Origin of the sequence: Aeromonas sp. 95A (genome assembly GCF_051919235.1) — a bacterium.
Lineage (GTDB): Bacteria > Pseudomonadota > Gammaproteobacteria > Enterobacterales > Aeromonadaceae > Aeromonas > Aeromonas veronii.
In genome coordinates this window covers 3,530,195-3,730,000 of record NZ_JBQBFC010000001.1, presented here as the reverse complement: position 1 = coordinate 3,730,000, position 199,806 = coordinate 3,530,195, and the positions used below count along the sequence as shown (strand labels likewise).

The window sequence follows — 199,806 nt, the reverse complement described above, 5'->3', positions numbered from 1 at the left end:
GCGCAGCAGGAAATCCGGCTGACCGCAGGAGCGGCGCTCGCGCTTTTGCATCTCGGCGGAGCAGGTGACCGCATCCGTCCCCTCTTTATTGACGCAAATATAGATCTCCCGCAGGAAGCGGCCACCATCGGCGCAAGCCACCGTGATGTTGTCGGGGGCCAGCCACTCGTTGGCGCTCGCCAGATCGGCCTTGAGCTGGAAGCTGGTTTTGCGCAGCGGCTCTTCCGGGGATTGATAGGCCGCCGGGATCTTCACCTTCTGACGCAGGTCGCTTGCCAGCTGATGGAAGGCCTGCTGGCTCAGGCCGGAGCAGGTGCCATGTTTCTCCCACTCATGGCGATAGAGGAAACGGCTGGGGTAGAGGTCGGCAAACTCGCTCTCCATATCGGGATCGAGCCGTTCGCGGGTGCAACTGCTGGGATAACCGCGATCGTACTGAGGCCAAAGACCATGCAGCACAAACCCCAGCTTGCGGGAACACTGGTCCCGATCCGCCGGTTTGACGGCACAATGCTCGGGCGACCAGGAGAGCGCCATGGCGTAATAGTCAAACTCCCCGGCCTCCCCTTTGGCCTGCACGGCCGAGGAGAGCAACAAACCACCCGCCAACAGGGCAATCATCTTCTTCATCTTTATATGTCCACCTTACGCGACTCGGGATGACAGCCATGCTCCCATATTCTGGCGGCGGGAAACAGCCATGCTGAGACGCCGCGCGACAAGGGTCAGACCAGTCAGGGCTTTCACCGAGGGGCAACGAGGGGTAAGCTGACCGACCGGTAGGCTCCTCGTCCACCACCCGATAATCCCTCTTGGCAACCACAGGATGTAACATGATCCGCAAGAATCCCTCCGGCCATCTGCCTGTCATCGACGAATCCGCCTATATCGACAAGACCGCCATCATCTGCGGCAAAGTGATCATCAAAGAGAATGTCTTTGTCGGCCCCTATGCGGTGATCCGCGCCGACGAAGTGGATGCCAACGGCGATATGGAACCCATCGTCATCGGCGCCAACTCCAATATTCAGGATGGCGTGGTGATCCACTCCAAATCCGGTGCCGCCGTCACCATCGGCGAGTACACCTCCATCGCCCACCGCTCCATCGTCCACGGGCCATGCGAAGTGGGGAACCGGGTCTTTATCGGCTTCAACAGCGTGCTGTTCAACTGCCATATCGGTGACGGTGCCGTGGTGCGTCACAACTCGGTGATCGATGGCTGCGATCTGCCGCCGGAGTTCTACGTCCCCTCCACCACCCGCATCAACCAGCAGAGCGATCTGACCCATATCCCGCGGGTTTCGGTAGATGCCGCCGAGTTCTCCGAGGACGTGGCCCACACCAATATCGATCTGGTCAAAGGGTACAAGGCGCTCTCCAACGAGTTCTGATCCTTTTCTTTAATTACCAGAGAACAAAACGGGCGCCGAGGCGCCCGTTTTTCATCTGACTCTATATGAAGGCTAGATGGCCCTGACGCAGGTGGCTGCATGAGCCTCATCCGCCAGATCCCACAGCGGGTCGCCGGTGCTCAGGTCGAGCAGCGGCAACTCACCATCGTCATTGGCAGTTGCATCGCTGCTCCAGTAGCGGTTGTAGAGCGGCCACCCCTGCTGCTGGAGCAACTGATCCGTCGCGCCATCCTTGTTGTAGGCGGCAAACAGCACCTCCAGCTCGGCCCGGGTCGGCAGACGCCAGTCATCGTGGCCGCGCGCCACCAACTGTTGGCAGTAATCCCGCGCCCGCGCTTGACCCATGGTCACATACTCCAGCGGGAAGGGATTGTAGTCACCATCGCTGTCACTGCTCACACCGTCATAGGAGATGGACAGACGCTCCGCCTCGTCCCTGGTCAGCTGGCAGACAAAGGCCAGCTTGCCCGCCACCAGCTCGGGTTGACGACAGCCTCGGGCAAAATCAGGCTGGGCATCGACCACCTGCACCGTCACGGTCAACGTGTGACGAGCCGTGGTCGCCACCAGTCGTGCCGTACCGACCGCCACACCGCGCACCTCGCCCTGCGGACTCACGGTAGCGAACTCCGGCTGTTCGCTGCGCCAATCAACAGGCGCATCGAGCGGACCGAGAGAGCCATCGCTCAGTTGCCACTGCAGTTGCAGAGGAAGCGTCCGCCCCACTTCCAGCTGAGGCTGGGCAGGCAGCACGGCCAAGCCGGTGATCACGGCTCCCACCGGAGCCGGGTCATCCACCTCACTCACCCCCAGCTCGGCAACAGTGGCCGGGGTGCGGCGCGGCTCGGCCGAGGCACTGCGCAAAAACTCGCCGATGGCATCGAGCTCGTCATTGCTGAGGCCAAGGGCATGCAGGTGATCGGAGGCTTTGGGGAAGAAGGGATCATATTGATCCGCACCGGTCGGGAAGCCGACCCCGCCGCTCCACTTGGTCACGCCAAAGTTGTACATAGCCACCACCCCCTGCACCGAGCCGCCGATACGTTGGGCCAGGATCGGGAAGATGCCGTTGTGCATATAGGGGCCGGTAAAGGCGACGTCCCGCAAGCTGGGGGTCTTGAAGCGACCGATATCTGCCTTGTTGCGGGTCTGCAGGAAGCGCCCGCGATCTTCCAGCTTGCCACGACCGTAATAGGTGAGCCCCACACTCTCGAACCCGTGCTGACTCAGCAGCGGGCCGGAGTGGCAGTTCATGCAGCGGCCATCGGTGCGGTAGAGGTGCATCCCCCACAGCGCCTTGTCACTGAGCGCCTGACTATCCCCTTTGACGAAGCGCTCAAAATCGCTGTCGCGGCTGATGATGGTGCGCTCGAAAGTGGCGATCGCCTTGGCGATCCGCTCCAGCGTGATCCCCTGATCGCCAAAGGCGGTGGCAAAGGCTGCCTGATAGTCGGGGCTGGCCTGCAAACGAGCCAGCAGCTCGTCATGGCTCAGCGCCATTTCGATGGGGTTCTGGATCGGGTGAAGCGACTGCTCCTCCAGCGTGGCGACCCGCCCGTCCCAGAACTGGGTCGAGCTGAAGGCACTGTTGAGGATGGAAGGAGCGTTGCGATTGCCCTTCTGGCCCAGATGACCGACCGAGACGCTCAGGCCGTCGCTCCACCCCTTTTGCGGATCGTGGCAACTGGCACAGCTGATGTCCCGCCCCTTGGAGAGCAGCTTGTCGAAAAAGAGCTGCTGACCCAGCACCACCTTGGCCCGGCTATAGGGGTTGTCGGCCGGGAAGGGAACCGCTGGCAGCGGCCCCAGCTCCTGCCATTCCACCCCTTCATCCACCCTGGCGGCAGGCCATTGGGCTGACGCGCCGCTGTACTGGGCGCGCAGAACCGCCATGTCCGGCTTGCTGCTGTCGCGCACCACGGAGGGTCGCACCGGATAGGGTGCCAGCGCATACCAGAGCAAACTGCCCTCTCCCTCATCCAGCCAGGTTCGGGTCGCCAGTTGATAGAGACGGGGTTGACCCGCACCATCCTGCAGCCAGATCTGGGCGGGCAGGCCAACAGCAAAGGTATTGGGATAGCGCCATGCCGACTTGTCACTGCTCAGCAGCCGTTCGAACTCGGTGAGGGTCGGCAGGCGCCAGTCGCTGCGGCCACAAGCGGTCAGCCCCGCAGCCAGTTGAGGCTGGCTGGCAACCTTCAACGCACTGGTGTCACTGCCATACAACCAGTACTGGCTACCCTTGACCCCACTGACCGTGCGCACATCGTGCAGGCACTGCCAGGGGCCACGCACCACCAGCAGCCCCTGTTCATCGAGACGCAGCAGATCTGCCGTCTCCGGCTCGTCCGGCTGGCTGGGGTTGGCGGGATAGAGCTGGGTACGGGCGGACTGGATCTGGGTACTGTTGCTGCGCTGATACCAGCTGCGCGCCTGCTTGTCATCGCGCAAGGCCAGCAGCATCTGCCAGCTGTCGGCATAGTCGAGCACGGCACCCGGCTGACGCTGGGCCAGCAGGAAGGCTGCATAATCCTGAAGAGCCGCCTGTTGTTGCAGGCGGATCTCCTCTGCTCTGCCCCACTCGGCCTGACTGAGGGAGCCATCTCCGCTCTGATCCGCCAGCAGGAAGAGCGCCGTATCCTCCTCGTTCAACCCCAGCCGCGGCACGCTGTTGCGGCGCGCCAGCGTGATCCCGGCAGAGAGATCCGCCACCCGCACCGATACCGCGCGCAGCAGATAGCCCTCGTCGCTACCGAGCAGCTCCAGTGGCTGATCCAGTTGCAGACCTGCTGGCAAGGTGATGCGGGCAAGCTGGCCCGGCTCGATGGCCTGCTGCACGCGGATCCCGGTGGCGACCTGTCTCACCTCGAGCTGTGCCCCCGCCCCCAGCCGATCGGCCACATTGACCTCAATGGTCAGAGGAACCCGGGTATGAGTTTCCGGCGGCACTGTTGGCGGCGTGATGGGCGGTTCGGTCGGCTTGACGACCGGTGGGGTCACCTCGGGTGAGGGGGCCACAGACGTATTGCTGTGATTGTCATTGCATGCGGTCAGAGCCAGCAGGCTGAGCAGTAAAAGGCTGGTTTTCATTCGGTATGGTTGGGAGGTCAGACAAGTGCGCGATTATCCAACCAAATACCAATCATTATCAATTGCATTCAATTAATGTGCTTTTTGACAACAACTTCTTATCAGCAACGCCTTACCACCCGATGAGAGAGGGCAGCCTCTTTGGCTGCCCTCTCTTGCTTCAAACCCGCTTGTCGAAAGCCCGACAATCTTCAGGAGCACTTCTTCAGGCTGATATGCCAGTTGGCACCGGATTGCACCTGATGCTTGGCAGCGAAGCTGTCCATGTTCAGCGCCACCGACACCTGCAGCAGACTGTTGAGGTAGACCAGCGGCTGACCTTCCGGCACATCACCGAAGCTGCTGACGTAAGGGGCCTTGCCGTCATATTTGACCACATCCCCTTCACGGATCTTGATGCAGGCGTTATCCCCCTTGTTGATCCCCGCCTTGGTCAGCAAGGCATCGTCGATATTGGTCCAGACGTTGCCGTACTGCACATCGAGGATCGGGATGGTGCCCTTGAGGGTGCCATCTTTCTCTGCTACCGCAGGCTGATAGGGGATCTTCACTACCTCGGCGGGCAGCAGCGGGCCCACCTGCTCGTAGCTGATGGCGCCGGAGGCTAGCCGTGCGCCGGTATAGGCATACACATCGCGGCCGTGGAAGGTGTAGGACTTCTCGGAACCCTTGAGGCGGTTGAGTTTCTCGTCGATCTGGCGCACCGCCTCGATGCCGAAGTGCTCGGCCACCAGGGTCAGGGTGCCGTTGTCCGGAGTCACGATGTAGTGACCGCTCTTGGTCTTGAGCACCACAGACTTGCGCTCGGTGCCGACACCGGGATCCACCACGCTGACAAACACTGTGCCCCTGGGCCAATACTGCAGGGTCTGGTAGAGGCGGTAGGAGGCTTCCCAGATGTTGTAAGCCGGGATCTCGTGGGTCAGGTCATAGAGCGGCAGGGTGCGATCCACCCCGAAGGCGACCCCCTTCATGGCCGACACGGCGCCATCTTTGAGGCCGAAATCGGTCTGGATCACCAGCGCTTCGTTGGCGGCGGCGATGCCGCTTGCCAGCATGAGGGCGAGCGCGATGGCGCGGGGTGTGGTGCGAATATCCATATCTGAACTCCTGAATCATCTGAGGATAACGAAACGGCGATAGCCATTTAGACATCCAGACTGCCACCAATGGATTTTTTTGCAAGGGGTTTGCAACAAAGTGAGGGACGACTCGCAGAAATTGTGCTCGCAAAACGTCGGCGGCGGGGGTATCAAAGGCAGAATGGGAAAACGTTTACAATACAGGAGCTCAGCACCATGACACAACCCGTACCGGAGATGATGACCCTGCTGCTGGAGATTGGTGAACAGAGCAGTCAGCTCTGGCTGAGCCAGCCAGATGCGGCCCCGTCACACTACCCGCTGGCCTTTGGCACCCACGCCATCCAGCCCGGACCGTTTCGCAATGCGCCACCCACCCCGCTCGAACTGGAGCGGGCCATCATGGTGGTGGAAGATGAGCTGATGCGCATCGCCCCACAGATCCCGCCCGGCTTGCAGCTGACCCTGCGCAGCCAGCCATCGCTGGCCGAAGCGCTGGGGGACAATGAACTCAGCCGGGATCTGGTGGAGCAAGCCTTTGGCCAGCTGGCCGCGATGGCGGAAGGGGATCCCCTCACCGCCAGCTTGCTGCCACGCGACGAGCACTTTGCCGCCGTGCTGCTGATCGTCAGGGAGTGGCTGCACCATCTGGCCAGCGAGAGCGTGCTGATCGTGGAGTAGTGTCATGGCTGATGCCCCTTGCACTGCCGACTCGCGGTAAAACAGAAGCGCGGCGACGAGGTCCTGCGCCACCGCCATGCGCAGCATGCAAAACCGGGAGCTATGCGCCCTTGCTCATCATCGCCTTCTGCCGCGCCCCCAGCTTCTGTTACCATCGCGGCCACGATCACTCATTGCATCGCGGCCGCTGGCCACGATAACCCCGACTGGTGCCCCTATGTCCACAGCCTCCTTTGCCGAACTGGCCCTCTCCCCCCGTCTGCAGCAGACCCTGACCGAGCTCGGCTATGCCGCCCCCACCCCCATTCAGGCTCGTGCCATCCCCGTCATTCTGGCAGGGCGGGATCTGATGGCGGGGGCCCAGACCGGCACCGGCAAAACCGCCGCCTTTGTGCTGCCGCTGCTGGAGCAGTTGCTGGCGCAGCCGCAAGCAGAATCCCCGCGCCCAATCCGTGCGCTGGTGCTGGTGCCGACCCGCGAGCTGGCGGTGCAGGTCGCCGAGAGCGTCGCGCGCTACGGCCAGGGCACCGGTCTCACCAGCACGCTGGTCTACGGCGGGGTGAGTATCGCGGCGCAGGTAGAGGCGCTTCAAGCCGGGGTGGATATCCTGATCGCCACCCCGGGCCGCCTGCTCGACCATTTGCGTCAGGGGGCATTGAGCCTGGATAGCCTGCGCCATCTGGTGTTTGACGAGGCGGATCGCATGCTCGACATGGGCTTTATGGACGAGATCAAGGCGCTGCTCAAACAGCTCCCGGGGGATCGCCAGACCCTGCTCTTCTCCGCCACCTGCGACGACAACCTGTTTGCCCTCTGCAAGGTGCTGCTGCGCGACCCGGAGCTGATTGAAGTGGCGCCGCGCAACACCACGGCGGCCGAGGTGGAGCAGCGGGTTTATACGGTGGACAGCGATCGCAAGCTGGCGCTGGTCGAACACATGCTGAAAGTGAAAGGGTGGGCACCGGCGCTGATCTTCAGCCGCACCCGCCAAGGGGCGGACAAGCTAGCCCAGCAGCTTGGCAAGGCTGACATCAATGCCCTCGCCTTCCACGGCGATCTGTCGCAAAGCGCGCGGGAAAAAGTGCTGCTGGAGTTTCGCGCCGGTACCCTGCAGGCGCTGGTCGCCACCGACGTGGCAGCCCGCGGCATCGATATCACGGATCTCAACTATGTGATTAACCTCGAATTCCCGTTTGTGGCGGAGGATTACGTCCACCGTATCGGGCGCACCGGCCGTGCCGGCAACAAGGGGCTCGCCATCACCCTGTTCAGCCCGGAAGATGCGCCGCTGCTGGAGAAGGTGGAAGCGGTGCTCGACACCCGCCTGCCCCAGCAGTGGTTCCCGGGCTTTGAGCCGGATCTCACCCGCTTCGAGCCCGAGCCGCGCCGCAACAGCAAGGCGGCCCAGAAGCAGCGCGCCAGAAAGCAGGCGCTCGCTGGCAACAAGGGTGGCAAGGGCAAGCGTTAAGCCGCTCCTGCGCCGCCAACAAAAAACGCCCGCATGGGCGTTTTTTGTTATCTGACAGGGGCCAGCTCTTGGCAAGTCACCCCCTAGCGGGTCGCCAGCACCAGTGGCAGGGATCGCAAGATCTGCCGCTCCGCCAGGGTCGAGAGGATAAACATCACCATATAGCCGAGCCCCTGCGCCACGATAATCGCCACCACGTTGGCGGTGAACTCGGCCACCAGATAGTAGGCGGCAACCAGCGCCACTATGCCCGCCAGCCGGATCAGCAAACTCTGGGTAAAGTGACCGTGAGCCTTGATATAGGCGAGCTGATAGCCGTTAAGCATCATAAAGATGAAGAAGATAGAGAAGTGGAACAGTACAGGCACCGCCCCCACGTAGTCGGCGGGGAAGAACAGCAACACCAGCGGCTTGCCCGCCAGCAGCATCAAGCCAAAGAAGGCCAGACTGACGATGGCGGAGAGGCGGAAGATCCAGCGGCGGATCAACCTTATCTGGCGGTGATCGCCATTGCGCAGATTGACCGCCAGCTCAGGCAGCACAAAGCGGTAGATGGGGAAGACAAACAGGGTGGTCATATAGGTAAAGATGGGGCGCACCACCACCTGAAAATCCCCCAGCTCGTCGATGCTGAAGTGGCGGATGGTGAGCAGCACAGTGATGTAAATCATCAGGATGCTGGCCCCCGCCTCCAGCGAGGCGGTAAAGCTCTTCTTCACATAGCTCACCATCTCGGGGCCGAGCGCCACCTTGGCGAGCGGCTTGGTGGCGATGGCCCGGCGCCGCGAAACATACATATAACCGGCGATGGCGAGCGACGAGAAGGTCAGCCCGTAGAAGAGCGAAGGGAGCGCATCCATCCCCAGTCCGAAATAGCAGGCCATAAACAGCAGACCGTTGGCCAGCGGCTCCAGCCAGGTGACCCGGTTGGAGAGCGCATACATCCGGTACATGGCCACCAGATTGGTGAAGTAGACCTTGAGCCCCAGCCCGAAGATGACCCCCACCAGTTGCAGATACTCCACCCGGATATGGAGCCCGTGCTTGATATAGGGGATCACCGCCCCCCAGGTGAGCAACACGATGCCGATGAGGAAGTAGCGGAAGATATTGATGATGTCCCGATCGCTTTTGGTCTGGGAGTAGCTCACCACCATGGAGGAGCGAAAACCTGTCATCAGGATAAAGGAGAGGGAGATCAAATCCACCACGCTGTTGAACAGCGCCAGCTCCCCCTTGGCGACCCACTGCGCCAACCACACCTTGAAGGCGAAGCCGATAACGATGCTGACCAGCGAGGCCCACATCCCGGTGATAAAGGCCTGCTTGAGGCGCGCGAGAGAGGCGTATTGCATAACGAAAATGGATAACTTTCAGGGAAAAGAGAGAGGGCCATCTTATGAAAGCCTCCCTCCCTTGAACAGCGTTAATGCCACGCACTCACAGCCACCAAAAAAACCGCAAACGCAAAACCCCCGCTTATTTCCTGAAAGCGGGCGTTTTGTGGTGTGCCGTTATGGCTGCTGATTGCAGCAATGGCACGGCTTGCTACCAGTCTGTCGCGCAACCCTTATGACTGCGGCGCCGCCTTGATCAGCTCCTCGTAGTGATCAATCAGCTCGGGGCCGTGCAGCGGCGAGTCGTGACCGCCAATCACCGTCTTGATCGGCAGCTTCATCGCCTTGAGTCGCTCGATGGTCTGCGGATAGGCCTTCACATTGGCAAAGCTCAGGTTGCCCAGCTTCTCCTTGAGGATGCAGTTGCCATAGAGCACCTGCTCGTCGGGGAAGTAGACAAAGATGCCGTCCGGCGTGTGGGCCGGGCCCGCGTAGAAGGCGCGCACCTTGCCCTCTTGCAGGGTGAAGTCGCCATCGTGCACCACGTTTGGCAGCACCAGCGGCAGATCCGGGTACTCCGGCAGCCCCTTGCGGGTAAAGGCGACAATCTCGGCCCAGTCGCTCTTCATCAGATCCCGGGTCTGGCGAGTCGCCACCACCTTGGCCCCGATGGACTTCCAGTAGGCGTTACCGCCCGCACGGTCGGTGTGGTAGTTGGTGTTGATCACTTCCAGCACCGGCTTGCTGCTGACTCTTTTTATCAGCTTGTGCAGCTCGCGGGCGGTATCCGGCGTCCAGGTCGCCCCCACCACAGTCACCCCCTTGGCCCCGAAATAGACCATGGAGTTCTCTTTGACGTAGTAGTTGTCTTCAACAACATAGACAGGGCCGCTCACCTGCTTGAGGGAGATCCCCGCCGCCCGCACGCTGCCACCCCAGAAACTCGCCATCAGCACCACGGCCCCGGCCAATGTGCACTTCATCCAACCTTTCATCATCTTGCTCCCTCGAACCAACCGCCCCCTCGCCACCCCTGTGGCAAGCCGGGCCTTTTAAGCAGTGGGCAGAAGATACGGGGGATTTGTGAGGGGAAAATGAGGTTGTGTGAAGTCTGAGTGAAGTCAGGGGGAATGCAGAAAAATCAGGGGGGAATCGGCGGCCTCTCGGCCACGATCTATTCGCGAACGTCCGAATACGCTTCGCTATTCAGTTTCTACGGCTCTACGAAATGAGCATATGGCGCACAACATACGAAATGTACATGAGCCGAAATGCTGGGAATCCCTGAATATCCCAAGTTACAATGAGCAGGGAAATCACCTTAAACAGCTTCAATTGGAGGTATGGATGGGAAGGCAAGCTGGGCACCATTATATTCCGGCTAGCTATTTAGCTGGATTTACCATGGACAATAATAAAAGTGCACAATTTTGTGTAGTTCCCGTCGATGGGAAAAAAACTTATAAAACTAGCCCTACCAATGTTTGTAAATCAAGAGATTATTACTCTCTTCCTGGATTGGCAGACAGCTTATCAATTGAAAAATTCTATGCCACAGATATTGAACCAAAAATAAAACTTACTTTAGATTTTATGGAAAATAATAAAGCTATACCATCTAAAGAAGATTTGACTGGCCTATTTTTATTAGGTGCCACTTTGTGGTTAAGAAACCCAAAGAGAAGAAACTTACTAACTGAAAATTTACTTTATATAGAGAACTTCATTGATGATGGCTTAAGTGATGGAATCAAAGTAACTAACAGACATAAACTCATGGCAACAAAAGGTAATATCATATCAGCGGAGCTAACATCGTTAAAAATAGCTATTAACTCCTTTAGTAATAAACACTTTCAACTCTTCATATCTGAACCTTCACAAAAGTTCATTACATCTGATAACCCATGTTATATCAGCCATCGAGATATGATGAAAGGAATATATTTAGGTCTCGATACACCTGAAAATGAAATCTGTTTTCCTATTAATAAAAATATGGCAGTGATAGCGAGAAATGAACCTTGTAAACAGTCAACATTTAAAGCAGATGAAAAATTTGTTTCGCTATTAAACACAAAAATAGCGGGAACTGCTCAGAGGTATTTCTTCACAGCAGAAGACTCTGTACTTTTGTTAGATAAAGACATGAAAACATATGAACATTTATTTAAGTCATCAGAAAGCTGGCATCAAAAATAACACTTTCCACACATCCATCTAACTATGGAAATTAATTCCAATCACTTGCTTACATTTACTTACTGGGTTGAGGATGGAAAATAAAAAAACCACCCACATAGTGATGGGTGGTTATATTTTCATTATCCCCAGACGAACACGGGCTATTTAGCCCTAACCACCAATCACCCCAACGGCGGCGTGCGTGGCGGCACCATACGCTTGCTGCCGGTGGATTCAAAGGCCGAAGCGAAGCGCAGCAGGTTGTTGTCGTCATAGGCGCGACCGGCGAAGGTCAGGCCTACCGGCATACCGATATCGGCCATCACGCCCATCGGGACGGTGACGGTCGGCACGCCGAGGTGGCGAATGGCGAGGTTGCCGTTGGCTACCCAGATGCCGTTGCTCCAGGCGATATCGGCGGAGGCCGGATTCACATCCGCATCAGCCGGCGCGACGTCAGCGACGGTGGGGAACAGCACGGCGTCGAGCTTGAGCCCGTCCATCCAGTCTTCCAGATCCAGCTTGCGAGTCTTCTCCAGACCGCGCAGGCCATCCGGCACTGTGGCGATCTCGTCCCAGGATTTCAGGCCGCGCTTGGCCATATTGACGTACTCATCCATGCCCGCCGCCAGATCGCCCTCGCGGTTCGGCAGGGTGCCCGGATCGTGGGGGAAGATCTTCGGCCCATCGACATCAGCCAGCTTGTTCAACTTGGGATCGCCGTTGGCGCGCAGGAAGTCGTCGAACGCCCAGCCGGAGAGCTCCCACAGCTCGTCGTTGAGAAACTCCGGACTCACGATGCCGCGATTGAACACGGTCGGCGCGCCGGGTCGGTCACCTTCGCAGTTGGATACCAGCGGGAAGTCCACTTCGATGACCTCCGCACCAGCGGCTTCCAGCGCCTTGCGTGCATCTTCCCAGAGGGCGATCACGGTCTCTCGGGTATGGATGCGCTGACCGGTCGGGCCGCCGATACCGGGGTTTTCGCTGGTGCCGGCCAGTTCATCCTTGTTGATAAACATACGCGGCACGCCGAGGCGCTTGCCCTTGAGGGCATCGGCCTTGGCTGCCAGCTCCAGATAGGAAGCAGGACGCACTTCGGATGCCTTGGGCAGCTGCACCCAGGGCTGCATGCGCCACAGATCGCCACGGGTATCGGCATCGTCGGCGACCACTACGTCGAGCACTTCCAGCAGATCGGCCATGGTGCGGGCGTAGGGTACGACCACATCCATGGTCGGGGTCAGCGGCCAGTTGCCGCGCACCGAGATGACGCCACGGGACGGGGTGTAGGCGCACAGGCCGTTGTTGGAGGCGGGGCCACGGCCGCTCGACCAGGTCTCTTCGGCCAGACCGAAGGCGGAGAAGCTGGCGGCGGTGGCAGTACCGGCACCGTTGGAGGAGCCGGAGGCAAAGGGCGCGGTCAGGTAGTCGGCGTTGTAGGGGCTCTCGGCACGGCCATAGACGCCGCGCTGCATGCCGCCATTGGCCATTGGCGGCATATTGGTTTTGCCAAGGCAGATGGCACCGGCGGCGCGCAGCCGCTCAACGGTAAAGGCATCGCGCTGGGCCACCAGATCCTTGAAGGCCGGGCTGCCGGAGGCGGCGGTCAGCCCCTTGACCAGATAGCTGTCTTTGGCGGTGTAGGGGATGCCGTCGAGCGGCCCCAGGGTCTCGCCACGGGCACGGCGGGCATCGGAAGCCTCGGCCTCTTTCAGCGCATCGGGATTGACGACCACCACGGCGTTGAGTTTGGTGGCAGTCTCGGGGCCGTTGTAGGCCTCGATACGGGCCAGATAGGCCTTGACCAGTTCGACCGCTGTGGTGCGGCCTGATTCGAGCGCGGCACGCAGCTCGGCAATGGAAACTTCGGTCACTTCGATCATTTAGGATCTCCTGTAAAAGGGTGACTGTTTGTCATGATGATCGCCGCATCTGCGCCTGCGACCATCACACCATCAAGGGATAAAACCCCACGGCGTGGGGTTTTTAATACTCACCGGAACCGGTTCTTATTTGCCGGAAGGAATTTGCTGAGTAATGCAGTGAATATTGCCACCGCCCAGCAGGATCTCGCGAGCCGGCACGCCGATCACGGTGTGCTCCGGGAAGATCTCTTCCAGAATGCGCTGGGCTTCGCCATCGGTGGCGGCATCCAGCAGCGGATAGACGATGCGATCGTTGGTGATCAGGAAGTTCACATAGGAACCGGCCAGACGGCCCTCTGCCTCGCGCGGCACACCGCTGCCGCTCTCGACACCGGCAGACTCCTCTTCAGTGCAGAACAGCGGGCCCGGCTGGGGCAGCTTCCACACTTTCAGCTTGCGACCCTTGGCATCGACCGCCGCTTCCAGCACCTTGAGGGCAGCCACGGAGCGGGCGTACTGGGGATCGTTCTGGTCGTCAGTCCAGTGCAGGGCCACTTCACCCGGACGCACGAAGCAGCACATGTTGTCGATGTGGCCGTCGGTTTCGTCCATATAGACGCCTTCGTCCAGCCAGATAAAGCTGGTGACGCCCAGATAGTCGCGCAGGTGAGCTTCGATCTGCGCTTTGGTCAGGTGCGGGTTGCGGTTTTCGTTGAGCAGGCACTCGGCGGTGGTCAGGCAGGTGCCTTCGCCATCGACGTGGATGGAGCCCCCTTCCAGAATCAGCGGCGCGTCGTAGCGAGCCATGCCGTGCTGGGCCAGCATCTGGGCAGCGACCTCTTCATCCTGATTCCACGGGTAGTAGAGGCCGCCCTTGTGACCGCCCCAGGCGTTGAAGCCCCAATCCACCCCACGGCACTCGCCGGCAGCGTTGGTGACGATGGTGGGGCCGGTATCGCGGGCCCAGCAGTCATCGCTATCCATTTCGACCAAGGTGACGTGAGCGGGCATGATGGCGCGAGCCTGCTCCATAAACTGGGCCGGTACCCCCATAAAGACCGGGGTGGCGCCACCGATGGCATCGGCCACCTTGGCGAAGGTCTCTTGCGCGAAGCGACCGGCTACGCGCCAGTTGTCCGGGCGAAACGGCCAGATCATCCAGACGGCCTGCTGGTGCGCCCACTCGGCAGGCATGGTGAAGCCGTCGGCGGCCGGCGTGGAGTTAATGGTCTTGATGCTCATCGCAAGGCTCCTTGCATGGATTGAGGCCCCCGTTTACGCCCGATGCGGTGCGGGAACCCGGAAAAATAAGAGTGGGTCGCAGATTAAGACGTTGCGCCCCCATCCATCAAATGAATAGGATGGATTGTCCCATAAACACGGCGAATAATCCCCCCATGAAACTGCACCAGCTCGACCTCAATCTGCTGCTCGCGTTTGACGCCCTGATGACGCAGGGCAGCGTCACCCGCGCCGCCGAAGCGCTCTTTATCAGCCAGCCCGCCATGAGCCACTCCCTTAACCGGCTGCGTACCTTTCTCGGTGACCCGCTGCTGGTGCGCACTCCGCAGGGGATGCTGCCGACCCCGCGCGCCCAGCGGCTGCACCTCGGGGTGCAGCAGGCGCTGCGGCTGCTGGAGCAGCAGCTCACCGAGGAAGAAGAGTTCGAGCCGAGCCAGTCGAAGCGGCGCTTCGTGCTCTGCACCACAGATTACGTGGAGTGTGTGCTGATCCCGCCGCTGATCCAGCGCCTCAGACGGCTGGCGCTGGGGGTCACCATCGAGATCCGCATCCTGCGCGACACCCTGCCCGAAGCCGAGCTGGCAAGCGGCGAGATCGATCTGGTGCTGGGCTTTGACGAGTACATGCAGGTGCCGGGGTATCTTGGCAAAGAGACCTGGCTCACCGAGCCGCTGGCCGGGCTGGTGCGCGCCGATCTGCCCATTGCCAAATCGGCCCCCGCCGGGGCCGAGGATGACCCCTCCCTGTGGCAGGAGCGCATCACCCTGCAGCAGCTCATCGCCATGCCCCATGTGTTCCACTCGCCCCTTGGCACCTCGGAGGCGAGCCTCGACCGCTATCTGAAGAGTCAGGGCTTTAGCCGCACCATCTCGGTCAACAGCCAGAGTTATATGTCCGCCGCCGCCATCGTCAGCCAGAGCGATCACCTGCTGGTGCTGCCCAGCATGGTAGCCGAGCTGCTCGCCACCCACTGGCCGCTGAAAAGCCTGCCGCTGCCCGACGACGTGCCGGATTATCATCTCAACTGCGTCTGGCACCCCGTGCACGCCCAGCAACCGGCGCTGGTGTGGCTGAAAGATTTGATGAAGGAACTGGTGGGGCCGAGGTAACCCTCCCGCAAACAACAGTGGCTCCCAAGGGAGCCACTGTTGTTGCTGCGGTATCGCGTTACGCCCGCAAGGCCCGCATCAGCTGGGCGACTACGTCGTCGAGCAGGGGGCGATCGGGGCGACACTGGGCGAAAGTGACCAGCCCTTGCAGGTTGATCAGCAGCAGGGCGGTGAGGGTGTGGATATTGCTATCCGGGGCCAGTTCACCCTTGGCCTGCGCCTGTGTCAGCAACTCGGCCAGATCCTGCTCCAGCTCGCCATAGATCCCCTTGACCCGCTGGGTCAGTTCCTCATCCTGCTCGCTCAGCTCCATCATGGTGCGGGTCACCAGACAGGAGCCGCAGAGCGCCTCCCCCACAATCCGGTCGAGATAGGCAGCAAGGCCCGCCAGCGGGCTCCGGTTGTCGAGCAATGAGCGGCGCAGGGTGCGTTTACCCTCGACATAATGATCCACCGCCGCCAGCAGCAGGCCGCGCTTGTTGCCAAAGGCGCCGTAGATGCTGCCCGGATGGAGGCCGGTGGCGGCCACCAGCTCCTGCATGGTGGTCTTGGCATATCCCTTGGCGCGAAACGCTTCCATGGCATTTCGCAGTACCTCGTCCCGATCAAACTCGGCTATGCGCATGGTTCCTCCCGTGGGAAATGGTTCACCGGCAAGGGGCAACAGGGCCCGCCGATAAAGAGTGGCTGGAAAGGGCGGCAAGTTTACCCCAGCCGCCCGCTCGGGCCAACCTTCTTGAACGCGCATTCAAAAAAAGCTTGCGCCCGACGCAAAAAACGTCTTGAATGCACGTTCAAGAATAACCCGTTCAGGACAACCTATCATGAATACCCTGTTTCAGCCGTATCGACTCAATGACACTCTGACCCTGGCCAACCGTTTCATGATGGCCCCGCTCACCCGCTGCATGGCAGGCCCAGGTCTGGTGCCGACCGAGCAGATGGCAGCCTATTACGGCCGCCGCGCCGACATCGGCCTGATTGTTTCCGAGGCCGTCATCATCCGCCCCGACGGGCAGGGCTACCCCAATACACCGGGCCTCTTCACCCAGGCGCAGATCGATGGCTGGAAGAAAGTGACCAGCGCCGTACACGCCAAAGGCGGCAAGATCTTCGCCCAGCTGTGGCACGTCGGCCGCCTCTCCCACCCCTTCTTCCATCAGGCTGAAGTGCTGGCTCCCTCTGCCGTGGCGCACGAGGGCACTGTGCCCCGCATGCGCGAGCTGACCTATCAGGTGCCGCGCGCCCTGACCGAGGCGGAAATCGCCCAGCTGGTACAGGATTACGCCCAGGCCGCAGCCAACGCCATCGAGGCGGGCTTTGACGGGGTGGAGATCCACGGTGCCAACGGCTACCTGATCGACCAGTTCCTGCACCACTCCACCAACCTGCGCACCGACAACTACGGTGGCAGCCCGGAAAAGATGAGCCGCTTCGCGCTGGAAGTGGTCGATGCCATCAGCGCCCGCATCGGCGGTGATCGGGTTGGTATTCGCCTCTCCCCGGGTGCCTATGTCCATCTGGCGGGCAGCCCGGAAGATCGCGCCGTGTTCGACTATCTGCTGTGCAAGCTGAACGATCGCCCGCTGGCCTATATCCACCTCGGCATCTTCGATGACAACCTCACCTTCGATTATCTGGGTGGCCGCGCCTCCGACTATCTGCGTGCCCACTACAAGGGCAATCTGGTCGGGGTGGGCAACTACGACGCCGAGCGCGCCGCAGCGGCCATCGAGGCTAACCGCTTCGATCTGGTGGCTATCGGTCGTCCACTTATCGCCAACCCGGACTACCTCACCAAGGTGAAGAAGGGAGAAGCGCTGGTGCCCTACGCCGACACCATGCTGGCTGAGCTGGTATAACCACGAAGCCATCGCCAGACCACAGGCAATAAAAAACGAGGGGAGCAGTTGCTCCCCTCGTGCTATCTGGCTGATGCGCTGATCAGTTGGTGCGGACTTAATTGGTACGAAATAGCGCCTCGATGGAGAGCCCCTGGCTCAGCAGGATCTCCCGCAGACGGCGCAGCCCCTCGACCTGGATCTGGCGTACCCGCTCGCGGGTCAGGCCAATCTCGGCCCCCACATCCTCGAGGGTAGCGGGCTCGTAGCCCAGCAGACCGAAACGACGGGCCAACACTTCCCGCTGCTTGGGGTTGAGCTCCTCAAGCCAGTGGACAATGCTGCTGCGCATATCATCTTCCTGTGACTCCAGCTCCGGCCCCATGCCGCGCTCGTCGGAGAGGACATCCAGCAGCGCCTTGTCGCGATCGCCACCTATGGGGGTGTCCACCGAGGTGATCTTCTCGTTGAGCTTGAGCATGCGGTTCACATCATCCACCGAACGATCCAGCGCGAAGGCGATATCCTCGGCGGTCGGTTCATGATCGAGACGGTGAGAGAGTTCGCGCGCGGTGCGCAGGTAAACGTTTAACTCTTTGACCACATGAATGGGCAGACGGATGGTGCGGGTCTGGTTCATGATGGCCCGCTCTATGGTCTGACGGATCCACCAGGTGGCATAGGTAGAGAAACGGAAGCCGCGCTCGGGGTCGAACTTCTCGACCGCACGGATAAGACCGAGGTTGCCCTCTTCGATAAGATCCAGCAGCACCAACCCGCGGTTGTTGTAACGACGGGCGATTTTCACCACCAGCCGCAGGTTGGATTCGATCATGCGCTTGCGGGCGGCCTTGTCACCTCGCAAGGCACGACGGGCGTAGTAGACTTCCTCTTCGGCAGTGAGCAGCGGGGAGAAACCTATCTCCCCCAGATAGAGTTGCGTGGCATCCATCACCTTGTTCAGCTCAGGTGCCAGCAATTCATCGGAGATAGTCTCGTCCGCCTCGGCGGCTACCTCCTGCAACTCTTCTACCTCGTGAGATTCGGGTTCAGCGTCAAACTCTAACTCTGCATCCTGCATTACCAGTTGTTCTTGGCTCATGGTGTGTCTCCCTGACGTTACCAGAGTAAGACGGTCTCTCTGGGGTTAACGCTTTGGCAAATAGCTCATCGGATTGATCGACTTGCCTCTGTACCGGATCTCGAAATGCAATCGCACATCCGGCGCGTCCGTGCTACCCATGTTGGCAATGACCGAGCCCCCCTTGACGCTGTCCCCTTCCTTCACCCGCAACTCGTCGTTGTGTGCGTAAGCGGAGAGATAGTCATCATCATGCTTGAGGATAATCAGCTTGCCGTACCCCCTTAAAGCACTGCCAGCGTATACCACTTTACCGCTGCTGGCGGCGTAGACGGGTTGCCCCTTCTGGCCGGCTATGTCGATCCCCTTGTTACCCTGTTCTGCAACAGAGAACCCCTCGACAATCCGGCCTTTTGCGGGCCAGTGCCAAGCAAGTCTCGACTGGGAGTTGTTTATTTTTTGTTCTTTGGACTGAGCGTATTCCTTCGGTGCTGCCTGAGCAACGGATTTCTGAGAGATGAACGGCGTGGTCTGACCAGATCCACTCGGCTCGGCCAACGGACGCGGACCGCTGCTCGGACGGCTCACGGCCACCGGCGTCACGGTTGCCGGACGAGTCGCAGCTACCATCTGGGTCGAACCGCCGCCTGCGGTCTGGACATTGAGCACCTGACCCGGTTGCAGCGCATAGGGGGCGCTCAGGTTGTTGCTCTGGGCCAGCGCCTGCGGCGTCATGCCGAACTGGCGGCCAATGCTGCTCAGGGTATCGCCGCGGCGCACCTCATAGGTACCGGCACTGCGGCTGCTGCCAACACTGGCGCTGGAACCATCGAGTCGCAGTCGCTGCCCCGGATAGATGTTGTAGGGCGGGCTGATGTTGTTGAGGCTGGCCAGCGACGGCACATCGTTGCCGGAGTTGAAGGCGATGGAGTAGAGGGTATCGCCCCGTTTCACCACATAGCTGCCGCCCTGAATGGGGGCGCTGACCTGGGCACCGCTTTGGCGAGCCGGAATGGTCGAGACAAACTGCCCCTCATCAACACCATCTACCGGAGCTGCATTTTTACTGGAGGAGCAGGCAAGCAGCAGCCATGACAACACCACGACACTGCTTCCTTGCCAAATACGCGAACGCATAATGGATCCTTAACGACTAAACCAGAAATAGGCCACCACGGCCAGACCAATACAGAGCCAACCGAGCACATCTACGTAGTGCATCAGTTTGCGTTCCATCTTCTCGCCACCCCAGCGCATCAGGCCCGCAACCAGGAAAAAGCGCATGCCACGACCGATGAGGGAGGTGATGATGAAGGGCAGCAGAGCCATTTGCAACAACCCTGCCGTCACGGTAAACACCTTGTAGGGGATAGGGGTGAAGCTGGCAATGAAAATGACCCAGATCCCCCACTGCTCAAACCAGTTGCGAGCAATCTCGATCTTGTCCTGATAGCCCACAGACTCCACCAGTGGCAGTACGACCGGATCCCACAGGGCATAGCCAAGGGCATAGCCAAACAGGGCGCCCAGCACAGAGAAGACGGTAGCCAGCGTGGCGTAGTGCCACGCCTTGTGGGGCTTGGCGAGCGCCATCGGTGCCAGCATCACGTCCACCGGGATCGGCCAGAACACCGACTCGATGAAAGCGGTGATGGAGAGATACCAGGGGGCATGCTTGTGGCGAGCCCACTGCATCACCAGTACGTACAAACGGGAAAACAACTTCACTCAACATCTCCGTCAATCAGGGGAACAAAACGTACCGGCTCCAGAATACGGCTGGTCAGCTGGGATCCGGATCGTTCGATCAGCTGCAGGGTCTGCTGGCTGTCACCCACGGGCAACACCAGTCGACCCCCTTCGGCCAGCTGATCGGTGAGCGCCGTCGGGATCTCGCTCGCCGCGGCCGTCACCAGAATGGCGTCATAAGGCCCCTTGTTGGGCCACCCCAGCCAGCCGTTGCCGTGCTTGGCCGAGACATTGTGCAAATCGAGCTGACGCAGCCGGCGTCTTGCCTGGAACTGCAGCGACTTGATCCGCTCCACGGTATAAACATGCTCCACCAGATGGGCGAGGATCGCCGTCTGGTAGCCCGAGCCAGTGCCAATCTCCAGCACATGGGCCGGATTGTTTTGCATCAGCAACTCGGTCATTCGCGCCACCATATAGGGCTGCGAAATGGTCTGGCCGTGGCCAATGGGCAGGGCGGTGTTGTCCCACGCCTTGTGCGCCATGGCCTCGTCCACGAACAGCTGGCGCGGCACTTTCGCGATGGTCGCCAGCACGCGAAAATCGCGAATATCCTGCGCAATGAGCTGATTTAACAGGCGCTGTACTATCACACCACCCTCATCCCTGCAGATCTAACCAGGCCCCCAGACCGGCGAGACTGTCATAGGCAGTCATATCGATGGTCAGGGGGGTAATCGAGACATAGCCCTGCTCGATGGCGGCAAAATCGGTGCCTTCACCGGCATCCTGCTGGCTACCGGGGGGGCCGATCCAGTAGATGGGCTGACCACGGGGATCCTCGGTGCAGATCACCGACTCCGCCCGGTGGCGATTGCCAAGGCGGGTGGTCTTGATCCCCTTGATCTGCTCGAGGGGCAAGTCCGGCACGTTGACGTTGAGGATCTGATCGGCAGGCAGGGGGTGTTTCATCAGCCCCTTCACCAGCAGGGCCGCATAGTGGGCCGCCGTGGCGAAGTGGGTCTTGCCCACCAGCGAGATGGCGATGGAGGGGTAGCCGAGATGGCGCCCCTCGGTGGCCGCGGCGACCGTGCCCGAGTAGATGACATCATCCCCCAAGTTGGCACCGTGGTTGATGCCGGCCACCACCATGTCGGGTTCAGGACGCACCAGCTCGTTGACCGCCAGATGCACGCAGTCGGTCGGCGTCCCCTTCACCGCATAGCTCTCGCACCCATTAAAGCCGTTTTCTGCGATGCGGGTAACCCGCAGCGGTACTTCCAGCGTCAGGGAGTGACTCGCGCCGCTGCGGTTGCGATCCGGCGCCACCACAATGACCTCGCCGCAGGCGCGCAGCGCCTCGCTGAGGGCACGAATGCCCTCTGCATGCACACCATCATCATTACTGACCAGAATTCGCATCGGTCTGATTCCTGAAACCGTGATCGGCCTCTTCGGCCTGCATTAACTCGCGCACCACGCTGGTGGCAAACGCGCCCGCCGGCAGGAAGAAGGAGAGGGTCAGCGCCTCGCCGTCCAGCTGCCAGCTCATCTGCTCCGGCTTGAGCAGCAGGGGGCGCCTGTCCTGATCCAGCCCGGCTTTCTCCAGCCCGTCACACCAATCGCTGTAAGGGGCCAGCACTCCCTGTTCGAACTCGGCAGCGGCGCCCTGACTGGCCAAGCGGCCACGGCCCCACTGGGGGGCGGTGAGCTGCACGTCGCCGGAGGCAAGACGCGCTTCCAGCTCGGGGGTCACGCTCTCTTCGCTGAAGATGGAGTGGGTGCCCTTGAGCATCACGCAATCACCGGCCAGCAGCTGATGAGCCAGCCCCTGCTCGATACGGGCGCTGACAATGGCGTTGAACAGCATGCTGCGGGCGGCAGAGAGGTAGAGGGAGCGCTTGTTGCGATCCTTGATCCGCTTGCCGGCAAACATCGCCTTGGCCGCTTCCAGGTTGTTGCCATCGCGGCCAAAACGCTGCTCACCATAGTAATTGGGCACGCCCTGAGTGGCGATGGCCTGCAGGCGCGCTTCCAGCCCGTCGGCCTGTTCCAGACCGGTGAGACGCAGGGTGAAGTGGTTGCCCTTGAGGTAGCCAACCCGCAATTTGCGGTTATGACGCCTGGCTTGCAGGATCTGGATGCTGTCGCTCTCGATGACCGACAAGTCCGGCTCGGCCTTGCCTGGCAGGTGAATGCCAAACCACTGCTCTGTCACCGCGTGGCGATCCTTCAGGCCCGCCCAGGTCACCGCATTGCGGTTGACCCCGGCCGCATCGGCCAGCAGACCCGCCACCCAGGCGGTGTTCTCGCCGGTTTTGCGCACCCGGACGAAAATATGCTCCCCTTCCCCGCAGGGCTCGAAGCCGAGATCTTCATTGACCACGAAATCGGCGGCCTCGGCCTTGAGGATACCGCGGGCAGTGGGCACCCCGTGCAGATAGGCAAGTTGTTCCAGCATTATTGTTTCACCAGTAGGACGACGGCTTCGGTGGCGATCCCTTCCTTGCGCCCCGTAAACCCAAGCTGTTCGGTGGTGGTCGCCTTGACGTTCACCCGGTTCAAATCACATTGCAGATCGGCGGCCAGCACGGCGCACATGGCGTCGATATGGGGGGCCATTTTGGGGGCCTGGGCGATGATGGTCACATCCAGGTTGCCGATGGCATACCCCGCCTTCTGTACCCGGGCAAAGACATCACGCAGCAGAATGCGACTGTCGATCCCCTTGAACTCGGCAGCGGTATCGGGGAAGTGGCGACCGATGTCACCGGCACCGATAGCCCCCAGCAGGGCATCGCTTACCGCGTGCAGCACCACATCGCCGTCAGAGTGGGCAACCAGCCCCTGCTCGTAGGGAACCGGCACGCCACCCAGCATGCAGGGGCCAACACCACCAAATTTATGGACATCAAAACCATGACCAATGCGCATCATCAGCGGCAACCTCCCAACATGCTGAAACCAACCCCATCAATTTTGTGTACGTCCACACCATGTCCAATCCGGATCATGCTAACTCCTTGTTCGGGCCTGTTTGTTCGAGACACTCTGCTCTGAACGGTCTGTTCTGACTGAGGGGCTTATGCCTGCTGGCTTAAAAACAGCCCCGCCAGCGACAAGTCTTCCGGCCGGGTCACTTTGATATTGTCGGCGCGCCCCTCCACCATCCGCACCGTGAATCCGGCCCGCTCCATGGCGGAGGCCTCGTCGGTGATGGTGGCGCCCAGCAGTAGCCCCTCTTCCAGCGCCCGCTTCAGGGCTCGGGTCGGGAACATCTGCGGCGTCAGGGCATGCCAGAGCTGCTCGCGCTCGACGGTAGCGATGATATTGCCCTCCCCATCGGAGCGCTTCATGGTATCGCGCACCCGACTGCCGAGAATGGCACCGCCGCAGTTCATGGCCGCGGCAATCAGCGCATCGAGATCGCCGTGAGTCAGGCAGGGGCGGGCCGCATCGTGCACCAGCACCCACTCCCCTTGCGCCACATGGAGACCATTGAGGACGGAAAAGGCGCGCTCGGCGCCTCCCTCTACCCGCACAATGCGCGGGTCGGCCGCCACGGGCAGGGCCTCGAACCAGCGATCATGGGGCGCCAGCGCCACGATCACCTGGGCGATGGCCGGGTGGGAGAGCAGCCGCTCCAGGGTATGTTCGAGAATGGTTTTACCCGCCAGTTGCAGGTACTGCTTGGGGCAATCGGCCCCCATCCGGCTGCCGATACCGGCGGCAGGGACGATCGCCGTCAGGCCGGATACCCGGCTGGCATCAGTCATCGTAGGGCTCATCGTCCGGAGCTGTCTCTTTGTCTTTCTCTTTGGGGATGATCCGGTAGAAGGTCTCCCCCTGCTTGATGTAACCCAGATCGTTGCGCGACAACTCCTCGATGGCCTCGAGGCCAGAGGTGAGATCATCTATCTCGCGGTAAATGAGGTCGTTACGATCCTTGAGAGTCTGGTTGTCCCGCTGTTGCTGCGAGATGGCCTCCGACAGGTTCTGATAATCGGATAGCCCGTTCTTCCCCAGCCAGAGGTCATATTGCAGTCCCCCCAGCAGGAGGATCAGGATCAGGGTGAATAGCCGCATGCACTAGGTCTCCTTCAGGCGGCCTAGTGTCCCATATTCGGTGCCAAGACAAAAGAAAGCGAGCACCCGGGAGCCACCGGCCGAACATAAAAAAGTGCCCAAGAGTGAATCAGATAGCACAAAGCCCCGCCAAACCGGTGCAAGGATGGCCAACCAGGGCACTCCTTGTCCGGGGGCGGGGCTCTCAATCAGAAAGCGGTAAGGGGGATCAGTTCACCGCGACTGGTTCTCCCGCTCTCTCGACCGGGGTGTTGTACTCCTCCTCGGCATCGCGGAAACGCTCCAGCATCGATTTTGAGGGCGCTTCGCCCATCAGGCTGCCCACCACAATGGCCAGCAGTGCGAACAGGAAGCCCGGAATGATCTCATACAGCCCCAGCCAGCCGAACTGCTTCCAGACGATGACAGTGATGGCACCGACCAGCATGCCCGCCAGCGCGCCGTTGCGGGTCATCCGCGGCCACAGCACCGAGAGCAGCACCACGGGGCCAAAGGCGGCACCGAAACCGGCCCAGGCGTAGCTCACCAGCCCCAGCACCCGGTTTTCCGGATTCATGGCGACGGCGATGGCAATCACCGCGATCAGCAGCACCATCAGGCGACCCACCCACACCAGCTCACGCTGGGAGGCGTTCTTGCGCAGGAAGGGCTTGTAGAGATCCTCGGTGATGGCGCTGGAGCAGACCAGTAATTGACAACTTAGAGTGCTCATCACCGCCGCCAGAATGGCGGAGAGCAGCACACCGGCGATCCAGGGGTTGAACAGGATCTTGGAGAGCTCGATAAAGACCCGCTCCGGGTTGCCGGTCACTCCAGCCGCCACTTCCGGGAAACGGGCGAAGTAGGCCAGACCGAAGAAGCCGATGGCCACCGCACCAGCGAGGCAGAACACCATCCAGGTCATGCTGATGCGACGGGCATTGGCCATGGAGTGGTGGGAATCCGCCGCCATGAAGCGGGCCAGAATGTGGGGCTGACCGAAGTAACCAAGGCCCCAGGCCATCAACGAGACAATGGCGATCACATCCAGATTCTTGAACATGTCGAGGTTGGTGGCGCTCTTGGCGGCCACCTCGATCATGGCGCTGTCTATCCCGCCCACGGCGATGATGACGAAGACCGGGGTCAGGATCAGGGCGAAGATCATCAGGGTCGCCTGCACCGTATCGGTCCAGCTCACCGCGAGGAAGCCGCCAAAGAAGGTGTAGGTGATGGTGGCGGCGGCACCGACCCAGAGGGCGGTGTTGTAATCCATGCCGAAGGTGCTCTCGAACAGACGGGCACCGGCCACCACGCCGGAGGCGCAATAGATGGTGAAGAAGAGCAGGATCACCAGCGCCGAGAGAATGCGCAGCACCTTGCTGTGATCTTCAAAGCGATAGGTGAAATAGTCCGGCAGGGTCAGGGCGTTGCGGTTCTTCTCGGTATGTACCCGCAGGCGACCCGCTACCCAGCGCCAGTTGAGGTAGGCGCCGATCACCAGACCGATGGCAATCCAGCTCTCGGAGATGCCGCTGACGAAGACGGCGCCGGGCAGCCCCATCAGCAGCCAGCCGCTCATGTCGGAGGCGCCGGCAGAGAGAGCGGTAACCCAGCTCCCCATCCGGCGGCCGCCCAGAATGTAGTCATCAAAGTTGCGGGTGGCGCGATAGGCGACGAAGCCGATCAACACCATTCCGAGGATATACACCAGGAAGGTGATTAACATGGGTGTGCTAGCTGTCATGCAAAACTCCGTTTTGTGTCATTCTCTGCCCGCTCTGGTGACGGGCTCATCCCTAAAAAACCGGCCTAGCTTAATCAGCCGTTCGCGCCAGCTCAACCACTTTTAACAAACACAAAACACAATAAAAACCTTTGCGCATCAAATCATCTGCCGCATCAAGAGGATGGCGCCAGATTTCCTGCCGTGGCCGTGGCAGCCATATCGCAGCGCCAGCCGTTACTGAGCGTTATGTTTTCACATTTTGTTACTATCCATTTTTTTACAAGCCAGCGCCCCGCTCCTACACTCCCCGCCCTGTCTCATCACACCAGTCAGAGGTCGGCACCATGTCATCTCATCTGTCACACCTGCGAACCCTCGCCCGCCGCCTTCACCCGGTGGAGGAGTCGGGCCATCTCATCCGACGGGCCAAGTATGTGGGGCGTCTCTGGCTCAATCCCGGCGCCCGCGCCCTCTATCGCCAGCAGCAGGAGCAACCGCTGCTGGCGCAGGCGATCAGCCGCTTCCCCGATATTCTGGAAAAGCCGATCCACCCCTATCGCCACAAGGGGCTCCGCAAGCGCCTGCGAGCCGGGCTTATCAGCGGCCACTACCAGCAGCTGGCGCGTCAGCTGCCCAAGGCGCAACAGCTGGCGATCTACAGCGGGCGCGGCCTGCTGCTGGCCCAGTGGCAGAGCGACAAGCTGACTGCCCCCCTCACCCTGCAACTGGATTACCAAACCCACATGGGCAAAGAGGGGGAGATGAGCCTGACCCTCAAGCTGGGTGACGCTGCGCTCTATTACATGGCCCTCAATCTGCGCCCTGCGCCGAACCCGACCCTCGAGATCTGCTCGCTGCAAGGCGGCAAGGGGCAGAGCGAGGAGATCAAGCTGGTCACCAAGGCGTGCGGCGGGCTGCGCCCCATGTCCCTGCTGGTCTATATGGCCGCCGAGCTGGCCCGGGGGCTGGCGTGCAAGAGCCTGCTCGGGATCCGCACCCAAAGCCACGTCTATCAGAGCAGCAAGCGCACCGCCGATCGGGTCAAGTTCGACCTCGACGGCTTGTGGCAGGAGCATCAGGGCTGCGTGCAGGATGAACTCTGGATGAGCCTGCCGCTGGAGGTGCCCCGCAAGACGCTGGAGGAGATCCCCTCCCGCAAGCGGGCCAGCTACAAGGCGCGCTATCAGCTGCTCGATCAGCTCGGCAGCGAGCTGCAGGCAAATCTGCTGCGAAGCTGAGTCAACCTAGCAGAAACAAAAAGGGCGAACAGCATGCTGTTCGCCCTTTGTCATGACGGGGATTTGCCGTTAGCGGTTGATCGCCATCGGCATGCCGTTGCGCTGCTCCAGCGCCTGCTTCACCAGCTGGGAGTCGCTGTCGGCATGGGCAATGAAGCGGGTCACCGCCGGGGTCATCGGCAGCGGTGCCGGCAGCTTGGAGTTGAACTCCTCTTCGCTGCGCGACAGCGGCTGGTGCACTTCCAGATAGCGGATGCCGTTGGGCTCGAGAGAGGCCTTGATCGGCTGGTTGACGAACTGGACGCGAGTACCGACCGGTACCTGCTTGAACAGGTAGGCGATGTCGTCGTTGCGCAGACGCACACAGCCGTGGCTCACCCGCAGGCCGATGCCGAAGTTGGCGTTGGTACCGTGGATGGCGTACATCTTTCCGATGTAGAGGGCAAACAGACCCATGGGGTTGTCCGGGCCGGCCGGCCATACCGCAGGCAGGCTCTCGCCACGGGCGGCATATTCGGCATGCATCTTGGCGGTCGGGGTCCAGGTCGGGCCCGCTTTCTTGCGCTGCACACTGGTCACCCAGTTTTCCGGAGTATCGGTGCCGAGCTGGCCGATGCCGATGGGCAGCACTTCCACCACTTTTTTACCCTTGGGGTAGTAGTAGAGGCGCATCTCGGCCACGTTCAGCACGATCCCTTCACGGGGTGCATCCGGCAGGATCAGTTGCTGGGGGATCACCAGCTTCTCGCCGGTCTGTACCAGCAGGGGATCCGCATCGGGGTTGGCTTCGGTCATGTTGGTGAGCCCCAGCTGGAATTTGGCCGCAATGGCCTCCAGCGGCTGGCCGTTCTCTTCGGCCGGAACCACATATTCCAGATTTTCCCCTACCAGACGGCTGTTGGCCGCAGGCAGAGCATATTCAACAGCGAAAACCGGCGCAGCGGTCAGCAGCAGGCTGTAGCAGAGTGTTGCCACACTATTGCGAAGGATCTTCATAACTTTCCCATGATGATGACTTGAAGTGACGTCTCTGGGCTGGCAGCTGATCAAGAGGGGATCAGGGGCGCGAAGAGAAGGCCGCCATTTTTCTCCTCTGCACGGCAAATTTCAACTGACAAGTGGCGACGGGTCGATGATTAATATGCGGTTTTTTCCGCGTCCCCGACCCGTCCGGTTTCCCTGTTTATCCCCGTTGCCAGGCACGCATATCGTAACCTGTGGGAGATTGATGCAACCGCAGATGAAATTGCTCAATGATGGCGAAGATATGGTCGAAAATATCGGCCTGGATCCCTTCGTAATCGGCCCATGCCGTTGTCGCGGTAAAGCAGTAAATTTCCAGCGGCAGACCGTCTGACGTGGGTGCCAGCTGGCGCACCATCAGGGTCATGTCCTTGCGAATGCCGGGGTGGGCACGCAGGTAGGCATCCAGATAGGCGCGCAGGGTGCCGAGGTTGGTGAGGTGACGGCCGTTGATGGGGCAACTCAGGGCATCGCTCAACTGCTGGTTGTAGGCACTCAGCTCCTGCTCCTTGCGGCTCAGATAGGGTGCCAACAGTTGGGCCTGCTTGAGCTGCAACTGCTCCTCGGCCGTCAGAAAGCGCACGCTGGTCATGTCGATATTGACGCTGCGCTTGATGCGGCGCCCCCCCGATTCGGTCATCCCCTGCCAGTTCTTGAAAGAGTCGGAGATCAGGGCATAGGTAGGAATGGTGGTGATGGTCTTGTCCCAGTTCGACACCTTGACCGTGGTGAGGCCAATATCGGTCACCTCGCCATCGGCGCCGTACTTGTCCATCTGCAACCAGTCACCGACGCTCAGCATCCGGTTGGCAGAGAGCTGTATCCCCGCCACCAGCCCGAGGATGGGATCCTTGAATACCAGCATCAGCACTGCGGTCATGGCACCCAGACCGCTGAACAGGAACAGCGGCGACTTGCCGAGCAGCAGGGCGATCATCAGGATGCCCACCAGAATGCTGCCTACCAGCTTGGCCCCCTGGAAGATGCCGCGCAGGGGCAAATCCCGACCAAGGCGGGTGTAGCGGCTCACCGACAACAGGCAGTCGAGCAGGGCGAAGAAGGCCAGCAGCAGGAACAGCAAAATCCAGAGCTGGGCCACCATTTCGATAAGCTTGAGGCTATCCGATTGACGGGGCAGCCAGATCTCCGCCTGACCGAGCAGCACGGCCCCCTGCAGCACGAAGGCGAGCCGGTTGAAGAGGCGCTGTTGCAACTGGGGCGGCAGCCACACCTGCTTGGCCTTGCCGAGGATCCCCACCAGCCGGACCAGCAACACCCGGTGCAGCACCATGTGCAGCAGCAACGAGGTGATGACGATAAAACCCAGCGCGATCACCAGCGCCATCATGCTGGTCACTTCCACCCCAAGGCCCGACAACCAGTTAAAAAACGCCTCTTTCATTGCTCTCTCCCGAACCGGGCAGCCCGCTGGCTGCAAAAACAGTGGTGGTCAGGGTACCGCTCCCCTCCCCCATGTCAAATCGGCGTACGCCAGAAATGACAACGCCCGGCACTGGCCGGGCGTTGTTTCAAAGCGAGGTTGACTTAGCAGACCAGGCTCAGGGCATCGCGAGCGATGACCAGCTCTTCGTTGGTCGGGATCACCATGGCGCAACGGCTGTCGGCGGTGGTGATGCGACCTTCGCCACCCAGTACCGCGGCGTTGTTGGCCTCTTTGTCCACCTTGAAGCCGAACAGAGCCAGACGGTTCAGCACCATCTCGCGCACCATGGCAGCGTTCTCACCGATACCGCCGGTGAAGACCACGGCGTCCAGACGACCGTCCATCGCAGCGGCGTAGGCACCGACATACTTGGCCACACGGTAGGTGAAGACATCCAGCGCGCGCTTGGCACCGGCGTCGGTGGCGTAGTTGGTGGTGACATAGCGGCAGTCGCTGCTCGCTTCGGTCATCCCCAGCAGACCGGACTCACGGGTCAGGGTGTGGTTGATCTGCTCCACGCTGTAACCGAGCTGGTCGTGCATGAAGAAGACCACGGCCGGATCGATATCACCGGAGCGGGTACCCATCGCCAGACCTTCCAGCGGAGTCAGACCCATGGAGGTGTCTACGGATTCGCCGTTCTTGATGGCGCAGACAGAGGCACCGTTACCCAGGTGGCAGTTGATGATGTTCAGTTCATTCAACGGCTTGCCCAGCTCTTTCGCGGCTTCTTCCGCGATGTAGCGGTGAGAAGTACCGTGAGCACCGTAACGACGGATGCCGTGTTCGCGGTAGAGCTTGTGCGGCAGCGCATAGAGGTAGGCCTCTTGCGGCAGAGTCTGGTGGAAGGCGGTGTCGAACACGGCCACGTTCTTCTCGGACAGCTGCGGGAACACTTTCAGCGCGGCGCGAATACCGATGAGGTGCGCCGGGTTGTGCAGCGGGGCGAACGGAATGGCGGCTTCGATACCGGCGATCACGCCGTCATCGATACGCACGGAGCGGGAGAACTGCTCGCCACCGTGTACGATTCGGTGACCGATGGCCACCAGTTGCTCGGCAAGAGTCGGATCCTGCGGCAGGATGTGACCCACGATATGGTCGAGGGCCTCCTGGTGAGCGGCACCCGCTCCCAGCATGGCTTCGCCCTTGACCCCGTGGAGTTTCCATTTGATACGTGCATCATCCAGATTGAAGCATTCGGCCAGGCCGGACAGCATGTCCTCACCTGTTTCGGCGTCCATTACGGCAAATTTCAGGGAAGAGCTACCGCAGTTAAGGATCAATACCAACTTGCTCATTTTCTACATCTTCCTGTGCTTCGGCTTTATGCCGACAGTGTCGTGTCATCCAAAAGAGGATGGGATTCCCCTGCCGGGGGCTTATGGTCGCAGGAGGGTGCGTCCAATTTTTCAATTCTTGCTCTTGAAAGAGTCATCGCAACCTGTGGTGCGTATCACTGGTTTCAATTCTTGCTCTTGAAAGAGTCATCGCAACTTGTGGTGCGTATCACTGGTTTCAATGCTTGCGAGTCTCAACGCATCAGCTGCGCAGGGCTCGCTTTAATGGGAGTGCTCAGGCGATAGCCAGCAGATCCTTGTGTACCTTGACCACCAGCTTCTTCACCTTGGCGGGCTGGTTGAAGGTACAGAGCGGGCGGTGCAGCTCGCCCGGCCAGAAGATGGCGAAATCGCCCGGTTGCAGCGCCAGGTAGCAGGTCTGCTCGTCATCGACAAACCAGAGGTCGGGATGGGGATGGTCGGCGCCGTCACTCACGTAGTCGTGGGGGCCCACACCTATCCACTCTTCACCGCGCAGCAGCAACTGGATATCGAGATACTGCTCATGAAATTCGCCACGGCGATCCGCGGCTGGCTCGGTCAGATTCTCGCTCACCAGACAGAACAGGTTGAGGCCATCGATCTCGGTCTTGCCGAGCGGAGCGTCACCCCAGTGAGCCACGCTCTTCACCACCTCAGCCATAATGCGGGCCAGCGGGGCGGGCAGCGGCGTCCGCTGCAGGGTGTTCAGGCTACCGGTGATCATGGCGTCTGTTTCCTGTTAGGTATATCTGGGCAGCATCTTTGCCAGCCAATGAAAAAGGACCTGTGACAGGTCCTTCAATAATGCCGTCTGCAATCCGTGCAAACCGGTTTAGAGCTTTTGCTCATGTTCAGCTATATGGGCACTGTTACACACTCGTCAGCACCTTGCCAAGAGACATAATCCCATTTTCATAGTGATCGTACCAGCTGAAACCATATTATTCACCACCCTTTCCCCCTCGACTTTGACCAGACGCAAAAACGGGCGCATCAGCGCCCGTTTTTTTCGCAAAACCGTTTAACAACCGGTTTCATTCAAGCCTTTTGGGCATTTTCCACCGGTTTGGCGTACATGGCCCGCCAGATCGCCTTGTGCTCTTCCGGCACCTCTGACTGACGGGTCAGGAAGGCAGCCTGCTCGATGGTGTTGGCCTTGCCGGAAACATCGGCCGCCAGATAGTTGCTGGGGAAAAGGTGGTAGCTGCTCCAGATCGCTTTGTCGATCAACGCGGCCAGTTCGTCCGGATCGCTGAAACCCTCGGTGATCGGCGCGCCGAAGGAGACGTGTACCCGCCCCTTCATGCCGACGATACCGGCGACGATACTCTCGATATCCTCGAACTCGCCCTTCTCATAGCTGCCGTTGACCGACTTCTCGTAGAGCTCGCGCGCCTTCGCCTTGTCGGTCGGATCCAGCTCATAGCTGATGCTGACCGGCACGATATTGAGGCTGCGCATGTAGTCGACGAAGTCGATCTTCTGCTTCTTGCCGTCGACGTAGAACATCTTGAGGATGGCTGGATCTGTCTTATCATCGCCATTCTTGGCGCGCCCTTCCTTCTGGGCGATCCAGATAGAGTGACCTTCGTGGACCGAGTTGCCAATATAGGCAGACAGCTCGCCGAGCGCCTTCATCATCTCCCGCGGCCCCTTGGCGGAGCGTTTGACGATAAAGCTCTTGTTGAGCTTCATCAGCTCGGTAGCGCAGGGTTTGCGCAGCAGGTTGTCACCGATGGCGATGCGCACGGTATCGAAACCGTGGGTGTGCAGCCCCCAGTTGACGAACGCCGGGTCCATGGCGATGTCTCTGTGGTTGGAAACAAACAGATAGCCCTGCTCTTTCTTCAGATGCTCGATCCCGGAGAAGGTCACCCCCTTGGTGGAGGTGGCGATCATACGGGACATGTACCGGGTGACCCCCATCTGGACCTGATGCACAGTGGTCACTTTTGACCATTTGCGGCGCAGGAACAGGCGGATCATCGGGCGGATGGCCCAACCCAGCCAGCTCATCAGGGAACCGAAACGATACTTGGCGATGGCGCCGATAAATTCATCATCCTGGATCAGCCGTTCGATGGCTGCCGGCACTTCTTCATCGCGGTAGGGGCGAATATCCGCGAATCTATCTACTTCAGTCACAATGTCAGCCTTGCATGCTAGGAAACCGCAGCCAACCCGCGTTGGCCGGGGAAAATTCAGGGCGCAATTTTACACGCTTTTATGGCAAGGGGTATGAGACAAGCATGAATAGTGAGATCTGACCAGTTTATTAATCGGATGCCAGTGCCAGCGCGACCGCCGCTTCGGCATGGATGGCAGTGGTGTCGTAGAGCGGCACCGCCGCCCGGGCATCCCCCACCAGCAGGGCAATCTCGGTGCAGCCGAGGATCACCGCCTCGGCACCCGCGGCCGCCAGTTCCTCGATAATGGCCAGATACTCGGCCCGCGACGATTCGCGGATCTCCCCCAGACAGAGCTCGTCATAGATGATCCTGTGTACCCGCTCCCGCCCGGCCTCATCGGGTACCAGCACCGCCAACCCGAAGCGCACCTGCAAGCGCCCCTTGTAAAAATCCTGCTCCATGGTGAAGCGGGTGCCGAGCAGGCCGACCCGGGTTATCCCGTCCGCCTGCAATTTGGCCGCGGTGGCATCGGCGATATGGAGCAGCGGGATATCGATGGCCGCCTCAATCTCGGGGGCCACCTTGTGCATGGTGTTGGTGCCGATCAGCAAGAAATCGGCGCCGCCATCCTGCAACTTGCGCGCTTCCGCCGCCAGCAGGCGGGCGGTAGCGGGCCAGTCACCGGCATGCTGCAACCGCTCGATAGCGGCAAAGTCGACGCTATTGAGCAGCACCCGCGCCGAGTGCAAACCGCCAAGCTGCGCACGCACCCCGCGATTGAGCGCCTGATAGTAACTGACAGTGGACTCCCAGCTCATGCCACCCAGCAGACCGATACATTTCATATGAACTCCTTTCATCCCAAGGGAGGGCAGAACCGCGCCACCTTGCAGGCAAGGCCACGCGGACGAGATAAAAAAGGCCCCGCAGGGCCAACAAGACAGCCGGTAAAGGCCCGGGCCAACCCCGGGCTAAATCCAGATCATCCCGACACAGGCGGCCGTCGCCAGCCCCATGCCGAGATTGAAACGCCGCCAACCCCGGGCGGTGCGGATGATTTGCCGCACCTGGGCACCAAAAAGCACCCAGAACGCCCCTGTGTAGAGGCCGGTAATAAAGAAGATCACCAACACCCAGAGCGCGGAGGGCCAGTAAGCCTCCCCCGCCAGAGTGAAACCGCTGATGGCGGAGAGCGCCATCATCCATGCCTTGGGATTGAGCAGTTGCAGCATGGCCCCCTGATGAGCGGGAATGAGCGGACGGTTGCCCTCGGCCGGGCCGCTGGCGGTCGCCACCTTCCACGCCAGCCAGAGCAGATACGCCGAACCGATAAGCTTGAGGCCATCGTGCAGCAGCGGCACCTTCTCGAACACCACGCCAAGCCCCAGCGCGGTGGCGAGGATCATCAGATTGATCCCCCCGACCACCCCCACCAGCAGGGGAATCGTGCGGCGAAAACCCTGCGCCGCCCCGGCGCTGGTGAGCAACATATTGTTGGGCCCCGGCGTGCCGCAGGTAACCAGGGCAAACCCCGCCAGGGGCAGTAACCAGTTCAGATCCATCTCAACCTCTTGTCGATGCAACGCCCCCGTTATGGGGAAAGCCTTCTAATATGCAGAGCCAACCCCGTGGCGACAAGTCAGAAATGCCTCTTTCTCGGCCACCTCCCCCATCGGCGCAACACGGCTCAATACCAGAGCATCACCACGCAGAGCGCCGTCAGCAGACCGAGGGAGCCGTTGAGTCGCCGCCAGCCCCGATCCGAGCTGATCCAGTTGCTCAGCTGATGGCCGAACAGCACCCAGACAAAGCAGACCGGCAGGGCCACCAGCGCAAACATGACCATCACCGCCAGCTGACTCGACCAGTAACTGGCGCCGGGCAGGCTGAACAGACTGATGGCGGAGATCCCCATCATCCACGCCTTGGGATTGAGGAACTGAAAGCCCAGCCCCTCCAGCATGGTTAGCGGACGGGCCTTCCTGGCCGGATCCCCCGGCGCCCCGGCCACCGCGATACGCCACGCCAGCCAGAGCAGATAGAGGCTGCCGAAAATCTGCAAACCGAGGCGTAATAAGGGCCAGCGCTCGAACAGCGGATAAAGCCCCAGCGCCAGCACCAGCTGCAGCACCGGCTGCCCCAGCCCCACCCCGAGCAGATGTGGCAGGGTGCGACGCACCCCGAAGTTGGCGCCGGAGGCCGTCAGCATCAGGTTGTTGGGCCCCGGCGTACCGCAGGTGAGTACGGCAAAACCGAACAGGGTGACATACCACTCCATCGTCATATTGTGACTCCTTGCTTGCCACATTGTATCGATACAATGCGTGCTATTTGGTTGTTATCAGGTTGAAATTCACGCTATATTGACAACAAATTTTGATCAATGGATTTATTGTCACCATGACAATCTGGACGCCCGACCTTACGGCCTTCGATGGCCCCCTCTACCTCAAGCTGGTCAAAGCGATCGAACAGGGGATCGTGAATGGCGAGCTGCCACCGCAGACCCGATTGCCCACCCACCGATCCCTGGCGGATCGTCTGGGTGTCACCGTTGGCACCGTCACTCGCGCCTACAGCGAGGCGGAGCGGCGCGGCCTGCTGGCCGCCCGGGTGGGCCACGGCACCTGGGTCAAGGGAGCGAACACGGATCCCGCCAATGAGTGGGTGATCCGCCAGGAAGAGGGGCACCGCATCGAGCTGTGGCAAAACCTGCCGGTACAGCTGGATCGGGCGGCCATCATTCGCCCCATGTTGGGGGAAGTGGCGGACGGGGATCTCAACGCCCTGCTCGGCTACGACAAGGAGGCGGGACGACCGGATCAGCGCCAGCAGTTCGTCAACTGGCTGGCGGAGCAAGGGGTGGCCTGCAGTGAGGATCGCCTGCTGTTCAGCCACGGCGCCCAGCACGGCATCATGCTGGCGCTGCTGGCGACCAATTGCGTGGGGGAGACCATCCTGTGCGAGGGGCTGAGCTACCCCGGTATGCTGGGTAACGCTCGCCAACTGAAGAATCAGGTGGTGGGACTGGCGATGGACGAGGAGGGGCTGCTGCCCGAGGCGCTGGACGCCGCCTGCCGCACCCGCCGGGCCAAGCTGCTCTACCTCACGCCAACCCTGCAAAACCCCACCACCGCCATCATGAGTCTGGCGCGGCGGGAGGCCATCGTCGCCATCGCCCGTCGCCACGATCTGCTGATCATCGAGGATGACGTCAACGGCCTGCTGCCCCAGCAACCGGTGATCCCTCTGGTCAATCTGGCGCCGGAGCGGGTCATCTATCTGGGTAGTCTGGCCAAGATCGCCTGCGGCGGTCTGCGGGTGGGCTTCGTGCTGACGCCCCCCGCCCTGCGCAGCGCCTTCGCCCAGACCATGCGGCTGTCGAGCTGGATGGTGAGCCCGCTGCTGATCGAGCTCGCCTGCAAAATGGTCAGTCAGCGCCAGATCATGCCGCTGGTCGAGCAGCAGCGGGAGATCCTCAAACGCCGTGGCGAACTGCTGCGCCACCTGCTGCCTGCCGCCCGCTGGCAGCCGGGCAGCATGCACGCCTGGCTGCCGCTGCCGGAGCCCTGGCGCAGCCAGCAGTTTGCTGCCGCCGCCGATGCCCTTGACGTTGGCGTGGCGAGCGGGGAACACTTCGCCGCCGGCCAGTTTGCCGCTCCGCAGGGGGTGCGCCTGAGCCTGAGCCAACCCGCCACCGACGCCCGGGTCGGCGAAGGGCTGGCCCGTCTGGCGCAGCTGCTTCAGGGGACGCCCCCCAGCAATCCCCTGCTATAGTCAGGGCCAGCCGACCTGACCTTCACGCTTCATCGTCATAGCCAAGGAGATGCCGTGCCCCCCATCAGAGCCACCCTGCTGCTTGCCACCCTGTTGTTGGGTGGCTGCGCCTCGTCAACGACCCACAAGCAGCTGGGGGCCGCGCTCAATGGACTGGAAGGGGAGTTGCAACGACTGGAAGAGGAGCTGGCGGCGATGAACGGCCTGCACTATCAAAAGGCGATCGATGCGCCGCTCAGTTTGCGCCGTGCACTCGGGGCGCCGCTGCCCACCCCAGAGGGGCTGGTGCCGGTGACCAGCAAGCTGGAAGATGGGCCACTCCTGCGCTATCAATACCGTCTGCCTGCTGGTATGGCGAGCCTGCCCCAGGATAACCTCTGCCAGCGCTACGAGTTCGAGCTGCGCCATCTGGGCCGCCTCGGCAAACTGGAATTGAGCTGGCAGGGGGAACAGGGCAAGGGGTCGCGGCTGATCCGCCAGAGCGACTGCCCCTTCGGGACGCAAACCCGCCCTCGGCAATAACAGGTTGCCGCCCTGAGAGGTGGCATAACCGATTGAAATAACAGCCCATAGTGCGCCCTCCAGCACCCTGCTGGCTACTGTCAGCTTTTCACTCAGCGAGTGCTGTGCCTATGTTCCTCTTGGGTCTACCATAATCAACCTAATGGTTTGCTCACAGGAAGTACGTGCATGACGATACTGCTGCTCGAAGAGGATCCCCTGCTCCGTAGCGCCATCACCCGGGAACTGACCGAACAGGGGGTGCCCGCCGACCGGATCCACTACCACAGCCATCCAAACCACGAGCGCAGTGGTCTGCTGGCCCTGCTGCAACAGCACGCCTTCGACGCCATCATCTGTCAGCAGGACAAGCAGCAGGATCTTGACGGAGCCCGGCTGCTGCACGAAGCGCACTATCTCGGCCTGCTGCAACCCGGTTGCGTATTGCTGCTGCTCGATGCCGATCAGAGCGAGCAGGAGTTTCTCCCCTCGGATCTCTACTTCTCCCTCTATCTGCCCCTCCCCTTCATGACCCAGCAGCTCACCGCGGTGCTCGGCCAGCTGGTGAAGTTAAGCAACCTGACCCGCACGCTGGCCGCCCCCATTTTGCTGCGGGAGTGGCAACTGGCTACCGCCCTCTGTGAAGACCTGCTGTTTCAACGGGAGAATCGCTCACTGACCCCCTGGCTGGATCGACTCAAGGGCTACCTGCTGCTGCAATCAGCCGAGCGGATCACCGCCGCCCAGCACTATGCCCTCTGTGCCAACGAATATCAGGCGAGCTGGCCAAGGGCCGGGCTCTTCTACGCCATGCTGGGGCTCGGCAAATTACAAAGCGCACAGACCGACTTGCAGCGCCATCAGGCCAGCGTCTCGATGGCCACCCGGCTGGAGCTGCAACTCGCCAGCCAGCTGCACCAGCATCACTGGCTGGCGGCGTGGGAGACCATGGGAGAGCTGCTGCAGATCCGCCCCCATCAGCCACGCTGGCATCAGCTGGCGATGTTGCTCGGGCTGGTGCTGCAAGATGAGGAGAAGGTGCTGGAGCAGGCCAACAGCCTGACCCTGCGCCACTTCAGCGAGCAGCGCGTCCGGCTCGCCATCGACAGCTTCATGCTCAATGCCAGTCTGGCGGTGCTGTGGCACGCCCCCTCCAGCAACCGGATCCGCTCCCTGCAACAGGAGTGGGAGCACCTCAAGCGCACCGTCCACCTGCAACCCCACGAATATGAGCTGCTGCAGGCGTTGATGCTGGGGCTGGATTACCGCTTCGACGAGGCGCTGATCCTGATTGCCCACCACCAGCCGGATGAGGGGAGCGACAACCACCTCACCCTGCTGCTCGGCTTTGCGGTCAGCCAGTTCTGCGGTTTGCCCCACCACGCCCAGCGCTACCTGATCCAGCTGACCCAATACCGCGTCAGGGTGGCGCCCCACCCGCTCACCCGCCAACTGTTCCACCATCTGGTGGCCGAGCTGGGCCAGCGCCTGACGGCGAGAGAACAACGGCTGAGCGAACTGCGCCAGCTGCGCCACAAGGCGATGCAGGCCAGCCAATATCAGACAGCCCTGCAAGCGGGCTTGCAGCTGCTGGAGGAGTTCCCCGCCCTGCCGGGCGATGCCTGGCAACTGCTGGAGCTGCTGCAACACTGCTGGCCTGCGGGTATGGCCGCTCCCAGGGTGGCGCTGCTGGTCGATACCCTGGAGCGGCGCCTCAAGCACAGTCCCGCGTTTCTCGATCAACATGCCCAGCAGTACCAGCGCACCCTGCAGGAGATCCGCACTCATCTTCAGCCGCACCTCTCCGGCAGCGGCCCCTCCTGCCTTGTCGCAGGGCAGCCCGAGCCATGATGATGCAGGCAGCGTGCAAACCGGCATTGTCGGCAAAGCCAATATAGAGAGAGGGGAGCCTTGGCTCCCCTCTCTCTATATTGGTTCTCTATCAGCTAGTGGCGATAAGCGTCGGCTCAAACCAGCGCGTCACTCTCCAACGCCGCCTTGAGAAAATCCTTCCAGCTGATGATGCCGACCAGGGCGCCATTCTCCAGCACCGGCAGGCAGGAGACCCCCTTCTCCAGCATCAGCTTGACGCCGTCGCGCACGGTGAGATGGGGGGCGATGGTGACGGGGTGGCGGCTCATGATCTGGTGGGCCCGCTTGGTGAGGGTTTCGGTATCGCGGCTCATCTCGGCTTCGGAGTCGAGATAGGGGCTGATGGCACGGAACAGATCCCGATCCGAAATGACCCCCACCAGCTCACCCTCCTCCAGTACCAGCAGGTGGCGAAAGTGTGCCTGCTCGAAGATATCCTTGATGACACTGAGTCGATCATCCATTGAAACGGTGGCGACCCGGGTCGTCATAATATCCCTGATATGCATGCTAACCTCCCGTAACCAAACTGGTTTCTCTGTTATGGCATGTTTTTGCAGCGCCAGCCAGTGGCCAGCCCTTCGCTACAGTGCAAATCAGCGTCATTTCACGTAAGATCCGCGCCAGTTTTTCTCCTCCATTTTGAGCAAGCAGATCCCACCCATGATAGTTGCCAGTCAAATCGAACTGATCCGCGGCGGCCGCAAGCTGCTGGACAACGCCTCCGCCACCATTCACCCCGGCCACAAAGTGGGTCTGGTGGGCAAAAATGGCTGTGGCAAGTCCACCTTTTTTGCACTGGTACGGGGCGAGCTGGCCATCGACAGCGGCACCTTCAGCCTGCCCGCTGGCTGGCAGATCGCAGGCGTCGCGCAGGAGACCCCGGCGCTCGACTGCTCCGCGCTCGAGTACGTGATCGACGGCGACAAGGAGTTCCGCTCGCTGGAAGCCCAGCTGGTGCAAGCCGAACAGGATGACAACGGTCTGCTGGTAGCCGAGCTGCACGGTCGCCTCGATACCATCGGCGCCTACAGCATTCGCGCCCGCGCCGCCGAGCTGCTGCACGGCCTCGGTTTCAGCGACGAGCAGCTGAGCTCGCCGGTACGCAGCTTCTCCGGTGGCTGGCGCATGCGCTTAAACCTCGCTCAGGCGCTGCTCTGCCGCTCCGATCTGTTGCTGCTGGATGAACCGACCAACCACCTGGATCTCGATGCGGTGATCTGGCTGGAGAAGTGGCTCAAGGGCTATCAGGGCACGCTGGTGCTCATCTCTCACGACCGCGATTTCCTCGATTCGGTCATCAGCCGCATCATCCATATCGAGAACGGCAAGCTCAACGAATACACCGGCGGCTACTCCGACTTCGAACTGCAGCGCGCCGAACAGCTGGCTCAGCAGCAGTCTATGTACGAGAAACAGCAGCGGGAGATGTCCCACATGCAGGCGTATGTGGACCGCTTCCGCTACAAGGCTTCCAAGGCCCGTCAGGCCCAGAGCCGCCTGAAAGCGATGGAGCGGATGGAGAAGATCCTGCCCGCCCACGCAGACTCCGAATTCAGCTTCGAGTTTCGCGAGCCGTCGGCCCTGCCGACCCCGCTCATCGCCATGGAGAACCTCTCTGCCGGTTACGGCGACAAGGTGATCCTGGAGAAGATCAAACTCAATCTGGTACCGGGTTCGCGCATCGGCCTGCTCGGTCGCAACGGCGCCGGTAAATCGACCTTTATCAAGATGCTGTCGGGCTCCAACCCGCCGCTCTCCGGCAAGCTCGAAGTGAGCGCCGGGGTGAGCATCGGTTACTTCGCCCAGCATCAGCTGGAGACCCTGCGTCTCGATGATTCCCCACTCGATCATCTGGCCCGCCTCGCGCCGGACAAGACCGAGCAGGAGCTGCGCAACTATCTGGGCAGCTTCGGTTTTCACGGTGACAAGGCGCTCGACAAGGTAGCCCCCTTCTCTGGCGGCGAAAAAGCGCGGCTGGTGCTGGCGCTGATCACCTGGCAAAAGCCGAACCTCCTGCTGCTCGATGAACCGACCAACCACCTGGATCTGGAGATGCGCCACGCCCTCACCATGGCGCTGCAAGGCTTCGAAGGGGCCATGGTGGTGGTCTCCCACGACCGTCACCTGCTGCGTACCACCACAGATGACTTCTATCTGGTGCACGGTGGCCGGGTCGAGCCGTTCGACGGCGATCTGGACGACTACCACAAGTGGCTCGGCGAGCAGGAGAAAGAGGCCAACGCCAAACCGGCCGATGGCCCCGTCTCTGCCAACTCGGCGGTGGCTCGCAAGGATCAGAAGCGGCGCGAGGCGGAGTTCCGCCAGCAAACCCGCCCCCTGCGCCAGAAGCTCGAAAAGCTCGAAGCGAGTATGGAGAAGCTGCAAGGCAAGCTTGGCGACATCGAGAGCCAACTGGCCGACCCCGCCATCTACGAAGAGAGCGCTAAAACCAAGCTCTCCGAACTGCTCAAATCCCAGGGCCCCCTCAAGGAGCAGCTGGAAGAGGTGGAGCTGGAGTGGATGAGCCTCTCCGAAGAGCTGGAAACCATGGAGCAAGCCTTCTTTGCGTGACGAACAGCTGATGGCCAGCGAGCGGGTCGCGGTCCACGAATTGCCGACGCCGATCGGCTTCTGGCACTGGAGCGGCAAGGTCTATGGTGAGCGCAGCCAGGATTGGCTCACCGTGCAGGAGCAGGGGGGCAACGTCAATCTGGCGCTGCTGCTGCACCGGCTCGATCAACTCGGCATCGTGGTCGATCTCACCGACCTGCAACCGGCGCTGGTGCAGACCGAAGCGGTGCTGACCCCGTGGCGCGCCCTGCGCCAGAGCGCCAAGACGCGACTCGACGAGCAGCAGTATCAGTCGATGCTGGCCCACGAGCTGGAGCTGGAGCGGCTGCAACAGGGCGTCCTGTTGCAGACCCTGCGCAGCCTCTCTCTGTTTCGCGGCAACAGCCGCAATTTGTTGAACTATCTATCGTTACTGGGTGCCCAGCAGGGCCCCCTCAGAGATCTAATATGCTGAGCTACCGTCACGCCTTTCACGCCGGCAACCATGCCGACGTGCTGAAACACGCCGTTCAGGCCCTGATCATCGAGTCCCTCAAGAAGAAGGAGAAACCCTTCATCGTGCTGGACACCCATGCCGGTGGCGGTCTCTACGACCTGCGCGGCGACTGGTCCCAGAAAAAGGCCGAGTATGCCGACGGCATCGGTCGCCTGTGGGACGAGCGGGCCCAGTGGTCTGCCATGGCCCCCTATCTCGGCGTCATCGAAGAGATGAATAGCGATGGCCAGCTGCACTACTACCCCGGCTCGCCGGAGCTCTCCCGCCGCCTCACCCGCGAGCAGGACAAGCTGGCGCTGATGGAGCTGCACAACAACGAGGTCGAAGATCTGCGCGCCAATATGGGTTACGACCCTCGCGTGGCCGTGCACCACCGTGACGGCTTCGAGGGACTGATCGCCCTGCTGCCGCCCACCCCGCGCCGCGGGCTGGTGCTGATCGACCCGCCCTATGAGCTCAAGGAAGATTACTTCGCCGTGGTCGATACCCTGAAAAAGGCGCAAAAACGCTGGGCAACAGGCATCTACGCCCTCTGGTATCCGATCCTCGGGCAAGAGGCGGACAAATCTCGCGACATGCTGCGCGCCATCAAGCGCGAGAACTTCGGCAATGTGCTGGTGGCCGAGCTGGAAGTGGCCGGTCAGACTGCCGACTGGGGCATGAACGGTTCAGGCATGCTGATCATCAGCCCGCCCTGGATGCTGGACGAGCAGATTGAAGCCTTCCTCAAACCGCTCTGTGCCAAGCTGGCACAGGGCACCGGCGCCCAGTACAAGGTCGAGTGGCTCAACAAGGTCGAAGAGTAAGCTCGCACCAACCTGCTCTGGCGCCCGGTCAACGCGCCAGCGATGCGGCCAACCCAGCCGTTCACAGTGGCGGCATGACCCGCAAAGAGAAGCCCCGTTCAGGGGCTTCTTGTTTTTTACCCGCCAGCGCTTTTACCCACCGACACGGCTACCCGCCAACACTTTTTATCCAGCAACACAGTGGCCGCATTTTCCACTCCCTGCACCAACCGGTCGCGATTTATTAATTGCTTGATCTGGCTCAGAAAATCCCCGCATCCCTCTTTCCCTTGGCCAATAGGCCGGTACTATAGCCAATTGGCAACAAAGCCTCGTAGGAGTCACCCCATGAGCCATGCCAGCCATACCCCGTTGGTTAAAAACAGCAGACTGGAGGCTGTAATTCAGTGCGGTAGCTATGTCGGTACATGCTATGACGAACGCCTTAACTGTTTTTTAATACGGTGGCAATGCGAGAGTAAAAAGATGAAGTCACGCAAACACGTTTAGCTTCAGAAGTTAGAGAATAATCCATTGATTTAAAACGACATTGCTAATACTTGGTATCAAGAGTAGAGCGGTTTTACATGGAAGGTGATACTTATGTGTGAGCACCGTCTTCAATATAGTCACAGTTAGGCGAAAAGGCTGTTGTCAAAATGAATATTTTTGGTAAAGAACTAGAAATATCACTGCTCTTAGGTGTTTGGGGCGCATTGTTGTCCACAATTCTATTTGTGCTGAAGTTATATGAAGTTTGGGGACAGAGGTTTCAAATTGAAGTTTCATCAATTACAAGAAGCAGTGTGGAACTTGGGCATGGTATAAGTATAAAAAATCTATCATCAAAACCAGTATTACTGGAGTATTTAGAGCTTTATTCAAAAAAAGGATGGTTTCCATTTTCCAAATGTAGTTATATTTGGTCTCCAGAAGACTCATGTTTAGACGCTCGAATTGAACCTTTTGGCAAAAAAACATACAACTTTAATCAGGGGGACTACTTCTCCCTATCAGATAAAAAAGTGTATATGAGGCTTTATTTTGCTGGCCATAAACCTTTCGTCAAGAAAATCACAGGCTAAAAAACTTCCTAACATATTCCTTTAAGAGGAACTTTACATGCCGTTACCAGTTCCTTAGGTTGGAGTTAGTATTTTCTTTAAACACCCGCAAAAATGAAATGATTTCACATGACTTGAGGTTTATTTGTGTTGCATTTTTGTTTTATGTAGTTAAGGAGTCAGCATGAGAGTATTCAAAGTAAAAAAAGGCATCGTTCAATACATTAAAGTAAGTGAGAGAAATTTTATCGAAGCAACGAAGCGTAAGCGTGAATTCAGATAATAAGTGCAATGCCCATGGTGCATAGGAGAGAGGCGGTCAACTACCAGTTAGGGTACGCTTCTTCTCGCCAAAGAAACAAAGCGATACACCATGAAATACCAGCAGTTGACCGAGGGGCTACGATACCAGATTGCCTGCCTCCGTGACCATGGCCTGTCACAGGCCCGCATTGCCAAACAGCTCGGGGTTCATCCATCGACTATCAGTCGTGAGCTTCGTCGTAATTGTGCTGGGCAGGCCTATCAGCCGCAGCAGGCTCACCAACTTGCCACGGCACGACGGCTGACGAGTCAGAAGCGTACTGTCCCGTCTGATACCATCGACTTTGTTTGCATGGCGCTGGTCGCGGACTGGAGTCCCGAGCAAATCAGTGGCGTTGGAGACATGATTAACTGCCCGGTTAGCCACGAGTGGATATACCGCTATGTGGCACGCGACAAGGCCAACGGTGGCACGCTATACCGGCATCTGCGTCAGGGTCACAAACGCTATCGCAAGGGTAAGAACAGCAAACGCAGTGTCATTCCCAATCCGGTATCGATTGATGAACGCCCTGCGATAGTCAATGAGCGGAGCCGTGTGGGAGATTGGGAAGTCGATACCGTGTTGGGTAAGCAAGGCAGCGGTGCAATAGTGAGTCTGTTGGAGCGTAAGAGCCGGCTCTACCTGGTTCAATACGTTCCCAGCAAAACAGCCAGCGCGGTGGCGGACACCATTATCAGCATGCTGAAACCCTACCAGGCACATGTCCATACCATCACAGCTGACAATGGTAGCGAGTTTGTCGAACATGAACGTGTTGCAGCAGAGCTGGAAGCGCAGGTGTACTTTGCGCATCCATACAGTGCATGGGAACGGGGACAGAATGAGAATAGCAATGGTCTGCTGCGGCAATATGTGCCCAAAGGCAGTGATTTGAGTGTGGTGACAGCAGAGGCACTGTCAGCCGTCGAAAAGCGGCTGAACTTCAGGCCGCGCAAATGCTTGGGATTCAAACAGCCACAGGTGGTTTTTGACGAACTTCTGAAAGCAGCCTGATTTTTAATCGGGAATTGCACTTCGAAGTTGAATTCGCGAGTACCCATTTTATCAAACAGTGAATGATGAAAAGAAGCACTATGCTCTTTGCCCCGCTTGTGAGAACCCAGTAATCCTGATTCATCTTCATGTTGATGATCAGTTTGTTGACGAAAACAAACGCCCCATTTCTATGCATGCCCGACACATAAAAAGAAGTATTCCCGACCTTGCTGATTACGATCAAGATGCATATGAACAATGCCGCTACGCAAACCCCAGTTCCTCTACCAGCAAAGCACAAAGAGACGAAGGAACTGCATCAGCTAATGAATTAATCGAGCTTGTTCAATCATACCCGGACTTGATCGATACAGTTTTAAGAAAAAGCATTGGCTTGAAAGCGAATGAGAAGTTGTTTGTCAATATGGTGACCAATTTCAAAGAAGAAAAAGGTCATCTTTATCGCTATGTTACCAGGGAAAACTTACCTTATGCTTTCGCATATATGGCTGATAGTCAGAACCTTTTTTATGCTAGCTTTGATACGAACTATCCATCAGGGATAGAATTACAGGAATTGTTCAATAAAAAATCAAAATGGTGTATAGCTTATAAGTATGGGCAGATCGATCGTAAAAAAGAAGTGAAGGACAAAAGACAGTTTATTGATCTAACGTTTCATTTTACTGATTTCGATGTATTCGAAGTTGATGATGAAAAGTATCAGAGTTTCCACTTAGTTATTACGGAGGTTTCAGGTGATGAAACTCATGAAATTTTGAGGAAGAAAATTATTTTTGATGACTACTATTTCATGAATGCAGTAAACCGCAGGGTTAACTATCAGTCGCTTGTGCGTACAGTGTATTAAAATACTAACAAAGCGTTTAAGATGGGTTCATGCCACGTTAAATTTTTGGCATGCGGTGAATCTGGAGGTAAAAGTGTCTTGCGGAAACCTTATTTATGCCCCCCCCTTAATACGGGTTAACTTACAAAAAGTGGTGATTTTTAAATGAAAGAATTTTTAGATAATGTAGGAATAATATTAGGTTCAGGTATATTTGGATCACTTATCACTCTATTGTTTACTCGTTATGACAAGGACAAGAGCATTATCATTCAAAATATCACCCAAGAACGTCAAAAGTGGCGTGATAAAATCAGAGAGTTAGTTATTGAAATAAACAAAAATAGTTTAAATGAAAACTGGGATAAAGTTACTGAGGCAAGAGCTCAGCTTCAGGTTTTGATTAACCCTTATGATGAAAATGATAAAGATATTATCCACCGACTAATCTGTTTGGAATACTATAACAAAACCTCTACTTTACTAAAAATCAATGATAGCATCTCAAGATTACTGAAACATGACTGGGAAAGAGTTAAGAAAGAAACAACCTTTTTTATCACTGCTAAGGGACTTATGCTAGCAGCAGTTACGCTATGGCTCATAGGATTGATATGTAGTGGTCAACTAAATCCGGACACTTGGTTAGGCCGAACCTCGGCTTTTGCTGGCGGTATCCCGTCATTGTATTGATGTGGACGCCGCCAGTTGTAGTAATCCATCAGGTAATAACTGATATCCCGCTTTGCCTCCCGCACGCTCATGTATCCCATAGCCGGAACCCACTCCGTTTTAAGACTTCTGAACAATCGCTCCATCGGGGCATTATCCCAGCAGTTGCCACGCCGACTCATGCTCTGGGTCATGCGATAGCGCCACAGTCGTTGCCGAAATGCCCTACTGCCATATTGGCTGCCCTGGTCAGAGTGAAATAGCACACCGGATGGGCAACCACGCTGCTGATAGGCCATCTCCAGTGCTTTGATTGCCAATTCTGCATCAGGTTTATCAGACATCGCCCAGCCCACGACCCGCCGGGTGTGCAGGTCAAGCACCGCTGCCAGGTAATGCCAGCGTCCACCTGCCCAGACGTAGGTGATATCGCCACACCACACCTGATTGGGTTGCTGGACATCAAATTCGCGAGCCAGCAGATTGGAAATGTCCGGTCGCTCAGACTGGGCGACCTGATAACGATGAGCGCCCGGCTGTTTGGATACCAGCCCGGCTTCCTTCATCAGGTTACGTACTTTGAATCGACCAATCTGATACCCCAACTCCCGCATCATCGACATCAAGGCGCGGCTGCCTGCAGAGCTCCTGCTCTCTTTGAACAACCGGCGCAACTCACTGCGTTGCTGTATCCGCTCACGGTTAATCGCCCGTCTGCGGGCCAGATAGTCGTAAAAGCAGGATGTTGGAACATCGAAAGCGCAGCAGACCAAGGTGATGGGGGCTTGCTCCCTTAATCGGTCTATCAGCGCGTACGTGTGAACTCGTCCGCCATCAAGAGAGCAGTAGCCTTTTTTAGAATGTCCTTTTCACGTTCGAGCCGGTTGATACGGGCTTCCAGCTCCTGAATTTTTTGCTGCTCCGGAGTCAGTGCTTTGCCGATTGGGGTTGTGCCAGTTCGTTCGGATTGCAGTTGCTGAACCCAGCGGCGAAGTACGGTTTCACCGACATCCAGTGAACGGCTGGCTTCAGGGACAGAATATCCCTGGTCGAGCACCAGGGATGCGGCTTCGAGTTTGAATTCGGCAGTAAATGAGCGACGTAATCTTGTCATTGAACACCTCAGGTCATGGTGGCGACTGTACCACCTAAAATGGTGTCCGGGATGATTAGACCATATATGGACGCCCCCGGGTTGTGCAAGAACTGAACTGATACGGTTTGCGACCATATATCCGGCGTTATGATGGGATTAACTCCCTCGCCATGATGTCATCCGAGCCTTGCTTCCTTATCACTACACCGGTATATGCATACCCAGGTCTAATTCAGGCTGTTACAAGGACGGTACCCGTTTCTTCATCAGTGCCTGCAAACTCAGTAACGTAGATTTTCTAAGCAAATATCAAATTAACTTCCTGCAAAAGCTCTGTTCATACTGAAATCAACCGAGTCAGTTAGTACACGCCAGATGATCCGAGTTAACTTATTTGCCAGGGCGACAGTGGCTTTCAAGAAGCCACGCCGCAATTCAATTGCCTTAACCCATCTCCCTAAACTGTCATCCCGTTTTTGCACACAACGCATCACCGCTCGAGCGCCATGGATGATCAAGGTCCTCAAGTTACGATTACCGTTCTTGGTCATGGATGAAAGCCGTTGTTTTCCACCTGAACTGTGCTGTCGAGGGACTAAGCCACACCAAGCAGAAAGCTCACGGCCGCTGGAAAACTGGGTGGCATCAACCTCACTGACCACCGCAGCGGCAATCAGTGGCCCGACACCAGGAATGGTCAATAAGTGGTGATAGGCAACCTGCTGGCTGGACAGTTCAGCTAGTTCCTTATCCAAGACATCAATCCGTTCAGTGAGCATCTGCATATCTTCTCGTAACAGGCTCAGTAGTCGGCGAAGCGTGAAGGTTATCGTATTGTCTCCGTCTTCAAGCACTTCTGGCAGTTGTCGTTGCAGGCGTTGTAACCCGGCTGGAATAATGACTCCGTACTCGGCAAGTAATGCCCGTAGTTGGTTAGCCAGAGCGGTTCGCTGCTCAACTATGAGCTGGCGAGCACTACGTAACGCCTTGATATCTTGTTGTTCTGTAGTTTTAACTGAGACGAAGTGGATCCCTGGTCGGCAAGCTGTTTCACAAATAGCTAATGCATCGTTGGCATCATTCTTCTGGTGTCTTGCAAAGGCTTTGACATGCTGTGTGGGAATGAGCTTTACGTCATAGCCCATCGATATCAGTGCTCGTCCCCAGAAATGAGATGTTGAGCAAGCTTCCATAGCAATCAGTGTTTGCGGTGGAAACTGGCGCAACGTGTGGAGCAGTTTCTGGCGAGATATTTTACGATTCCAGGCAACAGAACCATCAGCCATCCATACACACACCTGAAAAACAGACTTAGCAATATCGATTCCAACTACTTTGATCGTGTTCATGTGGTGATCCCCCAAGTTGAACGCTGTCAGCCTAAGTATGAAACTGACCGCGCAGGGAGGGGGCGTCCATCACATCACTACAATACTTACGCAGACGGGTTATGAAGTTAGCAAGATGACTTTCGTAGAAATGTTGTTTTTTCTAGCATTTTTTTTATCTATACCAGTATTGTATCAACTAATTCTAAGTGGGGTCTTATGGCTATTAAGTTTAACGAAATTCGGTGCAAAATATGCGTATCTGATTTACTGGTTAATGGACAAACCTTACAGATACCCAATGAAATTCCGTAAGTTCAAATAGCGCAGCGTATTCGGATAATCGCGTATAACCCCACCACAAACGAAACAAGGATCGGAAGATCCCCTTGCGGGGTTGATATCGACCACCTTGGAGCAACCCAAGGCGTGCCAGTGCCACTATAAGCTGGATTTATGGGTTTTCCGATAATGCCCCAACTTTTGCTTATAGTGGCTAGCGCCAGCCGGAAAGAGCCCACTTACCGGCCACAGGGCGCTTGTCATATACTCCTCCGCTCTTATGACACGCCGGGGAGGCGTTGATATGCAGTCACAGACTCACACTTTTATCGTCAATGGCAGCGGGCAGCCCTGCCTGCAGGCGGGCAGCGGCGAGCCGCTGCTGCTGATCCATGGCGCGCTGGCCAACCACACCCTCTGGCTCGAACATATCGAGCTGCTCTCGCAGCACTACACCGTCTATGCCCCCACCCTGCGCCACTTTGGCGAGGCGGGCAAAGAGGGGCCGTTTGGTCTTGACGGCCAAATCTAGGACACCCACCTTTTGGAGCAAGGCGTAGCATAGCCCAAACCCAAAAGATGGGTGTCCAAGGTCTTCTGTACAGGGTCGAGTGGCTCAACAAGGTCTCAGAGTAGTAATAGCGACCCTGTGCCCCGGTAGACAGAAAAGCGAAGCCCCGTCACGGGGCTTCCTGTTTTTATCCGGCCAGCCCGAAATGCTGGCACACCGCGAGCCTGCCTCACGACAGTGCGGAGGCACTTTTCCTTTGATAGGTTTTCCCTATCTGGGCAATAGATGAGAATAGTTTTCATTTAATCTCATTTTGGCAGATACTCTCATCATCAACAGAGGGAGCCGCCATCATGAAAAAGACCATCAGCTTTGCCATCCTGCACTTCGGTGTCGCCTTTACCGTGGCCTACCTGCTGACCGGTGAGCTGCTGACCGCCAGCCTGATCGCCCTGATCGAGCCCGCCGTCAACACGGTCGCCTTCTACTTTCATGACCTTGGCTGGCACAAATTCAAGCCAAATCACAGCCTGCAGGCCAAGACCAGCAGCTTCGCGGTGGTCCACTTCTCGGTGGCCTTCGGGGTTGCCTTCCTGCTGAGCGGCGAGCTGCTCACCGGCGGCGTGATGGCGATGATCGAACCGGCCATCAATACCGTGGTGTTCTTCTTCCACGAGCGGCTGTGGCGCGCCCGCAGTCAGCAACTGGCGCTGGCTTGATCAACCGGGCAACCCGCCTCCCCCTTTATCGCGGCCACAAAAAACCCGACATTCCGGCCAGGAGTGTCGGGTTTTTCCGTTTGGCAGCCATTCAGCAGTGCAAGTGGGCTCGGCTCCCCTGCTGCATTGCCCTGAAGAGTGTGCTGTAGTAGGCAGATATGCCCTCTTCATTGCTGGAATCTATCGATGAACAAGACCTTGCTTGCCACCCTGCTGTTTGCCCCTCTGCTGGCCACTGCCGCAACCCCTTCCTTTGACTGCACCAAAGCCTCCGGGTCGGTCGAAACCCTGATCTGCAAGGATGCCGGACTGGCCGCCCTTGATAACGAACTGGCGGCCCTCTACCCCAAGGCGATTGCCGCGCTCTCTCCCGAACAGCTCAAGACCGAGCGCGCCATGCAGCGCGGCTGGATCAAGGGTCGCAACGACTGCTGGAAAGGGCAGGATCTGCGCCAGTGTGTGGAGGATAACTACCTGCTGCGGATCACCGAACTGCAGATCAGCGGCGGCCAGCTGATGGTGCCGGCACCGGTCAACTACCAGTGCGGCAAGAACGTCACACTCTCTACCTACTTCTATAACGATGCCAAGCTGCCCGCCGCAGTGATCAACCTGAGCGAGGGCGACAAGCAGCAACAAGTGCTCGCCTATGAAGCCCCCAGCGCCAGCGGCGCCCGTTATGAAGGGCAAAACCTCACCTTCTTCACCAAAGGGGACGACGCCACGCTGGAGCGCTACGGCCAGCCACCCCTCACCTGCATGGAAAATCCAACCAAGGGCTGAGGCTCATAGGGGCGGCTCGCCTTGCCGCCCCACCTTGACTAGATGGCGATATCCAGCGGTTTTCCTTCCCGCACAATCCGCAACTTGAGCGACCCCGGCTTGCCGGTGCTGAGCAGTTCACGCACCTTGTCGATCTCGAGGGGACGATAAGCCACCCCGTTGATCTGCTCCAGAATGTCGCCGTTGGCCAGACCATAGGGGGCAAGATCCCGTTCGTCGCTGTAGTAGACCTGCAGATGCTCGCCATCAAAGCGCACCCCGATATTGCGCAGGATTGGCGGCACTTTGCGCGCCAGGCTGTCGGCGTCGTAGCAGAGCATCATCCGCCCGGGCATGATCGCAAAGCGATTGAAGCGGTTAACAAAATCCAGCCCCAGACCATACTGCTCATTGCTGTTTTCCGACACGCGCAGTTCACCGAGCTGGCGCTCATCAAAGTGCAGGCCGGTGAGGATATGGTCACGCCCCTCCACCATACCGCTGGCGTCCACCCCTTTGCGTGGCATGGCATCTTCGCCAGAGATCGCCTTCTGGCTCGCCATAAAGTCGATAAAGGCATGATCGGCATAGCTCTGATCGGCCCCGGTATCCAGATACATACGCACGCTGCTCTTGCCGTGGGTCAGATACACTGCCGGGGAGCGGTTGTAGCTATCTTCATAGCCGATGCAACGCTCGAACGTGGCTGCCGACGGTGCCGTCAGCGAAGCCGTGAGCTGATGCCTGTCGCGATCAAACACCCAGTTGAAACGGCGGATGGTGTCGATCCCGAGGATGCCATCGATACGGCTGCCGAGAGACTGGGAGAAAAGATCGAAATCAACGGTTGCCCACAGATCGCTGTCATCAATGGTGACCGACCCCAGCGAGAAGGGCTGCGGCTCAACAAAGCCAAGCTGCTCGCTGCCCAGTTGGCCCGAAACGCTGTTCACACTGGCAAAATCAGCCTGATAGGCCCTGGGCAATTCGCTTAAGGTCAGCGCCTTGAAGCGGCTGGCCAGACGGCGATCGATAAAGGTGATACTGGCCCCGGTATCCAGCAAAAACTGGTACTGCTCACCGGCGATGGTGACGGGGATCAGGGGGGCGCTTTCGTAATGCACTGTCAGCACCGGGCCGGGTGCATTGCGCTTGGCGGATGAATCCGGGGCTGTGCAGCCTTGGACGACGAACAGGGCCAACATGGCCAGCGCCACTTTGAACTGCGACTTCATAACTCTCCTTCCCGATAGCAGATGCCCCCGCGACGCCACCACATAATGCTATCTTGTTGATTTATAGATAAATAAGCTATTTCAGCGGGGGAGGCGGACAATAACAAAGAGTTTTATGCTGGTTCAAGCCGGATATGACCATGAATATTCTATGGAGATAGTTCAAGAATGGTTGTTCACGCTATCTCGGCGCGTCATCAATCGTAGGTGACATTTGATTAATTTATTGATCTTGCACAGAAAATCTCAATATTGAGCTTTCTCTCCACAGCGCCATGGTTAATATTGCCATTTGGCAACAATTGCCTCGTCGGAGTCTCCCATGAGCCATGCCAACCCCATCCCCTTGGTGAAACGCAGCAGACTGGAGGCTGAAATTCAGGGGCGGTAGCCATGCCATATCTCGCCCGGTCCCTTTTTGATCCAAACAAACTGACCGGCAAGCCGCTGACTCATCCACAACATGCAAATCAAGGTGGTGTATGGAAACACAAACCCTGCATCGTGGTCGCTTGATCGACCATATCCAGCTGGTGGTAAAAATCGTGAATTAGGACACATACCTTCCTAGTCAGAACCAGCGTAAAACTCGCTCACTGGCTAAAAATCTGGGGCACCAACCTTCGCTTCACATTATTTTTGCAATGTTGTTAAGGAATAACGAATGTCTATAGAACAATTACATGTTAAAAACATCAAACGATTCCCGGAAGTTAATGTTAAATTCAATGAACATTTTAACTTTATTACAGGTCCCAATGGTTGTGGTAAAACCTCTATTCTTGCAGCCATTGCACACTGTTTAAACTGAAATGGTGAATATTCTAGGCACCAAGATGACAGTGAGTATTGGATAGATGTCGATGAGGATGGTGAAAAATTTAGATTCGGCTTAGGCTCGGGTTTCTTGCGAGCAAAAAAATACAGAAATGACCAGATAAACACTTATGTTACCCCACCCTCTGAAGATAAGCGTCAGTCATTCCATGTAAGTGATGTTAAAAATTCATATAAACTCCCGCCATTGGTTATCGGTGCACAGCGAAAAATTGGCTATAAAGCCATAGATGGCGTTACCAGAGAGAAAGACAGCCAAGAAAGCATAAATATATATTGCCGTAATGCGCTCAACTCCCTTTATAACAATTCCTCACGAGATGTAAAACAATGGCTTATCAATCGATATTTTGTAATAGATAAACCTTGGGCAAAAGAAGAAAAGTCAAACTGGGATCATTTAATAAATTCATTGCCTGTGATTGGGCCATTCAACAGTGCTTTCCAGTATATTGAGACTGGGCGGGATCTCGAACCTGTATTTTCAATTTATGAAAAAAAATGTTTTCTGGAAGAACTATCTTCTGGGTTTCAAGCCATTTTGTATATCATAATTGCTATATTTGAATGGATTGAAGCATGCTTGCCGGAAGGAAAAAGAGATGTAAAAACAGCATCAGGAACCGTACTCATCGATGAACTGGATAATCACCTCCACCCAGAATGGCAACTTACAGTAAGACAGGGAATTGCGACAATATTTCCTAATATACAATTCATTGTAACAACTCATTCGCCACATCTCTTGGCATCGGCTAAAGAGAATGAAATCATCATGCTTCCACCATCATATTCAAATGAAAAATATGAATTCCGCCCTTCAGATAAAGCGTATTCAGGTTGGAGCACTGACTTAATTCTGACCGAACTCATGGGTGTAAGAAGTCTTGATAACAAAGATTATGAAGCACTGGTGAAATCTTGCTATGAACATATTAAAGAAAATAACCTTGAAGCTCTCAAAAAAAGCTATGCCAATCTTGAATCCATCTGCCATCCGGATGATGTTGTTTTGATCATTCTAAAAACACGTATAGCAGGCATGGAAGCTAAAACAAATGATTAAATTAACCAGGCCACCTGAGCCACAGATTTTATGTGATAACCGTAAAGAATGGACGCAGGGTATTATGGAATTGGTAAATAAGTACAAAGGGTACAAACATATACCTAACAATGAAAAAGATGCAGCATTAAAGCATTATCGTCATGATGATATACGCAACGCACTGAAAACAAGTTCATTTCATAAATGCGCTTTCTGCGAGGGCATTCCTGCCGAAACTGGCTTTGCTGAAGTTGAACATTTCCATCCGAAATCCATATATACAAATAAATCCTTTGAATGGACTAATCTTCTTTACAGTTGCAAGGCCTGCAATAACAAAAAGCTCAACCATGATACACAACTACAACCAATAATAAACCCTTACGATCTCGACCCCCATGATTGTTTTACGTATACAGATATAATGATTGAGCCAAAAATTGGAAAGAACTATAGTATTGCTGAAAAAACCATCGAAGTGTGTGGACTATCAGATAAGCGACTTTTTTCGGCACGTGGCGATATATTAGTTAACTTTCGTATTTTTGAGGCTGACATTCGTGAGGCTCTTGAAGAATTTGACCTAGCACGCAGTCCAAAAAACAAGCAGAAGCGAGCAGGAAAAATAAGCGATGCGCTACGCACGATTGAAGAATTGACGCAACCAAGAGCGAAACTATCAAACTTCTGTGCCTATCTGCTGGCTAACTCAGTTGTATATCAGGACGCCAAACAACGACTACAGCAATACACCAGCGAAATCATTTGAGGCACGTCGCCTGTAGATTCGAATAGCTCGTAGGTTCGAATAGCGCAGCGTATTCGGACAATCGCGTATAACCCCGCCACGAAATAAGCAAGGAGCGGAAGATCTCCTTGTGGGGCTTGTATCAGCCCCCCCTGATGCAACCCAAGGTGCACCGGTGCCACTATAAGCTGAATTTATGGGTTTTCCGATAATGCCCCAGTTTTTTTCTTATAGTGGCTAGCGCCAGCCTGAAAGAGGCCTCTTACCGGCCACAGGACGCTTGTCATATACTCCTCTGCTCTTATGACACGCCGGGGAGGCGTTGATATGCAATCACAGACTCACACCTTTATCGTCAATGACAGCCCGCTGCCCTGCCTGCAGGCCGGTTCGGGCGAGCCGCTGTTGCTGATCCATGGCGCGCTAGCCAACCATACACTCTGGCTCGAACATATCGAGCAGCTCTCACGTCACTACACCGTCTATGCTCCCACCCTGCGCCACTTTGGCGAGGCGGGCAAAAACGGGCCATTTGGTCTGGAGACCCACGCCAGTGATCTGCTTGCCCTGCTGGAACAATTGCCGTGCGGGCCAGTGCATCTGGCGGGCTGGTCATACGGGGCGGATGTTGCCCTGACCGCTGCCCTGATGGCTCCGGAGCAATTCATAAGCCTCTATCTGGTGGAACCGGGTTGCCCTGGAGCCCTCGATGAACAGGGGATCGCTGCCTTTATGGCCGATGCCGGAGCCATGTTTGGCCCCGTGTTTGGCCAGGTTGGGGAAGGCTTGTTGCAAGAGGCCGTGGCGACCCTGATCGATGGTTCGGGTGGTCATGCAGGCTATTTTGCTGCACAACCGCTCAAGTGGCAGCAGGCGCAGTTGGCAGAAGCCGATAGCCTGCCCAAACAGTTGAACCAAAGCGAGCGGCCAGATTGGTCACCCGGGCGTCTTGCCATGCTCAACATGCCCACCTGCATCGTGCAGGGCGCAGATACCAGAGCGCTGTTTGCGCTGGTCTGTGAGGCTATTGGCAACGCCATTCCCGCCTGCGATCGCTTGCAGGTGCCGCACGTAGGGCACCTCTACCCCATCGAGCAGCCCGCACTGTTTGTGCAGCATCTGCAACGCTGGCTTGAACAGCAGGCATAAAAAAACCGGAACCCAAGGGTTCCGGTTATTTTCATTCCAGCCGAGGCTGGCAAACCAGCAAATTAAGCCTGGTTTTTAACTTCTTTCAGACCGCGGAAAGGAGCTTTGGCACCCAGAGCTTCTTCGATACGGATCAGCTGGTTGTACTTGGCAACACGGTCAGAACGGCTCATGGAACCGGTCTTGATCTGGCCAGCAGCGGTACCAACAGCCAGGTCGGCGATGGTCGCGTCTTCGGTCTCACCGGAACGGTGGGAGATGACGGCAGTGTAGCCAGCGTCTTTGGCCATCTTGATGGCAGCCAGAGTTTCGGTCAGGGAACCGATCTGGTTGAACTTGATCAGGATGGAGTTGGCGATGCCGTTGTCGATACCGCGCTTCAGGATCTTGGTGTTGGTTACGAACAGGTCGTCACCCACGATCTGGATTTTCTTGCCCAGTTCAGCAGTCTGATAGGCGAAACCTTCCCAGTCAGATTCGTCCAGGCCATCTTCGATGGAGACGATCGGGAACTTGGTGGTCAGGTCAGCCAGGAAGTCGGAGAAACCGTTGGAGGTGAAGACACGACCTTCGCCTTTCAGGTTGTACTCTTTCTTCTCTGCGTCGTAGAACTCGGAAGCAGCGCAGTCCATAGCCAGGGTGATGTCGGTGCCCAGTTTGTAACCGGCAGCGGCAACGGCTTCAGCGATAACTTCCAGCGCTTCGGCGTTGGATTTCAGGTTCGGAGCGAAACCACCTTCGTCACCAACTGCAGTGTTGTAGCCCTTGGACTTCAGCACTTTGGCCAGGTTGTGGAACACTTCTGCGCCCATGCGAACGGCTTCTTTCAGGGTCTTGGCGCCAACCGGCTGGATCATGAACTCCTGGATGTCGACGTTGTTGTCGGCGTGCTCACCACCGTTGATGATGTTCATCATCGGCAGCGGCATGGAGTAAACACCCGGGGTGCCGTTCAGCTCGGCGATGTGGGCGTACAGCGGCATGCCTTTGGCAGCAGCGGCAGCTTTGGCGTTAGCCAGGGAAACAGCCAGGATGGCGTTGGCGCCGAACTTGGATTTGTTCTCGGTACCGTCGAGGTCGATCATGATCTGGTCAACGGTGGCCTGGTCCTTGGCATCTTTACCCAGCAGAGCTTGAGCGATCGGGCCGTTTACGGCTTCGATGGCTTTCAGCACGCCTTTACCCAGGAAACGGCTCTTGTCGCCGTCACGCAGTTCCAGCGCTTCGCGGGAACCGGTGGACGCGCCAGACGGAGCGGCTGCCATACCAACAAAACCACCTTCCAGGTGAACTTCGGCCTCAACGGTCGGGTTACCACGGGAGTCGATGATTTCACGACCGATCACTTTAACGATCTTGGACATGTGTATTTCCTCAGGTTTCGTAAAAAAACAACAAAAATATGCCAAAAAAAGCGGCTGTGGCACAGTGCCCCAACCGCATTTATTTTCAATTACTTCAAATTACGCTTCTGATACTCGCCTGCCGCCTTCACAAAACCGGCGAACAGAGCGTGGCCATCACGAGGAGTAGAGGTGAACTCCGGGTGGAACTGCGCAGCCACGAACCAGGGGTGATCCGGGATCTCGATGATTTCCACCAACTTCTTGTCGGCGGAGAGACCGGTCACTTTCAGACCTGCCGCTTCAATCTGCGGCAGCAGCTTGTTGTTGACTTCGTAACGGTGACGGTGACGCTCGTAAATGGTCGGGCTGCCGTACATCTGACGCACCTTGGAATCTTCGACCAGGTGGCAGAGCTGGGAACCCAGACGCATGGTACCGCCCAAATCGGACTTCTCGGTACGGGTCTCGACGTTGCCCTCTTCATCCACCCACTCGGTGATGAGGCCGACGACCGGATACGCGCAATCTTTCTTGAACTCGGAGGAGTGAGCCCCTTCCATGCCCGCCACGTTGCGAGCGAATTCGATCATGGCAACCTGCATGCCGAGGCAGATACCCAGGTAGGGGATCTTGTTCTCGCGGGCATACTGGGCAGCCAGAATTTTGCCTTCCACACCGCGCTCACCGAAGCCACCCGGCACCAGGATCGCGTCCAGACCTTCCAGCAGCTCGGCGCCACGGGTCTCGATATCCTGAGAGTCGATGTACTTGATGTTGACGGAGTGACGGGTCTTGAGACCACCGTGCTTGAGCGCCTCGTTGACGGACTTGTAAGCGTCCGGCAGGGAGACGTACTTGCCGACCATACCGATGGTCACTTCACCGGTCGGGTTGGCCTCTTCGTAAATAACCTGTTCCCACTCGGACAAATCAGCTTCTTTGCACTCCAGACCGAAACGCTCGGTGAAGTAGGAGTCCAGATTCTGGGATTTCAGCAGTGCCGGGATCTTGTAGATGGAGTCGACGTCTTTCATGGAGATGACGGCGCGCTCGGGCACGTTGCAGAACAGGGCGATCTTGGCGCGCTCGTTGGCCGGAATGGCACGGTCGGAGCGGCAGATCAGCACATCCGGCTGGATACCGATGGAGAGCAGCTCTTTAACGGAGTGCTGGGTCGGCTTGGTCTTCACTTCACCGGCAGCAGCCAAGTAAGGAACCAGCGTCAGGTGCATGAACATGGCGTTGTTGCGGCCCACTTCGGCAGCCAGCTGACGAATGGCTTCGAGGAACGGCAGGGACTCGATGTCACCTACGGTACCGCCTACTTCGACGATGGCAACCTGATGGCCTTCGGCACCGGCAATCACCCGCTCTTTGATGGCGTTGGTGATGTGCGGGATAACCTGAATGGTGGCGCCCAGATAGTCACCACGACGCTCTTTACGCAGTACGTCGGCGTAGATACGGCCGGTGGTAAAGTTGTTGCGACGGGTCATCTTGGTGCGGATGAAACGCTCGTAGTGGCCCAAATCCAGATCGGTTTCGGCCCCGTCCTCGGTTACGAACACTTCACCATGCTGGGTCGGGCTCATGGTGCCCGGATCCACGTTGATGTACGGGTCCAGTTTCATGATGGTCACATCCAGACCACGGGCTTCCAGAATGGCTGCCAGAGAAGCTGCGGCAATGCCTTTGCCGAGGGATGAAACAACGCCACCAGTAACAAAAATATATTTGGTCGTCATGCTGAACCTGAAAGAAGTTTAGGGAATTTTAAGGGGTGCTTCGGGGATGAAGCAGGACGGGGAAACAGTATACCAAAAACCCCTCTCCCAAACAATGAGCAAAAATCTATCAGGCTCACCGCCCCCCCATCTTGCGCCAAATCAACTTTGCTCGGTTTCCTTCGCCTTATCCCAGGCGGCATCGAGCTTTTCGAGGGTGCAATCGGTCATTTTCAAGCCTTCTGCGGCGATTATCTGCTCAACCTGACGAAAACGACGTTCGAACTTGGCGTTGGCGCCTCGCAGTACCTGCTCCGGATCCTTGCCCAGATGACGCACCAGATTGACGGTGGCAAACAGCAGGTCGCCGAGCTCGTCGCTCACCCGCGCCTCGTCCACATCGGCCATCAGCGCCTCTTCCATCACCTCGTCGATCTCTTCGTGGATCTTGTCCACCACAGGCCCCAGCGTCTTCCAGTCAAAACCGACGGTGGCGCAGCGTTTCTGAATTTTGGCGGCGCGAGTCAGGGCAGGCAGCGAGAGCGGGATGTCGTCCAGCACGCTCTCTTTGTCGAGGGCCGCCCGCTCTTTGGCCTTTTCCGCTTCCCAGTTCGCTTTTACCGCTTTCTCGTCGCCAAGGTCTGCATCGGAAAAAACGTGGGGATGACGGCGAATTAGCTTCTCGCTCACCGTATCGACGATATCGGCGAAGTCGAACAAGCCCCGCTCTTTACCCAGCTGGGCGTAAAACACCACCTGAAACAGCAAATCCCCCAGCTCCCCTTTCAGCCCCTGCCAATCTTTGGTCTCGATGGCATCGGCCACTTCGTAGGCCTCTTCCAGGGTGTGCGGCACTATGGTCTGGAAGTCCTGTTTCAGATCCCAGGGGCAGCCGTTTTGCGGGTCACGCAAACGAGCCATGATGTCGAGTAGTTGGGGCAGATCGTAACGTTGGGACATGGGATATTCGCTTTCAATTCGTTCAAAAAGGGTCGTAAATACAGACCGGCCACTGGGGCCGGTCGGTTCGATATCAAAGCCGCTTGGCGCTGATCACGTCGTTAAGCTGACTGAGCTTGGCCAACGCCCGGTTGAAGGCGTTGATGTTGTAAATCTCCAGCTCCATGTCAATCTCAGCTGTCTGCTCGCGCACGTTGGAGCGTGAGCGCACCCCCATCACATTGATCTTCTCGTTGGCCAGCACTGTGGTGATATCGCGCAGCAAGCCGGAGCGATCGTTGGAGATGATCCGGATGGTGAGGCCGTAGCCGCCGGAGTAGTTCTCCCCCCACACCGCATCGATAAGCCGCTCCGGATTGCGACGTGACAACTCCTTGAGCTGCTCGCAATCTTCCCGGTGGATCGAAACGCCACGGCCCATGGTGATAAAGCCCTGAATGGAGTCCCCTGGAATGGGCTGGCAGCAGCGGGCAATATGGGTCATCAAGTTGCCGACCCCTTCCACCACTATGTGATCTTTGGGCTTGTGGCGCATCGGCGCATTGGCCTTCTGCTCCAGCTTCTCCAGCAGGCGGCGATCTTCCTCTTCCGCCGTCGGCTTGTTGTAGCAGGTGTCGAGATAGTTGAGCACCTGGTTGATGCGGATATCGCCGCTGCCGATACCAGCCAGCAGATCGTCAGTGCTCTCCAGATTGAAACGCCGCAGCATGTTGCCCTTGTCGATCTTGGACATGCTGAGGTTGTGGCGATCCAGCTCCTTCTCGAACAGCTCGCGACCGGCCACGATATTCTTGTCCCGATCCAGTTTTCTGAACCAGGTCGCCACCTTGGCCCTCGCCCGGCTGGAGCGCAGGAAGCCGGCGTTGGGGTTCATCCAGTCGCGGCTCGGGTTCGGCTCTTTCTGGGTGATCACCTCCACCTGATCGCCGGTCTGCAGCGCATAGGTAAACGGCACGATGCGGCCGTCAATCTTGGCGCCGATGCAGCGGTGGCCGATCATGCTGTGGACGTGATAGGCAAAATCGAGCGGGGTAGCGCCCGCCGGCAGGTCGATGACATCCCCTTTCGGGGTGAAGACATAGACCCGGTCCTCGAACACCTGACTGCGCAGATCTTCGAGCAGGGAGCCGCTCTCGGAGAGATCTTCCTGCCAGGCGAGCAGCTTGCGCAGCCACTCGATCTTGTCTTCGAAGGTGTTGGCCTTGCCGCCAGCCTGTGCCCCTTCCTTGTAGCGCCAGTGCGCCGCAACGCCGAGCTCGGCATCCTGATGCATCTGGTCGGTACGGATCTGGATCTCGACGGTCTTGCCCTCCGGCCCCACCACTACGGTGTGGATCGACTGATAGCCGTTGGGTTTGGGGTTGGCGACATAGTCGTCAAACTCGCGGGGAATGTGGTGGAACTGGGTATGCACGATACCGAGCGCCGCATAGCAATCCTGCAGCCGCTTGGTCACTACCCGCACCGCGCGCACGTCGAACAACTCGTTGAATTCGAGGTGCTTCTTCTGCATCTTGCGCCAGATGCTGTAGATATGTTTCGGCCGACCGTACACCTCGGCGTCAACTCCCGCCTCTTTCAACCCATTACGCAGGGATTGCACAAACTCGCGGATGTAGCGCTCGCGGTCGAGCCGCTTCTCGTCGAGCTGCTTGGCGATCTGCTTGTAGGTATCCGGGTGCAGGTAACGGAAGGCAAGATCTTCCAGCTCCCACTTGAGCTGGCCGATGCCCAGACGGTTGGCGAGCGGCGCATAGATGTTGGTGATCTCCTGGGCCATCAGCACCCGGGTCTCTTCATCTGCCGTCTTCGCTTCCCGCAGGCAGGCGATCCGCTCCGCCAGCTTGATCACCACGGCGCGCACATCCTCGACCATGGCGAGCAACATGCGACGCACGTTGTCGACCTGCTCCGGCGAGGTTTCGCTGCGATGGAGGGTTTGCAGGGATCGGATTGCCTCCATCTCCAGCACCCCTTCCACCAGCTTGGCGATCTTGGAACCGAAGTCCTCGTCCATCCGCTCCTGGCTGATGAGACCGGCTTCGACGAAGGGGTAGATGATGGCCGCTTTGAGGGTGCCGATATCCATGCTGAGCATCTGCAGGATGCCCACCATTTCGATACCACGCACCAGCAGCTTGCTCGTCAGCGCCTCGTCACCGAGCGTCAGACAATACTGGTAGACGGTTCGCAGCTGATCCTTTTCACTGTCACTCAAGGAGAGCGAGCTGACCCACTCTTCCAGGGTGAAGTTGTCTTTCAAATGAATATCGCGAACCGCAACCATGGTATCAATCCTTTAAATTATCGGGCCGAAAGCTGTCACTTTCTCCCCTCATGAGATTGCCTCAAATGGGGATATCCAGCGCACTTTTCAAGGCATATTGTCCAGAAAGACAATAGAGCGCGCCAACAGGCCCTGCCGAACGACGAGGGTCTAGATTACCCCAATCACATCAGCTCAAACAGACGCAGACATGCCAGATTACATATCCGCATCGCCGAACTGATGAGTCATTTACTCCCGTTCAAACAGCGCCATGGACTCCAGATGACCGGTGTGAGGGAACATGTCGAGCATGCCGAGGCGCACCAGACGATAACCCCCTTTCACCAGCACCTGACTGTCCCGCGCCAGGGTGACCGGGTTACAGGAGACGTAGACCACCCGCTTGGGTGAAAGTTTCACGACGTGTCCCATCACTTCCAGCGCGCCGGGGCGAGCCGGATCCAGCAGCACCAGATCAAACCCTTCCCGCGCCCAGGACATGCCGACAATGTCATCGCTCAGGTCGGCTTTGTAGAAACGGGCATTGGTGATGCCGTTGCGACGGGCGTTCTCTTCGGCCCGCTGCACCATGGCCAGTTCACCTTCGACACCCACTACTTCGCGAGCCTGACGGGCCAGCGGCAGGGTGAAGTTGCCGATGCCGCAGAAGAGATCGAGCACCTTGTCATCCTTGCTCGCCCCGAGCCATGTCAGCGCCTGCTCAACCATGCTCTGGTTGATGGGGCCGTTGACCTGAATGAAATCACCGGGAGCAAATGCAAGAGACAGGCCATCCAGCGAATAGGATGGGGAAAAATGTTGCTGCAGCGCTTCGATGCGATCATCGGCCGCCTGCAGATAGAGGTCTATTCCCTGCGCTTTGGCAAACTCCACCAGCAGGGCGCGATCCGCCTCATTGGGGCGGCCGATGTGGCGCAGCAGCATCATGATCCCCTGCTCCGCCTGGATAAGCTCGGCATGGCCCAGCTCACGCTGGCTCTTCAAGCGATTGAGGCACTCACGCAGCGGGGCAATCAGCGCAGAGAGCGGCTCGGCCAGTACAGGGCAACTGTCGATCTCCACCAGATCGTTGCTGTTGCGACGGCGGAAACCGACCCGGGTGCAGCGACCGTTCTTGTCAAATTTGATGGCCAGACGACAGACCCGGCGGTAAGCGCGATCTTCACCGGTCAGTACCGGCTCCAGCGCCGGCGCCTTGATGTTGCCCAACCGCTCGAACAGGCTGACCAGTCCGGCCGCCTTGGCGGCTTGCTGATCGGCAACCAACATGTGCTGGGCACTGCAACCGCCGCACTCGCGATAGTGGCTGCAGAAGGGGGCGATACGATTGGCCGCCGGGGTCACCACCTGCTGCAAGGCGGCGTGACCATACTGCTTTTTCTCTTCGGTGATGCGTGCCTTGACGGTCTCGCCGGGCAGTGCCCCTTCGACGAAGATCGCCTTGCCCTGATGGCGACCGATACCGACGCAGTGGTGATCGAGGGTGTCTATCGTAAATTCAATGCGTTGGAGCTGGGTGGACTTCTTTTGGGGCTTGAAAAACTGGGCCATAAAACTTGGTGCCTATAGGTGGCTATGTCATGATTGTGGAATCTGCTGCCGGGTATTGTCCCACAAGAATAATAGTATGACCAAATACGGCCACAGAGCCCGTGTATTGCCATCAACCCTATCGCCAACCCTGTTCACTGGTGGCCTGTTCGTATGACCAAATATGGCCTGAGAGCACGCGTTCTCGCCTTCACCATCCTGCCGACCCTGATCATCGGTGGCCTGATGGCCGGTTACTTCACCTTCCACCGCTACCAGCAGCTGGAAAACAACCTCATTGATCAGGGGATCAACATCATCGAACCGCTGGCGATCGCCAGTGAATACGGGATGACCCAGCACAGTCGCGAATCCCTCAAGCGGCTGATTGGCCTGACCCATCGCAAGAACTCCCCCTTCATCAAGTCCATCGCGGTTTTCACCCAGGACAACCAGCTGTTCGTCACCTCGAACTACCACCGGGATTTCACCCGACTCAGGCTGCCCGATGGCGAGCCTATTCCGGATCTGACCAGCGTGACGTTTCAGGGGGACGACATCATTTTGCGCACTCCGATCCAGGCCGAAACCAGCCTCGATGGCTTCCCGCTGCCCAGCGATGTAGAGCCGCCGATGATTGGCTACATCTCGATGCAGATGGCGACCGATCGGGCCATGCTGCTGCAGTACCGAGACACCTTCTTTGCGGTGATCATGGTGCTCATCGGGGTCGCCTTCAGTACCCTGTTTGGCTTCCGGCTGGTCAAGAGCGTGACCCAGCCCATCACCAACATGGTGCAGGCGGTGCACAAGATCAGGGAGGGGCGGCTCGATACCCGGGTCAGCGGCCAGCTCACCGGCGAGCTGGATATGCTGAAAAACGGCATCAACGCCATGGCCAAGGCGCTCTCCGAATATCACGAAGAGATGCAGCAGAATATCGATCAGGCCACCTCTGACCTGCGCGAAACGCTGGAACAGATCGAGATCCAGAACGTAGAACTCGACATGGCCAAGAAGCGGGCGCAGGAGGCGGCGCGGGTCAAGTCGGAGTTTCTGGCCAACATGTCCCACGAGCTGCGCACTCCGCTCAACGGGGTCATCGGTTTTACCCGCCAGCTGCTGAAAACCAGCCTGACCCCGAGCCAGACCGACTACATGCAGACTATCGAGAAGTCGGCGCGCAACCTGCTTGGCATCATCAACGACATCCTCGACTTCTCGAAGCTGGAAGCGGGCAAGCTGCAGCTGGAGCATATCCCGTTCAGCCTGCGCGACACCCTCAACGAGACCATGCACCTGCTCGGCCCCAGCGCCCACGACAAGCAGCTGGAGCTCTCCCTGAGGGTGGATGCCGATGTGCCGGACTACCTCACCGGCGACCCCATGCGTCTGCAACAGGTGCTGACCAACCTCACCGGCAACGCCATCAAGTTCACCGAGCAGGGCAACGTGGATGTCCATATCGAGCAGACCGGCAGTGGCAACCACAAGGTGAGGCTCAACGTCCAGATCCGCGATACCGGCATCGGTATCTCCCAAGAGCAGCAACATCAGCTGTTCCAGGCCTTCAATCAGGCCGACTCCTCCATCTCCCGCCGTTATGGCGGCACGGGCCTGGGCCTCGTCATCACCCAGAAGCTGGTGCAGCAGATGGGCGGCCAGATCCGCTTCGAATCGGAGCTCGGCAAGGGCTCAATCTTCTCGTTCAGTCTGGATGTGGAGGTCTCCCCCCTGCCCCAGACCGATCAACTGCCGTTGGATCGGATCCGTGGCAAACGGCTCTGGCTGCTGGAACCGGATCCCTTCGCGCAAGCCTCTCTGCTCGCCCTGCTGGCGGAGTGGCACCTCGACGTGCACCCACTGACCAGCGATGCTCCCTGGCCCGAGATGAGCGAGCAGGAGATGGTGATCATCGGCAGCAGCACCCTGCATACGCCGCAGCAGGTGATCGGCCGTCTCGACAGACTGAACGGCCAGCAGCAGAACACCATAGTGCTGCTCAGCAGCCACGAGCCAGCGCTCTATGAAGCTATGCTGGCCCATGGCGCCCAGCACTGTCTCTCCAAACCGGTCAACCACCGCAAGCTGCTGCACGCCCTGCTCTCGCCGGAATCGAGCCGCCAGAAGCTGCCCGCCCAGCCTGCGCCGCGCCAGTTGCAGCCAATCAAGGTGCTGGCGGTGGACGATAACGCCGCCAACCTCAAGCTGATCGCCGCCATGCTCAAGGAGATGGTGAGTCAGGTGGTGGTGTGCAAAAACGGCAAGGAGGCGGTCAAGCAGGCCCAGAGCCAGCCGTTCGACATCATCTTCATGGATATCCAGATGCCGATCATGGATGGCATCAGCGCCACCCAGGCGATCCGCAACCAGTCCCTCAACACCACCACCCCGATCGTGGCGGTGACCGCCCACGCCATTCCCGGCGAACGGGAGCGGCTGATCCGGCAGGGGATGGACGACTATCTGGCCAAGCCCATCGACGAGAGCATGCTGGCCCAGCTCATCACCGACTTTGCCCATCGCCGCCACCAGAATAATGGTGCCCAACAGATCGACTGGGCACTGGCGGTGCGGCAAGCGGCGGGGAAAGAGCATCTCGCCAGAGAGATGCTGACCATGCTGCTGGCCAGTTTCGACGAAGTGGAACCTGTGCTGGATAGCGCGCTGGCGGGCGAAATTGAAGATAGCGAGGTGCTAGCCCAGCTCCATCGCCTCAACGGCGGCTGTGCCTATTCCGGGGTGCCGGGACTGCAACGGCTGCTCTCCCAGCTGGAGCAACAGCTGCGTGACGGCGTGCCGGTCAGCGAGCTGGAACCCGAGCTGCTGGAGCTGCAAGATGCGCTGGAACTGGTGCGCCAGGAGGCGCCCCGCTATCTCGGCAAAGCTTGATGAGCTTGACCTGAACTGTATCGGCCCCCGCTTTTTCTGACGCGAGGGCCGCCAGATGGTAAAGTTGCGCCGTTTACACAGGAGTCAGCATGACCAACAACGATATTCTGCGCCGTCTGCGCTACGCCCTCACCATCAGCAACGACCAGATGGTCGAGATGTTTGCCAAGGGCAACCTGACGGTCACTCACGCCCAGCTGCACAGCTGGTTGATGAAAGAGGCGGCGGAAGGTGAAGAGCAAGAGGCAGGCTATGTCGCCTGTCCCGACTCGGCCCTGAGCCAGTTCCTCGACGGTTTCATCATCGCCCGCCGCGGCGTGCGGGAAGATGCACCGGCCCAGGTGATCCCGAACCGGATCAACAACAACATGATCCTGCGCAAGCTGCGCATCGGTCTCAACTTCAAGGAAGAGGATATGCTCGGCACCCTCAAACTCGCCGACTTCAACCTCTCCAAGTCCGAGCTCAGTGCCCTGTTCCGCTCCAAGGATCACAAGCACTATCAGGATTGCGGGGATCAGATCCTGCGCAACTTCCTGATCGGCCTCACGGCCAAATACCGCGGCTAACCAGCCGCGCGACTGACCAGACAGAGCCTTCGACATGTGCCAGCGACTCACTCCTCCCACGCTCAGCAACCTGGCTGCAGCAGGGGGATGGCGCTGGCGCTGTCTTCTTCCCCTCTTCTTTCTACCACTGGTTCTACTGCTGAGCGCCTGTACCCCGTCCGAGTACCGGCTCTCGACCCGCTATCAGAGCGCCAACCAGAACGAGCGGATCGCCTTTCTGATCCTCCACTACACCGACGAAGATGATGCCAACTCCCTGCGCCTGCTGACCGAGCCGGAGCACAAGGTGAGCGCCCACTACCTGATCCCCCGCGACAGCCACGAAACACCGCTACCGGTCTATCAGCTGGTGCCGGACAGCGCGCGCGCCTGGCATGCGGGACGCAGCCGTTGGCACCAATATGCCGGGCTCAATGCCAGCTCCCTTGGCATCGAGATCGTCAACCTCGGCTATCCAGCGGAAGATGAGTCGCTGGCACCCCATGCCCGGCGCTGGCAACCCTATACCCCGCAGCAGATTGCTGCCGTCGGCGCACTCAGCCGGGAGCTGGTCGCCCGCTACCAGATTCCACCGACCCAGGTGCTGGGCCACAGCGATGTCGCCCCCGAGCGCAAGCAGGATCCCGGCCCTCACTTCCCCTGGCGCCAGCTCTATCTGACGTACGGGGTCGGCGCCTGGCCAGATGAAGGTCGGGTGGCCGACTTACTGGCCAGCCCCTTGCCCGATTGGGATGCGGCCATGTGGCAGCAGCAGCTGGCCCGCTATGGCTACGGCCTGCCCCGGAGCGGCCAGTGGGATGAGCAGAGCCGCGCCGTCATGGGCGCCTTTCAGCTCCACTTTCGCGCAAGCAAGGTCGATAGCAAACCGGACCGCGAGTGTCAGGCCATCCTGATGGCGCTGCTGGAAAAATACTTCCCCTAATACTCATCCATTGCCCCCGTTGCTGCGTACTGTTTGATAGCCATTAACTATCAAACAGTTAGGCACAAGCAATTGTCCCTGCATTTTGCAAGGCGTTACTCTGACTGCGTTCCGAAAGAGAATTTAAAACCGATTTCCAAATCTGGAGGTGAATGATGAAAAGCCCGATTGGTCTTGATACTGCTCAATCACAAGCCCTGGCAGCCGAGTTGAACAAATTGCTGGCCAGCTACCAGATCCTCTATATGAACGTGCGCGGCTTCCACTGGAATATCCGTGGCAACCAGTTCTTCGAACTGCACCTGAAATTTGAAGAGATTTACAACGACCTGTTGTTGAAAGTCGATGCGCTGGCCGAGCGGATCCTGACGCTGGACGGGGTGCCGATGCACAGCTTCAGCGACTACCTGAAAGTCTCTGCCATCTCTGAGCAAAAGGGGCTGCACGATGGCCGCGCCTGTGTCGAATCCCTGCTGGAGAGCTTCCGCGAACTGCTGGTCGCCCAGCGCCGCATTCTGGGCCAGGCCGCCGAAGCCGGTGATGAGGGCACTGCCGCCATCCTCTCCGACTATGTGCAGCAGCAGGAAAAGCTGGTCTGGATGCTGCGCGCTTATCTGGCCTGATAGTCAGCCAAGCCGGCTACAGCGTACGTATGCTGGCTTGAGGAAGTGCCGGGCCGGGGCATCTGACCAGGCCTTGCCCCAACCCGTTTGATTGTTATGTTCTGTTGCAAACCTGAGTTGTCTCTCCTTTTATCCACCCGCTTGCCGCCCTGTCTGGGCGGCTTTTTTTGTTTTTGATCTGCATCAAGGGAATCTTAATTGGCAAATTGAATGTCTATTAAGTTTTTCGCGAGGGGAATAGAATCGCCACAAAACAAACAACTGAAATGTCCAATTGGGAGAGGCATGATGTTTTGTGTGCAATGTGAACAGACAATTCGTACCCCGGCAGGCAACGGCTGTGCTTACGCACAAGGTATGTGCGGCAAGACGGCGGAAACCTCGGATCTGCAAGATGTCCTGATCTATACCCTGCAGGGGCTCAGCGCCTGGGCGCTGGCTGCCCGCGAGCAGGGCATCATCGACCGCGAGATCGATACCTTCGTGCCCAAGGCCTTCTTCGCCACCCTGACCAACGTCAACTTCGACTCGAATCGCATCGTGGCTTACGTCAATCAGGCCCTGGCTTATCGCCAGCAACTGGCCGCCAAGCTGGCGGTGCAGGTCAACGACTTGCCACAGTCCGCTCACTTCGAGCCCGGTGCAGAGCTGCTGGAACAACTTGCCCATGCCGCGCCAGCTGCCCCCAATCGGGGCAAGAGCGAGGTGAACGAGGACATCATGGGGCTGCGCCTGCTCTGCCTCTACGGCCTCAAGGGCGCCGCCGCCTACATGGAGCACGCCCGGGTGCTGGATCAGCAGAGTGACGAGGTGGCCGCCGAATTCCACCGCATCATGAGCTGGCTCAGCACAGACCCGAGTGAGCTGGAGCCGCTGTTCAACTGCGCCATGGAGATCGGCCTGCTCAACTTCAAAGTCATGGAGATGCTGGATCTGGGTGAAACCAGCGCCTTCGGCCATCCGGAACCGACCCAGGTACGCGTCACCCCGATCCCGGGCAAGTGCATTCTGGTCTCCGGCCACGACATGATGGATCTCAAGCTCATTCTGGAGCAGACCAAGGGGACCGGCATCCATGTCTACACCCACGGCGAGATGCTGCCCGCGCTGGCCTATCCCTTCTTCAAGCAGTACCCCCATCTGGTGGGCAACTACGGCTCCGCCTGGCAGAACCAGCAGAAGGAGTTTGCCAACTTCCCGGGCGCCGTGGTGATGACCTCCAACTGCATCATCGACCCGAATGTGGGCAACTACTCGGATCGCATCTTCACCCGCTCCATCGTCGGCTGGCCGGGCGTCACTCATTTGGAGGGGGATGATTTCTCCGCCGTGATTGCCAAGGCGCAAGCACTGGAAGGCTTCAAGCACACCGAGCTCGAGCACTTCATCACCATCGGCTTTGCCCGCAACGCCCTGATGCAAGCCGCCCCTGCGGTGATTGAGAAGGTGAAAGCGGGTGAGATCAGCCACTTCTTCCTGGTGGGTGGCTGTGACGGCGATAAGGCCGAGCGCGCCTACTTCACCGAATTTGCCAAAGCCGCCCCGCAAGACAGCCTGCTGCTGACCCTGGGCTGCGGCAAGTATAAGTTCAACAAGCTCGACTTTGGCGACATCGGCGGCATTCCGCGCCTGCTGGACGTGGGTCAGTGCAACGATGCTTACTCCGCCATCCAGCTGGCGTTAGCGCTCTCAGAAGCGTTCGAGTGCGGCGTCAACGATCTGCCGCTGACCCTGGTACTCTCCTGGTTCGAGCAAAAAGCCATCGTCATCCTGCTCACCCTGCTGGCGCTCGGGGTGAAAGACATTCGTACCGGCCCGACCGCCCCTGCGTTCCTCACCCCGGCCCTGCTCAAGGTGCTGGAGGAGCAGTTTGGCCTGAAAGGGACCACCACGGTCGAAGCTGACTTGGCCGAGATCCTGGCGGCCTGATCGATACCTCATGTTGTAAGCGTTTGGCGAGCCGCCCGGCTCGCCTTTTTTCTGGATCCGGCTTTTTCATCAGACGTTTTTCAACCCGTTTCAAACATAAGGAGCCTTGTGATGACCTCTCTCACGCTCACCTGCATTGGCCGCCAACAGAACACCCACGACGTCGTGAGCTGGCAGCTGGCGCCGCTTTCTGGCAGCCTCCCTCCCGTACTGGCAGGCCAGTGCGTGACCTTGCATACCGAGATTGACGGCAAGCCTGTGTGCCGCGCCTATACCCTCTCCTCCAGCCCGCAAGATGCGTGCTGGCAGGTCACCATCAAGGATGTCGGGCTGGTCTCCCACCATTTGCACCAGACCTTGCAGGTGGGAGACAAGATCCGGGCCGATGGCCCGTTCGGCGAGTTCAACCTGACCGCGCTGCCCTGCGAGCGGCCGCTGCTGCTCAGTGCCGGCTCCGGCATCACCCCCATGTGGGCCATGCTGCGGGACGAGCTCGCCAAACGGCCGGATGCAAACATCCGCTTTATTCACAGCGCCAGAACCCCCGAGGATGTGATCTTCGCAGACGAGCTGACTGCGCTGGCTGAAGCCCATCCTGGTGTACGGCATGCCCTGATTCTGGAACAGGCCCCTTCAGATCACCCCTGGGTTGGCAGGCTCACCTCCGCCATGCTGGCCGAACTGGCCCCTGACCTGCACGAGCGCCATGTCTATCTCTGCGGCCCGGTACCCTATATGGCGGCGGTCAGTAGCATCCTGGCGGAGCTCGGATTGCCACCGGCGCAGCTGCATCAGGAGCCCTTTGGTCTTCCTCCCGCAGAGCCCACCAAGACCACCAGCGACCACTTCTGGCTGACCCTGAAAAAGAGCGGCAAAAAGGTGAAAATCCTGCCGGGTCAGACCCTGCTGGCGGCGCTGGAAACGGCGGGCGAAACCATGATGGCCGCATGCCGAGCCGGTGTCTGTGGCAGCTGTCGCTGCACCACAGAGGGGGATATCGAGCGCCAGAGCGTGATGACCTTGAGTGCGCAGGATCTGGAGAGCGGCGTTGCTCTGGCCTGCTCCTGCACCGCGCAAGGGGATATCAGTCTCGATTATTGAGACGTGGTGAAGGCTTTTTTGAGGTGTGGTGAAGGCGTCATCGGTATCCCAACCTTTTCCCAAGTGGGCAGGGGAGCTAGACTCAGCCCCAGTTTCACCAGAACACGGGATAAAAAATGACAATACTGGTCACAGGCGGTGCCGGCTATATCGGCTCCCACACACTGGTTGAGCTGCTCGGCGCGGGGCAGCAGGTCGTGGTACTCGACAACCTCTCCAACTCCTCACCGGAGTCACTCAAGCGGGTCGAGCAGATCACCGGCCAGCCGATCACCTTCGTTGAAGGGGATGTACTGGACAGAACCTGTCTGCAGCAGCTGTTTGCCAACCACCAGATCGAATCGGTGATCCACTTCGCCGGTCTCAAGGCGGTCGGGGAGTCGAGCCAGATCCCGCTCACCTACTACCAGAACAACATCAGCGGCACTCTGGTGCTGTGCGAGGAGATGGCCAAGGCCGGGGTTTTCCGGCTGGTATTCAGCTCGTCAGCCACCGTCTATGGCGATCCCGCCTCGGTACCGCTGCGGGAAGATTTCCCCACCAGTGCCACCAACCCCTACGGCCGCTCCAAGCTGATGGTCGAAGAGATCCTGCGCGATCTATCCAAATCCGATCCCCGCTGGGCCATCGTGCTGCTGCGCTACTTCAACCCGGTCGGCGCCCACGAGAGCGGCCTGATCGGTGAAGATCCCAACGGCATCCCCAACAACCTACTGCCCTATATCAGCCAGGTGGGTGTCGGCAAGCTCAAGGAGCTGGGGGTATTTGGCAACGACTACCCGACCCCGGATGGCACAGGCGTGCGCGACTACATCCATGTGGTGGATCTGGCCATCGGCCACCTGAAAGCACTGGCGCGCATCAAAAGTGACACCGGCGTCTTTACCTACAATCTGGGCACAGGTCAGGGCTACTCGGTACTGGAGATGGTCAAGGCGTTTGAAGCGGCCAGCGGCCGACCCATTCCCTACCAGATCAAACCCCGTCGCCCGGGCGACATCGCCGAGTGCTGGGCAGAGCCAACGCTGGCCCGTGCCGAGCTGGGCTGGCAGGCAGAACGCGGTCTGGAGCAGATGATGGTCGATACCTGGCGCTGGCAAAGCAACAACCCGAACGGCTATCAAGGCTGATCTCTCGCGGGTTGATAACAAAACGCCCCGACATTTTCATGTCGGGGCGTTTTATTTTGCGACGTTCAATCAGTGGGTCTGACTGCGCAGCAGCGGCACACGGGCCAATCGGGGGGCGATGCGCTCTATCAGCCGATCCGCCAGCGGGGTCAGCAGCAACCAGGGCAGACAGAGGGTCGCCAGCCCCAGTGCGCCGACGTAGACATCGGTAAACCAGTGAGCCCCAGCCAGAATGCGCGGCGCGGAAAAGATCGGCACCATCAGCAATGCGGTGACTCCCGCCCAGCGCGGTAGATAGCGCAAGGCGTAGCCGGCGAAGATCATCAGGAACAGGGCGTGATCCCCGGGGAAGCTGTCACCGGAAGAGTCCTTGGTCGGAATACCGCTGATCTGGGTCACCCGCAGCGCATCGGCCACCATCAGGGTCGGGCTGGGTCGCTCCACCGGCAATCGGTGACCAAGCTGGTTGATCACCAGTGCACTCAGCAGCATCACTATGCCCATCGCCACCAGCTGGCGACGACCCGCCAGATCCCGGGCGAAGAAACAGCGGGCCAGGATCAGCCCCATGCAAGCCAGTACCGCCAGATCGAACAGCCGGTTATTGGTGATGGCCACCAGATCGGCCCACAACGGCGATTGCCCGATCCAGCCGTTAACGGTATGAAACATCGCGAGGTCCCACTGATCCCAGGGACCATGAGCGGGCAGCGCAGCCCAACTGATGGCCACCAGACCACCGATCAGATAGCAAAGCAGGAACTTGCCCATGGGGACTCTCCGTTGGAAAAGGGCAATATGGTAAAACTGTAGTGTGCGTCACAAAACCGGAGAATTGTAAGAAAGTGCGACACAATATCAAGTCTCAAATAAAGCCCGCCAGCCCCTTCCAATCTCGCATATCCCAACAGCGCCAAGATTTCTGCCTCCAGTGCTGCATCTGTGGCCTCTCACCATGAGTGCGGCTTGTGCCACCACCGCAACACCCCCTAGAATGCGCACTTCCCTTTACTGCGAAAGGAAGCGGTATGCATATTCACATTCTCGGGATCTGCGGCACCTTTATGGGTGGTCTGGCGGTGTTGGCAAAACAGCTTGGTTACCGGGTGACCGGTTCGGATGCCAACGTCTATCCCCCCATGAGTACCCAGCTCGAGCAACAGGGCATCGAACTGACCGAAGGCTATGACCCTTCCCAGCTTGATCCGGCGCCGGATCTGGTGGTGATTGGCAACGCCATGAGCCGTGGTAACCCCTGTGTTGAATATGTGCTGGACCGCAATCTGCCCTATATCTCCGGCCCCCAGTGGCTGCTGGAGCACGTGCTGCAGGATCGCTGGGTGCTTGCCGTCGCCGGCACCCATGGCAAGACCACCACCGCCAGCATGCTGGCCTGGGTGCTCGAATACGCCAAGCTGGAGCCCGGTTTCCTGATCGGCGGCGTGCCGGGCAACTTCCCGGTCTCGGCCCGCTTGGGCTCTGCCCCCTTCTTCGTCATCGAAGCGGACGAGTATGACTGCGCCTTCTTCGACAAGCGATCCAAGTTCGTCCACTACCACCCGCGCACCCTGGTGATGAACAATCTGGAGTTTGACCACGCGGATATCTTCCCGGATCTCGCCGCCATCCAGCGCCAGTTCCACCACCTGATGCGCACCGTGCCGAGCAACGGCCGGGTGCTGTTCCCGCAAGCGGATGACAACCTCACCGCCGTGCGCAAGATGGGCTGCTGGAGCGAGGTAGAGCTGGTGGGTCAGGACGACGCCAAGTGGAAGGCGGTCAAGCTGGCCGATGACGGCTCCGCCTTCGAGGTGTGGCTGGATGGCGAAAAACAGGGCGAGGTGCACTGGGAGTGTATCGGCGAGCACAACGTCAACAACGGCCTGATGGCCATCGCTGCCGCACGTCATGCTGGCGTGATGGTGGAGCACGGCATCGCGGCGCTCTGCCAGTTCAAATCCCCCAAGCGACGGATGGAGCTCAAGGGCGAGGTAGCTGGCATCAGTGTCTATGACGACTTTGCCCACCACCCCACCGCCATCGAGACCACCCTCGGCGGCCTGCGCGCCAAGGTAGGCGGCTCACGTATTCTGGCGGTGCTGGAGCCACGTTCCAACACCATGAAGCTGGGGGTTCACAAGGAGGAGCTGGCCGGCTGCTTCGATGGCGCCGACGAGGTGTTCTTCTTCCAACCCCCCAACATCGGCTGGGATCTCGGCGAGGTGACGGCCCATATGACCCGACCCGCCAAGGTATTCAACGATCTGGAGACCCTAATCAACCGGTTGGTGGCCGAGAGCCGCGATGGCGACCATATTCTGATCATGAGCAACGGCGGCTTCGGCGGTATTCATGACAAGCTGATCGCCCGCCTCAAGGATTACCACGGCGAACTATGAACAAAGCGATCACCCTGGCGCTGACCGGCGCCTCCGGCGCCCCCTACGCCCTGCGCCTGCTCCAGTGTCTGGTGCAGGCGGACTATCTGGTCTACCTGCTCGCCTCATCGGCGGCTCGTGTGGTGCTCAAAACCGAGCAGCAGCAGGATTGGCCGGGCTCGCCGAAAGAGCTCTCTGCCTATCTTTGTCGCCAATATGGCGCCAAGGAGGGGCAGATTGTCGCCTGCGGCAAGGAAGAGTGGTTCTCGCCGGTGGCCTCCGGCTCGGCCGCGCCCAAACAGATGGTGGTCTGCCCCTGCTCAATGGGCACCGTCTCGGCCATTGCCAACGGCACCTCGGACAACCTGCTGGAGCGGGCAGCGGATGTGGTGATCAAGGAGCGCGGCCAACTGATCCTGGTGCCCCGCGAAACCCCCTTCTCGGCGATCCATCTGGAGAACATGCTGAAACTGGCACGGCTCGGGGTGACCATCATGCCCGCAGCCCCCGGTTTCTATCATGAGCCGAAAAGCATCGCCGATCTGGTGGACTTTATGGTCGCCCGCATCCTCGATCATCTGGGTGTCGAGCATGAGCTAACCCACCGCTGGGGCTATGGCCACCAGTGAGGTGACCGCCACATCCGGCCATAAAAAAAACGGCGCCACTCAATGAGTGACGCCGTATTTTCGTTAAGCCGTGTTAGCGAGCCTGAATTGGCGCCGTCACGTACTTGAACAGGAAATCAGTCACCTCTTGGCGCGCCGGGCGCTGAGGTTGATTGATCATCTGCATCATCACATAGCCAAAACCGGTCAGAGAGCGGGCCAGATCCTGTGCCGACAGCACACTGGTGATCTCCCCTGCATCCATGGCGGTTTGCAGCTCGCTGGCGATCAGCTCAAGGCACTGATCGAGCAGCCGGGTATAGCGGGGCCATACCTCTTCCCGAACCGATGAGCTCCACTCCAGCCAGATACCGGCATAATCCGGTTGATCGTAGGCGGCATCGACAGAGAGGCGTACATGACGCTGGATCTTGTCGAAAATGGAGCCCTGGTCACCGTATGCCTGCGACAGCATCTGGTTCACAAAGCGTTCGATCTCGGCCAGCACCTCATCTACCAACTCCTCGCGGGTGTTGAAATAGTTGAAGACGGTAGCCACAGAGACCTTGGCCTGTTCGGCTATCTCGGCGTGACCTGCACGGCCAATGCCGCGACGGGAGAACACCTCGATGGCACATTCCATCAATTGGGAGCGACGAGCTTCCGGCGACAGCCGGGTACGACGTCTTATTTCTGCGCGTGGTTCCATAGTTTTTATCATCTAATAGTTATTGATTATGGTGTTTATAGTATTTTAACTAATCATGCCTGAGTGCCTGCTAACTCTATCAATTAAAATAAGCCGATAAAAGCACCACGTATCTCTAGCACCCTTCAACATGAGTGGTAGAATCATCGGTTTTGATATTCATGAACGGCCAAATCCCCTTTGGCCTTATGGGAGTAAGTGATGAAACACACCGTCGAGGTGATGATCTCCGAGGCTGAAGTAGCCGCCCGGATCGCCAAATTGGGTGAAGAGATCACCGCCCGCTATCAGGGTTCTGACGAAGTCGTGATGATTGCGCTGCTGCGCGGTTCCTGCATCTTCCTGGCCGATCTCTGCCGCCAGTGCAAGCTGCCCATCACCCTGGACTTCATGACCGCCTCCAGCTACGGCTCCGGCATGCACAGCACCCGTGACGTCCGCATCCTCAAAGACCTAGACGACGACATCAAGGGCAAGGATGTGGTGATCGTGGAAGACATCATCGACACCGGTTACACCCTCAACAAGGTGCGCGAGATCCTCTCCCTGCGCGAGCCGAAATCCCTTGCCATCTGCACTCTGCTGGACAAACCCTCCCGCCGCGAAGTGCAGGTGCCGGTCGACTGGATTGGCTTCGCCATTCCGGACGAATTCGTGGTCGGCTGTGGCATCGACTACGCCCAGAAGTACCGCAACCTGCCGTTTATCGGCAAAGTGGTACCCCAGGAGTAAGCCAGGTTCAGGAATATCACGGGTGAAGCGGCCTTGCGCCCTTTACTCTGTGCAGGCGGCCTTGGCCGCCTTTTCTGTATCGAGCCGGATTCAACCATCACAGAGGTTGCAATGAACGCACTGGAAATCAGCGGCCTGAAAAAGACCTATCAGGGGGGCGTCGAAGCCCTTAAAGGCATCGATCTTACCGTCAGGCAGGGGGATTTCTTCGCCCTGCTCGGCCCAAACGGCGCGGGCAAGTCCACCACCATCGGCGTCATCAGCTCGCTGGTGAACAAGAGCGCCGGCAAGGTGAAGGTGTTTGGCTACGACATCGACAGCGATCTGGAACAGGCCAAGGCCCAGCTCGGACTGGTACCGCAGGAGTTCAACTTCAGCCAGTTCGAGAAGGTGATCCAGATTGTCACCCATCAGGCCGGTTTCTACGGCGTGCCCAAGGCAGAAGCCAAGATCCGCGCCGAGAAGTACCTGCGCCAGCTCGATCTGTGGGAGAAGCGTGACATGCCTGCCCGCACCCTCTCCGGCGGCATGAAGCGCCGTCTGATGATCGCCCGCGCCCTGATGCACGAGCCCAAACTGCTGATCCTCGATGAACCGACCGCCGGGGTCGATATCGAGATCCGCCGCTCCATGTGGACCTTCCTCAAGGATCTCAACGAGCAGGGTGTCACCATCATCCTCACTACCCACTATCTGGAAGAGGCGGAGATGCTCTGCCGCAACATTGGCATCATCGACAAGGGTCGGCTGATCGAGAACACCAGCATGAAAAACCTGCTGGGCAAGCTGGGTCGTGAGACCTTCCTGCTCGACCTTGCGCCAGGTTCTGCCGTACCTGAGGTACCAGAGTTCAACGGCCGCATGCCGGATGAACGCACCCTGGAAGTGGATCTCGACAAGAGCCAGTCACTCAACAGCCTGTTCGAGCAGTTGTCGAACCAGCAGGTGCAGGTCGTGAGCATGCGAAACAAAGCCAACCGGCTGGAAGAGCTGTTCGTCAATCTGGTCGAAGAGGGGAGAAAAGCATGAATCTGGCCATCTACTACATCGCCTTCAAGAGCATTCTGGCCAAGGAGGTGAGCCGCTTCACCCGGATCTGGATCCAGACCCTGGTGCCGCCCGCCATCACCATGAGCCTCTACTTCGTCATCTTCGGCAACCTGATCGGTTCGCGCATAGGTGACATGGGCGGCTTCACCTACATGGAGTTCATCGTGCCCGGCCTCATCATGATGTCGGTGATCACCAACTCCTACTCCAACGTCGCCTCCTCCTTCTTCAGCGCCAAGTTCCAGCGCAATATCGAGGAGATGCTGGTGGCGCCGGTGCCCAACTACGTCATCATCGCCGGTTACGTGGGCGGAGGCGTGGCACGCGGCCTCTGTGTCGGCCTCATCGTCACCCTGGTGTCGCTGTTCTTCGTGCCGCTGCAGATCCACCATCTGTTCAGCGTCTGCTTCACCGTACTGCTCACCGCGATCCTCTTCTCGCTGGGTGGCCTCATCAACGCGGTGTTTGCCAAGACTTTCGATGATATCAGCATCATCCCCACCTTCGTGCTGACACCCCTCACCTATCTGGGCGGGGTGTTCTACTCCATCAGCCTGCTGCCCCCCTTCTGGCAGGGTGTCTCCCAGGTGAACCCCATCATCTACATGGTGAACGCGTTCCGTTACGGCTTCCTCGGTATCTCCGACGTGCCACTCGGCACCGCCTACCTCATCATCATCGGCTTTATCGTGGCCCTCTACGGTATCGCCTGGTGGCTTATCTCCCGCGGCACCGGGCTGCGCCACTGATGACTAAAACGGGCACCTCGCGGTGCCCGTTTTTTATTCCCCCTGTAGCCCCTTCAACCTGCTAGCCCCCTTCTCAATAACCTGCCTGTCATTAAGGATTTACCTGACACCTTGTGATCCACCGCAATTTTCGAATTACCCCCAAAGGTATAATTCTCGCGGTTGGATGTGCCGTCACGGATGGCTCGTCCGTCTCTTCATTTCTCTCATCAGGGCAGGATCGCCTATGTCACTTATCACCGAGTTGCCAGCCATATTCGATAGTTTTTCAGATGCCCGTCGTCAGGGCTTTCTGGCTGTAATGGCACTCAAGGAGCGACAGATCCCCCTAGTCGGCACCTACTGTACCTTTATGCCGCAGGAGGTGGCGATAGCCGCCGGCGCCGTGGTGGTATCGCTCTGCTCCACCAGCGACGAGACCATCGAGGAGGCCGAAAAGGATCTGCCCCGCAACCTCTGCCCGCTCATCAAGAGCAGCTACGGGTTCGGCAAGACCGACAAGTGCCCCTACTTCTACTTCTCCGATCTGGTGGTGGGGGAAACCACCTGCGACGGCAAGAAGAAGATGTACGAGTACATGACAGAGTTCAAACCGGTGCATGTGATGCAGTTGCCCAACCGCGCCGATGACGAGGCCTCCCGCACCCTATGGCGCAGCGAAATCGTCCGCTTCAAGGAGCTGCTGGAGCAGCAGTTTGGCCACCCCATCAGCGAGCAGGCATTGCGAGACGCCATCGTGCTGAAAAACCGCGAGCGCCGCGCGCTGGCCGATTTCTACCGGCTGGGCCAGCTCAATCCGCCGGCACTCAGCGGTACCGACCTGCTCAAGGTGGTCTATGGTGCCACCTTCCGCTTCGACAAGGAGCAGCTCATCAGCGAGCTGCAGGAGATGACCCGCCGCATCAAGGTAGAGTATGCCGAGGGCAAGCGGCTCGATGCCCGCCCGCGCATCCTCATCACCGGCTGCCCCATCGGCGGCGCGGCCGACAAGGTGGTCCGCCTCATCGAGGAGCACGGCGGCTGGGTGGTGGGTTACGAGAACTGCACCGGCGCCAAGGCAACCGAGCAGTGCGTCAGCGAAGAGGGCGACCCGTTCGATGCGCTGACCGACAAGTATCTGGCCATCGGCTGCTCCTGCATCTCCCCCAACCACCAGCGCATGAATCTGCTGAGCCAGATGGTGGAGGAGTATCAGGCGGACGGAGTGATCGATGTGATCCTGCAGGCTTGCCACACCTATGCGGTGGAGTCGCTCGCCATCAAGCGCCATGTGCGCGAACGCCACGGTATCCCCTACATGGCAGTCGAGACCGACTACTCCAGCGCCGACAAGGGACAACTGGCCACCCGGCTGGCCGCCTTTATCGAGATGCTGTAAGGAGACGCCGTGTCACTCTCCATCGGGATTGACTCGGGCTCCACCGCGACCAAGGGGATCCTGTTCGACAGCCGGGATGGTGGGCGTATCGTCCGCCGTTTTCTGGTGCCGACCCCCTTTCGTCCGCTGGCTGCCATCGAGCAAGGCTGGGAGGAGCTCTCGGCCGATTTGCCAGAGCGCCCCCACCTGACCCTGACCGGCTATGGCCGCGATCTGGCGTCGTTCGCCGATCGCCGGGTTACCGAGATCTCCTGCCATGGGTTGGGGGCTCGCCTGCTCTGCCCGTCGGTACACACCGTCATCGACATCGGCGGGCAGGACAGCAAGGTGATCCAGCTCGATAGCGGCGGCAACCTCACCGATTTTCTGATGAACGACAAGTGCGCCGCCGGCACCGGTCGCTTTCTCGAGGTGATCACCCGCACTCTGGGAGCTCGGGTCGAGCAGCTTGACGAACTGCTGCAAGGGGCCGAGCCCCACGACATCAGCAGCATGTGTACCGTGTTTGCCGAATCGGAGGCTATCAGCCTGCGCTCGGCGGGCATTCCGGCCGAGTCAATCCTGGCCGGTATCGTCCGCTCCATGGCCCGGCGCAGTGCCAACTTTATCGGCCGCCTCGGCGCCCGACCGAGCGTACTCTTTACCGGCGGTGTCAGCCACTGCGCCACCTTCCGCCACTATCTGGCCGAAGGGTTGGGCTGCGAAGTGGCCACCCACCCGGATGCCCAGTTTGCCGGTGCGCTGGGTGCCGCCCTGTTCGGCGCGCGCGCCAGCACGGGAGGCAAATCATGAATCAGGAGTTTCTCTACCTGTTCCACTCTACCCTCGGCACGGTCAGACTACGCAAGCGGCTGGAGCAGCGCGACCAGTCGTTTCGGGTCTGCGACGTGCCGCGCCTGCTCAGCGCCGGCTGTGGCCTCGCCATTCGCCTCCACTGCCCGCCAGATGAGTGGCAGCAGTGGTGCCAGCGCGGTGAAACCGCTGCCGTCTTTCGCTGCGAAGCAGACAGCGACTATCAGGAGCTGGCCCGCTATCCGGCCGATAGCCTGGACATGGCGAAGCAAACGCCTGTGGCTGGCAGTCGGAGTCATGGATGATAAAGATCTATCCCATGGCCGTTTATCTGCGCATGCTGGCCAATCTGGCTCTGGGAGGATTCTTCCTCGCCTCGGCCGGGTTCAAGCTGGTCTCCCCCGCCCTGTTCATCGAGCAGATCGGCGCCTTTGGCCTGATCTGGCCGCTGCTGATCCCGTTCGTGGCCTGGGGGCTGATCGCGCTGGAGCTCTGCGCAGGACTTGCGGTCATCGCCAACCGGCGTTGGGGACTCTGGCTGGTGATCGGGCTGCTCGCCCTGTTTATTCCGGTGTTGGGCTATGGCGTTGCCATCGGGCTCGACATCTCTTGCGGCTGTCTGGGCAGGGCTGATCTCGGCTCGTTGCCGGAGGCCATTGTGCGGGATCTGCTGCTACTGACGCTTGCGGGCGCCCTGCTGCTAACTTCCCGCCCCGTTTTTCCCGTTCTAAAGGAGTAGTGACATGATGACATTGCGATCCCGCACCCTGCTGGCCTCGCTGATCGCCGCCAGCTTTGCCCTCGGTGGCTGTGGCGATAACCAGTTCGAGCAGGAGGTGAAGCTGGAGCAGTCGGCAGTGCAACTGGCACAGGAGGCGCAGCAGGGGGGCTATCAGCTGCTGACCGTAGCCGAGCTGAAAACCCGGATGGACAAGGGCGAGGAGCTGGTGATCATAGACACCATGCCCTATGAGGACTCCTACAAGAAAGAGCACATCCCGGGCGCCAAGAACTTTGTCTTCGTGAAGGAGGCCAAGTCCGGCGACAACTGGAGCGAAATAGTCGAGGGGAGCGGCACGGCGGAGCAGTTCCAGGCGCTGCTGGGTGAAGACAAGTCCCGCCCGGTGGTGATCTACTGCGGCTTCGTCAAGTGCGGCCGCAGCCACAATGCCGCCGCCTGGGCGGTGACTCAGGGCTATCAACAGGTCTATCGGGTGCCGGGCGGCATCTTCGCCTGGAAAGGAGCCGGTTACCCCGTCTCTGCCGAATAACTGCGTCTGCTCACAAGACAACACAGTCGACATAAAGAAGCCCGCAACTGCGGGCTTCTTCATATTGGGTAACGCTCGGGGTTAGCTGGCTGCCTGCGTCTGCATCGTCTCCACGTTGGCCAGCTGCTGCTTGCCCAGCAACCGCTTGGTGATCATTGCCGCCATGATGGAGCCATTGACGTTGAGAGCAGTGCGGCCCATGTCCACCAGAGGCTCGATGGCGATCATCACCCCCACCAGCGCGATGGGGAAGTTGAGGGTGGAGAGCACGATCAGCGCGGCGAAAGTGCCACCACCGCCGACGCCAGCCACCCCGATAGAGCCCAGTGCAATCACCGGCAGCAGAGTCAGCAGGAACAGGGGATCAAACGGGTTGATACCGAGCATGGGGGCAATCATCGCCACCATCATGGCCGGATAGATACCGGCGCAGCCGTTCTGGCCGAGGTTGGCACCGAACGAGGCGGCAAAGTTGGCGATGCTGGCGGGCACCCCAAGGCGCTGCTGGGTCTCGATGCTGAGCGGGATGGAAGCCGCGCTGCTGCGGGAGACAAAAGCGAAGGTGAGCACACCCCACACTTCCCGCAGATAGTGCAGCGGGTTCTGGCCGATCAGCAGCAGGATCACCATGTGTACCGCAAACATCGCCAGAATGGCGACGTAGCAGACCAGAATAAAGCCGAGCAGGCTGAGGATCTCGCTCATGGGATAGTGAGCCACCACCCGGGCGATCAGCGCCATCACGCCATAAGGGGTGAGCGCAATCACCACCCGCACCATCTTCATCACCCACAACTGCAGGGTGTCGATGGCCACGGCGGCGCGGGCACCCGCCTGTGGATGCTCCGCCTTCAACTGCAGCAGGGCAACCCCGGCCAACACGGTGAAGATCACCACCCCGATCACCGAGAGACCGCGGCTACCCGCCATATCGGCGGCAAAGTTGGTGGGCACCAGCGAGAGCAGCAGGGCCGGCAGGGTCTGGGCACCGTCGATGGTGCTCATACTCTGTTGCAGGGCGGCCGTGTCGCTGCCGTGACTCAGCAACCCGGCTGCCGTGAGACCGCTCAGGTGGGTGATGGTCATCCCCACCAGACCGGCGATCATCACAAGCATCAGCATGGAGCCGATCAGCACGGCGCTGATCTTGCCGAGAGACTGGGCCTGCTCCAGCTTGTTGATGGCGGAGAGGATGGAGGTGAACACCAGCGGCATCATCACCACCTTGAGCAGGCTGACATAGCCGCCGCCGACGATATTGACCCACTCCAGGGTCTGCTGGACGCCGGCATCATCGGCGCCCCAACCCAGTTGCAGCGCCAGCCCGAACAGGGCGCCAAGCAGCAGACCCGCAAGCACCTTGCGCGAGAGCGGCAACCCGGTGGGCAACCGGGTGAGAGCAAAACAGAGCAGACAGAAAACAAGCGATGCAATCAGGACAAACATCATGAATACCTGTAGCGGCCATCAGGCCGAAAGTGGATTGAAACGAAGGGAGATGCGGGCTGGGCCGCAGAACAAAACGCCGGAATGCAGGAGAGTGCAGGCGTGAAAAAGCAGCGGACGCCCGGGAAGGCGTCCGCTGACAATCGGGGGAATTACTTCTTTACGGTGACGACGCAGTTGTCGATAAGACGGGCCTTGCCGAGATAAGCAGCCATCAGGATCACCAGCTGCTCGCTCTCGTCGGTAGCAGCTTCGAGGTTGGCTGCATCGACGATGTCGATGGCATCGGTGCGAAAACCGGCGTTGTCGAGGCGTTGGCTGGCCTGCGCGACCAAGGAGGGCAGGTGGTGGTCACCCGCTTCAATCTGCTCGGCGATCCAGTTCATGGTGCGCGCCAGCTCGGGGGCAATGACACGCTCGGCGGCAGTCAGGTAGCCGTTGCGGGAAGAGAGTGCCAGCCCGTCTTCGGCCCGCACGGTGGGCACACCGACGATCTCGATGGGCATCGCCATGTCGGCCACCATCTTTCGAATAAGCGCCAACTGCTGGTAATCCTTCTGGCCAAAGCAGGCCACATCCGGCTGTACCAGATTGAACAGCTTGGTAACGACTGTGCTGACCCCGCGGAAGTGACCCGGACGCAGCGCCCCCTCCAGCAGATTGGAGAGACCCGGCACCTCGACGAAGGTCTGGCTGGCCAGCCCCTGCGGATACATGATCTCCGGGGTCGGGGTGAACACCATATCGACCCCGGCCGCTTCCAGCGCAGCGCAATCCTGCTCCAGGGTGCGCGGATAGTTGGCAAGATCCTCGGCCTTGTCGAACTGCATCGGGTTGACGAAGATGCTGACCACCACCTTCTCGGCGTGGCTGTGCGCCTCCTTCACCAGCGTCAGGTGGCCCTGATGCAGATTGCCCATGGTGGGCACGAATGCGATGGCACGCCCTTCACGGCGCCATTGGCTTATCTGCTCACGCAGAACGACGGGATTATTTACGACCAACATCAGCAGTTCACCTTCCGATAAATCAAAAAGAGAGACGGGTTGCATCCACAGATAGCGCTCGGGCTGGATGGGGCACGAACATGGCTATCAGCAGTTCACCTTTAGATGAATCAATAAGATACGGATTAGCTATACAGATTAACTGTGCGAAGCTGACAAGCAGAGACGGGGGCCGCAGCCCCCATCATGCAACCGCCAGGATCAGTTGAAGCAGTGCTCCGGGCCGGGGAAGCTCCCCTCGCTCACCTGCTGCACATAGAGGCGGATGGCGGCACGCACATCGCCGGTCTCGGCCAGGAAGTTCTTGGTGAACTTGGGCACATAGCCGGAGGTGACGCCAAAGGCATCGTGCATCACCAAAATCTGACCGTCGGTCGCGGGGCCGGCACCAATGCCGATCACCGGGATGCGAAGCGCCTTAGTGATGCGCTCGGCCAACGCAGTGGGCACACACTCGAGCACCAGCAGCTGGATACCGGCCGCTTGCAGTTCGAGGGCCTGACGGTAAATTTCCTGGGCCTGAAACTCATCGCGCCCCTGCACCTTGAAGCCACCAAAGACATGAACGGATTGCGGAGTGAGGCCGAGGTGACCGCACACCGGCACCCCGTTGCGGGTAAGGTGGCGGATGGAGTCACAGAGCCAGTCGCCCCCTTCCATCTTCACCATGCGGGCACCGGCCGCCATCAGGCGGGCAGCGTTCTGGTAAGTCTGCTCGGGGGTGGCGTAGCTCATGAACGGCATGTCGGCGACCACCAGTGCTTTGCTGGCACCGCGCGCCACACAGCGGGTGTGATAGACCATCTCATCCATGTTGACCGCCAGGGTATCCTGGCCCCCTTGCAGCACCATGCCCAGTGAATCGCCGATGAGCAGCACGTGGGCCCCCTCGTCGTCGAACAGCTTGGCAAAAGTGGCATCATAGGCGGTGATGGCGGTGAACTTTTGACCATCCTGCTTCATCTTCAGCAGGCTGGCGGTGGTGATCTTGCTCATAAAGGCTCCTGTACGTCTGCACTCGGCGCAATGATGGCGAGATCATTGCCCGGGCAGCGGGCAACCAGTCGGGCGAGCGGGGTGCCGCAGGGCAGCACCAGAGCAGGCGCAATTTCGGCAAGGGGCAGCAGCACGAACTCCCGCTCCTTCATGCCGTAGTGGGGTACGATCAGGCGCTCATGGTTGATCACCTGATCCCCATAGAGCAGCAGATCGAGATCCAGAGTTCTCGGCCCCCACCGCTCATCTTTGCGCACACGTCCCTGTTCCAGCTCGATTTTTTGTAATTGATCCAGCAGCGCAAGGGGCGCGAGCCGGGTATTGAGCCGGGCCACGGCATTGACGTAGTCCGGTTGGTCAGCAGGGCCCATGGGGCGGCTGCTGTAAAACGACGAGGCCTCCACCAGCACAGATTCCGGCAACCTTGCCAACGCGGCAACGGCGCGACGAGCCTGACCCAGCGGGTCAGACAGGTTGGAACCAATGGCGATGAAGACCTCGGTCATCACGTCTGTGGTCACTCGGCCACTTTCGGTTTGCGGCGACGGGGGCGACGACGGTTGCGGCTGTTGCTGCTGCGCTTCTCGCCATCGTGGTTTCGGGCCTCGCCGCGCTCACCGCTGGCCGGGCGACGGGTCGCTTCACGCTGCAGTTGCGGACGCACATCCGGATTGGAGGCAACATAACGCTCCCACCAGCTGGCCAGCTCACCGAGACCGCGCTCGACCCGGTTGCGCAGCAACAGGAAGTCGAACGCCGCGCGGAACTTGGGATGCTCCATGGCGCGCTCGGGGTGCTTGCCCTGACGACGGGTCAGCCGCTGTTGCAGTGCCCAGATGTCGCGGACATCGGTGGTGAAACGGCGGGGAACGGCGATGATCCGCACCTGATTGTCCAGCACCTCGTTGATCGCCAGCATGAAGGCGTCATACCAGGGCAGGCCGCTCTCGTTCTCCAGCACCCGACCACGGGCCTCGACGCAGCCCCACAGCAGGGTGGCGTAGAGGAAGGCGGGAGTGACGCGCTTATCTTCGCGGACGCGGGTGTCGGTATCGATCAGCGCCTGCTCGATAAACTGCTCGTAGGGCGAGTTGCCGTGCGGGGTAAACAGCGCAGCCACTTGCGGGAAGAGCTGTTGGAACAGGCCATACTCACGCAGCAGCTTGTAGGTCGCCAGACCGTCGCCAGCCAGGAACAGCTTGAGGGTCTCCTCAAACAGGCGGGCTGCAGGGATGTCTTGCAGCAGTGGCGCCAGCTCCTTGATGGGGGCAGCGGTACGCGGACTGATAGTCATATCCAGCTTGGCGGCGAAGCGCACGGCGCGCAGCATCCGCACCGGATCTTCACGATAACGGGTCTCGGGATCGCCGATCAGCTCAAGCTTGCGCTCGGCCAGATCTTCCAGACCCCCTTCGAAATCGTGCAGGGTGAAATCTTTGGCGCTGTAGTAGAGGGCGTTGACGGTAAAGTCGCGGCGCTCGGCATCCTCTTCGATGGTGCCGTAGACGTTGTCGCGCAGCAGCATGCCTTCATCAGACTGGGCCGACACATGTTTGCTGGTATTGACCTGATGGTGGTGACCCCGGAAGGTGGCCACTTCGATCACGTCACGACCAAAGACAATGTGGGCCAGGCGGAAACGACGGCCAATCAGACGGCAGTTGCTGAACAGCGCCTTGATCTGCTCCGGCGTCGCATCGGTTGCGATGTCGAAATCCTTGGGCGTCTTCCCGAGCAGCAGATCCCGGACTCCGCCGCCGACCAGGTAGGCCTCATAGCCCCCTTTGTTCAGGCGATAGAGCACCTTGAGTGCATTCTCGCTGATCTCTTTGCGCGAAATAGGGTGCTGATCACGGCTTAAGGTACGACGTTGACCGGCGACACGGGCTGGAATGGGGGATTCCACCGACTGCTCGCCGTCTTCCTTGCCGAGCACCTTGCGGCAAAAGTTTGCGATCTGGGAAAAAATGGTACACCTCTTCATGACTTCTAAATTGACGGGAGGCCAAAAAATAGCGGCCTATCATAGCTCACGCCTAACCAAATGAAAAACCGTGCTGACAATTGATCCCGCATGAAACCGTCTGCCAGCGAAAATAGCGGTCTATCTGCACATAGCTCACGCCTGCACAAATGAAAAACCATGTGGCTACTTCAGCTCATTTGAATCAAACAGAACCAAAAAATAGCCGTCTATCTGCGCATAGCTCACGTCCTATTACACGAAAACCGGCTCTTTTTACTCAAGGTCCAGCGGGATTTTCTCGCTGACGGGCACCCGTTCGAGCTGCCAATTAGCGATACCCCACCGGATGATCTCGTCGATCCGGCTCGCCATCAGCTCGGGCGGCGGGCACTGGCCGAGGAAGTGCAGCGCCTGCCACAGGGCCGGTCGCACCTCATCGAGCGCTAGGGCCGGCGCATGGTTCTGCTTGGAGAGCTTGTTGCCATCTGCCAGCACCGCCAGCGGCAGGTGCACCCAGTCGGGCACCGGCGCCCCCAGGGTCTGGTAGAGGGCAATCTGGCGCACCGTGGGTTCCAGCAGATCGGCACCGCGCACTATCTCGGTGATGCCGCTGTCCATATCATCCACCACCACCGCCAGGTTGTAGGCATAGAGCCCGTCGCGGCGGCGGATAATGAAATCCTCCTCGGCGAGCGCCGCCGGGACCGCGATATGGCCCTGCAAGCGATCATCGAAGTGGTAGACCGGATGGTGCTGGCGCAGCCGGGCGGCGCAACCTTCGGCCGCAAGCCCGAGGGTGCGGCAGTGGCCGCTGTAGAGACCGCCCGCGGCCATGATTTCGCGCCGGGTGCAACGGCACCAGTAGAGGTCCCCCGCCCGATAGAGCTGGTCGATGATCTCGTCATAACGGCCGTGGCGCGCGCTCTGGAACATCACCTCCCCATCCCACTCGAGACCATATGCCTCAAGGGTCTTGAGGATCAGGGCCGCAGCCCCCGCCATCTCCCGCGGCGGATCGATATCTTCGATGCGTACCAACCAACGTCCCTGCTGCGCTCTGGCCTGCAAAAAGCTGCCGAGGGCGGCGATCAGCGAACCGAAATGAAGCGGGCCTGAGGGTGAGGGAGCAAAGCGGCCAACATAGGGGCGCGCAAGGGGTGAGGACGGGGGATTCACTGGCATGACTGTTCGGGTAAGCGATTCATTGAGGCTGCATTCTGGGGCGCGACCGCCAAAAGCTCAATAAAAAAGGGAGCCCGCGAGCTCCCTTTTTCATATACCAGAGGGTCGGGATCAACCGGCCATCTGTTTTTCCTTGATCTCGGCCAGCGTCTTGCAATCAACACAGAGGTCGGCAGTCGGACGGGCTTCCAGACGACGGATACCGATTTCGATACCGCAGTGTTCGCAGTAACCGAAATCATCGTCTTCAAGCAGCTGCAAGGTCTTCTCGATCTTCTTGATCAGCTTGCGTTCACGGTCGCGGGTACGCAGTTCAAGAGCGAACTCTTCTTCTTGCGCGGCACGATCCACGGGATCCGGGAAGTTGGCAGCCTCGTCTTTCATATGGTCGACGGTACGATCAACTTCCTGCATCAGTTGGTTGCGCCAGGCACCCAGGATCTTGCGAAAATGCGCCTTTTGTTGGTCATTCATGTACTCCTCACCCGGCTTTTCCTGGTAAGGCGCGACACCCGCAATGGCCAGGGGGCCCAGAGATTTCCTGTTTTCGCCTGTTGGCATGCCCTGTCTCCTAATTCAGCACGCTACCCGTGCCATCCATAAATTGAGGGCGACATCTATAGCAGAAGGGTAACGGGTAAGCAAACGAGCCGTACCAATAATGTTACCCACTCCAATATTTATGCACTCCCCTCGGGTAACAGGTGACCAGATTCAAACGGGATAAACCCTTGAGCCACCATGCCTTGCACCCCAACATGGGGCCGATAGCATAAAATTTCAACCCCCGCCGCGATTGCCTGCTCAATTAGCAGACTATAGTGCGGATCTATATGGGTTGCAGGGCGCATCCGGCTTATTCCGGAGTGCAACACCATAAATAGCAGCACGGCCCTGTGGCCCGCCGCTTTCATCGCCATCAACTCGCGCAAATGCTTGGCTCCACGGGCGGTGACCGCATCGGGGAAGTAGCCCATACCAGCATCCTCCCGCTCGTCGAGCAGGGTGACCGATTTTACCTCGATGTAACAATTGCCCTTCTCGTCATCTTCCAGCAACAGATCGATGCGACTGTTCTCTTCGCCATACTTCACCTCGGTGCGCAACCGGCTGTACCCCGCCAGCGGAGCGATGGCCTCCTGCTCGATCAGCTCCCGGGCAATCTGGTTGGCGCGCGCCGTGTTGACGCAGATAAAGTGGCCCGCCGGGCTCTCGGCGATCTCCCAGCTGTTGGGCAGCTTGCGCTTGGGGTTATCGGAAGTGGAGTACCAGACCCGGGTGCCCGGATCGGCACAGCCGGTCATGGCACCGGTGTTGGCACAATGGATGGTGATGACCTCGCCGTTATCGAGTTGCACATCGGTCAGAAAGCGCTTGTAGCGGGCCACCAGCTGGCCCGATTGCAGGGGGGATCAAAGATCACGGGTTAGCCCTCCGCGCGTCTTCTTTTACCCGGGCGCGCAGCGGCCAGCAGGCAAGCGGCTCGTAGCGTACCCCGTCCGGAGTCGAGATGGATTGATAGAGGCAGAACTCATCGGCCTGCAGCAGAAAATTTGGGGCAGGCAGGATGGCAGGCGCCTCACCCGCCTTGCGCGACAGGGTGACATGGGGACGATAACCCTGCTCGCCATTGCCAAGACGCAGCTTCTCGCCGTGGCGTCGCAGCGCCTTTGCCAGCACGGTCAGCTCGTTGGGCCACTCCTTCGGGCCAATCCAGGCAGCCTTGGCCCGGCTGAACCAGCCGGTCTCATCCAGCCTGATGGAGAGCGGCGGACAGTGCTGGCGCTCTACGGCGGCGATCAGGCGGCGGGTGGTCAACTCGTCCGCCTCACCCAGAAATGCCAGGGTCAGGTGGAGGTTGGCTTGCGGCACCGGCTGACCGGGCCAGGGCTGCTGATCGCGCCAAGCGATGAGCTCGGGGGCGAGCTCCTTGACGGGCAGGGCAAAGAAGAGTTTGGCCATGTGGTGATAATGCCTTTTTCACGCTCATTGGATGAGCCCATTCTATGGCAGCCATCCGGCCATGTCTCGCCACCCTCCCACCCGAGTGGCCATATCCGCACATCCACTCACGGTGGCGCGGGTGGCTGTGGCAGAATAGGCGCCGTTTTACCGGTTGCTACAGAAGGTGCTCATCGCTTTGTCCCAGCTCCCCATCGTTTCGGTATTGCCCGAACTCTTTGCCGCCCTCGACCGCCACACCAGCGTGATCCTGCAGGCGCCCCCCGGCGCGGGCAAATCGACTCTGCTGCCGCTGGAGCTGGTGCGTCAGAACCGGCTGCCCGGCCGCATCATCATGCTGGAACCAAGGCGCCTGGCTGCGCGCAATATCGCCACTTTTCTGGCCCGTCAGCTGGGGGAGAAGGTGGGCGAGCGCATCGGCCTGCGAGTGCGTGGCGAGAGCCGCACCAGCTCAGCGACCCGGCTCGAGATCGTCACCGAAGGGGTGCTGACCCGGATGTTGCAGCAAGACCCTGAGCTCACCGGCGTCTCGCTGGTCATCTTCGATGAGTTCCACGAACGCAGTCTGCACGCCGATACCGCGCTGGCCTTCGCTATCGAGAGCCAGCAGGGATTACGCGATGACCTCAAGCTACTGGTGATGTCCGCAACCCTGGATGGCATGGCACTCGAGACCTTGTTGCCGGATGCCCCTGTGGTTCGCTCCGAGGGGCGCGGCTTTCCCATCGACTATCACTACCGCCCCGCCAATCGCCAGCAGTGGCTGGAGCCGCAAGTTGGCGCAGTGGTAATCGAAGCGCTGGCCGAGCAAGATGGCAGCCTGCTGGTCTTTCTGCCGGGACAGGGTGAGATCGAGCGACTGGCGCAATGGTTGGCAGACAAACTGCCGGACGACGTGACCCTCGCCCCCCTCTACGGCCGCCTCGACATGGCGGCGCAGCAAGCAGCCATCGAACCGGCGCCTGCCGGCCGCCGTAAGCTGGTGCTCACCACCAATGTGGCGGAGACCTCCCTCACCATCGAGGGGATTTCGGTGGTGATCGACAGCGGGCTGGAGCGACGGGCTTCCTTTGATCTGAAAGGCGGCGTCACCCGACTGGAGACCCGCCAGATAGCCAAATCCTCCGCCACCCAGCGGGCCGGTCGCGCCGGTCGTCTCGGCCCCGGCGTCTGCTACCGGCTCTGGAGCAGCGAGGTGCAGGAGCGGCTCTCTGAGCAGAGCCCGCCAGACATTCTCACTCAGGAGTTGACCAGCCTGTTGCTGGACGCCGCCCAGTGGGGGGCAAAAGTGGAAGATCTGCCGCTGCTGGACATGCCCCCCGCCGCCGCGGTGGCCTGCGCCCAGCGGCTGCTGGTGGCCCTTGGCGCCATGAAGCCTGAAGGTGAGCAACAACTCACTCCCGCTGGCCGTGCCATGGCGGCCTTCGGTACCCACCCTCGTCTCGCCCGCATGCTGCTGCGCGCCCGCGAGCTGGAGTCCGAGGGTCTGACAGGGATTGTCGCCGATGCCGCTTATCTGGTGGCGTTGCAGGAAGAAGATCTGCGAGGATCGGAGCGCCTATCTGTGTTGTTCCACCGCCGTCAAAGTGCCCTGCGTCAGGGTGCGGTCCGCTGGTTTGAACGGCTTGGCGCCCGCCCTGCCAATGCACAGGGCCAGTGGCTGGGGCTGCTCTGTGCCCTCGCCTGGCCGGATCGCATAGGCAAACTGCGTAGCGGCAGTCGCTATCAACTCAGTGGTGGGGTGAGCTGCGATCTGGTAGAAGGTCATCCCTGTCAGGGACAAGGGGCCCTTATCGCCATCGAGATGGGGCAGAACGATCGCGGCAGTCGTATCTTTATCGCCGAACCGATAGAGCTGGACGAGCTGGTACGCCTGCTGCCGGAACTGGTGAGCGAGCGGCAGTGGTTCGACTGGGATGAACGTGAAGAGCGGGTGCGCGCCGAACGCCAGCAGGTGATCGGCGAACTGGTGCTGAGCCAGCGACCGCTGACCGAACTCTCTGACGAGCAGAAAGGGCGCTGCCTGCTGCAAGGCATTCGCCGCAAGGGGCTGCATGTGCTGCCTTGGGACGAGAGCAGCGAAGGGCTGCTTGCCCGCCTGCGCTGCGCCCGCGACTGGCTGCCCGATGAGGGGTGGCCCGCGATGGATGACGAGAGCCTGCTGGCCACGCTGGAACAGTGGCTGCTGCCAGCGGTGAGCGGCATGACCCGGCTGGAGCAGCTGAAGAGGCTCAATATGAGCGACATCCTGCGCCAATCCCTGCCCTGGCCGTTGCCCAAACGGCTGGACGAGGCGCTGCCGAGCCACTTTGCGGCACCGACCGGCAGCCGGGTGCGGATCCGCTATCAGCCGGGACAGGCACCGGTGATCCCGGTGCGCATTCAGGAGATGTTCGGGCAAGGTTCGACCCCCTGCGTGGCCGATGGCCGGGTGCCGCTGGTGGTGGAGCTGCTCTCCCCCGCCCAGCGACCGCTGCAGATCACTGCAGATCTGGCCGCTTTCTGGGCTGGATCCTACGAACAGGTGAAGAAAGAGATGAAGGGGCGCTATCCCCGCCACTACTGGCCGGATAATCCGCTGGAAGCGATGCCGACCAAGGTCACCAAGAAGAAGATGGGCATCTAGGTTCGATGGGTTAATCCCGCTCGGACGTTCGCGAATGCGACATAACAAGTAGAAAGGAAAGCAAAGAGGATTTATGGCAACCCAACGACGCAAGCGTGCCCCCAAGAAGGCAGCGCCCAAACGCACCATCTGGCGCAAGCTGTTCTGGCTTGGCTTCAAGCTCTCCCTGGTGGTGGCGGCCTTTATGGTGGTGTTTGGCATCTACCTCGATACCAAGGTGCGCGAGCGCTTCGATGGCGAGAAGTGGCAGCTGCCGGTGATGGTCTACAGCCGCCCGCTGGAGCTCTATCCCAGCCAGCGCCTGTCGCGGGACCAGATGCTGCGCGAGCTCAATATGCTGAGCTACAAGCAGGTGCGCCAGCCTCACACGCCGGGTGAATACACCATCAACGGCAACCGCATCGAGCTGATTCGCCGTCCGTTCGAGTTCTATGATGGCGCCGACGGTGCCCGTGGCCTGCGCCTCACCTTCAACGGCCCGCGCCTTGAGGGGATCCAGTCGCTGGAGAACCAGCGCCAGCTCGGTTACGCCCAGATGGACCCGGTGCTGCTCGATCGCCTCAATACCGAAGATCGGGAAGATCGCCTGCTGGTGCGTATCGCCGAAGTGCCCGACAGCCTGCTGGTGACCCTGCTCACCACCGAAGATCGCGACTTCTACCAGCATGGCGGCGTCTCGCCGGTGGCCATCATGCGCGCCATGTTCGCCAACCTGATCGCGGGTCGTACCGTGCAGGGGGGCAGTACCCTGACCCAGCAGCTGGCCAAGAACTTCTTTCTGACCCGTGAGCGCAGCCTGTGGCGAAAACTGCAGGAAGCCTACATGGCGGTGCTGATCGACTATCGCTACAGCAAGGACGAGATCCTGGAGTCCTACCTCAACGAGGTCTATCTGGGGCAAAACTTCTCGCAAGGGGTCTATGGTTTCGGCCTCGCCTCCTACTTCTACTTCGGCATTCCGGTCAACGAGCTGGATATCGATCAGGTCGCCCTGCTGGTCGGTCTGGTGAAAGGCCCCTCCTATTACGACCCATGGCGCTTCCCGGAGCGGGCCAAGACCCGCCGTGATCTGGTGCTGAAGCTGCTGATGGATCACGGCAGCCTGACCCAGGCCGAGTATGAACTGGCCAGCCGCCAACCCCTCGGCATCATCGCCCGTGGCCAGATGAGCTATGGCCGCACCCCGGCCTTTATGGGACTGCTCAAGCGAGAGATCCAGAGCCGCTTCGGCGCCGATCTGCTCAAGCAGTCCGGCCTCAAGATCTTCACCAGCCTCGACCCCATCGCCCAGCACGCGGCCGAGCGAGCGGTCGAATCGGGCCTCGCCGATATCGAAAAACTGCGCGGCAAGAAGAAGCTGGAGGCGGCCATGGTGGTCTCCGACTGGCATAAGGGCGAAGTTGTCGCGCTGGTGGGTGGCCGCGATCCCCGTTACGCCGGGTTCAACCGGGCGCTGGATGCCCGCCGCCAGATCGGCTCGCTGGTGAAACCGGCGGTCTACCTCACCGGCCTCTCCAACGGCCTGACCCTGGCGACCCCGCTCAAAGATCAGCCGATCCGTATTCGCGGTCAGGATGGTCAGGTCTGGACACCGCAAAACTACGATCGCAAGTTCCGCCAGAGCGTGCCGCTGATGGATGCATTGGCCAGCTCCCTCAACGTGCCGACCGTCAATCTGGGTCTGCAGGTGGGGCTGGAGAAGGTTGTCGACACCCTGCACAAGCTGGGAGTTCAGCAGGAGATCCAGCCCTATCCGTCGCTGGTGCTGGGGGCGGTTGCCCTCTCCCCGCTGGAAGTGAACCAGATGTATCTGCCCATCGCCAATCAGGGACTGACCCAGCCGCTGTCGGCCATTCGCGCCGTAGTCAACGGGGATGGCAGCCTGCTCTATCAGCATGATCAGACCGCCAAGCGGGTCACCGACCAACAAGCAAGCTGGCTGACCCTGTTCGCCATGACCAAGACGGTGAGTCAGGGCACGGCCCGCGCCCTCAGTGCCAAGTTCCCCGGCGCCACCATGGCGGCCAAGACAGGCACCACCAACGAGCTGCGCGACTCCTGGTTTGCCGGGATGGACAACAACGAGCTGGTCAGTATCTGGGTCGGTCGCGACGACAACACCCCGGCGGGCTTGACCGGTGCCAGCGGTGCCCTGCAGCTCTTTAGCGGCTACATGAGCCAGCGCGGCGTCAACAGTCTGGGGCTGAAGATGCCGGAAGGGGTCACCTGGGCCAACTTCTCCCGCGCCAGCGGCACCCGCGTCACCAGCGACTGCCCGGGCAGCCTGCAGGTGCCGGCCAAAGCCTCCACCATGGGCTCCCCGGCCGGCTGCGCCAGCAGCGCGACGCCACGCAGTGCGCTGGATGACTGGTTCGGCGGTTTCTTCAACTAGATCAACAACACGGGCAGCGCAGGCTGCCCGTTCACTATGCTGCTGACAAGGAAACACCATGACCTTTCCGCTGTTTGACGCCATCCACCATGTGGCCATCATCGCCAGCGATTACCCACGTTCGCGCCACTTCTACCACGAGGTGCTGGGGCTGCCCATCATCGCCGAGACCCTGCGCGAAGCGCGCCAGTCATGGAAACTGGATCTGGCCCTGCCGGACGGCAGCCAGCTGGAGCTGTTCAGCTTCCCCTCGCCTCCCGAGCGCCCCTCCCGCCCCGAGGCGTGCGGCCTGCGCCATCTCGCCTTTCGGGTCAGCGATCTTGACCGGGTCATCACCCACCTGCTGGCCCATCGGGTCGAGGTAGAGCCGGTGCGAGTGGACGAGCTGACCGGCAAGCGCTTCACCTTCTTCGCCGACCCCGACGGCCTGCCGCTGGAGCTCTACGAAGCGCCGCGCTGAGCCTGCATCGACCAAGCAATCAGCCAAACAAAAGCCGCCCGGCGAAACTGGGTGGCTTTTGTTATTGCTTCAGATTATCAGGCGGTAGTCAGCATAACGACAGCCAGCGCCATCACCATCATGCCAGCCCAACCGATGGGCTTGAGCCGCTCACCGAAGAAGAGCAAACCGCCCAGCGCCGTACCGACGATGCCGATAGCCCCCCAGGTGGCGTAGGCAACAGCCAGGTCAATCTGGCCGCCACTTACCGCTTCCGAGAGCAGGGTAAAGGCGCCGAGTACCAGCATGATCCCCAGGAAGCCCCACCCCTTGTAACGAAAACCCTTGGAGCGGTTGATAGCCATGTTGGCGCCGATATCGATCAGTGCGGCACCCAATACAATCACAAACGGACTCATGCTGTGGCCTCCGCTTCTACTGACTTGTCTGCAGGCTCATCATGGGTCTCCCCCATGGTCACCATAACAATCCCCACTATCGCGAGAGCCAGGCCAATCAGCTCCTGAACGGTCACATCGTAACCGAGGAACATGACCGACACTATGGTGATCAGGGTGATCCCGAGCCCCTCCCAAAGCGCAAACGCAATACCAATGGAGATTGTTTTGGCGGCTTTCGCCAGCAACCAGTACGAGAAACCGATCAACAGCCACATCGGGATGTAATTCATCCAGCCAGCCCCCTGCTCGGGGATCATGGCCATGCTGGAGGTACCGGCGACCTCGGTCACGATGGCGCCGGTCAAAAACAGCCGGGCCAGAAACATACGACTTAATAACATATAAGATGCCTTTGTTGCTTCGACGGGAGAGATGGTAAACGGGGAGAAGCAACTCGCGACAATCGCTCAGCGTCGATTATTCCGACGCCACAGGTTTGCCTTGCCTTGGCTCGGCACGCTAAGGTGATGGTGAAAAACTCCGCCACAGCCTGTAAAACATGAAGCTATATCAGATAGAACTCTTTGTAGAGTCAGCCAATAGCGGCTCTATTGCCAATACCGCCCGTCGTCTCGGCAAAAGCCGCAGCGCCGTCAGCACCTCCATCGCGGCGCTGGAAGTTGAGCTTGGCGTCGAACTTTTTGAACGAGGTGCCAATCAGAGTCGGCTGACCGAGATCGGCGAGCTGGTGCTTGATGATTGCACTCGCCTGCTGCAGGCAGCCAACAGCTTGCAGCAGAAGTGCAAACATTACGCCTCGGGGGCCGAAGTGGCGCTGCGGGTTGCCCGCGATGATGCCATTCCCGAGCCGGTGTGGCGCGAGATGCTGGCCAGCCTGCACAACCAGTTTCCCGGCACCAGTATCTCGCTGGTGCTCGCCTCCCCGCCCGAACTGCCGGCGCTGGTGGAAGAGGGATTCGTCGATGCCGCCTTTGGCCTTATTACCGAAGATCAGGAGCGCAGCGGCCTCAATATCGACGTGCTCAACCCGATCCGCACCCTGATGGTGGTGGCGCCCAGCCATCCGCTGGCCGGACTGAAGCGGGTCAAACAACAGGATCTGACCGATCACACCCAGGTCACACTCTCGTATGTAGATGAATTTTCTGTAAAAAGCCTGCTACCTGTGGGAGGCCAGCATATCGGCCTCTCCAGCTTCGAGTTGATGCGCAATGCGGTGCTGGACGGTCTGGGCTGGGCGGTGCTCCCCTCGCCACTGATCCAGAGCCAGCTGCGGCAAGGCTCCCTGCTGACCCTGAAACACAAGTTCAGCCTGCAGTGGCGCGATTACGGGGTCTATCTGGCGGAAAACGCCTATCACGGCAAGGTGTTGGCCTGGTTGAAGAAGTCGATCCAGGGGTATCTGGAACCTTTCGAGTAGCGATAAAGAGGCGGAGCCAGCTCACGATATCTACTTATCCTGATGATCCGAGCGGATGTGATCGTGCATACTGTTCACATACTCATTGAGCGCCGGAGGCGTAACCGATATGAGCAGTGCCCAAGACAAGGACGATATCTTGCTGGACGACGACATCATCGAACTCGATGATGAGGAGGTCGTGGTCCCCAAGGCACTCAACCCATGGCAAGTGCTGATCGTGGATGATGAGCCGGATATCCATCATGCCACCCGCCTGGCCCTCTCCAACATTCACTACAAATCCCGTCCGCTGGAGCTGCTCAATGCCTACAGCGGCGCCGAAGCTGGCCGTATGCTGGAGGCCAATCCCAGGATTGCGCTGATCCTGCTCGATGTGGTGATGGAGACCGAAGATGCAGGTCTGCGGCTGGTGCACCGGATCCGCAACGAAATGCACAACTCGCTGGTGCGGATCGTGCTGCGTACCGGTCAGCCCGGCCAAGCCCCCGAGCAGCGGGTGATCCTCGATTACGACATCAATGACTACAAGACCAAGACCGAACTGACGGTACAAAAGCTATATACCACCGTCATCGCATCCCTGCGTTCATACGAAACCCTCAGCGCCATAGACAAGAGCCGGCAGGGGCTCGGAAAAATTCTGGAAGGGGCGGGCGATCTCTACCATCTTCATTCACTCAAAGAGTTTGCCTCCGGCGTGCTGAAACAGATCAGCGCCATTCTCGATGTGGGCACCGAAGGGGCTATCTGTGCCGAGCGCCGTCCCGGCGAACAGGGGCTGGAGATCCTCGCCGCTACCGGCGACTACGAGACTCTTCTGGATAATGGCAAGATCACCGACTTCCCCACCCTCAATGACTCGGTTCTGAAGGCACTGGCGACGCGCTGCAACCGCTTTGAACACCCGCAGGACTCCCTCTACATCGCCGCCCAGAATGGTCGCGAGTTCGTGTTGAGTTTTACCCCGACCCAGCCCCTCGATCCCCTCGAGTGCGACCTGCTGGATGTCTTCTGCCAGCGCATCTCGGCAGCCTACGACAACCTCTATCTCTACAACCAGTTGCTGCGCGCCCAAGAGGCCACCGTGGTGGCGCTAGCGGCGCTGGCAGAGTTTCGCGACTCCGATACCGGCGAGCATGTCTTGCGGGTGCAGAAGCTCTCGGATGCCATCGTGGCCGAATTGAAGAAGATGGCAGCCTATCCCGAGCAGCTAACCCCGGAGTTTGTCGAGATGATCGGCATGGCCTCCATCCTGCACGATGTGGGCAAGGTGGGCACCCCGGACCATATCCTGCACAAGCCGGGGCGTTTCGACCCGGAAGAGCGGGCCATCATGGAGCAGCACGCCGGTATCGGCGCCAATATCCTGCACAAGGCGGGTGAAATGGTGGAGGGAACCAGCTACCTCTCTCTCGGCGCCGAAATCGCTCGGGGCCACCATGAGCACTTCGATGGCAAGGGCTACCCGCAGCAGTTGGCTGGTCAGCAGATCCCGCTGTCGGCGCGGATTGTGGCGGTAGTCGATGTATTCGATGCCCTGCTCAGCAAGCGCCCCTACAAGGAGCCCTGGACGCTGGCGCAGACCATGGAGTATATCCAGTCCCGCTCCGGCACCCAGTTTGACCCTCATGTAGTGACAGCCCTGTCGCGACTGGTCAACGAATCGAGACTCCCCTACTCGCTCTGACCCTCTTTGCTCGCAACTCCACATGCCCTGCCGGTGACCAAGGTCAGCAGCAGGGCATCAAAACAGCCGTTTTGTTGCATCCCGCACACATCAAAGCGCCGCAAACCGGAAACATCCCCCTTCTTTGTTAGCGATAGCCGCTGAAATATGGTCATTTAACATCACATCGCTATAATATCGGCCTGCAAACCTGATACTAACAACGAAGGAATTATCATGAGCCTGAACCTGGTACCGGCCGGCAAGAGCCTGCCCGACGATATCTATGTCATCATCGAAATCCCGCAGAATGCCGACCCGATCAAATACGAAGTCGACAAGGACAGCGGTGCTATTTTCGTCGATCGCTTCATGTCTACCCCGATGTTCTATCCGTGCAACTACGGCTACGTGAACGCGACTCTCTCTCTGGATGGTGACCCCGTCGATGTACTGGTTCCGACCCCCTACCCGCTGCTGGCCGGTTCCGTCATTCGCTGCCGCCCGGTTGGCGTGCTGAAGATGACCGACGAATCTGGCGAAGATGCCAAGATCGTTGCTGTACCGCACTCCAAGCTGACCAAGCAGTACGACCACATCCAGGATGTGAACGATCTGCCGGAACTGCTGAAAGCCCAGATCCAGCACTTCTTCGAGCGCTACAAAGAGCTGGAAGCGGGCAAATGGGTCAAGGTGGAAGGTTGGGGCGACAAGGCCGCTGCCGAAGCCGAGATCAAAACCTCTGCCGAGCGTTACGCTGCCAAGTAAGCGTCACTTCGCTTGTAAAAAAGGCGCCTTATGGCGCCTTTTTTGTCGGTGTTTGCGGCAGCTGACCGGCCGCATCTTCGGCAGGATTGCCCTGAATGTATATTTCACGGCCATCTTTCTGGTAGGGACGATAATAATCACCGCCACAGCGATAGCCGCCGCCCGGCTGGCTCATCAGCTCGCAGTTGACTGGCAACACCTCCAGCCACTTGATGGCCTGCTGGTAGCGCAGCCACTCCTGCCATTCGTGCTCGCGTGCCAGCTGATCACGCAGAGCAAAGGTATCCGCAATGGACACCCCCTTGTTGACGATCACCTGACCCGCCATGGTTGGCAGGCTGAGCAGCCCAAACAGCACTATGATCCAAGGCTTCATAACCCCTCCAGAGTGACTTAATTTCACAATTAAATTAAAAGTCACATCAATCTGTTATCCAGATCACAAAACGAAACATCACCAAAGTGGTGCCGGCTCACCTAGTTGTTAATTATCGTCCACGGCAGGAAGCACCACCATGAAGCTGACCCCCGCGCTGTTGCTCAGCCTCACTCTCTGCACCACTCTTGGTGCTACAAGCAACGCCAGCGAAATCAACATGAGCTGGCAGTGGCAATCCACCGATGGCCAGCGCAAGCACTTCCAGCTGACCACCGACGATCAGGTGATGGCCGCCAGTCGCCACGAGATGAGCCTGCTGAAGGCCTCTCTCACCAATCCGCTGGAGACCCTTTACGCCTATATCAGCCCACGGCTCTACAACAGCATCAACCTGATCAATCAGAGCAGCCCCGAGACAGCTACCAAATTTCGCAATCTGGAGCAGGCCTTCACCCTGCGGGACGACAGCATGGAGTCGATGCTGTTCTGGCAAGCCTACCAGCAGTATCAGGAGGATGCCTTCTACCAGATGAGGGTGATCCCCTGCGTCCATCCTGCCAATCGCAAACTGCCTTGCGTGCGACCCGATTACTCCCAGCTCTTCTACCACTTCAAAGGGCATCTCAAGCCACTGGCGCAGCAATTTGCGGCCAAGGATCTCGCCACCAGCGTCAGCCTGCTGCAGGAGTGGCTGAACGCCATCCCCACCCAGCCGGAGCAGCTGGATCACTTCGCACCGCCGCTGCAGGCACTGCAGGATAACAAGGCCGATAGCGACGAGAAGGCGCTGCTGATGGCCAGTCTGCTTGCGGAGCTGGCGCCGCAATATGTGCTCAGCATCATCTATCCGGATATCAGCATCGGCAGCGTCTCCCCTGCCTGGCTGGCCATTACGGCAGACAGTGGCGTACCCGGTGATGTGGTGGTGATCAACAATCAGCGTCATGTGCTGCTGACCGGCTCGTCCCTGCTGGCCCAGCAGATGACTATGGCCAAGATCCCCCTCATCAGCGAGTCGCTCTACTGACGCAGACAGCTCAGACCAGCAGCCAATTCATTGATTTTTATCGATGTCATGCCATCCTAGCCGCCCTTGCCAGCCAACCACCTGACTGGCGGGGCGCCGACGCTTCTGAATTGCGATCTTATTTAACACTTTTTAAACAGATCCGATCAGTTTAGGATGAAGCTCGCCCATTCCCTCAATCCGAAACTCGTTATAACATAACAAATGGAGTGTCATCAGGATGAAACATCTCGTACTTACTTTGGCGCTGCTGCCATCTCTGGTCTTTGCTCACAACTTCAAGGATGGCAACCCGGTGCCGCTGGTCAATGTCAGCGACAAGGGTGAGCTGGTACTGAACGGCAAGGATATCGGTTACCAGCCGTGGCAGAGCACCTCGCTCACCGGCAAGGTATTCCTGATCCAGCATATTGCCGGTCGCTCCAGTGCCAAGGAGCTGAACGCCCCGATGATCGAGGCGATCAAGGCCGCCAAGCTGCCGCAAGACAAGTACCAGACCGTTACCGTCATCAACAGCAATGACGCCATCTGGGGCACCTCCGGCTTCGTTAAGAGCAGTGCCGAGGACAGCAAGAAAGAGTTCCCCTGGTCCGCCATGGTGCTGGATGCCAAGGGCATGGCGCGCAACGCCTGGGATCTGACGCCGGAAAGCTCGGCGATCATCCTGCTGGATAAAGAGGGCAAGGTGCTGTTTGCCAAAGATGGCCAGCTCGATGCCAACAATATTGCTACCGTGATGGGGCTCATCAAGTCCCATCTCTAAGTCAGAGAGAAAGGGCGCTGATAGCGCCCTTTCCATAAGGGTCTATGGGTCGTATCAAGCTGAAAATCTGGATCTTGCTGCTGGGCTGGTTATGGCTGCAGCCTGCCCTTGCCCGGCACCAGTTTGAATCCGCCCTGCCCGGCCACGACGACCATCACTGTCTGGTCTGCGCCCTCCATCTGGATGGCAAGCAGGTCATCACCGCAACCCCCTATTGTTTCCCCAGTTCGACCTCTGTTTTGCCCGCTGTTGCAATCATGCAACGCTCGGCAAATACCGCCACGCTTCACAGCTATGCCATCCGTGCGCCGCCCGCCTCTGCTTTTCTCTATCCCTTTGTTTAATTTCGCTATTTGTTTTGAAAAAGGATTAAAGATGAAAGCAGTTACTCTGTTGCTGGCGGTAGCCACCTTTGGCGCACACGCAAATCACGACGAACACGAGAGCCACAGCCACGGCGCCCACGAGCATGGCCACGGCCACCTCAATCTGGTGGTCGATGGCGACCAGCTGATGATCGAGCTGCAGGCCCCTGCCGCCGATCTGGTAGGCTTCGAGCACGCCGCCAAAAGCGATGAAGAGAAGGCGCAATATGCCAAGGCTATCGCCCGCCTCCAGCAGCCTGACACCTTGTTCCGCTTCGACCCGGCCGCTGGCTGCAAACTGACCCAGCAGGAGCTGCAGGCCGCCAAAGAAGATCATGACCATGACCATGACCATGACCATGACAAGGCTGCCAGCGACAAACATGAAGACCACCATGATCATGACGAAGCGGGTCACGCCGATATGGGCGCCATGTACACCTACACTTGCGCCACGCCGGCCAAACTGACCGGCCTTGAGGCGACCCTGTTCAGCGTCTATCCGAGCCTTGAGAAGCTGAGCGTGCAGGGCATTCTGCCTACCGGCCAGACCGCTGGCGAGCTGACCCCGTCCGCCAACAAGCTGAGCTGGTAACGCCATGAAAAAAGCCGTGGTTGAGATCCGCGATCTGGCCTTTGCCTGGCCAGGTGGCGACGCTGTACTCGATCTGCCCGCCCTCACCATCCGCGAGGGTGAGCGGGTCTTTATCAAGGGCCCGTCGGGCTCCGGCAAGTCGACCCTGCTCGGGTTGCTGGCCGGGATTCAGACCGCCAACCACGGCACCCTGGAGGTGCTGGGCCAACCATTGGCCCGGCTCTCTGGCCGTGCCCGTGACCACTTCCGGGCGGCCAATCTGGGTTATATCTTCCAGCAGTTCAATCTGCTGCCCTTTCTCTCGGTGCAGGACAACGTGACCGCTGCCCTCACCTTTTCGCCCGCCAAACGGGCCCGCCTGCAAGGGAGCCCGGAGCAGGAGGCGCGCCGTCTGCTGGCGGAGCTGCAACTGCCGGACGAGGCGCTGCACCGCCCCGTCCATGCCCTCAGCATCGGCCAGCAGCAGCGGGTTGCCGCCGCACGGGCGCTGATCGGCTCGCCGCCACTGGTGATCGCCGACGAGCCCACCTCGGCACTCGACACCGACAACCGGGCCGCCTTTATCAAGCTGTTGTTCGAGGAGTGCGACAAGCAGGGCTCGACCCTGATCTTCGTCAGCCACGACCCTTATCTCGAACCCCTGTTCCCGCGGGTCGAAAACCTGCAACAGCTCAACCGGAGGGCATCATGCTAAAGCTAGCCCTGCAAAGTCTCTGGGCCCGCCGCCTCACCGCCGGGCTCACCCTGTTGGCCGTCGCCATCAGCGTCACCCTGCTGCTCGGGGTGGAGCGGGTGCGCACCCAGGCCCGTGAAAGCTTCTCCAACACCGTCTCGGGGACCGATCTCATCGTTGGCGCCCGCTCCGGCCAGGTGAACCTGCTGCTCTACTCGGTGTTTCGCATCGGCAACCCCACCAACAACGTGGGGTGGGACTCCTATCAGGCCATCAAACAGAAACCGGGCGTCGCCTGGACCATCCCGCTTTCCCTTGGTGACTCCCACAAGGGATTTCGGGTGCTCGGCACCAATGGCGACTACTTCACCCACCTGAAGTACGGTCAGCAACAGTCGCTGCAACTGCGCGAGGGGCGGTCATTCGACACGCCGTTTGAAGCTGTGCTCGGCGCTCAGGTGGCCGAGAAGCTCGGCTATCACCTCGACCAATCCATCGTCATCGCCCACGGCGCTGGCAACACCTCGTTCAGCCAGCACGACAACCTGCCGTTCAAGGTGGTGGGCATTCTGGCGCCGACCGGCACGCCCATTGATCGCACCATCCATGTGCCGCTGGCGGGGATAGAGGCGATCCATCTGGGCTGGGATACCGGCCGCCACAGCAAGAACGTGACGCCGGAGCAGGCGCTGGCGCAGGATCTCACCCCGAAAACCATCACCGCTTTTATGGTGGGGCTGAGCAACCGGATTCTGGCGTTCCAGCTGCAACGCAGCGTCAACACCTATCCCAAAGAGCCGCTGATGGCGATCCTGCCGGGCGCCGCCCTGCAGGAGCTGTGGAGCCTGATGAGCGTGGCGGAAACGGCCCTGTCGGTCATCGCTGGTTTCGTGGTAGTCGCGGGCCTGATCGGCATGCTGACTACCTTGCTGGCGGGGCTTAACGAGCGGCGCCGGGAGCTCGCCATATTGCGATCCCTCGGCGCGGGCCCTGCCCACCTGTTCCTGCTGCTGGCGCTGGAGGCCATGGCGCTGACCACGGTCGGCATCGCCCTCGGGGTCGCCGTGCTCTATCTGGGGCAGGGGCTTGCCTCGCCCTGGCTGCTCAGCCACTATGGCCTGCAACTGAGTCTGGGGCTGCCGAGCACCTACGAGTGGCAGTTGCTGGGGGTGGTCTGGCTGGCAGGCATGGTGATCGGCCTGCTCCCTGCTGCCCGCGCTTACCGCTACAGCCTGAGCGATGGCATGAGCATTCGCGTCTAGCGAGACGCCCTAAATAGAAACAGAAGGACAGATGATGAAGTGGAAAATTGTGGCGCTGCTCGCCAGCCTGCTGGTGCTGCCCGCCCTGGCCGCCGATTACAAGACCATCGACTGGGATGTGCTCATCCCGGAAGGGGAGAAACTGCTGCCACCTCCGCAGGTGAACCACGATGGGGATCTCGCCTCCGTGCCGCAACCGGTGGGCGGGGTAAACAAGAAGCTGGACAACCAGGATGTGCGCATTCCGGGCTTCGTGGTGCCGCTGGAGGGGGATGCCAAGAAGATCACCGCCTTCCTGCTGGTGCCCTACTTCGGCGCCTGCATCCATGTACCGCCGCCCCCCACCAATCAGGTGATCTATGTGAGCTACCCCAAGGGTGCGCCGGTGGATGACCTGTGGGATGCCATCTGGGTGAAGGGCAAGATGCGCACGATCAGCTCCAGCCACGAGATGGCCACCGCCTCCTATTCGATGGAAGCGGTCGAGGTGAGCGTCTACGAGGAGTAATCCTCCCGTTGCAAAAAAAGCGGCCTCCACGGAGGCCGCTTTGTTATCTTGGCATCCCGGTTGGAGTAACATTCAGCTCCAGAACCTGTGCGAATGGAGTCAGCATGGCAGACCTCCCCCCCCCGAAAAAAGAGAGTTCGATCCTGAGCAGCCAGGAGCAGACCCTGCGTCTGGCCCGCAGTCGCGGCATCGATGGCATGCTCACCCGCAATAGCGACAGCACCTTCGAACAGCGCGCCACCTTTCGCCATCTGGCGGATCAGGCCGCCCGCCAGCGCAATCTGGAAGCCATCATGGTGATGGCCTCCCGTCACTGCGAAGAGACCGCGGCTGGCGGCGAGATGGACAGCGACTGGCTGACCCGCTTCCTGCAACTGGCGGAAGATATCAGCATGGTGCCGATGCAGCAGCTGTGGGGGCGGATCTTCGCGCTGGAAGTCGCCACGCCGGGCCGCTTCTCCATTCGGGCGCTCGCCACCCTCAAAGAGATGACCCAGCGCGAGGCCCAGCTGTTCCAGCGCATCTGTTCGCTAACCTGCCACTATACCGGCAGCGACGAGCAGCGACTGCTGCTGGGGCTGCACAAGGGGGCCACTCTGCTGAGCCGCGCCAAGGCAACGCGCCTTGGCCTTGGCAAATACCGACTGCCCTACAACGCCCTGCTGCAACTGTTTGAGCTGGGGCTGCTGCATCGCGCGGAGCTGGAGTCCGGCCCGCTGCCCGCCGATGGGGTCGAACTGGAGTTTGGCAACCAGCGCTGGCGGCTGCAGTGCAAGCAGAACAACATCACCCTGCTCTACTACCGCCTCACCCCGGTGGGCAACGAGCTTGCCCAACTGCTGCAAGAGTCGCCGCTGGAGGAGTACCTGCAGGATCTGAAAACCGTGCTGGTGCAGGGGATCCAGATTGAAGTGATGCAGCTCGTCAGCGCCCCCTCCTCATCCGCTCCCGACCCTATCCCCTGATCTCTGGCGGGGCAGCGGATGCCCCGTCGGTTCATGGCTCCTTCGCATCAAGCTGCTGGCTCCAAGCTTATGGGCTTGACCAGAATAGGTTGCAAATTGCAGATGCCGCAGAGGCACACCCCGTCTGCTCAGTTGCATATTGCAAACAGCAACGATCTTTTCCTGCCAAAACGACACTAATAACACATCAATCATTAGCTTTTGCCAGCTGGCCCGCCCTTTGCACATGTCTTGATGCAGATCAAAATTTAACCATCACAGCTCGGGAGCAAGGCCATGAGAATCAATCAACCGGTAACCCAAAGAGAACGTCTCTATCCAGACCACCAGAGCCTGATCTCCACAACGGATCTGGAGAGCCGCATCACCTACGCCAACGATGAGTTCTGCGAGATTGCAGGCTTCTCGCTCGACGAGTTGGTGGGGGAACACCACAATCTGGTGCGCCATCCTGACATGCCGAAACAGGCCTTTGCCGATCTGTGGAACCATATCCGCGAAGGCAAAAGCTGGATGGGGCCGGTGAAAAATCGCTGCAAGAGTGGCGATCACTACTGGGTCAGCGCCTTTGTCACCCCCATCAAGGATGCCAGCGGCCGGGTGGTGGAGTATCAGTCGGTGCGCACCGCCCCGAGCGAAGAGATCAAACTGCGGGCCGAGAAGGTCTATGCCGACCTTCGCAACAACAAGCTGCCGCTGGCGCTCAAGCTGCCCACCTTCTCCCATACCCTGGCCATCAACCTCTGTCTGCTGCTGAGCCTGCTCGCCATGTTTGCGCTGGGCTATAACCACGACATGAACTGGCAACTGGCGCTGGCCGCCCTGCCGCTGGCGATAGCGGCCATCACCCTGAATGCCCTCTCCCGCCGCCTCGGCAAGCTCAACAAGATGGCCCGCAGCCGCTTTGACAACCCGCTGATGCAGCTGCTCTACACCAACAAGGTGGACAACATCGCCGCCATCGAACTCTCGATGGTGATGAATCAGGCCGAGTTCAACGCCGTGCTGGCCCGTACCCAACAGACTTGCAGCAAGATCCTGCAGGCCGCCGAGGGGGATCTGCGCAACGCCGAATCCATCACCGACAACCTGCAACAGCAGCAGGCCGAAACCAATCAAGTGGCGACAGCCGTGACCGAGATGTCGGAATCCATTCGCGAGGTTTCACAGAGCTCCAGCGAATCCTCCAGCCTGCTGGACGAGACCGCCGACCTGTTCAAGAGCGGCAACCACAGCGTGGCCGAAACCGTGGCTGCCGTGGCGGGTATGAACAGCGAGCTGACCACCTCCAAGAGCGTGATCAGTGCGCTGGTCGGCCACTGCCGCGACATCGATGGCATCCTCGATGTGATCAACAACATCGCCAACCAGACCAACCTGCTGGCCCTCAACGCTGCCATCGAAGCGGCACGGGCTGGCGAAGCGGGCCGCGGTTTCTCGGTAGTGGCTGACGAGATCCGCTCGCTCGCCATCAAGACCCAATCCTCGACCAGCGAAATCCAGAAGATGATCACCGAGCTGCAAACCAGCGCCGAGGATGCAGAACAGGCGATGGAGAAGGGCTGCCAACTCTCCGAGAGCTGCCAGCAAAAAGCCTCGGCAACCGGCACCATCCTGCAGCAAATCAACGATATGCTGCAGCAGGTGGCCTCCGGTAGCGGCCAGATTGCCCAGGCGGTGCAGGAGCAGTTCCACGTCACCGCCGAGATCAACCGCAACGTACTCAGCATCAAGACCCTGGCCGATGACTCCAGCGTGGGCAGCCAGCACGCCGTGCACGGCATCACCCAGCTGGTCAACCAGTTAAGCGATCTCGACCGGCTGGTACGCCAGTTCCAGAAAGGGGCTCCGGCAAGCCAGAGCCGCTATGAAGTGGCCACCACCCGCGCCGTGCCGGTTCGCCAAGCCAGATAACCACAATACAAACAATCACCGCAGCAAAACCCTATGGGCCTTTGGGTCCATAGGGTTTTTTAATGCCCGCCAGCAAGATGGCGACACTGCCGTTTCACTGTCCGATTTCCCTCTGCGCTGATGGGCCCAAGTGGTTGAGTGACCACATTTAAACCCATTAATGATTAATTTGTTGATCTTGCTCAGGAAACGACCCGCTTGTGCTTTTCACCCCAGCCCCGTTGGGTAACATAGCCGCTTGGCAACCTCTTGCAGGAGTCAGCCATGAGCCAAGCCAGTGCCAAAACGCAGGTAACAAGCAGCAGACTGGAGGCTGGAATTCAGGGGCAGTAGCGTGTTTTTGTAGGCAGGTGAAGAGCGCAGCGACACCCAACAGACGAGATTTTTTTCATACAGTAGTAACAGTGGCATAAATAGATGAGGTCATGCGAATACGCCCAGCACGAGAAAGAAGCGGATAACATCATGATTTAATGATTATTTTTACTTGGCGACAGTGAAAATGTTATGGAGTTATATGGAATGCTCTGCTAACGGATTAGTGCCGCCTTCCATCTAATCACTGTTGGGCATCATATCCAGAATAATTGCCATTAAAAGGAAAATATAATGAACAAAATAGCTGAGGCACTATGTATTTCATTAGATGGATTGGCAAAGCAAGTCACCAATCAATGGCAAGATGATAGAACTTACCTGGAAGCATTCGGCTGGAACTGTCCCGCTTTAACACGGCACGACCTTGCCAGTCTAGCCACACAGCTCGCAACTAAAATTCGCGCATCAGCGCCTGAATCAATTGATGATAATCTTCAGAAAATATTGCAGTTAATTCCAAGCAAAATTGAGCTATTAAAAACACATACACTACCCCAGATGCCAAGCGGGAATGCAGCTCAAGCAGTTCCGGCATACATTAATACGCTTAAGTGGATATCAGATGTAACAGAGCCACTATACGCATGGCAAACTGAAAAAGACCCAAAACTTATGCCCCCACAATTAGCAAAGCGCCTGCGAGCGCTCCGGGCGGAAATAGATCAGATAACAGCCGACAAAGAGCCCCTTGAAGAGCAGATAAAACTTATACAAGAAGCAACTGAGGCGGCCGAGAATCTGCCCACAGACATGAAAGCCCTTTTTGAGGCAAAAGAGAAAGTTCAAAAATATTCCAATGATGCATTAGTATCATTCTCGAAAATAGATGAAAACAAGACGAAATCAAAAGACCTACTAAACGAAATAAATAGTGGAAAAGAAAAAACCGACAAGCTAGTAGAAAAATGCGAGGAAGCCTACAAAATCACAACAACCAAAGGCCTCGCAGCGGCATTTGATAAAAGAGCCTCCTCTCTTTCTATATCCGTGTGGGCATGGGTTGCTGGCCTTTTAGTCGCGCTATATGTTGGCGCAACCATTGGAACCCAAAGAATAGATCACCTAACAAGCGCCTTATCTGATAAAACCAATGTCGGATTAATTTCTCTACATGTAGTTCTATCTCTCTTAAGCATTGGAGCTCCAGTATGGTTTGCTTGGCTCTCCACAAAGCAGATAGGGCAAAGATTCAGACTTGCCGAAGATTATGCGTTTAAGGCTTCTGTTGGGCGTTGTTTCCCAAATCAGCCGTAAGAACGCAGCTTCCCCAGCCCCAAGTGACCGTTACACTTGGGGCTTTCTGACAGGCAGACCAAGGGTGTTCAGTTTGTTTATCGCACTCACATACGCCATTACTTCCCCCACTTGGCCGTTGTATTTCCGCAGACTGATTTTTCCCACCATCAGCTGTTTGAACCGGCACATCGCCGTCTCTGCCAGCGAACGACGGTGATACCCCGATATCTTCTTCCAGTGCGCCAACCCTTCCTTGCGCATCACCAGCACTGCCGCATTTCTCGGGTGTCCCTTTTCCCATAGCCCCGCATTCTTGCGAGGCGGGATACAGGCGGTCCCTCCTTTGCGCGTTATCAGCTGATGGCTGGCTTTGCTGTCATAGGCGCCATCCGCATAAATCCTTCCCAGCTTGCGCCGCAATGGATTGAGCAGGGTCGGCAGCACCTCAGCGTCATGGACATTCTCCAACGACACTTCCGCCGCCACGATATCGTGGCTCGCCGGGTCTACCGCCAGATGCAACTTGCGCCAGACTCGCCGCTTTTCGGCGCCGTGTTTCCTGACTTTCCACTCGCCTTCGCCAAACACCTTCAGGCCAGTTGAGTCGATAACCAGGTCGGTAATCGTCCCTTTAGATGGCTGCCGATACGCCACTTTCACCGTACGGGCCCGCTTGCTGACACCGCTGTAATCGGGGGCGCACAGCGGCACATTCATCAACTCAAACAGGGAGTCGAGTAGCCCTTGGGTGGCTCGCAGGGAGAGGCTGAAAATCCCCTTGAGCATCAAGAAGGTAGAGATGGTCTGGTCGGTGTAGAGCTGGCTACGACCCCGTCGCCCGTGATGGTCGTGGTGGAACCAGTTGTCCATGGCATCTGCATCAACCCAGAAGGTGAGAGAGCCACGGTGGATCAGAGACTTGTTGTATTGAGACCAGTTGGTGATGGGGTGAAGCGACTTGCCCATGATGCAGACTTGAAGGGAATGGTGATGATCAGATCGCCGCGCCCTCAGTTAGTTCCATTCAAGCCGCATCGATTTGGGAAACAACGCCCTTCTGTTGCAAAAGCATACGAGGGATATAGAAAAGAAGCTGAACGAATTGATCCAGAACTTGAGGCTCGTCTATTTAGCTCTGCCCTAGACAGATTGGAGGAGGCTCCATTACGGTTGGTTGAAGATCATCAGCATGGCAGCCCATTGCATGAGTTTGCCAACTCCAGTGCTGTCAAAGAAGCCATGTCATCTGTTCCAGATTTTGCAAATAGAGTTTTAGCAATGGCCGAAGATGGTGTCACCGCCATTAAAAAATCAAGAACAAAATCTAAGTTTGAAGGTGCACAAGAAGCAGAGTGATGCCCAACAAGTCATTCAAGCCGACGCTGCCCAAGGGCGGCGCGGCTTAATTCCAACGTTAGCCGGAAACGATCCACACCTTATGAACTATTAATCGTGAAGAAGGGGATGATATTGATGAAAATTTATAAGAATGGACTTGGGTACCTGGCATTGCTTTTGGTACCGCTTGCATTAGCAGGCTGTATGGCGTCTCTAACTGCATATCCTGAGCGATCATATGATCCCAAGGCAGAAATGGAGGCTATGAAAGCTTATTTGTCTCCTGATGCGGTGACAAAATATACAGCAAGTGAAGATTCTCAACGTAATGGGCTTAGCAAAAGGCAGTGGCGAGATGCAGTGGTGAATGCACGAATTCTTGCAATTAATTTGCATTTCAACGATTTCCAACAAGCATTATTCCAAGAAGGGGTTGGGTTCTTAACCATCCCCTCATATGAGCGAGGCGTGGCGCGGCTTCTGAGGTATGATCGCCATCCTTGACCAGCTAATACCCAACAGACTATCCCCATGTTTAACCACGAACTAATCCTCAACCACATCGACGATATATTTGGACAGGACATGCATGCTAAGCGTGTTCTTTCCCTCGCCAATGCTACCCTCGGGGTTATCGAGTCAGGTTCACTGGCCATCCACGCCATCGGTAGTGGCCTCTCCTTGGCCAACGGTCTCGAACGTAAACATGCGGTTAAACAGGTGGATCGCCTGCTCACTAACACCAAGCTCAATGTCTGGAGCCTCTTTGACGATTGGGTGCCCTATGTGGTCGGTGAACGTACCGAGATCGTAGTCTCCATGGACTGGACCGAATTCGATGCCGATGATCACAGTACCTTGGTTATCAGCCTGCAAACCAACCACGGTCGCAGTACTCCGCTGCTGTGGAAAACCCATCGGAAATCGTTGCTCAAAGGGCAACGCAATGCCCATGAGAAAGAGCTGCTCACCAAGCTCAAGCAGACGTTGCCAGAGGGTATCTTCGTGACGGTAGTAGCTGACCGCGGCTTTGGTTACATGGAGCTGTTCGAACGCCTGGAGCAAGAGCTAGGCTTTGCTTATCTCATTAGATTTAAAGGAAATGTTTTGGTTGGTTACCCTGGTGTAGAGCAGGTTCCAGCTCGGGACTGGCTAACGCCGACCGGGCGCACCCGAACCCTCAAAGCGGTGGAGCTAACTGGGCAGCGACAGCCTGTCGAACGGGTCTATTGTTGTCATAAGAGTGGCATGAAAGACGCGTGGTTTCTGGCCAGTAACCGGACCGACCTGAGCGCCGCCAAGGCGTTGCAACTATACGGCCAGCGCTGGGGTATCGAGACCAGTTTTCGTGATATCAAAGATTACAAATTCGGCATGGGTATGGGAGATGTGCACATCAGTAATCCGGTCCGGCGCGACCGACTGTTTTTATTCAGTGCCCTGGCCATCGTCTTGCTGACGCTGCTGGGTAAGGCTGGAGACAGTGTCGGTCTAGAGAGAACGATCAAGGTCAATACCAGCAAGAGCCGAACCTATTCGTTCTTTCGGCAAGGGGTCATCTATTACCAGTTGTTACCTAAAATGAAAGAAGCCAATGCGGTCTTGTTGATGGATAAATTTATCTACTACCTGAAGCAACACCGCTTATATACCCGCACACTTGGAATTATTTGAGTCTCTAAAAATGAGGGGATCTCTGAGGGTTGGGTTAGGTCTTGCAACAGATTGGGTCACGCTCGCACTAGGGGGGGCGGGCGCCTTGTCTGAGAGTTCCGCGCAGACTTTGTCTGCTATTTCAACAGTAGTGATCGGCGGCAAGGCAGCCTTCGACAAAAATGCATACTTTGATAAAACCATGCCAACCTTACTTGCGACTATGGTGGCAAAAAGAAAGCAAGTGCTAGTGAGAATCAAGGAAGGACTAACAAAAGGGGTTGACGAATACCCACTAGAACTGGCTCTGAGTGATCTTGACACCTACTACAATGCAGGAAGTATTCCCGGCGCACTAATGGAAGTAGCCGAATCGGCAGGGAAAGCGGCAAAAGAGGCGGATAAGAAACTTGAAGAGATACTAGTTGTTTCCCCCGTTCCAGAACCGCTCCAAAAACGTCGAGAAGCGGCGGCGGCTTATGTCAAAAGCTTGAACTCGCCTCAGTTGCGTACGCTTGCCAAGTCCTTGGGCCAAGAAGATCAAGAGGATCATTTGGTTTCAATTCTAACAACAATATCAGCAGCAGAATCGGAATCTAAGTTCGAGCTTATCGCCCAGAAATTGAACATTCTATTTGGGAAAGAGGTATAAACATGAGCAAAAAAACTGTTTACTCTGAAGGCTCGCGTTCTTTGGCAGAGTTTCAGGCTATTGTTCGGCAACAGGAAGGGATATTCGGTCCCCTGAAATCCATAGGACTTAATGGTGACAAGAACTCGATTACATTTGATGTCTCGCAAAGTCCCAGCAATCGAGCTATTTGAGGTATACGAAGCCGACGAACCTCCGGTGAAAGCAGGCCATGAAGTGGTTTGTTTCGGAAACTGCTTGATATTAGGCCAACCCTCAAAAGTGGCGGCCTATCGTGTAAGTTAATTACTTCCCTGGCGCTATGGAACGGCTAACAAGGCCATAACCGGCCCCTAAAACGCTAACGCGTTTTAGGGGCCGGTTATGGGTGGCGTTATGTGTCTTAGGGTAGTCATGAGCCAACACCAGAAATACCTTATTTGTAGTGATGTGATGGACGCCCCCTCCCTGCGCGGTCAGTTTCATACTTAGGCTGACAGCGTTCAACTTGGGGGATCACCACATGAACACGATCAAAGTAGTTGGAATCGATATTGCTAAGTCTGTTTTTCAGGTGTGTGTATGGATGGCTGATGGTTCTGTTGCCTGGAATCGTAAAATATCTCGCCAGAAACTGCTCCACACGTTGCGCCAGTTTCCACCGCAAACACTGATTGCTATGGAAGCTTGCTCAACATCTCATTTCTGGGGACGAGCACTGATATCGATGGGCTATGACGTAAAGCTCATTCCCACACAGCATGTCAAAGCCTTTGCAAGACACCAGAAGAATGATGCCAACGATGCATTAGCTATTTGTGAAACAGCTTGCCGACCAGGGATCCACTTCGTCTCAGTTAAAACTACAGAACAACAAGATATCAAGGCGTTACGTAGTGCTCGCCAGCTCATAGTTGAGCAGCGAACCGCTCTGGCTAACCAACTACGGGCATTACTTGCCGAGTACGGAGTCATTATTCCAGCCGGGTTACAACGCCTGCAACGACAACTGCCAGAAGTGCTTGAAGACGGAGACAATACGATAACCTTCACGCTTCGCCGACTACTGAGCCTGTTACGAGAAGATATGCAGATGCTCACTGAACGGATTGATGTCTTGGATAAGGAACTAGCTGAACTGTCCAGCCAGCAGGTTGCCTATCACCACTTATTGACCATTCCTGGTGTCGGGCCACTGATTGCCGCTGCGGTGGTCAGTGAGGTTGATGCCACCCAGTTTTCCAGCGGCCGTGAGCTTTCTGCTTGGTGTGGCTTAGTCCCTCGACAGCACAGTTCAGGTGGAAAACAACGGCTTTCATCCATGACCAAGAACGGTAATCGTAACTTGAGGACCTTGATCATCCATGGCGCTCGAGCGGTGATGCGTTGTGTGCAAAAACGGGATGACAGTTTAGGGAGATGGGTTAAGGCAATTGAATTGCGGCGTGGCTTCTTGAAAGCCACTGTCGCCCTGGCAAATAAGTTAACTCGGATCATCTGGCGTGTACTAACTGACTCGGTTGATTTCAGTATGAACAGAGCTTTTGCAGGAAGTTAATTTGATATTTGCTTAGAAAATCTACGTTACTGAGTTTGCAGGCACTGATGAAGAAACGGGTACCGTCCTTGTAACAGCCTGAATTAGACCTGGGTATGCATATACCGGTGTAGTGATAAGGAAGCAAGGCTCGGATGACATCATGGCGAGGGAGTTAATCCCATCATAACGCCGGATATATGGTCGCAAACCGTATCAGTTCAGTTCTTGCACAACCCGGGGGCGTCCATATATGGTCTAATCATCCCGGACACCATTTTAGGTGGTACAGTCGCCACCATGACCTGAGGTGTTCAATGACAAGATTACGTCGCTCATTTACTGCCGAATTCAAACTCGAAGCCGCATCCCTGGTGCTCGACCAGGGATATTCTGTCCCTGAAGCCAGCCGTTCACTGGATGTCGGTGAAACCGTACTTCGCCGCTGGGTTCAGCAACTGCAATCCGAACGAACTGGCACAACCCCAATCGGCAAAGCACTGACTCCGGAGCAGCAAAAAATTCAGGAGCTGGAAGCCCGTATCAACCGGCTCGAACGTGAAAAGGACATTCTAAAAAAGGCTACTGCTCTCTTGATGGCGGACGAGTTCACACGTACGCGCTGATAGACCGATTAAGGGAGCAAGCCCCCATCACCTTGGTCTGCTGCGCTTTCGATGTTCCAACATCCTGCTTTTACGACTATCTGGCCCGCAGACGGGCGATTAACCGTGAGCGGATACAGCAACGCAGTGAGTTGCGCCGGTTGTTCAAAGAGAGCAGGAGCTCTGCAGGCAGCCGCGCCTTGATGTCGATGATGCGGGAGTTGGGGTATCAGATTGGTCGATTCAAAGTACGTAACCTGATGAAGGAAGCCGGGCTGGTATCCAAACAGCCGGGCGCTCATCGTTATCAGGTCGCCCAGTCTGAGCGACCGGACATTTCCAATCTGCTGGCTCGCGAATTTGATGTCCAGCAACCCAATCAGGTGTGGTGTGGCGATATCACCTACGTCTGGGCAGGTGGACGCTGGCATTACCTGGCAGCGGTGCTTGACCTGCACACCCGGCGGGTCGTGGGCTGGGCGATGTCTGATAAACCTGATGCAGAATTGGCAATCAAAGCACTGGAGATGGCCTATCAGCAGCGTGGTTGCCCATCCGGTGTGCTATTTCACTCTGACCAGGGCAGCCAATATGGCAGTAGGGCATTTCGGCAACGACTGTGGCGCTATCGCATGACCCAGAGCATGAGTCGGCGTGGCAACTGCTGGGATAATGCCCCGATGGAGCGATTGTTCAGAAGTCTTAAAACGGAGTGGGTTCCGGCTATGGGATACATGAGCGTGCGGGAGGCAAAGCGGGATATCAGTTATTACCTGATGGATTACTACAACTGGCGGCGTCCACATCAATACAATGACGGGATACCGCCAGCAAAAGCCGAGGTTCGGCCTAACCAAGTGTCCGGATTTAGTTGACCACTACAATTGCATCCTTAGCCATTCTTCCCCTCTTAGCATTGGCCGATTTTCTGGAAGCTGGCACATCGAATATCCGAAGCGCAGCCCGTAGGTTCGAATAGCGCAGCGTATTCGGACAATCGCGAATAACCCCGCCGCGATATAAGCAAGGATCGGAAGATCCTTTTGCGGGGTTGCTATCGACCGCCTCGGAGTGGCTCAAGGCTCGCCGGTGCCACTATAAGAAGCTGTATTTATGGGTTTTCCGACAATGACCCAACTTTTGCTTATAGTGGTGGTCGCCAGCCCATAAGCGCCTGTGGTGGCCAACTGACCGGCCGCCGGGCGCTTGTTATAGGTTCTTCCGATCCAACTACAGGTAATTCCCCTGCCGCAGGGCAGTCAACAACTCCCCCACCAGCGCCTCCACCGATTTACCGGCATTCAGCAGATGAATTTCCGGCTGCTCCGGCGCCTCATAGGCGGAGTCGATACCGGTAAAATTCGTGATCTCCCCTGCCCGCGCCTTTTTATAGAGCCCCTTGGGGTCGCGCTCTTCGCAGACGGCGAGCGGCGCATCGACAAACACCTCGACAAACTCCCCTTCGCCCAAGAGGCTGCGCACCAGCGCCCGCTCGGCACGAAACGGCGAGATAAAGGCGGTGAGCACGATCAGGCCCGCATCCACCATCAGTTTCGCCACTTCGCCGACCCGGCGGATATTCTCCTGCCGAGCGGCATCATCGAAACCGAGATCACCGCACAGGCCGTGGCGCACATTGTCCCCATCCAGCAGATAGGTGTGCTTGCCCTCGGCGGCCAGCGCCTGCTCCAGCGCCCCCGCCAGGGTCGATTTGCCCGCACCCGACAGCCCGGTAAACCAGATCACCAGCGGCTTTTGCCCTTTAAGCTCGGCCCGGCTCTGTTTGTCCACGGTATGCTTGTGCCACACGATATTGCTCATCCAACACTCCTTGATTGGCGCTCACGCCTCAAAACTTAAACTGTCCGGCACCACGGGGAGCCGCCTCTGACTATCCGCCGACAGCTTGCTGATGCCATGGTATTGCTCATCCAACCCCCCTTGATTGGCGCTTACGCCTTAAAACGGAAACAGCAGGGGCACCATCACAATCACCCCGAGGCTATAGGCCAGCGAGACCGGCAGGGCCAGCTTGAGGTAGTCCGGCATCTTGTAGTTGCCCGCGGCATAGACCATCAGGTTGGTCTGGTAGCCATAGGGCAGGATAAAGCTGGAGCTCGCCCCGAACAGCACCGCCAGAATAAACGGCATGGTCGAGACATCCATGCTGAGCGCCAGCTGGTAACCCATGGGGAAGGCCAGCGCAGCGGCCGCGTTGTTGCTCATCAGCTCGGTCAGCACCAGCGTAAACAGATAGATACCGATAAAGGCGATGATGGGGCTGGCACCGTTGAACTCCCCCATCAGCCAGTCGGCGATAAGCTTGGCCAGCCCGCTTTTTTCCAGCTGATCGGCGATGGCGAGCGCCCCGCCCACCACCAGCCAGATATCCAGCGGGAAGCGGCGGCGGATCTCGTCCAGGGTCAGAATGCGGGTGAGCAGCAGCGCCACCAGCATCAGCAGCAAGCCCTTGAACAGCGGCACCAGATCAAACACCGAGAGCGCCAACACCCCGAGAAACCCCAGCACCACGGCGGCGCTGCGCTTGCCATCGAGACGGGTGGAGGCTTCCAGCCCGCTCACCACCACAAACTCCCGCCCCAGCGACTTGTTGCGGGCAAACTGGGGGCCGGGGGCCAGCAGCAGGGTATCACCTGCGTGCAGCTCAATCTGGCCGAGGCCACCGGTGAGCTGGGTTTCGCCGCGGCGCACCGCCAGCACCACCGCATCGAAGTGGGTGCGAAATTCGGCATCCTTGATGGTCTGACCCACCAGCCGCGAGCTGTGGCTGACGATCACCTCCACCAGATGCTGGCCGTTGAGGCGGTGCTGGCCGTAGAGATCCAGCCCCTTCATCTCCTGCAATACGCCAACGCTCTCCACATCGCCGCAAAACAGCAGCACATCCCCTTCGTGCAGTTCGTGTTCCGGCTGCACCGGGCAGATCACCTGATCGCCGCGAATGATTTCCGCCAGATAGAGGCTTTTCAGGCTGCGCAGGCCGTTCTCCTTGACGCTGCGCCCCGCCAGCGGCGAACCGGCGCCCACCTTGGCCTCGAGAAAGTAGCCGGATTCGCGGCTCATCTCGGTATCCTGCTCCGGCAGGTGACGGGCAAACAGCAGCACGGCCACCAGACCGGTCAGCAAGGTGCCCGCCCCCACCATAAAGAAGTCGAACATGCCGAGCGGCGGCGCCCCCATCTTGATGAGGAAGCTGTTGACGATAAGGTTGGTGGAGGTGCCGATCAGGGTCAGCACCCCGCCAAAGGTGGCCGCGAAGCACATGGGCAGCAGCAGCCGCGATGGTGCGTGGTTGGGGTTGCGTTTGACCGCTCCCAGCATGGAGGCCACCACGGCGGTGTTGTTGACGAAGGCAGACAGGAAGGCGGTGGAGAACCACACCTTCACCAGCACCTTGTTGAATGAACCCGTGCCCACCAGATTGGCGAACCAGCTCATGATGCGGGTCTTCTCCACCGCCAGCGACACCAGCAGCAACAGCACCAGCGTCAGCAGGGCACTGTTGGTATAACCCGCCACCACGGCATTGATATCCGCCAGCCCGCTCAGGTAGGTGATGAGCACGGCGCCCGAGAAGAGCAGCGCCGGGCGGAGTTTGCCCTGGATCAGCAGGGCCACGAGAGCAGCCAGCAGACCCAGCACCAGGAATTGTTGCCAGGTCATGGGCTTACTCCTTGCTTGTGTCGTTACCGATGGCAAGGGCTTGCCAGTGCGGGAAGTGCTTGCGCACCAGCGCATTGAGCTCGATTTCGAACTCGCTGTAGTGCCCTTTGACTGCCTTGGCTGCCAAGCCTTCCACTATCATGCCGGCGCCGACGGTGACGTTGGTCAGCCGGTCGATCAGGATAAAGCTGCCGGTATCACGGATCTCCTGATACGGGTCGAACGCCACCGGGTCGGTGAGGCTCAGCTCGCACAGGCCGATCTCGTTGAGCTTGAGTTCACTCGCGGGCAACTCATCCAGCTTGTTGATCTCGATGCGGTGGCGGATGGCCTCCACCTGACCGCGACTCTTCTTGGTGGCCAGTTTGACGTCGTAGACCCGGCCCGGTTGCGGGGACTCCTCCCCCATCCAGACGATATGGGCCAGCACATTCTGGGTCACTTGCGGCCGCTTGGCAGCATCCACCAGCAAGTCGCCGCGGCTGATATCGATCTCGTCGGCGAAGGTGACTGTGATGGCCTGACCCGGCAGGGCGTACTCCAGATCGCCGTCGAAGGTGACGATGCGGGTCACAATGCTCTCCTTGCCCGACGGCAGCACCGCAAGCCGGTCGCCCACCCGCAGGATGCCGGAAGCGAGCGTGCCCGCGAAGCCGCGAAAATCGAGGTTCGGGCGGTTAACATACTGCACCGGCAGGCGCACCGGATGGCGCTCCAGCTCGCGCTCCACTTCCGCAGACTCCAGCAGAGCCAGCAGGGTTTCGCCTTCGTACCAGGCCAGCTTGTCGCTTTGGTTGACCACATTGTCACCGTCCAGCGCCGAGACCGGCACGATATGGATGGTGTCGACGCTGAGCTTCTTGGCGAACTCGCGGTAGTCGGCACTGATGCGCTCGAACACCTCCTGACTGAACTCCACCAGATCCATCTTGTTGACCGCCACCACGAACTGCTTGATACCGAGCAGGCTCGCGATAAAGCTGTGGCGGCGGGTCTGATCCAGCACCCCTTTGCGGGCATCGATCAGAATGATGGCCAGATCGCAGGTGGAGGCGCCGGTGGCCATGTTGCGGGTGTACTGCTCGTGGCCCGGGGTATCCGAAATGATAAATTTGCGCTTGGCGGTGGAGAAATAGCGGTAGGCCACATCGATGGTGATGCCCTGCTCGCGCTCCGCTTGCAGGCCGTCGACCAGCAGCGCCAGGTCCAGCTTCTCGCCGGTGGTGCCGAGCTTCTGGCTGTCGGACTCCAGCGCTTTGAGCTGATCTTCATAGATCTGCTGGGAGTCGTGCAGCAGGCGACCGATAAGGGTGCTCTTGCCGTCATCCACGCTGCCGCAGGTGAGAAAACGCAGCAGACTCTTGTGCTGCTGGGCGTGCAGATAGGCTTCGATGCCCTGTTCGGTGATGGCGGTCTGAATATGGCTGTTCATGCTGACGACTCCTTAGAAATATCCCTGACGCTTCTTCTGCTCCATGGAGCCGGCCTGATCGTGGTCAATCAGCCGCCCTTGCCGCTCGCTCGAGGTGGTGAGCAGCATCTCTTCAATAATTTCCGGCAAGGTGGTGGCATCGGATTCGATGGCCCCGGTGAGCGGATAGCAGCCGAGGGTGCGGAAACGCACCAGCTCCTGCTTCACCTCATCCTCGGCGGTCAGCGGCATACGATCGTCATCCACCATGATCTTGATGCCGTTGCGCTCCACCACCGGACGGTAAGCGGCGAAGTAGAGCGGCACTATGTCGATGTTCTCGAGATAGATGTATTGCCAGATATCCAGCTCGGTCCAGTTGGAGAGCGGGAACACCCGGATGCTCTCCCCCTTGTTGACCTGGCTGTTGTAGACCCGCCACAGCTCCGGGCGCTGGTTCTTCGGATCCCAGCGGTGGGACTTGTCACGGAAGGAGTAGACCCGCTCCTTGGCGCGGGACTTCTCCTCGTCGCGACGGGCGCCACCGAAGGCGGCGTCGAAGCCATATTTGTTGAGCGCCTGCTTGAGCCCCTCGGTCTTCATGATGTCAGTGTGCTTGCCGCTACCGTGGACGAAGGGGTTGATGCCCATGGCAAGCCCTTCCGGGTTCTTGTGGACGATGAGATCCAGCCCGTACTTCCTGGCGGTCTCATCGCGGAACTTGATCATCTCCTTGAACTTCCAGTCGGTATCGACGTGGAGCAAGGGAAACGGGATCTTGCCCGGATAGAAGGCCTTGCGGGCCAGGTGCAGCATGACGGAGGAGTCCTTGCCGATGGAGTACATCATCACCGGGTTTTCAAATTCGGCAGCCACCTCGCGGATAATATGGATGCTTTCGGCTTCCAGCTGCTGCAGATGTGTCAATCTTTCACGAGAGACACCTGCATGACTGCTCTCCGCGTTCGGCTGCTGCAAGTGGGTCAATCTTTCACGGTCCATGTTGGTCCTCGGGTCATTGCTTATGCGCCTGCTCGGGGCGCTGGGTGGTTCAGTGCGCGGCCGCATCGGCAGCCGCATCAAATATCTCTTTCTCGGTCAGGCCAGCTGCACCAGCTTGAGGTCGCAGCCATCGAGATCCGGGTTAGCGCGCAGCTGCTCGCCGCTTTTTTCTCCAAACCAGGCGAGCCGCTCGCGCAGTGCCACTACTTCGCCGATGACGATAAGCGACGGGCTCACCGCCTGTTTGGCAAGCTCGGCCAAGTCGGCCAGCGTGCCGGTCAGCACCCGCTGGCGGGATGTGGTGCCGCGCTCGATGATGGCGATGGGGGTGGCTTGGCTTCGGCCGTGATCCACCAGCTGCTGCTGGATATGCTCGGAGCGCATCAGCCCCATGTAGATGACCAGGGTCTGACTGGTGGCGGCGAGCTGCTGCCAGTCGGGCTCCTTGCCATCGATCTGGCAATGACCCGTGATAAAGACAGCGCTCTGGGCGTAATCACGATGAGTGAGCGGAATACCTGCATAGGCGGTGGCACCGGCGGCGGCCGTGATGCCGGGCACCATCGAGAAGGGGATGCCTTCGTCGGCCAGCACTTCCAGCTCCTCGCCACCCCGGCCAAACATAAAGGGATCGCCCCCTTTCAGCCGCACCACCCGGTTGCCCGCCTTGGCGTATTCCACCAGCAGGCGATTGGTCTCCTCCTGCGGCACGCTGTGGGCACCCGCCTTCTTGCCAACTGACACCAGAGTGGCGTCGCGGCGCACCAGATCGAGGATCTCGGCGGAGACCAGCTGGTCGTAGAGCACCACTTCAGCCTGTTGAATCTGTTGCAGCGCCTTGAGGGTCAAGAGGCCCGGATCGCCGGGGCCCGCGCCGACCAAGACCACCTCGCCCACTTCGCTTTTCGCCTGATCGAGGCCATCGCTCAGCCACTGCTCGGCACCTTGCCAATCTTCTTTCTCAATCAGGCTGGCGAGGGTGTTGGAAGCAAAGGCGCGCTCCCAGAAGCGGCGGCGATCGGAAATCGAGGAGAGCACCTGCTTGGCCTTGTCACGGACCCGGCCGGATAGCTCGGTCAGCCCGCCGAGATGGCGCGGCAGCAGGCTCTCCAGCCGCTCGCGCAAGAGGCGCACCAGCACCGGCGCCTTGCCGCCGCTGGAGACCGCCACCATCAGCGGCGAGCGATCGATAATCGAGGGGAAGATAAAACTGGAACGCTTGGGGTCATCCACCACGTTGACGAACAGACCCAGCTGATTGGCACTTTGATAAACCAGTGCGTTGACTTCGAGATTGTCGGTCGCCGCTACCACCAAAATCTGGCCTGCGAGATGGGCCGGAGTGAAGCGCTCCGCCAGATGGCTGAAACGCCCGGTGAATTCCGCAAATTCCGGTTCAAGCTTCGGGGAGACCAGGGTCAGCCGGGCACCGGCCGCCAGCAGCAGGCGCGCCTTGCGCAGGGCAACCTCGCCCCCGCCCACCAGCAGTATCGGGCGGCCTTCCAACTTGGCAAACATCGGCAAATAATCCATTTTGCACCTCTCCATACCTGATGAGCGCACTCTAGCGGGGCGCCAGCGCGCAACAAAATAATAAAGAACGTTCATTTAGAACTATAAGGAATATAAGAGAGCAGCCAGCGGCCGCTAAGAGCAGGCGCCCCAAGGGGCTGGGGCGCCTGAGGGGATCACGTCAAGTCAGGCTGGGCCAGCCAGACCTGCCCCTCCTCGATCTTGATAGGCCAAGGCCGCAGCCCCAGCGCAGGGTTATCGAGGCAGCGGCCATCGCGCAGCGAATAGCGCTGCTTATAAAGGGGCGAGGCGACCATAGGCTCCCCCTGGCAGTCACCCACCAAGCCGGAGTCCATCACCGCCACCCCCGCCACCGGGTCCATCCCGTCGAGGGCATAGATCTCGCCACCACAGCGAAACAGTGCGACCACGCGATCGGCCACCCGCAGGCTGCGTCCCACGCCCTCCTCCAGCTGCGTCAATTCACAGGCGGGCAGCCACGCCATACCGGATGTCGTCATACCACCTCCTTGATCTCGGGCACCCACTGACCACGGATCTCATGGCGCGGCGGGGTGATCTCCTCTGGTTGATTCAGATGGGCCTCAAACAGCCGCAGCTTGTCGGGATCGGCCAACGTGGCCTTCCATTCACACTCCCAACTACCCACCACGGCCGCCATGGCCGATTCCAACTCGCCCCCGATACCGAGTCGGTCCTCGATGATGACGGACTTGAGGTAGTCGAGCCCTCCTTCCATGCCTTCCAGCCAGACCGAGGTGCGCTGCAAGCGATCCCCGGTACGCACATAAAACATCAGCAAACGGTCGATGTAGCGGATCAGGGTCTGGTCATCCAGATCGGTGGCAAACAGGTCAGCATGACGCGGGCGCATGCCGCCATTGCCACAGACATAGAGATTCCAGCCCCGCTCGGTGGCAATCACACCGATATCCTTGCTTTGGGCCTCGGCACACTCACGGGTACAGCCGGAGACGGCAAACTTCAGCTTATGGGGTGCTCGCAACCCCTTGTAGCGGTGCTCCAACTGCTGGGCCATCGCCAGCGAATCCTGTACCCCGTAGCGGCACCAGGTGGACCCCACGCATGACTTCACGGTACGCACCGACTTGCCATAGGCTTGGCCGGTCTCGAAGCCCGCCGCCACCAGGTCACGCCAGATCGCCGGTAACTGATCGCGCCGAGCCCCCAACATGTCGATCCGCTGGCCGCCAGTGATCTTGGTAAAGAGCCCGTAACGCTCGGCGATCTCCCCAAGGGTGATGAGCCCGCGCGGGGTAATTTCCCCCCTGCAATCCGTGGCACCACCGAATAGGTACCATCTCGCTGGATGTTGGCGAGGAAACGATCGTTGCTGTCTTGCAGCGCCCGATGCGGCTTCTCTAACACGTGTTCGTTCCATAGCGAGGCGAGGATGGAGGCGATCACCGGCTTGCACACCTCGCAGCCAAGCCCCTGACCATGGCGAGTCAGCAGCGTGTCAAAGTCGCGGATCTGCTCGACCCGGATCAGATGGCACAACTCTTGACGGCTGAAGGCAAAGTGTTCGCACAAATGATTGTCGGTCTCGACCCCGAGCTCGCTCAGGGTCTGATCCAGCACCTGTTTAAGCAGGTTACTGCACCCCCCGCAGCCGGTGCCGGCGCGGGTCACGGCCTTGATCTGACCCAGCTCGTGATGCCCGGCCCGAACCGCCGCTGCCACGGCCCCCTTGCTCACGTTATGGCAGGAGCAGAGGGTTGCGCTCTCTGGCAAGGTCAGCGGTGCGGCCACCGTATCCCCCTCACCAGTGAGCAACGCCAATAGCGGGGTGGGCAAGGGCATCCCTTGCTGGTAGTAGGTGAGCAACCGATCGTAGTCGGCCCCATCCCCCACCAGGATGGCCCCCAACAACCGCTCACCCTGCTCATCAACCACCAGTTTTTTGTAGACCCCTGTGCTTCGGTCAAGCAGCAACAGCGACTGGGCGCCTGCGGTCACCCCCTGACCATCACCGATGGCCCCCACATCCACCCCCATCAACTTGAGCTTGGTAGACATGTCAGCGCCATTGAAACGGCTCTCGCCACCACACAGGGTGGCCACGGCGGCACGAGCCATCTGATAGCCGGGAGCAACCAGACCAAAGATCCGCCCCTGCCACAACGCACATTCACCAATGGCCAGAATGGCCGGATCCGAGCACTGGCACTGCTCATCAATGACGATACCGCCGCGCTCACCCACCGCCAGCCCGGCACCGCGCGCCAGACTATCGGCCGGACGGATCCCGGCCGAGAAGAGCAGCACGTCGCACTCCAGGTGCCCGCCATCGGCAAACACCAACCGGTGGCGAGCCTGCTCACCATCGACGATACGCTCGGTCACCTTGCCCAAGTGCGCTTCTACGCCGAGCGCGGCAATCTTGCTGGCCAGCAACTCTCCCCCCAGCTCATCGAGCTGAACCGGCATCAGGCGAAGCGCAAACTCCACCACATGAGTTTGCAGACCGAGCAGGCGCAAGGCATTGGCCGCCTCCAACCCGAGCAGTCCACCACCGATCACCACCCCGCTGCGCGCATGGGCACAGGCTTCGCGGATCGCAATCAGATCATCGAGAGTGCGATAGACAAAGCAGTGGCTACGATCTCGTCCCGGGATCGGTGGCACAAAGGGCATCGACCCCGTGGCCAGCACCAGACGGTCATAACCAATAGCCTCCCCATTACTCAACTGCACCAGACCCGCTTGCCGATCGATCACCTCCACGCTCGCCCCCAGACGCAGGGGGATGCCCTGATCGTGATACCAGCCCGGATCCGCCAACCGCAGCGCCTCGGGGGCTCTGCCACCAAACACCTCGGAGAGGTGGACCCGGTCATATGCCGGATCTGGCTCCGCCCCCAGCACATTCAACTCGAACTGTGCCAACCCGCCGGCCGCCACCAGTTGCTCCACAAAGTGGTGGCCGACCATACCGTTGCCCACTACCACCAATCGCTGTTTGTTCATCCCTGTACTCCTTACTCTCTCACGCCCGCAACTTGCCGGCCTGTGGCTTGCTCTCTTCCCCTTTGAGCGGGGTGACCTTGCGCTGTTTTTCATACAAAAAACGCAGCACCTGCTGGCGTAGCCTGTGGTAGTGATGATCGTCGGCCAGCGCCACCCGATCCCGCGGCCGGGGCAGCGACACCGTCAATACCTCACCGATAGTGGCGCTGGGGCCGTTGGTCAGCATCACGATACGATCCGACAACAACACTGCCTCATCCACATCGTGGGTCACCATCAGCACCGTCGTACCGAGCCTGGCCTGAATGGCCATCAAGGCATCTTGCAGATGCGCCCGGGTCAACGCATCGAGCGCGCCAAACGGCTCATCCATCAACAGCACCTTGGGGCTGAGTGACAACGCGCGGGCAATGCCAACCCGCTGCTTCATCCCCCCCGATATTTCGTGTGGCATCTTGTCGGCGGCATGATCCATCTGTACCAGAGAGAGAAACTCCATCACCCGCTCACTCACCCGGCCCCGACCCGACTCGACCTGGCGCACCGCCAGGGCGACGTTCTCGAACACCGAGAGCCAGGGCAACAGCGCATGGTGTTGAAAAACCATGGCTCGCTCCGGGCCAGGCCCACGGACTTCGCGACCGGCCAGAATGACCCCGCCACAACTCGGCTCGCACAGCCCGGCCACCAGGTTTAGCAAGGTACTCTTGCCGCATCCCGAATGACCGATGAGGGAGATGAATTCCCCCTGTTCGATGCGCAAGTTGACATTGGCCAGCGCCTCGAAGTAACCACGCTCGGTGGTGAACCCCACCCCCATGTTGCTCAATTGCAAGAATGCGCTCATCCCTTATCCCTCTTGTTAGCGCAGCTCGGCGCGTTTATCCCACGACCAGCGCAACTGCAGCGACAGCATCAGTCGATCAAGACCGCATCCAATAAGTCCTATGGTGAGCACCGCCACCATGATGCGTGCCAGCGAGCTGGCACCGCCGCTTTGAAACTCATCCCATACGAATTTGCCGAGCCCCGGATTCTGCGCCAGCATCTCGGCGGCAATCAGCACCATCCAGGCCACCCCGAGCGAGAGCCGCAAACCGGTGAAGATCATCGGCAAGGCGCTCGGCAGCACGATACGGCGCACATGGGTAGGCCAGGAGAGACACAACACCCGGCTGACATTCCCCAGATCCGGATCCAGCGTGCTGACCCCGACCGCGGTATTGATCAGGGTTGGCCACAGCGAACAGAGCGCCACCGTCACCGCCGAAACGATGAACGACTTGGCAAACAGCGGATCGCTACTGACGTAGAGGGCACTCACCACCAGGGTGATCAGCGGCAGCCATGCCAGTGGGGAGATAGGTTTTAGCACCTGTACCAGTGGATTGATGGCCTGATAAAGCCGCGGATTCATCCCCAGCAGGATGCCAAACGGCACGGCCAGTAGGCTGGCCAGACCAAAACCGAGCAACACGGTGCGCAAGCTGGTCAATACCTGATCGATGAAGGTGGGTCGCCCGGTGTAGGGCACGATGCGCACCTTGGCGGCAGGATCGATCGCCAACCGCTCGGCATTGCGCTGAGCCTGACGCGCCAGAAATGCGCGCTCACGCTCCCGCTCGGCCACAAATTCCTCACCAAGCCGTCCCGCCTGACTCAGCGTCGCAACTGGCCCCGGCAGGGCCCCCAGGGAGGTGTTGACATGGCCAGCCCCCCACTGCCATAGCAGCAGAAACAGTGCACAACCCAGCAAGGGCAAGCCCAGACGTTTGCAAATATTGAGATTCATAGGATGCTCCTTGGTTACTCTGCCCGCTCATCGCCCTTGAGGCCGATGGGGAACTGCGCGAGATAGGCGTTGGGTTGGCGCCCGTCAAAGGTGATGCCGTCGATAAAACCGGCATCCGGTGCCCGATAGCCACTCTCATGAGCAAAATCGACAAAGTCGGCAGCCTTGAACTTGCCCTCGGCAATCAGTGCTTCGGCAGCCTGGCGGTAGACATCGGGTCGATAAACAGCCCGAGCGACCGCGTCGTACCAGCTATCTGGCTTGGCGGTGGGGATCTGACCCCAGCGACGCATCTGGGTCAAAAACCAGACCGCATCCGAGTAGAAGGGGTAGCTGGCGTGTTGCCGGAAAAAGAGGGTAAAGTCGGGGGCCTGACGCACATCCTCCTTGCTGTAGCGGAAGGTGCCGATCATTGAACTGGCGATCACCTGCTCATCCGCGCCTACATAGTCGGGACGCGCCAGCAGACGGGCCGCTTCAGGCCGATTGCGGTTATGTTGCTCATCCAGCCAGTAGGCCGCCCGCAGCAGGGCCTTGACCATTCGCACATGGGTATTGGGATACTGTTCGGCGAAGGTCCGGGTGACCCCCAATACCTTCTCGGGATTGGCGTGCCAAATCTCGCTATCGGTAATCACCGGTCTGCCAATCCCCTTGGCCAGTGCCTGCTGATTCCACGGTTCGCCCACGCAGTACCCCTTGATAGTGCCTGCCTCCAACGTGGCTGGCATCTGGGGAGGAGGGGTCACCGAGAGCAACACATCGGCCTTGAGCTGACCCGAGTTATCACCTCGCTCCGGGGCGTAAAACCCCGGGTGCAGCCCACCGGCAGCCAACCAGTAGCGCAGCTCATAGTTGTGGGGAGAGACCGGAAATACCATGCCCATGTTGAACGGCTTGCCATCACGGCGCGACTGCTCCACGGCGGGCTGCAATGCAGCAGCGCTGATCGGTCCCGTATGGTTGACCAGGGCCGGTTGCATCTGTTCCCAGACCGAATTGGCCACTGTGATGGCGTTACCGTTGCGATCCAGTGACAGAGCGGTCACCAGCTCGGCCTTGGTGCCAATACCGATATGGGCGGCCAGTGGTTGACCTGCCAGCATGTGCGCGCCATCCAACTCGCCACCGATCACCCGATCCAGCAAGACTTTCCAGTTGGCTTGGGCCTCCAGGGTCACATAGAGCCCTTCGTCCTCGAAATAGCCCCGCTCGTAGGCGACTGCCAGCGGCGCCATGTCAGTCAGCTTGATAAACCCGAGCCGCAGTGTCTCTTTTTCCGGCTCACCCACTTGTGCCTGTGCGGCGGCCCCCAACAAGACGGCGCCACAGAGCGCCCCCCATTTGATCATGCTCATCACGTCTCTCCCTGTGTGAAGCGGATCCAGCAAACGGCGCCATTGCCATTGGCTGAGCCACAAAAAAAACGCCTCACCGATCGGGTGATCGGTGAGGCGACAGTGCCTGTTACCTGACATCGTCAGGTCAATGTGTGCCGCAATCACAACGCCATGGATGGCGACTGCGGCTAATGCGTTATCACTTCATGTCTTTATTGCTATTCACTGCTATTCACATTGCATGCCAGTTTATGTGATCCCGAGCACAGAGGTGCCACACCTGCCTTTCAGGCTTCCCCCCTCACCACCCGAGCCATCCGTTGCGCCAATTCGGGTCGCTGCTGCACCAGTTTGGCCAGACAGCTCGAGCAAGTTAGTCCGCCAGTAGCTGCAACAGCTGACGAGCCAGAACGCCGATACGCTTGCCCTGATCCATTGCGGTTTTGCGCAACAACTGATAGGCCGCCTCTTCACTCAGCGCCTGGCGCTGCATCAACTGCCCTTTCGCTTGCTCCACCCAGCGGCGCTCCTCCAGTTGTTGCTGCAGATTTTGCTCCCGCCGCACCCCGTCCCCCAATACCATTTGCAGCTGGCGAGCCAGTGTCAGCCAGGATTCGATTCGCTCCTGCTCACCGCAATCATGGGGCACCAACCACACCCCCTTTGCCAACAGTACCTCCTGCTCCGCCACGCTCAGACGACTACAAAACAGCACTTTGGCCAAGGCGGGCCGCTCGATAAGTCCGATACGGATCTCGGCACTCAAGCGGCGGCAACTGATCAGAAGCCCATCGGCGGCCTCGCCTTCCGCCACCAAAGCGCGGCGATCGAGGATCCGGGTTCGATGACCATAATGGCTGCCAAGGACAGCCAACCGATTGGCCTGCTGCGGATCATCGGCATGGATCAACAGTAGGGAGCGGCTCACACCGCCGGGAGAGGTGAGGAACATGATGATCTCTTCCATGAGACTGAGTTGTGCCAACTCAGGCAATCTGAAAGCCAACTTGTTGAATATACCTCCTTTTTATCCATCAAGAGGTATCAGGGGTAGTTCAGGTATTATGTCTGCCGAGTGGCCAGCAAACGTGCAACTTCCGGCAGACAAGTCCCGCAATTGCTGCCGCATCCCAGCAGTGCCTGCAAGCCTGCCACCTCATTCACCCCCTGCCGGGTGATCGCCTCCAGAATCTGATGCTCGCTCACGCGCAGACAGGAACAGACCTGTCGACTGGTGCCCGCCAGTGCCTGATCCAGGGTAGAGACAAGCGCATCGGCTTGCAGTGGCGCACCAAGCAGACTGGCCAGCCCATCGATCCTGACCGATTGGGGGGTCGGCGTGACCAACAGCAAGCTGACTATGCGCCCTTGTAGCAACTCGATCGCCAGCCACCCCTGCGGTTGTGGCACTCGCAGCCAGTTCCCCCCGGCACAGAGGCGACACCACACCTGCTCGGCTGTCTCGTGCCAATCAGCCAACCACTGACAAACACGCTTGCCACTGCTTCCCCTCAGGGTGCGCAGGGCCCACCAGGAGACGGGGTGCGCAAAGCGGTGCTCCGCCAACCACAACCCCTGCCAGCACAATGGCTGGCGCACTACCCTGACCTGCGTCTGCTTGAAAGCAGGCTGCCCCGACAGCGGATCGAGCCGGGCTGACACCAGCCGGTTGACACCCGCCCCCTGGCTGTAGACCTCGCTCCAGTGCATCGGTAAAAAGGCCTCCCCTTCTCGCAGCCCCTCATCACGGGAGGCCAGTGCAAGGCTCTCCCCCTGCTGGCTGCGGATCCGCAGCAAGGAGCCTGGCTCGGCTCCCAGCGCCAGCAGGCTGGCCGGCCCCAATCGCAGAGATGGCCAGGGTTCAGCCTCCTGCAATCGTGCCACATGACCCGTACGCGTCATGGTGTGCCACTGATCCCGCAACCGCCCAGAGTTGAGCAACAAGGCCACGCCCTCACCCGTCGGAGATGCCGGGCTCTCGCTCTGCGGCGCAGCCACTACCAGCCGGGCACGACCATCCGGAGTGGCAAAACGCCCATCGGAAAACAGTCGATCACAGCCGGTCGGATTGGCGCCATTAACGGGCCAGCGGATGGGTGATAATGCCTCAAACTGAGTGCGATCCAGCGTGGCCAAGCCGGAGATATCGAACTGGCGCGATCCGTCGTTCTCAAAGCCCGACAAGGCGGCATGTTCACAGAAAATTTGCTGCTCATGCTCATAGGGAAACGCGTCGGCAAAGCCCAACCGACGCGCCACCTGTGTTAATGTCCACCAGTCGGGACGAGCCTCTCCGGGGGCAGCCAAAAATGCGCGCTGCCGGCTGATGGTGCGATCCGAATTGGTCACTGTCCCCCCTTCTCCCCCCAGGCGGCTGCCGGCAATAACAGATGGGCCAGACGGGCGGTGTCGGTTGCCGCCGTCACATCGGATACCACCAATAGCTCACAACGCCGCAGCGCGTCACATACCCGTAGCGAATCAGGCAACGAAACCGCTGGATTGGTGCCAATCACCCAGAGCGCCCGGATCTCACCACGATGAAGTGCCTCAAACAACGCCACCGCCTTATGACCCGGACCACTGACAAGCTGCGGCGCCCCCCAGAACCGAGCCAGACGATCGCGGCTTGCCTCATCAAATCCCATGTGGGCCGCCAGCTGAGTAGCCAGCCCCCCCACTTCGCGCCCCCCCATCGCGTTGGGCTGACCCGTCATGGAAAAAGGAGCCGCTCCCGGTTTACCGATGCGCCCGGTCAACAAATGGGCATTGATGATACAGCCAGCCTGATCGACGCCCTGTTCCGATTGATTGATCCCCTGACAAAACAGGGTAACGGTGCGCGCATTGGCCGCAAACAGCCTGTAGAAGCCCAGCAGATCCGAGAGTGGCAGATCGCAACTGGCTGCCACCGCCTCTGGGCGCCAGCAGGCGTGATCCAGTTCACTGGCCAGTTCAGCAAAACCAGCCACATGCCGGGCAACATACTCCTGATCCCAACCACCGCTATCAAGCAGGTAACGGCAAAGGCCGTTCCACAGGGCTACATCACTGCCCGGGCGCAGCGGCAGGTGCAGATCCCCTTGGCTGGCCGTCATGGTCTCCCGCGGATCGAGCACCACCAACTTCATGCCGGGGCGCTGTACCCGGGCCTGCTGCAAACGCCGAAACAGCACTGGATGGGTCCAAGCCGTATTCGCACCGGTCAGCACCACCAGATCGGCGAGCTCGAGATCTTCATAGCACGCCGGCACCAGATCTTCGCCAAACGCACGCTGATGGGCCACCACCGCCGATGACATACAGAGCCGTGAATTGGTATCGACATGGGGTGAGCCGATAAACCCTTTCATCAATTTGTTGGCCACGTAATAATCTTCGGTGGTGAGCTGACCAGATAAATAGATCGCCACACTCTGCGGGCCGGACTCCGAGATGATGCGATCCAGTTCGCCCGCCAACCGATCGAGCGCACGATCCCAATCCAACTGCTCGCCATGCCAACGGGGGTAGAGCAAACGTTCGGGAAAATCGAGGCTGTCGATAAGGCTGCTCCCCTTGATGCAGAGTGCCCCCTTGTTGGCGGGGTGGGTAGCGTCACCACTTAACTGCCACCCCGTGTCACTCTGCTCCAGACTAACCCCGCATCCTACCCCACAATATGCGCACACACTCTTCATGCTGTTTATCCCCCAGCGCCGCCAGTAAAAAAGGCGCCAGCCCCTTGCGGAGCTGACGCCTGCGTCATGCCACTGCCAATTTGTTTGTATCTATACCCTTGCGGCTGCACAGTGGCAACCGGTATACCCTGCGGTAAAGTGATTTATAGCAAGGATTGCGCCAACTTTCCCACCGTTACAGCGCCAGCAGCAGCTCACCGCAATGCATTCGCTAGCCCCCGTTCTGGTGCACACGCCCTGTTTTGGGGCCACAGAGGATCAAGACAAGGACTCATGGTGATCTGAGGACACCGAGTGTAGTCTATCGATACACCGAACATGGAGAAGCACGATGAATGAATCACTGATTGTCTTGGGATTTTTCGTATTCCTGGTGATCGCCACCTTGGCGGCCGGAGTCAAGATAGTGCCCCAGGGCTACAACTGGACGGTAGAACGCTTTGGTCGCTACACCCGCACCCTCTCACCCGGTCTCAATCTGCTGATCCCCTATGTGGATCGGGTCGGTCACAAGATCATCATGATGGAGCAGGTGCTGGACATCCCGGCGCAAGAGGTGATCTCCCGCGACAACGCCAACGTCACCATCGACGCCATCAGCTTTGTGCAGGTAGTGGATGCCCGCAAAGCGGGTTATGAGGTCAACGATCTCACCAGCGCCATCCGCAATCTCACCATGACCAATATGCGCACCGTGCTCGGTGCCATGGAGCTGGACGAGATGCTCTCCCAGCGCGACACCATCAACGAGAAGCTGTTGCGCACCATGGATGCCGCTACCGCCCCCTGGGGTATCAAAGTGACCCGCATCGAGATTAAAGATGTGCGCCCGCCGCTGGCACTGGTCGAGGCGATGAACGCCCAGATGAAGGCCGAGCGTCAGAAACGGGCCGAGGTGCTGGAGGCCGAAGGGGTGCGCCAGTCCAAAATCCTGAAAGCGGAAGGTGAGAAGCAGTCCCAGATCCTCAAAGCCGAAGGTGAGCGTCAGGCCGCCTTCCTCGCCGCCGAAGCACGGGAGCGGGCAGCCGAGGCGGAAGCCAAGGCGACTCATATGGTCTCCCAGGCAATTGCGGAAGGAGACCTGCAGGCCATCAACTACTTCGTGGCCCAGAAATATACCGAGGCACTGGCCCGCATCGGTGAAGGCCCCAACAGCAAGATCATCATGATGCCGCTGGAAGCGGGCAGCCTGATTGGCTCGGTGGCTGGCATGGCCGAGCTGTTCAACAAAGATGGCAAGGGCAGCAAGTCATGACAGCCCTGTTAGAGGGGCTGACCCATTGGCACTGGCTGGGGCTCGGCTTCATTCTGCTGGCCATCGAGGTGCTCGGCTCGGTGGGCTTTTTGCTCTGGACCGGCATCGCCGCGCTGGAAGTGGGCCTGCTGCTGCTGATCTGGCCCTTTGGCTGGCAGGCGCAGTTGCTGCTGTTTGCGGTGCAATCCCTGCTCACCACCTGGGCCTGGTGGCGCTGGCAGCACCAGCGCGATAACTCGGGTCAGGATGCCGCCAGCACCATCAACGAGCGGATGCAGAGCTATATGGGCCGCGAGCTGACCCTGCTGGATGATGTGACTCAGGGCACCAGTCGGGTGCATCTGGACGACACGGTCTGGACGGTGCGCTGCGACGAGTCGCTGCCTGCGGGCAGCAAGGTCAGGGTGGTCGGGGCCGACTCCCACATCCTGCTGGTTGAACCCCGCAACTGACGCAACTCTGCCGTCGAGTCATAAAAAAGCCCGCGATCGCTCGCGGGCTTTTGTCTCTCTGGCTGCCACTCAGGTACGCAGCCGATCGAGCTGACTGGCGAGCGCAGTGGCCGCTTGCTCCAGCGCTTCGCTCAGCTGATGGCTGGAGCTGGCCTCCTGCCCGATCACGTTGGCGGTATCACCAATCCGCATCAAATTCTTGTTGATATCGTCACTGACGGCGCTCTGCTGCTCGGCGGCGGTGGCCACCTGACTGATGTGGTCGTGGATCTGCTGGATCTGGGTCACCACCCGATTGAGTGCCTCGAACGCCTGCTCGGTGCCCTGCACCGTGGTGGTGGAGCGCTCGATGCCGGTATTCATCAGACGTTGGCTGCTGCTCACCTCGGTCTGCAGGCTGCCAATCAGCTGGCCGATCTCGTCGGTCGATTCACGAGTCTTGTTGGCCAGCGCCCGCACCTCGTCTGCCACCACTGCAAAGCCGCGGCCCATATCACCCGCTCGTGCCGCTTCGATGGCGGCGTTGAGGGCCAGCAGATTGGTCTGCTCGGCAATGGCGCGGATCACATCGAGGATCCTGCTGATATTGGTGCTGCGCTGGGCCACCAGCGCCACCGCTTTATCCGCCTCATGCATATCGCCGACCAGAGTATGGATCTCGTTGCGAGCATTGCTGAGGGTCTGCTGGGCGGTATTGATGTGGTGGGTCGCCGCTTCCGACTCCTGCGCCGCCTGCTCGGCATAACCTGCCACGCTGACTGCCGTGGTGCTCATCTGATGCATGGCGCTCACCACGCTCTCCAGCTCCAGATTCTGCTCATCCAGACTGTTGCGCATGGTGTCGGCGGTATGTTTCATCTCCCGCGCCTGCTGGTAGACCTGCTGACCGATCCCCTTGCTCATTTGCACCATGCCCCGCAGCTTGCCGAGGAAGGCATTGAGCTGGGACCCCAGATCGATCAGCTCCTGATGGGTGTCGATCTCCATCTGCTGGGTCAGGTCCCCCTCGTTGCTGGAGAGATGGCCCACATGGCGGCTGATAAGAGAAAGTGGCGCAGTAATGGTCTGGATAAACCAGACCAGCAGCCCCAGCACCAACAGGGTAATCCCGCCCATGGCGATGATCTGCTGCCGCTGGGCATCCACCAGCAGGGTGCCCAGTTCATTGCTGATGGCGTGCGCCTTGCTCAGCGCCAGCGCCTTGGGCACCTTGATCATCAACCACCACTGGGTATTGGCTGCCTCAACCCGGATGGGCTGATGAAGAATGAAGTCACTGTCGCTGCTGACCGGCCGACCGTCAGGCAGGGTCAGGCCCACCTCCTTGAGTGGACGGCCCAGCTTGTCGGCATAGCGGTTGCTGCCCACAATCAACCCCATCTTGCTGACCAGAGTCACATCCGCCTTGTTGTCATAGAGGCTCTTGCCAAGGTTTTCAGCCAGTTGCTGGAAGATGGGCAGGTTCATATCCACCCCGGCCAGCCCGACAAACTTGCCGTCACGCAGCACGGGCACCGTCAGACTGGTCATCAGCATCTTGTTGCCCGGGCTGATTTCGTAGAGGTAGGGCTCCATCAGGCAGGGCTGACGGGTATCGTGGCCACAGAGATACCACTCGCTGTTGCGAATACCGAACTCGTTGAGGGAGGTATCAAACTTGGCCTCACTGGCGGCGGCGTCCACCGCTTGCTGAGCGACTGCCCCTCCCTGATCCTTGGTGAAATAGACCTCCAGACTCCCCTTGCCTTCCACCGAGTGGCTGGCCCCGCCCAGCCAGTTGCCATCTTCGCCATCATAGCCATCCGGTTCAAACTGGGCATAAATGGAGCTGATCCCGCTCGCCTGCTGCAAGCTGCTGCCGAGCAAGTACTCCACTTGGGGCCGCGACAAACGCAGTTCCGGTTTGGCCATCCCGGCTTCAATCTGGGCGGTCACGGTCAGGGGGATCTGATAGGAGTTCTGCATCAGCGAGGCAATCTGGATGGCATAGCGCTCTGCCTGATACTGCAGGCTGCGGGAGACCTCCTCTTCCAGTGCATCGCTGGTCTGGGTCATCACCATGTTGCGAAGGGAACTGAACGAGGCCGATTGCAACAGGGTCATGGCCAGCCCGGTCAGCAGAAACAGCCCCATGGTAAGGCACAACAGCTTGAACTTGAGGGAACGTTGCTTCATGCGGCAACTCCTTATGGCAGAATAACAACGAATTACTTGAGTATATTCGCCCACTTGCGCTTCACCCGATTTGTTGATGGGTTTGTGGCAGGCTTCTGGTTATAATTTTTGCCTTCCCGAGCGTTGATGGAACAGTCGCAATGAGCAATGCACTGAGCAGTGTCCCGCCGGTAGTCGCGATGGACTACCCCTTTCCGGCCAAACCTCTTCCCCTGAGTGCCGAGCAGAGAACGACCTTGACCACAGAAATCAAGGCGCTGCTCAAGGAGCGCAAAGCGGTACTGGTTGCCCACTACTACACGGATCCCGAGATCCAGGCGCTGGCCGAAGCCACCGGCGGTTTCGTCGGTGACTCGCTGGAGATGGCCCGCTTTGGCCGCGATCACGAGGCGCAAACCCTGATCGTCGCCGGGGTGCGCTTTATGGGGGAAACCTCCAAGATCCTGAGCCCCCACAAGCGGGTGCTGATGCCGACGCTGGAGGCCGAATGCTCGCTTGATCTGGGCTGCCCCATCGAGCAGTTCTCCGCGTTCTGCGATGCCAACCCGGATCATATCGTGGTGGTCTATGCCAATACCTCGGCTGCGGTCAAAGCACGGGCTGACTGGGTGGTGACCTCCAGCATAGCGCTCGAGATCGTCGAACACCTCGACAGTCTGGGTCACAAGATCATCTGGGGCCCGGATCGTCATCTGGGTGCCTATATCGAGAAGAAGACCGGGGCGCAGATGCTGCGCTGGCAGGGCCACTGCATCGTCCACGACGAGTTCAAGGCCCGCGCTCTGCGCGAGCTGAAAGAGCAGAATCCTGACGCCGCCGTGCTGGTTCATCCGGAATCCCCCGCCTCGGTGATCGAGCTGGCCGATGCGGTGGGCTCCACCAGCCAGCTGATCAAGGCGGCCAAGGAGCTGCCTCAGCAGAAGCTGATCGTGGCGACCGATCGGGGCATCTTCTACAAGATGCAGCAGGCCTGTCCGGAGAAAGAGATGGTGGAAGCACCGACCGGTGGCGATGGCGCTACCTGCCGCAGCTGCGCCCATTGCCCCTGGATGGCGATGAACGGTCTGGTGGCGATCAAGGAGGCTCTCACCGATGGTGCCGAGCGCCACGAGATCCATGTCGACGAAGATCTGCGGGTCAAAGCCTTGATCCCCCTCGATCGCATGCTCAATTTCGCCGCCGAACTCAAGCTCAAGACCCAGGGCAACGCCTGATTGCCACCGTCACGAGATGCAAAGAGGGCTCCCGCGGGAGCCCTCTTTATTTATCTGAACCTCATCCTGCTCAGATGATCACGGTGGAGAGGCTGTGCTCTTCATCCGGCGCAACGGTCACACCCGCCTCGCCAGCGATGGCTGCTTCGACGCAGAGCATGGTGCGATAGCCATCGTCGCTCATGTCGGCCATGGCGGTGGCCCCTTCCAGCCAGGGGGTCCAGACCACCACGCTGTCGTGGTTGCCACTGACAACCCGGCTCTCGCGCTCACCATCCTGCACGCTCACCAGCGCCTCTGGCTGCCAGTAAACCCGATCCAGCGGCCCGCTCAGGGTCAATGCCCCCTGCTGCTTGGCATCCTGTCCGGTCAGCTTGTCGGCATAGGGCTCGCCCAGGCCGGTGACGCTTACCGCCTCTGGTGCGCTGATCTGCAAATAGGTGTGCAGCGCACCGCTATAGGTAAATGGCTGAGCACCTGTGTTGCGAGTGGTCAGCACCAGCGAAAGCTCTTTGCCCACCAGCACGTCTAGTTCCAGCTCGAAGGAGTGATCCCACAGGGCGCGGGTTGCCTCGCTGTCGCGCAGGGAAAGATGAACAAGCGTGCCGTCAGCGTGATCTGAGACCCCGTCCAGCATCCAGAGGGTGGTACGGGCAAAACCGTGGGAGGGCTTGCCGCTACCGACGCGGGCGGGCGCCGGGCCAAACCAGGGCCAGCAGATCGGAATACCACCGCGAACAGGCTTGCTGCCATCCAGCACCGCCTTGTCACTCAGCCAGATGGAGGCCGGCTCGCCATGACGCTGATAGTTCAGCACATGGGCACCAAACAGGCTGATCTCGGCCTTGGCATAGTCGTTATTAATGGTGAGAACCGGCAGACCGGCCGCATTGTTGGCAAGCTTGCAATTGGCTGTCAGGGGACGAATGGATTGCATGTGGACTCCTGTCATCAGGGGAAACCGAAAAACAAAAAGGCGGCCAATGGCCGCCTTTTTCAAGCTACGCGATTGCGCATCCCAAATTACTTGGAGATGTGAGCGATCAGGTCCAGAACTTTGCTGGAGTAGCCCATTTCGTTGTCGTACCAGGATACAACTTTAACGAATTTGTCGTTCAGCTGGATACCAGCCTTGGCGTCGAATACGGAGGTCTGACGCTCACCCAGGAAGTCGGTAGATACAACTTCGTCTTCGGTGTAGCCCAGAACGCCTTTCATAGCGCCTTCGGAAGCAGCTTTCATCGCTTGGCAGATTTCTGCGTAGGTGGCAGCTTTCTTCAGGTTAACGGTCAGGTCAACAACAGACACGTCCGGAGTCGGAACACGGAAAGCCATACCGGTCAGCAGGCCTTTCAGTTCCGGGATAACTACGCCAACAGCTTTGGCAGCACCGGTAGAGGACGGGATGATGTTCTGAGCCGCACCGCGGCCACCGCGCCAGTCTTTGGCAGACGGACCATCAACGGTCTTCTGGGTAGCAGTGGTAGCGTGAACGGTGGTCATCAGGCCAGACTCGATACCGAAGGTATCGTTCAGAACCTTGGCGATCGGGGCCAGGCAGTTGGTGGTGCAGGAAGCGTTGGAAACGATGTCCTGGCCAGCGTAGGTAGAGTCGTTAACACCCATTACGAACATCGGGGTAGCGTCTTTGGACGGGCCAGTCAGAACAACTTTCTTGGCACCGGCAGCGATGTGCTTACGAGCAGTCTCGTCGGTCAGGAACAGACCGGTAGCTTCAGCAACAACGTCAACACCGATTTCGCCCCACTTCAGGTTGGCCGGGTCACGCTCAGCGGTAACACGTACAGTTTTGCCGTTTACAACCAGGTTGCCGTCTTTAACTTCAACGGTACCGTTGAAACGACCGTGAGTTGAATCGTACTTCAGCATGTAAGCCATGTAGTCAACATCGATCAGGTCGTTGATACCAACAACTTCGATGTCTGCACGCTCGCAAGCCAGACGGAATACGAAACGACCGATACGGCCAAAACCGTTAATACCTACTTTGATAGTCATATTTAGTTACCTAACTGTTCAGTAGTCAAAGAAAATTCCGCTTGTAAATTTACTAGAACTCTCCGGTGAGTCAACCAACATTCTGTCTGAAATTGCGCTATATCATGAAAAACTGTGAAATTAATTTTCTGTTTATGTAACTGATTACCACGTTTTGACGAAAAAAGTGCCAGATCGTGGCATCGCGCAGATATCAACAATAGTGCCTACTCGGTCACACAACCATTCACAGAGATATGTAAAAATGTGCGCGGTTTAGCATGGCCAAAGAGCCACTGTTCAAGTACCACCCCATAAAAATCAAACAAAATAGTATAGATAGAATCCACAGCGGGAATTCTCAAACTATGACCACCCTGATTGAACAGCTGGCTGCCGCAAAAGGTATCGCCAGCGAGTACGTCGATGCCTGGGGCCACCCGGCCCAGGTATCGGAAGAGAGCAAGGCCGCCATGCTGGGCGCCATGGGCTACCGCGTCGATGACGAGGCCGCACTGGTGCAGCAGCTGGAAGAGGAGCATCGCCAGCACTGGCTGCGGGCGCTGGATCCTGTGATGGTGGTTCGCACCGGCGACGCCGTTACCCTTGAGGTTCGCCTCCCCATCGAATTCGTCAACGACGCCCTCACCTGGCAGCTCCAGCAGGAGCAGGGTGCGGTGCTGTCCGGTCAATTCACCCCCATCGAGGGTGAGCTGGTCGGCGTGGCCGAATTTGAAGAGATGGAGTGCCAGGCCTATCGTGTCACTCTGGATATGGCCCCGGAGCTGGGTTATCACCAGCTGGTGTTGCTGGAAGAGGGCAATGACGAACCACTGGCCACCATGCGCCTCATCGTCGCCCCCAAGGCCTGCTACAAACAGGCGCCGATTGCCGATGGCCGCAAGGTATGGGGTCCGAGCGTGCAGCTCTACTGCCTGCGCAGCCGCCACAACTGGGGTATCGGTGATTTCAGCGATCTGGGCCAGCTGGTCGAGAAAGCGGCCGCCTGGGGTGCCCACTTCGTCGGCCTCAACCCCATCCACGCCCTCTATCCGGCCAATCCGGAGAGCGCCAGTCCCTACAGCCCCTCTTCCCGTCGCTGGCTCAACGTGGCCTATATCAATGTGGAAGCGGTGCCCGAATTCCAGCAAAGCGCTCGCCTGAAAGCGGAAGTGGCAAGTCCTGCCTTCCAGCAACATCTGGCCGATCTGCGCGCCAAAGAGAACGTCGATTACACCGGCGTGATCCAGACCAAACTCGGCATGCTGCGTCAGGTGTTCGACGAAGCCAGCCTTGGCGCCGAGCGTCAGGCCGCCTTTGATGCCTTCGTGGCCGCCGGTGGCGACAGCCTGCAACAGCAGGCAGCATTTGATGCCCTGCAGGCCCACTTCTATGCCAAAGGCGAAAATGCTTGGGGCTGGCCGGTATGGCCGCAGGAGCTGCGCGATTACCACAACCCTGCCGTTGCCGCCTGGATGGCCGAGCACCCGCAAGATGTCAACTTCTACCTCTATCTGCAGTTCTTGGCCGACGAGCAGCTGGCGCAAGCCGATGCCCGTGCCAAGGCTGCCGGCATGGTGATGGGGATCTACCGGGATCTGGCAGTGGGCGTCTCCGAAGGCTCCACCGAGATCTGGGCCAACCAGGATCTCTACTGCCCGAAAGCCTCGGTCGGTGCGCCGCCCGATATTCTCGGCCCGCTCGGTCAGAACTGGGGCCTGCCCCCGATGAACCCGAACAAGCTGTTCGAAGCGGCCTATCAGCCGATGGTGGACTTGTTCCGTGCCAACATGCGCTCCTGTGGCGCACTGCGCATCGACCACGTGATGGCCTTGCTGCGCCTGTGGTGGGTACCGCCCGGAGCGTCCGCCGCCAAGGGCGCCTACATCTACTATCCGGTCAACGATCTGCTGGGCATTCTGGCCCTAGAATCCCACCGCAATCAGTGCCTGCTGATCGGCGAGGATCTGGGTACCGTGCCGGAGGGGATCGACGTGACCCTGAAAGAGAACGGCGTCCACTCCTACAAGGTGTTCTTCTTCGAGCGCTCCAAGGAAGATGGCGGCTTTATCTCCCCGGCGCACTACACAGAGCAGGCGATGTCGGCCCTGACCACCCACGACATGCCGACCCTCAAGGGCTTCTGGCACTGCGACGATCTGGCGCTCGGCCGTCAACTGGGTCTGTATCCGGATGAAGGTGTTTTGAAGACTCTGTATGCTGATCGTCACCAGGCCAAACAGCGGATCCTCGACAGCCTGCATGCCCACAAGGTCATCTCTGACAACATCAGTCATGACGTGAACTGGGTCGGCATGAACACCGAACTCAACCACGGTCTGCAGATCCACATGTCCCGCGGCAGCTGCGCCCTGTTCAGTACCCAGCTGGAAGATTGGCTGGAGATGGACAAGCCGGTCAACGTACCGGGCACCAGTTACGAATACCCCAACTGGCGCCGCAAGCTTTCCGCTGATCTGGAAGATATTTTTGCCAATGAGGCACTCAAGGCACTGGCTGGCAAGATGAGCCAAGCCCGTGATGAGGCCAGTCGTTGAGACGCTGTCTCCCACAGCGCTCTCACCTAAATCCACTCCGGCTTCGGCCGGAGTGGATGCTCTGTCATGAAAGGAAATCTCGATGCTCGTTGAACGTTTGGTTGCTGCCCGCTGTTCCGATCCCTTCTCTCACTTAGGCCTGCAGGCCAATCCGGATGGGCCCGGCCTCAAACTGACCGCCTGGTTGCCTGATGCCCTCGAAGTCCGCGTCAAGGATCTCAAGTCGGGCAAAGTCGTTGCCACCCTGGCGCCCACCGATGAATCGGGTCTTTTTGAAACTGTTTTCACCCGCCGCAAAAACGCCTTCCCCTATCAGCTGATCGCCAGCTACCAAGATGCCACCACCGAGGTCATCGACCCCTATCAATTTCAGGATGCCGCCTGGGCAGGCCTGGCCGAACTGACCGCCCAGCCGGAAAACCTCTACCACACCCTTGGCGCCCAGCTGCGCACCGTGGAACATCTTGGCCAGCAGGTGGAAGGGGTGCGTTTTGCGGTCTATGCGCCGAGCGCCACCGCCGTGAGCCTCATCGGCGATTTCAACTTCTGGGATGGCCGCCGCCACCCGATGCAGCGCAGCCTCTGCGGTCACTGGGTGCTGTTTGTGCCGGGCCTCAAGGCCGGTGATCGCTACAAGTTCGAGCTCAAGGACCCCATGGGCAACCGGCTGCCCCACAAGAGCGATCCGGTCGGCTTTTACTGCGAGCAGTATCCGTCGTTCGCCTCCGTGGTCTATGACCACGCCCAGTACCAGTGGCAGGATGCCGAGTGGATTGCCAGTCAGCACAACGACAAACGCGAGCAGCCGCTCTCCATCTATGAGCTGCATGTCGGCTCCTGGAAGCGCCACCCCAATGGCGACAGCCTGAGCTGGCGCGAACTGGCAGTGGAGCTGGTCGCCTACGTCAAGGAGATGGAGTACACCCACATCGAGCTGCTGCCGGTCTCCGAGCACCCCTTCAGCGGCTCCTGGGGCTACCAGCCGGTGGGCATGTTCTCCCCCACCAGCCGCTACGGCACCGCTGATGATTTCAAATACTTCGTCGACCAGTGCCACCAGGCCGGGATCGGCATCATTCTGGACTGGGTGCCCGCCCACTTCCCGTCCGATGCCCACGGCCTGGCCCGTTTCGATGGCACCCCGCTCTACGAATATGAAGATCCGCGCCGTGGCTGGCACCCGGACTGGAACTCCTACATCTACGACTTCGGCCGCGACACAGTGCGCCAGTTCCTGGTAGCGAGCGCCCTGTTCTGGCTCGACAAGTTCCACATCGACGGACTGCGGGTGGATGCGGTCGCCTCCATGCTCTATCTGGACTACTCCCGCAACGCCGGTGAGTGGGTACCGAACGTCGATGGCGGCAACCACAACTACGAGGCGATCAGCCTGCTCAAGTGGACCAACGAGGAGGTCTACGGCAAGTACCCCCACGCCATGACCATCGCCGAAGAGTCCACCGCCTTTGCCGGTGTCTCCCGCCCCACCTTCCTCGGCGGCCTCGGCTTTGGCTTCAAGTGGAATATGGGCTGGATGCACGACACCCTTACCTATATGCAGAAAGAGCCGATCCACCGTCGCTACCACCACAACGACATGACCTTCTCCATGGTTTACCACTATGACGAGAACTTCATCCTGTCGCTCTCCCACGACGAGGTGGTGCACGGCAAACACTCCATGCTCTACAAGATGCCGGGCGACGAGTGGCAGCAGGCCGCCAACCTGCGCGCCTACATGGGCTTCATGTACGCCCACCCGGGCAAGAAGCTCAATTTCATGGGCACCGAAATCGCTCAGAGCAACGAGTGGAACCACGACGCCCAACTGCCGTGGCATCTGCTGCAATATCCCAAGCATGCCGGTCAGCAGCGGCTGATCCACGATCTCAACCACCTCTACCGTCATGAGCCTGCCTTGTATCAGGCCGATTATGAGCAGACCGGCTTCCGCTGGCTGGATCACAACGATGCCGACAACAGCATCTTTGCCTGGCTGCGGGCAGACAAAGAGGGCAAGCAGACTATTGTGGTGGCTTGCAACTTCACCCCGGTGCCCCGTCTCGAATATCGGATCGGCGTCCCAGCTGCGGGCCACTATCGGGTGGTGCTCAACACCGACAGCGAGTATTACTGGGGTAGTAACTATGATGTAGGTCTGGTGTTCGCTGCCGAGCCGACCCCCTGGCAGGGGATGGCACACAGCATAGTGCTGGATCTGCCGCCGCTGGCGACCTTGTTTATCAAACAGGAGTCTTGATGCTTGTAATGGAAAAAGGGGTGGGCCACCCGCTGGGGGCCCGCCTTGACGAGAACGGTTGCCACTTCTGCGTCTGGGCCCCCCAGTCGGACAAGGTGGAGATCTGCCTGTACGACGAGCAGGAGCAGGAGCTGATGCGGCTGGAGTTGCCCGGCCGCCGTGGCCAGTATCGCTTTGGCTACGTGCGCGGCGTAAAGGCCGGTCAGCGCTACGGCTATCGGGTCTATGGTACTCCGCAGGAGGGGATGCTGTTCGATCCGCAAAAACTGCTGATCGACCCCTACGCCAAGGCGCTCAGTCGTCCCACCTACTGGGATGAAGCCCTCTATCAGGGTGACAGTGCCGGGATGATTGCCAAGTCGGTGGTAGTGGATGACAGTTTTGACTGGCAAGGGGTTGGCAAACCCGGGATCAGTCCGGCCCGCACCATTATCTACGAGACCCACGTCAAGGGCTTTACCAAGCAGCACCCGGGGATCCCCAAAGCGCTGCAGGGCACCTACCTTGGCATCTGTCACCCGCTGGTTATCGAGCATATGAAGAGCCTCGGCATCACCTCGGTGCAGCTGATGCCGGTGGCCGCCTTCATGTCGGAACCGCGACTGGAGCAGCTGGGACTCACCAACTACTGGGGCTACAACCCCATCGCCTTCTTCGCCCCGGAGCCGCGTTACAGCACCCGAGCAGACGAGGCGGTGACCGAGTTCAAGACCATGGTGCGCGAGCTGCACCGGGCCGGGCTCGAGGTGATCCTGGATGTGGTCTACAACCACACTGCCGCCTCTGGCTTCGACGGCCCTACCCTCTCGTTCAAGGGCTTTGACAACGCCGGTTACTACGCCTTCGAAGCGGGCCCACACGGCCCGGACTACACCCGTCACGCCAACGTGACCGGCTGTGGCAACAGCGTCAATCTGGATCACCCCAACACCCTGCGACTGGTGCTCGATGCTTTGCGCTACTGGGTCACCGAGATGCAGGTGGATGGCTTCCGTTTCGATCTGGCAGTGACGCTGGCGCGGGAAGCGGGGGAGTTCGAACCCATGGGCGCCTTCTTCAAAGCCGTGATGGCCGACCCTGTGCTGTCACAGGTCAAGCTCATCGCCGAACCCTGGGACATAGGCCCCTTCGGCTACCGGCTGGGTCAATTCCCGAGCCAGTGGCAAGAGATCAACGACCGCTACCGCGACACAGTGCGCGCCTTCTGGCGCGGTGATGCGGGCAAGATGGGGGACTTTGCCACCCGCTTGGTAGGCTCGCGGGATATCTTCCCGAAGAACTGGCGATCGCCCCACACCAGCGTCAACTACCTCTGCTATCACGACGGTTTCACCCTGGAGGATCTGGTCTCCTACAACCAGCGCCACAATCAGGCCAACGGTGAAGACAATCGGGATGGCCACGGCAACAACCTCTCCTATAACCACGGGGTAGAGGGGCCGACCCTGGATCCGCGGGTCAACAGCCTGCGCCAGCAGCAGAAACGCAATCTGATTGCCACCCTGCTGCTCTCCCAAGGCACTCCCCACTTCCTCGCCGGGGACGAGATGGGCCGCAGCCAGCTTGGCAACAACAACGCCTACTGTCAGGACAACCAGATCAGCTGGGTCAACTGGCAGTGGCGACCGGAGGATGAACGGCTGTTCGCCTTCACCCAGCAGATGATGGCGCTGCGGGCGGAGTCGTGTGTCTTCTCCAACCTGCAACTGAGCGACGACAGCTGGAATGGCACCCCGTCCAGCTGCCATCAGGTCAACTGGTATCACCCGGACGGCCACCAGCTCACCGATCAGGATTGGCACGCCCCCATGGGGCAGGCGTTCGCCATGGATATCGGCATGATCAACTGTGTCGGCGAGCGCTGGTACGTGCTGTTCAACGCCAGCGACTACGATATCCAGTTCCGCCTGCCGCCGCCGGGGGAAGGGCTGGAGTGGATCCAGACCATCGACACCGCCACCAACGATGGGCTGCCCTTTCTGCCGGATGACATCAAACGGCAGGTAGCGGTCGGTCGGGCCCACTCCCTCAAACTGCTGGAGCGGGTGGCGCTGGCCAGCACGGCGGAGGATGCCCAGCCACCGCAGCAGGAAATTCTCCCTGCATCAGGTGAGGAGATGGTTGCCACCTCGATCACAGATACAGGCAAAGCATAAGAGGCATGCTGGAGTCAGCTTTACGGAGCCGCTATGCTGGGCTCCGGTATGGATGGCAAGGAGTCGGTATGAGCAGTAACAATCCGGAGCAGTGGCGCAACAAACTGACCGCCGAGCAGTTTCACGTCTGCTGGGAGAAGGGCACCGAGCGCCCCTACAGCGGCGCCCTGCTCCACAATCGCAAGAGCGGCGACTACCTCTGTGTCTGCTGCAAGAGCGTGCTGTTTCACTCAGGAGCCAAGTTTGATTCCGGCTGCGGCTGGCCCTCGTTCGACAAGGCCATCGAGGGGACGGTGGAGTACACCGAGGACAACAGCCACGGCATGAAGCGGGCGGAGATCACCTGCCGCCAGTGCGGCTCTCACCTCGGTCACGTCTTCCCCGATGGACCGACCGAGACTGGCCAGCGCTACTGCGTCAACAGCCTGAGTCTGGATTTCGATCCCGACGCTTAAGCAGCTGACCCATTGCAATAAAAACGGCGCCTCCATCACGGAGGCGCCGTTTTTATCGGGATTTCACCGCATTCACGCCAGCAGGATAGCAGCCATCACCAACAGGGCCGCGATGGCCGGCACCTGCAACTTCAACACCCGCAGCAGATAAAAGCCGATGGCCGCCAGCGCCAGATCGGTCGGCGCCAGCACCGCGCTCTGCCACACCGGCTGATAGAGGGCCGCCAGCAACAAGCCCACCACGGCGGCGTTGATTCCGGTGACGGCCCCCGCCAGACGGGGCCGGGCCAGCCACTGTTGCCAGCAGGGGCCCACCGCCCAGAGCAGCAGAAAGCCGGGTGCAAAGAGCGCCAGGGTCGCCAACAGGGCCCCGATCATCGGCATCTCGGGCTGCAGCTGGGCGCCAAGATAGGTGGCAAGGGTAAACATGGGGCCCGGCACCAACTGGGCCAAGCTGTAACCGGTCAGAAACTGCTGCTCGTTGAGAGTGTGTCCCACGCTCTCTTGCAGCAGCGGCAGCACCACATGACCACCGCCAAACACCAGACTACCGGTGCGATAGAAGTCGGCAACCAGTTGACCAAGTGGACTACCGAGCAGCGGCAGGCCGATAAAAAGGATGCCAAACAGCAGCAGGGTCGGCCAATGAGGCTGACTGCTGGCGGCAGCAGGCAACTCAGCGGTGGCAGGGCGACTCCCCGCCCCGCGCTGGCTGCGGGCGCAGATCAGCGCCGCTCCCGCCAGCATCAACAGTTGAGTCAGCAGACCGGGCTGCCACCAGAGTGCAGCAGCGGTCACCACCATGATCCCTTGGGTCATTCCCGTGGCACAGAACTGACGACTCATGGTAAGCACCGCATCGGCCACCACGATGAGCGCCAGCAGCTTGAGGCCGTGCAGCGCCGCATCGAGCCACAGATTGCTGCCCAGCTGGCCGATGCCGATCGCAGCCGCCAGTAGAAGAAGAAATGAGGGCAGCGTGAAACCAACAAAAGCAGAGAGCGCCCCACCCAGACCGGCGCGATGACGACCGATGGCGAAACCAAGCTGGCTGGAGGCGGGCCCCGGCAGCAGTTGGCACAGCGCCAGCAAGCGGGCAAATTCGGCCTGGGTCAGCCAGCCGAGCCGCTGGACGAAGGTACGCTGGAAATAGCCGATATGAGCGGCCGGACCACCAAAGCTGATACATCCCAGCCATAAAAACTGAATAAATACCTGTCCCACGCTCTTCTCCCTCATCCCTCTTCTCCCGATGGAGAGGGGATATTATGACAGCGCGATGATCGTTTTATGACAATCAGGCTGATTAGGCCGACACCATGGGCATATCACCCGGCAGATAGCAGCGTCCCGCCAGCCAGCAAGCGATGGACTGACGGCTGGCATCGAAATGGGGCTCGGGCAACTCGCGCGGATCGCACCAGACCCAGCCTTCGCACTTCTCCGGCTCCAGCAGCTGCGGCTCACCATCGGCCCGGGCGTGCAGCGTCACCGAGATATAGTGCAGCCCGCTCTCGCGCCAGGTCTCCAGATTGTTGGTCACCGCCACCACCTCGGGCCCGTGGATCTCCAGTCCGGTCTCCTCGGCCACCTCGCGGATCGCCGCCGACTCGAAGCTCTCCCCCAACTCCAGATGACCACCCGGGATCGACCAGTAGGGGGCATGGCTCCCCTTACGTTTGCCAAGCAGTACCTGGCCTTGGGCGTTGGTCAGGATGACGCCGACCCCGACGCGGGGATAGAGAGTGGACATGAAAACGCTCCTTCAATCAGGCAGTAAAACGGCCCACCTTAGGCCCAAGGAGGGCACAGGGCAAGCCCCGGCTGCACGGCACCTGCGCCTGTCGGTGGCTCCTCCCCTTGCCCCTTAACCGGTTATCACTGATGCTGGGGGGTGAAGCCCGGATGGAGAGGTCATCCCAATCCTCTGTGTCCCCCATCACCTCGAGGAGTCCGCCATGAAAAAATTGCTCCCCCTGTGCGCCCTGCTGCTCACGGCTTGCCAAACCACGCCGCCCCCCAACTCGCTCGCCATCGATGATGCCGACGCCTGGCAGGCCATTTGCAAAGATGGCACCCGGGTTCGCGCCGTGGTGGCAGAGGGGATCTGTGAGGATCATCGCGGGGTAGCCATGTGGACGAATAAGCCAAGAGCTGAACGGATGGCAGAAGAAGCCGCTAAATAGTGTGATCCAGGCACCATAAAATGACACAGCCGGCCAATTGGCCGGTTTTTTTCGCGATCTCGCCAGCACTTTGCCACCTTGTTCATGGTGCGCTCAGTTTTCTGTTCCCATACTGGCCCTACAGTTCCAAAAGAGGAGAGACAAGATGCAAACATCCATCGTTGGGCTCTCCATTCTGTGGGGGCTAGCCAGTTTTGGTGTTCAGGGGGATTTCATCGAGAGCCGTGATTCCGTTGCGCCATCCTGGCAAGCCGAGTCCAGAGTGGAGATGGAAGGTTATCTGATTGAATCGCTTGGCGAAGATCGCTGGGTGTTCGACAACGGCAGCGAGAGCCTGCTGGTCTCCCTGCCCGAAGGGCAGTGGGTGCCGACCGGCGAGCGGCTGCGGGTCAGCGGCGAACCGCTGCAGGAGCAGAGCGGCTGGCTGCTGCAGGTGGAAGACATCAGCCAGGTTAGCGTCTGACCACGGCAGTCGCCCCGTCACTGCGACAGCTAATCCAGACCCGATAACCACTACCGAATAACCAAGAGCGAATAGCAAAAGAGGAGGCCAGTGGCCTCCTCTTTCTGTTTCTATGAGCGGCTTGCGCGGGCTCACCCCAGATGGTTGAGCGGCAGCGCCGTCTTGTGCTTGATGCGGCGCAGCACGAAGCTGGAGCGCACCCCGGTCACCCCCGGAATATGGGTCAGCTTGTCCAGCAGGAAGTGCTGGTAGTGCTCCATGTCGCGCACCACCACCTTGAGTTGGTAGTCGGCATCATTGCCGGTGATGAGGTCACACTCCAGCACTTCGGGCAGTTCGCTGATGGCACGGTCGAAGTTTTCGAACCGCTCGGGCGTGTGTCTGTCCATGGAAATGTGAATGTAGGCGGTGAGGGTGAGGCCAAGCTGGCGGGCGTTGAGCAAAGTAACGTGGGTGTCGATGAGGCCGGCATCCTCCAGCGCCTTGACCCGGCGGGAGCAGGGGGACGGGGAGAGCCCGACCAGCTCGGCCAGTTCCAGATTGCTGATGCGGCCATTCTCCTGCATCAGCTCGAGAATATGTCTGTCTATGCGATCAAGTTTCAGCATTTACCCTTCCTCGTTGCAATGACTAATCCACTTTTCCTAGATTAAGGGTGAACTATTGCAAAAACAACCGAAATAAGTGGTTACTTTGCAACCACTCACCGGCACGGGAGGGATACTATGGTTACATCTTCCGGTGGCAAAGCAGATACCTGACCGGGTCTCTGCGGTGAAGGACCTTACCGGGTCAAGAGCCCCATCAGCCGTCTTACCTTATCGGGAAACGACGGGCTGGAACGAGAGAACCCCCTCCCCGAAGGCAACAAAGCAGGCATCCCGGCGCCTGCTTTGTTGTTTTTGGGCGTTTGACGCAATCAGAGCGCGGGCGGCGTGATGCGATAGAGACAGCGGTGCGCCCCCTCCAGCAGATATTGCTCCCGCTCCACCGTCGCCGGCGCCAGCAGCTGGCGAAACAGCGCCAGCTCGCTGCGACAGAAACCGCGGCAGGTACGCGCTGCCGCACAGATGGGGCAGTGGCTCTCCCACAGCAGCCAGCTACCATCCTCTTCGCGGCGGATCTCCGCCATGTAGCCCTCGCGAGTACGCAGCTCCTTGAGCGCCGCCAGCCGGCCAGATAGACCATGGGACCCCAGCGCCTCCTGATAGCGAGCAAGCATTTGCTGCTCCCGCTGCTGGATCAGCCGCTCCATCCCCTCCTCGCCAAACAGCTCGCGCACGTTGTCGATCAGTTGCACGGTCAGGTAGCTATGGCTATCGGGGAAGCGCTGCCAGGCCTGCTCGGTGAGCTGCCACAGCCGCACGGGACGACCGCGCCCGCGCGCCTCGTCGCTGAATGTGACCCACCCCTCCTGCTCCAGCGTGAGCAGGTGCTGGCGGGCGCCCATGGAGGTCATCTGCAACTGCTCCCCCAGCGCGGCGGCGCTCTGCGGGCCATGGCTCTTGAGCAGAAACAGGATCTTGTCGGTGCTTGCGTTCATGATCTCATTATGGGAGCGCCCTTTATTAAATCAACAATTCACTTTACTTAATCCCGTCTATGAACCAGCATAAATAAACCAATAACTTTACTTAATGGGTGCAGCATGGAGAAACACGAGCACAAAAATCCCCTCTGGGTGCTGGTCATGACGGTCACGCTGGCAGTTGCAGGCTTCAGTCTCCCCTCCCCGGTGTTGGCACCTTTGCTGCTGGATCCGGCCCACGGCATGCTGACGCCGGAAGCCTCCGACTGGAGCCGCAAGGTGTGGCTGGGGGTCATCATGGGGCTCTATCCCCTGTTCCAGCTAGTGGGCAGCCCCTGGCTCGGTCGCCTCTCCGACCGCTATGGCCGCAAGCCACTGCTGTTGCTCTCGCTGGCGGGGGTACTGGCAGGCTATGCCCTGATGGCACTCGGTATCGCCTGGCGCTCCCTCCCCCTGTTGCTGCTCAGCCGGATTGTGGAGGGGCTATGCAACGGCAACATCGCCATCGTGCAGGCGATGGCGGCGGATCTCGCCGGCAAGGAGCACAAGGCGCGCAGCTTCGCCTGGATCAACATCGGCATGAATCTGGGCTGGGTAGTGGGACCGGTGATCGGGGGCTACGCCGCGGTGATCTCGGGGGATTACAGTCTGGCGGCCTGGCTGGCCGTCGCGATGACCCTGCTCAATCTGCTGCTGGTGCTCTGGCTGGTGCCCCATCGTCCGCCGGTGGCGGCCGCCCGGGAGGCAGCGACCCTCTCCAGCCGCCAGCTGTTGCTGCAACCGGCCCTGCTGCCCTACTTCGCGCTCACCCTGATCAGCTATGGCGCCGTGCAGCTCTATTTCACCTACTTCAATATCTGGCTGGTGGAGAGGCTGGCCTGGGATCCGGCCCAGCTGGCGCAGGCGGCGGTGCTGGTGAGCCTGCCCATGATGGCGGGCTCCTGGCTCGGCTCCCGCATCGCCCGTCACTGGCGCGGCAGCTCCCTCGGCATTGTCGGCCATCTGGTGATGGCGAGCGGCATGCTGCTCTTTATCCTGCCCGTGCACTGGTGGGGACTGGCGCTTACCTTCGTTCCCGCTGGCATCGGCATGAGTCTGGGAGAGCTGGCCACTTCGGTGGCGATCTCCAACCGCAGTCACCCGGAGCAACAGGGGCAGGCGATGGGGCTCTACCGCGCCCTCGCCGTAGGCAGCGAGATACTGGCGGTGCTGCTCGGCAGTCTGGTGCTGCTGGCCGGTACCGAGTGGCCCTTCTATCTCGCCACCCTCTGCTCCCTTGCCAGTGCCGCCGGTTTCTATCTGCTGCGCCGCCGTGCCGACCGTCGTCAACAGCTGGCCAGCTGCACCTGAGCCACGAAGGGATCACAGTTCGGCGCTTCGGCCACGGGCAAGACTTGCATCGGGGCGCCGGGTCTGGGACGGTAAAGCTCTTTACGGATTTGTTCGATGCTGGAGGAGCTATGAGTGAGTACAAGGCCATCGCGCTCGATATGGATGGCACCCTGCTGACCAGGGATCACAAGATCTCGTCGGCCACCCGGGCAGCCCTGGCGCAGGCCCGCGCCCACGGCATCAAGGTGCTGCTGGTCACGGGGCGCCACTACATGACGGCGCGCCCCTTTCACCACGAGCTGGCCCTCGATACCCCCCTCATCTGCAGCAATGGCGCCTATCTCTATGATCCGGTGCAGAACCGGATCCTAAGTGGCGACCCGCTGGCGGTCGCCCCGCTTACCGAGCTGCTGGCCGCGGTCGAGGCGCAGCAGATGGGCGCCCTGTTCCACCTGAGCGAGGGCATTGGCTACATAGGCTGTGAAGAGCATGTCACCCGCATTCGCCACTGGTCGACCAATCAGCCGGACCACCTCAAGATCGCCCTCCACCCGGTCGAGGAGCTGGCAGGCTGGCTCGACAATCCGGTCTGGAAACTGGAGCTGTTCAATCAGGATCCGGCGCGCCTGCACACCTTTATGGGCGAGGTGGTCGAGCAGATGCCCTTTACCCGTGACTGGGCGGCCCCCTATGCGGTAGAACTGGTGCAGCCCGGTTGCAGCAAGGGCAACCGGCTGGCCCAGTGGGCAGCCAGCGAAGGGATTGCGATGGATCAGGTGGTAGCGTTTGGGGACAACAACAACGACATCAGCATGTTCGAGCAAGTTGGGCTGGCGGTGGCCATGGGCAATGCGGCCCCGCAGATCCAGAGCCATGCCCATCGGGTCACGGCCGACCACAACGAAGATGGTATCGCACTGGCGCTGCAGCGCTGGGTACTGCCCTGATCTGACAGGATGCAACATGGCCAGCACGCGGGCTGGCCATGAAGAGAGGGATTAACCGCCGAAGGAGAACTGGATCACCCGATCCGGATAGCGCAGACGGTTGTACTCCCGGCGCAGGGATTCGTAGTGGCGAATGGCCCGATCGCGCTTGGCGCGGTAATAGTCACGCTGCTCCGTGTTGGTTTCGTTGCGGATGCTGCGCTCCAGCGTATCGATATCCCGCTCGGTACGCTCCAGCTCGTCGCTGATCTCCCGCAGGCGGGCAGCCAATTTGTACTCTTCATAGCCACGCTGATACTGCTTGAGGAAGCTGGCGTCATTGGGGCATACCCCCAGATAGGCCTGCCCCTCCTTGCCCTTGCTGTAAGCCAGCTCGGGAATGCAGTAGAGCTCCAGTCCCTTGTCGTAGCCCCGTTTCCACTCGGCCTCATCCACCCGGAGGCCATATTCGCTGCAAGACGAAACGTAGTCGCGGGTCGCCTGACGGGTTTTGCCTTCCGATCCATCCTGATAACCCAGGTTGTACCAACTCATGGTGCGGCACTCATCTTCTGACAGGGCACTGCATCCCGCCAGCAATACCGGCAGGGTCAGCAACAGGATTTTGAGGGACATGAACAGACTCCGGAAAAGATAGTGAGCGGCATTCTAGAGAGGATAAAAGGCCATAACAAGGGATGCGCTCCCGTGCGGTCTGGCGCGGTTTATTTGATGTTTTTGTCACTATTCAACGCCGTGCCGGACGGGGCGGCCAACCCGCTTTCCTTGTTATCAGGTGCAAGGTAAACTGCGCCATCTTTTAACTGGCGCGCAACAAAAACAATGAAAGTCCTGACCGTCGATTACCGCTCACCCGATGCGGCCCAACGCTTCACCGAATCCCTGCGAACCACCGGCTTTGGCGTGCTGACCAACCACCCCATTCCGAAAGAGCTGGTGCAGTCCATCTACGACAACTGGTATCGCTTCTTCATGAGCGAGCAGAAGCAGGATTTCCTGTTCAACCGCGAGACCCAGGATGGCTACTTCCCACCCTCGGTCTCCGAGGTGGCCAAAGGCCATAGCCAGAAAGACATCAAGGAGTACTTCCACATCTACCCCTGGGGCCAGATGCCGGAAGAGCTGAAGGAGCAGGCGATGGAGTACTACCGCCTCGCCAACGGTCTGGCCGCCGAGCTGCTGGGCTGGGTAGAGCAGTACACCCCGGCCGATATCGCCGCTCACTACAGCTGCCCCCTCTCCTCGATGATCGAAGAGAGCCAGAAGACCCTGCTGCGGGTGCTGCACTACCCGCCGTTCGATGGCACCGAGGAGCCGGGTGCCATCCGCGCCGCCGCCCACGAGGATATCAACCTGCTCACCATTCTGCCCGCCGCCAACGAGCCGGGGCTGCAGGTGAAGGGTTCCGATGGCGAGTGGATGGATGTGCCGTGCGACTTTGGCACCCTCATCATCAATATCGGCGATATGCTGCAGGAGGCCTCTCGCGGCTACTATCCCTCCACCACCCACCGCGTCATCAACCCGACCGGTGGCAGCGCCGCCAAGTCGCGTATCTCCCTACCGCTGTTCCTCCATCCGCGGCCCGAGGTGGTGCTCTCCGAGCGCCATACCGCCCACAGCTACCTGATGGAGCGGCTGCGGGAGCTGGGGGTGATCTAGTCCGCAGACGAGCTGTTGTCAGAGACCAAACCGGAGCAATCTCGCTCCGGTTTTTATTTGGTGGCAGGATTGGGCAAAAAACAGAATTAAATTAGCCAATCATGCCAATAAATCGCATTTACGCCTGATAACCGTCGTAGTGATTGCGCCGTGACCTCCGTAACATGAGCGCCATTCTGCCCCTGTCCAGGGGCGCTCGATTGGAGTTCTTATGAAGCAGTCCCAATGGTCATCCCGGCTCGGCTACATCCTCGCCGCAGCGGGTTCCGCGGTCGGTATCGGCGCAATCTGGAAATTCCCCTATGTCACCGCCGTCAACGGCGGCGGCGCCTTCCTGCTGGTCTTTCTGCTGTTCAGCTTCACGCTGGGGGTTGCGGTACTGATGGGGGAAACCCTGCTCGGCAGCATGAGTCGCCGCGGGGTAGTCGGTGCCTTCTCTGATCTGCTCGGCAAACAGTGGCGCTGGGTTGGGGTAATGGGGGTGATCTCTACCCTGCTCATCTACTGCTTCTACAGCGTGGTGGGCGGTTGGACCCTGGGTTATACCGGCATGGCCATCTCAGGCCAGCTCAACCATGGAGATGCGGCGGCCCTCACCGCCCGTTTCAATGACTATGTCAGCGGCGACGTCTGGCCAATCCTCACCCACCTGCTGTTTGCCGCCCTCACCTGGATGGTGGTGCAAGGCGGCATTCAGAAAGGGGTGGAGCGCACCTTGCGCTGGATGATGCCGGCCCTGTTCCTGATGATCCTGATGCTGGTCGCCTTTGGCCTCACCCTGCCCAATGCGATGACGGGAGTACGTCACTTCCTGATGCCCGACTTCAGCAAGCTGGGGATGTCCGGCGTGCTCGATGCCATGGGGCTGGCCTTCTTCTCCCTCTCCATCGGTCTGGGCATTCACACCACCTACGGCGCCTATCTGCCGACCAGCGAAGGGGTTGGTCGCTCCAGCCTCTGGGTGGTGCTGCTGGCCAGCATGGTGGCGGTACTGGCGGGTTTGATGATTTTCCCGGTGCTGGCCTCGACCGGTATCGACCCGGCCTCCGGCCCCGGCCTCACCTTTATGACCATGCCGGCGGTATTTCAGCTGCTGCCCTTCGGTCAGGTGCTTGAGGTGATCTTCTTCGCCCTGCTGGTCTTTGCGGCACTCTCCTCGGCCATCTCTCTGCTGGAGCATTTGCAGTGCTTCCTGTGCGAGACCTGGGGCTGGTCACGCCGCACGGCCTGCAGCGCCATCACTGGATTCGTCATGGTTAGCGGTGTTCCAGTCAGCCTGTCGTTTGGCCCGCGGCAACACGCCACTCTGTTTGGCAAAACCATTTTCGAGCTGCTGGACTTTGTCACATCCAACCTGATGATGCCGCTGTTCGGCCTGATGTTGACGCTGCTGCTGGGCTGGAAGCTGGGACGCAAGGCGCTGCCGCAAGGGATTGCCAGCCACTGGCATCACTTGCTGATGAACTGCTGGCGCTGGATTGCCCCCTTGCTGATCGGCGGGATCTTGATTCGCGGTCTGGTGTGACGGTTACTCTTCGCGGGTGGGCTCATCGGCCCGCCCCTGGGCGGCTCTGACGGCCTCCAGGGCATGCTGCCAGCGGGTGATCTCGGCATCCTCCGTTCCCTTGGAGAAGACGATATAGAGACCGGCCTGATGGAGCAGCACTCCACTGCTGACGATACTGCGCCGGGATAACCCCATCTTGTCGAGGGTGGCCTCCATCACCAGCTCCGCCATCGGCAAAGCATCGATCTTGCCCAGCATCAGCCGCTCTATCGCCTCCCCGACTGTCTTGTAGCGCACCAGATTGGTGTAGCCCTCATGGGTCAGCCGCACATCATCGGCATTGCCCAGCACCACCCCCACTCTGGGCAGATCTCGCAACTGTGCCAGCGAGGTCAGCGGGTGGCGGCTATCCGGCGCCTGATAGATAAAGACCCGATTGATAAAGAGCGGGCCAACCCATTTGAAATGGGACTCCCGCTCCGGGAGCCGCTGTACCACGAACAGTCCATAGCCGGGCTCGACCCGTGCCAGCGCCAGCGCCCGCTTGAGCGGGTAAATCCGCACCGGATAACGGGTGCCAAGCTCCTCCTGCACCTCATCAATCAAACGAATGGCGAAGCCATCGAGCTTGCCGTCGTGGTATTCGGTAAAGGGGGGTAAGTCGTGACTCAGCAGGGTTAATCCGGGCTGCGCCGACACACTCAGGCTGATCAGTAACCAGGGCAACACCATCCATCTCATACGACATCCTGTCTCATCGTTGTTCCCGTCCGCGCCATGCCGCGGTCACTAGTTCCAGAAGAAGCTACGTCGATTATCGCCCAGTAAATAGCCACAAGGTAGAAAAGATACGGCCCGGCGAGGTTTTCCCCCACTGAGTTGTACGTATAGCCAGAGTGGTGACAGCGGCACACATAAAAAATTTTTGATTTTATGTGTCAATTATTCTTTCCATGGTTTAGGCTGTTTCCTCATTCATTAGTCAGGTTGTCACCTCATGTCTACCATCCTCGTGCTGTTTGGTCGATTTTTTAGCTCGCAAGAGAGGTGACCTTGCACGCACAGTTTTTCTGAATGTTCATTGCAAAGGTCGCCTCAGGCGGCCTTTTTTATGGTCTGTCGTTTATTGCTACAGAGGAGTATTGCTTCGATGTCGTGTTACCCGGAGGTTGTATGAGCCAGGTTCAGTGGTCTTCCCGTCTCGGTCATGTGCTGGCCGCAGCAGGCACAGCGATTGGCCTTGGTGCCATCTGGAAGTTTCCCTATGTGACCGCCACCAATGGCGGTGGCGCCTTTCTGCTGGTGTTTCTGCTGTTCAGCTTCACCCTGGGGGTAGCGGTACAGGTCGGCGAAACCCTGCTCGGCAGCCATAGCCAGCGCGGGGTGCTCGGCGCTTTTCGCAAACTGGTGGGGCCGAACTGGCGCTGGATGGGGTATATGGGGATCGCCTGCGGCTTCTTTATCTACAGCTTCTACAGCGTGGTCGGTGGCTGGACCGTGGGTTACGCCGCGCTGGCGATGGCTGGCAAGCTCAACCTGAGCGAGGGGAGCGCCCTCACCGCCCTGTTCAACGGCTATGTCAGCAACCCCTGGTGGCCGGTGCTGACCCATCTGATCTTCGCAGGCCTGACCTGGTGGTTCGTGCAGGGGGGTATTCAGAAAGGGGTGGAGCGGGCACTGCGCTGGATGATGCCCGCGCTCTTCATCATGATGTTGTTGCTGGTGGGGGTCGGTCTCTCCATGCCGGGCTCCATGGCGGGTGTGCGCCAGCTGCTGCTGCCGGACTTCTCCATGCTGACCGGCCAGAGCGTGCTGGACGCGCTGGGGCTGGCCTTTTTCTCCCTCTCCATCGGGCTCGGGGTACACACGACCTATGGCGCCTACCTGCCCAATAGCGAAGGGGTGCTGCGCTCCGGGGTCTGGGTGGTCACTCTGGCAAGCCTTATCTCGGTGCTGGCGGGCTTGATGATCTTCCCGGCGCTGGCCTCCACCGGCATCGATCCCACCGCGGGCCCAGGGCTCACCTTTATGACCATGCCTGCCGTGTTCAGCCATCTGCCGTTCGGTCAGGGGCTGGGGGTAGTCTTCTTCCTGTTGCTGCTGGTCGCCGCCCTCTCCTCCTCCATCTCCATGCTGGAGCATCTGGTGCGCTTCACCACCGAGGAGTGGGGCTGGTCGCGCCGTGGCGCCTGCCGGGTACTGACCCTGCTTATCATGGCATCCGGCATTCCGGTGAGCCTGTCGTTCGGCCCATGGAGCGATCTGACCCTGTTTGGCAAGACCATCTTCGAGCTGCTCGACTATCTCACCTCCAACCTTATGATGCCGCTGTTTGGTCTGGTACTGACCCTGCTGCTGGGCTGGCAATTGGGTGATGCCATATTGCCTGCGGGCCTGTCACCCGCCCTGCGTCTGGCGCTGCTCTGGTGCTGGCGCGTGGTGGCGCCGCTGCTGATCAGCGGGATCCTGATCCGCGGGATCATGTAGCACCTTGCGCATCTTTGCGGGCAGGCCTTGGCCTGCCCTTTTTATTGCTGGCGTTTACTTTATTACAGGCGTTCATATGAGCAGCATCACGATGGACAGGAGTGCAGTCGGGCAATCTCGGCAGAGCAGAGTAGAGAATGTGCGAAATGACAGAGTGGCACAATAAGAGGTGGTGCTTGGCTCGCCACACCGGCAACAGAAGAAGCTGGAGTACTGAATTTCAGGCAAAAAAAATCCCCATCTGAATGGGGACTTTCTCTGCAACCGCAGCTGATATCTCAGCTTCGCTTGCGAATATGGTGGTCGTTACTGGGATCGAACCAGTGACCCCCTCCTTGTAAGGGAGGTGCTCTCCCAGCTGAGCTAAACGACCTGGGATTCTTGAAATGATGGTGGGTCGTGCTGGATTCGAACCAGCGACCAATTGATTAAAAGTCAACTGCTCTACCGACTGAGCTAACGACCCATCTGAATCATTTTTTTCTACAAACTGGTGGTCGTTACTGGGATCGAACCAGTGACCCCCTCCTTGTAAGGGAGGTGCTCTCCCAGCTGAGCTAAACGACCTGGGATTCTTGAAATGATGGTGGGTCGTGCTGGATTCGAACCAGCGACCAATTGATTAAAAGTCAACTGCTCTACCGACTGAGCTAACGACCCATCTGAATCATTTTTTTCTACAAACTGGTGGTCGTTACTGGGATCGAACCAGTGACCCCCTCCTTGTAAGGGAGGTGCTCTCCCAGCTGAGCTAAACGACCTGGGATTCTGAAATGATGGTGGGTCGTGCTGGATTCGAACCAGCGACCAATTGATTAAAAGTCAACTGCTCTACCGACTGAGCTAACGACCCATCTAAATCATTTTTACTTACAAACTGGTGGTCGTTACTGGGATCGAACCAGTGACCCCCTCCTTGTAAGGGAGGTGCTCTCCCAGCTGAGCTAAACGACCTGGGATTCTTGAAATGATGGTGGGTCGTGCTGGATTCGAACCAGCGACCAATTGATTAAAAGTCAACTGCTCTACCGACTGAGCTAACGACCCATCTAAATCATTTTTACTTACAAACTGGTGGTCGTTACTGGGATCGAACCAGTGACCCCCTCCTTGTAAGGGAGGTGCTCTCCCAGCTGAGCTAAACGACCTGGGAATTCTGTCTCCACCGAGTGGAGAAAATGGTGGGTCGTGCTGGATTCGAACCAGCGACCAATTGATTAAAAGTCAACTGCTCTACCGACTGAGCTAACGACCCATCTAAATCATTTTTTCTACAAACTGGTGGTCGTTACTGGGATCGAACCAGTGACCCCCTCCTTGTAAGGGAGGTGCTCTCCCAGCTGAGCTAAACGACCTGGGAATTCTGTCTCCACCGAGTGGAGAAAATGGTGGGTCGTGCTGGATTCGAACCAGCGACCAATTGATTAAAAGTCAACTGCTCTACCGACTGAGCTAACGACCCTCACCACGACCAGTTCCGACTGCATTACTGCTTCGGCTCTGACGGCGGCCTATATTACGGATTTAAATTTCCGGTGCAACAGAAAATTCGTAATTTAAATCCGTTTGCTCACTGTGCGTACAAATGCAGGCTGTTTTTACAGTAGCGTTACGAAAACAGTGACATACAGCAATGTTACAGCTTGGCCTGGCTCTGCTCGGCAAGCTTGGCTGACGTTGTGCCAGGATAGCCCTTGATCACCTGCTCATAGAAGGATTTGGCTTCCGCCTTCTTGCCATCCAGCTGCGCCAGCATACCCAGCTTCAGCAGCGCATCGGCTCGCTTGGGGGATTTGCTGTATTTGTTGGCCACGGTCGAAAACTGGGCCGAGGCACCGGCTCTGTCACCCTTGTTGAACAGCAACTGGCCAAGCCAGTAGTGTGCATTGGGAACATAGCCCGAATTGGGGTACTGCTTGATGAAGCCCTGGAAAGCCGGAATGGCTTTGTCATAGTTCTTCTCTTTGAGCACCATGTTGACCGCTGCGTCGTAAGCCTGGTTCTCATCCTGATTGGTTGAGTAATTGGCGGCAGCAGCCGGTGTGGCAGCAGCAGGGGCCGGGGCGGCTGGAGCAGCTTGCTGGCTGCTGGCAACCTTGTCGAGCTCCTGGTAGAGCTGACGCTGGCGCTCTTGCGACTGTTCCATCTGGTAGGTCTGCTGCTCCAGCTGACCGCGCAGTTCGGAGACCTCCCCTTGCAGGGAGTCGACCTGTTGCTGCAATTCAGCTTGCAGTCGCAGACGGGCATTGAGGGTGCGCTCCAGCAGGGCAACCCGATCTTCCAGGCTACCGGTGGGCACGATGGCGCCGTTGTTGCCGCTAAGGACAACCCCACCACTTGAGTCACCGCCCAGATCGCTGACCGGTGCCGCAGCTTGCGCATTCAGAGCAACCATTACGGCCAGCGCAACGACAGCTTGCTTGTACACAGATTTCATTCGGATCAAACCTTAGCGTTTAGTACAGATAAAACGGCCAGCGCCATCGTCGCTCGCATATGCAGATTTCATTCGGATCAAACCTTGGCGTTTAGTGCAAATAAAACGGCCATCGAAATGGCCGCTTGCATATAAACGAACTTCGTTCGGTTTAAACCTTAGTAAACCAGAACCGCGCGGCGGTTTTTGGCAAAGGCATCCTCGGTGTGGGACATGTCCAGCGGCTTCTCTTCGCCATAGCTGACGATGGAGAGCTGCTCGGCCTGCACACCCAGGGTTTGCAGATACTTGGCAACAGCCTTGGCACGACGCTCGCCTAGGGCGATGTTGTACTCCGGAGTACCGCGCTCATCGGCGTGACCTTCGATCAGGACTTTCACGCTCGGGCGCTCGCGCAGGTAGCTGGCGTGTGCATCCAGCAGATCAGCGTACTGACCCTGGATATCGTAACCGTCGAACGGGAAGTAGATCACGTTGTCACGCTGCAGTGCTTCGAACTTCTGACGCATCTGCTCTTCCGGGGACAACATGCCGTTGGCGCCGCCGGTTTGTACACCGCCCATGCCGTCGGTCATACCTGATTCAGCGCCAGCGGCGTCAGAATCAGAAGAAGAACTACAAGCGGCCAGGGTGAACAGTGGCAGTGCGATGGCCAAACCCTTGAGCAGTTTATTGAGTTGCATGCTATTTCCTTAAACCTTTATAACAAAACAAAAAACAATTGGATTTTTATCAATTCAAGAAGGGCGACCAAGCTGGTGCACGAATTTCACCGCTACTGGTCGGAAGCACAGCCTTGAAGCGACCATCAGTCGACACCAACGCGAGACTCTTACGACCCTGATAGATGGTGGCATAAATGATCATGCTGCCATTGGGAGCCACACTTGGCGACTCATCCAGAGCACTCTGGGTAAGGACCAACAGGGCATTGTTTTCCATGTCCTGACGGGCAATACGATACTGTCCCTGAACACGGGTCACCATCACCATGATTTTGCCATCAGGAGTGATGGATGCACCCTGGTTGGATTCACCTTCCCAAGTCATCCGGCGAGTCATACCAGTCGCCAAATTTACGCTATAAATCTGGGGTTTGCCACCACGTTCAGAGGTGAACAACAAATTTTGCCCGTCCGGCATCCAGGAGGGTTCGGTGTCGATCACACGGCTGCTTGTGACACGGGTCAGCTGCTTGCTAGCGACATCAACAACATAGAGGTTCGGTGAACCGTCTTTGGAGAGAACGATAGCCAGACGACGACCATCCGGAGACCACTCCGGCGCCCCGTTGATACCGCGGAAACTGGTGATCAGGCTGCGCTGCTGAGTGTAAATATCCTGCACGTAGATTTCGGACTTCTGGTTCTCGAAGCTCACGTAAGCCAGCTTGCTGCCATCCGGCGACCAAGCCGGAGACATCAACGGCTCGCGGGAGCGCAGCAGGGTCTTCTCGTTGTAACCGTCGTAGTCAGAAATACGCAGCTGGTACGGGAACTGGGTACCCTGCTGGACGGAGACGTAAGCCAGACGGGTCAGGAAGGCACCGCGCTCGCCAGTCAGACGCTCATAGACGATGTCGGAGATACGGTGGGCAAACTGGCGCATCTGGGCACCCGGGATGGTCGCCATGCGGCTATCCAGGATGTAACCGTTGCTCTCGCCACCTTGCGCCTTGGCCAGCTGGCCTTTCAGCACATCGACCAGCTCGAAGTTGACCTTGTAGGTGCCGTCACCGACTGCCGAAATGGAACCCACCACCACGGCTTCAACCCCTTGGGAGGCCCAGGGAGCGAAGTTGATCTCGCTGCTGCTGCTCGGGGTTTGCGGCATCTGGCCACGGGCCAGCGGCTTGAACTTGCCGCTGCGCATCAGGTCGTTGGAGACCACTTCCGCGATGTCCTGCGGCAACTGTCCGTTGCCTTCCCACTTGAAGGGAGCAACGGCGATGGGGCGTGCGCTATCAATACCGCCGGTGATGACGATGTCCAGGGCCGCCTGGGCACTCTGGCCCAGCAACAAACAGCCAACCAAAGCAAAAAATACTTTTCTGATCATGGCTTAAATACTCGGTTCCAATATAGATGAGAGGTTAAATTCCTTTCTCGGCGAGAGGTTGCCAACCGGAGGCAAGCAACCTCGTTTTATCACGCTTAGATACTCGGTTCTAACTTCAGGTTAAATTCCTTCAACATCTCGAATGCCGCAGGATCCTTGGGCACAGGCAGTTGATTGGCTTTCAGAACAGCCGCCTTACCGGAACGACAGACCGCCGGGTCACCCTGGCCGTTATCTACCGATATGACAAAGCCACTGCTCGCAAGACGTACGCCGATAGTACATGTTTTGCCCCGCATGGTGGGATCCAAAATCATATACCGCTCAACAGTGGCCTTGATGAGCGCCGCATATTTGTCGACTTCGCCCTGGGCTGCTGCCGATGCTGCCTGACTGCGAGCATTGGCCTCAGCCGACAGCTGCTGCTGCATCATCTCTTCCATCTCTTTTTGCAGCTTGGCCTGCTCGGCGGCTTTACGCTTGCGCTCAGCCGCGATCTTGGCCTGCTTTTCGGCCTCTGCCTTGGCTTTCTTCTCTGCGTCAGCTTTTGCCTTTTTCTCAGCCTCTTCCTTGGCCTTCTTCTCGGCCTCGGCTTTGGCTTTTTTCTCTGCTTCTGCCTTGGCTTTCTTCTCGGCTTCGGCTTTGGCCTTCTTGTCAGCTTCCGCTTTCTTGGCCTTGGCTTCTGCCGCCTTTGCCTTCTCTTCGGCCTCTTTCTTCTCTTGTTCCTTTTTCTTCTTCAGCGCCAACGCCTTGCTCTCGGCTTCCGCCGCTTTACGCTCGGCTTCGGCCTTCTTGGCCTTCTGTTCTTCCAGCTTGCGGGCTTCCTCGGCTTTTTGGGCCTTCTCTTCCGCCTGCTTCTGCTCGGCAACCTTCTTCTGCTTCTCGGCCTCGGCCTTGCGAGTCGCCTCTTCGGCCTGCTTGCGCTTGGTCTCGGCGATGCGAAGCTGCTCCTGTTTCTGAGCCAGCTCGCGCTTGGCGAGATCCGTGTCTTCCTTATCCTTCTCTTTCTCTACCTTTTGAGGCTTGGGCTGAGATTTCTGCTGCTGGATCTGCTTGGCCTGTTCGTTGAGGAAGTTCTCATCGAGCATGACGGCATTGACGATCTGCCCCTTCGATTCGGGTCGTTTCGGTTTGCTGAAATCGAGCCCGACAAACAGGATGATGCCGATGATCAGGTGCAGCAGAAACGACGCGATGAGATAACCGGAAATACCACGCTTCACATCCATCTCCGTTAGTTCACCGGATCTGTCATCAGGCCAACCTGAGGCACACCCGCTTTCTTGAGGGCCACCATCAACAAGATCACCTCTTCGTAGCGCACGGCCTTGTCACCCGCGACCACCACGGGGGCATTCTGGTTGATCGCCAGATAGCCCATGGCTTTTTCGGTGATGTATTGCTGCATCGCCTCTGGCGTGCCGCTTGGCACCGGCTCGTCATCGGCTTCGCCAGCCTTGATGACATACTCGCCTTCGGTATTGACGCTGACGATGAAGGGCGGCTTGGCATCTTCCGGCAACTGCTCGGACTCAGCCTGTGGCAGATCCACCTTGACCCCTTGCGTGATCACCGGCGTGACCGCCATAAAGATGATAAGCAGCACCAGCATGACGTCGATATAGGGAACCACGTTGATCTCGGCCACCTTCTTGCGCCGGATCCGCTGATAGGTTTGCATTACTGATCACCCTGCTGCTGTGCAATTTGACGGTTCAGAATGGTGGTGAACTCGTCCATGAAGTTGGCGTAGGCGTTCTCCAGCCGCTCGACCTTGTTGGAGAAGCGGTTGTAGAAGATAACCGCCGGGATAGCGGCAAACAGACCCATGGCGGTAGCGATCAGCGCTTCCGCGATACCCGGCGCCACCATTTGCAGGGTGGCCTGCTGAACCTGACCCAGGGCGATAAAGGCGTTCATGATCCCCCATACGGTACCGAACAGACCGATATAGGGGCTGATGGAGCCGATGGTCGCCAGCACCGGCAGATTGGATTCCAGATCATCCACCGCGCGGGAGAGGGAGACGCGCATGGCGCGGTAGGTACCATCCATCACCGCATCCTGACCACGGGCACCGGCCTTGAGCAAGCGGGCATACTCCTTGAAACCGGAGTAGAAGATATCTTCCATGCCTTCGATATCATCGCGGCGGGAAGAGGACTCCTGATAGAGGCGATTGAGATCGACCCCTGACCAGAAGCGATCTTCAAACTGTTCCGATGCAAGATTGGCCGCCTTGATCGCCTTTGAACGCTGGATAATCAGCGCCCAGGAGACAATAGACATGCTCATCAGGGTCATCATGACCAGTTTTACCAACAGGCTGGCTTGCCAAAACAGGCCAATAAACGAAATTTCAGCGTGCACTTAACAGCACTCCCTTGATTTTTTCAGGTATAGCTACAGGTTTCATTTGCGGATGACTGACACAGGCTATCTGTACCATGGCCTGGGTGATCAGTCGTCCATCAGCCGCCAGGATCTGCTGCGAAAAGCGCAGGGATGCGCGTTTCACTTCAATCACTTGCGTTAATACATTCAATAGTTCATTAAAACGGGCCGCCGAGCGGAAATCGATCTCAGTTCGGCTCACCACGAAGGCATATCCCTCCTGCAGCCAGACGTCCTGTTCGACCCCTTTGGCACGAAGAAACTCGGTGCGAGCACGTTCCATAAACTTGAGATAATTGGCGTTGTAGACGATGCCCCCGGCGTCGGTGTCTTCGTAGTAGACACGCACCGGAAACTCAAAGACTTCCCCCATAACAATCTGTGATCCATTCGACAGTCAGATGGGGGGCTATCATAGCGCAGGGCTGAATAGGAAAGAAGCAGGGGGAGACAGGGAAATCCTGCCTCCCCCCGTTTTTTATGAAAGGAAATATGAATGTGTCAGCCAGAGGCCATACAACAAACTGGGCCAGGCGAGCCAGGGGTTGAATAGCACACGTCCGGGCAGACTTTTCAGATGAAAGCCAAGTCCGTTAAGTACGCCACAACAGACGGCCCACATCAGCCAGGGAGCAAGCCAGAGACCATGCTCGCTGGTGTTGGCCGCGATCAGATTGGGGGCCTGTAAAATAGCGACGGCCAACAAGGCCGCCGCGAGTAACATCAACCCCTGCCACGGCTGCCGCTCCAGTGGAGCGGCGAGCCTGGCGAGTCGATCACTTGTTTTCATCGATCTGACGATCCATGTTCTCGGTGTGTTCCAGCCACAACGCATTGATGATGCCAAATGCACAGGCCAGCAACAGCCCCAGGATCCAGGTGAAATACCACATTGTCAGCGCACCTCTTAATAGAGAGATTGTTGGTTATCTTCGATGTGCTTGTTGGTTACCCGGCCAAACATCTTGATGTAAGTCCAGATGGTGTAACCCAGCACAATCGGTACGAAGATAGCTGCAGCCACAGTCATCACCTGCAAGGTGTTGAAAGAGGCGGTAGCATCCCACATGGTCAGGCTCAGTGACGGCTCAAGGCTTGAGGGCATCACGAACGGGAACATGGAGAAACCGGCAGTGAGGATGACCCCGGCAATCGCCAGCGAGGAGCTGGTAAACGCCAGCCAGCCGATGTTCATGCGGGCAAACAGCGCAGTCAGCAGGCTCATGGCCAGGCCCAGTACAGGGGCAGCCACCATCCACGGATAGAGGGTGTAGTTGTTCATCCAGGCACCAGCCTGCAGGACAACTTCCTTGTTCATCGGGTTGGATACCGCGTCAGTCGCGGCAGCCTTGACGATGACATAGCCTTCCATACCGCTTACCCACCAACCCGCGGCAGCAAACAGCACCAGGGTCACCAGTGAGCAGATCATGGCGGCAGTGCGGGAACGCGCCAGCACTTCACCGTCGGTCTTCATCATCAACCAGGTTGCGCCCTGGGTGAGCAGCATGAACAGGCTCACCAGACCAGCCAGAATGCCGAACGGGTTAAGCAGGCCGAAGAAGTTGCCGTGATAGGTCAACATCATGAACTGGTTAAACTCGAACGGAACGCCTTGCAGCAGGTTACCAAAGGCCACACCAAAGACGATGGGCGGTACGGCGCTACCGGCGAACAAGGCCCAGTCCCAGTTGCTGCGCCATTTGGCATCAGCACGCAGGGAGCGGTACTTGAAACCGACCGGACGCAGGAACAGCGCCATCAGCGTCAGGATCATCGCGATGTAGAAGCCGGAGAAGGTCGCGGCATACACCATCGGCCAGGCGGCGAACAAGGCACCACCGGCAGTGACCAGCCAAACCTGGTTACCTTCCCAGTGCGGTCCCATGGTGTTGAGCATCACGCGGCGCTCGACATCTTTCTTGCCAACGAACGGGAGCAGTGCGCCTACCCCCATGTCGAAGCCGTCAGTGATGGCAAAACCGATCAGCAGTACGCCGACCAGAGCCCACCAGATGACACGCAGAGTTTCGTAATCAAACATGGTCGCTCTCCTTATGCCTTGAGCTGTTCAAAGTGATACTTGCCAGTCTTCAGGCTGCTGGGGCCAAGACGGGCATACTTGAACATCAGGTACATCTCGATAACCAGAAGTACGGTATAGAACAGGCAGATACCGATCAGAGAGAACCAGATCTCGGCTGCAGGCAGGTTGGATGCAGAGAGGGAAGTCGGCAACACCTCTGCAATGGTCCACGGTTGGCGACCATATTCAGCCACAAACCAGCCAGCTTCAATAGCGATCCACGGTAGCGGGATACCCCACAGCAGACCCTTGAGCAGCCACTTGCGCTTGCCGATCTGGTGACGGGCACTGTCATAGAAGGCCATACCAATCAGCACCAGCATCAGCATGCCGACGGCAACCATGATACGGAAGGCGAAGAACAGCGGCAGAACCTGCGGGATGGAGTCATCCACGGCGGCCTTGATCTGCTCGTCGGTAGCATCGGTCACGTTGCTGGTGTAGCGCTTGAGCAGCAGACCGTAGCCCAGATCCTGTTTCACTTCGTCGAAGCGAGCGCGGGTCTCGTCAGACTTGTCACCGGATTGCAGCTTGGTCAGCAGGTCGTAAGCGGTCATACCGTTACGAACGCGCAGTTCGTGCTCGCTTTTCAGATCCTTCAGACCGGTTACCTGACCGTCCAGAGAACGGGTCGCGATAATGCCCAGCGCATAGGGGATCTTGATGGCGTAGTCGGTGCGCATCTCTTCCTGATTCGGAATACCGAACAGGGTAAAGGCAGCCGGAGCAGGTTCAGTCTCCCACTCAGCTTCGATAGCGGCCAGTTTCACCTTCTGCACTTCACCTGTCTCGTAACCGGATTCATCACCGAGGATCAGAACGGACACGATGGAAGCCATACCGAACGCAGCGGCAATGGCGAAGGAGCGACGGGCAAACGCCACATCACGATTCTTCAGCAGGTAGTAGGAGGAGATACCCAGCACAAACATGGCGCCACAGGTATAGCCAGCCGCCACAGTGTGGACGAACTTGACCTGAGCAACCGGGTTGAGCACCACGTCAGCGAAGCTCATCATCTCCATTCGCATGGATTCGAAGTTGAACTCGGCACCGACCGGGTTTTGCATCCAGCCGTTGGCGACCAGGATCCAGAGGGCGGAGAGGTTGGTACCCAGCGCCATCAACCAGGTGGCAGCCAGATGCTGATGCTTGCTCAGACGATCCCAACCAAAGAAGAACATACCGACGAAGGTGGACTCCAGGAAGAAGGCCATCAGCCCTTCGATAGCCAGCGGGGCCCCGAAGATATCGCCGACATAATGGGAGTAGTAAGCCCAGTTCGTCCCGAACTGGAACTCCATGGCCAGACCTGTGGTGACCCCCAAGGCAAAGTTGATACCAAACAACTTACCCCAGAATTTGGTCATGTCCCGGTAGATGGTGTTGTTGGTCATCACATAGACGGATTCCATGATCGCCAGGAGAAAGGCCATTCCCAGCGTCAGGGGTACAAACAAAAAGTGATAAAGGGCCGTCGCAGCGAACTGGAACCGCGATAGGTCTACCACATGCTCAGCAATCATGATGTTTCCTCACCGATTATTGGCACGGCTATTTTAAGTTTTAAGCACAAAGCTTCCGTTGGAGGTTAGCGAATGAGCCTCATTGGGACGTGTCACAACAAAACGCGTTCAGTAACCACTGGCATTAACAACAAGGCAATACGAGAACACAAATAAAGCTAATGTTTAACAATTCCAAAACAATCAGCCTAAATTTATTCTCGCCCATGATGACCGGGTTTTTATATCACCTTTATTTGATTGAAATCAATGTAAAAGGACCCGCCATACATGGCTTTGAAAGGCATTTTTAATCTATTTCACGATTATTGACGCGAGCCAGATCACAAAACACGATAAAGCGTAAAACATTGATTTAAATCAATTTAAGAATTTAACATCCCGCTGCTCGGTTTAATTTGAAAAGCGTGAATGACGCGCCTTTTTCCATGTTATCCGAGTCAGGCAATCTGATTCGAAAACTCAATTTAAAATTGCAAAGAATGCATACTCATGCGAACCAATTTCATCAACAAAGACATTAGATAAACTAATTTGAAGAGTGCAATTTTTCTTGTTTGCCGGGGTCGATTCGAACTCCTACAATGCGCCTCGCAGTGAGGGCATACCCTTGGATACAGGCCGGTTAATCCGGGTTCACGGTACGTATTCGACCATCAATTTGAACCTGTCTATTGGAATCGAAGATGAAAAAGTTTGTTGCTAAAACCATCCGTTACTACAAGCTTTCCTTTGTTCAGCTCTATCAACTGAACCGACTCTGAGAGCTCGCGACGGCTCACCTGTTTATTTTCCGGTCTGTGTCCAGACGCACTCACTGTCTGTGAACATCCATCCTGAATTGTCTTTGCCCACCGCATCCGCCGTGGGCTTTTTTTTGCCCGGATAATAAAAAACCGCCTTTGACGGCGGTTTCATGTTCAAACAACTGTTTTTACTTCTCATCAGGTCGCTGAAGACCGAAATGAGCGTAGGCTCGTGTGGTCGCAATCCGTCCTCTGGGTGTACGTTGCAGATAACCTTGCTGGATCAGATAAGGCTCCAGCACATCTTCGATAGTATCTTTCTCTTCCCCGATCGCGGCGGCCAGATTATCGAGACCCACCGGGCCCCCCATAAACTTGTCTATCACAGCCAACAATAACTTGCGGTCCATGAAGTCAAAACCTTCGTTATCGACATCCAGCATGTCCATGGCGCGGGCAGCAATGGGGCCGTCGATCCGGCCATCGGATTTCACCTGGGCAAAGTCGCGCACCCGCCTTAACAAACGGTTAGCAATCCGCGGCGTGCCGCGAGAGCGACGGGCGACCTCAATGGCTCCATCTTCCGTCATGTCTAGCCCCAGACAACGGGCACTGCGGGAGACGATATCGGTCAGGTCCTTGACGTTGTAGAACTCCAGCCGCTGGACGATACCGAAGCGATCCCGCAGCGGGCTGGTGAGTGAACCTGCCCGGGTGGTGGCGCCAATCAGGGTGAAGGGAGGCAGATCCAGCTTGATGGAGCGAGCCGCTGGCCCCTCCCCGATCATGATGTCGAGCTGATAATCCTCCATCGCCGGATAGAGCACCTCCTCCACCACCGGGCTGAGGCGATGGATTTCATCGATGAACAGTACATCGTTCGGTTCGAGGTTGGTGAGCAGCGCCGCCAGATCCCCCGCTTTCTCCAGCACCGGGCCGGAGGTGGTCTTGATATTGACCCCCATCTCGTTGGCGACGATGTTGGCGAGGGTAGTCTTGCCCAGACCCGGCGGGCCAAAGATCAGCAGGTGATCGAGCGCTTCCCCCCGCTGACGGGCCGCTTCGATAAAGATCTCCATCTGTTCGCAGACGGTATCCTGACCGGTGTAGTCAGCCAGCTTCTTGGGGCGGATAGCCCGGTCAATAATGTCATCCTCACGGGCGGCACTGGCCGAGATGAGGCGGTCTGCTTCAATCATCAACTACCTCACACCAGGCTACGCAGGGATTCACGGATGATCTCTTCCACCGACATCCCATCTTTGGCGATCTTGCTGACAATCTGGCTCGCCTGCTGCGGCTTGTAACCGAGGGCCACCAGCGCACTGGCCGCCTCTTCGGTCACATCCGGTGCCCGCAATTCGGGCTCACTGGCAGGCAAGGTGACCATGGCGGGGGAGAAGAGGTCGTGACTGACCCACCCCTTGAGGCGATCCTTCATCTCGACCACCAGCCGCTCGGCGGTCTTCTTGCCGACTCCCGGCAGTTTGACCAGGGAGCTTATCTCTTCACGTTCGACACTCAGCACAAACTGGGTAGCTGTCATGCCGGAGAGAATAGCCAGCGCCAGCTTGGGGCCGACTCCGTTGGTCTTGATCAGCTCGCGGAACAGCGCCCGCTCCTGTTTGTGGTTAAAACCATAGAGCAGCTGGGCATCTTCCCGCACCACGAAGTGAGTATGGATGGTCGCTTCCTTGCCGATCTCCGGCAAATCATAGAAGCAGCTCATCGGCATCTGTACCTCATAGCCAACCCCGCCCACTTCCAGCAGGACCTCGGGGGGCTGCTTTTCAATGACAATGCCTCTCAAGCGACCAATCACGGCTCTCTCCTCACCAATACAACTATGCGTAAATTGGCTCATAGCATAAAGAATAACTGGATAAGTATCCAGCATAGGGCAGCAACACCCGCGTAGTCAGAGAGGCTTTTTATCCCATTTTCCACCATGCTTGATCGGGTGCAGCCAGTGCACGGGATGTTTCAGCGCCGCACCGGCCCCCGAGCGGGGGATAAACCACTACACTAAACCCGTTCGGAACCGAAACTGGTGCCAATGTCGATACCAAGGAAGGCCATCACATGAAAATTGTTACCACCTCCAACCTGGGTCTTGCCATATTGCTCGGCTGTACGCTGGGCATGGGGGTCGTTGGCTGGTATGGCAGCCAGCGGCTAGCCAATCTGCTCTCCTACGTATTGGGCGCCGCCTGGCAGACCGCCGACGGTGCCATGGAGGGCTCCATAGAGCTGGGCAACCAACAGCTACAGATTCAGAAGATGCAAAACGGAACCCCGCTCAATCGCGCCGAACTCGATGCTGCCAAGGCGGCGACCGATGATGCGCTGGCCCGGGTCAGCCAGGGGCAGCTCATTGATGGTGCGGCCCTTGCCACCATGGAACAGCACAAGCAGGACTATCAACAGCAACAAGAGAAGCTGCTGGCGCTCTATCACGCCTATACCGAGGTGGATCAGGCACTGCATCACAACGCCGATCTGATGGCCCGCCTCTCGACCCAGCTGGAGGTGATTGGCGACGGCGCGGTCGAGGCGCTGACCCAATCCCCCGACCAGACCATCAGCTGGAACAGCGGCCTCTCCACCCGTTGGGAAGCGGCCGACGGGGGGATGGAGTCAAACATCGGCTTTTTACGCCAACTCTATGCGCTGGAGAAGATGCGCAGACAAGGAGTCACAGAGGCGATCAAGGTCGAGTTAAAAGAGGCGACCGATTTCTACCACGAAGCGATCGACAGCATGCTCGGCACCGGGCTGTTCGATATCGAGGGAACCGGCGAATTTGCCGGCAAGACACTGTCGGCAGAGTATCGCTCCCTGTTGGCCCGGCATCAGCAACTGATGGGACAGTGGGTCGATGCGCTCGGCAGCTATCAGGCCCAACAGGCCATCTATGAAGCCAGTGCCGATGAGCTGCGACAACAGCTGGTTGCCATCGAGGAGAGCGGCGATGCCACCGTCGAGGATCAGGTGGCCCAGCTCAACGGCATCATCAGCCAGACCCGAACCCTGCTGCTGGGTGGCCTGTTGCTGAGCCTGATCATGGTCACCCTCTGCGGCTTCTGGCTGACCCGCAAGCTGGTGACCCCGCTGCTGCAAGTGGACAAACGAATGCAGGATATCGCCGCCGGCGAGGGAGACCTCAACGCCCGCATCAACCTGCAACGGGATGACGAGATAGGCTCGCTGGCAAACAGCGTGGATCGTTTCATCGAGAAACTGCAGAAGATGATCAGCTCCACCATGGACAACAACCAGCACATCAGCGAACACGTTCACACCTCGGTCAACCGGGTGGAGGCAATCAGCCAGAGCAGCCGCCAGACCGCCGAACATGCGCTGGCCCTGCACCACGACAGTGAGCAGATGGTGCAAGTCGCCACCGGTATCTCGGACAACTGCAGCATGGCGGCCCACAATGCCAACGAGGTGCGCCAGCTGACCACCGAGAGCAGCCAGTATGTCGCCTCCGCCAGCGCGGGCATGCAACGGGTGGTACAAGAGGTGAGCGAGTGTGCCATCGCCATCAACTCCCTCAAGGAGCAGGCAGGTCAGATTGGCCAGATTATTTCCACCATCAGCGGCATCTCGGAACAGACCAACCTGCTGGCCCTCAATGCGGCCATCGAAGCGGCCCGCGCGGGGGAGATGGGGCGTGGCTTTGCGGTGGTTGCGGACGAGGTGCGCACCCTGGCCAATCGCACCGCAACATCGAGCGCCGAAATTAGCCAGGTGATCAGCAGCATCCAGCAGCAGACCGAGACCGCCTATCTGATGATGCAGCGCAACCTCAAGACGGTGGAGTCAGGCATGCAGGACTCCGAGAACACCAAACAAATCCTGTTCAAGGTGGAAGGCGCCATCGACCAGCTGGCCGACATGGTGCAACAGGTGGCCGTGGCTACAGGACAGCTGTCACACACCCTGAGCCACTCCTCTGACAAGGTCTCCGGTATCAGTCTGCAAGCCAGAACCGGCGAACAGGAGGCGCAGGAGTGCCTGCAGCTCGCCTCCTCGCTCCATCAAGCCAGCCTGCTGCAACAGCGCCTGCTCTCCCAGTTCAGGGTCTGACCCCTTTCAATAGCAAAGATGCCACTCATGTGAGTGGCATCTTTTTGTTACCGGTCGCTCATTCCTGCCGCCTTAACTTCCTCAACGTCCTATGGCCAGTTGAACAGCCAGGCTCAGCATGATGATGCCAACCAGCAGATCGATCCCCTGCTGCACCCGGCCGCGGGCCAACCAGGGCGCCAGTGCCGCAGCCCCCAGCGCCAGCGAGTAGAACCACACCAGCGAGGCCAGCATGGCCCCCGCAGCAAAGGCCGGACGCAGGGACTCGCTCACCTGACTGCCAAGGGAGCCGAGCAGCATCAGGGTATCGAGATAGACGTGGGGATTGAGCAGCGTAACTCCCAGCGTCATCGCCAGCACGCTTTTGGCACCCATCTGCTGAGCAGAATCGGCAAGTCCCTCCCCTTTACCGCGCCAGGCACTGAGCAGGGAACGGCCACCAAACCAGCCGAGAAACAGCACGCCACCCCAGGTGAGTAGCGCCATGCCGAGGGGGCTGGCGGCCAGCACATTGGCCCCGCCAAATACGCCGATAGCTATCAGGGTGAGATCGCAGCCACTGCAGAGCGTGGCACTCAGCAGATGGTGATTGCGATGGATGCCCCGGCTCAGCACAAAGGCATTCTGGGCACCGATGGGGATATCATGGCAAGGCCGATGGTGAAGCCTTGCAACGTCGTAGCGAGCAGCATGAGAGTACCGTCCAAAGTGATGAATGAACGGCACTATAGCGAGGGGGAAGCATCCAGAGAAATGCGTTGATTTACTGATTGATTCATTTTGCTAATGATAGCCGCCACAGCCATCCGCTGTTCAATCCCTTGTCAATTACCGGATCTGACAATTGTGACCCTCGGAGTGCAGCAGGAGAATCGGTTGTGTCTGTCGGGCTCCGGCCTACTGCAGCACGCTGGGGAAGTTGGTGACCACAACCTGCTCCAGATTGGGCAGCAACAGCCCGGTGCCAACGCCCTTGGCAATGGCCTGATAGCGGTTCATGGAGCCGGTTTTGCGGGTGACCTGATTGAGATGGTAATTGACCGTGCGCTCCGTGATCCCGAGGATGCAGGCGATCTCGCTAGAGGTCTTCCCTTCGCTGGCCCAGAACAGGCACTCGGTCTCGCGCTCGGTCAAGGGGTCTTTACCCGCACTGTCCATCATGCTGAAACGCACCACCCGAATGGCCGCCTCGAAGATGTAATTGGACATCCAGGAGAGGATCGGCGAGGACTCCAGCAGCAGGTCGCTCGAGGCCCGCTCGGAGGTGATGAAGGAGAGAATACCGTTCTCCCCGGCAGCACCGTGCAGAGGGAAGGAGATGCCGTTACGCAACCCGAACTCGGCTGCCAACCCCATCACGTCCATGGTTCCCTCCTGCAGAAAACTGGCCCGCTCATCGAGGCGGTTCCAGTAAATGGGAAGCGTCTGCTTGCGTGCCAGCCGGATCACCGGATCGCACGCCAGCATGTTGTTTTCGGTATAGGCCTGCACCCAGGAATCGGGGCACTGGTTGAACAGCACCACCTTGGGCCTTTGCATCGACATCGGCAGGATCAGGGCGAAGCGATAGTAGTCATAGCCCATCCCGAGCGTAAAGCGACCGATCAGTTCGGCCAGACGATTGCCGTCCGTCACCGAAGTGAAATGTTCGAGGTACTCAAGCAGTTGGTCTCTGTTCATATGAAAGCCCCCTTGGCCAGACATGTGATTATAACGGCGAATAGCAAGATAGAGGGTCCATAATGTTGGTTTTTAAAGGAAAATTGAGAGAACATCCACGAAACGAGGTGGAGAATGAACTCTATCGCTTTCGAAATCGCGTCTTTTCCGACCGGCTAGGCTGGGATGTCGAGTCTCATCGGGGCCTGGAGCGTGACAGCTTCGACACGCCAGACACCCATTGGGTTCTGATCGAGGACGAACAAGGGCTGTGTGGCTGTATTCGTCTGCTCAACTGTGCCGATGCCTATATGCTGCCCACCATCTTCCCCACCGCCCTTGCCGGTGAAAGCGCGCCACGCACTCCAGATGTCTGGGAACTCACCCGTCTGGCTATCGATGCCCAGCGCGCACCGCGCATGAGCAATGGCGTCAGCGAACTCACTTGCGTCATCTTCCGCGAGGTCTATGCCTTCGCCCATGCCCACGGGATCCGGGAGCTGGTCGCCGTCGTCAGCCTGCCGGTGGAGCGCATCTTCCGCCGACTTGGCCTGCCCATCGAGCGGCTCGGTCATCGGCAGGCGGTCGATCTGGGGGCGGTAAGGGGCGTAGGCATCCGCTTCCATCTGGATGAGCGCTTCGCGCAGGCAGTCTCCCAACCTCTGCTGGGCCATTATCAAACCAGCCATTATCCACTGCAGCAACCGTCACCGGTGTTGGCAGTTCACTCATAAAAAATCCCGGGAAAACAGACCCGGGATAAAGATGTCGCTACGATCTGCGCAGGGCTACCCCATGCGGCACCAGAGAGTATCCTCCCTCAATGGCCTGACCACTACTGTCAAAAATCACAGCGCAACGCCCCTTCCACCGCCCATTGTTGTCCCCTGCCGAGTGACGTAGAGTCAGTCCTTGGGCAACGGAAGGGGGAGAAGATGAAAGAGCTGGACTACAAACTGCTGCGGGCGCTGGATGCGGTACTGCAGGAGCAGAACTTCGATCGGGCGGCCAAGTCGCTCCATATCACCCAGTCGGCCATCTCCCAGCGGATCAAGCAGCTGGAGCAACAGTTTGCCGAGCCGCTACTCATTCGCAGCCAGCCGCTGCAGGCCACGCCACTCGGCCAGAAACTGCTGGCCCACTATCGGCAGGTACACCAGCTCGAGCTCGAACTGGCGGGGGAGCTGACTCCCGATGAGCCGCAGGGGCCAATCCGGATCAGTATCGCAGTGAACGCCGACAGCCTGGCCACCTGGTTTTTGCCCGCCATTGCCCCCTTGTTGAAACAGCACCCCATCGAACTCAACCTGCTGGTCGATGACGAGAGCCGCACCCTCGACAAGGTCCGCGAGGGTCAGGCCTTTGGTGCAGTCAGCCTGCATCCCCAGCCGCTGGCGGGTTGCTGCGTTGATGAGCTCGGTGAGATGAACTATCTGCTTACCGCCAGCCCCGCCTTCGTAGCCTGCCACTTCCCTCACGGTCTCACCCGGGAGGCGCTGGCCAAGGCACCGGCGGTGGCGTTCGATCAGCGCGATGACATGCATGTGAGCTTTATGAGAGAACACTTCGGGCTGGAGCCGGGCGGTTATCCCTGCCATACGGTCCACTCGTCAGAGGCCTTCGTCGCCATGGCAGAACAGGGGCTGGCCTATTGTCTCATCCCCGAATTGCAGATAAGAGGCCAGCTGGCTGGCGGGTCACTACTCAACCTCAGTCCCGACCACGTCCTGACGGAACGCCTCTACTGGCACCGCTGGGTACTGGAAAAAGGGGTTCATAAGCAGCTCTCACAGCGCCTTATCGACCATGCCAGATCGCAGTTGAAACCACGCTGAGCAGGCCATTCACCTTGGCTTTGCAGGGCTAAAAACGTATAGTGCTGGGCGATCCTTCATCAGGTCTCCACCCAGGTTTTCACTTCAGGTTCCTCACTTATGTTCCAAGACAATCCGCTGCTGGCCCAGCTCAAGCAACAAATCCGCGAAAACATCCCGAAGAAAGAGGGTGTGATCCGCGCCTCGGACCGGGGCTTCGGCTTTCTGGAAGTCGATGAGAAGACCAGCTATTTCGTGCCGCCTCCCTACATGAAGAAGGTGATGCACGGTGACCGGGTGACCGCCCTGATCCGCACCGAAAAAGAGAAGGAAGTGGCCGAGCCGGATACCCTGCTGGAGCAGTCCGTCACCCGCTTCGTGGCCCGGGTCAAGATGTTCCGCGACCGCCTCAACGTGGTCGCCGACCACCCGCTGATCAAGGATGCCATCAAGGCCCGCGTCAAGAAGGGCCTGGATGAGAAAGAGTTCAAGGAAGGTGACTGGGTGGTGGCGACCCTCAAGCGCCATGCGCTGGTCGACGGCAACTTCTCTGCCGAGATCATCCAGAAGATCGCCGCCCAGGAAGATCACAATGTGCCCTGGTGGGTGGTGCTGGCGCGCCACAATCTGGCCCAGGTCGAGCCGGCTGACTTGCCGGAGTGGAAGGTGATCGAAGAGGAAGAGCTGCCCCGTCGCGATCTGACCGCAGTCCCCTTCTTCACCATCGACGGTGCCAAGACCAAGGATATGGACGATGCGCTGGCCATCACCAAGCTGGAGAACGGCTGGGAGCTGCTGGTTGCCATCGCTGACCCGACCGCCTATGTGGCCGAAGGGAGCGAGCTGGACAAAGAGGCCGCCCAGCGCGCCTTTACCGTCTACATGCCGGGCCGCAACGTGCCGATGATCCCGCGCACCCTCTCCGACGAGCTCTGCTCCCTGAAAGAGGGTGAGGAGCGCAACACACTGTGCGCCCGTCTGCTGATCGCCGAAGATGGTCTGCTGCTGGAGGAGACCGAGTTCTTCGCCGCCCGCATCTGCTCCCACGCCCGTCTCAACTATGACGACGTCTCCGACTGGGCCGAGCATGGCAAAGAGCTGGCTATCGACGCTGGCGTGCTGGCCCAGCTGCCGCTGATGAAGGCGATGACCGAAGCGCGCATAGCATGGCGTACCAAGCACGCGCTGGTGTTCCCGGATCGCCCGGACTACGACTTCGAGCTGGGCGAGAATGGCGAAGTGCTGGCCATCCACGTCGAGCCGCGCCGCATCGCCAACCGCATGGTGGAAGAGTCGATGATCGCCGCCAACATCTGCGCCGGTCGCGTACTGGGCAAGAGCGTCGGTTACGGCATCTTCAACGTGCATACCGGCTTTGACGAAGAGTCCCTCGACGGCGCCATCGATCTGCTGAAAAGCGCCGAGGCCCCGTTCGAGCGCGACGAGATCGCCAGCCTGACCGGCTTCTGCGCCCTGCGCCGCTGGATAGACAACCTCGACACCCGCTGGCTGGATGGCAAGATCCGCCGCTTCCAGAGCTATGCGCTGATGTCCTCCGAACCGGGCGCCCACTACGGCCTGGGTCTGGATGCCTACGCCACCTGGACCTCCCCGATCCGTAAATACGGCGACATGGTCAACCATCGTCTGCTCAAAGCGGTCATCGCTGGCAAGACCCCGGGTGAGCGCCCGAGTCAGGAGCTCACCGAGCACCTGACCGCCTGCCGCCGCCTGCACCGCATGGTGGAGCGCGACATCGGCGACTGGCTCTATGTTCGCTACCTGAAAGCCGCGGCTGGCACCGATCAGGTATTCAACGCCGAGATCATCGACGTGATGCGTGCCGGTCTCAAGCTGCGTCTGCAGGAGAACGGCGCCGTGGTCTTCATGCCTGCTCGCCATATTCTCGACAACAAGGATCGACTGGAGTGCAACTGGGACAACGGCCGCGTCTATCTGGACAAGACCGAGGTGGTCTACGAGCTCGGCCAGATCATCGAGGTCAAGCTGACCGAAGCGGTGGAAGAGACCCGCTCTCTCATCGCCAAACCGGCTGTGGATCTGGTACCGGGTCCGGCACCGGAAGCCCCGGCGACCGAGAGTGCGCCAGCCGATAGCAGTGAAACACCCGCTGAGGCTGCCCCCAAGGCAGAATAAGCCGCGCAGAATCATCTGATCTGCCCGAGAGCCCGCCATCGTGCGGGCTCTTTTTTACCCGGCATCCCGCCCTACAAGCTGCCATATATACCGTTATGGCACACAGTTCTAGCCACGATTGACAGAGAACGCAGTGAATGTCTCCACCAGAATGGCTTAATGCAACCATTATGTGCGCCACCTCTCCTTTCTGACATATTAATCAAGGAGAAATATGTCTATACTCGCTTGGGTACAATCCAAGGGATATTGGTATGCAGGAATGGGACCCGGAACACTTCACCAACTTCGCTCAGTTATGCGAAGTGAGCCTCGCCACCATCCGTGAAAAGACCGATGCCGAACGCCTCTACCTCTGGCTGAAAGCCCCCGAACCGCAGCTCTACAGTTTTCAGCTCGATCACGGGCTGACCACGCTTGATCTCGCCCATCTCGGCCAACTGACCCTGCCCCACCACCTGATCGACAAGGCGATGGAGAAGGGACAACTGGTGATCGAGCAGCTCCAAGCACCGCCGGATCCCGGCGAAAATGTGGAGCCCGCCCAGCCGCAGTTACGCGCCTGTTTCCCTCTCAAGCGTCACATGAAGCTGGAAGGGGTCATCTATCTGGAGACCCGCCGCCGCATCGACCGCCTCTCCTCCCACCAGCGTCAGGGTATCCAGCTCCTTATTCACTATCTGACGGCCGAGCTCAGCAATCACCTGCTCTCCAGCCAGGTCAATCAGGAGCGGGACCAGCGGCTCCATACCCAGACCGATCTGGTACAGAGTCAGGCGCTGCAGGGCTCCTTCCTCAATATGCTGCAGGCGCTGCACATGGTCAGCGTCACCCTCTCCCGCAGCCGCAGCGAAAACGAGCTGCTGCGGGACGCCGTGCTGCTGGCCCGCAAGGAGCTGCAATTCGATCGGGTCGCCATCTTCCTGATCGAACCCGATGGCAAGACCATGCGCGGCACCTGGGGCACCAGCGAAGAGGGCGAGCTGATGGATGAACACAACTTCATCAGCCCCATTCCAGACCACCCCACGGTGCAAGAGGCGCTCAGGCGCAAGGACTACGTACTGGTGATGGAAGATACCCCCCTCTACTACGAGAAGCAGCAGGTGGGCCGTGGCTGGAACGCCATGGTATCGCTATGGGATGGCACCACTCCCATCGGCTGGATCGCCGCCGACAACCTGCTCTGGCACCGTCCGCTCAAAGCCTATCAGAGCGAGATCTTCAAACAGTACGCCGCCATCCTGTCGCAACTGCTGATCCGCCAGCGCACCCAGGAGCAGCTGGAAGCCCTCAACCGCCAGCTGGAGGCCAGGGTCGCCGAGCGCACCATGCAGCTGGCCGAGACCAACCGGGCGCTGGAGGAAGCCAATCACCGCCTCTCCCTGCTGTCGCTGGAAGATCCCCTCACCGGCATCGCCAACCGGCGCCAGTGGGACATAACCATGCAGCGGGAGTGGGAGTGGGCACGGCGCACCCAGAACCTGCTGGCGGTATTGATGATCGACGTCGACGAGTTCAAGGCCTACAACGACCACTTCGGCCATGCCAAGGGGGATCTCTGCCTGCAACAGGTGGCCCATGTGCTGCGGGATGCAGAGCGGCGCTGCACCAATCTGGTCGCCCGTTACGGCGGGGAGGAGTTCGTCATTCTGCTCTGCGCCCCCCAACCCGGTGAGGCCGAACAGCTGGCAGGGCGGATCCACGATGGTCTTGCCCGCTTGAAAATGCCCCATCCCGCCTCGCGGGTTGCTGATTTCATTACGGTTAGCATAGGCTTTAGCTATCTGGTTCCCTCCCAGGACGGAGCATGGCAGACCCTGACTGAACAGGCTGACCAGGCGCTCTACCACGCCAAGTCACAAGGGAGGGCCCGCACTCTGGCCTATCGGTGATCCCATGCTGTTGCGTCGCTACCCTATCTTCAATCGTCGCCTGGCTCTGGTGGCCTACGGCATCGACTATCAGCTCAGCTCACCGGCCGAATGGCCTTCACTGGCGCAACATTGCCGCCTGCTGGCGCAGGGGCGTCAATATCTGGTGCCCTTCACCCACGAACAGCTCGATGAACAGCGTCCCATGCTGCTGGATCAGGACGCGATCCCGCTGGTTGAAGCCTCCAGTGAACGCCAGCCCAGCTCGTTTCCGGTGCTGGAGCAGTGGCGCGACAGCCGGCGCAGACTGGCGGTACATGGCGCCAACCGGGATCCACGCTGGCTCGGCGCCAGCCGCCTGCTGGTGTACTGGATGGGGGAAGAGGGGATCTGCCAGCCCACCGAACACAAGCGGATGGCGCTGAACATCGAAACCTGGGCGGATTTTCTCCCGCTGCGAGAGGCGGGGGTCGACTTCTTTGCCGGCGGCTTTCTCGCCCGTCCGGAGCTGGTTAATCAGCGGGCCAACCAGCCCGATATGGCGCTGGTACAGCAGATCCTCCAGCTCATCTGCCACGAAGAGTTCTCCTTCGCCCAGGTAGCCCGCCTGCTGGAGCAGGATGCCTGGCTGCCCGGCCTGCTGCTCACCTACGTTAACGCCCCCGGCTTCGATCATGCCGCCCCCATCACCTCGGTACCCCGCGCCCTCTCCTATCTGGGGGAGCAGGAGATCCGCAAGTTCGTACTGATCAACGGTCTGGCCCGGGTGAGCCAGCACATGCCGGAGGCCTGCACCCGCATGGCCATCGCCCGCGGCCGCTTCTGCGAGTTGATTGCCCTCACCGCCCTCGGTAAAGCGGAGGCAAGCTGGGCTTTTCTGGTGGGACTGGTGCTCGATGGCTCCCTGCTGTCGGAACCGCTGATGGCCCACCTGCCCAAGAGCGTGCAGCGCGCCATCGAACTGCATGAAGGGCCACTATTTCATCTGTTTCAGCTGGTCAGCACCTATGAACAGGGCAACTGGGCTCTGCTGGAACAGCTTGCCCCCAAATATCAGCTCGATCCGGCCCAGCTCACCCCCGTCTATTTTCAGTCACAAATGTGGGGGCAAGCGTTTCTCACCAGCTAGGTGATGGCGAGGCAGAGAACCACTGGCTAGAATGGGCTCCCTTTTTTCAGAGACTGACCCGCACCATGACGCTTTCCGGATTCCAAGGCCTGGTCTTTGACCTTGATGGCACCCTGGTCGACTCCATGCCGCTGCACCTCGCCGCCTGGGAACATACCGCCCGCGAGTTTGGCTTTCACTTCGACGCCGACTGGTTCTATGAGCTTGGTGGCATGCCGAGCCGCAAGATAGCCCTGCTGGTCGCACAGGAGCAGCAGATCCCCCTCGATCCGCTCGAAGTCACCCGCTGCAAGACCGCCCACTATGTGGCCAACCTGCACAAGGCGACCGTGTTTCCGGCCATGCAGGCGCTGGTCGAGCGCTATCATGGCGTCATCCCGATGGGGATCGGCACCGGCTCGCCCCGCGTCAACGCCGAAGCAGTGCTGCGCAACACCGGGCTGGATCGCTACTTCTCCGTGGTGGTCACCGCAGACGATGTGGAGCTGCACAAGCCCAATCCGGACACCTTCCTGCTGGTCGCCAGCAAGCTGGGGGTCGAGCCATCAGGCTGTCTGGTGTTTGAAGATACCGGTATCGGGGTACAGGCCGGAGAAGCAGCGGGTATGCAGACCTGCATGGTCAAAGAGGGTCAACCGGTCGGCATAAAGGCGTAGTGCGGAAAAAATATCGCCCTGCAAGGGGCGATAACCGGAACCGACTCTCATACGGGACATGAATGAAAATGAGAGCAGGTTCCGTCAGCCGCTGACGCAGGGCGCGTCAACGGGGAGTGCGGGGCAGACGATTACTCGTTGTTGCCGCCGCCCTGATTGTCGTCATAACGACCCGGCGCACCGTGGGGGCGCGGCGCCATGGAGACACGCGGCTTGCGAGCACGCTGGATATTCACCTGCGGACGGCCGGTGTGCATGGCGATGGTGGAGATCTTGGCCTTGTAGACCAGCTGCTGGTTACCATGAGCATCGGTCAGCAGCACGCTGTACTGGTCGAACCCGCTGATGGTGCCTTCCAGCTTGATGCCGCTCACCAGAAAAATAGCGACCTGACTGCGGTTCTTGCGCAACCAGTTGAGGGCAGAATCTTGCCCGTTCCCGAGGGAGAAGGCTTGCTCAATCGTGGAGTAGCTGGGGGATTCAGTTGTCATAAATTATTGTCCCGCGGAAAAAAAGTGGCGTTTGATTGTGCTAAATGGGCACTGGCTTGTCAAAGTCATTCTCACTCCCGCCAGCAATAGCGCCCTCCGGGGGCTGGTCGCTGACCAGCACAACTGCGATAATCGCCAGCTCTGGCTCTACCACGGGCCTTATCTGGGGTTTTATCTTGCATCCGGTTTCACACCAACACCACACCACCTATGTCCATGATGCCACTGCCTGCGAAGAGTGTGACCTGCTGATACCGGCCACACCGCTCGAGGTGGGACAGGCCAGCTGCTGCCCCCGTTGCGGACACACCCTGAGTCGCCACCTGCCACAGCAGGAGTTGCGGCCGATCTCCTACGGGTTCGCGGCACTTATCATGTTCGTGCTCGCCAATGCCTTTACCTTTATGTCCTTCTCGGCCAAAGGCGTGGGTCAGGAGATGACCTTTTTGCAGAGCATCACCACCCTGGTGGATGAGGGCTATCTGTTTCTCGGCGCGGTACTAAGCCTGACCCTGATCGGCCTACCGCTGGTTTATATGGGCTCCATCATGCTGGTGCTGTGGCGGGTCGATAAAGATCTGCACAGCAATGCCCTGCGCTCCCTCGGCCGTCTGCTCTGCCGGATCAAACCTTGGCTGATGGTGGATGTCTTTCTGGTGGGGGTGCTCATCTCGCTGGTCAAGCTGATGGGGATGGCCGACATCAAGATGGGGCTGTCATTCTGGGCTTTCGTCGGCTACACGGTGCTGCTCATCAAGATGATCTCCTCGCTTGATCAGATGTGGCTATGGCAGCGGCTGTTCGGCCCGACCGAGTCGCGGGAGATCGACCCGGAAGCGGGTGCGCTGGAATCAGGTCTGGTGGGCTGCCATATCTGTGGCGCTCTGAGCGAGGTGGGCAGCCACAGCTGCTCCCGCTGCGGCGGCAAGCTGCATGCGCGCAAGCCGGGCGGCCTGAACCGTACCTGGGCGCTGCTGTTTACCTCCGCCATTCTCTACATTCCGGCCAACGTCTATCCCATCATGGATACGGTGTTTCTCGGTGATGACAGCCCCTCCACCATCCTCGGCGGTGTGGTGCTGCTCTGGGCCATGGGCTCCTACCCCATAGCTGCGGTGATCTTTTTCGCCAGCGTGGTGGTGCCGCTGGTGAAAATACTGGCGCTATTCTGGCTTTGCTATATGGTGCAGCGCGGCAATGTCACCTCCCCCCTCGGCAAGCTCAAACTCTATCGCATGACCGAATTTGTCGGACGCTGGTCGATGATCGACGTCTTCGTGGTGGCCATTCTGGCGGGCCTGATCCGGCTCGACAATCTGATGACCATCTACCCCGGCCCTGCGGCCGTCGCATTTGCTGGTGTGGTGCTGATCACCATGGTCGCCGCCATGAGTTTCGACTCCCGCCTGATCTGGGATTTACAACAAGGAGAACGCGAACGTGAGTGAGCGTAAAAAAAGGTGGAAACCGGGCTCTGACTTTCTGAGCTCTGCCGCCGCAATCTGGATGGTGCCCCTGCTGGCGCTGTTCATCGGTCTCTGGATGCTGTTCCAGCACTGGTACTCCCAGGGCCCCAGTTTCACCCTGACAGTCGCCACTGCCGAGGGCATAGTCGCTGGCAAGACGGTGATCCGCTCCCGCGAAGTGGACGTCGGCCGCATTGAGGCCGTCGAGCTGAGCGATGACTATAGCCATGCGGTGCTGAAAGGACGGCTGACCAATGCTGCCTCCGGCATGCTGCGCGGTGACAGCCAGTTCTGGGTGGTCAAGCCCAGAGTGGGCCGTGAAGGGGTATCGGGTCTGAGCACCCTGCTCTCCGGCGCCTATATCGAGCTCGCCCCCGGCAAGAAAGGTCGGGCGCGGGACGAATACGCCATGCTCGACAAACCGCCGCTCGCCTCCCTCGATGCCAAGGGGCTGCGTCTCACCCTCAGCAGTCGCGACACCCGCGCGCTCGGGGAAGGCTCCCCCATCAACTATCAGGGCTTCACCATAGGTCAGGTGGAAGAGGCGAAGTTCCTGCCGGAAAAGAGCGAGATGCAGTATCAAATCTTCATCCACGCCCCCTATGACATTCTGGTGAGCAGCAACTCCCGCTTCTGGATGACCCCGGGCTTCGAGGTCTCCATGAGCAGCGAGGGGATGAAGGTGAAGATGGATTCGCTGGAGAGCCTGATCGATGGCGGCATCACCATGGGTCTGCCACCCGGCTGGGCGCCTGGCGAACCGGTCAAACAGATGGAAGGGTTCACCCTGTTCCAGGATGAGGCGAGCGTGCTGGCCGGTAGTCTGGATCAGTTCATCGACTACGTCTTCCTGTTCGATGACAACGTGGGTGGCCTGCACCCGGGCGCGGCGGTGCAGTATCGCGGCATTCGGGTCGGTACCGTCATCTCCGCCCCCTACCTCATCGAGGACAAAGGCGTGCAGATCTTCAAGAGCCGCCAGATCCCGGTGCTGGCTCGCATCGAGGTACAGCGCCTCTCCCACCGCTATGCCAAGGCGGAGAAGGATCAATGGCGCGCCCTGTTCGGCAAGCAGTTCAAGGAGGGGTTGCGTGCCAGCCTCAAGACCTCGAGCCTGCTGACCGGCGGCAAGATCATCGACCTCAACTTCTATCCGGACGCGCCACGTTTCGAACAGGCCAAGCTGGCCGGTTATCAGGTCTTCCCCACCGTGCAGGGCGGGCTGGATCAGATCGAGCGCAAGGTGAACCTCATCCTCGACAAGTTTGTCGACATGGACATGGCAACCACCCTGACCAAGGTCAACGGGTCACTCACCACCCTGGATGGCACCCTGAAGAACATCAGTGCAGTCAGCGCCAACCTGAACAAGCTCACCGCCAAGGATTCCACCCAGCAGCTGCCCGCCTCGCTCAACGAGAGCCTCAAGCAGTTGCAGGAGACCTTGCAGGCCTATGATGCCCAGTCGCAGACCAATCAGGACCTGCGTCAGTCGGTGCAGACCCTCAATCAGTTGATGCGCGAACTGCAGCCGCTGGTGCACTCCCTCAACGAGCAGCCCAGCTCGCTGATCTTCGATCGCGCGCATCCATCGGACCCTGAGCCCAAGCGAGGCAAACAATGAAAAAAGATATCCTGACGCTGGCCCTGCTGGGCCTGCTGGCGGGTTGCAGCAGCCAGCCAAGCCTGCACTACTACTCGCTCGATGCCGACAGCCAGCAACCCGTAACGGCCCCGGCCAAACCGCAGCACCAGCTGGTGCTGCGCCCGGTGGCGCTGGCCAGCCAGCTCGACCGGATCAGTCTGGTCTATCAGCTGGAAGGGCAAGAGCTGCACTTCACCGAGTATCATCGCTGGGCCGGTGCGCTGGACGATCAGCTCAACCAGCTCACCCTTAATGGCCTCTCCACCCGCCTGCCGGGCTGGGTGGTACGGCAGGATGGCGCCCGCAAGGGGCCGGTGCTGACCATTCTGGTGGAACGCTTTCAGGGCCGTCATGACGGCAGCGCCGTGCTGAGCGGTCGCTGGCGCCTGCTGGCGGAAGATGGCACCGTGCTGCGCGATGCTCCCTTCCGTCAGGAGCGGGTGCTGCCGGCCGATGGCTATAACGCGCTGGTGAACGAGCTGGGTCAGGGCTGGCAACAGCTGCTCGACCAGATCGCCGCCGAGGTGCGCCAGAGCACCAGCTAATCGGCCATCCGCCGATTGCAGAGATAAAAAACGACGCCAGTTGGCATAAAGCCCGTCATGCCAGTCAATCTATCGCCTGTGCAATAAAAATAAAAAATCCGAAACCAAATCAATTGGTTTCGGATTTTTTCACACTAGACAATCCCCAAAACAGCTTGTTCGAGGCGCACTTACCCGAACGGGAGCTTTTTCCGATCAGGAGCCGCAGAGGATTACTCTTCCAGACTGATCCCGATATTGGAGACGCCATCCTGAGAGGCGAATACTCTGATGGCCAGGATACGATCGCTGTCGCGCTCATGGGCAACCCGCTTGAGCAGTTCAACCTGGAACTCCAGCTCGGCTTCCATGTACTCGTGCTCGTAGAGCTCCTCTTCGGTCAGATCCCGCTCTTCCAGCAGCTCGATAAAACCGGCCACGGTACCGACTGACGCATGACTGGCATCGTTGGCCTCTTCGCCAACCCGGCAGATCACCGAGTTATAAGCGCAGCCCAGCGCAACACAGGCATCCAGCGCGGGATAGGCACCGTAGGATTCAAACTTGCGGGGATCCGGAATGTGAGACTCGAACTCTTCGAGAATGGCACCCAGATTGACCCGGGATCCCTTGACGGTGAGGTAGACCCACATCTGATCCAGCGCATGCCGGAAAGCGCCTGCATTGCCAAAGCCGGAAGCCTGACAGAACAGGGCATAGTTGGGGTACATGCGCTCTGCCAGCGCCAGGGTGTAGACGGTCTGTTGCCAAGGCTGTAGCTCGGCCAGTCGCTTATAAAACTTGTCACCAAACACTGGAGTCGGATCCTTTGCAAAATGTGGGGCAGATTGTAGCCCACGAGGCGCGCGGCGAAAACGAAAAAGCGCCCTGGTCGGCTATGTTGCGATATGAAGTCAGGTAAGATGGGTCGAGAGCGGCATCTTGTTGCGCCGCAAATTCTGATAAGGAACAAGAGTATGAGCCAACGTACCCTTCTTTTGCTCAGCCAGGATAATGCTCACTACGAACGGCTGCTCAAGGCCGCCAATCTCCCCCATCTGCGCATTCTGCGAGCCGATAACCAGAGCGATGCCGAGAAGCTGATCGGCGAAGCCCATATTCTGATGGCCGAACCGGCCCGTGCCAAACCGCTGCTGCCCAAAGCCAACAAGCTGAGCTGGTTCCAGTCCACCTATGCGGGAGTCGATGTGCTGCTCGACCCTGACAGTCGCCGCGACTACCAGCTCACCAATGTGCGCGGCATCTTCGGCCCGCTGATGAGCGAGTATGTCTTTGGTCATCTGCTCAGCCTGATGCGCCAAATCCCCCTTTATCGGGAACAGCAGAAACAGCGACTGTGGCAAAGCCACCCCTATCAGGGCCTCAAGGGGCGCACCATGCTGATCCTGGGTACCGGCAGCATTGGTCAGCATATTGCCCACACCGGCAAACATTTTGGCATGAAGGTGCTGGGCATCAGCCGCAGCGGTCGGGAGCGGGCCGGGTTTGATCAGGTTTATCAGCTACCTGCGCTCAACAAGATGCTGGCGCAGGCCGATGTCATCGTCAGCGTGCTGCCAGCCACCCGCGATACCCGTCATCTGTTCAATGCAGCCCGCTTCGAACACTGCAAACCGGGCGCCATCCTGTTCAACGTCGGTCGTGGCAGCGCCGTGCACTCGGGCGATTTGCTCACCGCACTGCGTACCGGCAAGCTGGCGATGGCGGTGCTGGATGTGTTCGAGCAGGAGCCGCTGCCCGCCGACAGTCCATTGTGGGGCCAACCCAACCTCATCGTCACCCCCCACAACAGCGCCTACAGCTTCCCGGATGATGTGGCCCAGATCTTTGTGCGCAACTACATCCGCTTTATCGATGGCCAGCCACTGGATGGCAAAATCGACTTCGACAAGGGTTATTGACCCTCACTGCACATGCAAAAAGGCCCCGCCAATCTGGCGGGGCCTTTCATTTCAGACTGTGACGACAGGAATCACCCCGCGGCCAGCTCCTTGCGGTAGCTCTTCACCTTGGCAAGGAACTGACGACGCTCCTTGCCGCTGAGCGGTTCAGCCATCGGCAGCTTGGCGGTCATGGCATTGACCGGGCGGTTGTTGATCCGCAGCTCGTAGTGCAGGTGAGCACCGGTCGAGCGACCTGTGTTGCCGGAGAGGCCGATCTTGTCACCCATCTTCACTCGCTGACCGGTTTTGACCAGCAGCTTGCTCAGGTGCAGATAACGAGTAGAGAGAGTACGGCCATGCTTGATGACGATATAAGTGCCCGCCAGCGGGTGGCTGGTTGCCTTCTGGACGATACCATCACCGGTCGCCAGCACTGGCGTGCCCACCGGCACCGCAAAGTCGGTGCCCTCGTGAGGACGCACCATACCGGTTACCGGATGTTTGCGCGCCGGGTTGAAATTGGAGCTGATCCGATAGCGGCTATGGGTCGGGTAGCGGCGGAATCCGCGCTCCAGACTGTTGCCCTGACCGTCGTAATAGTTGCCGTCATCGGAGAGCCAAGCCGACACCGTCTTGCCCTGGCTGGTCACTTCCACACCCAGCAGCTGGCTGTTGCCAGTGCTCTTGCCTTCCACCGTCTCCTGGCGTACCAGCACTTTGAACTTGTCGCCCTTCTGCAGATCCTTGGCGAAATTCATTCGCCACTGGAACAGGTTGGCAATTTTCTGGATATGGTTGGCCGGAATCCCCGCATTGCGGGCACTGACATAGAAGCTGCCGTTGATCACGCCGTTATAACGCTGCGGTTGCCACTCGACCTTCTCATTGATCATCGAGGCGGTATAGGCATCATCGCTGCGCGCCATCACCAGCGTCTGCTTGATGTTCAGGCGGATTTTGAGTTGCTGCAGGATGTTGTCCTGATCGATCAGCAGCTCGATATTCTGGCCCGGCTTGAGGCGCGCCAGATAGTTCTTGTTGTCCGCGTCCAGCACCTTGTAGAGGGTGGTAGTGGAGAGACCGAGATTGTTAAAAATGGCGGTCAGGTTTTCGCCGTTGCGGACCCGGTAATCCTGCCACTGGGGGGTGGTGTCGACCGGGATATCGTCATCCGGCGCACTCTGATCAACCAGTTCGTGATCGGGAATTTCGTTAAAGTCGGTGTTGTTTTCGTTGGTTGCTGTACCTGCGGTATCAATGGGCAACTCAAGACGCAGCGGCCGCTCGAGGATGTCACCCGGAGCTGGCAATAATGCCACTGCTGACAGGGTCATGGCCGTCAGCATCAGCATGGCGTAAAAGTGTTTGCGGGGAACCGGTGGTTCCCAATTGGCAGCCTGTACTACCAAGGGACGGAGACGTTTCATCCGCTATCCTGTATTTAGATCTAAAGAGTGTGATTTGCGATGTCAGTTGTGACAAAACCGTATAAAACTGTTTGTTGGACACAAATAGTTACAAATAGTTCATCACAATCTGCATGAACCTCACATTTTATGCATAACCCGCCCGGATGGGCAGAAATGATCGTCTTTTTTAACCATTTTTTCCTATTTTTAAGAGCCGGGTCGGATTCGCTACTGAATAGAAACCCAAAATGTTGCGATAACTTTTCCATGGAGTGGGTATGTCGTTAGCAAAACTGTTAATCAGAATAATTGTCGTCCTGTTCCTGATCGGTGCTGCGCTGCTGTTTGCACTGGAAGTCACGACGGTCCGCCAATCCATCCTCGACCAGATGTCAGCCAACCTGGAAACCGCCATCACCGCTCTCGGGCTGGTGCTGCAAGGAACCCTGCTCAATGACGACAATGTGCTGGCCGAGACCATCGTCAATGCCATGTTCGACGGCGGCTTCGTCAGCTCGGTCACCCTGATCGATCCCGATGGCCAGTTGCTGTTTCAGAAGGTCTTCCACTCTGCCCAGCAAAATGTCCCCGGCTGGCTTCCCTCGGTTATCGGCATGCCCCCCGTCAAGATTGAGCAAGAGTTGACCGATGGCTGGCGCATGCTGGGCACTCTGACCCTTGAAGGACATAGCGGCTACGCCTATCAGCATCTGTGGAATGCCATCAGTCGCACCGGTCTGGCGCTGCTGGCGGGCCTCGTCGTATTTACCCTGATCATCTCCCTAGTGTGCAAACGCCTGCTGCAGCCCCTGGAGCAGATCAACCTGCAGCTGATCCGTATCCGCAAACACCAGTTCAACAGCACCCTGCCCACTCCCTGGTTGCAAGACCTCAAAGAAGTGGCACTTTCCATCAACCAATTGGTTTCCGAACGCAAACGGGATCTGCTGCAACAACGACTCAAAATCACCCAGCTGGGAAAACAGCTGCCACTGACGCCCCCACAGCCGCTGCAAGGAGTGAGCCCACTGCCGGAAGGCGGGCAACTGCAAAAATTTGTCTCCACACAAGGGGAGATCGCGCTCTATCAGCGTTTCTTGCCCAGTCAGCCCCTCGGTGCCGACAGCGATCTCGCAACCATCCAGAGCGCCCTGCAACAGTGGCAGAACTCTCATATAGAAGGGGTCTTGCTGCCCCTCTCCCTGCTCAATCACCCGCAATGGTCCGAGATTGCCCCTCTGCTAAGCCAGGGTCGAGAAAAAACACTGGATTGGCGCTGGGATGTGGCCACATTCCCCGCCCACGGTCAGTCCACATTGGCCGCGCTACAGGAACAGGGGTGTGAGCTCGCCTTCAGCGCCATTCCCCTCAATGCAGACACCTTCAATCAACTTGATCCGCTCAATCCCATCTTTATCAGCTGTCAGCTGACCGATGAGCCGCTCTACTGGAATCTGCTCTCCCAAACCATGCATGCCGCCGGTTATACCCTGCTGGCAGAATCGGGAGAGTGTCGCGACATCGACAAACTGCGGACCTGGGGTATCGATGGTTATGCCAAGGAGACGCAATCATGAAGAAGCTCGCCATGCTGTTGCCCCTGCTGTGGCAACCCTGCCTGATGGCTGAAACCGTCACTATCGCCACCGGGGGTGAGCAGGGGATTTATCACCAGATAACCAAAGAATTTTGCCGTCTGGCTCATGAGGTCGACGAGCAACTTGCGTGCAAGCTGCAGAGCTCATCGGGTTCAATAGAAAACCTGAAGCGACTGAAGAGTGGCGAGTCCTCCTACGCCATGGTGCAGTCAGACTGGCTGTATCAGGCAAGCAAGGGCTTGGGCCCTTTTGCCACGCAGCCGCAACCTGAGCTGCGCGCACTATTTGCCACCCATGCAGAGCCCTTCACCATAGTGATACGTGCCGATGGAGATATCACGTCACTGGAACAGCTCAAGCTCGCCCCCATCGATATGGGGTTGAAGAACTCGGGTACCCGCCAGACGGCGTTGGCCCTGTTCAACATCTTGGGAGCGAAAGAACAGGATCTCGATCTGAAGAGCATGGCCAACCTGCCGGATGCGCTCTGTAGCAAGCAGATCGATGCATTTGCACTGGTGATGGGACACCCTAACCGGATTGTGCTCGACACCGCCAAACGTTGCGCGGTCACTTTCCTCCCCATCGATGGGGCCACCCGGGATCAGCTACTCAAGGGTGTCAAATATTACCAACGCAGTCAGGTGCCTGCCCGCATCTACCCCGGCAATCTGAAGGCGACACCCACCTTTGCTATTGCCGCCACCTTGGTTACCAATGCCACCATGCCGGAAGAGTCTGTCTATCGCCTGACCAAGGCCATGCTGACCCAGCAAACCAAATTCAATGAGCAAACTTATGGCTACGCCAATATGTTTCACCGGGCACGCAATAAAACCGGCCCTGTGCTGAGCATTGAACAGCATCCGGGCGCGGCGAAATATTTCGATGAGTTGAAGGCGGCGGGCAAGCTATAGCTGACGACGAGGAGAGCGCAGTTGCTCGCTGGAGAAACGGGTCTTCATCGATGTCCACTGCGCCAGCCGATCGGCACTCCCCGCCAGCGTCCCTTCCCGCCGTGACTTCATGATCCAGATGCTTTTGGCATCGAAACTGTAAACGGGAATGAGATCGGTACGCTTGCTACCCGGCAGGATCCGGCTGTTGATGTTGTCGAGCACCAGTGGATCAGCCTTGGGTGTCGGGAAGTAGAGCGTCACCATGTGGAACTGGTTGTAACGCACCGCCTTGACGTAGGCCAACCGCAGCTTCTTCTCATCCACCCCCAGCTCCATCAGGGTGTAGTACTTGGAGATGCTGTAATCCTCGCAATCCCCACCCCGGGCACCGATGAACTCCAGCGGATTGGCCCAGTAATCCTCATCTCCCCACAGCTTGGGGTCTTCACTGTAGGTGAGATTGTTGAAGTAGTTGTTCACCAGCTCGATCTTCTGCTGATCCGTGGTTCCCGCTCTGGGAGTGAGCAGACGAGAGAATGCCTCGGCCCGCTGGATGGCGCGGCCACCGTACACCTCCTGCAGTTTGGCCCGCAGATCGGGGCTGGCAATATATTCGGAAAGGCGCGAAGCCTGCACACTGGCGCAACATAGCGCCAGTGTGCAGGCCGGGATCAACAACCATTTCATACCGGACACTCCATGTCAGATGCTGGAGGTCAGTATAGTCCGTCCGGATGAGAGACTCAGCCGCTAATCAGCGACATTGGGCAAATGCGTCTGCCAGTTGTTGCATGAATTGGGGATAACCATCCGGGCCGAGCGGTACCTGTTCACCCACCTCATCAAGCAACAGCACCTTGGCGCCGGTATTTCGTGCCACCGATTCGATCACTGCCGGTGAAAATTGCGGCTCGGCATAAATGCAGCTCGCCTGCTTCTCTTCCAGTGCCTTGCGGATATCCACCAGGGTCTTGGCGCCCGGGCGACGCTCAGGGCTCACGGTAAAGTGACCTTTTGAACTCATGCCGTAATGGCGCTCCCAGTAGCCATACGCTTCGTGGAAGACAAAGTACCCCTTCTCATTCACTGCCTTCATCTGGCCGGCAATCACCTTGTCCTTGGCATCCACCTTGGCATCAAATGCCGCGAGGTTGGCGTCATAGCGAGCCTGATTGGCCGGATCCAGCTTGCCCAATTCACTTGCGATCGCCTTGGCAATCACCTTGGCCTGCGTCGGGCCAAGCCAGATATGGGGATCGACCCCTTCGTGATGATGTCCCTCATGCCCTTCATCATGATCATGGTTACCGTGCTCGTGGGCGGCATGATCGTGATCATCATGGTCATGGGAGTCATGACTATCCTGAGTCGCGTAGTTGAACAGCGGCATTCCCTCAACCTGAGTCAGGGCCAAAGCATGGGGATGATTGGCCAGCGGCTTGGCCATAAACCCTTCCAGCTCGGGGCCAACCCACACCACCAGCCCAGCACTGTTGATGCTGCGAATATCGGAGGGACGCAGGGAGAAATCGTGGGGAGAGGCGCCGGTCGGCAACAATACCTTGGGCTCACTCACGCCGTCAGTGATCGCCGCAGCGATGAAGCCAAGGGGCTTGATGGTGGTCAGTACCTCAATGGCACGAACAGGCAAACTCACCGCCAGCAGGGCAGTGAAAAGCGCAATAATTCTCATTGGTGAATCTCGTCAGGGGGTGAGTATGTGATAATATAACAGCCGCTTTTTGTTATATTATAACTCTCACTGGCTGTAAACCCCGGAGTTGTCATGAGCCAACTGGTAGAGCTGAAAGAGGTCTCTCTCTCGTTTGATGGACGCTCTGTGCTCGACAAGGTCTCCTTTACCCTCAATAAAGGCAAAATCACCACGCTAGTCGGCCCCAACGGGGCAGGCAAGAGCACCCTGAGCAAGCTGGTGCTGGGTCTGCTCACCCCGGATTCGGGCAAGATCTCCCGCAGCCGCGACCTGAGAGTCGGCTATGTGCCCCAGCGCCTCTATCTGGATCCCACCCTGCCGCTGACGGTTCGCCGCTTCCTGCAACTGGGCAAAAATAGCCGCCTCTCCATCGAGGAAGCACTGGCCCGGGTTGGCGCAGAGGGATTGCTGGAAAACCGGATGCAAAAACTCTCCGGCGGCGAGATGCAGCGTGTGCTGCTGGCTCGCGCCCTGCTGGTCAAGCCCGAGCTGCTGGTGCTGGACGAGCCGGTTCAAGGCGTGGACATCACTGGCCAGATCGAGCTCTACGCCCTCATCGGCCAGCTCGCCGCCGAATTTAATTGCGCCGTGCTGATGGTCTCCCACGATCTGCATCTGGTGATGGCCAGCACCCACGAGGTGATCTGCCTCAATCGCCACGTCTGCTGTCATGGCGAGCCGGAAAGCGTGGCCCGCCACCCCGAATTTGCCCGTCTGTTCGGGCGACCGGAGCAGGAGGTGCTGGCGGTCTATACCCACCACCACCACTGCGATGGCGAACACCATCATCATGAACCGCAGGCCCCCGTCATCCGCCTGCCCTCTCGCAACAACGCTCACAGCAAATAGCGCAAGCAACAGGACATTCAAGTGGACAGCTTTCTGTTATACGCCCTCGCGGCCGGTCTCGGCATCGCCCTGCTGGCCGGTCCCCTCGGCAGCTTCGTGGTATGGCGCAAGATGGCCTATTTTGGCGACACCCTCTCCCATGCCTGCCTGTTCGGCATCGCGCTGGGCATCCTGCTGCAGGTCGATCTCACCCTGGCGGTGGTGGTCTGCTGCCTCGCCATGGCAATGCTATTGGTGATCATGAGTCGCAACCAGCAGGTGGCCACCGATACCCTGCTCGGCATTCTGGCCCACAGCGCCCTGTCCCTCGGTCTGGTTACCTTGAGTTTTATGGATAACGTGCGGGTGGATCTGATGGCCTACCTGTTTGGCGACCTGCTCTCGGTACAACCGATGGACCTGCTCTGGATCTATGGCGGTGGCGCGCTGGTACTGCTCACCCTGTGGCGACTGTGGGATCCCCTGCTCTCCATGACCATCTCGGAAGAGCTGGCACGGGTAGAGGGGAGCCGGGTCGATGTGCTGCGCTGCGTATTGATGCTGCTGATCGGGCTGGTGATCGCCGTGGCGATGAAGTTTGTCGGGGCGCTGATCATCACCTCCCTGCTGATCATTCCCGCCGCCACCGCCCGCCGCTTCAGCCAGACGCCGGAGCAGATGGCCGGCTTTGCCGCGCTGATCGGCTGCCTCGCCGTACTCGGCGGGCTGACCCTCTCATGGTATCAGGACACTCCGGCAGGCCCCTCGGTCGTCGTCTGCGCCACCAGCCTGTTTGTGCTGAGCCAGTTCAAGAGAGCGTAACGGTGCAGGCTAGAGCGGCATGCTCTGGCGTGTCTCCATCATCAGCCACTGGCGCAATCGGCTGATGGCGGGCTCATGGGCCCGCGAGCGCTTGCAGGTAAAGTAGAAGGCATCCCCCGTCTCCAGCTGGTGTACCGGCAAGGCCACCAGCTGGGGATCATCGGGCCGCAGCATGTAATCATTCACGAATGCCACCCCCTGATCCCAGGCTGCCGCCTCCATCGCCAACAGCACATGGCTGAAGTGGTGCATCCGCGCCTCGTCCGGAATCACCAGCCCACCCGCCTTGGCCCAGCGCTGCCAATCCTCCCCCCGCGCCTTGTAGATGGACTGCACCGAAAGCAACGGCAGCTGCCA

At 58.9% G+C, this 199,806-nt stretch carries 184 protein-coding genes, 12 tRNA genes and 4 pseudogenes (2 of these 200 only partly in view); 93 read left to right on the top strand and 107 right to left on the bottom strand.

The annotated features are described in order from the left end of the window. A protein-coding gene (locus tag ACTG2U_RS17100) for a ribonuclease T2 family protein (RefSeq protein WP_429012270.1) crosses the window boundary here: on the bottom strand, nucleotides 1–630 show its 5' portion. 12 nt of this gene lie to the left of the window's left edge; 630 of the gene's 642 nt are visible here — the first part of the coding sequence; its start codon is at nucleotides 628–630; its stop codon lies off the left edge, out of view. Nucleotides 631–833: 203 nt separating this feature from the next. Between ACTG2U_RS17100 and ACTG2U_RS17095 the strand changes: the two genes are divergently transcribed. Continuing rightward, entirely contained in the window at nucleotides 834–1,394 is a 561-nt protein-coding gene (locus tag ACTG2U_RS17095) for a gamma carbonic anhydrase family protein (protein WP_167571179.1), read from the top strand. A gap of 72 nt (nucleotides 1,395–1,466) precedes the next feature. Here ACTG2U_RS17095 and ACTG2U_RS17090 read toward each other — a convergent pair whose 3' ends face one another. Then, nucleotides 1,467–4,505: a cytochrome c peroxidase gene (locus tag ACTG2U_RS17090; protein WP_439974821.1), complete on the bottom strand. Its 3,039-nt coding sequence runs from the start codon at nucleotides 4,503–4,505 to the stop codon at nucleotides 1,467–1,469. A gap of 191 nt (nucleotides 4,506–4,696) precedes the next feature. Then, nucleotides 4,697–5,605 (bottom strand): SAM hydrolase/SAM-dependent halogenase family protein, encoded by a 909-nt coding sequence (locus ACTG2U_RS17085; RefSeq protein ID WP_302246325.1) that lies wholly within the window; start codon nucleotides 5,603–5,605, stop codon nucleotides 4,697–4,699. A gap of 198 nt (nucleotides 5,606–5,803) precedes the next feature. On the opposite strand from ACTG2U_RS17085, the gene ACTG2U_RS17080 reads away from it, so the two are divergent. Both ACTG2U_RS17080 and ACTG2U_RS17075 read left to right on the top strand, forming a co-directional pair. After that, nucleotides 5,804–6,268: a hypothetical protein gene (locus ACTG2U_RS17080; protein WP_216951997.1), complete on the top strand. Its 465-nt coding sequence runs from the start codon at nucleotides 5,804–5,806 to the stop codon at nucleotides 6,266–6,268. A 217-nt stretch (nucleotides 6,269–6,485) separates the two neighbouring features. Next, the gene (locus ACTG2U_RS17075; protein WP_439974820.1) at nucleotides 6,486–7,736 is read left to right on the top strand and encodes a DEAD/DEAH box helicase; all 1,251 of its coding nucleotides are present in this window, start codon (nucleotides 6,486–6,488) and stop codon (nucleotides 7,734–7,736) included. 83 nt (nucleotides 7,737–7,819) lie between these two features. Here ACTG2U_RS17075 and ACTG2U_RS17070 read toward each other — a convergent pair whose 3' ends face one another. Together ACTG2U_RS17070 and cphA are read right to left on the bottom strand one after the other, a co-directional pair. Next, the gene (locus ACTG2U_RS17070) at nucleotides 7,820–9,091 is read right to left on the bottom strand and encodes a hypothetical protein (protein ID WP_439974819.1); all 1,272 of its coding nucleotides are present in this window, start codon (nucleotides 9,089–9,091) and stop codon (nucleotides 7,820–7,822) included. Nucleotides 9,092–9,306: 215 nt separating this feature from the next. Then, entirely contained in the window at nucleotides 9,307–10,071 is a 765-nt protein-coding gene (gene cphA, locus ACTG2U_RS17065; RefSeq protein WP_201904536.1) for a CphA family subclass B2 metallo-beta-lactamase, read from the bottom strand. Between the two features lie 238 nt (nucleotides 10,072–10,309). Here cphA and ACTG2U_RS17060 point away from each other — a divergent pair, with 238 nt between their 5' ends. Beyond that, nucleotides 10,310–11,275 (top strand): DUF4238 domain-containing protein, encoded by a 966-nt coding sequence (locus ACTG2U_RS17060; protein ID WP_439974818.1) that lies wholly within the window; start codon nucleotides 10,310–10,312, stop codon nucleotides 11,273–11,275. A 164-nt stretch (nucleotides 11,276–11,439) separates the two neighbouring features. On the opposite strand, the gene ACTG2U_RS17055 is transcribed toward ACTG2U_RS17060, so the two are convergent. Both ACTG2U_RS17055 and aguA read right to left on the bottom strand, forming a co-directional pair. Further along, nucleotides 11,440–13,143: an amidase gene (locus tag ACTG2U_RS17055; RefSeq protein ID WP_439974817.1), complete on the bottom strand. Its 1,704-nt coding sequence runs from the start codon at nucleotides 13,141–13,143 to the stop codon at nucleotides 11,440–11,442. A gap of 126 nt (nucleotides 13,144–13,269) precedes the next feature. Next, nucleotides 13,270–14,367 carry an agmatine deiminase gene (gene aguA, locus ACTG2U_RS17050; RefSeq protein ID WP_158110625.1) on the bottom strand — a complete coding sequence of 366 codons (1,098 nt, stop codon included), beginning with the start codon at nucleotides 14,365–14,367 and terminating at the stop codon, nucleotides 13,270–13,272. A gap of 155 nt (nucleotides 14,368–14,522) precedes the next feature. On the opposite strand from aguA, the gene ACTG2U_RS17045 reads away from it, so the two are divergent. Further along, nucleotides 14,523–15,476, top strand: a complete 954-nt coding sequence (locus ACTG2U_RS17045; RefSeq protein WP_439974816.1) for a LysR family transcriptional regulator — start codon at nucleotides 14,523–14,525, stop codon at nucleotides 15,474–15,476. Nucleotides 15,477–15,534: 58 nt separating this feature from the next. On the opposite strand, the gene ACTG2U_RS17040 is transcribed toward ACTG2U_RS17045, so the two are convergent. Continuing rightward, nucleotides 15,535–16,101 (bottom strand): TetR/AcrR family transcriptional regulator, encoded by a 567-nt coding sequence (locus ACTG2U_RS17040; RefSeq protein ID WP_439974815.1) that lies wholly within the window; start codon nucleotides 16,099–16,101, stop codon nucleotides 15,535–15,537. Nucleotides 16,102–16,300: 199 nt separating this feature from the next. On the opposite strand from ACTG2U_RS17040, the gene ACTG2U_RS17035 reads away from it, so the two are divergent. Beyond that, nucleotides 16,301–17,338 carry an alkene reductase gene (locus ACTG2U_RS17035; protein ID WP_439974814.1) on the top strand — a complete coding sequence of 346 codons (1,038 nt, stop codon included), beginning with the start codon at nucleotides 16,301–16,303 and terminating at the stop codon, nucleotides 17,336–17,338. A 97-nt stretch (nucleotides 17,339–17,435) separates the two neighbouring features. On the opposite strand, the gene rpoS is transcribed toward ACTG2U_RS17035, so the two are convergent. From rpoS to putP, 10 genes are all read right to left on the bottom strand, one after another. Beyond that, nucleotides 17,436–18,419 carry an RNA polymerase sigma factor RpoS gene (gene rpoS, locus ACTG2U_RS17030; protein WP_005335504.1) on the bottom strand — a complete coding sequence of 328 codons (984 nt, stop codon included), beginning with the start codon at nucleotides 18,417–18,419 and terminating at the stop codon, nucleotides 17,436–17,438. A gap of 45 nt (nucleotides 18,420–18,464) precedes the next feature. Next, the gene (locus ACTG2U_RS17025) at nucleotides 18,465–19,535 is read right to left on the bottom strand and encodes a LysM peptidoglycan-binding domain-containing protein (protein WP_429012257.1); all 1,071 of its coding nucleotides are present in this window, start codon (nucleotides 19,533–19,535) and stop codon (nucleotides 18,465–18,467) included. 9 nt (nucleotides 19,536–19,544) lie between these two features. Further along, nucleotides 19,545–20,126 carry a YqaA family protein gene (locus tag ACTG2U_RS17020; protein ID WP_005354505.1) on the bottom strand — a complete coding sequence of 194 codons (582 nt, stop codon included), beginning with the start codon at nucleotides 20,124–20,126 and terminating at the stop codon, nucleotides 19,545–19,547. Next, a complete protein-coding gene (locus ACTG2U_RS17015) occupies nucleotides 20,123–20,740 on the bottom strand; it encodes a protein-L-isoaspartate(D-aspartate) O-methyltransferase (RefSeq protein ID WP_005335507.1) in 618 nt (205 codons plus the stop codon). The genes ACTG2U_RS17020 and ACTG2U_RS17015 overlap by 4 nt, the downstream gene beginning before the upstream one ends. Nucleotides 20,741–20,747: 7 nt before the next feature. Next, a complete protein-coding gene (surE, locus tag ACTG2U_RS17010) occupies nucleotides 20,748–21,509 on the bottom strand; it encodes a 5'/3'-nucleotidase SurE (protein WP_005335515.1) in 762 nt (253 codons plus the stop codon). After that, nucleotides 21,490–22,548, bottom strand: a complete 1,059-nt coding sequence (truD, locus tag ACTG2U_RS17005) for a tRNA pseudouridine(13) synthase TruD (protein WP_429012256.1) — start codon at nucleotides 22,546–22,548, stop codon at nucleotides 21,490–21,492. Before truD ends, surE begins: the two co-directional genes overlap by 20 nt. Then, entirely contained in the window at nucleotides 22,548–23,024 is a 477-nt protein-coding gene (ispF, locus tag ACTG2U_RS17000; protein WP_005335518.1) for a 2-C-methyl-D-erythritol 2,4-cyclodiphosphate synthase, read from the bottom strand. The genes truD and ispF overlap by 1 nt, the downstream gene beginning before the upstream one ends. 146 nt (nucleotides 23,025–23,170) lie before the next feature. After that, complete coding sequence (ispD, locus tag ACTG2U_RS16995) at nucleotides 23,171–23,863, bottom strand: 2-C-methyl-D-erythritol 4-phosphate cytidylyltransferase (RefSeq protein WP_021229511.1); 693 nt, start codon at nucleotides 23,861–23,863, stop codon at nucleotides 23,171–23,173. After that, the gene (gene ftsB, locus ACTG2U_RS16990) at nucleotides 23,856–24,173 is read right to left on the bottom strand and encodes a cell division protein FtsB (protein WP_005335520.1); all 318 of its coding nucleotides are present in this window, start codon (nucleotides 24,171–24,173) and stop codon (nucleotides 23,856–23,858) included. The genes ispD and ftsB overlap by 8 nt, the downstream gene beginning before the upstream one ends. 208 nt (nucleotides 24,174–24,381) lie before the next feature. Next, a complete protein-coding gene (putP, locus tag ACTG2U_RS16985) occupies nucleotides 24,382–25,899 on the bottom strand; it encodes a sodium/proline symporter PutP (RefSeq protein WP_439974813.1) in 1,518 nt (505 codons plus the stop codon). Between the two features lie 326 nt (nucleotides 25,900–26,225). On the opposite strand from putP, the gene ACTG2U_RS16980 reads away from it, so the two are divergent. After that, nucleotides 26,226–27,119, top strand: coding sequence for a VirK/YbjX family protein (locus ACTG2U_RS16980; RefSeq protein WP_019446170.1), 894 nt, complete (start codon nucleotides 26,226–26,228; stop codon nucleotides 27,117–27,119). A 69-nt stretch (nucleotides 27,120–27,188) separates the two neighbouring features. On the opposite strand, the gene ACTG2U_RS16975 is transcribed toward ACTG2U_RS16980, so the two are convergent. The 8 genes from ACTG2U_RS16975 to ACTG2U_RS16940 all read right to left on the bottom strand — a co-directional run bounded on the left by ACTG2U_RS16975 (nucleotide 27,189) and on the right by ACTG2U_RS16940 (nucleotide 35,321). Continuing rightward, nucleotides 27,189–28,115: a L,D-transpeptidase family protein gene (locus ACTG2U_RS16975; protein ID WP_005335523.1), complete on the bottom strand. Its 927-nt coding sequence runs from the start codon at nucleotides 28,113–28,115 to the stop codon at nucleotides 27,189–27,191. A gap of 187 nt (nucleotides 28,116–28,302) precedes the next feature. Beyond that, nucleotides 28,303–29,544 (bottom strand): mechanosensitive ion channel family protein, encoded by a 1,242-nt coding sequence (locus ACTG2U_RS16970; RefSeq protein ID WP_319888992.1) that lies wholly within the window; start codon nucleotides 29,542–29,544, stop codon nucleotides 28,303–28,305. Nucleotides 29,545–29,687: 143 nt separating this feature from the next. Continuing rightward, nucleotides 29,688–30,887: an acetate kinase gene (locus ACTG2U_RS16965; RefSeq protein WP_005354534.1), complete on the bottom strand. Its 1,200-nt coding sequence runs from the start codon at nucleotides 30,885–30,887 to the stop codon at nucleotides 29,688–29,690. A 274-nt stretch (nucleotides 30,888–31,161) separates the two neighbouring features. Further along, the gene (locus ACTG2U_RS16960; RefSeq protein ID WP_439974812.1) at nucleotides 31,162–31,632 is read right to left on the bottom strand and encodes a YhcH/YjgK/YiaL family protein; all 471 of its coding nucleotides are present in this window, start codon (nucleotides 31,630–31,632) and stop codon (nucleotides 31,162–31,164) included. A gap of 314 nt (nucleotides 31,633–31,946) precedes the next feature. Further along, on the bottom strand, nucleotides 31,947–33,053 hold the full coding sequence (locus ACTG2U_RS16955) for a 1-acyl-sn-glycerol-3-phosphate acyltransferase (protein WP_042084524.1): 1,107 nt from the start codon (nucleotides 33,051–33,053) through the stop codon (nucleotides 31,947–31,949). A gap of 130 nt (nucleotides 33,054–33,183) precedes the next feature. Beyond that, nucleotides 33,184–33,882 carry an aspartate/glutamate racemase family protein gene (locus tag ACTG2U_RS16950; RefSeq protein ID WP_439974811.1) on the bottom strand — a complete coding sequence of 233 codons (699 nt, stop codon included), beginning with the start codon at nucleotides 33,880–33,882 and terminating at the stop codon, nucleotides 33,184–33,186. A 126-nt stretch (nucleotides 33,883–34,008) separates the two neighbouring features. Continuing rightward, on the bottom strand, nucleotides 34,009–34,599 hold the full coding sequence (locus tag ACTG2U_RS16945; protein WP_005335534.1) for a LysE family translocator: 591 nt from the start codon (nucleotides 34,597–34,599) through the stop codon (nucleotides 34,009–34,011). Nucleotides 34,600–34,724: 125 nt separating this feature from the next. Further along, nucleotides 34,725–35,321, bottom strand: a complete 597-nt coding sequence (locus ACTG2U_RS16940) for a LysE family translocator (RefSeq protein WP_139478236.1) — start codon at nucleotides 35,319–35,321, stop codon at nucleotides 34,725–34,727. Between the two features lie 116 nt (nucleotides 35,322–35,437). On the opposite strand from ACTG2U_RS16940, the gene ACTG2U_RS16935 reads away from it, so the two are divergent. From ACTG2U_RS16935 to ACTG2U_RS16925, 3 genes are all read left to right on the top strand, one after another. Continuing rightward, entirely contained in the window at nucleotides 35,438–36,814 is a 1,377-nt protein-coding gene (locus tag ACTG2U_RS16935; protein ID WP_213389355.1) for an aminotransferase-like domain-containing protein, read from the top strand. 54 nt (nucleotides 36,815–36,868) lie between these two features. After that, complete coding sequence (locus ACTG2U_RS16930; protein ID WP_439974810.1) at nucleotides 36,869–37,336, top strand: hypothetical protein; 468 nt, start codon at nucleotides 36,869–36,871, stop codon at nucleotides 37,334–37,336. Between the two features lie 168 nt (nucleotides 37,337–37,504). After that, nucleotides 37,505–39,166 carry a hypothetical protein gene (locus ACTG2U_RS16925; RefSeq protein ID WP_429032014.1) on the top strand — a complete coding sequence of 554 codons (1,662 nt, stop codon included), beginning with the start codon at nucleotides 37,505–37,507 and terminating at the stop codon, nucleotides 39,164–39,166. 116 nt (nucleotides 39,167–39,282) lie between these two features. Here the strand turns inward: ACTG2U_RS16925 and ACTG2U_RS16920 are convergent, their stop codons facing one another. Continuing rightward, complete coding sequence (locus ACTG2U_RS16920) at nucleotides 39,283–39,696, bottom strand: CBS domain-containing protein (RefSeq protein ID WP_021229522.1); 414 nt, start codon at nucleotides 39,694–39,696, stop codon at nucleotides 39,283–39,285. Between the two features lie 154 nt (nucleotides 39,697–39,850). Here ACTG2U_RS16920 and ACTG2U_RS16915 point away from each other — a divergent pair, with 154 nt between their 5' ends. From ACTG2U_RS16915 to ACTG2U_RS16885, 7 genes are all read left to right on the top strand, one after another. Continuing rightward, nucleotides 39,851–41,761 (top strand): ABC transporter ATP-binding protein, encoded by a 1,911-nt coding sequence (locus tag ACTG2U_RS16915; protein ID WP_159157600.1) that lies wholly within the window; start codon nucleotides 39,851–39,853, stop codon nucleotides 41,759–41,761. Next, nucleotides 41,754–42,215, top strand: a complete 462-nt coding sequence (locus tag ACTG2U_RS16910; RefSeq protein ID WP_005343337.1) for a DUF2390 domain-containing protein — start codon at nucleotides 41,754–41,756, stop codon at nucleotides 42,213–42,215. The genes ACTG2U_RS16915 and ACTG2U_RS16910 overlap by 8 nt, the downstream gene beginning before the upstream one ends. Continuing rightward, entirely contained in the window at nucleotides 42,209–43,063 is an 855-nt protein-coding gene (locus ACTG2U_RS16905; RefSeq protein ID WP_439974809.1) for a 23S rRNA (adenine(2030)-N(6))-methyltransferase RlmJ, read from the top strand. The genes ACTG2U_RS16910 and ACTG2U_RS16905 overlap by 7 nt, the downstream gene beginning before the upstream one ends. A gap of 638 nt (nucleotides 43,064–43,701) precedes the next feature. Then, nucleotides 43,702–44,127 carry a hypothetical protein gene (locus ACTG2U_RS16900; protein WP_429032003.1) on the top strand — a complete coding sequence of 142 codons (426 nt, stop codon included), beginning with the start codon at nucleotides 43,702–43,704 and terminating at the stop codon, nucleotides 44,125–44,127. 352 nt (nucleotides 44,128–44,479) lie between these two features. Continuing rightward, nucleotides 44,480–45,427, top strand: a complete 948-nt coding sequence (locus ACTG2U_RS16895) for an IS30-like element ISAeca1 family transposase (RefSeq protein ID WP_012564931.1) — start codon at nucleotides 44,480–44,482, stop codon at nucleotides 45,425–45,427. Between the two features lie 58 nt (nucleotides 45,428–45,485). After that, nucleotides 45,486–46,280 carry a hypothetical protein gene (locus ACTG2U_RS16890; protein WP_439974808.1) on the top strand — a complete coding sequence of 265 codons (795 nt, stop codon included), beginning with the start codon at nucleotides 45,486–45,488 and terminating at the stop codon, nucleotides 46,278–46,280. Between the two features lie 144 nt (nucleotides 46,281–46,424). Beyond that, a complete protein-coding gene (locus ACTG2U_RS16885) occupies nucleotides 46,425–46,952 on the top strand; it encodes a hypothetical protein (protein ID WP_439974807.1) in 528 nt (175 codons plus the stop codon). On the opposite strand, the gene ACTG2U_RS16880 is transcribed toward ACTG2U_RS16885, so the two are convergent. Beyond that, nucleotides 46,883–48,045 (bottom strand): IS3 family transposase gene (locus ACTG2U_RS16880; protein ID WP_429070639.1). Its coding sequence is split into 2 segments (ribosomal slippage): nucleotides 46,883–47,790 and nucleotides 47,790–48,045, totalling 1,164 coding nucleotides; the frame shifts between segments, so codons are not numbered across the junction. The genes ACTG2U_RS16885 and ACTG2U_RS16880 overlap by 70 nt on opposite strands. Nucleotides 48,046–48,341: 296 nt before the next feature. After that, entirely contained in the window at nucleotides 48,342–49,376 is a 1,035-nt protein-coding gene (locus ACTG2U_RS16875) for an IS110 family transposase (RefSeq protein WP_201035198.1), read from the bottom strand. 565 nt (nucleotides 49,377–49,941) lie between these two features. Between ACTG2U_RS16875 and ACTG2U_RS16870 the strand changes: the two genes are divergently transcribed. From ACTG2U_RS16870 to ACTG2U_RS16860, 3 genes are all read left to right on the top strand, one after another. Then, the gene (locus ACTG2U_RS16870; RefSeq protein WP_346212908.1) at nucleotides 49,942–50,169 is read left to right on the top strand and encodes an alpha/beta fold hydrolase; all 228 of its coding nucleotides are present in this window, start codon (nucleotides 49,942–49,944) and stop codon (nucleotides 50,167–50,169) included. 332 nt (nucleotides 50,170–50,501) lie between these two features. Then, nucleotides 50,502–50,867: a DUF2061 domain-containing protein gene (locus tag ACTG2U_RS16865; protein ID WP_267518547.1), complete on the top strand. Its 366-nt coding sequence runs from the start codon at nucleotides 50,502–50,504 to the stop codon at nucleotides 50,865–50,867. 186 nt (nucleotides 50,868–51,053) lie between these two features. Further along, nucleotides 51,054–51,650 (top strand): MliC family protein, encoded by a 597-nt coding sequence (locus tag ACTG2U_RS16860; protein ID WP_236398988.1) that lies wholly within the window; start codon nucleotides 51,054–51,056, stop codon nucleotides 51,648–51,650. A gap of 38 nt (nucleotides 51,651–51,688) precedes the next feature. On the opposite strand, the gene ACTG2U_RS16855 is transcribed toward ACTG2U_RS16860, so the two are convergent. Next, nucleotides 51,689–52,864: an aspartyl protease family protein gene (locus tag ACTG2U_RS16855; RefSeq protein ID WP_439974806.1), complete on the bottom strand. Its 1,176-nt coding sequence runs from the start codon at nucleotides 52,862–52,864 to the stop codon at nucleotides 51,689–51,691. A 664-nt stretch (nucleotides 52,865–53,528) separates the two neighbouring features. Between ACTG2U_RS16855 and ACTG2U_RS16850 the strand changes: the two genes are divergently transcribed. From ACTG2U_RS16850 to ACTG2U_RS16835, 4 genes are all read left to right on the top strand, one after another. Then, nucleotides 53,529–53,675 carry an AAA family ATPase gene (locus ACTG2U_RS16850; protein ID WP_439974805.1) on the top strand — a complete coding sequence of 49 codons (147 nt, stop codon included), beginning with the start codon at nucleotides 53,529–53,531 and terminating at the stop codon, nucleotides 53,673–53,675. Between the two features lie 96 nt (nucleotides 53,676–53,771). Next, the gene (locus ACTG2U_RS16845) at nucleotides 53,772–54,767 is read left to right on the top strand and encodes an AAA family ATPase (protein WP_439974804.1); all 996 of its coding nucleotides are present in this window, start codon (nucleotides 53,772–53,774) and stop codon (nucleotides 54,765–54,767) included. Beyond that, the gene (locus tag ACTG2U_RS16840) at nucleotides 54,760–55,518 is read left to right on the top strand and encodes a retron system putative HNH endonuclease (protein ID WP_323969399.1); all 759 of its coding nucleotides are present in this window, start codon (nucleotides 54,760–54,762) and stop codon (nucleotides 55,516–55,518) included. Before ACTG2U_RS16845 ends, ACTG2U_RS16840 begins: the two co-directional genes overlap by 8 nt. Before the next feature lie 306 nt (nucleotides 55,519–55,824). Next, the gene (locus ACTG2U_RS16835) at nucleotides 55,825–56,646 is read left to right on the top strand and encodes an alpha/beta fold hydrolase (protein ID WP_439974803.1); all 822 of its coding nucleotides are present in this window, start codon (nucleotides 55,825–55,827) and stop codon (nucleotides 56,644–56,646) included. Nucleotides 56,647–56,708: 62 nt separating this feature from the next. Here ACTG2U_RS16835 and eno read toward each other — a convergent pair whose 3' ends face one another. From eno to rlmD, 5 genes are all read right to left on the bottom strand, one after another. Next, nucleotides 56,709–58,010, bottom strand: coding sequence for a phosphopyruvate hydratase (gene eno, locus ACTG2U_RS16830; protein WP_005335583.1), 1,302 nt, complete (start codon nucleotides 58,008–58,010; stop codon nucleotides 56,709–56,711). 89 nt (nucleotides 58,011–58,099) lie between these two features. Further along, complete coding sequence (gene pyrG, locus ACTG2U_RS16825; protein WP_005335584.1) at nucleotides 58,100–59,737, bottom strand: glutamine hydrolyzing CTP synthase; 1,638 nt, start codon at nucleotides 59,735–59,737, stop codon at nucleotides 58,100–58,102. A gap of 141 nt (nucleotides 59,738–59,878) precedes the next feature. Continuing rightward, a complete protein-coding gene (gene mazG, locus ACTG2U_RS16820; RefSeq protein WP_429214892.1) occupies nucleotides 59,879–60,676 on the bottom strand; it encodes a nucleoside triphosphate pyrophosphohydrolase in 798 nt (265 codons plus the stop codon). 73 nt (nucleotides 60,677–60,749) lie between these two features. Continuing rightward, nucleotides 60,750–62,963, bottom strand: coding sequence for a GTP diphosphokinase (gene relA, locus ACTG2U_RS16815; RefSeq protein ID WP_005335588.1), 2,214 nt, complete (start codon nucleotides 62,961–62,963; stop codon nucleotides 60,750–60,752). A gap of 231 nt (nucleotides 62,964–63,194) precedes the next feature. Then, nucleotides 63,195–64,517: a 23S rRNA (uracil(1939)-C(5))-methyltransferase RlmD gene (rlmD, locus tag ACTG2U_RS16810; RefSeq protein WP_439974802.1), complete on the bottom strand. Its 1,323-nt coding sequence runs from the start codon at nucleotides 64,515–64,517 to the stop codon at nucleotides 63,195–63,197. A gap of 153 nt (nucleotides 64,518–64,670) precedes the next feature. On the opposite strand from rlmD, the gene barA reads away from it, so the two are divergent. From barA to galE, 7 genes are all read left to right on the top strand, one after another. Then, nucleotides 64,671–67,388 carry a two-component sensor histidine kinase BarA gene (gene barA / locus ACTG2U_RS16805; protein WP_368158604.1) on the top strand — a complete coding sequence of 906 codons (2,718 nt, stop codon included), beginning with the start codon at nucleotides 64,671–64,673 and terminating at the stop codon, nucleotides 67,386–67,388. A gap of 89 nt (nucleotides 67,389–67,477) precedes the next feature. Next, nucleotides 67,478–67,957 (top strand): DUF1456 family protein, encoded by a 480-nt coding sequence (locus ACTG2U_RS16800; RefSeq protein WP_005335594.1) that lies wholly within the window; start codon nucleotides 67,478–67,480, stop codon nucleotides 67,955–67,957. 34 nt (nucleotides 67,958–67,991) lie between these two features. Further along, nucleotides 67,992–68,879, top strand: a complete 888-nt coding sequence (locus ACTG2U_RS16795) for an N-acetylmuramoyl-L-alanine amidase (protein WP_439974801.1) — start codon at nucleotides 67,992–67,994, stop codon at nucleotides 68,877–68,879. Between the two features lie 155 nt (nucleotides 68,880–69,034). Next, on the top strand, nucleotides 69,035–69,502 hold the full coding sequence (locus tag ACTG2U_RS16790) for a Dps family protein (RefSeq protein WP_439974800.1): 468 nt from the start codon (nucleotides 69,035–69,037) through the stop codon (nucleotides 69,500–69,502). A gap of 288 nt (nucleotides 69,503–69,790) precedes the next feature. Next, nucleotides 69,791–71,431 (top strand): hydroxylamine reductase, encoded by a 1,641-nt coding sequence (gene hcp / locus ACTG2U_RS16785; protein WP_439975131.1) that lies wholly within the window; start codon nucleotides 69,791–69,793, stop codon nucleotides 71,429–71,431. Nucleotides 71,432–71,542: 111 nt separating this feature from the next. Beyond that, on the top strand, nucleotides 71,543–72,532 hold the full coding sequence (locus tag ACTG2U_RS16780) for an FAD-binding oxidoreductase (RefSeq protein WP_439974799.1): 990 nt from the start codon (nucleotides 71,543–71,545) through the stop codon (nucleotides 72,530–72,532). Nucleotides 72,533–72,648: 116 nt separating this feature from the next. Then, nucleotides 72,649–73,662 carry a UDP-glucose 4-epimerase GalE gene (galE, locus tag ACTG2U_RS16775; protein ID WP_439974798.1) on the top strand — a complete coding sequence of 338 codons (1,014 nt, stop codon included), beginning with the start codon at nucleotides 72,649–72,651 and terminating at the stop codon, nucleotides 73,660–73,662. Between the two features lie 69 nt (nucleotides 73,663–73,731). Here the strand turns inward: galE and ACTG2U_RS16770 are convergent, their stop codons facing one another. Next, nucleotides 73,732–74,433: a phosphatase PAP2 family protein gene (locus ACTG2U_RS16770; RefSeq protein WP_439974797.1), complete on the bottom strand. Its 702-nt coding sequence runs from the start codon at nucleotides 74,431–74,433 to the stop codon at nucleotides 73,732–73,734. Nucleotides 74,434–74,690: 257 nt separating this feature from the next. On the opposite strand from ACTG2U_RS16770, the gene mpl reads away from it, so the two are divergent. Continuing rightward, nucleotides 74,691–76,061: a UDP-N-acetylmuramate:L-alanyl-gamma-D-glutamyl-meso-diaminopimelate ligase gene (gene mpl, locus ACTG2U_RS16765; protein WP_042063094.1), complete on the top strand. Its 1,371-nt coding sequence runs from the start codon at nucleotides 74,691–74,693 to the stop codon at nucleotides 76,059–76,061. Next, nucleotides 76,058–76,669 carry a flavin prenyltransferase UbiX gene (locus ACTG2U_RS16760; protein ID WP_439974796.1) on the top strand — a complete coding sequence of 204 codons (612 nt, stop codon included), beginning with the start codon at nucleotides 76,058–76,060 and terminating at the stop codon, nucleotides 76,667–76,669. Before mpl ends, ACTG2U_RS16760 begins: the two co-directional genes overlap by 4 nt. Nucleotides 76,670–76,742: 73 nt before the next feature. On the opposite strand, the gene ACTG2U_RS16755 is transcribed toward ACTG2U_RS16760, so the two are convergent. Further along, entirely contained in the window at nucleotides 76,743–77,357 is a 615-nt protein-coding gene (locus ACTG2U_RS16755) for a TetR/AcrR family transcriptional regulator (protein ID WP_005362858.1), read from the bottom strand. Between the two features lie 201 nt (nucleotides 77,358–77,558). On the opposite strand from ACTG2U_RS16755, the gene hpt reads away from it, so the two are divergent. The 8 genes from hpt to ACTG2U_RS16715 all read left to right on the top strand — a co-directional run bounded on the left by hpt (nucleotide 77,559) and on the right by ACTG2U_RS16715 (nucleotide 83,329). Continuing rightward, nucleotides 77,559–78,089: a hypoxanthine phosphoribosyltransferase gene (gene hpt, locus ACTG2U_RS16750; RefSeq protein WP_005362861.1), complete on the top strand. Its 531-nt coding sequence runs from the start codon at nucleotides 77,559–77,561 to the stop codon at nucleotides 78,087–78,089. Between the two features lie 111 nt (nucleotides 78,090–78,200). Continuing rightward, entirely contained in the window at nucleotides 78,201–79,118 is a 918-nt protein-coding gene (locus ACTG2U_RS16745; RefSeq protein WP_005354634.1) for an ABC transporter ATP-binding protein, read from the top strand. Beyond that, the gene (locus ACTG2U_RS16740; RefSeq protein ID WP_019445351.1) at nucleotides 79,115–79,888 is read left to right on the top strand and encodes an ABC transporter permease; all 774 of its coding nucleotides are present in this window, start codon (nucleotides 79,115–79,117) and stop codon (nucleotides 79,886–79,888) included. Before ACTG2U_RS16745 ends, ACTG2U_RS16740 begins: the two co-directional genes overlap by 4 nt. A 226-nt stretch (nucleotides 79,889–80,114) precedes the next feature. Then, nucleotides 80,115–81,266 carry a double-cubane-cluster-containing anaerobic reductase gene (locus ACTG2U_RS16735; protein WP_236373793.1) on the top strand — a complete coding sequence of 384 codons (1,152 nt, stop codon included), beginning with the start codon at nucleotides 80,115–80,117 and terminating at the stop codon, nucleotides 81,264–81,266. A 9-nt stretch (nucleotides 81,267–81,275) separates the two neighbouring features. Beyond that, nucleotides 81,276–82,058 (top strand): acyl-CoA dehydratase activase, encoded by a 783-nt coding sequence (locus ACTG2U_RS16730; protein ID WP_439974795.1) that lies wholly within the window; start codon nucleotides 81,276–81,278, stop codon nucleotides 82,056–82,058. Further along, on the top strand, nucleotides 82,055–82,363 hold the full coding sequence (locus tag ACTG2U_RS16725) for a DUF3343 domain-containing protein (RefSeq protein ID WP_439974794.1): 309 nt from the start codon (nucleotides 82,055–82,057) through the stop codon (nucleotides 82,361–82,363). Before ACTG2U_RS16730 ends, ACTG2U_RS16725 begins: the two co-directional genes overlap by 4 nt. Further along, a complete protein-coding gene (locus ACTG2U_RS16720) occupies nucleotides 82,360–82,797 on the top strand; it encodes a MauE/DoxX family redox-associated membrane protein (protein WP_323970195.1) in 438 nt (145 codons plus the stop codon). Before ACTG2U_RS16725 ends, ACTG2U_RS16720 begins: the two co-directional genes overlap by 4 nt. Before the next feature lie 4 nt (nucleotides 82,798–82,801). Next, nucleotides 82,802–83,329, top strand: a complete 528-nt coding sequence (locus tag ACTG2U_RS16715; protein WP_047437813.1) for a rhodanese-like domain-containing protein — start codon at nucleotides 82,802–82,804, stop codon at nucleotides 83,327–83,329. Between the two features lie 81 nt (nucleotides 83,330–83,410). Here ACTG2U_RS16715 and ACTG2U_RS16710 read toward each other — a convergent pair whose 3' ends face one another. The 9 genes and pseudogenes from ACTG2U_RS16710 to thpR all read right to left on the bottom strand — a co-directional run bounded on the left by ACTG2U_RS16710 (nucleotide 83,411) and on the right by thpR (nucleotide 91,888). Next, the gene (locus ACTG2U_RS16710) at nucleotides 83,411–84,775 is read right to left on the bottom strand and encodes a cation:dicarboxylate symporter family transporter (protein ID WP_439975130.1); all 1,365 of its coding nucleotides are present in this window, start codon (nucleotides 84,773–84,775) and stop codon (nucleotides 83,411–83,413) included. A gap of 152 nt (nucleotides 84,776–84,927) precedes the next feature. Further along, nucleotides 84,928–85,782: a pantoate--beta-alanine ligase gene (panC, locus tag ACTG2U_RS16705; protein ID WP_439974793.1), complete on the bottom strand. Its 855-nt coding sequence runs from the start codon at nucleotides 85,780–85,782 to the stop codon at nucleotides 84,928–84,930. A 201-nt stretch (nucleotides 85,783–85,983) separates the two neighbouring features. Further along, the gene (panB, locus tag ACTG2U_RS16700; protein WP_042063124.1) at nucleotides 85,984–86,778 is read right to left on the bottom strand and encodes a 3-methyl-2-oxobutanoate hydroxymethyltransferase; all 795 of its coding nucleotides are present in this window, start codon (nucleotides 86,776–86,778) and stop codon (nucleotides 85,984–85,986) included. Next, on the bottom strand, nucleotides 86,775–87,284 hold the full coding sequence (gene folK, locus ACTG2U_RS16695; RefSeq protein WP_439975129.1) for a 2-amino-4-hydroxy-6-hydroxymethyldihydropteridine diphosphokinase: 510 nt from the start codon (nucleotides 87,282–87,284) through the stop codon (nucleotides 86,775–86,777). Before folK ends, panB begins: the two co-directional genes overlap by 4 nt. An 11-nt stretch (nucleotides 87,285–87,295) precedes the next feature. Further along, nucleotides 87,296–88,762, bottom strand: a complete 1,467-nt coding sequence (pcnB, locus tag ACTG2U_RS16690; protein WP_149152217.1) for a polynucleotide adenylyltransferase PcnB — start codon at nucleotides 88,760–88,762, stop codon at nucleotides 87,296–87,298. Between the two features lie 255 nt (nucleotides 88,763–89,017). Next, the gene (gluQRS, locus tag ACTG2U_RS16685) at nucleotides 89,018–89,926 is read right to left on the bottom strand and encodes a tRNA glutamyl-Q(34) synthetase GluQRS (RefSeq protein WP_439974792.1); all 909 of its coding nucleotides are present in this window, start codon (nucleotides 89,924–89,926) and stop codon (nucleotides 89,018–89,020) included. A gap of 111 nt (nucleotides 89,927–90,037) precedes the next feature. Next, a complete protein-coding gene (gene dksA / locus ACTG2U_RS16680; RefSeq protein WP_005335644.1) occupies nucleotides 90,038–90,487 on the bottom strand; it encodes an RNA polymerase-binding protein DksA in 450 nt (149 codons plus the stop codon). Nucleotides 90,488–90,606: 119 nt separating this feature from the next. Continuing rightward, nucleotides 90,607–91,349 (bottom strand): annotated as a pseudogene (gene sfsA, locus ACTG2U_RS16675) (DNA/RNA nuclease SfsA). Beyond that, on the bottom strand, nucleotides 91,346–91,888 hold the full coding sequence (thpR, locus tag ACTG2U_RS16670) for an RNA 2',3'-cyclic phosphodiesterase (protein WP_058059669.1): 543 nt from the start codon (nucleotides 91,886–91,888) through the stop codon (nucleotides 91,346–91,348). Before thpR ends, sfsA begins: the two are co-directional and overlap by 4 nt. A 178-nt stretch (nucleotides 91,889–92,066) precedes the next feature. Between thpR and hrpB the strand changes: the two genes are divergently transcribed. The 3 genes from hrpB (at nucleotide 92,067) to gloA2 (ending at nucleotide 97,366) form a co-directional block, all read left to right on the top strand. Next, nucleotides 92,067–94,514 (top strand): ATP-dependent helicase HrpB, encoded by a 2,448-nt coding sequence (gene hrpB, locus ACTG2U_RS16665; RefSeq protein ID WP_439974791.1) that lies wholly within the window; start codon nucleotides 92,067–92,069, stop codon nucleotides 94,512–94,514. 73 nt (nucleotides 94,515–94,587) lie between these two features. Beyond that, a complete protein-coding gene (mrcB, locus tag ACTG2U_RS16660; RefSeq protein ID WP_042052390.1) occupies nucleotides 94,588–96,906 on the top strand; it encodes a penicillin-binding protein 1B in 2,319 nt (772 codons plus the stop codon). 58 nt (nucleotides 96,907–96,964) lie between these two features. Then, nucleotides 96,965–97,366 carry an SMU1112c/YaeR family gloxylase I-like metalloprotein gene (gene gloA2 / locus ACTG2U_RS16655; RefSeq protein ID WP_420939414.1) on the top strand — a complete coding sequence of 134 codons (402 nt, stop codon included), beginning with the start codon at nucleotides 96,965–96,967 and terminating at the stop codon, nucleotides 97,364–97,366. 77 nt (nucleotides 97,367–97,443) lie between these two features. Here the strand turns inward: gloA2 and ACTG2U_RS16650 are convergent, their stop codons facing one another. Further along, on the bottom strand, nucleotides 97,444–97,764 hold the full coding sequence (locus tag ACTG2U_RS16650) for an SMR family transporter (protein ID WP_005335659.1): 321 nt from the start codon (nucleotides 97,762–97,764) through the stop codon (nucleotides 97,444–97,446). After that, the gene (locus tag ACTG2U_RS16645) at nucleotides 97,761–98,147 is read right to left on the bottom strand and encodes a DMT family transporter (RefSeq protein ID WP_005335660.1); all 387 of its coding nucleotides are present in this window, start codon (nucleotides 98,145–98,147) and stop codon (nucleotides 97,761–97,763) included. Before ACTG2U_RS16645 ends, ACTG2U_RS16650 begins: the two co-directional genes overlap by 4 nt. A gap of 158 nt (nucleotides 98,148–98,305) precedes the next feature. Between ACTG2U_RS16645 and ACTG2U_RS16640 the strand changes: the two genes are divergently transcribed. From ACTG2U_RS16640 to ppa, 3 genes are all read left to right on the top strand, one after another. Then, entirely contained in the window at nucleotides 98,306–99,187 is an 882-nt protein-coding gene (locus tag ACTG2U_RS16640; protein WP_021229560.1) for a LysR family transcriptional regulator, read from the top strand. Nucleotides 99,188–99,296: 109 nt separating this feature from the next. Then, nucleotides 99,297–100,877, top strand: a complete 1,581-nt coding sequence (locus tag ACTG2U_RS16635; protein ID WP_439974790.1) for a DUF3369 domain-containing protein — start codon at nucleotides 99,297–99,299, stop codon at nucleotides 100,875–100,877. 216 nt (nucleotides 100,878–101,093) lie between these two features. Beyond that, nucleotides 101,094–101,624, top strand: a complete 531-nt coding sequence (ppa, locus tag ACTG2U_RS16630) for an inorganic diphosphatase (RefSeq protein WP_005335667.1) — start codon at nucleotides 101,094–101,096, stop codon at nucleotides 101,622–101,624. Nucleotides 101,625–101,652: 28 nt separating this feature from the next. Here the strand turns inward: ppa and ACTG2U_RS16625 are convergent, their stop codons facing one another. Continuing rightward, nucleotides 101,653–102,000: a hypothetical protein gene (locus ACTG2U_RS16625; RefSeq protein ID WP_439974789.1), complete on the bottom strand. Its 348-nt coding sequence runs from the start codon at nucleotides 101,998–102,000 to the stop codon at nucleotides 101,653–101,655. 139 nt (nucleotides 102,001–102,139) lie between these two features. Between ACTG2U_RS16625 and ACTG2U_RS16620 the strand changes: the two genes are divergently transcribed. The 10 genes from ACTG2U_RS16620 to ACTG2U_RS16575 all read left to right on the top strand — a co-directional run bounded on the left by ACTG2U_RS16620 (nucleotide 102,140) and on the right by ACTG2U_RS16575 (nucleotide 111,707). Beyond that, nucleotides 102,140–103,030, top strand: a complete 891-nt coding sequence (locus tag ACTG2U_RS16620) for a hypothetical protein (protein WP_043821720.1) — start codon at nucleotides 102,140–102,142, stop codon at nucleotides 103,028–103,030. Between the two features lie 220 nt (nucleotides 103,031–103,250). After that, complete coding sequence (locus tag ACTG2U_RS16615; RefSeq protein WP_005343253.1) at nucleotides 103,251–103,793, top strand: YtfJ family protein; 543 nt, start codon at nucleotides 103,251–103,253, stop codon at nucleotides 103,791–103,793. A gap of 44 nt (nucleotides 103,794–103,837) precedes the next feature. Beyond that, nucleotides 103,838–104,137, top strand: a complete 300-nt coding sequence (locus tag ACTG2U_RS16610; protein WP_204385066.1) for a DUF2607 family protein — start codon at nucleotides 103,838–103,840, stop codon at nucleotides 104,135–104,137. Between the two features lie 31 nt (nucleotides 104,138–104,168). After that, a complete protein-coding gene (locus ACTG2U_RS16605) occupies nucleotides 104,169–104,753 on the top strand; it encodes a DUF2796 domain-containing protein (protein WP_439974788.1) in 585 nt (194 codons plus the stop codon). Between the two features lie 4 nt (nucleotides 104,754–104,757). Beyond that, nucleotides 104,758–105,447, top strand: coding sequence for an ABC transporter ATP-binding protein (locus tag ACTG2U_RS16600; protein ID WP_005362918.1), 690 nt, complete (start codon nucleotides 104,758–104,760; stop codon nucleotides 105,445–105,447). Further along, a complete protein-coding gene (locus ACTG2U_RS16595) occupies nucleotides 105,441–106,688 on the top strand; it encodes an ABC transporter permease (protein ID WP_421331139.1) in 1,248 nt (415 codons plus the stop codon). The genes ACTG2U_RS16600 and ACTG2U_RS16595 overlap by 7 nt, the downstream gene beginning before the upstream one ends. 31 nt (nucleotides 106,689–106,719) lie before the next feature. Then, complete coding sequence (locus tag ACTG2U_RS16590; protein WP_041234071.1) at nucleotides 106,720–107,196, top strand: DUF3299 domain-containing protein; 477 nt, start codon at nucleotides 106,720–106,722, stop codon at nucleotides 107,194–107,196. A gap of 104 nt (nucleotides 107,197–107,300) precedes the next feature. Further along, nucleotides 107,301–108,161 carry a TIGR03899 family protein gene (locus tag ACTG2U_RS16585; RefSeq protein WP_439974787.1) on the top strand — a complete coding sequence of 287 codons (861 nt, stop codon included), beginning with the start codon at nucleotides 107,301–107,303 and terminating at the stop codon, nucleotides 108,159–108,161. 276 nt (nucleotides 108,162–108,437) lie between these two features. Continuing rightward, complete coding sequence (locus ACTG2U_RS16580) at nucleotides 108,438–110,075, top strand: methyl-accepting chemotaxis protein (protein WP_439974786.1); 1,638 nt, start codon at nucleotides 108,438–108,440, stop codon at nucleotides 110,073–110,075. A gap of 609 nt (nucleotides 110,076–110,684) precedes the next feature. Further along, the gene (locus ACTG2U_RS16575) at nucleotides 110,685–111,707 is read left to right on the top strand and encodes a hypothetical protein (RefSeq protein ID WP_439974785.1); all 1,023 of its coding nucleotides are present in this window, start codon (nucleotides 110,685–110,687) and stop codon (nucleotides 111,705–111,707) included. Between the two features lie 30 nt (nucleotides 111,708–111,737). Here the strand turns inward: ACTG2U_RS16575 and ACTG2U_RS16570 are convergent, their stop codons facing one another. After that, nucleotides 111,738–112,655, bottom strand: coding sequence for an IS5 family transposase (locus ACTG2U_RS16570; protein WP_346198352.1), 918 nt, complete (start codon nucleotides 112,653–112,655; stop codon nucleotides 111,738–111,740). 24 nt (nucleotides 112,656–112,679) lie between these two features. Between ACTG2U_RS16570 and ACTG2U_RS16565 the strand changes: the two genes are divergently transcribed. From ACTG2U_RS16565 to ACTG2U_RS16535, 7 genes are all read left to right on the top strand, one after another. Then, nucleotides 112,680–113,045, top strand: a complete 366-nt coding sequence (locus ACTG2U_RS16565) for a hypothetical protein (RefSeq protein WP_439974784.1) — start codon at nucleotides 112,680–112,682, stop codon at nucleotides 113,043–113,045. Between the two features lie 117 nt (nucleotides 113,046–113,162). Further along, nucleotides 113,163–113,531 (top strand): hypothetical protein, encoded by a 369-nt coding sequence (locus ACTG2U_RS16560; protein WP_439974783.1) that lies wholly within the window; start codon nucleotides 113,163–113,165, stop codon nucleotides 113,529–113,531. 27 nt (nucleotides 113,532–113,558) lie between these two features. Then, entirely contained in the window at nucleotides 113,559–114,701 is a 1,143-nt protein-coding gene (locus ACTG2U_RS16555) for an IS4-like element ISAs18 family transposase (protein ID WP_041204923.1), read from the top strand. A gap of 85 nt (nucleotides 114,702–114,786) precedes the next feature. After that, nucleotides 114,787–115,332 (top strand): hypothetical protein, encoded by a 546-nt coding sequence (locus tag ACTG2U_RS16550; RefSeq protein WP_439974782.1) that lies wholly within the window; start codon nucleotides 114,787–114,789, stop codon nucleotides 115,330–115,332. A 2-nt stretch (nucleotides 115,333–115,334) separates the two neighbouring features. Continuing rightward, nucleotides 115,335–115,505, top strand: coding sequence for a hypothetical protein (locus ACTG2U_RS16545; protein WP_439974781.1), 171 nt, complete (start codon nucleotides 115,335–115,337; stop codon nucleotides 115,503–115,505). A gap of 329 nt (nucleotides 115,506–115,834) precedes the next feature. After that, complete coding sequence (locus ACTG2U_RS16540) at nucleotides 115,835–116,869, top strand: IS110 family transposase (protein WP_201035198.1); 1,035 nt, start codon at nucleotides 115,835–115,837, stop codon at nucleotides 116,867–116,869. A 296-nt stretch (nucleotides 116,870–117,165) separates the two neighbouring features. Then, nucleotides 117,166–118,328, top strand: a protein-coding gene (locus tag ACTG2U_RS16535) for an IS3 family transposase (RefSeq protein WP_429070639.1) whose coding sequence is annotated in 2 segments (ribosomal slippage) — nucleotides 117,166–117,421 and nucleotides 117,421–118,328 — 1,164 coding nt in all. Because the reading frame shifts where the segments join, the coding sequence is not laid out codon by codon here. A 355-nt stretch (nucleotides 118,329–118,683) separates the two neighbouring features. Here the strand turns inward: ACTG2U_RS16535 and cysC are convergent. The 15 genes and pseudogenes from cysC to ACTG2U_RS16460 form a co-directional block, all read right to left on the bottom strand. Continuing rightward, the gene (gene cysC / locus ACTG2U_RS16530) at nucleotides 118,684–119,274 is read right to left on the bottom strand and encodes an adenylyl-sulfate kinase (protein WP_439974780.1); all 591 of its coding nucleotides are present in this window, start codon (nucleotides 119,272–119,274) and stop codon (nucleotides 118,684–118,686) included. A 138-nt stretch (nucleotides 119,275–119,412) separates the two neighbouring features. Next, nucleotides 119,413–121,137 (bottom strand): SLC13 family permease, encoded by a 1,725-nt coding sequence (locus ACTG2U_RS16525; protein WP_040068267.1) that lies wholly within the window; start codon nucleotides 121,135–121,137, stop codon nucleotides 119,413–119,415. A gap of 4 nt (nucleotides 121,138–121,141) precedes the next feature. After that, nucleotides 121,142–122,569, bottom strand: a complete 1,428-nt coding sequence (gene cysN / locus ACTG2U_RS16520; protein WP_439974779.1) for a sulfate adenylyltransferase subunit CysN — start codon at nucleotides 122,567–122,569, stop codon at nucleotides 121,142–121,144. 12 nt (nucleotides 122,570–122,581) lie between these two features. Continuing rightward, the gene (gene cysD / locus ACTG2U_RS16515) at nucleotides 122,582–123,550 is read right to left on the bottom strand and encodes a sulfate adenylyltransferase subunit CysD (protein ID WP_052200077.1); all 969 of its coding nucleotides are present in this window, start codon (nucleotides 123,548–123,550) and stop codon (nucleotides 122,582–122,584) included. 96 nt (nucleotides 123,551–123,646) lie between these two features. Beyond that, complete coding sequence (gene cysG / locus ACTG2U_RS16510) at nucleotides 123,647–125,083, bottom strand: siroheme synthase CysG (protein WP_439974778.1); 1,437 nt, start codon at nucleotides 125,081–125,083, stop codon at nucleotides 123,647–123,649. A gap of 155 nt (nucleotides 125,084–125,238) precedes the next feature. Beyond that, nucleotides 125,239–125,583: a nitrite reductase small subunit NirD gene (gene nirD, locus ACTG2U_RS16505; protein ID WP_052200078.1), complete on the bottom strand. Its 345-nt coding sequence runs from the start codon at nucleotides 125,581–125,583 to the stop codon at nucleotides 125,239–125,241. Then, nucleotides 125,580–126,278: a hypothetical protein gene (locus ACTG2U_RS16500; protein WP_439965715.1), complete on the bottom strand. Its 699-nt coding sequence runs from the start codon at nucleotides 126,276–126,278 to the stop codon at nucleotides 125,580–125,582. The genes nirD and ACTG2U_RS16500 overlap by 4 nt, the downstream gene beginning before the upstream one ends. 6 nt (nucleotides 126,279–126,284) lie before the next feature. Continuing rightward, nucleotides 126,285–126,485 (bottom strand): annotated as a pseudogene (locus tag ACTG2U_RS16495) (hypothetical protein); the annotation flags it as partial. Next, nucleotides 126,422–128,038 (bottom strand): annotated as a pseudogene (gene nirB / locus ACTG2U_RS16490) (nitrite reductase large subunit NirB); the annotation flags it as partial. The pseudogenes nirB and ACTG2U_RS16495, both read right to left, overlap by 64 nt. Nucleotides 128,039–128,093: 55 nt before the next feature. After that, nucleotides 128,094–128,921 (bottom strand): ABC transporter ATP-binding protein, encoded by an 828-nt coding sequence (locus tag ACTG2U_RS16485; RefSeq protein WP_421280691.1) that lies wholly within the window; start codon nucleotides 128,919–128,921, stop codon nucleotides 128,094–128,096. A 15-nt stretch (nucleotides 128,922–128,936) separates the two neighbouring features. Beyond that, nucleotides 128,937–129,866 (bottom strand): ABC transporter permease, encoded by a 930-nt coding sequence (locus ACTG2U_RS16480; RefSeq protein ID WP_047439596.1) that lies wholly within the window; start codon nucleotides 129,864–129,866, stop codon nucleotides 128,937–128,939. Between the two features lie 14 nt (nucleotides 129,867–129,880). After that, nucleotides 129,881–131,224: a CmpA/NrtA family ABC transporter substrate-binding protein gene (locus ACTG2U_RS16475; RefSeq protein ID WP_047439598.1), complete on the bottom strand. Its 1,344-nt coding sequence runs from the start codon at nucleotides 131,222–131,224 to the stop codon at nucleotides 129,881–129,883. Between the two features lie 355 nt (nucleotides 131,225–131,579). Continuing rightward, on the bottom strand, nucleotides 131,580–132,158 hold the full coding sequence (locus ACTG2U_RS16470) for an ANTAR domain-containing response regulator (RefSeq protein ID WP_323876334.1): 579 nt from the start codon (nucleotides 132,156–132,158) through the stop codon (nucleotides 131,580–131,582). Nucleotides 132,159–132,268: 110 nt separating this feature from the next. Further along, nucleotides 132,269–133,555 carry a nitrate reductase gene (locus tag ACTG2U_RS16465; RefSeq protein ID WP_439964507.1) on the bottom strand — a complete coding sequence of 429 codons (1,287 nt, stop codon included), beginning with the start codon at nucleotides 133,553–133,555 and terminating at the stop codon, nucleotides 132,269–132,271. Continuing rightward, entirely contained in the window at nucleotides 133,552–134,886 is a 1,335-nt protein-coding gene (locus ACTG2U_RS16460) for a molybdopterin-dependent oxidoreductase (protein ID WP_439964508.1), read from the bottom strand. Before ACTG2U_RS16460 ends, ACTG2U_RS16465 begins: the two co-directional genes overlap by 4 nt. Before the next feature lie 331 nt (nucleotides 134,887–135,217). Between ACTG2U_RS16460 and ACTG2U_RS16455 the strand changes: the two genes are divergently transcribed. Beyond that, on the top strand, nucleotides 135,218–136,141 hold the full coding sequence (locus ACTG2U_RS16455) for an SPFH domain-containing protein (protein WP_047439600.1): 924 nt from the start codon (nucleotides 135,218–135,220) through the stop codon (nucleotides 136,139–136,141). After that, on the top strand, nucleotides 136,138–136,593 hold the full coding sequence (locus tag ACTG2U_RS16450) for an NfeD family protein (RefSeq protein ID WP_005335704.1): 456 nt from the start codon (nucleotides 136,138–136,140) through the stop codon (nucleotides 136,591–136,593). Before ACTG2U_RS16455 ends, ACTG2U_RS16450 begins: the two co-directional genes overlap by 4 nt. Nucleotides 136,594–136,662: 69 nt before the next feature. Here the strand turns inward: ACTG2U_RS16450 and ACTG2U_RS16445 are convergent, their stop codons facing one another. After that, nucleotides 136,663–138,768 carry a methyl-accepting chemotaxis protein gene (locus ACTG2U_RS16445; protein ID WP_439974777.1) on the bottom strand — a complete coding sequence of 702 codons (2,106 nt, stop codon included), beginning with the start codon at nucleotides 138,766–138,768 and terminating at the stop codon, nucleotides 136,663–136,665. A 140-nt stretch (nucleotides 138,769–138,908) separates the two neighbouring features. On the opposite strand from ACTG2U_RS16445, the gene nadA reads away from it, so the two are divergent. After that, a complete protein-coding gene (gene nadA / locus ACTG2U_RS16440) occupies nucleotides 138,909–139,982 on the top strand; it encodes a quinolinate synthase NadA (protein WP_058056600.1) in 1,074 nt (357 codons plus the stop codon). A gap of 70 nt (nucleotides 139,983–140,052) precedes the next feature. Here nadA and ACTG2U_RS16435 read toward each other — a convergent pair whose 3' ends face one another. Then, nucleotides 140,053–140,919, bottom strand: a complete 867-nt coding sequence (locus ACTG2U_RS16435) for a D-hexose-6-phosphate mutarotase (protein ID WP_439974776.1) — start codon at nucleotides 140,917–140,919, stop codon at nucleotides 140,053–140,055. A gap of 86 nt (nucleotides 140,920–141,005) precedes the next feature. Continuing rightward, nucleotides 141,006–142,001, bottom strand: coding sequence for a type I glyceraldehyde-3-phosphate dehydrogenase (gap, locus tag ACTG2U_RS16430; protein ID WP_338711088.1), 996 nt, complete (start codon nucleotides 141,999–142,001; stop codon nucleotides 141,006–141,008). Between the two features lie 347 nt (nucleotides 142,002–142,348). On the opposite strand from gap, the gene malQ reads away from it, so the two are divergent. From malQ to msrB, 4 genes are all read left to right on the top strand, one after another. Beyond that, nucleotides 142,349–144,538 (top strand): 4-alpha-glucanotransferase, encoded by a 2,190-nt coding sequence (gene malQ, locus ACTG2U_RS16425; protein ID WP_162628410.1) that lies wholly within the window; start codon nucleotides 142,349–142,351, stop codon nucleotides 144,536–144,538. Nucleotides 144,539–144,620: 82 nt separating this feature from the next. Beyond that, nucleotides 144,621–146,798 (top strand): 1,4-alpha-glucan branching protein GlgB, encoded by a 2,178-nt coding sequence (gene glgB, locus ACTG2U_RS16420; RefSeq protein ID WP_439974775.1) that lies wholly within the window; start codon nucleotides 144,621–144,623, stop codon nucleotides 146,796–146,798. After that, a complete protein-coding gene (gene glgX / locus ACTG2U_RS16415; protein ID WP_219296176.1) occupies nucleotides 146,798–148,954 on the top strand; it encodes a glycogen debranching protein GlgX in 2,157 nt (718 codons plus the stop codon). Before glgB ends, glgX begins: the two co-directional genes overlap by 1 nt. A 68-nt stretch (nucleotides 148,955–149,022) precedes the next feature. Then, entirely contained in the window at nucleotides 149,023–149,409 is a 387-nt protein-coding gene (msrB, locus tag ACTG2U_RS16410) for a peptide-methionine (R)-S-oxide reductase MsrB (protein ID WP_439974773.1), read from the top strand. Between the two features lie 72 nt (nucleotides 149,410–149,481). Here msrB and chrA read toward each other — a convergent pair whose 3' ends face one another. Next, nucleotides 149,482–150,648: a chromate efflux transporter gene (gene chrA / locus ACTG2U_RS16405; RefSeq protein WP_439974772.1), complete on the bottom strand. Its 1,167-nt coding sequence runs from the start codon at nucleotides 150,646–150,648 to the stop codon at nucleotides 149,482–149,484. 67 nt (nucleotides 150,649–150,715) lie between these two features. Continuing rightward, nucleotides 150,716–151,162, bottom strand: a complete 447-nt coding sequence (locus ACTG2U_RS16400; protein ID WP_439974771.1) for a nucleotide triphosphate diphosphatase NUDT15 — start codon at nucleotides 151,160–151,162, stop codon at nucleotides 150,716–150,718. Nucleotides 151,163–151,367: 205 nt separating this feature from the next. On the opposite strand from ACTG2U_RS16400, the gene ACTG2U_RS16395 reads away from it, so the two are divergent. Both ACTG2U_RS16395 and ACTG2U_RS16390 read left to right on the top strand, forming a co-directional pair. After that, a complete protein-coding gene (locus ACTG2U_RS16395) occupies nucleotides 151,368–151,595 on the top strand; it encodes a hypothetical protein (protein ID WP_439974770.1) in 228 nt (75 codons plus the stop codon). A gap of 145 nt (nucleotides 151,596–151,740) precedes the next feature. Continuing rightward, nucleotides 151,741–152,058: a hypothetical protein gene (locus ACTG2U_RS16390; protein ID WP_439974768.1), complete on the top strand. Its 318-nt coding sequence runs from the start codon at nucleotides 151,741–151,743 to the stop codon at nucleotides 152,056–152,058. Between the two features lie 131 nt (nucleotides 152,059–152,189). Here the strand turns inward: ACTG2U_RS16390 and ACTG2U_RS16385 are convergent, their stop codons facing one another. Beyond that, on the bottom strand, nucleotides 152,190–152,666 hold the full coding sequence (locus tag ACTG2U_RS16385) for an Lrp/AsnC family transcriptional regulator (RefSeq protein ID WP_005304871.1): 477 nt from the start codon (nucleotides 152,664–152,666) through the stop codon (nucleotides 152,190–152,192). A gap of 311 nt (nucleotides 152,667–152,977) precedes the next feature. Next, on the bottom strand, nucleotides 152,978–153,601 hold the full coding sequence (locus ACTG2U_RS16380; protein ID WP_439974767.1) for a helix-turn-helix transcriptional regulator: 624 nt from the start codon (nucleotides 153,599–153,601) through the stop codon (nucleotides 152,978–152,980). A gap of 105 nt (nucleotides 153,602–153,706) precedes the next feature. On the opposite strand from ACTG2U_RS16380, the gene ACTG2U_RS16375 reads away from it, so the two are divergent. Continuing rightward, nucleotides 153,707–154,936 carry an MFS transporter gene (locus tag ACTG2U_RS16375; protein ID WP_439974766.1) on the top strand — a complete coding sequence of 410 codons (1,230 nt, stop codon included), beginning with the start codon at nucleotides 153,707–153,709 and terminating at the stop codon, nucleotides 154,934–154,936. A gap of 110 nt (nucleotides 154,937–155,046) precedes the next feature. Then, nucleotides 155,047–155,865, top strand: a complete 819-nt coding sequence (locus tag ACTG2U_RS16370) for a Cof-type HAD-IIB family hydrolase (protein WP_201907572.1) — start codon at nucleotides 155,047–155,049, stop codon at nucleotides 155,863–155,865. A 51-nt stretch (nucleotides 155,866–155,916) separates the two neighbouring features. Here ACTG2U_RS16370 and ACTG2U_RS16365 read toward each other — a convergent pair whose 3' ends face one another. After that, nucleotides 155,917–156,480 carry a DUF2799 domain-containing protein gene (locus ACTG2U_RS16365; protein ID WP_201907570.1) on the bottom strand — a complete coding sequence of 188 codons (564 nt, stop codon included), beginning with the start codon at nucleotides 156,478–156,480 and terminating at the stop codon, nucleotides 155,917–155,919. A 207-nt stretch (nucleotides 156,481–156,687) separates the two neighbouring features. On the opposite strand from ACTG2U_RS16365, the gene ACTG2U_RS16360 reads away from it, so the two are divergent. Both ACTG2U_RS16360 and ACTG2U_RS16355 read left to right on the top strand, forming a co-directional pair. Then, complete coding sequence (locus ACTG2U_RS16360) at nucleotides 156,688–157,527, top strand: isopenicillin N synthase family dioxygenase (RefSeq protein ID WP_139436950.1); 840 nt, start codon at nucleotides 156,688–156,690, stop codon at nucleotides 157,525–157,527. A 211-nt stretch (nucleotides 157,528–157,738) separates the two neighbouring features. Then, nucleotides 157,739–159,052 (top strand): sodium-dependent transporter, encoded by a 1,314-nt coding sequence (locus ACTG2U_RS16355; RefSeq protein WP_439974765.1) that lies wholly within the window; start codon nucleotides 157,739–157,741, stop codon nucleotides 159,050–159,052. A gap of 3 nt (nucleotides 159,053–159,055) precedes the next feature. On the opposite strand, the gene ACTG2U_RS16350 is transcribed toward ACTG2U_RS16355, so the two are convergent. Then, the gene (locus ACTG2U_RS16350; protein WP_439974764.1) at nucleotides 159,056–159,775 is read right to left on the bottom strand and encodes a substrate-binding periplasmic protein; all 720 of its coding nucleotides are present in this window, start codon (nucleotides 159,773–159,775) and stop codon (nucleotides 159,056–159,058) included. Nucleotides 159,776–160,207: 432 nt separating this feature from the next. On the opposite strand from ACTG2U_RS16350, the gene ACTG2U_RS16345 reads away from it, so the two are divergent. Then, nucleotides 160,208–161,521 carry a sodium-dependent transporter gene (locus ACTG2U_RS16345; RefSeq protein WP_362772657.1) on the top strand — a complete coding sequence of 438 codons (1,314 nt, stop codon included), beginning with the start codon at nucleotides 160,208–160,210 and terminating at the stop codon, nucleotides 161,519–161,521. Between the two features lie 297 nt (nucleotides 161,522–161,818). Here the strand turns inward: ACTG2U_RS16345 and ACTG2U_RS16340 are convergent. The 25 genes from ACTG2U_RS16340 to ruvA form a co-directional block, all read right to left on the bottom strand. Next, nucleotides 161,819–161,894 (bottom strand) — tRNA-Val (locus ACTG2U_RS16340). Nucleotides 161,895–161,911: 17 nt separating this feature from the next. Continuing rightward, nucleotides 161,912–161,987: transfer RNA gene (locus tag ACTG2U_RS16335), tRNA-Lys, on the bottom strand. Between the two features lie 25 nt (nucleotides 161,988–162,012). Next, nucleotides 162,013–162,088 (bottom strand) — tRNA-Val (locus ACTG2U_RS16330). A 17-nt stretch (nucleotides 162,089–162,105) separates the two neighbouring features. Further along, a tRNA-Lys gene (locus ACTG2U_RS16325) sits at nucleotides 162,106–162,181 on the bottom strand. Nucleotides 162,182–162,206: 25 nt separating this feature from the next. Continuing rightward, a tRNA-Val gene (locus ACTG2U_RS16320) sits at nucleotides 162,207–162,282 on the bottom strand. Nucleotides 162,283–162,298: 16 nt separating this feature from the next. Then, a tRNA-Lys gene (locus tag ACTG2U_RS16315) sits at nucleotides 162,299–162,374 on the bottom strand. 25 nt (nucleotides 162,375–162,399) lie between these two features. Beyond that, nucleotides 162,400–162,475, bottom strand: a tRNA-Val gene (locus ACTG2U_RS16310). A gap of 17 nt (nucleotides 162,476–162,492) precedes the next feature. Next, a tRNA-Lys gene (locus tag ACTG2U_RS16305) sits at nucleotides 162,493–162,568 on the bottom strand. Nucleotides 162,569–162,593: 25 nt separating this feature from the next. Then, nucleotides 162,594–162,669, bottom strand: a tRNA-Val gene (locus ACTG2U_RS16300). 31 nt (nucleotides 162,670–162,700) lie between these two features. Beyond that, nucleotides 162,701–162,776 (bottom strand) — tRNA-Lys (locus ACTG2U_RS16295). Between the two features lie 24 nt (nucleotides 162,777–162,800). Further along, nucleotides 162,801–162,876: transfer RNA gene (locus ACTG2U_RS16290), tRNA-Val, on the bottom strand. Between the two features lie 31 nt (nucleotides 162,877–162,907). After that, nucleotides 162,908–162,983: transfer RNA gene (locus ACTG2U_RS16285), tRNA-Lys, on the bottom strand. Between the two features lie 174 nt (nucleotides 162,984–163,157). Continuing rightward, complete coding sequence (ybgF, locus tag ACTG2U_RS16280) at nucleotides 163,158–163,958, bottom strand: tol-pal system protein YbgF (RefSeq protein ID WP_162517473.1); 801 nt, start codon at nucleotides 163,956–163,958, stop codon at nucleotides 163,158–163,160. A gap of 158 nt (nucleotides 163,959–164,116) precedes the next feature. Further along, nucleotides 164,117–164,641, bottom strand: a complete 525-nt coding sequence (pal, locus tag ACTG2U_RS16275) for a peptidoglycan-associated lipoprotein Pal (protein WP_005304908.1) — start codon at nucleotides 164,639–164,641, stop codon at nucleotides 164,117–164,119. Nucleotides 164,642–164,690: 49 nt separating this feature from the next. Continuing rightward, the gene (gene tolB / locus ACTG2U_RS16270) at nucleotides 164,691–166,016 is read right to left on the bottom strand and encodes a Tol-Pal system beta propeller repeat protein TolB (RefSeq protein ID WP_439974763.1); all 1,326 of its coding nucleotides are present in this window, start codon (nucleotides 166,014–166,016) and stop codon (nucleotides 164,691–164,693) included. A 95-nt stretch (nucleotides 166,017–166,111) separates the two neighbouring features. Further along, on the bottom strand, nucleotides 166,112–167,245 hold the full coding sequence (tolA, locus tag ACTG2U_RS16265; RefSeq protein ID WP_013723471.1) for a cell envelope integrity protein TolA: 1,134 nt from the start codon (nucleotides 167,243–167,245) through the stop codon (nucleotides 166,112–166,114). A gap of 5 nt (nucleotides 167,246–167,250) precedes the next feature. Continuing rightward, a complete protein-coding gene (gene tolR / locus ACTG2U_RS16260) occupies nucleotides 167,251–167,697 on the bottom strand; it encodes a protein TolR (RefSeq protein WP_005354757.1) in 447 nt (148 codons plus the stop codon). Continuing rightward, on the bottom strand, nucleotides 167,697–168,386 hold the full coding sequence (tolQ, locus tag ACTG2U_RS16255; protein WP_005335735.1) for a protein TolQ: 690 nt from the start codon (nucleotides 168,384–168,386) through the stop codon (nucleotides 167,697–167,699). Before tolQ ends, tolR begins: the two co-directional genes overlap by 1 nt. After that, entirely contained in the window at nucleotides 168,376–168,783 is a 408-nt protein-coding gene (ybgC, locus tag ACTG2U_RS16250; RefSeq protein WP_005335737.1) for a tol-pal system-associated acyl-CoA thioesterase, read from the bottom strand. Before ybgC ends, tolQ begins: the two co-directional genes overlap by 11 nt. Before the next feature lie 105 nt (nucleotides 168,784–168,888). Next, nucleotides 168,889–169,200 carry a cyd operon YbgE family protein gene (locus ACTG2U_RS16245; RefSeq protein WP_041202810.1) on the bottom strand — a complete coding sequence of 104 codons (312 nt, stop codon included), beginning with the start codon at nucleotides 169,198–169,200 and terminating at the stop codon, nucleotides 168,889–168,891. Further along, complete coding sequence (gene cydX, locus ACTG2U_RS16240) at nucleotides 169,187–169,303, bottom strand: cytochrome bd-I oxidase subunit CydX (protein WP_005304933.1); 117 nt, start codon at nucleotides 169,301–169,303, stop codon at nucleotides 169,187–169,189. The genes ACTG2U_RS16245 and cydX overlap by 14 nt, the downstream gene beginning before the upstream one ends. A gap of 14 nt (nucleotides 169,304–169,317) precedes the next feature. Next, nucleotides 169,318–170,454: a cytochrome d ubiquinol oxidase subunit II gene (cydB, locus tag ACTG2U_RS16235; protein ID WP_005362985.1), complete on the bottom strand. Its 1,137-nt coding sequence runs from the start codon at nucleotides 170,452–170,454 to the stop codon at nucleotides 169,318–169,320. Nucleotides 170,455–170,465: 11 nt separating this feature from the next. Beyond that, the gene (locus tag ACTG2U_RS16230) at nucleotides 170,466–172,022 is read right to left on the bottom strand and encodes a cytochrome ubiquinol oxidase subunit I (RefSeq protein WP_064339410.1); all 1,557 of its coding nucleotides are present in this window, start codon (nucleotides 172,020–172,022) and stop codon (nucleotides 170,466–170,468) included. A gap of 934 nt (nucleotides 172,023–172,956) precedes the next feature. Continuing rightward, a complete protein-coding gene (gene ruvB / locus ACTG2U_RS16225) occupies nucleotides 172,957–173,967 on the bottom strand; it encodes a Holliday junction branch migration DNA helicase RuvB (protein WP_005335744.1) in 1,011 nt (336 codons plus the stop codon). Between the two features lie 8 nt (nucleotides 173,968–173,975). Further along, entirely contained in the window at nucleotides 173,976–174,590 is a 615-nt protein-coding gene (ruvA, locus tag ACTG2U_RS16220; RefSeq protein WP_439974762.1) for a Holliday junction branch migration protein RuvA, read from the bottom strand. A gap of 260 nt (nucleotides 174,591–174,850) precedes the next feature. Here ruvA and ACTG2U_RS16215 point away from each other — a divergent pair, with 260 nt between their 5' ends. Continuing rightward, on the top strand, nucleotides 174,851–176,860 hold the full coding sequence (locus ACTG2U_RS16215; protein WP_110303563.1) for a methyl-accepting chemotaxis protein: 2,010 nt from the start codon (nucleotides 174,851–174,853) through the stop codon (nucleotides 176,858–176,860). A gap of 81 nt (nucleotides 176,861–176,941) precedes the next feature. On the opposite strand, the pseudogene lysE reads toward ACTG2U_RS16215, so the two are convergent. Beyond that, nucleotides 176,942–177,552, bottom strand: a pseudogene (gene lysE, locus ACTG2U_RS16210) (L-lysine exporter). Nucleotides 177,553–177,757: 205 nt separating this feature from the next. Next, complete coding sequence (locus ACTG2U_RS16205) at nucleotides 177,758–178,540, bottom strand: LuxR family transcriptional regulator (RefSeq protein WP_439974761.1); 783 nt, start codon at nucleotides 178,538–178,540, stop codon at nucleotides 177,758–177,760. 62 nt (nucleotides 178,541–178,602) lie between these two features. On the opposite strand from ACTG2U_RS16205, the gene ACTG2U_RS16200 reads away from it, so the two are divergent. The 6 genes from ACTG2U_RS16200 (at nucleotide 178,603) to ACTG2U_RS16175 (ending at nucleotide 186,149) form a co-directional block, all read left to right on the top strand. After that, on the top strand, nucleotides 178,603–179,253 hold the full coding sequence (locus tag ACTG2U_RS16200) for an acyl-homoserine-lactone synthase (RefSeq protein WP_042081537.1): 651 nt from the start codon (nucleotides 178,603–178,605) through the stop codon (nucleotides 179,251–179,253). Nucleotides 179,254–179,454: 201 nt separating this feature from the next. Next, complete coding sequence (locus tag ACTG2U_RS16195) at nucleotides 179,455–180,354, top strand: LysR family transcriptional regulator ArgP (RefSeq protein ID WP_201904405.1); 900 nt, start codon at nucleotides 179,455–179,457, stop codon at nucleotides 180,352–180,354. Between the two features lie 99 nt (nucleotides 180,355–180,453). Further along, entirely contained in the window at nucleotides 180,454–182,490 is a 2,037-nt protein-coding gene (locus tag ACTG2U_RS16190) for an exoribonuclease II (RefSeq protein ID WP_439974760.1), read from the top strand. Between the two features lie 254 nt (nucleotides 182,491–182,744). Further along, the gene (locus tag ACTG2U_RS16185; protein WP_439974759.1) at nucleotides 182,745–184,385 is read left to right on the top strand and encodes a sensor domain-containing diguanylate cyclase; all 1,641 of its coding nucleotides are present in this window, start codon (nucleotides 182,745–182,747) and stop codon (nucleotides 184,383–184,385) included. 4 nt (nucleotides 184,386–184,389) lie between these two features. Next, complete coding sequence (locus tag ACTG2U_RS16180) at nucleotides 184,390–185,493, top strand: EAL and HDOD domain-containing protein (RefSeq protein WP_139429741.1); 1,104 nt, start codon at nucleotides 184,390–184,392, stop codon at nucleotides 185,491–185,493. A gap of 65 nt (nucleotides 185,494–185,558) precedes the next feature. Further along, entirely contained in the window at nucleotides 185,559–186,149 is a 591-nt protein-coding gene (locus ACTG2U_RS16175; protein ID WP_158112729.1) for an HAD family hydrolase, read from the top strand. Between the two features lie 131 nt (nucleotides 186,150–186,280). Here the strand turns inward: ACTG2U_RS16175 and hfq are convergent, their stop codons facing one another. After that, on the bottom strand, nucleotides 186,281–186,640 hold the full coding sequence (gene hfq / locus ACTG2U_RS16170; protein WP_005335772.1) for an RNA chaperone Hfq: 360 nt from the start codon (nucleotides 186,638–186,640) through the stop codon (nucleotides 186,281–186,283). 176 nt (nucleotides 186,641–186,816) lie between these two features. Between hfq and ACTG2U_RS16165 the strand changes: the two genes are divergently transcribed. From ACTG2U_RS16165 to ACTG2U_RS16155, 3 genes are read left to right on the top strand one after another with little or no spacing between them, the layout of a single operon-like run. After that, entirely contained in the window at nucleotides 186,817–188,088 is a 1,272-nt protein-coding gene (locus tag ACTG2U_RS16165; protein WP_042081548.1) for a paraquat-inducible protein A, read from the top strand. Next, a complete protein-coding gene (gene pqiB / locus ACTG2U_RS16160) occupies nucleotides 188,081–189,730 on the top strand; it encodes an intermembrane transport protein PqiB (RefSeq protein ID WP_005335774.1) in 1,650 nt (549 codons plus the stop codon). Before ACTG2U_RS16165 ends, pqiB begins: the two co-directional genes overlap by 8 nt. Further along, nucleotides 189,727–190,296 carry a PqiC family protein gene (locus tag ACTG2U_RS16155; RefSeq protein ID WP_439974758.1) on the top strand — a complete coding sequence of 190 codons (570 nt, stop codon included), beginning with the start codon at nucleotides 189,727–189,729 and terminating at the stop codon, nucleotides 190,294–190,296. Before pqiB ends, ACTG2U_RS16155 begins: the two co-directional genes overlap by 4 nt. A gap of 212 nt (nucleotides 190,297–190,508) precedes the next feature. Here the strand turns inward: ACTG2U_RS16155 and ACTG2U_RS16150 are convergent, their stop codons facing one another. Further along, nucleotides 190,509–191,090 (bottom strand): YjaG family protein, encoded by a 582-nt coding sequence (locus tag ACTG2U_RS16150; RefSeq protein ID WP_005335839.1) that lies wholly within the window; start codon nucleotides 191,088–191,090, stop codon nucleotides 190,509–190,511. Between the two features lie 162 nt (nucleotides 191,091–191,252). Here ACTG2U_RS16150 and ACTG2U_RS16145 point away from each other — a divergent pair, with 162 nt between their 5' ends. Further along, nucleotides 191,253–192,197, top strand: a complete 945-nt coding sequence (locus ACTG2U_RS16145; protein WP_005363043.1) for a D-2-hydroxyacid dehydrogenase — start codon at nucleotides 191,253–191,255, stop codon at nucleotides 192,195–192,197. Nucleotides 192,198–192,268: 71 nt separating this feature from the next. Here ACTG2U_RS16145 and mepM read toward each other — a convergent pair whose 3' ends face one another. Beyond that, nucleotides 192,269–193,606 carry a murein DD-endopeptidase MepM gene (gene mepM / locus ACTG2U_RS16140; RefSeq protein WP_005354854.1) on the bottom strand — a complete coding sequence of 446 codons (1,338 nt, stop codon included), beginning with the start codon at nucleotides 193,604–193,606 and terminating at the stop codon, nucleotides 192,269–192,271. A 260-nt stretch (nucleotides 193,607–193,866) separates the two neighbouring features. Between mepM and ACTG2U_RS16135 the strand changes: the two genes are divergently transcribed. Both ACTG2U_RS16135 and ACTG2U_RS16130 read left to right on the top strand, forming a co-directional pair. Further along, a complete protein-coding gene (locus ACTG2U_RS16135) occupies nucleotides 193,867–195,165 on the top strand; it encodes a LapD/MoxY N-terminal periplasmic domain-containing protein (RefSeq protein WP_335811937.1) in 1,299 nt (432 codons plus the stop codon). Then, nucleotides 195,162–196,103, top strand: a complete 942-nt coding sequence (locus ACTG2U_RS16130) for a TAXI family TRAP transporter solute-binding subunit (protein ID WP_335811936.1) — start codon at nucleotides 195,162–195,164, stop codon at nucleotides 196,101–196,103. The genes ACTG2U_RS16135 and ACTG2U_RS16130 overlap by 4 nt, the downstream gene beginning before the upstream one ends. Here ACTG2U_RS16130 and ACTG2U_RS16125 read toward each other — a convergent pair. Next, the gene (locus ACTG2U_RS16125; RefSeq protein ID WP_042052461.1) at nucleotides 196,098–196,772 is read right to left on the bottom strand and encodes a transglutaminase-like cysteine peptidase; all 675 of its coding nucleotides are present in this window, start codon (nucleotides 196,770–196,772) and stop codon (nucleotides 196,098–196,100) included. The genes ACTG2U_RS16130 and ACTG2U_RS16125 overlap by 6 nt on opposite strands. A gap of 67 nt (nucleotides 196,773–196,839) precedes the next feature. Beyond that, a complete protein-coding gene (znuA, locus tag ACTG2U_RS16120; protein ID WP_323896567.1) occupies nucleotides 196,840–197,778 on the bottom strand; it encodes a zinc ABC transporter substrate-binding protein ZnuA in 939 nt (312 codons plus the stop codon). Between the two features lie 93 nt (nucleotides 197,779–197,871). Here znuA and znuC point away from each other — a divergent pair, with 93 nt between their 5' ends. Further along, nucleotides 197,872–198,648, top strand: coding sequence for a zinc ABC transporter ATP-binding protein ZnuC (gene znuC / locus ACTG2U_RS16115; RefSeq protein ID WP_216952093.1), 777 nt, complete (start codon nucleotides 197,872–197,874; stop codon nucleotides 198,646–198,648). 21 nt (nucleotides 198,649–198,669) lie between these two features. Beyond that, on the top strand, nucleotides 198,670–199,449 hold the full coding sequence (gene znuB / locus ACTG2U_RS16110; protein ID WP_439974757.1) for a zinc ABC transporter permease subunit ZnuB: 780 nt from the start codon (nucleotides 198,670–198,672) through the stop codon (nucleotides 199,447–199,449). 9 nt (nucleotides 199,450–199,458) lie between these two features. On the opposite strand, the gene ACTG2U_RS16105 is transcribed toward znuB, so the two are convergent. Further along, nucleotides 199,459–199,806 carry the end of a LysR substrate-binding domain-containing protein gene (locus tag ACTG2U_RS16105; protein WP_040067029.1) on the bottom strand. 543 nt of this gene lie beyond the right edge of the window, so the window shows 348 of its 891 coding nt (coding positions 544–891); its start codon lies beyond the right edge, outside the window; its stop codon occupies nucleotides 199,459–199,461.

Excerpts from the sequence above, each read along its gene's own strand:
- ACTG2U_RS17070 (WP_439974819.1), bottom strand. The coding sequence starts at position 9,091 with ATGCAATACGCCTCTCTCGCGCGCCTCAAGCAGGCCTTTATCACCGGG.
- cysC (WP_439974780.1), bottom strand. The coding sequence starts at position 119,274 with ATGAGCAATATCGTGTGGCACAAGCATACCGTGGACAAACAGAGCCGG.
- ACTG2U_RS16940 (WP_139478236.1), bottom strand. The coding sequence starts at position 35,321 with ATGACGATGGAGTGGTATGTCACCCTGTTCGGTTTTGCCGTACTCACC.
- mepM (WP_005354854.1), bottom strand. The coding sequence starts at position 193,606 with ATGAAACGTCTCCGTCCCTTGGTAGTACAGGCTGCCAATTGGGAACCA.
- ispF (WP_005335518.1), bottom strand. The coding sequence starts at position 23,024 with ATGATGCGCATTGGTCATGGTTTTGATGTCCATAAATTTGGTGGTGTT.
- ACTG2U_RS16245 (WP_041202810.1), bottom strand. The coding sequence starts at position 169,200 with ATGAAAACAAGTGATCGACTCGCCAGGCTCGCCGCTCCACTGGAGCGG.
- ACTG2U_RS16435 (WP_439974776.1), bottom strand. The coding sequence starts at position 140,919 with ATGCAATCCATTCGTCCCCTGACAGCCAATTGCAAGCTTGCCAACAAT.
- ACTG2U_RS16740 (WP_019445351.1), top strand. The coding sequence starts at position 79,115 with ATGAATCTGGCCATCTACTACATCGCCTTCAAGAGCATTCTGGCCAAG.
- ACTG2U_RS16650 (WP_005335659.1), bottom strand. The coding sequence starts at position 97,764 with ATGAGTCCGTTTGTGATTGTATTGGGTGCCGCACTGATCGATATCGGC.
- hcp (WP_439975131.1), top strand. The coding sequence starts at position 69,791 with ATGTTTTGTGTGCAATGTGAACAGACAATTCGTACCCCGGCAGGCAAC.
- ACTG2U_RS16945 (WP_005335534.1), bottom strand. The coding sequence starts at position 34,599 with ATGGATCTGAACTGGTTACTGCCCCTGGCGGGGTTTGCCCTGGTTACC.
- panC (WP_439974793.1), bottom strand. The coding sequence starts at position 85,782 with ATGTTGGTCGTAAATAATCCCGTCGTTCTGCGTGAGCAGATAAGCCAA.
- ACTG2U_RS16185 (WP_439974759.1), top strand. The coding sequence starts at position 182,745 with ATGCAGGAATGGGACCCGGAACACTTCACCAACTTCGCTCAGTTATGC.
- ACTG2U_RS16480 (WP_047439596.1), bottom strand. The coding sequence starts at position 129,866 with ATGAATCTCAATATTTGCAAACGTCTGGGCTTGCCCTTGCTGGGTTGT.
- ACTG2U_RS16345 (WP_362772657.1), top strand. The coding sequence starts at position 160,208 with ATGAGCCAGGTTCAGTGGTCTTCCCGTCTCGGTCATGTGCTGGCCGCA.
- panB (WP_042063124.1), bottom strand. The coding sequence starts at position 86,778 with ATGAGCAAGATCACCACCGCCAGCCTGCTGAAGATGAAGCAGGATGGT.
- glgX (WP_219296176.1), top strand. The coding sequence starts at position 146,798 with ATGCTTGTAATGGAAAAAGGGGTGGGCCACCCGCTGGGGGCCCGCCTT.
- ACTG2U_RS16925 (WP_429032014.1), top strand. The coding sequence starts at position 37,505 with ATGACGATACTGCTGCTCGAAGAGGATCCCCTGCTCCGTAGCGCCATC.
- ACTG2U_RS16800 (WP_005335594.1), top strand. The coding sequence starts at position 67,478 with ATGACCAACAACGATATTCTGCGCCGTCTGCGCTACGCCCTCACCATC.
- gloA2 (WP_420939414.1), top strand. The coding sequence starts at position 96,965 with ATGACCTTTCCGCTGTTTGACGCCATCCACCATGTGGCCATCATCGCC.
- hfq (WP_005335772.1), bottom strand. The coding sequence starts at position 186,640 with ATGACAACTGAATCCCCCAGCTACTCCACGATTGAGCAAGCCTTCTCC.
- ACTG2U_RS16605 (WP_439974788.1), top strand. The coding sequence starts at position 104,169 with ATGAAAGCAGTTACTCTGTTGCTGGCGGTAGCCACCTTTGGCGCACAC.
- ACTG2U_RS16615 (WP_005343253.1), top strand. The coding sequence starts at position 103,251 with ATGAAACATCTCGTACTTACTTTGGCGCTGCTGCCATCTCTGGTCTTT.
- ACTG2U_RS16195 (WP_201904405.1), top strand. The coding sequence starts at position 179,455 with ATGAAAGAGCTGGACTACAAACTGCTGCGGGCGCTGGATGCGGTACTG.
- ACTG2U_RS17045 (WP_439974816.1), top strand. The coding sequence starts at position 14,523 with ATGAAACTGCACCAGCTCGACCTCAATCTGCTGCTCGCGTTTGACGCC.
- ybgC (WP_005335737.1), bottom strand. The coding sequence starts at position 168,783 with ATGGGGGAAGTCTTTGAGTTTCCGGTGCGTGTCTACTACGAAGACACC.
- mazG (WP_429214892.1), bottom strand. The coding sequence starts at position 60,676 with ATGTCCCAACGTTACGATCTGCCCCAACTACTCGACATCATGGCTCGT.
- cysG (WP_439974778.1), bottom strand. The coding sequence starts at position 125,083 with ATGGATTATTTGCCGATGTTTGCCAAGTTGGAAGGCCGCCCGATACTG.
- ppa (WP_005335667.1), top strand. The coding sequence starts at position 101,094 with ATGAGCCTGAACCTGGTACCGGCCGGCAAGAGCCTGCCCGACGATATC.
- ruvB (WP_005335744.1), bottom strand. The coding sequence starts at position 173,967 with ATGATTGAAGCAGACCGCCTCATCTCGGCCAGTGCCGCCCGTGAGGAT.
- ACTG2U_RS17060 (WP_439974818.1), top strand. The coding sequence starts at position 10,310 with ATGGCGCACAACATACGAAATGTACATGAGCCGAAATGCTGGGAATCC.
- ACTG2U_RS16350 (WP_439974764.1), bottom strand. The coding sequence starts at position 159,775 with ATGAGATGGATGGTGTTGCCCTGGTTACTGATCAGCCTGAGTGTGTCG.
- ACTG2U_RS16790 (WP_439974800.1), top strand. The coding sequence starts at position 69,035 with ATGAAAAGCCCGATTGGTCTTGATACTGCTCAATCACAAGCCCTGGCA.
- ACTG2U_RS16970 (WP_319888992.1), bottom strand. The coding sequence starts at position 29,544 with ATGAAAGAGGCGTTTTTTAACTGGTTGTCGGGCCTTGGGGTGGAAGTG.
- eno (WP_005335583.1), bottom strand. The coding sequence starts at position 58,010 with ATGTCCAAGATCGTTAAAGTGATCGGTCGTGAAATCATCGACTCCCGT.
- ACTG2U_RS16555 (WP_041204923.1), top strand. The coding sequence starts at position 113,559 with ATGTTTAACCACGAACTAATCCTCAACCACATCGACGATATATTTGGA.
- hpt (WP_005362861.1), top strand. The coding sequence starts at position 77,559 with ATGAAACACACCGTCGAGGTGATGATCTCCGAGGCTGAAGTAGCCGCC.
- ACTG2U_RS16385 (WP_005304871.1), bottom strand. The coding sequence starts at position 152,666 with ATGCTGAAACTTGATCGCATAGACAGACATATTCTCGAGCTGATGCAG.
- ACTG2U_RS16640 (WP_021229560.1), top strand. The coding sequence starts at position 98,306 with ATGAAGCTATATCAGATAGAACTCTTTGTAGAGTCAGCCAATAGCGGC.
- ACTG2U_RS16895 (WP_012564931.1), top strand. The coding sequence starts at position 44,480 with ATGAAATACCAGCAGTTGACCGAGGGGCTACGATACCAGATTGCCTGC.
- ACTG2U_RS16860 (WP_236398988.1), top strand. The coding sequence starts at position 51,054 with ATGAACAAGACCTTGCTTGCCACCCTGCTGTTTGCCCCTCTGCTGGCC.
- ACTG2U_RS17025 (WP_429012257.1), bottom strand. The coding sequence starts at position 19,535 with ATGCGTTCGCGTATTTGGCAAGGAAGCAGTGTCGTGGTGTTGTCATGG.
- ACTG2U_RS16635 (WP_439974790.1), top strand. The coding sequence starts at position 99,297 with ATGAGCAGTGCCCAAGACAAGGACGATATCTTGCTGGACGACGACATC.
- znuA (WP_323896567.1), bottom strand. The coding sequence starts at position 197,778 with ATGAGAATTATTGCGCTTTTCACTGCCCTGCTGGCGGTGAGTTTGCCT.
- ispD (WP_021229511.1), bottom strand. The coding sequence starts at position 23,863 with ATGACTGATGCCAGCCGGGTATCCGGCCTGACGGCGATCGTCCCTGCC.
- ACTG2U_RS16620 (WP_043821720.1), top strand. The coding sequence starts at position 102,140 with ATGAAGCTGACCCCCGCGCTGTTGCTCAGCCTCACTCTCTGCACCACT.
- ACTG2U_RS16870 (WP_346212908.1), top strand. The coding sequence starts at position 49,942 with ATGCAGTCACAGACTCACACTTTTATCGTCAATGGCAGCGGGCAGCCC.
- ACTG2U_RS16540 (WP_201035198.1), top strand. The coding sequence starts at position 115,835 with ATGAACACGATCAAAGTAGTTGGAATCGATATTGCTAAGTCTGTTTTT.
- rlmD (WP_439974802.1), bottom strand. The coding sequence starts at position 64,517 with ATGGCCCAGTTTTTCAAGCCCCAAAAGAAGTCCACCCAGCTCCAACGC.
- ACTG2U_RS16450 (WP_005335704.1), top strand. The coding sequence starts at position 136,138 with ATGACAGCCCTGTTAGAGGGGCTGACCCATTGGCACTGGCTGGGGCTC.
- msrB (WP_439974773.1), top strand. The coding sequence starts at position 149,023 with ATGAGCAGTAACAATCCGGAGCAGTGGCGCAACAAACTGACCGCCGAG.
- ACTG2U_RS16885 (WP_439974807.1), top strand. The coding sequence starts at position 46,425 with ATGAAAGAATTTTTAGATAATGTAGGAATAATATTAGGTTCAGGTATA.
- ACTG2U_RS16720 (WP_323970195.1), top strand. The coding sequence starts at position 82,360 with ATGATAAAGATCTATCCCATGGCCGTTTATCTGCGCATGCTGGCCAAT.
- ACTG2U_RS16130 (WP_335811936.1), top strand. The coding sequence starts at position 195,162 with ATGAAGAAGCTCGCCATGCTGTTGCCCCTGCTGTGGCAACCCTGCCTG.
- ACTG2U_RS16840 (WP_323969399.1), top strand. The coding sequence starts at position 54,760 with ATGATTAAATTAACCAGGCCACCTGAGCCACAGATTTTATGTGATAAC.
- mrcB (WP_042052390.1), top strand. The coding sequence starts at position 94,588 with ATGGCAACCCAACGACGCAAGCGTGCCCCCAAGAAGGCAGCGCCCAAA.
- znuC (WP_216952093.1), top strand. The coding sequence starts at position 197,872 with ATGAGCCAACTGGTAGAGCTGAAAGAGGTCTCTCTCTCGTTTGATGGA.
- ACTG2U_RS16560 (WP_439974783.1), top strand. The coding sequence starts at position 113,163 with ATGAAAATTTATAAGAATGGACTTGGGTACCTGGCATTGCTTTTGGTA.
- ACTG2U_RS16215 (WP_110303563.1), top strand. The coding sequence starts at position 174,851 with ATGAAAATTGTTACCACCTCCAACCTGGGTCTTGCCATATTGCTCGGC.
- ACTG2U_RS17085 (WP_302246325.1), bottom strand. The coding sequence starts at position 5,605 with ATGGATATTCGCACCACACCCCGCGCCATCGCGCTCGCCCTCATGCTG.
- ACTG2U_RS16915 (WP_159157600.1), top strand. The coding sequence starts at position 39,851 with ATGATAGTTGCCAGTCAAATCGAACTGATCCGCGGCGGCCGCAAGCTG.
- ACTG2U_RS16610 (WP_204385066.1), top strand. The coding sequence starts at position 103,838 with ATGGGTCGTATCAAGCTGAAAATCTGGATCTTGCTGCTGGGCTGGTTA.
- ACTG2U_RS16755 (WP_005362858.1), bottom strand. The coding sequence starts at position 77,357 with ATGGAACCACGCGCAGAAATAAGACGTCGTACCCGGCTGTCGCCGGAA.
- ACTG2U_RS16875 (WP_201035198.1), bottom strand. The coding sequence starts at position 49,376 with ATGAACACGATCAAAGTAGTTGGAATCGATATTGCTAAGTCTGTTTTT.
- pyrG (WP_005335584.1), bottom strand. The coding sequence starts at position 59,737 with ATGACGACCAAATATATTTTTGTTACTGGTGGCGTTGTTTCATCCCTC.
- galE (WP_439974798.1), top strand. The coding sequence starts at position 72,649 with ATGACAATACTGGTCACAGGCGGTGCCGGCTATATCGGCTCCCACACA.
- ACTG2U_RS16205 (WP_439974761.1), bottom strand. The coding sequence starts at position 178,540 with ATGAACAGAGACCAACTGCTTGAGTACCTCGAACATTTCACTTCGGTG.
- ACTG2U_RS16180 (WP_139429741.1), top strand. The coding sequence starts at position 184,390 with ATGCTGTTGCGTCGCTACCCTATCTTCAATCGTCGCCTGGCTCTGGTG.
- ACTG2U_RS16625 (WP_439974789.1), bottom strand. The coding sequence starts at position 102,000 with ATGAAGCCTTGGATCATAGTGCTGTTTGGGCTGCTCAGCCTGCCAACC.
- ACTG2U_RS16400 (WP_439974771.1), bottom strand. The coding sequence starts at position 151,162 with ATGTCCACTCTCTATCCCCGCGTCGGGGTCGGCGTCATCCTGACCAAC.
- putP (WP_439974813.1), bottom strand. The coding sequence starts at position 25,899 with ATGACAGCTAGCACACCCATGTTAATCACCTTCCTGGTGTATATCCTC.
- ACTG2U_RS16935 (WP_213389355.1), top strand. The coding sequence starts at position 35,438 with ATGACAATCTGGACGCCCGACCTTACGGCCTTCGATGGCCCCCTCTAC.
- ACTG2U_RS16500 (WP_439965715.1), bottom strand. The coding sequence starts at position 126,278 with ATGTTGGGGGCTCGGCGCGATCAGTTACCGGCGATCTGGCGTGACCTG.
- ACTG2U_RS16975 (WP_005335523.1), bottom strand. The coding sequence starts at position 28,115 with ATGAAGATCCTTCGCAATAGTGTGGCAACACTCTGCTACAGCCTGCTG.
- ACTG2U_RS16585 (WP_439974787.1), top strand. The coding sequence starts at position 107,301 with ATGGCAGACCTCCCCCCCCCGAAAAAAGAGAGTTCGATCCTGAGCAGC.
- thpR (WP_058059669.1), bottom strand. The coding sequence starts at position 91,888 with ATGGCCAAACTCTTCTTTGCCCTGCCCGTCAAGGAGCTCGCCCCCGAG.
- ACTG2U_RS17040 (WP_439974815.1), bottom strand. The coding sequence starts at position 16,101 with ATGCGCATAGCCGAGTTTGATCGGGACGAGGTACTGCGAAATGCCATG.
- ACTG2U_RS16905 (WP_439974809.1), top strand. The coding sequence starts at position 42,209 with ATGCTGAGCTACCGTCACGCCTTTCACGCCGGCAACCATGCCGACGTG.
- ACTG2U_RS16570 (WP_346198352.1), bottom strand. The coding sequence starts at position 112,655 with ATGGGCAAGTCGCTTCACCCCATCACCAACTGGTCTCAATACAACAAG.
- cydB (WP_005362985.1), bottom strand. The coding sequence starts at position 170,454 with ATGTTTGATTACGAAACTCTGCGTGTCATCTGGTGGGCTCTGGTCGGC.
- ACTG2U_RS16950 (WP_439974811.1), bottom strand. The coding sequence starts at position 33,882 with ATGAAATGTATCGGTCTGCTGGGTGGCATGAGCTGGGAGTCCACTGTC.
- ACTG2U_RS16715 (WP_047437813.1), top strand. The coding sequence starts at position 82,802 with ATGATGACATTGCGATCCCGCACCCTGCTGGCCTCGCTGATCGCCGCC.
- ACTG2U_RS16760 (WP_439974796.1), top strand. The coding sequence starts at position 76,058 with ATGAACAAAGCGATCACCCTGGCGCTGACCGGCGCCTCCGGCGCCCCC.
- ACTG2U_RS16230 (WP_064339410.1), bottom strand. The coding sequence starts at position 172,022 with ATGATTGCTGAGCATGTGGTAGACCTATCGCGGTTCCAGTTCGCTGCG.
- ACTG2U_RS16545 (WP_439974781.1), top strand. The coding sequence starts at position 115,335 with ATGAGCAAAAAAACTGTTTACTCTGAAGGCTCGCGTTCTTTGGCAGAG.
- ybgF (WP_162517473.1), bottom strand. The coding sequence starts at position 163,958 with ATGAAATCTGTGTACAAGCAAGCTGTCGTTGCGCTGGCCGTAATGGTT.
- ftsB (WP_005335520.1), bottom strand. The coding sequence starts at position 24,173 with ATGCGGCTATTCACCCTGATCCTGATCCTCCTGCTGGGGGGACTGCAA.
- ACTG2U_RS16380 (WP_439974767.1), bottom strand. The coding sequence starts at position 153,601 with ATGAACGCAAGCACCGACAAGATCCTGTTTCTGCTCAAGAGCCATGGC.
- ACTG2U_RS17035 (WP_439974814.1), top strand. The coding sequence starts at position 16,301 with ATGAATACCCTGTTTCAGCCGTATCGACTCAATGACACTCTGACCCTG.
- ACTG2U_RS16155 (WP_439974758.1), top strand. The coding sequence starts at position 189,727 with ATGAAAAAAGATATCCTGACGCTGGCCCTGCTGGGCCTGCTGGCGGGT.
- cphA (WP_201904536.1), bottom strand. The coding sequence starts at position 10,071 with ATGATGAAAGGTTGGATGAAGTGCACATTGGCCGGGGCCGTGGTGCTG.
- ACTG2U_RS16575 (WP_439974785.1), top strand. The coding sequence starts at position 110,685 with ATGAACAAAATAGCTGAGGCACTATGTATTTCATTAGATGGATTGGCA.
- ACTG2U_RS16795 (WP_439974801.1), top strand. The coding sequence starts at position 67,992 with ATGTGCCAGCGACTCACTCCTCCCACGCTCAGCAACCTGGCTGCAGCA.
- ACTG2U_RS16920 (WP_021229522.1), bottom strand. The coding sequence starts at position 39,696 with ATGCATATCAGGGATATTATGACGACCCGGGTCGCCACCGTTTCAATG.
- ACTG2U_RS16900 (WP_429032003.1), top strand. The coding sequence starts at position 43,702 with ATGAATATTTTTGGTAAAGAACTAGAAATATCACTGCTCTTAGGTGTT.
- ACTG2U_RS16835 (WP_439974803.1), top strand. The coding sequence starts at position 55,825 with ATGCAATCACAGACTCACACCTTTATCGTCAATGACAGCCCGCTGCCC.
- ACTG2U_RS16865 (WP_267518547.1), top strand. The coding sequence starts at position 50,502 with ATGAAAAAGACCATCAGCTTTGCCATCCTGCACTTCGGTGTCGCCTTT.
- ACTG2U_RS17090 (WP_439974821.1), bottom strand. The coding sequence starts at position 4,505 with ATGAAAACCAGCCTTTTACTGCTCAGCCTGCTGGCTCTGACCGCATGC.
- relA (WP_005335588.1), bottom strand. The coding sequence starts at position 62,963 with ATGGTTGCGGTTCGCGATATTCATTTGAAAGACAACTTCACCCTGGAA.
- tolR (WP_005354757.1), bottom strand. The coding sequence starts at position 167,697 with ATGCAAACCTATCAGCGGATCCGGCGCAAGAAGGTGGCCGAGATCAAC.
- ACTG2U_RS16135 (WP_335811937.1), top strand. The coding sequence starts at position 193,867 with ATGTCGTTAGCAAAACTGTTAATCAGAATAATTGTCGTCCTGTTCCTG.
- ACTG2U_RS16780 (WP_439974799.1), top strand. The coding sequence starts at position 71,543 with ATGACCTCTCTCACGCTCACCTGCATTGGCCGCCAACAGAACACCCAC.
- ACTG2U_RS16455 (WP_047439600.1), top strand. The coding sequence starts at position 135,218 with ATGAATGAATCACTGATTGTCTTGGGATTTTTCGTATTCCTGGTGATC.
- malQ (WP_162628410.1), top strand. The coding sequence starts at position 142,349 with ATGACCACCCTGATTGAACAGCTGGCTGCCGCAAAAGGTATCGCCAGC.
- chrA (WP_439974772.1), bottom strand. The coding sequence starts at position 150,648 with ATGAGGGAGAAGAGCGTGGGACAGGTATTTATTCAGTTTTTATGGCTG.
- ACTG2U_RS16565 (WP_439974784.1), top strand. The coding sequence starts at position 112,680 with ATGATCAGATCGCCGCGCCCTCAGTTAGTTCCATTCAAGCCGCATCGA.
- truD (WP_429012256.1), bottom strand. The coding sequence starts at position 22,548 with ATGCTGGAACAACTTGCCTATCTGCACGGGGTGCCCACTGCCCGCGGT.
- ACTG2U_RS16725 (WP_439974794.1), top strand. The coding sequence starts at position 82,055 with ATGAATCAGGAGTTTCTCTACCTGTTCCACTCTACCCTCGGCACGGTC.
- ACTG2U_RS16735 (WP_236373793.1), top strand. The coding sequence starts at position 80,115 with ATGTCACTTATCACCGAGTTGCCAGCCATATTCGATAGTTTTTCAGAT.
- ACTG2U_RS16360 (WP_139436950.1), top strand. The coding sequence starts at position 156,688 with ATGAAAGTCCTGACCGTCGATTACCGCTCACCCGATGCGGCCCAACGC.
- rpoS (WP_005335504.1), bottom strand. The coding sequence starts at position 18,419 with ATGAGCCAAGAACAACTGGTAATGCAGGATGCAGAGTTAGAGTTTGAC.
- ACTG2U_RS16850 (WP_439974805.1), top strand. The coding sequence starts at position 53,529 with ATGTCTATAGAACAATTACATGTTAAAAACATCAAACGATTCCCGGAA.
- dksA (WP_005335644.1), bottom strand. The coding sequence starts at position 90,487 with ATGCCAACAGGCGAAAACAGGAAATCTCTGGGCCCCCTGGCCATTGCG.
- tolA (WP_013723471.1), bottom strand. The coding sequence starts at position 167,245 with ATGGATGTGAAGCGTGGTATTTCCGGTTATCTCATCGCGTCGTTTCTG.
- ACTG2U_RS17080 (WP_216951997.1), top strand. The coding sequence starts at position 5,804 with ATGACACAACCCGTACCGGAGATGATGACCCTGCTGCTGGAGATTGGT.
- tolB (WP_439974763.1), bottom strand. The coding sequence starts at position 166,016 with ATGATCAGAAAAGTATTTTTTGCTTTGGTTGGCTGTTTGTTGCTGGGC.
- ACTG2U_RS16460 (WP_439964508.1), bottom strand. The coding sequence starts at position 134,886 with ATGAAGAGTGTGTGCGCATATTGTGGGGTAGGATGCGGGGTTAGTCTG.
- barA (WP_368158604.1), top strand. The coding sequence starts at position 64,671 with ATGACCAAATATGGCCTGAGAGCACGCGTTCTCGCCTTCACCATCCTG.
- ACTG2U_RS16470 (WP_323876334.1), bottom strand. The coding sequence starts at position 132,158 with ATGTTCCTCACCTCTCCCGGCGGTGTGAGCCGCTCCCTACTGTTGATC.
- ACTG2U_RS16485 (WP_421280691.1), bottom strand. The coding sequence starts at position 128,921 with ATGAGCGCATTCTTGCAATTGAGCAACATGGGGGTGGGGTTCACCACC.
- ACTG2U_RS17055 (WP_439974817.1), bottom strand. The coding sequence starts at position 13,143 with ATGATCGAAGTGACCGAAGTTTCCATTGCCGAGCTGCGTGCCGCGCTC.
- folK (WP_439975129.1), bottom strand. The coding sequence starts at position 87,284 with ATGACCGAGGTCTTCATCGCCATTGGTTCCAACCTGTCTGACCCGCTG.
- ACTG2U_RS16770 (WP_439974797.1), bottom strand. The coding sequence starts at position 74,433 with ATGGGCAAGTTCCTGCTTTGCTATCTGATCGGTGGTCTGGTGGCCATC.
- aguA (WP_158110625.1), bottom strand. The coding sequence starts at position 14,367 with ATGAGCATCAAGACCATTAACTCCACGCCGGCCGCCGACGGCTTCACC.
- gluQRS (WP_439974792.1), bottom strand. The coding sequence starts at position 89,926 with ATGCCAGTGAATCCCCCGTCCTCACCCCTTGCGCGCCCCTATGTTGGC.
- ACTG2U_RS16145 (WP_005363043.1), top strand. The coding sequence starts at position 191,253 with ATGAGCCAACGTACCCTTCTTTTGCTCAGCCAGGATAATGCTCACTAC.
- pcnB (WP_149152217.1), bottom strand. The coding sequence starts at position 88,762 with ATGAAGAGGTGTACCATTTTTTCCCAGATCGCAAACTTTTGCCGCAAG.
- ACTG2U_RS16375 (WP_439974766.1), top strand. The coding sequence starts at position 153,707 with ATGGAGAAACACGAGCACAAAAATCCCCTCTGGGTGCTGGTCATGACG.
- ACTG2U_RS16175 (WP_158112729.1), top strand. The coding sequence starts at position 185,559 with ATGACGCTTTCCGGATTCCAAGGCCTGGTCTTTGACCTTGATGGCACC.
- ACTG2U_RS16965 (WP_005354534.1), bottom strand. The coding sequence starts at position 30,887 with ATGAGCAAGTTGGTATTGATCCTTAACTGCGGTAGCTCTTCCCTGAAA.
- ACTG2U_RS16525 (WP_040068267.1), bottom strand. The coding sequence starts at position 121,137 with ATGACCTGGCAACAATTCCTGGTGCTGGGTCTGCTGGCTGCTCTCGTG.
- ACTG2U_RS16125 (WP_042052461.1), bottom strand. The coding sequence starts at position 196,772 with ATGAAATGGTTGTTGATCCCGGCCTGCACACTGGCGCTATGTTGCGCC.
- ACTG2U_RS16745 (WP_005354634.1), top strand. The coding sequence starts at position 78,201 with ATGAACGCACTGGAAATCAGCGGCCTGAAAAAGACCTATCAGGGGGGC.
- ACTG2U_RS16855 (WP_439974806.1), bottom strand. The coding sequence starts at position 52,864 with ATGAAGTCGCAGTTCAAAGTGGCGCTGGCCATGTTGGCCCTGTTCGTC.
- gap (WP_338711088.1), bottom strand. The coding sequence starts at position 142,001 with ATGACTATCAAAGTAGGTATTAACGGTTTTGGCCGTATCGGTCGTTTC.
- nirD (WP_052200078.1), bottom strand. The coding sequence starts at position 125,583 with ATGACGACATCCGGTATGGCGTGGCTGCCCGCCTGTGAATTGACGCAG.
- ACTG2U_RS16595 (WP_421331139.1), top strand. The coding sequence starts at position 105,441 with ATGCTAAAGCTAGCCCTGCAAAGTCTCTGGGCCCGCCGCCTCACCGCC.
- ACTG2U_RS16475 (WP_047439598.1), bottom strand. The coding sequence starts at position 131,224 with ATGAGCATGATCAAATGGGGGGCGCTCTGTGGCGCCGTCTTGTTGGGG.
- ACTG2U_RS17075 (WP_439974820.1), top strand. The coding sequence starts at position 6,486 with ATGTCCACAGCCTCCTTTGCCGAACTGGCCCTCTCCCCCCGTCTGCAG.
- surE (WP_005335515.1), bottom strand. The coding sequence starts at position 21,509 with ATGCGAATTCTGGTCAGTAATGATGATGGTGTGCATGCAGAGGGCATT.
- ACTG2U_RS16365 (WP_201907570.1), bottom strand. The coding sequence starts at position 156,480 with ATGTCCCTCAAAATCCTGTTGCTGACCCTGCCGGTATTGCTGGCGGGA.
- pal (WP_005304908.1), bottom strand. The coding sequence starts at position 164,641 with ATGCAACTCAATAAACTGCTCAAGGGTTTGGCCATCGCACTGCCACTG.
- ACTG2U_RS16395 (WP_439974770.1), top strand. The coding sequence starts at position 151,368 with ATGAAAAAATTGCTCCCCCTGTGCGCCCTGCTGCTCACGGCTTGCCAA.
- ACTG2U_RS16445 (WP_439974777.1), bottom strand. The coding sequence starts at position 138,768 with ATGAAGCAACGTTCCCTCAAGTTCAAGCTGTTGTGCCTTACCATGGGG.
- mpl (WP_042063094.1), top strand. The coding sequence starts at position 74,691 with ATGCATATTCACATTCTCGGGATCTGCGGCACCTTTATGGGTGGTCTG.
- ACTG2U_RS16645 (WP_005335660.1), bottom strand. The coding sequence starts at position 98,147 with ATGTTATTAAGTCGTATGTTTCTGGCCCGGCTGTTTTTGACCGGCGCC.
- cysN (WP_439974779.1), bottom strand. The coding sequence starts at position 122,569 with ATGAACAGCCATATTCAGACCGCCATCACCGAACAGGGCATCGAAGCC.
- glgB (WP_439974775.1), top strand. The coding sequence starts at position 144,621 with ATGCTCGTTGAACGTTTGGTTGCTGCCCGCTGTTCCGATCCCTTCTCT.
- ACTG2U_RS16370 (WP_201907572.1), top strand. The coding sequence starts at position 155,047 with ATGAGTGAGTACAAGGCCATCGCGCTCGATATGGATGGCACCCTGCTG.
- ACTG2U_RS16980 (WP_019446170.1), top strand. The coding sequence starts at position 26,226 with ATGTCATCTCATCTGTCACACCTGCGAACCCTCGCCCGCCGCCTTCAC.
- ACTG2U_RS16190 (WP_439974760.1), top strand. The coding sequence starts at position 180,454 with ATGTTCCAAGACAATCCGCTGCTGGCCCAGCTCAAGCAACAAATCCGC.
- ACTG2U_RS16590 (WP_041234071.1), top strand. The coding sequence starts at position 106,720 with ATGATGAAGTGGAAAATTGTGGCGCTGCTCGCCAGCCTGCTGGTGCTG.
- ACTG2U_RS16390 (WP_439974768.1), top strand. The coding sequence starts at position 151,741 with ATGCAAACATCCATCGTTGGGCTCTCCATTCTGTGGGGGCTAGCCAGT.
- cysD (WP_052200077.1), bottom strand. The coding sequence starts at position 123,550 with ATGGACCGTGAAAGATTGACCCACTTGCAGCAGCCGAACGCGGAGAGC.
- ACTG2U_RS16960 (WP_439974812.1), bottom strand. The coding sequence starts at position 31,632 with ATGATCACCGGTAGCCTGAACACCCTGCAGCGGACGCCGCTGCCCGCC.
- ACTG2U_RS16710 (WP_439975130.1), bottom strand. The coding sequence starts at position 84,775 with ATGTTTGTCCTGATTGCATCGCTTGTTTTCTGTCTGCTCTGTTTTGCT.
- ACTG2U_RS17095 (WP_167571179.1), top strand. The coding sequence starts at position 834 with ATGATCCGCAAGAATCCCTCCGGCCATCTGCCTGTCATCGACGAATCC.
- ACTG2U_RS16355 (WP_439974765.1), top strand. The coding sequence starts at position 157,739 with ATGAAGCAGTCCCAATGGTCATCCCGGCTCGGCTACATCCTCGCCGCA.
- ACTG2U_RS16200 (WP_042081537.1), top strand. The coding sequence starts at position 178,603 with ATGTTGGTTTTTAAAGGAAAATTGAGAGAACATCCACGAAACGAGGTG.
- ACTG2U_RS16580 (WP_439974786.1), top strand. The coding sequence starts at position 108,438 with ATGAGAATCAATCAACCGGTAACCCAAAGAGAACGTCTCTATCCAGAC.
- cydX (WP_005304933.1), bottom strand. The coding sequence starts at position 169,303 with ATGTGGTATTTCACCTGGATCCTGGGGCTGTTGCTGGCCTGTGCATTT.
- ACTG2U_RS16600 (WP_005362918.1), top strand. The coding sequence starts at position 104,758 with ATGAAAAAAGCCGTGGTTGAGATCCGCGATCTGGCCTTTGCCTGGCCA.
- nadA (WP_058056600.1), top strand. The coding sequence starts at position 138,909 with ATGAGCAATGCACTGAGCAGTGTCCCGCCGGTAGTCGCGATGGACTAC.